Below are 218314 nucleotides of genomic sequence, written 5' to 3'. Positions count from 1 at the left end.
ACGAGGTTCGTCACCATCCGCAGCAGGAGCTCCGCGGAGCCGCTGGTCCGTGTCGCCCCGCCGGTGACGTCGAGCGTGATCCCGCGCTGTTCGGCGAGGCGGAGCAGGGTTTCGGCAGCCTCTTCGGCGACGAGGGAGAGGTCGACGCTCTCGCGCGCGAAGTTCCCGCGGTCGTTGCGGCTCAGCAGCAGGAGTGCCTCGGTGAGGTCGATCGCGCGCGTATTGACAGCCCGCAGGCGTTCGATGAGTTCGCCCCGGTCCCGCCTGGGGTCCTTGCGGGCGATGTCGAGGAGCGCCTGCGAGATGGCCAGCGGGGTGCGCAGTTCGTGGGAGGCGTTCGCGGCGAACCTCTGCTGCTCGGCGACGTGGGACTCGAGTTGTTCGAGCATCGAGTCGAACGCGTCGGAGAGTTCGCGGAATTCGTCCTGGCGGCCCTTCATGCGGATCCGGTGGGACAGCGATCCGTTCCCGGCCATCCGTGCCGCGGCAGTGATCTGTGTGAGCGGTGCGAGCATCCGGCCGGCGAGGATCCATCCCCCGACGAGGCCGAACACGAGCAGGAAGAGCATCGCCACGGCCGCGGCGGGGGCGAAGGTGTGCACAAGGAGGTAGCGGTTGGGTGAGATCCCGAGCAGGCCCCGGCTGTTGTCGGGTACGTAGCGCAGCAGGAACATCCACACCACGGCCAGCAGGAGGGCGCCGGCGAGGGCGAGGAACCCGGCGTAGCTGAGGGTGAGTTTCAGTCGGGCGCTGAGCCCTGGACGTCTATGCATGCGTACGGCCGGGGCGGGTGGTGTCGGGACCGGTGTCGATGCGGTAGCCGACTCCCGGCACCGTGGCGATGATCCATGGTTCGCCGAGTCGTTTGCGCAGCGCGGAGACGGTGATGCGGACGGCGTTGGTGAAGGGGTCGGCGTTCTCGTCCCAGGCTCGCCTCAGCAGCTCTTCGGCGCTGATGACCCCGCCTTCGGCGGCGACGAGGACTTCGAGCACGGCGAACTGTTTGCGGGTGAGCGCGACGTGGCGTCCGTCGCGGAAGACCTCCCGGCGGAAGGGGTCGAGCCGCAGGCCCGCGATCTCGCGGACCGGGGGCCGGGCGTACGCGCGTCTGCGGTCGAGCGCCCTCAGCCGCAGGACGAGTTCCCGCAGCTCGAACGGTTTGGTGAGGTAGTCGTCGGCGCCGAGCGCGAACCCGGAAGCCTTGTCGTCGATCCGGTCGGCGGCGGTGAGCATGAGGATCGGGATGCCGCTGCCGGAGGCGACGATGCGTCGGGCGACCTCGTCGCCGGAGGGGCCGGGGATGTCCCGGTCGAGGACCGCTAGGTCGTAGGAGTTGACGCTGAGCAGTTCCAGGGCGGAGTCGCCGTCGCCGGCGATGTCGGCGGCGATCGCCTCCAGACGCAGACCGTCACGGACGGCCTCGGCCAGGTAGGGCTCGTCCTCCACGATCAGTACGCGCATGTCCGAAGCTTAAGCAGCGCAACATATCGCCGACGTATGCAAGGACGTGTGCACACCCGGACACGCGACTCAGCCTGCCGGTGCGGGCGCGGGCCGAGGCTGGTCCGACGGCGCTTGCGCCGCAGTGCGCCACCAGCGGCGCGACGCCAGCGCGGCCAGCACGGCGCCGGTGGCGTTCACCAGTACGTCGTCCACGGAGGACACCCGGTCCAGCCGTAGGACGTACTGTGCGGCTTCGACCAGGACCGAGCAGCCCGCCCCGAGCGCCAGGATTCGTGGCAGGGACGCCAGCGCCGCGAACCGCATCGGGGCGAAGAACCCCAGCGACGCGAAGACCAGCAGGTTGCCGACGATCCCGAGCGGCCCCATCGTGACCAGGTCCCTCAGCGGTACCAGGCTCACCCGCTCGGGGACGACGCCGGCCCCGCCGCCCGGCATCATGGTCAACCACACGAACGGCACCGTCCCGTGGACCATGCCGACCTCGGCCAGCGACATCCGCCACGCCGATGTGACGCCGGCAGCACGCCGAACGCGCGCCAGAGCCCACACCACCAGCGCGGACAACGGCAACGCGACCAACGTCATGAGCACCACACCGTTGAACGTGTCGAAGCAGCCGTGCCACCGCCCGGCCATGCACCTCGGAGCGGACATCATGAGCGGCCGCCGCACGACAGACACGGCGCCCGCCATACCGAGGATCGCCAGGCTGAGGAGCACGATCCTGCGCGTGCGGCGGGGCGGCGCTGACAGGGATGCGTTGTGGTTCATGCCTCTATCGGAGACGGAGAGCCGTTGCGGTGGCGTATGCGATTTTCGATACGTCTGCGATATACGCGATCTGCTCGGCACTCAGGTTGTGTTGGCCTGGCAGTCTGCGGTGCGGGATGAGCGCACCGGTGCCCCGGTAGACGCCGCCGGCGGTGATCCGAACTCCGCGACAGGCTCGGTCAACGCCGGATTCGGTGAACGCCGAGACCGAGCGGTACGGCGCGGTGGTCTCCCAAGACCTCATCGAGGCCCCTGTGCGCACCCTCGCGCAGGGGATCGCCGACCTGCGGAGATGGATGAAGAGATCCGCCGACCAGCGTGAACGGTCACTGTTGGTGCGACCGTTCAGGATGGTCGGCGGATCTTCTCGCGTGGCGCGGCGGCCTCGGCGATCGTCCGGGCGATCACACGGGCGGTGCATCATGACACAACAGGGCAACCACTGCCTGTGGCGGCACTAACCCTCCCAGCCGAGATAGACCGACTTGGAAGAAACGCAGTACGTCGATGGCCCGCCGGACCTCGCCGCGGGCCTCGGCCAGTGTCTTGCCCTCCTCCCGGGCCAGGTCGCGGGCGGCCTCCTTGTGGCGGTCGCGGAGGATCTCGGCCGCGTCCAGCAGGATCGCGCCGCGCGCCGGGGCGGGCAGCGCCGCCCATCCCGGCTGCGCCGCGGCGGCGGGTGCCACCGCGGCGTCGACGGCCTAGGTCCCGGACGCCGGGGCAACGGCGACCAACTCGGCCGGGTCGGCGGGGTTGTACCGCTCGAGGCCGTCGCCGGTGAACTCCACGCCACTGATCAGGTTGGGGATCAGGACAGTGCTCATGGGTGCGGTTCCTTGGGAAGTCGGGGGTTCACAGACTGCGGACCAGGCCACCGTCGCAGCGCAGCGCGGTCCCGGTGACGTACGAGGCGGGGGTGCCGCAGAGGAAGGCGGCGGCCGCGCCGAACTCGGCGGGGGTGCCGTACCGTCCGGCGGGGATCGCGGCCTGCGAGGCGGTCTCGACCTCCGCGACCGTGCGCTGCTCGCGTTCGGCCCGCGCGGCGTCCAGTGCCGCCACCCGGTCGGTGGCGATCCGGCCGGGCAACAGCAGGTTGACCGTGACGCCGTCGGCCGCCACCTCGGCGGCGAGAGTCTTCAAGTAGGCGGCGAGGGCGGCCCGTCCGGTGTTGGAGAAGACCAGCCCGGGCAGCGGTTCGGCGATCCCGCTGGAGCCGATGGCCAGGATGCGGCCCCAGCCGCGACGGCGCATCGGCTCCAGGGTCAGGGCCACCAGCCGCTGCTGGGCCAGCAGCAGCGAGTCCACGGCGGAGGCGAGGTCGCCGATGTCCAGGCCGGCGGCGGTGCCGGGCCGCGGGCCGGGTCCGTTGAGGACCAGGATGTCGGGGTCGCCGTAGGCTTCGCGGGCCGCCTCGACCAGCGTCCGCGGGCCGTCCGGGGCGGTGAGGTCGACCTGGACGCCGACCGCGTCCGGCAGCCCGGCGGCGATCTCCTTGGCGAGGTCTCCGCGCCGCCCGGCCACCACGACCGAGGCACCTTCGGCGGCCAGCGCCTCGGCGACCGCGCGGCCCAGGCCGCCGGTGGAGGCGGCGACCACGGCGACCCGGCCGCCGATGCCGAGGTCCATCAGTGCACCCCCTTGGGCAGCGCGGCGAGGTGCCGCTCCAGTTGGGAGACCAGGGCCTCGGGCAGCTGCGCGGCCGGCGGCCGGACGCCCGAGTCCATGATCAGACCGCGCCGCCGGATGGCCTCCTTGCGCAGTGCCAGAGCGATCCCGGCCTGCGCCTCGAAATTGACCAGCGGCAGGTACGGCAGGTAGGCCTCCCGGGCCGCGTCATAGCCGCCGTTGCGCCAGGCCTCGACACAGGCGATCAGGCCCTCGGGGCAGGAGAAGCCGGTCATCGCCCCAGCGGCGCCGGCAGCCAGCTCGTCGAGCAGGCCCAGACCGCCCAGGCCGCCGAAGACCGGGACCTCCAGTTCGGCGGTGAGCCTGGCGACGGCCGCGGGAGTGGGCGGGGCCTCGGCCTTCACCGCGACCGCCGAGGGGACCGCGCGGACGGCGCGGACGAGGTCGGCGGACCGGATGGCGACCTTGCTGGTCTCCGGGTAGTCCTGGACCACGATCCCGGCGCCGGTGGCGTCGTGCACGGCGTTGAGGTGAGCCGCGACAACCTGCGGATCGGGCGAGTTGACCTGCACCATGAGTCCGGCGAGGCGGTCCCCGACCGCGTCGCGGACCAGCTCGGCCTCCTCCAGTACCGGTGCGGTGGCGAGTCCGGTGACCCCGACGACCAGCGGCAGGCCGACGGTGTCGACGACCGCCTCGAGCACGGTGCGGCGCTCCTCCGCGGAGAGCCGGGCGGCTTCGCCGAAGACTCCGAGCACGGTCAGACCGGTGGTTCCGATTCGCTCGTAGTGCTCCACCAGCCGTGCCAGGCTTGGCTCGTCCACCTCGAAGGCGGAGCCGAGGAAGGGCGTGGCGACCACGCCCCACACACCGGGTGCGAGCTTTTCGGGCATCAGTGGGCTCCCCTCATCGTCCGGGCCAGACAGGCGACCGCTTCTGCTGGAAGGCGAGCACGCCCTCCTTGGCGTCCTCGCTGTCCAGCGCCGCCATCAGCGCCGGAGTACGCAGCTTGTGGGCATCCTGCGGGGAGAGCCCGGCCCCGCGCTGGACCATCTGCTTGATGGCGCGCAGCGAGGTGGGGGCGCAGGCGAGGATGTCGGCGACCCAGCGGTCGACGGCCTCGTCCAACTGATGCGCCGGGACCACCTCGTTGACCAGGCCCATCCGCTGCAGTTCGGCGGCGGAGGCGCGGCGGCCGGTGAGCAGCAGCCCCATGGCCTGGGTGTGCGGGAGCCGGCGGACCAGCTGGAAGACCCCGCCGTCCAGCGGGATCCGGCCGACCCGGGGCTCGGTGAGGCCGAACCGGGCGTGGTCGGCGGCGACGACGATGTCGCAGCCGAGGACCATCTCCATGCCGCCGCCGAGGGCGTAGCCGTTGACCCGGGCGATCACCGGGACGTCCAGGCTGGTGCGCAGGCTCAGCCCACCGAAGCCGTTGGGGTCGAGGCCGGCCCAGTACTCGAGGCCGGTCTTCTCCACCGCGTCGGCGGACATGTCGGCGCCCACGCAGAACGAACGCTCCCCGGCGCCGGTGACGACGACCACCCGGACCTCGGGGTCGGTCTCGATCTCGGTCCAGATCTCGTTGAGCCGGGTGTTGGTCTTGACGTCGACCGCGTTCAGCACGGCGGGGCGGTCGATGGTGACCCGTGCGATGTGCCCGTCCCGTAGGTAGCGGACCTCGTCGGTCATCGCAGTACCCCCTTCTCGCGGAGCAGTTCGATCTGCTCGGCGGTGTAGCCGAGCTCGCCCAGCACCTCGGCGCCGTGCTCGCCGAGCCGCGGCGGGACCCGGCGGACCTCGGCGGGGGCGGCGGAGAGGTGGAGCGGTGCGTTGAGGGCGCGGATCCGGCCGGCGACCGGGTGGTCCATTTCGACGATCATCTTGTTGACCGCGGTCTGCTCGTCGTCGAGGGTCTGCTCGAGACTCCGCACCGGGGCGCAGAGGATGTCCTCCGCCTCGAGCCGCTTGACCCAGTAGTCGGTGGTGTTGCCGGCCACCGCCTCGGCGAAGATCCGCTGCAGTTCGGGACGGTGCGCGAACTGAAGGTCGAGGGTGGCGAACTCGGGGCGCTCGCCCAGGTCCTCGTCGAGCTCGAGGGCGCGGCTGATGTGGTGCAGCGGGTCGGCCTTGAAACCGCCGACCATGATCAGCGCACCGTCGGTGGTACGGAACACGCCGGTGAGCGGCATCGCGGCCCAGTTGATCTCGGAGCCGCGGTTCAGTTGCTGGCAGGCCTCTTGCATCTGCATATGGAGCATCGAGTCGTACATCGACACCTCGACCTTCTGCCCCTCGCCGGTGCGGTCGCGGTGCAGCAGGGCCAGCAGGACGCCTTGGAGCAGGTGCATCCCGGTGGTGTAGTCGCAGAGTGTGGTCGGGTAGAGGGCGACCGGGTCGTCCTCGGACACCCGGCGCCACATCACTCCGCTGTACGCCTGGGCGATGGCGTCCTGCCCGCCCTTGTGGGCGTACGGGCCCTCGGTGCCGAAGCCGGTGCCGGAGGCCCAGATGATCCTGGGGTTGACGGCGCGTAGCGCCTCGTAGCCGAGGCCGAGCCGCTCCATCACCCCCGCCCGGAAGTTGCTCACCACGACGTCGGCGGAGCGCACCAGTTCCTGAACGGCTCGGCGGCCCTCCTCGGTGCGGGTGTCGATGGCGATGCTCCGCTTGTTGCGGTTGATCGACAGGAAGATGGGGTTGTCCAGGCGGGCCGGGTCCGGGATCGAGGTCCGGGAGATGTCGCCGGTGCCGGGCCGCTCCACCTTGATCACGTCGGCGCCGTAGTCGCCGAGCATCTGGGTGCACGACGGGCCCATGAAGACCTGGGTGAAGTCGATGACGGTGACGCCGCTCAACGGCTGCACTGCGGCGGTCATGCCACAACCTCTTCGTGCTGGGTGACGGTGGCGTTCTCGGAGGGGGCGTCTCCGGGGTCGGCGCCCTGTTCACGCATACGGCGCTGGATGACGGCCGGGTCGACGTCCCGGACGAGCACGCTCTGCTCCACGGCGGTGGCGGCGGCGATGCCGGCCGCCTGGCCCATGGCCATGCACGGCGGGATCTCGCGGGAGATCCGCTGCGCCTCCGGGGTGGCTGAGTAGTGCCGGCCGGCGACCAGCAACTGGTCGACGCCGCGCGGCAGCAGGGCGCGGTACGGGGTGTAGTAGTCGCGGCCGCGGGCGACGCTGTCGGCGAAGTGGCGGCGGGAGGTGATGTCGTCCTTGGTGACCAGGTACTCGCCCTGCAGCAGCCGGGTCTGCCGGACGCCCATCTGCTCGGCGACGTCGAGCAGATGGGCGTTCTCGAAGCCGGGCAGGTCGGACTTGATGTGGTCGAGGACGGTGCCGATCCGGGCCCTGGCCTCGAACTCGGCCTCGGTGAGCGAGACCGGGTCGGTGCCGTCGAAGCCGGTCATGTGCGGGCAGTTGCACCAGACCACGCCGGGGACGGGCGTCTTGAGCCACCACAGCTCCCAGGCGCCGCCCAGCATCCGCTTGATCTTGCGGTTGATGGCCCGGGCCTCGCGCGGATTCTCCTGTTCGAAGCGCTCGGCGGCCGCGGTGTCCACCCCGCCGAGCCGGAAGACCAGGGTGACCAGGTAGTTGTCCTGGGTGTACGTGGCGCCGGCCCGGGAGGCCACGTCGATGTCGCCGGTGGTGTCGATCACCACGTCGCCCATGACCGCCTGCGGACCGGACTTGGTCTCGCAGACCACGCCCTTCACCGCGCCGTCCTGGACCACCGGCCGGGAGAACCAGCTGTGCAGCCGCAGGTTGACCCCGCTCTCGCGGACCAGGTCGTTGGAGACCCGCTTCCAGCCGTCGGGGTCGAACGCGACGGCGTAGCAGATCGGCTTGGGGTTGGTGTGGGAGTGGAAGTCGAAGGCTCCCCAGCGGCCCCACTTGGCCCACGTCTCGGATGAGGAGTGGCGGTCTTCGGCCGGCGGGTAGACGGCGAGGCCGAGCTTGGCCATCCGCTCGACGTACTCGTCGACGATGCCGGTGACGGTGATCTCGTCCCCGTTGATCATATCGTCGAGGACCAGGACCATGCCGCCGGAGGCCAGGCCGCCGAGTGCCGAGTAGCGTTCCAGCAGCGTCACACTGGCCCCGGCACGGGCGGCGGCCACGGCCGCGCTGACCCCGGCCGGTCCGCCGCCGACCACGACGACGTCGGCCCGCTGGACCACGGGTGCCTCGACGGCGTCGAGAGAGACAGTCTCGTGCATCTGACTTCCTTTCAGCTTCCGACGCGGACGGCGCCGCGGCGGAGGACGAGCACGTAGAGCAGGACGCTGAGCAGGCAGAGGAGCGCGCCGTAGACGGGGAAAGCCCAGTCGGCGCCGAGGTCCTGGAACCACAGCAGGAGATAGGGGGCTGTGCCGCCGAAGCCGGCCACGCCGATCGCATAGCCGAGGCCGACGCCGGTCACCCGGCAGCTGGTCGGCATCAAGGTGGCGGCGACGGTGTTGTAGAGGCCCATGGTGAAGGCCAGGACCGGAGCACCGACCAGCATCACCACGGTGAACATCCCCATGCCGGGCTGCTGGTAGACGAGCACGATGAAGATGAGCGGCACCACGGCGAGCCGGGAGGCGATGAAGGTGCGGGAGATCCGTTTGCGGTCGGCGATGCGCCCGACCAGAGGATAGAGCGCGGCGACGCAGATGCCGGCAAGGGTGGAGACCAGGAAGACGGTGTCCGGGTTCTCCTGGTAGGCGGAGCGCGCCAGGTTGGGCAGGCCGGTGGCCCAGGTGTAGTTGAGGGCCTGGGCCCCGGCCACCACGAAGACGATCGCCAGCAGGGCCAGCCGGTGCCGCCAGACCTCGGCCCAGACCTGGCCGACGCGGGCCGGCTCGGCCGGCTTCTCGCCCTCGGTGTGCAGGGTCTCCGGCAGGGCGCGGCGCAGCCAGAGGAAGACCAGGCCGCCGACGGCGCCGACCGCGAACGGGACGCGCCAGCCCCAGGAGGCCATGGCGTCGGGGGCGACCACCGAGGTGGTGAGGAAGCAGACCAGGGAGGCGCCGACGATGCCGGTCTGCACATAGATGCTGATGATGCTGCCGAACCGCGCGGTCCGGCCCTCGGGTGCCAGCTCCACGATGTACGCGGAGTTGAGCGGGGCCTCGATGCCGGTGGAGAGTCCCTGCAGGATGCGGCTGGACAGCAGGATGACGCCGGCCCAGACGCCGATGCTCGCATGGGTGGGCAGCAGGGCGATGATCAGACTGCTCAGCACCATGGAGCCGATGGAGAAGAGCATGATGGCGCGTCGGCCTATGCGGTCGGCCAGGGTGCCGAAGATGATCGCGCCGAGCGGCCGGGCGGCGAAGCCGACCGCGAAGACGGCCAGCGCGGACATGGTTTCGGAGACGGAGCTGCCGGACGGGAAGTAGAGCGGACCGATGTAGGAGGCCAGCAGCCCGTAGACCATCCAGTCGTACCACTCGATGGCGTTGCCGCCGCCGAGGGCCAGCAGGGCGCGTCGGTGGGAGAGGGAGTTGCCGGTCGCGACAGCGGTTCTGTCGATGAGTGATGCCATGGCGGGGCACCTCATTGAGGAGGCGCACGGTACGAGGCCGTGCGGTACCGGCGCCCGGGCCTGAGGCCGGGGCGTTGGGGGACGGGACGGCGCGAGGTAGGTGCCTACCAGCTGGGCGGAGTGATCACCCAGATCGAGGTGGCGGGCTCGTCACCGGGGTTGACGTACCAGTGGGGAATGCTGCAGGAGTAGGTGATGGAGTCGCCCGCTTCGAGCCGGTGACGGACGCCGTCGAGATAGACGTCCTTCACACCGGAGAGCACGATGCCGAACTCCTCGCCGTTGTGACGGAAGGGAGTGGCGCTGGTGTCGTGGCCCGGCTGGGTGACCACCCAGAGGACCTCCAGTGCGCCGTTCAGCGACGGGGTGAGCAGCTCGTAGCGGTCGCCGTGCGCCGGGTCCGAGCCGTGGAAGTCCAGGCTGCGGCGCTCGTCGGCACGGACCACCGGGCTGACCTGTTCGGCCAGATGGAACAGCCGGCCGATCGGCACGTCCAGACCGTGGGCGATCTGCACCAGGCTGGTGAAGGAAGGGTTGCCCTTCCCTCGTTCGACCTGGCTGATCAGTCCGGTGCTGATGCCGGAGCGGCGGCTGAGCTCGTCCAGGGTCAGGTCGGCCTGCTTGCGCAGGGCCTTGATCTGCAGGCCGACCGTGGCGACCAGCACATCGAGATCCGGTCGGCCGTCCGGCATCGGTGCGTCGGTGTCGTGCACGGTCTCCACCTGTCCCTGGGGGATGTGTCGTGCGACATATTGAAGACCTTCACGATGCTGAAGACAAGGCCTGATGTTCATCTTCGTGATGCCGGGCGGGGAACAACAGCACGGGCGCCCGCGCGATGGTCCACTTCGGCAAGAAGGTCGGCAACGCCTTCTGGGACTCGGTCTGCGGCTGCATGCTGTACGGCGACGGTGACGGCAAGCAGTTCAAGAAGCCCCTCGTCGTCCTGGACGTCACCGGCCATGAACTGACCCACGGCGTCGTGGACGCCACCGCCGGCCTCGAACCCACCCGAGTGGACGACCACGGCTACCAGTACGGCGAACCGGGCGCCCTCAACGAGTCGCTCGCGGACATCTCCGGTTCGGGCGTGGAGTTCGCCGCCGCCAACCCGAAGAACCCGCCGAACTACCTGATGGGCGAGAAGCTCGGACTGCGCCAGAAGTTCCTGCGCCGCCTCGACCACCCGTCCCTGGACAAGCTCGAGGGCACGATCGACCACTGGTCGCCCGAGGCGTACGACACCGAGGTGCACGCCGGCTCCGGTGCCTCCTCGCACGCCTTCCACCTGCCGGCCGAGGGCAGCGGCAGGAAGACGATCGGCGGCGTCACATACGACTCGCCTACCTACGACGGCTCACAGGTGACCGGTATCGGACGGGCCAAGGCCCTGGCCGTCTTCTACCGGGCGCTCACCCGGTACATGGTGTCCACGACGGACTTCCACGACGCGCGGGACGCGACGCTGAACGCCGCCACCGACATGTACGGCACGGGCAGCGTCGAGTACCGGACGGTCGACAAGGCGTGGGCCGCCGTCAATGTGACGCCCGCCGACGCCCCGGCCTCCGGCCGCTGACGGCCCGTCGGCGGCCGGAGGCCGCGTCGAACCCGGCGGGGCCCCTGCTGTCAGTGGTCCTTCTGCGGGGTCACCTCGCTGGGCCGGACGACCACGAAACCCTCGCCCTCCAGCTTCAGCTGGACCGCCTCGCCCGAACCGCCGCGCAGCATCGACCCGATGGACTGCGACCGGTGCAGCGACGTGTGCAGCCGCGCCGTCCAGCCCACGACCGCGTCGGTGTCGACGTACACCGGCTGCTGCGGCGCGACGGGTATGACGAGCGGATTGCCGTCGCAGATCAGTCCCAGCCTGCCGTGTCCGGTGAACACACTGTTGAACAGACCGCCGCCGGTGATGCCCGCGCCCTTCACCGTCTGGATGCGGTACGACAGGGTCGCGTCGAAACACAGCACATTGCGTCCGTTGACGGTGAACTCGTCGCCCGCCTCGATGTCCACGATGAAGCAGTTCTGCGCCTCGTGCGCGAACCATGCCTCGCCCTCGCCGCGCACCGACATCAGCGGCAGTCCCTCGCCGGTGACCGCCCGCTTCAGCATGCCGCCCACGCCCTGGCCCTTGCGTTCGAACTGCAGGCTCCCGCGGTAGGCGACCATCGCCCCCTGCCGGGCGAGCATCTCGCCGCTCACGACGTACCGGATGGCCTTGGCGTTCTGCACGGACATGCCGGGCACGACGGCCGGCTGCACCATGTGGTCACTGGAAAAGAGATCACCCTTCATGGGCGCATCCTGGCCCGGAGGATCTCCCTCCGCCAAGATCACCGATGTCCCGGTACAGCAACAACTCGCCCCGGCCCGGGCGCCGCCGGCACCTCGCCGCCGCCCACGGCGGCCTCCGCGCCCGGTGTCCGGCCCTTCCTCACCGGCGGCCGGCCGCCACGGCGGCGCCGGGGGAGGCTCTGGGACTCCGGGTGGCGTTCGGGCCGGTGTTCCACCCCGAAGAGGGGAACGATGTCCCGGGAGTCTCTAGGCGGAGGACGGGAACGCATGACGGTGCTCGGTGTCGACATCGGTACCTCCAGCAGCAAGGGAGTGCTGGTCGGCGCGGACGGGGCGGTGCTCGGCACCGCGGTGCGCCCGCACGCGGTCGGCCGCCCGAGGCCCGGCCATGTCGAGATGGACGCGCGGGTCTGGTGGGACGAGTTCGTCTCGCTGGCCCGAGAGCTGATCAACCCCGGCACCACCGTCGACGCGGTCGGTGTCAGCGGTATGGGCCCGTGCGTCGCCCTGGCCGACGAGGCCGACGCACCGCTGCATCCGGCCGTCCTCTACGGTGTGGACACCCGTGCCACCGCCCAGATCGCCCGGCTCGACACGGAGCTGGGCCGCGACGCCGTCCTCGGACGGTGCGGCTCACTGCTGTCCACCCAGGCGGTCGGACCCAAGATCCTCTGGCTGGCCGAGCACCGCCCCGACGTCGTCGCCCGCGCCCGGCGGCTCTATATGCCGAGCTCCTATCTGGTGCGGCGGCTCACCGGCGTGTACGTGCTCGACCACCACTCGGCAAGCCAGTCCGTGCCGCTGTACGACTCCCTCGCCCTGGAGTGGTACCGCCCCTGGGCCCGGCGGATCGCACCGGACATCGAACTGCCGCCGCTGCGCTGGCCCGGGGAGGTCGCCGGCCACGTCACCGCCGAGGCGGCCGCCCGCACCGGGCTGCCCGCCGGCGTCCCGGTCGTCACGGGCACCATCGACGCCTGGGCGGAGGCACTCAGCGTGGGCGCCCAGCGCACCGGCGACCTGATGCTCATGTACGGCAGCACCATGTTCCTGATCAATACGGTGTCGGAACGCCTTCTGGTGCCCCAACTGTGGAGCACGGTCGGCGCGTTGCCGGGAACGCGCAGTCTCGCGGGCGGCATGGCGACCTCCGGGGTGATCACCGACTGGCTGCGGGACCTGCTCGGTGCCCCCGGCCATGACGCGCTCCTCGCGGAGGCCGAGGCGTCCGGCCCCGGTGCGAAGGGCCTGCTGATGCTGCCCTACTTCGCGGGAGAGCGGACCCCGGTGGCGGACCCCGACGCCCGCGGAGTGATCGCCGGACTGACCGTGGAGCACACCCGCGGCGACCTCTACCGTGCGGCCCTGGAGGCCACCGCCTACGGCGTACGCCACAACGTCGACGCGATGCGCGCGGCCGGCGCCGACATCCGCCGGGTCGTCGCCGTGGGCGGAGGCACCCGGGGCGGCCTGTGGACCCGTATCGTCTCCGACGTCAGCGGGCTGGAACAGGAGATCAGGACCGTGACCCTCGGCGCGAGCTACGGCGCCGCGTTCCTGGCCGCGAGCGCCCTCGGCGACACGGACATCGACAGCTGGAACCCGGTGCGCGAGCGCGTCACGCCCGACACCGGCAGGCAGCCCCGCTACGACGACCTGTACGACCTGTATCTGAGGCTGTACCCGGCGACCAGCGACATCGCCCACGCCCTCGCCCGCCACCAGCGCGCCACCGCGGACGCCCCGACCGGGTGAGGCCGCGGGACGCCGCGGTCAGCCCTTGATCTCGGTCCAGGCCTGCACCCACTTGGCATAGGGCACGCACTTGACGTCCTTACGGCCGTCGAGGCACTGCTCGATGGGCGTCGTCCAGAACGCGATGTCCTTCCAGTAGTTCTCGTCGGTGGCGTGGAAGGTGTCGCAGAACGCGGGGTCGCTGGTCACGTCGCAGGACTTGATGTTGGCGGGCGCCTCGCCGTAGTACTCGGCGACCTCGGCGTTGACCTTCGGCGAGATGATCCAGTTCATCCATTTGTAGGCGCAGTTGGGATGCTTGGCCTTGGCCGAGAGCATCCAGGTGTCGGACCAGCCGGTGGCGCCCTCCTGCGGCAGGACCGCCTGCACCTTGGCGCCCTCGCTCTGGGCGAGGTTCGCGATGACCTGCCAGGTGGTGCCGATCACCGAGTCGCCGCTCTTGAAGGAGGAGATCTCCTTGAGGTAGTCGCTCCAGTACTCGCCGACATCGGCCCGCTGCTTCTTCAGCACGGCGACGGCCGCGTCGAACTGGTCCTGGTCGAGCGCATAGGGATTCTCGATGTCCAGCCCCGGCTTGGTCTCCCGCAGATACAGCGCCGCGTCGGCGATGTAGATGGGGGAGTCGTAGGCCGTGACATGGCCCTTGTACCGGGAGGCGTTGTCGAAGACAGCGGACCACGAGATGGGCGCGGGCGAGACCTCCTTCGTGTTGTACATCAGCAGGTTCGCGCCACGGCCGTGCGGAATGCCGTAGGCGGTGCCGTCGACGGAGTTCCAGCTCTGGTTCTTCAGCCCGAAGAAGACGTCCTTGTAGTTGGGCACCAGATCCGTGTTCACCGGCGCCGCCTGGCCGGACGCGATCAGCCTGAGGGAGGCGTCACCCGAGGCCGAGACCGAGTCGTAGGCGCCGGTCCTCATCAGTTTGACCATCTCGTCCGAGCTGGCGGCCACCTTGTTGTGGACCTGGCACCCCGTCTGCTTCTCGAAGGGGGTGACCCAGTCGGCCTTCGGGTCCGAGGATCCGTCCTCCACGTATCCCGCCCAGGAGACCAGGTTCAACTGCCCCTCGGTACGGCCGAGCTTCGACTGGGCCTTCAGGTCCGGCGGATTGAAGCCCGACGAGGAGGGCGCGCTCGAGTCGGCGAACATCCCGCAGGCGTTGACGAGCAGCAGAGCACAGCCGACGGCCGCCGCTTTGAGGGATCTGTTCGGGCGCATAGGGAAGCTCCACGGTGTGGGGAAGTGGGAGGAAAAGGGGGTGAAGTTGTGACGGCGGGTGACGGCGGTTGTGCGGGACGTGCAGGATGCGGCGCGGGTGCAGGGCGCGGCGTACGGCCGCGAACGGCACCCGGCGTCGGGACGGCGTGGTGACCGGAGCCCTCCGGACGCCTTGGATCTCGGCGGCGCGCTCGGGCAACGCTCCAGGTCGGCGGGTGGGCCACGGCTCACCCGGGGGTCCGCCCGGGGGACAGGGTGGGGACTTCGGGCGGACGATGTGGCCATCACCCTACGAACAGTCGACAGAAGGATCAACTTCGTTCTGTGGAAGGACAGTTGACGGAGAGTCAAGATGCGGTGAAGTGAACCGGACGTATAGCGTCGCCGCCATGTCCCACTCCCCGCAGCAGCCCGGATCGTCGCCCTGTCTCCTCCCGTACCCCCTGCCGGCTGCCGCGGGCGCAGCCGTGAGAGACGACGGCCGCCTTGCCGCGGCGGCGACGGCGATGTTCGACCCGGCCACGGAGGCGGGTGTGGCGGCCCGGGTGCGCCGGACCCTGGAGGCCGTCTTCGACACCGTCGCCGACACCCGGGAGGCCACCACGGCGCTGCTGACCCGGGTCTTCGCCCAGGGCCGCCGCCCGGTGAGCGCCGACCTCGCGGCGCTGCGCCCCGGACTCCATCTCCACCTGGCCCGGCAGGAGCTGGTCTCCGGTGTCGGGTTCGTCGTGGCTCCGGGGCTGCTCACCGATGTACCGGCCTGGCTGGAGTGGTGGCAGACCGGTTCCGACGGCGCCGTACGGCCGCTGCTGCTCGACCTCGATCCCCGGCAGTCCGCGTACTCCGACTACACGCACTGGGACTGGTTCGCACTGCCCCGCGACACGGGCCGTCGCGCGGTCGCCGGACCCTACGTGGACTACCTCTGCTCCGACGAGTACAGCCTCACCTTGTCGGCGCCGGTGCACGTCGAGGGCCGGTTCGCCGGGGTCGCCGCGGCGGACGTGTATCTGCGCCACTTCGAGGCGGCCGTCATGCCGCTGCTTCAGGGGCTGCCCGGACCGGCCCACCTGGTCAACGCCCGCGGCCGGGTGGCCGCCTCGGCCGACCCCGCCCATCTGGCGGGTTCACTCACCAAGGGCCCGGACTTCGGCGCGCTGCTCGCCGGGGCGCGGCCCGGCCGCCACGCCGGGCTGCGGCTGGTCCCCTGCGACGACATCCCGCTGGTCCTCGTCGTGGCGGAGGAGTGACCGGGGCGTTCCCCGCGCATCGCGCCGCACCGCGTCCACGGGTCTTGTGAGTCGGTCACGGCATTTCCCCGGGTGAATGCGTCGGCGCGCCGCTGCCCGCGTTGTCGACATACTCACACCGCCTGCCGGAATTCCGCCGGCTCGAGCAGTCGCGGCAGAAGAAGAACCGCACGCCGACCGGCCGAGGGCGGCACCGACCCGGCACATCGATCATCGGCGCCCGGGACGGCGGGGGCAGCCCGGCTACCAGGACCCCGGGCTGATCGGTGATAGTGAACCCTGAATCGAAAGGTGTACCAGGCAGCTACGAGACAGTCAGGAAGTCCGTGGACACGAGTGAGAGTACGACCGGCAGCGGAACGGCATCGGAGAGCGAGGCTCCGGACGGAGACCGATCCGGCAGAGCGGGCTGGCGTCGCTGGGCGATGGACACCCGGCCGCTGCGCCGCCCCGCCTTCCGCCGCCTCTGGTCCTCGACGATCGTCACCGCGGTAGGCAGCCAGCTCACCGCGGTCGCCGTACCCAAGCAGATCTACGACATCACGGCCTCCTCCGCCTGGGTCGGCTACGCGAGCCTCGCCGGCCTCCTCCCGCTCGCCGTCTTCGCCCTGTGGGGCGGTGCGATCGCCGACCGGATGGACCGCCGCAAGCTGCTGCTGCTCACCAACGCAGGCCTGGCCGTGACGTCCGTGCTCTTCTGGGTCCAGGCCCTCGTCGGCCTCGACTCGGTCCTCGTCCTGATCGTGCTGCTCGCCCTCCAGCAGGCCTTCTTCGGCCTGAACTCCCCGGCCCGCAGCGCCTCCATCGCCCGCCTGGTACCGCCGGAGGAACTTCCCGCGGCGAACGCGCTCGGCTCCACCGTCATGCAGACCGGCCTGGTGGCGGGCCCCCTCCTTGCCGGCACCCTCATCCCCGTCATCGGCCTGTCCGCGCTCTATCTGATCGACGCCGTGGCCCTGTGCGTGACGCTATGGGCGGTCTTCCGGCTCCCCGCCCTGCCGCCGACGGCGGCGGCAGTGGGCCGGGCGGGCTGGCAGGCGATAGCCGAGGGCTTCCGCTACATCGCGCTGCACAAGGTCCTGCTGCTGTCCTTCGTCGCCGACATCATCGCCATGGTGTTCGGCATGCCCCGCGCGCTCTTCCCGCAACTCGCCGCCCAGACCTACGCGTCCTACGGGGAAGGGCTCGCGCTCGGGCTTCTCTTCGCGGCGATCCCGATCGGCGCGGTGGTCGGCGGGCTGCTGTCCGGCACGTTCTCGCGCGCCCGGCGCCACGGCCTGCTGGTGATCGCGGCGGTCATCGCCTGGGGCGCGGCCATCACCGGTCTCGGACTGACCAGCAGCCTGTGGGTGGCGGTGGCCTTCCTGGCGGCCGCGGGCGTCGCCGACATGGTGTCCATGGTCTTCCGCGGCGCGATCCTGCTGTCCGCCGCGACCGACGAGATGCGCGGCCGGATGCAGGGCGTCTTCACGGTGGTCGTCGCGGGCGGTCCGCGTCTCGCGGACGTCCTGCACGGCACGGCCGGCTCGGCCCTCGGCACACGTACGGCGATCGCGGGCGGCGGACTCCTGGTCATCGCGGCCACCCTGGTCCTGGCCATGGTCACCCCGGCCCTGCGCGAGTACCGGATCTGACCACCGCACCCCACGGCTCCCCGGAACATGCGCCCACCTGCGCCCGATTACCGGTCCCGGGGCAATCCCGATTCTTTGTGGAATTCTCCGGGGAGCCATTCCAATTCAACGGGGGTATCGTCATGGCATGAATACGGCGAGCTATATGATACTGGCTGTATCGCAGGAACAACTCAACGTGTTCTACGCCTTTATCGGTGGCATGGTGGTCGCGGGGGCGCTGATCTGGGCCGTACAGCTGGGTATGCGGGTACGAGACCGGGAACCGGCACCGCCGAAGCCGGAGGAGCAGCCCCATCTGCCCGACGGCGGAGCGGTCCACGAGGAAAGGGAAGTGCGGGAGCCCGAAGAGATGCCGCACGCCACCCAGGAGAGCGAACGGCTCATGCCGTACCAGCTCCACCACGCGGCGTCCAAACGCTGCGACGACCAGCATCGCAAGCGCTGGCTCCCCGGCTCCAGCGGTGCCTTCGGCAGCGGCGGCCCCGGCCACGTGTGAACCGCCGGCCGCCGAGTGAACGGACGTCTGCGTCCGGGCCCGAGCCCCTCACGGCAGATCCGCCGCCGAGTCCTCAGGGGCGAGGTCCGGGCGCAGACGCAGCCATGACGGCTGTCTGAGCAGACCAGCCCGCGTGCGCGTGCTGTAGCGCACTTCGCCGACCAGCCTCGGCAGGACCCAGCGGGCCCCCGGCACCCGGGGGTCGCGGTCGAAAGGGCACACACGCGCTTCCACGATCCGCAGCAGCCGGGCGAGTTCGGCCCGCTCGGCCTCCGTCCACCCCGTGCCCACCCGGCCCACATAGCGCAGCAGGCCCGTCGCGTCCCGCTGACCCACCAGGAGCGCCCCGGGCAGCCCCGACAGTCTCCCCTGCCCGGGCAGCCAGCCGCCCACGATCACATCCACGGCCTCGACATTCCGGATCTTGATCCAGGAGTGGGAACGCACCCCCGGCTCATAGACCGAGTCGAGTCTCTTGCACACCAGCCCCTCCAGGCCGTTGTCCCGGATCGCCGCCATGGCCTGCGCGCCGTGTCCGACGAGGGCGCCCGGCGTCGACCAGTGCGGCCCGGCCAGGGCGAGCGCCTCCAATTCGGAACGCCGGCGGGCGTACGGCAGCGTGGTGAGGTCGTGCCGCAGGAACACCACGTCGAACAGCACGAGGTGCACGGGCGTCCGAGCGGCACGGCGCGCCGCGAGCGCGGGGGAGTGGGCGAGCCCCATCCGGGACTGCAGCCGCTGGAAGTCGCCGCGCCCCTGCTCGTCCGGTGCCACCACCTCCCCGTCCAGTACGGCGGGTGTGGCCCCGAGGGCCCCGCCCAGCGGACGCAGTTCAGGGTAGGCGCCGGTGATGATCTCGCCCGACCGGGCGCGCAGTTCCACGCTGCCGTCGCCGGGGAGATAGACCACCACCCGCTGGCCGTCCTGTTTGGTCTCGTACGCCCACTCCGCGTCCTGCCGGGCGGGCGGCAGGGTGCCGGGGATGGCGAGCATCGGGGCGATCAGCGGCAGTCTCACGGGTCAGTTGTGGACGGAGCCGCACGTCCTCACGCGTCCCGGCCGGGCGATTACCCCTGAACGGCGCCCGTGCTCCCACCAGCGGCCGGTGCCCGTCAGGGGCCCCGACGCCCGTACGCCTCCCGCGTGGTCGGTGCCGCGCGGCCCGTCACACCGATGCGGCCAGCGCGATCAGCTCCTGCAGCCGCAGCCCGCGCCGGGCGTCCAGCTCGCCGGGCACCCCGGTGCGCACGGCGGTGGCGAACTCACGGCGCAGCACCGGCCAGGCCTCCTCGTAGTCGAGTCCGGCCGTGTCGTACACCAGAGGGGGCTGCGACCCGAACAGCTCGATGCGGGTACCGCCGTGCGGGACGTCCACCGAGCCGGACAGCGAGCACTGGCTGACCGCGCCGCCCTCGTGCTCGCAGGTCAGCTCGATCCAGCGGCGGGGGTCGCCCACGCCCCGAATGTGTGCGATGGGACCGATCGCGGCGTCCAGCAGGTCGAGCAGATGCGGACCCACGTCGAGCAGAGCCCCGTGCTCCAGGCGCCACGGGGTCGCGAAGTCCCCGCCCAGAAAGGCGCCGCTCAGCCCGCTGGAACGCGCACCGGCGACCTGCAGGCCCCGCGCCGCGGCGAGGAACTCCCGGGCGGACGGGTGGTAGCGATTGGACAGGACGAGCTGCGAGACGACGCCCGCTTCCTCGATCGCGTCGGCCAGGTGCCGCGCCGACCGCAGATCCTCCCCGAGGGGCTTCTCGAGCAGCAGTGCCTTGCCCGCCTTGGCGGCTCGGCCCGCCAGTTCCGCCTGCACGGCGGGCGGAACCGAGAAGGCCACCGCCTCGCATGCGTCGAGGAGTTCCTCGAACCGGGTGGCGACGGCCGCGCCGTAGGGGGCCGCTGTCTCGCGGGCCGCCTCCTCGCGGCGCGCCCACACGGCGGTGAGCCGGGTCTCCGGCCCTGCCGCGAGCACGCGTGCGTGCACGGTACGCGCCCAGGGTCCCGCCCCCACCAGTCCGACCCGCACCGGTTCACCGGTCCACGCATGCAGCGAGATGTCCGTCATGGAGGGAATTCCATCACGACTGCGAGGCCTTGAACATATGCGCATTCCCGCCCGGAACAACGTCCCACGCCATCAAGGAACTTGACCGAACAAAGGTGCCTGTGCGACGGGGCGGCGGCCTAGGCTGGCCGCTGTTGATCATCCCCGGCCACAGGAGTCACCGTGACGCCACCCCGACGCAAGACCGTCAGACGCACCACCGTTCTTCCCCGGCAGGCCGTCGCCACAGCGGTCCCCGTCGCCCTCGCCGCGCTGATCGCGGCCGGAGGCCCGGCGGTCGCCGGCACCGCGGGCGCGTCCGGGGCGGGTGACCCGTACTTCCCGTTCGAGGGCAACGGCGGCTACGACGTACGCCACTACGATCTGACCCTCGGCTACGACACCGGTACCGGCCACCTCGACGGCAAGGCGGTGCTGCGGGCCCGCGCCACCCAGCGCCTCACCCGCTTCGACCTCGACCTCCAGGGCCTCAAGGTCACCGGCGTGAGCGTCGACCACGTCAAGGCGTCGTTCCGCCGGAACGGGCAGGAACTCGTCATCACCCCCCGGCACGCGCTCCGCGCCGGCCAGGACTTCCGTGTCGCGGTCGACTACCAGGGCAAGCCCAAGCCGGTCACCGACCCCGACGGTTCGCTGGACGGCTGGATCCCCACCGACGACGGCGCGTTCGTGGCGAACGAGCCGCAGGGCGCCATGACCTGGTTCCCCGCCAACAGCCACCCCGTGGACAAGGCGTCGTACGACATCACCGTCACGGTGCCCAAGGGCCGCACCGCCGTCTCCAACGGTGTCCTCCTCAGCCGGCGGACCGTCGGCGGCCACACCACCTTCCACTGGCGTCAGGCCGAACCGATGGCCGCGTACCTGGCCACTGCGGCGGTCGGGAAGTTCGACGTCCAGCAGTACACAACCCGCGACGGCATCAAGGTGTACAACGCCGTGGACCCGCGCGAGGCATCCGCCGCGGCCCCGGTCCTCAAGAAGCTGCCGTCCGTCCTCGCCTGGGAGAGCAAGGTCTTCGGCCCGTACCCCTTCCGTGCGGCCGGAGCCATCGTCGACAAGGCCCCGAAGGTCGGTTACGCGCTGGAGACCCAGACCCGCCCTGTCTACGACAGGGCACCCGATCTGAGCACCCTCGTCCACGAGAACGCCCACCAGTGGTTCGGGGACTCCGTCACCCTCACCCGCTGGCAGGACATCTGGCTCAACGAGGGCTTCGCGACCTACGCCGAGTGGCTCTACAGCGAGCAGCACGGCGGCAAGAGCGCCCAGCAGACCTTCGACGCCCTGTACGCCCGTCCGGCGAGCGACGGCCTGTGGGCCTTCCCGCCCGCGAACCCGGGCAGCGGGGCCCACATCTTCGACACGCCCGTCTACGCCCGCGGCGCCATGGCCCTGCACAAGCTCCGCACGGCCGTCGGCGATGCCACCTTCTTCCGCATCCTGCGTACCTGGGCGGCCGACCACCGGGGCGGGCACGGGACGACGGCCCAGTTCGTCCGGCTGTCCGAGCGGCTGTCCGGTCAGGACCTGGACGCGCTGTTCCACACCTGGATCGGCACGACGGGCAAGCCGTCCGCGCCGTGAGCTACGGCCGCCGGAAGATCGTGACGGAATGACCGACGTCGTCGATCGCCCTGCTCGTGCGGATCAGCTCTGCGAGCCTGCCCTCGGCCTTGGCGATCGACGTGTCGGACACGGCCAGCAGCCCGTGCACCCGGCTCGGGGGCACCTTGAGCGGGTTGCGCCCGTGGATGCCGTACCAGGACGGCACACCGCTGCCCTTGTAGACGAGCCAGACGTCCCTGTCGTCCGGATAGCGCTCGCGCAGCCGGTCGGCCAGCCGGCCCAGGTCCTGTCCCCAGTCGACGTTGGAATCGTGCAGCCGCAGGTGCGTCTTCGCGGGACCGCCGAACGCCTCGTTGGAGTACGGCAGAAAGTACGGATACGTCCGCAGCGAACTGACCGCGACGAACAGGATCAGCGCCGCGGTCACGGCGTACGACCATCGCCGCCGCAGGGCGAGCACACAGGCGGCGGCGATGGCGAGGAACACCGGTACGAAGATGGCGTAGCGCACGCCGAGATCGCGTGACCCCTGCATGGCCGCGGCCAGCAGCACCGCCGGGGGCAGCAGCACATAGGGGACGGCGGCGCGCAGTCGAGGCACCGCCATCAGTGCCAGGGCGCCGCAGAGCCACAGCGCCGACATCCCGAGCGGCGTCTTCACCAGCAGCGCGGCCGGAAGGTAGTACCACAGGGAGCCGGTGTAGAGCCGGCCGAAGAGATAGCCGTGCCAGGTCGCACTCTCGAAGCCGAACTGGATGCGCATCCCGTCGCGGTACGCGCCGGGGAAGGGCAGCCAGTCGATCAGCAGGGCACGCAGTCCGTGCACGGCGGGCACGTTCGCGGGTGCGCTCCACCGCAGCCGGGGATCGACCGCGAGATAGGCCGCCCATACGACGCCGACCAGGACGGCCGCGACCCCGGCAGCCGCCAACAGGGCGTGCGCCACGCGACGCGAGCGAGGTGCTGCGCTTCCCTTCGCATGCCAGGAGGACCATGCGGCCAGCGCCAGCAGGACGGGCACCGCGGGCAGCGTGCTCATCTTCGTGGCCACGGCCGCACCCGAGGCCATCCCGGCGAGCGGCAGGTACGGCAGGGGCCGCCGTCGGGCCCGCCACATCAACCAGGCCGCCGTCACCGTGAACCCTGCCGCCGGGACGTCAAGGGTGGCCAAGGACCCGTTCGTGATCAGGTCGGGCGAGAACGTGTACAGGGCGAGCGCCGCGAGCCCGCCCACGGCGCCGATCAGGTCCCGCGCGAACGCGAAGACGACCAGTCCGAACAGCAGCGTCACGACCATCACCGGCAGCCGCGCCCAGAACATCACCCGCCATGGGTCGTTGCCCGACTCGTACAGCAGTCGCCGCCCCAACCGGCCCTGGTCACCCCGGAAACCGGGTTCGAGACGCGGGTGCGCGAGCACCGTGCCGGTCGCGATGATCAGCTTGCCGAGCGGCGGATGCTCGGGGTTGAACCGCAGGCTGTGCTCGCGGACGTAGACGACCGACGTGCCCACGTACACGGGTTCGTCGATGGTGGGGGTCTGCTGTACGGCGGTGGTGACCATGGCGAACGCCATCTGTGCCAGCAGCGCGACGACCGCCGCCACGAGCAGCGGCCGCCGGTGCCGGCGCAGCCGTGCCCAGCGGCGGGCGCCGTTCCGTTCCGGCGAGGGCCGACCGGGTGCCCGGAGGCCGGCGGATGCCGGACGTCCGTCGTCGCCGGCGATGAGGAGTGACTGCTGCTCGTATCTCATCGTCCGCGCTCCCCGGTGTACGTCCCGCCCGCGCCCCCGGCGCCCACGAATGCTGCCATGTCATGTGCTACGTCGGCGCGGCGGGAACTTGCTCAACGGCGGGCGTGCCGGAATTCCCGCGGCGTCCTCGGGGCCGTTACGCGGGTTCCACCGGAACGGACAGCGCGGGCCGGCTGCGGGAGACGACGCGCGTTCCGCAGGCGTCGACGAGGCGTACCTGGAGCGAGCCGCATCCGCAGCGGGTCCAGATCGTGCTCCCCGCGGCCGTGGTGTGCCGGGACACCACCTGGAACGGTTCGGCGAGGTCGGGCCATCCGCAGTACGGGCAGGCCGGTGCGGGCGCACAAGTCATCGCAGTCTCCCTTCTGTTGTCTGGGCGGAACTGTGCTGCTGCCGGCGCGGAACCGTGCCGATGCCACCAGCGTGTGCGCACACCGCCGTTCATGTCCACGTTGACTTGCTCGACCGAACCGTGAAGCGTGGACTTCATGATTGATCTGCGCCGACTGCATGTCCTTCGGGCCGTCGCACACTACGGCACCGTGACCGCCGCCGCGCGCGCCCTGCACTTCACGACGTCCGCCGCCTCCCAGCAGATCCGCCAGCTGTCCCGTGAGCTCGGCGTCGATCTGCTGGAGCCGCACGGCCGCGGCGTACGGCTGACACCCGCAGCCCGTGGTCTGCTGGAGCACGCCGACGCCATCGAGACCCGCTGGCAGCAGGCCGAACACGACCTGCGCGCGGAGGAGGGCGATGTGGCCGGTCCACTGCGGGTGAGCGGCTTTCCCGTGGCCGTCTCGGTGCTCCTCGCGCCCATGGCGGCACACCTGAGGGCATGTCGTCCGCGACTGTCCGTGTACATCCGGGAGGCGGGCGTGCCGGAGAGCTTCGATCTCCTCTTCGAGGGCGAGACCGACCTCGCCGTCGTGGAGGTGACGCCGCGCAACCCGCCGCACGGCGACGCCAGGTTCGACCAGCGGCCGCTCATGGACGACCCGTTCGACCTGGTCGTACCGGAAGGCCACGAACTGGCGGGCCGCGCGTGCGTCGACCTCGCGGAGGCCGCACTCGAACCCTGGATAGCGCCGGTACCGGACAGCCCCTGCCGGCCGCATGTGCTGTCCGCGTGCGGCGCGGCCGGTTTCACGCCCGACATCGCCCACCACGCGCTCGACTGGGACGTGACGGCCCATCTCGTCGCCCATGGACTCGGCGTCGCCCTGATCCCGCGCCTGGCCGGGCTGCCCTCACACCTGCCCGTCACCCGTGTCCGCTGCACCGGTGACCCGCACCGCAAGCTCCTGACCTGCGTGCGCGCAGGAGGCAGCACGCGCCCGGCCGTCGCCGCGGCCCTCACGCAGTTGCGGGAGCTCGCGTCGACGACGGTCGGCGTACCGGCGGTCGCGCTCGGCGACGGGCGGTGACCGGGGTACGGCTCTGCAATGGCAGACGGAGCCATGCGCTGCACCGCCCGAACCCGCCAGGGCGTTGTCGAACACAGGTCTGAAGAACCCGATTCCGGTGACCCAATGGGCAGTTGCTGCTTCAGCCGCGGAATGCGACGTGCGTCCTCGAGTCGGCCATTTGGGTGTTCGTCCGCTTTGGTTTCAGGTCCGGCGTGTCGGATTTCTCGACCCGCCGCACGCGGGGGCATGCCATCCGTTCAGGAAATGCGCATGACGAGCCAGATGTGTTCCGCGGCCTTTCAGGGACGCGCGTACTCCTGCCGCACCACCACGGCGAGTTGGGTGAGAGCCTCTTCGGCGCCGGTGCGGTCGGACGCGTCGAGCACGGCCAGTGCGTCCGCGGCCGCCTCCCGGACGAGTCGGGGCACCTCGTCGAGTGCGGCCATCCGGTAGGCGACGGTGCGCCGGGCGGCCCGCTCCTCATGGGTCACCCCCGTCGGGCCGGTGCGGGGGAAGACCGCCGCCTCGTACGCGGCGACATGGAGGAGCACTCCGTGGGCGATCCCCTCGGCGTAGCCGCGCGATCCGGCCTCACGCCGCGCTGCCGCGAACTGCGCCAGTGCGCGCCGGCGCAAGGCGAGCGAGACGAGTGCGCCTGCCGCGCCCGCGGCCACCGCGGTGACCAGGGCGATCCGGGCGCCGCCGAAGAGGGCGCCGATCAGCGCCCCGCTCGCGGCGATCAGACAGACCAGCCCGCTGACGAGCAGCAGGAGAGCACGAGCGGGCGTGATCTGGGCCATGGCGTGCAGTGTGCCAGCCGTCGCTGTGAACAGGTGTCCGGACCCCCGTTCGGCGGGCACGCGGACGTGATGTGTGACACGTGTGTCGTGTCGCGCCTGGCGGCCGTCGGCGGATCGTTGCTGCGCAGGGCTTGATCGGTGATCAAGTCCGGGAAATCCGCTGGCCAGAGAGCCTTCCCCGCATTTGACACTTTGTTGCGCGCGCAGATAGGAATCATGCGCGGAAGTGGAGAGGTGGAGCGTGCGCGAGCCCAATGTGATCGGCGACTGGCAGGAATGCGAAGACGAGCATGCCGGCCTGTATGTCCGCGTCCACTCCCTGGAAAAGGCCGAGCCGCCGCGTGGACGCGACGATGCCGCCGAAGGACTGATCTATTTCCGCTTCCGGGTGACCGTCGAAAACCGCACGGCGGAACCCGTTGCACTGCATCTCGAAGACGGTCAACTGGACATTCGTACGGGCCCCGATGGGGAGAGCGCATTCATCGACTGGCGCAACTCGCAATTCATCGAGGGGTTCGACCTGTATCCACTGCGCCGTGCGACGGCCGTCCTGTACGCCGCGGCTCCCGAATGCTCCCTGAATCTTGTCGACATCCAGGTGCAGTTGAAGTCCGACGACGACTGGGCCGACCGGTATCTGTGGTCCGGTGATATGACGGCGCCGGACGGCCTGCCCGGCTCGGGTACCCGGACGGACGGCGCGTCCGAGGGCCTGGCCGGCCAGATCGCCACCTACCTGCACGAGCAGGCGGAGCGAGGGCAGAACTGAGCCGTCGGGCTCAGAGGGCAGCCGGCGCGGGGCCCAGGCGGCGCGCTGCGTGGACAGGTCTCACTCACGGTAGACGGTCAGTACGGCGCCGTTGATCTCGATGCGCTGCGGAGTGGGGCCCTCGCCGCGGCGCAGCATGGCGAGGCACTGCTCGAAGAGAGCGAGCTCTTCCTCGCTGAGTACAGCCGCTGCGAGGTCCAGCAGCTCGCCGATGGAGGCGTCCGTCAGGTCGGCGGGCAGCTCGCCGGAGAGCAGGACCACGGATTCTCCCGTCGGTCCCTTGACGATGGCGGTAGTGGGCCCGCCGTGTACGAAGAGCAAGGTTTCCCCCATAGGGCCTGGGAGTGCGGCTCAATGGGGCCCAGGCTGGAGGAGAGACTAGCGGCGGATCATGCGTGTTTGGGCCGAAGTGGCTTCTTTTAGCGCAAGCGGCCTGTGGTGCGTTGTGCGCTCTCCGTGGTGGCGCCGGCCGTCAGGGAGTGTCCGAACCGCGGTGGAGCAGCGACTCCACCAGCGCCGCAACGTGTTTGCGGTCCTCCGCGGACAGCCGTTGCACACTCGCGATGAGCACGTCCACTTCCGGGTCGCCCGAGGCGTCGAACACGGGTACGGACTCGGCCACGGGGGCGTAGAGGTGGATGCCGCAGGCCTCCGCGGCGGCATGGCGGATGGTGTCCAGCGGGAGCCCCAGGCCCTGGGCGAGCCCTTCGAGGGTGGCCGGCTGCGGCATACGGGCCATGTGATCGGTCGTGGCCAGATGGTGGACCGTCGAGCGGGGGATGCCTCCGCGGCGGGCGACGTCGCCGTACGACCAGCGCTCGCTGTCCAGCCGGTCGCGGATGATCTGCTGCAGTGCGTTGGCCACCGATGGTCACTTCCTGCTCGCCGCCAGGCGGAACTCTTCCGGGTCGGATCATTCTAGGGGCCACTTGAGTGAGTTACGGAAGGTGTTCCCCTGAACCGCTTGCGTAACCCAAGCCACGCCCCTAGTGTCCAATCTCGTTGGACAGTGCGTCCGACAAAGTTGGACGCTACTGGGGGGACCTGACCGCGTCCAGCGGATACACCTCTCGAACCCCAAGGGGGAATCGATCATGATGGATCCTCGTGAGCTCGACGCCGAGTCCGCAGAGCTGCTGCCGGGCCGTGAGGCCCTGGGGCGCCTGAAGTTCAGCTTCCACAAGACCGTGAACGTGGAAAAGAACATCGCCAACGTGTGGGCCAACAACCAGTCCCAGGCGATCAACGACCACTCCGCGTGGTCGGCGGCGGAGTCGGCTGCCTGCCAGACCATCAACATCCACCAGTGAGCCGGTGCCGTACGGACCGACGCCCCGGCACCGTGCGGCACCCGGTACCGCCGCGGCGACGCATCACCACACCTCCGCCCGCCGCGGCGGTACCACCACTGGGGCACCGATATCCGACGGAATATCACCAACCGTCTGTCGGGCGGCGATCCATGCCCGCCCGGCTCATCCAGCATGTCAACGAATGCTTTCTGGAAAGGACACGCCATGAGCATGAACGCCCATGAGCTGGACGCCGAGTCCGCGGAGCTGCTGCCGGGCCGTGAGGCCCTGGGGCGCCTGAAGTTCAGCTTCCACAAGAGCGTGGACGTGAAGAAGCACGTCGCCAACGTGTGGGCCAACAACCAGTCCCAGGCGATCAACGACCACTCCGCGTGGTCGAGCGCGGAGTCCCAGGCCGTGCAGACCATCAACATCAGCCAGTAACCCTCGTACGTCGACCGTACGTTCCGCGGACCGCGCCAGGGGCAGGCGCGGTCCGCACCCCGGGGGGAGGAAGGGCGCACATGACGTTGCTGGGCGAGAACGCCGCGGCACTCTACGACACCGGCCCGGTGCCGGGTCCCGGAGGATTGCCGATGACCTACGGGCAGTTCGCCACGGGCGAACTGACGGTCGTCGACCTGTACCAGCCGGTCGTACCCCGGCTGAGCGCTGGGCTTCAACTGCACGGCGAGTACCAGGGGTCGGGGTTCACCGAGCCCAAGTACATCGCCCGTCGGGGGGACGGGCAGGTCGTCCAGTTGTCGCGACTGCTGTACCTGGTCGCGTCGTCGATCGACGGCAGCCGTGACGTCGAGACGATCGCCCACCGGGTCAGCGCGCGGTTCGGGCGCGAGGTCAGCGCGGAGAACATCCACTATCTGGTCGAGAACAAGCTCGAACCGCTCGGTGTGACGGTCCCCGAGGGCCAGGAGGACGACCAGGTCTCCGCACCCCGGTCGGACCTGCTCCTCGTGCTCAAGGGCCATCGGGTCATCTTCAACGAACGCCGGGTGGCGAAGATCGCCAAGGCGCTGGCCTGGCTGCACAACCCCCTGGTCGTGATGGTCGTCCTCGCCGGCGTCGCCGTTCTGGACGTCTGGCTGTTCGCCTTCTTCGGCGCGATCACACCCGTGCTCGAGGTGCTCGACCAGCCGGTCCTGCTGCTGGTCGTGTTCGTGCTGACCGTGGCATCCCTGGTGTTCCACGAGTTCGGCCACGCCTCGGCATGCCGCTACGGAGGCGCCCGGCCCGGCTGTATCGGTTGCGGACTCTTTCTCATCTGGCCCTCGATGTACACGGACGTCACCGACGTCTACCGCATCGGCAAGGGGGGCAGGCTCCGCACCGACCTGGGCGGCATCTACTTCAACGTCGTCTTCATGCTGGCCATGGCCGGCGCCTACGCCGTCAGCGGTCAGCCGTTCTTCCTCGCCGCCGTCTATCTCGGCCATTTCGAGATCCTCGAACAGCTGATGCCCGCCGTGCGCCTGGACGGCTACTACATCCTCGGCGACCTCGCCGGGGTCCCCGACCTGTACGGCAAGATCAAGCCGATCCTGATCAGCCTGGTCCCGGGCGCGAAGGGACTCAAGGCCCGCGCCGAGGTCGCCGAACTGAAGAAGTCCTCGCGGGTCATCGTCGCCACCTGGGTCCTGACGATGGTGCCACTGCTCATCGGCGAGCTGGGCTACGCGCTGTGGAACCTGCCGCGCATCGCCGCCACGATGATCCGCTCGCTGACCGAGCAGATCACCGGCACTGGTGGCGCGTTCGCGGAGGGAGAGATCGCGGCGGGCCTCATGGGCGTGGTCGGCTGCATCATGCTGCTGTGCCCGATGGCGGGCGTGGTCTATCTGACGGTGAAGGTCGGCGGGCGTCTGTGGCGGGGTGCCGTGAGGTCGACGGCGGGACGGCCGTACCTGCGTCTGGCGCTGTGCGCGGTGCTCCTGACCGGACTCGGCGGCCTCAGCTACGCATGGGTGTCGGGGATGACCCCGGAGCCGCTGCCCAAGAAGCCGCCGATCGCTCCCATACTGCAGCCCGGAGTGTCGACTTCGGCTCCGCCGGCCCGCCGCGCCAGCACACCGGATCACAGCGACGCTTCGCCGTCGGCCGGTGTCTCGACCACGCCGTCCGCCTCGGCGAGCCCGAGCGCCTCGGCGAGCCCCTCGGGCTCCGCGAGCCCCAAGTCAAGCGCGTCGGCCACCTCGACGGGCCCGGCCGGCCGGCCGACCGGCAGCCCCGGTAGCAGCGGGCAGCCGCCGACCTCCGAATCCGCGGGCTCCGGATCCGCCTCGCCCTCCGGCACGCCGTCTTCGGGCAGTCCGTCGCCATCGATGAGTACGACCCAGCCGCCGGAGAGCTCACCCCCGTCCAGCGCTTCCTGATCACCCCGGGCGACGGCCCGGGGGGTGAGCGGACCGGCCCCGGTAACTGGGCCCGGGGCCGGTCCCTCCGCCGCTCCGCCCGCCGGGCGTGCCTCGCACCCCCGGGCCCGGGGGAGCACCGTCCGACGACATCACTGACGCAGGAGACCCATGTGAACCAGCATCGCAAACCCCGAACACACTCCGTACTCACCCAACGCGCCGTCCGCGTGGGGCTGTTCGCCGCCGGAGCGGCCGGTCTCGCGACCGCCGTGCCCGCACAGGCGGTGACAGGGGCGGCGCACTCGGCGGTCGCTCTCGACCAGACGTACAGCCGTGCCGACTTCATTCATCACAGGGACGTCAGGGACTCGTTCACGGTGCGCCAGTTCGGCACAACGCGAATCGGGACCGTGCGGAACCAGGCGACCGCCCTCGGAGTGGGCTGCTCGGTCGACGACCGCTGCCGTTCGGTCGCGTTGTCGTTCCAGATCGTCACGATGGCCGGGAAGCACACGCAGCTGAACGCGATCAACCGTGGCGACGCGATCAACCAGTACTGCAACGGATGCCAGACCCTCGCGGGCGCCTACCAGTTCGTCGTGTCCACGCCCCGCCCCTTCATGCTGGACAAGGCGACCCAGGGGCGGCTGGCGGACATCCACAGGCGACTTGACGCCCTGACGCGTTCGACGCTTTCCGCCGCCGACCTCAGGGCGAAGGCGGACTCGCTGGCGGCGGAGGTGAATGCGGTGCTCCGCGACGCGGTGGCGAAGGCCCCCAAGGGCCCGGAGCGGCCGAATGTCACCCTCCACCGGCACCTGGACGGCTGGCCCTCCCACTGACCGGGCCGGCCTGGGCCCGCCGTCCCGAAGGGTGTGGGACGGCGGGCCCTCATCTGTGCGCCGGGCGATCAGGCAGGGCGAAGACTACGGCGCCGGAAGAGCTGCTGAGGGTGCGGCCGTGCGGGCTGCGCCCGTCGTCCGTCGTCGTGCGCCGGCCGGACGGATCGCGCCGGGCAGGCCGTAGGTGTGCGCGTCGGCCGAGGAGCCGGGCGTGGTACGGCGGTGGGGCTTGACGTCCCGCTAGGGGGTGGGGCGGGGCCGTGAGCCGGTTCGAGCCGCCTGTCCCGGCGCGGTCGCGGGGATTGGCCGGAGATGGTCGTACCGGACGTGCGCGGCAGTGCGTACGATTCCGTCGCCCCCGGAATTCACAGCTCCTTCACAGTCTGGGGGAGATGTGCATGTGTTGTTTTGGCATGCCCATGATGTATCGCCAGATATCTGATCCAACGCACTGGTCAGCGACGGTCCCCCGCATGCCGGTGGGGCCGCACCCCCCAACACACGACGGCGCTCGCCGTCGGGTACACCGATGCAACGGATGGGAGAACCATGGCTGGTGGACTGCTCCTGGGCGGCGCGATAGCGGCGCTCCTGACCACCGCACTGCCCGCGCACGACCCCTCCTCCGGGATCGTCGACCCGCCCCCGGACAAGATCGCCATCAAGATCGCCACGGTGAACGGATCCGGCTGCCCGAAGGGCACCGCCGCGGTCGCCGTCTCGCCCGACAACACCGCTTTCACAGTCACCTACAGCGACTACCTCGCCCAGGTGGGAGGCAACTCCGACCCCATCGCGTTCCGCAAGAACTGTCAGCTCAACCTCATCGTCCACGTGCCGCAGGGCTTCACGTACGCGATCGCCAGCGCGGACTACCGCGGCTTCGCCTCCCTTCAGCCCGGCGCCAGCAGTTCGGAGAAGGCCTCGTACTACTTCCAGGGATCGTCGAGCACGGCGGCGATCACCCACCCCTTCGGCGGCCCGTACAACGACAACTGGCAGTCGACGGACGTCACCGACTGGGCCCAGCTGGTGTGGGCGCCCTGCGGCGTGCAGCGGAACTTCAACATCAACACCGAACTCCGTGTCAACGCGGGCACATCGGCCCCCGGCAGTACGAGCTTCATGACCATGGACTCGACGGACGGTGACATCAGCACCGTCTACCACCTGGCCTGGAAGGAGTGCCCCAAGTCCTGAGGCACCCGCCCGCGCGCCGTCACCGGCCCCCTCGGGACCGGTGACGGAACGGCGGGCCGGCCCGGCCTCTGGCAGCCGGGCCCGACGGAGTTCTCACCGCGCCCGTCGAGTGGTGGCAGCGGCTCAGCATGGACCGCCACCCTCCCAGCCGCGCCCGGCGGGCGCCTCCCGCGCCGAGAGCCGTTCAATTTTGGACGAGCAGTTGTCCAAAATTGAAGGACGGGCTAGCGTGAGGTTATCCAAAATTGGATGACATAGTCGTCGCCCGTGCACCCCTCTTCTCTGGAGAACATTCATGACCGTCGCCGTCGAGACCGGACAGTGGCAACTCGACCGGACCGCCTCCACCGTCGCCGTACGGCACAAGACGATGTGGGGACTGGTCACGGTCAAGGGCTCCTTCACCTCCGTGAACGGCCAGGGAGAGGTGAAGCCCGACGGCAGCGTCCAGGGCACCATCGCTGTGGACGCCGCCTCCCTCGACACCAAGCACGCCAAGCGCGACCAGCACCTGCGCTCGGCGGACTTCTTCGACGCCGAGCACCACCCCGAGATCACCTTCGCGGTACGCGGGGCGGAGTCGCGTGCGGGAGACTCCGCGCAGATCGCGGGTGAGTTGACCGTGCGAGGGGTCAGCCGTCCGCAGTCCTTCACAGCGCGTGTCGCTCACGCCGACGCGAACACGGTCACGCTCGAGGCGGAGTTCACGGTGGACCGCACGGATTTCGGTCTGGTCTGGAATCAACTGGGCATGTTGCGCGGTCTGACCACCGTCGACGCGAGCCTGCGTTTCGCGCGGGTCACGGCGTGACCCGCGCCATCGGGAGCGTGCCGGGGTCAAGACCGGGTGTCAGCTCTGTCCGGGGAGTCGGGGGCTGAGTACGGCGAAGGGCCCGGACCGCTCGTCTCCATGCGGTCCGGGCCCCTCGGCACGATCACGGCGGGTCGACCCGCCGTGCGTCACTTCTTACGGGCGCGCAGGGCGGCCAGCGCCCGGTCGGCGTGTGCGCTCATCCGCAGTTCGCTGCGTACCACCTCGAGCACCGTGCGGTCCTGGTCGATGACGAAGGTGACGCGCTTGGTGGGGGCGACCGAGAATCCGCGCTTGACCCCGAACATCTCCCGGACCCTTCCGTCCTCGTCCGACAGCAGCGGGAAGCCGAGCGTGTGGCGTCCGGCGAACTCCTGCTGCCGTTCGACCGAGTCCCCGCTGATGCCGACCGGCCGCGCGCCGACGGCCGCGAACTCGGCGGCCAGGTCCCGGAAGTGGCATGCCTCCGCAGTGCAGCCCCGGCTGAGGGCGGCGGGGTAGAAGAACAGCACGACGGGCCCCTCGGCAAGGAGTTCGGACAGTCGCCGCCCGGTGCCGGACTCGTCCGGCAGCACGAAGTCCTCGACCTCGGTGCCTACCTCGATATGCTCGGTCATGCCGTGGCCTCCGTGTTCTTGGCGATGCCGCGGGCCCACAGGACGAGAGGCACCTGCAGCGGAAGCCTCGCCAGCGCCGCGGCCCTGAGCGGTGTGGGACGGTCCCGCCAGTCGACGGCCATCTGCACATTGGCCGGGAACACTCCCACGAAGAACGCGGCGGCCGCCCGAGCGGCGGCACGACGCGTACGGGGCAGCGCCAGCCCGGCGGCGAGCGCGAGTTCGACGGCGCCGCTCGTGTAGGTCCACGCCCGGGCCGGCCCCGGCAGGGCGCGGGGGACGATCGCGTCGAACTGCTGTGTCAGGACGAAATGACCGGCACCCGCGGTGGCCAACAGGCCCGCGAGCAGCAGGGGTGAGCGTTCCGACCGGGACACGGTTCCTCCTTAGGGGCCTGCGGGCAGATATTACTGGACGGTAGAACGGGCCCGGACTGAACCGGCGCATGAGCGAAGGTGCACGGCGCGTCCGGACGGCGGTGCGGTCGGGTGCGCGGGCGCGCCTGATCAAGTCCGTGGACGAGCAACCGAGTTGGCGCCGCGATGGTTCATGGCGGCCGCGAAGTGGGGTGCAAAGGACGAGGCATGACGATCCGTCGGTTTCAGATCATGCCGCGTGGGCGGCCGGATCGCATGTCCTCCGTTCGGGGACTGGCAGCGGCAAACTCCGGTTCCCTAGGATGAAGTGCCCGCCGAGCCGGTTCCGACGGCGCGGCCCGGATCTGGGGGAACGATGCAGTCTGGCAGGCAGTTGTCCACGTCCATCGACGCCACGGTGCCGACGGCCGCCCGAATGTACGACCACTACCTGGGCGGCAAGGACAACTACGCCGCCGACCGGGCAGCCTGCGAGGAGCTCGACAAGGTCGTGCCCAGCACGCGGGCGCTCGCACTGAACAACCGGCGGTTCCTGCAGCGGGTCGTGCGCACGCTGGCGCAGGAGCACGGCATCCGGCAGTTCCTCGACCACGGATCCGGCCTGCCCACTCAGGACAACATCCACCAGGTCGCACAGCGCATCGACCCCACCACCCACGTGGTGTACGTGGACAACGACCCGATGGTTCTGGTGCACGGCCGGGCCCTGCTCGAGGAGGACAAGCGCACCGCCGTCATCCATTCGGACATGCGGGACTCGGAGACGATCTTCTCCCACCCGGAGACCCAGCGCCTGATCGACTTCTCGAAGCCGGTGGCCGTGCTGTTCAACTCGGTGATGCACTGCATTCCGGACAACGAGACGGACGGACCGTCGGCCGTGGTCCGTCGTGTCTCCGAACACCTCGTGCCCGGCAGTTTCATGGTGATGTGTCAGCTGGTCAGCGAGGACCCCGAGGTGCGTGACTTCGTCACCGGGTTCATGGACCAGGCCACCCAGGGCCACTGGGGACGCGTACGTGAGGAGAAGGACGTCGCGGGCTGGTTCGAGGGACTGGACATCCTGGAACCGGGTCTGGTGGAGGTGTCCACCTGGCGGCCCGACTCCGAGGTGGCTCCCCGTCAGCTCACCCAGGAGTGGATCGAGTTCGGCGGGGTCGGGCGCCTCCGCTGACACTGTCGGGCGGTCACCCACGGCCGCCCTGCCACAAGCCCGGCCCGGCTCACCTCATCGCTCGGAGTAGCGCTCCTTCAGCGTTCTCTGTACCAGGGCCAACGACTCACGGGGGTCAAGGGCTTCGTCGGCGAGCCGGTCGAGCGCCACCCGGTATTCCTCCGTCTCGTCGCGGTCCTCGAGGAAGTTGGCGCTTCTGATGTGCTCCAGATAGACGATGTCCGGCAGATCCAGGCCGCCGAAGCGCAGATAGGTGACGGGGATCGCCGGAGCCGACGCGTTCGTCACATCCAGAGGCACGATCTGCAGGGTGACATGAGAGCGCTCAGCCATCTCGGCGAGATACTCGAGCTGCTCTCGCATCACCTCGGGGCCGCCCAGTATCCGCATCAGGACCGACTCGTCGAGGATCGCCCAGAGTTGAGGGGCGTCCGGACGCAGCAACAGCTGTCCCCGCCGCATCCGCAGCTCGACCCTGCGCTCCACCTCGGCGGACGATGCGGTCGGCAGCCCGCGCTCCACCACGGCGCGCGTGTACGCCGCGGTCTGCAACAGGCCGGGCACGTACTGGATCTCGAACGTACGGATGGCGGCGGCCGCCTCCTGCAACCCGACCAGGCGGTCGAACCACTCGGGCATCAGCCGCTTGTCGTAGCGCTGCCACCAGCCGGGCTCACCGGCGCGCAGCAGCAGTCTGACGAGCACCGAGGCCTCGTAGTCGTCGGCGTCGTACAGCTGCAGCAGCGCGCGCACATCGGCTTCCGTAGGCGGCTTGCGGCCCTTGCCTGCCTCGATGCGCGACAGCTTCGCGGGGCTGAATCCGAGCGCCCGCGCGGCTTGTTCCTGGGAGACGCTCGCGTCCTCGCGCATACCGGCCAACTGCACTCCCACCAGCATCTTCAGGAGTGTCGGAGCGGGTTCCGTCCGGTCGAGATACGGTTCGAGGCGGGAGAGGCGGTGTGACTCGGCGGACATCCTGACTCCCAGCTGGCCGACAGACGACAGGTCTGCATTATCGCACTCCGCCGGGTTTCCCCGCATGTGCCGGCAGCACAGCTTCGAATGTGACGGGGTCACACCAGGTGGTCGAACTCCCCGTCCTTCGCGCCGGCCAGGAAGGCCGCCACCTCGGCGGGCGTGTACACGAGCGCCGGCCCGTCGGGGTCGCGCGAGTTCCGCAACGCGACCGCCCCGTCGGCCAGGGCGGCCACCTCGACGCAGTTGCCCTCGGCGTTGCTGTGCCGGCTCTTGATCCAGCGGGCGTCCAAAGCACTCGCCCGCACTCCGTTTGGCACTGAAGGCACCACTGTCTCCTTGCTGACGTTTCACCACGGGCCGGCGGCACGGAGGAGAGGACCGTGCGACAGGGGCCCCCTGGTCTCCTACCCATCATGCAATTTCCCATGCAATTGCATGATGGCGCCGACTGCGTGGATAATAGCGGGGGCGTCAATCCCAGTGCTGACGCCGCATGCTGACGTCACATCAAGGAGACGCCGTGTCATCACTACTGCGCAATGAGTGCCGGGTCCCTTTCCGGGCTGGCCGCTCCCTGATCGGGGCTGGCCGCCTTCGGGTCGCGACGCCATGAGTGCCGCTGTGCCGCAGCGGACGACCGGGGCTTGGCCACAGACTGTTTGTGGGGAGCGGAAATGACCACACCACTCAGCGAATTGGGGCATGTGCCCTGGAGCGCCATCAAGGATTCCAGCGGTTCGGCGGAGGACATCCCGGTTCTGCTCCAGGACCTCGCCTGGGGTGACGAGCCCACCGCCAAGGAGGCACTCGGCGGCCTGCGGGAACGAATCTGCCAGTACGGTTTCGTGGTCGACCAGGCCACGGCCGCCACGGTCCCCTTCCTGTGGGAGCTGGCCAGGCTTCCGCAGGTGACGTGCCGGGTGCAGATCGTCCGGCTGCTCAAGAGCATCGCCGACGCCCGCCAGTGGGAGAGTACGGCCTCGGCCTATCCCAAGCTTCTCAACTACCACCACAACTACGTGGGTTGGGAGCGGGAGGCCCGCAAGGCCGTGCGCGCCGAGCGCGGTGCCCTGTGTGAGCTGCTCGAGGAACCTGATATCGAACTCGTCGAAGCGGCGGCCGAACTGGCGTCCACGCTGGCGGCCTGAGTCGAAGGCGCGTTCACCGCGGGGCCCGATGGGTGCTTGCCAGATGGCCGCAGGGCGCGAGATGGTTGCCGTGCGGCAATGATTGCTGTGCAGCACCAGTCAGAAAGGGACGGGCCCGTACGCGCGCCCATGGTCAGTGGACACTTCTCGGCAGTCCTCCCTCGACACCCATCACGTCGTCCTCGGCGCGGGATGGGGAGCCGCCCCCTGCCCGGTCGTCGTCGCCGACACACGCGGCTGCGTGGTGGAACTGAACGCTGTCGCCGCGCCCTTGTTTCCCGGGGCGGTACGCGGCTCACTTCTGCGGGACGTCGTACCCGCCTGGCTCTCCGAGGCGCACACCGATTTCGCCTCGCCCGCCGCCGCTGGGCCGGTGACGGACGGCGCGGCGATCCGCGGACACGTCGGCGAGCGCTCGTTCGAAGCTCACCCCGCATCGTCCGGTGACGACCTCGTGGTGTGGTGGCTGGTGGACGACACCGACCGCCGGCTCGCCGAGCAGGCGCTCAAGAACGAGCGTGAACGCACCGCCTTCCTCGCCCGGGCCTCCAGCACCCTGCTGGCTTCGTTGCATGTCGAGACGTGTATGGAAGCCACCGCGCGGCTGGCCGTGGAGCACCTCGCCGACGCGGCCGTGACCGTCGCCGCGAGCCGGGGCCGGGGCTACCCCGTCACCTCCTGCGGCCCCGGGGGCGAGGTCAGACACGAGACGGTACGAACGGATCCGGAGGACGTGCCGGGACTGGGCGAAGCCCTGCGCGGGTTTCCGCCCGTGCCCTCCCGCTGGATAGATCCCGCCACGCTGCCGGACTGGGCGGTGCCCGCGGACTTCGCCGGGCCTGTCGGCTCCGTGGTGGTGTCGCCGCTGCCAGGGCACGGTGTACCCGCCGGGGCACTCATCCTTCTGCGGTCCGAGGACCGGACGACGTTCAGCGAGAACGAGGAGGTCTTCGCCCGGCTCTTCGCGGCCCGGGCCGGGGCCGCCATCTCCGCCGCGCGGATGTACGCCGACCAGGCGGCGATCACCACGACGTTGATGCGCGATCTGCTGCCGCCGCGACTGCACACCGTGCACGGCGTCGAGTTCGCGGGCGGCTACCGGCCCTACAGCCAGGACGAACGCGTGGGCGGCGACTTCTACGACGTCCACCCCGGCGCCGGCGCGGAGGACGAGTCGCTGGTCATCCTCGGCGACGTCTGCGGCAAGGGACTCGAGGCCGCCGTACTCACCGGAAAGATCCGCAACACGCTGCAGGCCCTGCTTCCCCTGGCCGCCGACCACCAGAAGGTCCTCGGCCTGCTCAACGGGGCCCTGATCAACTCGCACCACACACGGTTCGCCACGCTCGCGCTGGCCTCGGTGACCCGCCGGGGCGGCACCGTGCGGATGCGCGTCACGAGTGCGGGACATCCCGCCCCTCTCGTCGTCAGGGCGGACGGACTCGTCGAGGAGGTGGACAGCCGCGGCACCCTGGTCGGCGTCTTCGACGACATCACCTCGACCACCGCACACCTCGAACTCGCGCCCGGCGAGACCTGCCTGCTGTTCACCGACGGCATCATCGAAGCCAGGGGAGGACCCTGGCAGGACGAGCTGTTCGGCCTGGACCGCCTGAAGCCGGCCCTGGCCGAGTGCGCCGGGATGCCGGCGGAAGCGGTGGTGGAGCATGTGCAGATGCTGGCCGCACAGTGGGTCGGCCGGGCCCGGCACGACGACATGGCCGTGGTCGCCGTGACCGCCCCGCACCACGCACACCTCAGCGCGGTCGACGGCCACACCCGTGGGAGGTACACCGCGTGAGCACCGCCCCCATCCAGCCGACCGCTGCGGACGAACCGGACGTGGTGCGCGACCGGTTGTGGCACGCCGTCCGCCAGGGCGACGAATACGGCGCCTGCGACGTGCTCCTCGCCGCACTCGAGGACGGCCTCGACCTGGAGGGCGCCCTGCTGGACCTGATCGCGCCGGTGCAGGCCAGGGTCGGGACGGAGTGGGCCGCCGGGCAGTTGAGCGTCGCGCAGGAGCACGCGGCCACCGCAGTCCACGACCGTGTCATCGCCGCGCTGGCCCACCGCCTCGAGCACCGGGTCGAGCAACGCGCCCGGCCGCGCGTCATGGTGACGTGCGTGGACGGGGAATGGCACGCCCTTCCCGCCCGGCTGCTGGCGGAGGTACTGCGGCTTCGGGGCTGGAAGGTCGACTTCCTCGGTGCCCATGTGCCGACCGCCCACCTGATGAGCCATCTGCACCGGACGGGCCCGCACGTCGTCGCCTTGTCCGCCTAGCTCCCGACCCACCTGCCCACCGCGCACGCCGCGGTCACCGCGGTCCAGGCCACCTCGGTGCCCGTCATCGTCGGAGGCGCGGCCTTCGGTCCCGACGGGGAGTACGCGCGGGCGCTGGGCGCCGACGGCTGGGCAAGGGACGCGCGCGAGGCCGCCGCGATACTCGAGAGCGGCTTGCGGAAGCCCGATCCGCTCGCCGCCCGCCAGCCCGCCGACGATCTGCCTCACCTGGCCGACCAGGAGTACACACTGGTCGTTCGCGGCCGGGTCGACCTGATGACGGACACGCTGACGGACCTGGAGGACCGGTTTCCGCCCATGCGCACCTACAGCGACCGGCAGCGGCAGCACACCGCGGAGGACATCGGCCATATCGTCGATCACCTCGCGGCGGCTCTGTACGTGGACGACGCCGAGCTGTTCGTCGGGTTCATCCGCTGGACCGCGGACATCCTCACGGCGCGCGAGGTGCCTGCCCACTCCCTGACGCTGCCGCTGGCGTTCCTCACCACCAGGCTGCGGGACTTCCCGCGGGCCCGTCATTTCCTCGGCCTGGCACAGGACGCCGTGCCGGCCCGACCGGCAACAGCGAACGTCCCCGGCCCCGGAAAGCTCAGATGACGATCTCTCGGACGCCTTCCCTCACACTGACGGTCGAGAGCGGGTCCAGCGCGGTCGTGGTACGCGTCGCCGGAGACCTCGACTACGAGTCGTACGACGAACTGGTGAACGCCGTCGGGCGGCAACTGGCCGGGTGGCCTGCGGGCGAGGGGACCGGAGGACCCGAACTGCACCTGAACTTCGGACGATTGGGCGACATCGACTCGATGGGGCTCTCGGCCCTGCTGATGATTCGCCGCCTCACGGACACGGCCGGCGTCGGTGTCCGCCTGGACGAGCGTCCTCCCACGCTCCAGCGACTGCTGGAGGTCACGGGAACACTCGAACACCTCACCGCACCCCGTGAACAGGGCCGGGCCGGCGAAGGGCCGGGAGCGGGCTGACACGGGAGTCCGAGGGCCGCCGCTCGAATGGCCGCCGAGGACAAGGGTATTCGCAGCTCCAGACCCACCGAGGAAGGGAGCTTCGTGACCATCGAGAGACCGTGGATCTACGAACCGGGAAGCGGACACACCGAAGGACAGGACCTGACGGGCTTCACCGTGGAGGCCACGGACGGAGTCGTCGGACATGTCGACCGGGAGTCCGACGGCCCGGCCATGCGGCATCTGATCGTCGACACCGGGGTGTGGGTCTTCGGCAAGAGCGTGCTGATCCCCGCGGGCGTCGTCACCGGGATCGACACCCAGGCGCGGCAGGTGACGCTGTCGTGCTCCAAGGACGAGGTGAAGGCGGCACCTCTTTTCCGTACCGACCGCGAAACGCTCGACCCCGAATATCTGGCCAGGGTCGACGACTACTACCGCGGTCTGCCGCCGAGGCATGCCGAGTGACCGCACCCGGCCACCCCCCACGACGCCGTGCCGCCGGGCACGGAGTCGCTCTTATGGGCGACCGCCGCGCCGTGGCACTCATGGCTCGGATGCGGCCGGGTAGCCGAGTAACGATGAACGAACAAGACCACGCCACAACGAAGCTCGCCCGCAGGGCAGCCGTTCGCCGGCCTCCCGGCGGGCGGCGTCCGCAGACCGAGAGCCGACGCCCCGACGGCAGGGGATCCGCCCGAGAACGACGCCGTGGGACTGCGTACGGCCGCGCCCGCCGTTCCCGGCTCCGGTACCCGGGGGGTATCGGGACAGGACGAGAACGCCGGGCCGCCATGGCCCTCGGGACGACAGGGGACTCCAGGGAGCGCACACCGATGTCCGAGGATCCGCAGAACGTCACCGTGACCCATGATCCGGCCGCCGGCACACGGGTGGTCCGGGTCAGCGGCGACATCGACCACGAGAACTCGCCGCGGCTGGCGGACGCGCTGCGTGTCCCGGACCGGGCGCCCGTCTCCCGTACGGTGGTCGATCTGTCCTGTCTGCGTTTCGCCGACTCGTCCGTCCTGCACGTACTGCTCCAGGCCCAGCGGGCGCACCTGGCGCGCGGCGCGCTGATGGTGGTGGCGGGCCCGCTCAGTGACACCGTCCGCAGGCTGTTCGACGTCACCGGCACCGCCGGGTACTTCATCCGCACCGATGACGTCCACGCCGCGCTGGACCTGCCCGCCCGGCCGGGCGGGCGATGATACCGGCCGAGCCTCCCGTGCACGGCACACATCCGCAGGCGATGCACGAGGGCGAGGAGAAGAACGGCCTGAGCGCGCCCGCGTGCTCCCACCACGCGTATACGGCCGACTGCGCGGGTCGGGCTCCGAAGGTGCCGCTGATGCCCGGGGTCACGAGTGCCGCGTCGGCGCGCGCGCATGTGCTGGCGGTCGTGGGGGAGACGCCGACCCTCGGCCCGAGCGAGGAAGCCGTCACCGACCTGATGCTCGTCACATCGGAGTTGGTGTCCAACGCCATCCGCCACGGCGGCGGCCTCGTGGCCTTCGAGGCGACCCCCACACGCGAGGGCGTCCGGCTCGCCGTGCACGACCGCAGTGCGGAGTACCCGTCAGCCGCTTTCGGCTCCGGCGCGCTTCCCTCGGGACACGGTGGCGTCGGCGGGTACGGATGGCCGTTGATCATCAGGCTGGCGCGAGACGTCCGGATCGAGCGGTGCACGGGCGGTGGCAAGGTCGTGAGCGTGCTGGTGCCGCTCGTCTGAGCGGCCCGCCCGAGACCTGAGCGGTCATGAGCGCCGATCCGGCGCTCTCGTGCGCAGGATGAGGGATATCCGCCGAACGAGACGGGGATTTCGGCGTTTCCCCGGGCGATCTGCGGCAACGCGGATCGGGAAGGCCCGTGGAGGGAGCCCCCGTGATCATTGCAGCTCTGCTCATCCCGGTGTCCATGCTGTGCCTGGTGCTGGCTCTCGGACGGTACGAGGAACGGATGCTCGGTCCGGGCAGCACACCGGAACCCAAGGGCGCGCGGCATGCCCGCACTCTGCGCGCGGTGCCCGATCCCTTTCCCGACGCCGGTCCGCAGGTCCCGACCGGGACTGTCGCGGAGCAGACCGGCCGCACCACGCCGGGTGACCCCGGGGTGCGGCGGGCCGCATGACGACGGTGCCGCCTCCTACCAGGGGAGGAAGACGTGCACGTCCTTGCCGCCGGGCCGGACGACGACACTCACCTGGTCGCACAGCGTGTGCACGAGGTGCCAGCCGATGCCGCCGGGGCGGCCCGGGCGGAAGGGACGCGGCTTGGGAGGCGTCGTGTTCGTGTCGTGCATCGTCACATGGACCCCGTCGTACGTCTGTCGCATGTGCAGGGTGAAGGGGCCGGGAGCGTACTGGACGCAGTTGGCCGCGAGTTCGTCGACCACCAGCAGGATGTCGTTCCAGTGCTCCGGACTCGTCGGAGGCGAGGCCTGCGCCAGCCGGCGCAGAAACTCCTCGGCGGACAGTCGTGCCTCCGTCACGTCGTGCAGTCCGCCCTCGTACTCGCGGGTGAGGTTCTCGACCGTCTCGAACGGCCAGGCCTTGTCGTCCCAACGCGGCTCGGTTGCCATGCCGTCCTTCCCCCGGCCGGCACTCCGGCCGGCAGGCTGTCGTCGTTCGTCGCGCTCTTGCCCGGCCCCCTCTATGACGGTTGCCAGAAAGACGGCGGCTACGCCTGCGGGACGACCGAAAGGTTGGCCCGTTGGTCCCGATATGTTCAGATTCGGTGCACGGTGCAGAGATCCCGTCAAGAAGGCCTGGGTCGGCCGTGTACTCCGGGGAGCCCGGGGTAGGGGCGCCGAACGGATCGACTGTGTCGGTCCGAGTCGGAGCACGGGGCAGGCGGGGAAAGCGTAGTGGGAGTTGACCGTGAGGTGCCGGAGGCAGAAGAAGGGGCGGGCGGCAGCCATACGGCGCGGGCCCGGCAGGTCGCGGACGCGGTGGAGAGACTGGTGGGGTTGTGGACCTCGGCAGCAGAGGCGGTCACACCGCGTCTGTCCCGGCACCAGCTGAACGCGCTCATGGCCGTCCGGCACCATGCGGAGCTCAATCTCACGGCGCTGGCCGAGACGCTCGGCATCGCGTTGCCCGCGGCCAGCAGGCTCTGTGATCGGCTGGAGGCGGCGGGGCTGCTGGAGCGGGTGATCCATCCCAGAAACCGGCGGGAGCTGCAGCTGCGGGTGACCTCACAGGGACAAAGGGTGCTCGCCGAGGTCGCCGACCGCAGATCCATCAGCCTCGCCGCCGTGTTCGCCGCTATGACGCCCGCCGCGCGCACCTCCCTGGAGCAGGGCCTGCAGGCCTTCCATGAGGCGTACGACGCGCGAGGGGACTGGAACGCCTAGCGGTCCTCCAGCCGGTACGGAGTCGGCGGACGGCCGGGGGCGCCGCGCCTTCAGGGGCGTCCCGCCCGGGTCGGCACCGCCACGTTCCCCGACTCGCTGTTGACGTGGCACAGCAGGAGACACACGTCGTCGTCGCGTTCGGAGTCCCGCAGCATCGGGTCGAGCACCCGGTCGGCGGCGCGTTCCAGATCGCCGTCCAGATCCGGCACGGTGAGCCCGGCCATCGCCACCGTGAGGCGCTCGATGCCCGGGTCGATGCCCTGGGCCCGGCGCTCCACCAGGCCGTCCGTGTACAGGGCGAGGGTGGACCCGGGCGGCAGCGGGGCGGTGTGGTCCTCGATGTCCTGCTGCAGCGGAATGCCGAGCATGGCACCCGGCTTGGCGTCGAGGGCGTGCACCGTGCCGTCGGGTGTGCGAAGCACCGGGGGCGGATGCCCGGCGGCGGCCCAGGTCAGCACCTGCTCACCGGGGCGGAAACGGGCGATGACTGCGGTCGCGTACAGATCCGGCTGCAGATGGTGCAGGAACAGGTGCAGGCGGGTGAGGAGCCGGCCCGGGCTGCCGCCGTCCACGGCGTACGCGCGCAGAGCCGTGCGCAACTGGCTCATCATCACCGCCGCGCGCAGTCCATGTCCGGTGACGTCGCCGATGACGGTGATCAGGCTCCCGTCGGGCTGGCGGAAGGCGTCGTACCAGTCACCGCCGACGTTGAGACCGTGGGTCGCCGGGAGATAGCGGGCGGCCAGCCGGAGCCCCCGGGTGCTGGGCAGGTCGGTGAGCAGTGCACGCTGCAGCGTCTCGGCGATGTCGCGGTTGTGTTCGAAGCGCTGGGCGTTGTCGATCGCGATGCCGGTCCTGCGGGCCAGTTCGAGCAGCATCACGGCGTCGTCCGGCTCCCACCGGCCGCCGGGCGGCGTGAGGATGAGCACGCCCAGCGTCGACCTGCGGGCGGACAGGGGAATGCAGAGGAGGGGGACGCGGGGGTGGAGGGCGGAGGGAGGCCGGTCATCGACTCCGCGCAGTCCGCCGGGGTGGTCGGCCGCGTACTGCGGGCGGCCGGTACGCGCGGCGACAACCGCCGCGGCGGGACGCGGGGCATGACCGTGCTCCTCGTCGCCGAGCAGCCATACGTCGACGGTTCGCGCGTATCTCGGGGTCAGCAGCCCGGGAAGCAGCCGCACGATCTCCCCGTGGTTGAGGGACGCCGTCAGCGCCGCGCTGGCGTCGGCGAGGAACGTGAGCCGGCGGCGCGCCACCTCCGCCTCGGTACGGGCCGCCCGCTCCGCGGCGAACAGCTCCTGCTGGGCCGCACCGGCGGCGTCCAGCTCGGCGTGCAGGGCGAGGACGCCCTGGTTGGTCTGGTGCAGTTCCTCCCGGTGGAAGGCGACCAGAGCCTCCTGCTCCGTCAGGGCGTCCAGGATGCCCGCCGTGTCGTCGTCCGCGCTGAACAGCGCCTCGGCGAGGGCACCGGGGTCGGCCTGCACCACGGCCGTGTTCCGGCGGCCGTCCCGCTCCGCGGCCGGAACCGTGGCCCGCCACGTGGCGTCGACGCCGGGGCCGTCGTCGGTGCCCGGCCGCAGGCTGATCCGCAGCTGCGGCTGCTCTCCGTGCTTCGAGGGCGGAGCGGACCGCAGAGTGAGCCGCCAGGAGCCGCCCTTGGTGAGGCACTGGCGCAGCTGGGCGGTGAGCGCGCTGACCAGACGGGTGCGGTCGAGGACGGACACACCGTGCTCGGCCGCGATCCGGGCGACGGCGATCCGCGCCCGGGCGGCATCGACGACGGTGCTGAACTGCCAGGAGTGGGTCATGGTTCACGATCCGACGGTGTGGGCGACAGCACGGTCACCGTGGTGTCGTCGCGGACGGGCCGGGCGGAACTGCTGGCGTCACGCACGATCAGGGCTGCCGTCACCCCCGGGTCCAGGGCCGTGGTGGACACGTCCGGACGAAGGGACCACCGGCTCGGCAAGCCGTCGCTGTGCAGGACCAGGAGGCAGTCCGGGGACCAGGCGAGGCGCTGGTGGGGGATGTGTGCCGGTCGGTGGGCGCCCACTATGCCGGGATGCGACAGCAGGTGCTGCCAGCTGTCGCCGCGGCGGAACCGGGCCCCGACGTTGCCGATGCCGGAGAACTCCAGACGGCCCGCGGCGATGTCGAGTTGGGCGGCGGCGACGGCCGCGCCCCGGGTGGCGCGCAGCGTGCCGTGCAGCACCTCGAGCAGTTCCGGCGGCGTCAGATGGGCGCTCAGGCGTAGTTCCCGGACGGCGGCGTCGGAGGCCTCGGCGGCGGCGGGTCCGTGCCCCAGCCCGTCGGCGAGAAGCACGGTGACCCGGTCACCGGACCACACACAGGCCCAGGCATCGCCCGAAGTGCCCGCCACCAGCGGGATGTTGACTCCTCCCGTCCGTACCGGCGCCTGGCCGCGCCGGCCCTGTGGGCTCGTCCGGGGCTTGGGTGAAGGCGCTATCCGGGCCAGGGCGACGGTGCCGCGTCCGGGCGAACTGTGCAGGTCGAAGTCGTCCGCGAGACGCAGGCAGGTACCGAGGCCCGCGCCCAGCGACGCCGTGGTGGAGAATCCGTCGCCCAGCGCGGCCGAGAGGTCGGGAATGCCCGGGCCGTGGTCGATCGCGACGATCTGCAGCACGGGCCGGGCTGCGGACGCGCCGGGTTCGGGATCCGAGTCCACGGTCTCGATGAGGATCTGCCCGCCGCCTGCGTGCTTGAGCAGATTGGTGGCCAGCTCGGTGGCGACGAGCTCCGCCGCAGCGGCCCGGTCCGGGTGGAACCCGGCCTGGCCGCAGGCCTCTTTCGCCGCCACCCGGGCGTCACGGACCCGGGTCGGGTCGTGCACGGGTACGTCCCGGATGCGGGCCATCACGCCTCCTCGCGGGGACGGGGCGTCGCGGCGGTCCAGCAGACGACGGTGACGGACGTGCCACCGCCGGGACGGGTGTCGATCGAGAACTCCTGGACCAGCCGCCGGGCGCCGCCCAGCCCGAGTCCCAGACCGCCGCCCGAGGTGTAGCCGTCGGTCAGCGCCCGTTCGACATCGGCGATACCGGGTCCTTCGTCGCTGAAGGTCAGCCGCAGACCGCGGGCCCGGCCGGTGTCCAGGAAGACGGACTCGACGCGTCCACCGCCGCCGTGGATGAGCGTGTTGCGTGCGAGCTCGCTGGCGGCGGTGATCAGTTTGGTCTGCTCCACCAGGCCGAAGCCGAGCTCGGCGGCCGCCTGCCGCACATGCTGCCGTACCCATGCCAGATCCATGTCCGAGCGGATGGGCAGGGATGCGGCGACGCGGCCCGATGTCTCCGTCACGCGTTCTCCTGGCGTCCTGGACCGTGGGACAGGGGAGTGGACGCCCGGGTCAGCATCCGCAGGGCTTCGTCGGCGTCGAGCGCGGTGCGCAGTCCGGGGAGGGTGAGGCCGAGTTCGACCAGGGTGATGGCGACCGCGGGACGCATACCGGCCACGACGGTGTCCGCGGCGAGCAGCCTGGCGTTCGCGGCGATCTCGGAGAAGACGCGGCCGAGGAAGGAGTCGACGATCTCGACACCGGAGACGTCGATGACGACGGCGGCGGCCGAACTGCGCGCTATGGCATCGCCGATGTCCTGCTGGAGCTGTTCCGCGGCCTTGTCGTGCAGTTCGCCGTGGAGCGTGACGAGCAGCACGTCGCCGAGCTTGAGGACGGGGACGTGGGGGCCCACCGGTCCGTCGAAGCCGCCGTTCATCGCGGGCCTCCTCCGTCGGCCGCGCGGTCGACGATCACGGCGCCCTGCTGGTGGAGGGCGTAGGCCAGGGCGTCGGCGAGGCTGGCGCGGGTGAGGACCGAGCCGAGGTCGATCCCCAGGTGCACGATGGTCTGGGCGATCGCCGGCCGGATGCCCGAGACGATGCACTCCGCGCCCATCAGGCGCGCCGCCGCGACGGTCTTCATCAGGTGCTGGGCCACCAGCGAGTCGACGGTCGGAACCCCGGTGATGTCCAGGATCGCGAACCGGGCCTGCTGGGCGACGACGGCGTCGAGCAGGCTCTCCATCACCACCTGGCTGCGGGCGCTGTCCAGGGTGCCGATGAGCGGGACGGCGACGATGCCGTTCCACAGTTTGATGACGGGCGTGGCCACTTCGAGCAGTTGCAGGCGCTGACGCTCGATGATCTCCTCACCCGAGCTGAGGACCGTCTCCATGACGGCCAGTCGCAGGGTGCCCAGCAGCACCGTGAGCGTGGTCACATGCGGTCCGGACGTCTCGCCGTCGGACCCGGCCAGGTCGGCGATCAGCAGATCGGTGATCGAGGGGCGCAGAGCCGCCACCTCGTCGGCGATCCGGGCGGGCGTGGCACCGGCACGCGCCCGCGAGGCCGCCATCCGCATGAGCTGCTCGCGCACCCCCGTGAAGCCAGGTGCCCGCAGATCCTCGCTCCGCCCGGAGGCGGCCACCGCGGCCAGTGCCTCCACCAGGGCGCCGGCGGCCTCCACCGCCTCGTCGCGGGAGACCGTGAACACCGTCCGGAACAGTGGCTCGTCGGCCCAGCGCTGCGAGATCTGCTCTCGGCGGCGCTGGAGGAAGTCCCCGATGACCCGTTCCGACGTTCCTCGGTTCGCTGCCGACTCCTGGTCCGTCACTCTGTCTCCTTTGTGCGTCTGCTCCCCCGGCTGCCAGGGAGCCTCCTCGGAGAGCGCGGTTCATTGTCGCGCGACAACTGTAGTCATCGGACACAGCGCTTGACACCCATGACTGTCCGGAAGATCGTCCAACGAACGAGGGACCTCACCGGCGGTCGTTGTTCACACGGCCTGGGACCGTACGGCGCGGAGCCGGGCGCCACGACGACCCTACGGGGCGCCCTGCCGCCCGAACCAGTCCAGACACACGACGAGTGCGTCGTCCTGCGTGTCAGGGCCGCCGCGATAAGTCGACAGCTCCCTCAGTACGGCGCGCGGCACATCCGAGGCAGGCAGCAGCCTGGTGGCGGCTATGGCCTTGGCCAGCGCCTTCTCGCCGTACGTCTCGCCTCCCGGTGCGATGGCCCCGTAGACCCCGTCGCTGACGAAGACGAGCCGGTCGCCCGGTTCGACCTGGATCTCCTGGGCCACGTAGTCGGTCTCCTCGAACATCCCGAGAGGCAACTGGGCGTCGACGTCGACCGCTTCGACGCTTCTGCCGCGCAGCCGGAACATCTGCGGCGAGCCGGCGTCGACGACCTTCACACGGCCGGTGGACACCTCGAAGTCGAGCAGGAGCACGGACAAGTACGAGGCGCCCCGGTAGTGGGCGTAGACCGCCTGGTCCGCGAGGGCTGCCTGGTCCTCGATGTTGATTCCGGCGCGTCGCGCATTGCGCAGCGCGTTGATCCCCAGGTTGGTCAGCAGTGAGGCCTCGATGCCCTCGCCCATGCCGTTGGTGATGTACAGCATCAGCCGGTCGGGGCCCGCGGACCAGTCGAAGTTGTCTCCGAAGATCGCGTATGCGGGCTCGAGTTGGGCGCCGAGCGCGTACTCGGGCCGGGAGCACGAGCGGCCGGGCAGCAGCTGCCACTGCATCTCGGCCGCGAGTGTCAGCCGGTCCAGCCGCCTGGCCTGCAGGTAGATGTCGGTGTCCCGCTCCGCCACGAGCACTTCGTGGCCCAGTACATCGGCGATGTCGGTGAGCTCGGGCAGCATCGTTGCCGCGGTCTCGGACGGCAGCGTGACACTCAGCACACCGAGCCGGTCCCCGCGGACGGTCACCGGCAAATAGACCCGGACCAGGTCGCCGGTCTCCTCGACGACGGGGTCCTGCGCCCCGAAGGCACGGCCGGCCGTGCTGTCGTGCATCGGCAGGGGGTCGGAGCAGTGGGGATGCACGGAGACGCGCTGCAGGACGGTGAGTCCGTAGTCGGCCATGAGGAGTTCCACGGACTCGGCCGCGTACTGACTGCGCAGCGCTTCCCGGAGTGCGTCCACCAACCGGTGGGGAGCCGCGTTCCGGAGCGCCCTCTCGGTTGCGACGAATCTGTTCACGATGTCGGATACGCCATTCTTCCGTTAGTACGATTCCGGACCCATGCCCTGGAGGGGTCGTGCACCCGTGCGCCGGTGTCCGTATCTATCGTTATCTGTGAGCTGTGGGCCCAGCAGGCCGACAGCAGCCGAGAAGTCTGGGAGAGTGAGACAGTGACTTCCTCCAGCCCGCGCCCGGAGCCGAGCGAGGTGGCGCGTGTGACCTCAGAGGCGGCCGAGCTGCTGGAAATCCTGTGGGGACGGGCTTCGACAGCCCCGGTTTCCGCCTCCCAGCTGCGCGTTCTCTTCATTCTGGAACACAACGAGGGCATCAACCTGCGGACACTCGCCGACGCTCTCGGGTCGACCCCGCCGTCCACGAGCAGACTCTGCGACCGGCTGCAGGCCGTCGGATACGTGGAGCGTGCGGCCAGCTCGATCAGCAGGCGCGAGCTGCGCCTGTACCTCAGCCGTCGCGGCAGGACCTTCCTGGCCGAGCTGCGGTCACGGCGCGAGCGGGCCCTGGAGTCCGTGCTGGCCCAGATGCCCGCGGCCAAGCGGACGGCGCTGCTGCAGGGCCTCGAGGCCTTCTGTGCCGCAGCGGCGGCGGAGCTCCACGAGGCCGACGGGTCCGACGCCCGCACGGCGTGAGGCGGGGCAGGACAACTGATCCGCACGAGGGCACCCGGCGCGTGCCACGGTCGGTCGGCGCGCGCAGCCGGCTCCGCCCACCGCAACATTCCAGTTCCCTCCGTGCTTTCGATGCCCCCACACTTTGTTGCCTGATGGCTACAGTTGTCAAACGGCAAGTATTCTGCCGAACGGGCCGCCGGCAAGGGCGAATGCCCGTGCCGGGACCGGCAGGGGCGGGCGGTCTGCGCGGCGCCCCCGGCAGGGTGTGCCGGAGCCTTTCCGATTCCCTCGCCCGCTAAGGCCGGCTGAGTGCGTCGCCCATCCCGTCGAGCGCCTCGTCGGCGGTTTTGAACGAGGGGACGGTGAGACTCACTCCGGTCAGGTCGAGTATTCGCTGGACGGCCGGGGCGGGATCGATGAGGCCCACGGAGCCGCCGACCTGTCGGGTCTCCTTGTAGGCCCGCAGAATGATGTTGATGCCCGACGAGTCCATGAACGGCACCGACGAGAGGTCGAGCAGCAGGTGCTGCCGGCCGTGGTGCATCTGGTTGGCGAGGTGGTGGTGCAACTCCGTCGCCGTGTCGACGTCCAGGAATCCCTTCACGTTGATCAGCGCGACATCCTCCCGAGGCATCGTCACATCGATGGACAGGGGGGTCTGCTCAGCCGACACAATGTCCTCCCATACTTACGGCGTGCGGGGCTCCGCCTACCCCGGGGCGGGCACCCGATGCACCGCGGGCCGCGCTCCGGAAGTGATCAACATCTCGCCTGCGGAGCGGTGCCCGGCGGCGATTCCGGCACCTAGTACCCCCCTGGCCGCGCACCACACCTTTCGATCGCGATCCCTTTCCGTGGCCGCCGCCCGGGGCGAACCCGCCCCAGGAATCAGGGGACTCGGGCACCGCGGACGCGGGACGCCGAGGCTCGGGCGCGCAGGCCCGGACGCGACACGGACGACACGGAATCGCCGGCATGGAAACTCGGACGTAAAAGTGGCGCATACTTCGAGGGAAGGCGGGCACCAGCACCGCAGACCGCTCGTGGGTGCCCTCCCCCCGGCAGCCCCGAGCCATACGGCCCCGCCGATGCCTCCCCCCGGCATTCGGCGGGGCCGGCCTTCTCCGCCTTGGAGGTGCACTCCTGGAAGTGCGCTCCGCCGCAGGACCGCGGGCCGCGATTGCGCGGTCGTCGCCCTCGTCCCCCTGCTCGTCGCTGTGACGGGACTGGCGCTTGCCGGCACCGGCGAGCGCCATGATCCCGAGCACCGGCCGGGGCGACGGCTGCCGATCGGTGGTTCAGAAAGAGGTCGGCCAAAGACCGGCACGATCCGAAAGGTCCAGGCCGCCGCACCGCGCCGAACCGGTCGTGTCCTGCCGTCTGGTTCACGGGCGCCGGTGCGGCGGCCCCGGCCACTGCTGGTCCCGGGCCTGCGGGAGCCGCGCGGGGAAGCCGTCCTGAGTGGGCTCCTCCGCGTCGGCCGCGTCCGGGGTGTGGTCCTCCGCGCCGGGCGCCCGGAGCAGTTTCGCACCGTCCCGTACACGTTCCAGGGGCTTGGCCAGCGAGCGCAAGGAGAAACCTTCCCTCTTACGCGGCTCCTGACGCGGCGCCGGTAGGGCGCCGAAGGACTCCCGGTAGGTCGCCAGCGCCTCATGGGCGAGCTCGGCGGCCTCGCGGTACAGGTCGCGTGACTTCGTCATGGCGTCGAGGGCCTCGGCGTAGGCGGCCACCTGGCGGCGCGCCAGGGCGAGCTCCTCCTCCACGGTCGTCAGATGCCATTGCTCACGCAGTCCGGTCAGCGCTTCCTCCGCGCCCTCCGGCAGCGGGGCGGGCGACTCGGCGAAACGCCGCACGGTGTCGACGAGTTCCACCGGCACCGAACCGTCGAGGAACACCGAGCGGACGCTGAAGTCCCCGTCGGGGCCGGCCGGTGTCGCGGGGAGCACCACGGCACCACCGCGGGGCACCCGCACTCCGAGGTCCTGGAGTGCCCAGTTGACCACCTGGAACTGCTCCGGCGCGGCTCGGTGCTCCACGACGCGGTGCCGCAGGCCTGGCGGCAGCAGGGAGGCCAGCGGACGCAGCCCGCGCTCATCGGTGGTCATCGCCTCGTGGACGACCACATGGATGCTCCAGGAGGCGCGCGCGCACTCCTTGAGCAGGCGGCGCAACGCCCGGTCGTCCGTGGGCAGGGGATTGATCTCGCGGAAGCGCAGCCCGGGAACCACGTCGTGGTCCCACGGGGCGTCGGCGTCCTCGGGCCAGAAGACGGTGGCGGGCGACGGCCACTCCAGGTCCCAGGGCCGGTCCGCCTCGGCCATCAGCACCCAGTCCTGCGCACCGTCGTTGCCATGGGGAGCCCCCACGTTCAGGCGGGCCCGGACGACGACGTCGTCGGCGACCAGCCAGCGGGCCTCGAAGGCGCGTACGGCCGCGGCCTCGGTGTCATCACCGCCGGAGCCGTCGAATTCGAGATGGTCCTGGATGACCGCCCTGCTCTTGAGCTCGCGCAGGCGCCTGCGGACGGTGTCCTCGGCACCCGGGCCGAGGTGTCGCCCGCGTGCCGGCCACACAGTGCCGGGAGCCGTGGCGCGGACGGTGGGGGACTTTGCCATGGGTCACTCTGCGGGAAGGGGACGGGGGAGCGCCTCCCAGTATGGTCCGCGCACGTCACGGGAACCCGGAGGCGCGATCGGTCAAGATCGCTCGTCTCACCGTATTTCCCGCCGCGGACGATGTACACCACATCCACACGAGTGGCCCGGTCGGCGTTCCCGTTCGGCTTCTGAGTGGCAGGTCCAGATAGAGGTGACGCTCGATTCAAGTGTTCAGACAAACGATTCCTTCGTGGAGCATTGAATTGGCGCTCATTTCCGCCGTACAGTCCCGTCATCTCGTCTCACCGGAAGTAGGGGTACCCATGGACCGCGCCCGACTGCGTCAGCTCCTCGCCCGTGAGAGCGCCGAGGCCGAGCGGCGGAACCCGCGCTCGCGGGCCGCCTATGAGCGCGCCGACCATCTCTTCGGCCGGGTGCCGATGACCTGGATGAACAAGAACGCGGGCGCTTTCCCGCGCTATCTCGCCGCCGCCCGCGGCGCCCGGGTCACGGACATCGACGGCCACGAGTACATCGACTTCTGCCTGGGCGACACCGGGGCGATGGCCGGACACTCCCCGGACGCGGTCACCGCTGCCGTCCACCGCCGGTTCGCCGACCTGGGCGGCGCGACCGCGATGCTCCCCACGGAGGACGCCGAGTGGGTGGGTGCGGAGCTGACCCGTCGCTTCGGGCTGGCGCGGTGGAGCTTCTCGCTGACCGCGACCGACGCCAACCGCTGGGCGATCCGGCTCGCCCGTGCGGTCACCGGCCGGCCGAAGATCCTTGTGAACAGCTACAGCTACCACGGCAGCGTCGACGAGTCGCTCATCGTGGTGGGCCCCGACGGGCACGGCACCGCCCGGCCCGGCAACGTCGGCGCCCCGTGCGATGTCACCCTGACCAGCCGGGTCGCCGAGTTCAACGACCTGGAGGGGCTCGAACGCGAGCTCGCGCACGGTGATGTGGCCGCCGTTCTGATGGAGCCCGCGCTCACCAACATCGGCATTGTGCTTCCCGAGCCGGGTTACCTCGCCGGCGTGCGCGAGCTGACCACGCGCTTCGGCACTCTGCTGATCAACGACGAGACGCACACGTTCTCGGCCGGCCCGGGTGGCTGCACCGCCGCCTGGGCGCTGGAGCCGGACATGCTCACCATCGGCAAGGCGATCGGCGGCGGTGTCCCGGCGGGTGCGTACGGACTGTCCGCCGAGCTGGCGGAGCGACTGCTGGCCCGCGAGGATCTGGACCTGGTCGACATGGGTGGAGTCGGCGGCACCCTGGCCGGCAACGCCCTGTCGGTCGCCGCCACCCGGGCGACCCTCGAAGACGTCCTCACCGACGAGGCGTTCGCCGGGATGGACGAGCTGTCGAAGCGCTTCGAGGCGGGTGTGCGGACCGGCATCGAGCGGTGGGACCTGCCTTGGTCGGTCAGCCGGCTCGGCGCCCGCACCGAATACCGCTTCGCCGACCCGGCCCCCCGCACCGGTACGGAGTCCGCGGAGGCCTCCGACACGGAGCTCGAGGACTACCTCCACCTCTATCTGGCCAACCGGGGTGTGCTGCTCACCCCGTTCCACAACATGGCGCTGATGTGCCCGGCGACCACCGACAAGGACGTCGACACCCACACCGAGGTCTTCGACGCCGCTCTGTCCGAACTGGTCGGCTGATCCACGTCGGTAGGCTGGGCACCGACTGCCGGGAAGGGACAGTGTGGACGAGATCGACCGGGCCATTCTGCGTGAGCTGCAGACCGACGGCCGTATCGCCTATGCCGACTTGGGGCCCAAGGTCGGCCTGTCCGCCTCCGCGGCACGCCAGCGTCTGCAACGGCTCATCGACTCCAAGGTCGTGCAGGTCGTCGGGGTCACCGACCCGATGCGGATGGGCGGCCAGGCGATGGCCCTGCTCGGCGTCACCGTCGACGGCGATTCCCGGGCCGTCGCGGACGAGTTGGCCGCCCACGAGGAGGTCGTCTACTCGGTGCTGACATCGGGCGGGTTCGACCTGTTCGTCGAGGTCGTCTGCGCCGGCCCCAGGGAACTGCTCGACTTCGTCAACGACGTGGTGCGTGCGGCGGAAGGCGTCGAAGGGGTCCGTTCGTTCCCCTACTTCGGCATCCACACCCACCGGTTCCTCTGGCACGTCGGCTGACGGCGGACAGCCGGGTGACGCCGGCTCGAGAGCGTATAGATCGTGCCAAAGTTCACTCTTGCGACTGTAGTTGTGCATGTCCCGGCTGTGACGGGGCATTTCGCTGGCACAACGAGAGAGAGGGCCTGGCCGTGCTCCTTCCGGATGCCAAAGTCGTCAGAGGGCTGCTGACCCGGTACGCGTCCCTGCGGATCGCGCTTGCCGAGAGTGAGACGCCCCAGCAGGTGCGAGAGCTGGAGGACGTCAGCTACACGCTGTGCATCATGATGGGAACCAGGAGCGTGCACGACGCCATCGCGGCCGCGGACGCGCTGCTCGTCGGGGCGACTCGCGCGCATACGGCGACGGAAGACGCCCGGAAGTCGGACGGCGAGAACGGCCTGCCGGTGGCGGTCTGAGGGCGTGACCCCCTGGCCGGACGCCACCGATCCGGAATCAGCGCACCGGAGTGCTGCTGACTTCGGCGCGGTGATTCCGGATCGGGAGCGTCACGGCAGCAGCTTGTCCAGTGCGGCCTTGCCCTCGGACGCCAGCTTGCGCTCGGCCCATGCCAGGGCCCTGGGGGTGATGTCCCTGCCCGAGGCGAGGACCAGGTCGGCCGGTGACAGCTCCAGCTTCTCCGGAGCCACATGCAGCAGCTCGTCCGGCGTGGCCTGGTCATCGGACGGACGACGTGACGCATCGGGCTGTGACGTCGACATGATGTCTCCTACGCGAGTCGATCCGCAGTGGTGGCACCCGCAGATCGTCGTGCGGGTGGGGCACCACCCTTCACATCACCTTTCATCGAGATGACGCCGCGCGCATCCCGGGAGGTGAATATCGGGGACATTCGGTACACTTCGCGACCGAGCGGCTACCTTGGGCGATGGATGGGGCGGAGGAGGGCACCTCATCGGCTTCGCGCCAGCGGAGATCGGCCCGGGCGTCTCGACCCGCGCGATGTGACCGAAGTGGGCTGGTGCGACGCCGGGGTGCGAACGGCGCTGCCGCCTGCGGGGCGCACGCGGGTACCGGACGGTGGTCAGGACACGGCGTCGACCAAGGCGGCCAGTGCCGACGCCAGAGGGACGAGCCCGGGCCCCGTGGCCCCACCCGGTTCGGTCATGTAGGTGTCACGGCGGATCTCCACCATGAGGGCCGTGACCTGGGACTGCGTGCCGTAGAACTCCAGGGGCACGTACGTTCCGGAGAACGGGCTGTCCACCCCCGTGCCCCCGAACTCCTCGAACATCTTGCGGGCCTGCGCGGCCAGTTGGGGAGGCGTGTGGAACGCATCGGTGCCCAGGCAGACGGGCGGTCGCGGGCCGTCGCCGTGCAGTTCGTAGGGCAGGCGGGAGGTGGGGTAGGAGTGCACGTCCAGGACGACGGCCCGCCCGGTGGCGGCCAGCCGGTCCGCGACCGCCGCCGTCATCGCCTGCGCGTACGGGTGGAAGTAACGCCGCAGCAGCGGCTGCGGATCGGCGTCGGCCGGCCTCAGCGGCAGGCCGTGCGTGGTGCGGGTGTAGACGGCGCCCATCCCCACGGCGCGCATCTCCTCCCGTTCGTCGGGAAACCGCTCGGGGTCGACCACCAGCCGGGACAGTCCGTTGACGAACCGCCAGGGAGTGACTGTGGCGGCCGCCGCGGCCAGGTCGGCCAGCTCGGCGGTGTGCGCGTCCGTGATGTGGTCGAGTTCCCGGGCGAGCGCCGTGTCGTCGAGCACGATGCCCTCACGTACGTCCGGCGGTATCTCGCGCGCGGAGTGCGGCACATGAAGAATCACGGGCGACTCATCGGCACCGGGCAGCAGCTCGAACGAGGGGACGGCGCGGGACACGGAGGCTCCTTCTGATGCGGTGACCAGGTGACCGTACCCCCGGGCACCGACAGCGGCCGTTCGCCGGAACGCGTTCCGTCAGCGTGACAGCGCGGTCCGGGCCGCCGTCATCGCCTGTTCGGCGTAGCCCCGGCCGAACAGCACCGCGTGCACGAGCAGGGGGAAGAGCTGGTGCAGGGCGATCCGGTCCCGCCAGCCGGGGGAGAGCGGTGCCGTCTCCTGGTAGCCGTCCAGCACCCGGTCCAGATGCGGGCATCCGAACAGATGGAGCATGGCCAGGTCGGTCTCCCGGTGCCCGCCGTGCGCGGCCGGGTCGATGAGCCACGCGTCCTCGTCGGCGCCCCACAACACGTTGCCGTTCCACAGGTCGCCGTGCAGCCGGGCGGGCGGCTCGGCGGGTCCCGCCAGCCCGGGCAGCTGCTCGCAGACGCGTTCGACCACGACCGCCTCGGAGCGGCGCAGCGTGCCGTCGTCCACCGCGCGGCGCAGATACGGCAGCACCCGGTGCTCGGCGTACCAGCCGGGCCACTCGTCGCCCGGGACGTTGCGCATGGGGGCGAGACCGATGTACGCGTCTTCGGGGCCGTCCGGCGGCGGGGCGCCGAACGCGGGCGCGCCCGCGGCATGCAGAGCGGCCAGGCCGCGGCCGAAGCGCAGCGCTGCCCGGGCGCTCGGCCGGCCCGGCGGGACGCGGTCCGTCACCAGCCACTGCCCGTCGTGGCCGTGAACCGCGGGGACCCGGACCGCCGCGGCGTCCGCCAGCCAGCGCAGTCCCGCCGCCTCGGCCCGCACCGCCCCGGGGGCGTCGCCGCGCTTGACCATCACCACCGGCCCGCCGTCGAGGGTGACTTCGGAGAGCGCCGCAGTCACGGCACGCTCATCGCTCACCGGCCTGCCGGTGAGCCGGGCCGCCGCGGACCCCGGGCCTTCGGTCATGGTCAGCACCTCGTCGCTTCCCTCCCGAACCGGTGGGGGAGGCCGGACGACACGGTACGGCGTTTCCCTGCCGCTCGGCAGGAGAGCGTGACGCCGTGGATCTGCCGAGAGTGCGCCTGGGGAAGCGAGCGGCGGCCGCACGGCGCGGACGGCGGCCGGGAGGTGGCCCCGGCCGCCGCGTCCCGATGTGGGATCACTCGCCCTGGAAGACCGCCTTGCTCACCTCGGCCGGATTCTGGAACTGCTTCTTCTCCAGGTGCGAGATGCGCTCGGTGATCTCCTTGGGCGCGTGATTCCTCTGCGCGACCTGCTTGAGCTGCTCGGTGTCGGCCGGGTACTCCACGCCGGACAGTGCTTTCTGCAGATCGTTGGGCCTGACAGATGCCATGGCTCCTCCAAGGCCGTGCGAGTTCTGATTCCGGTTGGGTGGAGCACCGGAGCCCGAGTACCCACGCCCCTGCCAGGCGATTCGGACGACCGTCCCGCAGTCTGCCGGTGTGCTTCTCGTCCTCCGCGCCCCCAGCGGTCCCTCCTCCACGCCTCAGCCGCGGAGCCCGCGCGACCCGGATCGCGGGCGTGTGCCGGGTGGGTGGGGCGTGCGCGCCATGGGTACCCGTGCGGTCCAGCCCGTTCGGCGGGCGGCACGCCCAGGGAAGGGATGACCCATGACGACACAGACGGGCAGGACCGCCGCGGGACGTGCCCGGCGGACCCGAACGGATCTGCTCGGGATCTACCTCAACGACCATCTGGCGGGGTCGACCGTCGGCACCAGGCGAGCCCAGTACATGGTCCGGGCGCACAGCGGTACGCCGCTGGGCAGGGCACTGGAACCGATCGCCGCCGACATCGGCGAGGACCGGGAGGGTCTGCTCGCGATCATGAAGCGGCTCGACGTCCCGGCGCGTCAGTACAAGGTCTGGGCAGGCCGGCTCATGGAGACGGTCGGCCGCCTCAAGAGCAACGGCCGCCTCATCGGCCGTTCGCCGCTCACCTCGGTGCTCGAACTCGAGTTCCTCCGGCTCGGTGTCGAGGGAAAGGCCGCGGGCTGGCGCACGCTGTGCGAGGTCGCGGAGGACGACGAGCGTCTGGACCGGCACGAGCTCGACGAACTGCTGGAACGGGCCCAGCGGCAGGTCCGGACGCTGGAGGAGTTGCGCGTCCGGCAGGCGCACGAAGTGTTCCGGGGCGTCTGACGCGTGCGGCCCGGTCTCCCGCAGGAGGTGACCCGATGAGTGAGAGCACTCCTCCCTCCCGGGCCGAGAGGGAGTGGCTTCCGGAGGACGAGAGGAGCCGGACGCCCGGCCCCACACCCTCGGCGGCCGAGGGTGAGCGGTACCCCGAGGACGAATCGGACTCGAACGACGAGGAGGAGGCCGGTTCGGCGGGGGACGGCCGGGGCTGACGCCGCGGGCGGTCGCTGATGTTCCGCATGCCCCCGGTGTCCTCCGCCGCGGTCTTCGGCCCGGTGGCGGAAGCTCGAGCGGGGATCAGCGGCCGACGCTGATGCGGAACCAGTCGATCGTGCGGCGCAGGCCTTCCTCGGCGTCCACCTGGGGTTCCCAGCCGAGCTTGTCGCGGGCCAGCGTGATGTCGGGGCAGCGTACGGCCGGGTCGTCCGTCGGCCGTGCGATGAAGCGGACCTCCGACCGGGAGCCGGTGAGGCCGATCACGAGGCGTGCGAGGTCGAGCACGGTGATCTCGGTGGGATTGCCGATGTTGACCGGGCCGCGCATCGCGTGTGCGGCGGCCGCGAGGACGCCCCGGACGGTGTCGTCGACGTAGCACGGCGACCGGGTCTGCCGCCCGTCGCCGGTGACGGTGAGAGCGTCACCGGCCAGTGCCTGCCGGATGAAGGTGGGCACGGCCCGGCCGTCGTGTGCGCGCATCCTCGGGCCGTAGGTGTTGAACAGCCGCACGATGCAGGTGTCGGTGCCCTTGGCTTCGGCGTGAGCGGTGGTGAGCGCCTCCCCGAAGCGCTTCGCCTCGTCGTACACGCTCCGAGGGCCCACCGGGTCCACATGGCCCCAGTACCGCTCGTCCTGCGGGTTCTGCTGGGGGACTCCGTAGATCTCGGACGTCGAGGCGAGAAGGAAACGGGCGCCCGAGCGATGGGCGAGATCCAGGGCGTTGCGCGTGCCGATGCTGCCGGTGTCCATGGTGTGCAGCGGCAGCCGCAGATAGTCGGAGGGGGAGGCCGGGGACGCGAAGTGGAGTACGAGATCCGGCGGCCGGTCGACGGTGAATCCCTCGGCGACGTTCGCCTGTATCAGCGTGAATCCGGGTCGGTCGAGCAAGGCGGACACGTTCTCGCGCCGGCCGGTGCTGAAGTCGTCCACGCAGGTGACCACGGAGCCTGCGTCCAGCAGGGTGGAGCACAGGTGCGAACCGACGAATCCGGCGCCACCTGTGACGACCGCATGCTCCCAGTTCCGTGACAACGGGCCGCCCATCCGGATCTCCTTCCACCGTGGCGACCGCGCAGCGGCTCCTGCTCTCCGCGCCGGACCGCTGACGAGGTCAGAGCGTGCCTGGTACCTCGATCAGCGTCCGTCGCCCGGACGCCCGGGGCTCGGTGGTGTAGGGCGTACGGGTGACTCGCACCCCTGGCCGACGCGACCCGGCCCGGGCCGGGCGCGGCCCTCCACACCCTCCTCGACCGCCTGGAACCCGGCCGGCACACCCCGTGGCGAACGCCCCGCACGTCGTGCACCCGGCCGGTACCCCGTCCGAATCTCCGGCCGGACGTGGCCGATCGCCGCATCCGGTACGGACGGTGCGCGGGAATCCTCTTCCGACGGGGGTGACGGCCGCCTGGACCGATCGGTTTCCCGTGCGGCGCCCCGCTCCGGCAAGGCTGTGGAAGGAGCCGGCGTGTGCACCAATGCGACCGGGTTCGAGCCGTGGCACCGGCTGGTAGAGGACAATCGGTTCATGGGCAAGGCGGACTCTTTTTTCCGCGAAGGTGCGGGCCGGCCGACGACCGGCCCTGCGGCGCCGCCCAGCAGCCTGCTCGATCTGCTGAACGTCGCCGCGGTGGTGCTCGACGCGGAGGGGCGGGTGGTGTTCTGGAGCCCGCAGGCCGAGGAGCTGTTCGGTTACACCCCGGCGGAGGCGCTGGGGGAGTTCGCGGCTCGCCTGATGGTGCACGAAGAGCACTGGGGCGAGGTGGTCAAGCTGTTCGCCGATGTCATGGAATCAGGCGTCGGCTGGGCCGGTGCCTTTCCCATTCGGCACAAGGACGGCGGCACCCGCCTGGTGGAGTTCCGCAACATGCGGCTGCTGGACGACCTCGGCGACAGCTACGCCCTCGGCCTCGCCGCGGACCAGGAGACCGTGCTGCGGCTCGAACGGGACGTCGCGCTGTCCGCACGTCTGGTGTCGCAGTCGCCGATCGGGCTGGCCGTCCTGGACCCCGACCTGCGGTTCGTGACCGTGAACCCCGCCCTGGAACGCATCCACGGCCGGACTGCGGCCGAGCATCTGGGACGCCGGGTCCGAGACGTCCTGACCCACATGGACGGCGAGGCCATAGAGAGCCGGATGCGCCGCGTCCTGGAGACAGGCGAGCCGGTCGTGGACCGCTACGTCGTCGGCCGGACCCACGCCGACCCGGACCACGACCACGCCTGGTCGGTCTCCTACTTCCGGCTGGAGGACTCGAGCGGGCGCATCCTCGGCATGGCCAGCTCCGTCGTCGACATCACCGAACGCCACCGAGTCGCGGCCGAGGCGGCACAGGCCCGCCAGCGCCTGGCGCTGATCGCCAAGGCGTCCGCTGCCGTGGGGTCCACCCTCGGCCTGGAGCAGACGGCCCGCGAACTCGCCGACTTCGTCGTGCCGGGTCTCGCCGACGTCGCGGCCGTGGTCGTACTCGACGGCGCCTTCCACGACCGGGCCGCGCTCCATGCCTCCTCCGTCCGCCTCCGCGTCCTCGCGGTCAGTTCGGCCGACCCCGACCCGACGACTCAGACGGCGGGCCCGCCGGGGGACCCGGCCCTGTTCGACGGCGACCGGCTGATCACCGACTGCCTGCACGCCCGCCGGCCGGTCATGGTGGCCCGCACCACCAGCGAGGACCTGATACGTATCGCCCGCCCCGACGAGTCGGTCTCACTCCTCGCCGAGGCCGGTGTGCACTCCTATCTCGCGGTGCCGCTGGTGGCCCGCGGCGAGGTCCTCGGCGCCCTCGACCTCAGACGCAGCGGCAACTCCGCGCCGTTCACCGAGGACGATGCGGTCCTCGCCAGCGAACTGGCCGCCCGCGCCGCCGTCTCCATCGACAACGCCCGCTGGTACCAAGCCCAGCGCCACACCGCCCTCACCCTCCAGCGCAGCCTGCTCTCCGAGCCCCCGTCGCGGCTGCCGGGCCTTGAGGTGGCCTGCCGGTACCAGCCCGCCGGCGCGGTCAGCGAGATAGGCGGCGACTGGTTCGACGCGATACCCCTCCGAGGCGACAAGACAGCCCTCGTCGTGGGTGACGTCATGGGCAGCGGTGTCAGTGCCGCCGCCACCATGGGCCAGCTGCGCAGCGCCACCCGCGCCTTCGCCGAACTCGACCTCGCCCCCGCCGAGGTCCTCCAGCACCTCGACCATCTGACCGAGGGAGTCGGGCACACCATCGCCACCTGCATCTACTGCGTCTACGACCCGCACCGCGGCACCTGCCGGATCTGCCTCGCCGGCCATCTGCCGCCGGCCCTGCTCCGCCCCGGCTGGCCCGCACAACTGCTCGAGCTGCCCACCGGCGCGCCGCTGGGTGTGGGCGGGGTCCCCTTCGAGCCGGCCACCATCGCCTTCCGTCCCGGCGACCAACTCGCCCTCTACACCGACGGTCTGGTGGAGACCCGCAGTGATCCCATCGACACCGGCCTCGGCACCCTCCTCGACGCCCTCACCACCACGCAAGGCCTCGACCTGGGGGAAACGTGCGACCGGGTGCTCGACATCCTCCGGCCGCCCGGCGGGGAGGACGATGTCGCCCTGCTGATCGCCCGGGGGCGGGAGTAAGTACCCCTGCGGGGCCGGGAGAAAGTACCCCTGCGGGGCCGGGACGGACGCCGGCACCCTCGCGCAGGACCCGTCACGGTTGCGGACCGCGCCGTGCCGCCGGTCAGCCGACCGGGAGGGCCTGTTCGGCCCAGATGGTCTTGCCTGTGGAGGTCTGGCGGGTGCCCCAGCCCTGGGTGAGCCGAGCAACCAGGTGCAGGCCGCGTCCTCCCTCGTCGTAGACGCGGGCCCGGCGCAGATGCGGCGCGGTGCTGCTGGCGTCGGAGACCTCGCAGATCAGCGTGCGGTCCCGGATCAGCCGCAGCCCGATGGGCACTTCGCCGTACCGGATGGCGTTGGTGACCAGCTCGCTCACCACCAGTTCGGTGACGAAGGCCGCGTCCTGCAGCCCCCAGAGCGCGAGCTGGTGGGTGGTCTGGGCCCGGGCGTCGGCGACGACCGCGGGGTCGGACGGCAGCGCCCAGGCGGCGACCTGGTCGGCGTGCAGGGCGCGGGTGCGGGCGAGGACCAGGGCCACGTCGTCGACGGGGCCCTGCGGCAGCATCGCCTCGATGAGGTGGTCGCAGGCCTCGTCCAGGGAGAGGACGGGGGACGCCAGGGCTTCGCACAGCCGGTCGAGCCCCAGGCCGACGTCATGGTCGTGGGACTCGACCAAGCCGTCGGTGTACAGGGCGAGCAGACTCCCCTCCGGCAGCTCCAGCTCGGTGCACTCGAAGGGCAGGCCCCCGACACCGAGCAGCGGACCCGGAGTGAGCCGGACCAGGCTGACCGTGCCGTCCGGCAGCAGCACCGCCGGCGGGACGTGGCCCGCGCTCGCCAGTGTGCAGACGCGGGAGACCGGGTCGTAGACGGCGTACAGACAGGTCGCGCCGATCCCGCCGGTCAGCGGCTCGTCCCCGACGACGCTCTCGTTGTCGGTGGTGAGGTGGCTGACCAGGTCGTCGAGATGGGTCAGGAGCTCGTCGGGGGGAAGGTCCACATCGGCGAGGGTGCGCACGGCCGTGCGCAGCCGCCCCATGGTGGCCGAGGCGTGGATGCCGTGCCCGACCACGTCGCCGACGACCAGGGCGACCCGGGTACCGGACAGGGGCACCACGTCGAACCAGTCACCGCCCACTCCGGCGCCGTTGCCGGCCGGCAGATAGCGGTACGCGACCTCCACGGCCGCCTGATGGGGGAGGTCACGGGGCAGCAGACTGCGCTGGAGAGTGAGCGCGTTGGTGCGCTCGCGGGTGTAGCGGCGCGCGTTGTCCACGCCGACCGCCGCCCTGCCGGCCAGTTCCTCGGCGAGGATGAGATCGTCCGGCTCGAAGGGGACCGAGTCCTTGAGACGGGCGAAGACCGCCACGCCGAGCGAGATCCCCCGCGCCCGCAGCGGTATGGACATGACCGAGTGGAAATCGAATGCGTGCACACTGCGGTATCGCCTCTCGTTGACGGCGATCCATTGGTTGAAGTCGGGATCCCCCTTCGCGCTGAGCACGGGCCGCCCGGTGCGGAGGGCCCGGGCGGGGGGTGAGAGCGGGAGATAGGTGTCGATGGCGCCGAGTGCGACCGCCGCTTCGGGCACCCCCTGCCGGGCGGACTGGTGCGCCACGCGCCGCAGGCCGACCGAGGCGTCGACGGGTCCCGGAACGGGCTCCTCACCGCGCGTCACGGTGTCCAGCAGGTCCACGCTCACGAAGTCGGCGAGGTGCGGCACGGCCAGATCGGCCAGTTCCTCGGCGGTACGGGTCACGTTCAAGGTGGTGCCGATGCGGGTGCCCGCCTCGTTCAGCAGCGCCAGGCGCTGCCGGGCCGTATGGTGCTGGCTGCTCTCGAAGGTCGCGGTGCCGACACCGCACACGCGGTTGGTCACAGGGTCCCGCACCGGCCACAGCTCGATGACCCAGGCCTGCTCCCGGGTGGAGGACGGCCCCGGGATGTGCCGCTCGTAGCGCATCGGCTCCGCCCGCTCCGCGACCTGCTGCACACACCGCAGGAACCCTTCGTCGGCGCGGCTGCCGTCGAGCAGATCCGTGTACGGCGACGGGCCCGGCTCACCGTCGTCACCGCGGGGGCTTTCCGACGCCATGGCGTTCAGCTGCCAGGAGCGGGTGTCGGTGGTGAAGGTGGACAGGGCGATCGAGGACTGGGCGAAGGCCCACGCCACCATCCTCTGATCGCGCTGCGCCTCCGTCGAGCCGGTCGCGGCGATCACCACGAACCCCTGGGGCCGGCCTCGGCCGTCGAGCGACGGATAGGCGTGCAGGGTCAGTGCCACGCGGTGACCGTCGCGATGCCGGAGCGCCGCGGTGCCGCTCCACTCCTGGGAGCCGATCAGGGAGAGCCCCGCTGCGTCGGACGGCCCGCGGGCGGCGAGCAGATCGGTCGCGGTGTGGCCTACGACCTCCGCCGCACGGTAGCCCAGCAACCGCTCGGCCGCCGGGCTCCAGCCCGTGATGGTGCCTCCCGGGCTGATGGTGGCCGTGACCGCATCGGACACGCTTCCGCTGTGACCGACGTTCCACTCAGGATCAGTCATTCCAGCTCAATTCATACCAAGGATGTCACCTACAGATACCTGTAGTCCCCACCTGGTATCAGTCCAGGGTAAGACAAGTGGGGCATAAGTGTCCGGAGGGGGCTGAGTTCGGCGCGACCTTCGAGTGGCGCCTCGAATGGCGCTTCGACTGACGCAAGGAGAGCCGCCAGGAAGGGCGGCGAGCCTGACGCGGTGAGCACCACGGGTCCGACGGCCGGGGCGCCTCAGGCAGATGAGCTCCGTGCGCCTGCGGCCTCCGCCGCCTGCGTGCCGACCACCCGGCTCAGCCTCAGTACCCCCCACACGATGAGCGCGACCCCGATCAACTCCGGCAGCACCCACCAGCCGGTCCGGATCCGCTCCTCGAACAGCGTGATGCCGATCATCAGGCTCACCGTGGCGTCCCCGATGGTCAGCGCCGGCTGGGACGCGGTCAGCAAGCCCGCCTGGAGGGCGTTCTCGAGCAGCAGGATCGCGCAGACACCGGTCACCGCGAAGCCGTACGTCTGCCAGGACGTCAGAAAGGCCGGCAGACCTCCCTCGGCGAACTTCCCCGTGGCCGACTTCAGCAGCGCGGCGGTGAGGGCGTTGCCGATGGCCGAGGCCGTGGCCAGCACGGCGGCCCGGAACAGCGGGGGGCGGCCCGGGCGGGCCACGGCGACCGCCGCCGCCATGGCTCCCAGGCAGATCACCAGGACCGGGAGCCAGCGCATCATGGACGCCTGGTTCTGCGCGCCGGCCGGGGACGCGGATCCGAGGACCAGTGCGAGTCCCCCGACCACCCCCGTGATCGCCCACCAGGCCGCGGGCGGCAGCCGGCGGTGCATGAGCTGGGCCGCGATCAGCAGGGCGAAGGGCAATTCGAGGACGAAGAGCGGCTGCACCAGGGCCATGGGGCCGTTCAGCAGGGCCAGCGCCTGGAACAGTGCGGCCCCCATGACGCCGCCGATGCCGATCAGCCAGGCAGGGCGGTGTGCGAGTGCGACGACGAGCCGCAGCCCACCGCCACGTGAGACGGTGGACGCCGCCTTGCGCTGAAAGGCCGTACCCATCGCATTGCTGGCAGCGCCGGTGACGGCGAACAACGCGGCGAGCACGATCATTTCTCCAGCATGCCCCCAGCCGCCTGCCACCGTCGCCGAAGGCGGTCCTGTACGGCTGTGGCTTCGCGCAGTTTGTGCGCCACCGGCGGGCGGGTGCTGTTCCCTGCGGACGAGCGCCACGCCGGAAGCGCGGCGGAGGGAAACCGCCGTCGTGGCTTCGCGCATCCTTTGGATCACCGGCCGGCGAGGCCCGGTCCCCACATTTGAGCGCCGCCTCGGACGCCCTCGGATGGGACACGCGGCGGCCGCAGGCATCCGCGACACGCGCCGCGGCCGGCGGGCTGCCGCCCTTCGGCCATGCCTGCGGTGTCAGCGCTCCCCGGGATCGTGATCGCGCCGTGGGCCGGCTCGGCGGCGCCACCGGCGGGCAAGGGATGTGCCGGTCGTTCCGTCCGGACCGGCGGCCGCCGCTGCCGCCGCCAGGCTGGGCTGGAGGCGGCGGGCGACGTCGAGGTGGTCGGAGGTCCAGATGATGCGCACGGCGGTGCCGGTGGCCTGTCCGCGGTCGTCGGTCAGGTCCTGATGGAGGGACGCGACCAGGCGTGCCTCGGCGGCGGGACTGCGCGGCAGCGGATCGGGCACGGATGTGTGCATGGTCAGGCCGGTGGCCAGGGACCGGTACCAGTCGGACACGTGGTTCGCGGTGTTCAGCAGGACGAGGCGGGCGTCGGCCCGGTCCGCCTCCGTGTGCGGCTGTCCGTCGCGTTGCCACAGCATCAGCACGGCGTCCGCGGCGAGGCGCAGTCCTACGATGCCGGTGACCAGGGTCGTCATGTCCGCCAGGGGGACCGGTTTCGCGCCGTGTTCGGCGAGGTAGCCGCGGAAGGCGTCATCGAGCCTGCGGGCGGCGGCGGCCGCCTGGCGGCCCAGGCGCACCGGGGCGTCGGCCGGTGCGGGATCGGGGCCGCAGCGGCGGACGGCGTACCGCACCGCGCCCGCCAGATAGCGGGCGCTGTCCGTGTACGCCGTGGCGAGGGCCCGGTCGACCGCGGCCGCGGCACCGCGCGGCCAGAAGAGCAGGCCGACCACCATGCTCACCGCGCAGCCGAGAGCGATGTCCTGGACCCGCAGCAGGGCGATGTGCCAGTTGGGGTCGTGTCCGATGTTGAACAGGATGACGAGGGTGATGGTGAAGGCCGCCTGTCCGGCGGCGAAGGAGATGGCCGTGGGTGCGATGCCGGCAACGAGCACGGCGAGGGGCAGCAGGAACCACAGAGGTGTGCCGTGGTGCCCGAACGGGTGCAGCAGCCCGGCCCCGATGAGCGAGCCGGCGACGGTACCGCCCAGGGCGCGCAGCGCGTTCTGACCGGTGTTGAGCGCGTTCGAACGCAGTACGGAAAGGGTTCCCAGAAGCACCCAGAACGAGTGCTGAATACCGGCCAGGTCGGCGAGGGCCACCGCGGCGCCGAGGCCCAGCGCGCCCCGGAGACTGTTGTGGAGCCAGACCGAGTGCGGCTGCAGATGCGCGGCCGCCCGCTCGTGCGCCGCCGCCAGGGGCCCGCCCAGGGCGCCGGGATCTCGGCCGAGGAGACGCTCGGCCCAGCCACGCCGTTCGGCGGCGGCCGCCAGGTCCACGTTTCCGGCGATCTGGAGCGTCGCGAACCCCAGTTCTTGGGCGCGGAACGACAGGTCCAGCGTGCCGAGGAAGGCGCGGACCGCCGATTCGGTGGCCGGGCTGGGCCGCCGCAGGGGCAGTCGGGTGGTGGCGCTGCGTTCCATGTCCGCAAGGGCCGAGCGCAGTCGGGTCCTGGCTGCCTGGAGAGCGTCGGGGGGCTCGCGCGGCGCGTCCAGCAGTTCGGCGGCCCGGTCCAGCACTTCGGCGCCGGCCCGGCGGACGCGATGGGCCGCCGGGTCGCAGGCCGGGAGGTCCTCGTGCGGGGGCGGCCTGTCCGCCACGATGGCGCACAGCCAGGTCAGTTCGTCGACGAGGCGGACCAGGGCCCGGGAGCCGGCGGACAGCCCGGTGGGCCGGTAGGGGGTGGCATCGAACGCGCGGCGCAGCTCGCCGGCGGCCGCGGCGGCTTCCTCGGCCGCGGCGCGGCACTGCGGGACACCCGGCGCGTTGGGCCCGCCCGCCAGCCGGGCGGCGTCGATGCGCAGTTGCGCGGCGGTCGCGCGGCAGACACGCGAGGCGGGCGCGCTCAGGGGGTCGGCCGCCGGGCGGGGCCACAACAGGGAGATCGCCAGTAGGGACGCGGCGGCCGCCAGGCCCGCTCCGGCGAGCCGCTCGGGCAGCTGCGACAGCGTCCCGGAGGAGGTGACCGGGAGGATGAAGGCCAGCAGCAGTGCCGTCGTCGCCCCCGACAGAACGGAACTGACCACGGCGGAGAAGAGGATCAGGAAACCCACCAGGACCATCGAGGCCACCGCGAGCCAGACCTCACGGGCCACGAGTGTGCCGAGGCATATGAGTACTATCCAGGCCACCGCGAGGCCCAGCTGGGCCCGCAGCCGCTGCACCATCGGGCCGGTGAACTCGACGAGCAGCAGCATCGAGAAGGAACCGAACGCCGCGAAGGTCGCCATGGCGGGCGATCCGATCACCTCGCCGCACAAGGCGAACAGGCCCGGCATCACGAGCGCCGTGCGCACTGCCCGGCGGGTCGCCGCGAGCTCTGGATCGTGCGCACGGAGCCAGGCCGGGGCCTGGCGCAGCCGGACGCGGCCCGGTGTCCGCATGCGCCCACACCTCCCGTCCGCGCCCCGCCGGGGCCCCGGATCCGGGCTCCTCGGCGAGGACGAGACCGACGGCCGGGTTGTCGTCCCGGGCGGATGGCCGCCCGGATTCGCCGACGCCCTCGCGCAGCCGAGTTCACCCAGCGGCGCTGCGGCACGGCAGGCGAGGGCGTTCGTCGTCCCTTCAGCCGCCACAGGGTGAGGCACCCGCGAGCACGACCGATCCGCCACCGCGGTAGGCCGTACGGACTGGGTCAGCCGCGCTCAGCCGCTCCTCGGCCATACCTCGGGTCCACCACCGTGCCACTCGATCAGGGGTGACTCGGCGACATCCAGTTCGTCCCAGCCCTCCAGCCCGGCACGCTGCAGGAGCACCGCCAGATCGTGCAGGCCGTACGCCATGCCCAGGATTTCGCCGTCGGCCCGGACACGCCGGCCGCCGGTCTCGGAGGGCGGGGAAACGATCACGCGACGCTCGGCCATACCCCCAGATTCACCCGTCAGGGGCAGGCCCGCATCCCACGGCGCTCGGGCGGGCCCTCGCAGCTCGGGCGGGCGGGTGTCCGGCTGGCCGGCACCGGCCGCTTCGCTGCCCGCTCGGGCGCTGATCCGTAACGACGCGGCCTAATTGTGAAGGAGCGGTTGACGCGGCGCGCCTGGAATGCAAAAGTCCGGCCGTTCCCCTACGTGACCACGAGGTCACTCAGGCATACGCCGCCGGCCCAGGCGGCAGCTGTGCCGTGCCCTCCCGGCCCTCGACACCCCGTCCCCGACGTTGACCGAACTGCCCGCTACTTGAGGAAGACCATGCGCCACACCGCCGCCGTATTCGTCGTCGCCGTGCTCGCGTTGACGGGCTGCTCCGCCCTCGACTCGGGCAGTGACGGGTCCGCGAAGCCGACCTCCACTGCTGCCGAGACCGCGAGCGCGGAGCAGATAGCCGCCTGCACGGACGCCCTGGTGGCCAGGAAGAACGACACCGCGGACGACGGCACGCCGGAGTGCAAGGCGCTGTCCCCGGAGGACTACCTGAAGGCGCTTCAGGCGGCGAAGGAGAAGGGAGCCGACGCGACGTCGGCCTCCGCCAGCACGCAACCGTAGCCCTCGCGTCGAGCAAGTCCGGGAGAACGCCGAGCCGTTGGCGAAGGAGAAGGAGCCGCCGCCCGTCGGCCCCGACAGCGCAGGGGACCATGCGCTGTCGGGGCGTACCGGAGCCCCCGCTGCCCAGCCCGGGCGGCCGGTTCGTGCCCGGTGTCGGCGACCGGGAGCAGGACGTCGGACGGGTGGCGCCGGCACGGCGGTGTCCGGTCAGTACAGCTGACGGTAGGTCATGCGTACTTTCCGGTCGGCTCCCGAAAGCTATCCGAGCCGGGACCTGCCGGACGGGCACGCCCCGGCTCCGGCGGGACCGATCCCTCTTACGGCCGAGGCGGGCGGGCACCTGGTCCGTGCCGGTGCCCCGGTCCGTCCTGCGCATGATGCAGGCTCCACTTGGGCCCCGCCCAGCGAGCGCGGAGCCCCGGTGTGCCGGATTCGGGGCGGGGCGGACGGCATCACTGGACCGGACGTTCAAGGACCGCTGGTGCCTCACGAGCCGAGGCCGAGACCGCCTCGGTCATCGGCACTCAGTGGCGGTGGGCACCTGGCATACAGGCCGTCAGAACGTGGGCGTCCAGCCGCCAAAGGGCCACTCGAGTCCGTCGACCCGTGCCCGGGCCGGGACCGTCCTGCCGCTCAGGCGGCCGCGACGCGGCCCCGCTCTTCTGCGCCATGGTGAATCGGCGTCCCGGAGCCGGTCAGCGGGACGCCCGTGCCGCCCCGCCGGGCCGCGACGATCTCGGCCGCGATCGACAGAGCGGTCTCCTCGGGCGTCCGGGCACCCAGATCGAGGCCGATCGGCGACCGCAGCCTGGACAACTCCCGCTCGCTCACCCCCGCCTCACGCAGCCGCCGGTTGCGGTCTTCATGGGTGCGACGTGAGCCCATGGCGCCGACGAACGCGACCGGCATCCGCAGCGCCGCCCTGAGCAGGGGTACGTCGAACTTGGCGTCGTGGGTGAGCACGCACAGCACCGTGCGCCCGTCGGTCGCGGTACGCCGCAGGTAGCGGTGCGGCCAGTCGACCACGACGTCGTCCGCGTCGGGGAATCGGGCCCGTGTGGCGAAGACCGGCCGGGCGTCGCACACGGTCACGTGGTAGCCGAGGAACTTGCCCGCACGCACGAGCGCGGCGGCGAAGTCGATCGCCCCGAAGACGATCAGCCGAGGCGGGGGCACATGCGTCTCGACCAGCAGGGTGAGGCCGCCCGGGCAGTGCGAGCCGTCCTGCGAAAGCTCGACCGTGCCGGTGCGCCCGGCCTCCAGCATGGCCCGTGCCTCGGCCGCCGCGGTCCGGTCCAGTTCCGTCCGCCCGCCCAGATGGCCCTCGTACGCTCCGTCGGGGCGCACGAGCACGGCCCTGCCGAGCAAGGAGGCCGGCCCCCGGGCCACTCGGGCGAGAGCCGCGGGCTCATGCCGTACGGCTGCCGCCAGCGCCGATTGCAGGACCGGCCGTGCGGGTGACTGCGTGCCGACCGGAGTGACCATGATGTCGATGACCCCGCCGCAGGTCAGCCCGACGGCGAAAGCGTCCCGGTCGCTGTAGCCGAAGCGTTCCAGGACCGTCTCGCCGTCCCGCAGCGCCTGGACGCACAGCTCGTACACCGCCCCTTCGACACAGCCGCCGGACACAGAGCCGATGACCGTGCCTTCGCTGTCGACGGCGAGGGCCGCGCCGGGACCGCGCGGCGCGCTGCCGCCGACGGCCACCACGGTGGCGACGGCGAAGTCCCGGCCCTCCTCGATCCAGCCGCTCAACTGCCCGGCGATGTCAAGCATGGGGCGCTCCCGTGCCGGCCGACAGAACGCGGTCGGGACGGATGGGCAGATTCCGGTGGCGTACACCGGTGGCGTGCCAGACCGCGTTGGCGATCGCCGCCGCGGCGCCGACGATGCCGATCTCCCCGATGCCCTTGATGCCGACCGGGTCGTCCGGGTCCGGGTCCTCCAGCCAGTGCGCCTCCAGGTGCGGCACGTCGGCGTGCGTGGCGACGTGGTAGCCCGCGAGATCGGCTCCGACATGTCCGCCCGAGGCCAGGTCCCTGACCGCCTCCTCGTGCAGTGCCATGGAGATGCCCCAGGTCATCCCGCCGACGAACTGGCTGCGTGCCGTGAGCGGGTTGACGATCCGGCCCGCCGCGAAGACGCCGAGCATGCGTCGTACGCGTACCTCTCCCGTGGTGGTGTCGACGGCCACCTCGGCGAACTGCGCTCCGAAGGAGTGCCGTTCCTTCGGCGTGAGGGCGCCGATGGCCGCGGACGTGTTCGACCGCACCGTGATGCCCTCCGCGGGGACGGCGGTGCCGAGGGCGAGTCGCTCCCGCACCTCGCGCGCGGCCTCCGTCACCGCCCAGGCCCAGGAGCGGGTGCCCATCGACCCTCCGGCGATCATCGCCGGCCCGAAGTCGCTGTCCCCGATCCGGACCCGGACACGGTCCGGGACCACCTCCAGGGCGTCGGCCGCGACCAGGGTGAGCGCGGTCCTGGCCCCGGTTCCGATGTCCGCAGCGGCAATCCGCACGGTGAAGGTGCCGTCCGCCTCCGCCGTCACGACCGCGGTGGACGGTCCCGCTCCCGCGGGGAAGGAGGCCGCCGCCGTGCCGGTGCCCAGCAGCCAGCGCCCGTCGCGGCGCAGGCCGGGACGCGGGTCCCGGTCCGCCCAGCCGAATCTGCGGGCGCCCTCCCGGAAACAGGCGAGCAGGTTGCGGCCCCCGAACGGCAGCCCGGACACAGGACCTCGCTCGGGTTCGTTGCGGGCGCGCAGCTCGATCGGGTCGATCCCGCACTTCTCGGCGAGTTCGTCGAGTGCCGCTTCCAGTGCGAACGAGCCCGGTGCCTCGCCCGGCGCGCGCATCCACGTCGGTGTCGGCACATCGAGTCGTACCACCCGGTTGGCCGTGTGATGGGCGTCGGCGTCATACATGACCCGTGCGACCCCGGCGCTCGGCTCGACGAACTCGTGCACGGTCGAGGTGAGGTTGAGGGAGCTGTGCTCCAGTGCGCGCAGCCGTCCGTCGGGGCCGGCGCCGAGCCTGACGCGCTGGGTGGTGGGACTGCGGTACCCGGCGAGGGAGAACATCTGACGACGGGTCATGATCACGCGTACCGGGCGCCGCAGTACGGTGGCGGCCATCACGGCTGCGACCTGGTGGGCGCGGACGCCCTTGCTCCCGAAGCCGCCGCCGACATGTTCGGACCGCACCCGCACCGCGGCCGGGTCGAGGGAGAACAGTTTGGCGAGTCCGTCCGCGACCCAGGTGGTTCCCTGGTTGGAGTCCACGACTTCGAGCCGCCCGTCGTCCCACCGGGCCATCGCCGCGTGCGGCTCCATCGGGTTGTGGTGCTCTTCCGGCGTGGTGTACTCCGCGTCCACGACGACGGCGGACGCCGCGAGTTCGCCGTCGAGGTCCCCTCGCTCCGTCACCCCCGGCATATGGCCGTCCACCGGGTACGCATCCGGGTGCCCGCCGGTGAACGCCACGTCGTGCGGCTCCTGCGCGTAGTGCACCACGAGCGCCTCGGCGGCCTCCCTGGCCTGTTCGGACGTCTCGGCCACGACAAGCGCCACCGGCCAGCCCATGTGCGGCACGCGGTCGTGCTGGAAGAGGGCCGAGGTCGGCTCCGGCGCCACCCCCAGGAGGCCGGTGTGGTCGCTGTCGACGCGCGGGGCGTTCTGGTGGTGCAGCACGGCGAGGACACCCGGCATACCGAGGACCGGAGCCGTCTCCACCGAGCGGATGCGGCCGCGGGCGACGGTGGACAGCACCAGCCAGCCGTGGGCGAGTTCGGCGAAGGGGATCTCGCCTGCGTAGCGGGCCGCCCCGGTGACCTTGTCCCGGCCCTCCACACGGACGTGCGCCGTCCCGACGGAGGCTTTGGCCGTCGCGGTCCCGGTCGTCAGGGTCGTCATCGGTCGGCCTCCTCGGCGAGTTCGGTGAGCACGGCCACCACGAGGTTGCGCATCAGTGTCACCTTGTATCCGTTGTGCGGCAGCGGCGCGGCCGCCGTCAGTTCGGCGTCCGCGGCGGCGGCGAAGGTCTTGCCGTCGGCCGGCGCGCCGGTGAGGACGCGTTCGGCCGTCCGGGCACGCCACGGCCGGGACGCCACGGCGCCGAAGGCCAGACGTACGTCCTGCACGACACCGTCCCGGACGTCGAGCGCACCGGCGATCGAGCCGATCGCGAACGCGTACGAGGCACGCTCCCGCACTTTGCGGTAGCGCGATCGGGCGGCGACCGGAGCGGGCGGCAGGGTGACGCCCGTGATCAGCGCTCCCAGTGGCAGCGCGGTCTCCCGGTGCGGGGTGTCGCCCACCGGCAGGTAGAACTCGGTGAGCGGCAACTCGCCCGGCCCGTCCACGGTTTCGTAGGAGACGACGGCGTCGAATGCGGTCAGCGCCACGCCCATGTCCGAGGGGTGGACGGCCACACAGTGCTCGGAGGCACCGAGGATCGCGTGGTTGCGGTGCTCGCCCTCGACCGCGGGGCAGCCGCTGCCCGGGACACGCTTGTTGCACGGCCTGGTCACGTCGGCGAAGTAGCCGCAGCGTGTGCGCTGGAGCAGGTTACCGCCGACCGTGGCCATATTGCGCAGTTGCCCGGAGGCACCGGCCAGCACCGCCTGTGCCAACGCCGGATACCGTCGCCGTACTTCGGGGTGGGCGGCGAGATCGCCGTTGGTGACGGTGGCGCCGATGCGCAGGCCGCCGTCGTCCGTCGACTCGATCCGGTCCAGGGGGAGTTCGCGTACGTCCACCAGCCGGGCGGGCCGTTCCACCCCGGTCTTCATCAGGTCGACGAGGTTGGTGCCGCCGCCGAGGAAGCGCGCGTCCGGATCGTCACCGAGCAGGGCCACCGCGCCGGCGACGTCGGACGCCCTCTGATAGCCGAATTCCCTCATGCCGCCGCCTCCGCGTCCTGCGCCTCCGCGCCGGCAGCGGCCGCCCGGGCGACCGCCTGCACGATCGACACATACGCGCCGCAGCGGCACAGGTTGCCACTCATCCGCTCCCTGATCTCGTCGTCGGTGAGCGGTGGTGGGCCCGCTTCGGGCCGGACGTCGTCGGTGACGGCACTGGGCCAGCCCTCGGCGTGTTCCTTGAGCACCGCCACCGCGGAACAGATCTGTCCGGGGGTGCAGTAACCGCACTGGTAGCCGTCGAGGTCGAGGAACGCCTGCTGAACGGGGTGGAGCCGCTCGCCGTCGGCCACGCCTTCGATGGTGGTGATCTCGCGCCCCTCGGCGGCCACCGCGAGTTGCAGGCAGGAGACGGCCCGGCGCCCGTCGACCAGTACGGTGCAGGCACCGCACTGTCCCTGGTCGCAGCCCTTCTTCGTGCCGGTCAGATCGAGGCGCTCGCGCAGTGCGTCGAGCAGGGTGGTGCGGTGGTCGACGGACAGCGCGTACTTCTCGCCGTTGATGTTCAAGGTGATGTCGCTGTACGTCGACAAGGGGGCTGGGGCCATGATCAGCCTTCTTTCCCGTATCAGGGGCACGTGGGGGCGGTCCGGCAGGCAGAGGACTCGGGGGGATGGCGCTGTACGTAGCGGTATCGCTTGCGATGCGCGCAGGATGCGGGGGACAACGCCGATGGGCGGCCACCGGCAGGCGACCTCGGCCGTGTCCGACGCTATGGTGGAGCTAATCGGACAGCTGTCCGGTAATGAGAAACGTAACGGACAGCTGTCCGGTTAGCAAGGCCGGGTTCGGCCGGGGACCCGCGAGGAGGGCGAGTGCAGCGGAAGAAGGAGGCGCCTCTGCGCTCGGACGCGCAACGAAATCGCGAGCGCATCCTGGAAGTGGCCGTGACCGAGCTGACGCGCTGTGCGGACACCCCCCTGAGTGTGATCGCCAAGAAGGCGGGCGTCGGGCAGGGCACTTTCTACCGCAACTTCCCCAATCGCGAGGCGCTCGTCCTCGAGGTGTACCGGTACGAGACGCAGCAGGTCGCCGACAGCGCGGCCCAGCTGCTGGCGACCCGGGCGCCGGACCAGGCGCTGCGCGAGTGGATGGACCGCCTCGCCCGGTTCGCCATGGCCAAGGCCGGTCTGGCGGATGCCATCCGGCAGGCCACCAGCGCCCCCGGGAGCCCCGCGAAACCGGGCCACACACCGGTGACCTCCGCGGCCGAACTCCTGCTCCGCGCGAACGAGGAGGCCGGCACCATTCGTCCGGGGGTGACCTCCGACGACTTCCTCCTCGCCATCGCCGGCCTCTGGCAGATCGATCCCCGCACGGACTGGCAGCCGCGCGCCACCAGGCTGCTGGACCTCGTGATGGACGGACTGCGTGGGGGAGCGCCCCGGGTCTGAGCAGCGCGCCCCCGCCGTGCTCAAGCGCGAGGGCGCATGGCCGGTTTCGCCTGCGCCCACGGCATGAATGCGGCGCGCCCGCCGGTGCGGGCGACTCGGGTGCCCCCGCACCATCACGGGCGCGCCGTTCCGGACATCGTCGGCGCACCCTTCGCATCGGTGGCTTCCGGGCTACGGCTCCCCGGAGCCGACCGGCTTGGGCCGGCCGCTGCCGACGGCGACCGCGAAGGCACCGTGGTTCTTCACGCGCGCTCCTCCGGTTCCCGTGCCGTGTTCGGCGAGCGGACCCACGGTCAGACCGGCGTCACGGCAGGCGTTCACGATCCCCGGCAGCGCGCCGAGTGTGGCACGCCAGCAGCCGGCGGCCGAGGTCCGGTCGGAGTCGTGCAGGAGCAGGGTGCCGCCGCCCCGCAGGTCGGCTTCGGCGACCGCGCGTACGGAGTCGGGCGTGGCGTCGGCGGTCCAGTCCCTGCCCCAGGCGGTCCACAGCACCGGTTCGAGCCCCGCCCTCCGGGCGGCCGCCCAGCGCCCCGAGGTGAGGATGCCGTAGGGCGGGCGGTACCAGCGCGGCGCACTGCCCGTGATGGCACGCACGGCATGGACCGCGCGAAGCAGGTCGGCCGTATCCCGTCCGGGGGAGGGCAGCCACGGGCGGTCATGGGTCCAGCCGTGCACGGCGAGTTCGTGTCCGCGCTCCAGGGTCTGACGGGTCAGTGCCGGGTACTGTGCGACGGCCTCGCCCAGCACGAAGAAGGTCGCCCGCACGCCGAGACCGTCCAGCGCGTCGAGGAAGCGCGGTGTGGACGCCGGATCCGGACCGTCGTCGAAGGTGAGGGCGATGTGCCCGGGGCGGCCGACACCGGCGAGCCGCGGGAAGCAGCGGCGCCGCAGGCCGGGCAGCCAGGTCACGGCCGGACCGATGTGCGCGGCCGCGACCGCGGCGAACGGCGCCAGGGCCATGCCGGCACGCATGGCGGGGGAATGGCCGGGGGGATGGGGCATGGGTGAGTCCGCCTCCTTCGGTGTCGCGGTCCGGGGGTGGCCGGTTCACGACCCTTGATGTGCCGGTCTCTGTGCGCCGGGGTCCGCGCCGTTGCGGCCTCCCGGCGCCGAGTCCCAGGCGCCGCTGACCGACGGGGCTCTCGCCAGCCCGATGCTTCCGGCCCCGATGAGCGCCACACCGACGAGTTCCGGCAGGATCCGCACACCGAGGGCGATCTGCTCGCCGAACAGCGCCCACCCCAGCGCCACACTGGTCAGGGCGTCGCCGAGGGTCAGGGCGGGTTGGGATGCCGCCAGGGTCCCGGCCCGCAACGCGCTCTGCAACAGCAGGAAGGCGACCACCCCGACGCCGACCGTCGCGTACGGCGGCCATTGCGCCAGCACGGTGCCGGACTCCTGCCCGACTCTTCCCGTGACCTCCTTCAGCAGCGCGGCCGTGCCGGCGAACGACACCGCGGACGCGAGCCCGAGCAGCCCGGCGCGCGGGGCGCCCCTGCACAGGCGGGCCACGGCCACCAACAGGGCGACGGCGCACAGCACCGACACTCCAGCCGGCAGCCAGCGCCCCGGCAGAGCCGTGGACCGGCCGGGAGAGGGATTCGCCGTACCGAGGAAGAGAGCCAGCCCGACGCCGAGGGCCACGAAGGCCAGCCAGGTGCGACGGTCGGGGTTCCGGTGGAAGACCACGCTGCCGACGGCCAGGGTGAACAGCAGCTCACTCGCCATCAGGGGCTGGACCAGGGACAGGCTGCCCACGGCCAGTGCGGCGGCCTGTAGCACCGTCGACAGGGCGAGCATGCCCGCACCCGCCAGCCAGTGCGGCCGCCGCAGCACCCCGGCCAGCCACCGCGCCGCCTGGCGCACCCCTCTGCCGCTCTCCGGCTCGTCCGTCGCGGCCCGGCGCTGCAGGACCGACGCCGAGGCGTTGCAGAGCGCCGCGAGCAGGGCCAGGAGGACCGTCAGCCAGCTCACCCGTCACTCATCCGAACCTGGCGGCGAGCCGCCGGTACAGCCCCGGTGCCGCGCCGCGCACTCGCGCGGGCAGGCGCAGCCAACCGGGTACGAAAACCTCGTCCCGGCCCCGGCACACGGTCGACCAGACGGCCTCCGCCACCCGTTCGGGCGGCACCGGCTTCGGCCTTGACCGCAGATAGGGCACCCCGCGCCGATCGAAGAACGGAGTGTCCACCACACCGGGGACCACATGGCTGATGCCCACACCCGTGCCGCGCAGTTCGTACCGCAGGGCGTCGGCGAAGGTGCCGAGTGCCGCCTTGGCCGCGGAGTAGACGGCCTCGTCGCGTACGCCCACGGTGCCCGCGAAGGATCCGATGATCACTACGCGTCCGGAGCCGGCTTCGACCATGTGGGGGAGAAGCTGCCGTATGAGGTGCATCGTGGCGAGCACATCCACGCCGATGACCTCGTCGATGTCGCGGGCCGGCATGCTGCCGAAGTCGCCCGCCCAGCCGATGCCGGAGCACGCCACCAGCAGGTCCACCCGGCCCAGGCGGTCGAGTGCGAACTCGGCCAGCCGGCGGTGGGCACCCGGCGTGGTGTGATCCGTGGGGAAGACGATTGCGGAGGTCTGCGCGGCGACACAGGTCAGCCGGGTCATGTCGCGCCCGTTCAGCACCAGCCGCCACCCTCCCTCTGCCGCGAGGCGCCCGGCGACGGCGGCTCCGATGCCGGAGGACGCGCCGGTCACCAGTGCCGTACCCCGCCGAACCGACCGGCCATCGGAACGCCTGCCCGTCTCGGACGGCGCGTCCACAGGGAAGGCGGAAGCGGATCGAACACGGGAGGGAGCATGAGACATGGCGGCTGACCTCAGCTGCGACTGGCGGACACCGGAGTGACGGGCGGAAGGCGACTGCTCCTGGGTTCGAGCCAAGGATGCGAACGGCGGGTATCCCGCTCGCCACACTCCGAAACTCGGAAGGGGGTCGAAGGCGTTTGGACATGGATGGACAGGGACAATCGGTACTGATGTGTGCATTTTCCCCTGCGTCGCCGCAGCGGGCGACGCGAGCGGACGCGACCTGTCCGCCGACGACAGGTGACGGGCGCGGCTCCGCCGATGGGATCGCACCACGATCGGCCGCCCCCGCAGCCTCTCCCGCATGCCGTGGCTGACCCTGCCCGGCGCGCCCGGCGTGACTCCCGGCGGCTGCTGATCGTCAGCGCGAGCATGGGGTCCGGACACGACACGGTGGCCGCCGAACTCGCGCGCCGTGCGTGGAGCAGCGGTCACGAGGCACATGTGGTCGACGTCCTGGGTCTGCTGCCGCCCGGCCTGGGAATGGGCCTGCGCAGCGGCTACCAGGCATCCGTACGCAGCTTCCCCTGGGCGTACGCGGCGGTCTATCGCGTGTTCCTGCGGCGCGGGACCGGCCGTCGGCCCAGTGGCGTGTCGCTGGCCAGGCTCGCCGGCGATCGCCTCATGGCACTGGTGCAGGACACCCGCGCGGACATGGTGGTTCCCGTCTTCCACCTCGGCGCGCAACTGACCGGTCATCTGCGGTCCCAGGGCCGGCTCCGGGTGCCGAGCGTCGTCGTCCTGATCGACTTCGCCGTGCACCGGCAGTGGCTCCACGAGGGCAACGACAGGTATCTGTGCGTCACGGACCAGGCCGCGGAAGAGGTGCGTCAGGACATCTCCGTACCCGCCGACGCGGCCGGACCCGTCGTGGCACCGGAGTTCTTCGCGCCGGCGGCCACGGCGGCCCTGTGGGCACGGCGCTTCGAGCGGCACGCTCCCGGACGCCCGCCGGTCCTTCTGTCCGCGGGCGCCTGGGGAGCCGGCTCCCGCCTCCCCGGCACCGCACGGCTGCTCGCCGCGCGCGGTTTCCTTCCGGTGGTCCTGTGCGGTCGCAACGAGCGGCTCCGCAGCACCCTGTCCGGCGACGCGGGAGTGCTCGCCCTGGGCTGGAGCGCCGACATGCCCGGGTTGCTGCACGCAGCCCGGGCTCTGGTCGACAACGCCGCCGGACAGACCGCGGTACAGGCCCTTGCCGCGGAGCTTCCGGTCGTGGGGTACCGGCCCCTGCCCGGCCATGGCGCGGACGGGGTACGGCGTATGGCCGCACTCGGCCTCTCCGACCTCGCGGTCGACGAGCGTGAATTGCTCGACGCGCTGGGACGAATCGCCGTAGCCGGTCCCGACCGGAAGCGCCGTACGGCTCAGGGCCGCGCGCTCTTCCGGGACGATGTCCTGACACGGCTGCTGACGGTCATCGATACGGCCGCCTGATCAGCCGAAGGACGTCCTGCGTCCGGCGGGAGGTCCCGCCGGCTCTCGGCAGGTTCTCCGGGCTCACCGACCGCGGCGGGCTACGCCGATGGTCAGGCCCATCGTGGCGAGCCCCAGAAGGAGCGTCACCGCGCCGAGGACGCAGTTGTTCCAGATGATGCCGGCCGTCGCGCTGTGGGCCGCGGTGACCACCCAGGGGGAGATCAGAAGCCACACGCCGAGCGGCGCGACCACCCACGCCAGGCGGAACATGCGTTCCGGTGCCATGGTCAGGCACAGCCCGATGAGGGCGAGGGTGATGCCGACGATCAGATTGCTGACGGTGAGATTGCGCTCAGAAGCCGAGAAGTGCACGACCCAAGCTGAGATCGCGGCGTAGACGCCCGCCAGGAGGATCAATCCCTCGATGGCGATCGCCGAGCCGCTGGAGGCCGTGCGCTCGAGCCGTTCCCGCATCTCTGCCAGTTCGGGATGCGTGCCCATTGCACTGGTGGACTGCCGCGGATACGACATCGCTGCCGTCTCCCCTCTATGAGAGGTTATTCCCTTAGGCAACGAATTCCCCAATATGGGTGATTTATTCATCCTTTATGGCATTTGCTCCAGTCAGTCAGGGCAGCGGAGGCAACGCGTCGGGAGAGTCACCCCGGCTGCCGCCCCTCGGGGCCTTCCCTCTGGGGCAGATGGGCCAGGAACCACCGCCCGGCGGCCTCGGCGACCTGCTCCAGGGCGCCGGGTTCCGGGAAGAGATGGGTGGCACCCGGTATCACGTAGATCTCGTGCGGCGCCGACAGCGCCGCGGCGGCCTCCTGATTGAGATTCAGGACCGTTTCGTCGTTGCCCCCGACGATGAGCAGGACCGGTGCCGTCACCTGCTCCAGGGCGTCGCCCGCCAGGTCCGGCCGCCCGCCCCGGGAGACGACCGCATACACCCGCTCCGGTTGCTCGGCCGCCGCCATCAGCGCCGCGGCCGCCCCCGTACTGGCCCCGAACAGGCCCGCGGGAAGGCCCCTGGTGTTGGGCTCCTGCGCCAGCCAGTCGAGAGCGGCGCCCAGGCGCCGGCTCAGCAGAGGAATGTCGAAGCGGTACTGGGCCGTCGCCGCGTCCTCGCGCTCTTCACGTTCGGAGAGGAGGTCCAGCAGCAATGTGCCCAGTCCCATCTTGTGCAGTTCGGCTGCGGCCGCGCGGTTGCGCACGCTGAGCCGGGAACTGCCGCTGCCGTGTGCGAAGAGCACCACCGCGGGTACGTGCCCGGGCACCACCAGGTCACCCGTGAGCACCGCTTCCTCGGTGGGCACCATCACCAACTCGGAGATCATCCTGTTCATCTCCCCGTGGCTGTCCGATATCCGGTCACTGCGGGTACCCAGGATGGGACGACACACGCGCTCCGACGGTCCACCACCGGCCGCGACGTCCCGGGCTCAGGCCGGGTGGAGGTCCCGCAGCTTCTCGAGCGCCTCGAGCACTTCCTGATCGGAGACCTGCTCGAAGTCGGAGTACCACTCGCCCACCGACCCGAGGTGCTGCGGCTGGTGCAGGCAGATCACGTCGTCGGCCTCTTCCTGCAACTCCCGCGCGGCGTAGCGGCTGCACACGGGGACGGCGAGGACCAGGCGGTGCGGGGCCTCGCGGTGCAGATGGCGCAGTGCCGCCCGAGCCGTGATGCCGGTCGCCAGTCCGTCGTCCACGAGTACCACGGTGCGTCCCGTGACGTGTGGCGCGGGGCGCCCTGCCCGGTAGAGACCTTCGCGCCGGTACAGTTCGGCCCGTTCCCCGGCGACCTCCGAACCGAGCTTGTGCTCGTCCAGCTGCATCGCCTCCAGGCCCACGGCGTCGAACAGCGGCGGATCGTCGTCGACGATCGCGCCGATGCCGATCTCCGGCGCACCGGGCACGCCGATCTTGCGGACGACCAGTACGTCCAGGGGGACCTTCAGGGCCCGGGCGATCTCCGCCCCGATCGGAACACCGCCGCGTGGCAGCGCGAGCACGATCACGTGGGTGAGATCACCGCTGCCGGCCCACTCCAGAAGCCGTTCGGCCAGTTCCTGTCCGGCTTGCCGACGGTTGCGGTAACGCACGGCGTCGCTCCCTTCCTCGCCTCCTGGCGCGGGCCTGCGGGGCCTGCGTACAGGGTGGTCGACTCCCGCCGTCGCGGACGGAGCACCCATGGATGCCTATTTCGCCCCATACCCACGCAAGATGTGCTTCAACGAGCGCGGGTACCCAGCGTGCCGACACAGACGCCGAATCTGCGCTCGAATTCGGGTGGACGGTGCCGTGCGGCCGCTGGCCGCTTTCCCTGTCGACCACCTGGGGACCGCTCGGGCGGCTCGGCAGACCTCAGAGCTGCATCAGCTGGTCCGCCGGGTCGGGGAGGCGGTAGGCGGCGAGTACGGCGGTGTCGTCGTCCAGATGTGCGTTGCTGAAGGCGAGCAGGTCCTGGTGCAGGTGGTCCAGGAGCTCACGGGGCGGGAGTGCGCCCCATTCCCGGAGGCGTTCGATCAGGGGGTAGAAGTTTCCGTCGGGGTCGCGGGTCTCGGTGACACCGTCTGTGTAGAGCAGCAGTTGGTCGCCGGGCCGCAGGGACTCGACTTCCACGCGGTAGTGGTCGCCGATCAGAACGCCGAGGTTGATGGGGGGCGAGGGATCGGCCGATTCCAGCTCGGTGACCCCGCCCGGGCCGATGCGCAGGGGCGGTGGGTGGCCGCAGTTGACCAGGCGCACGACGGGTTCGTCCTCGGGGATCTCGGCGAACACCGCGGTGACGAAGCGCTCCGCCATCTCGCTGCCGGGCAGCTCGGCGGCTCGGCGGGCCATGCTCGTCTCCACCCGGTGTGCGACCGCGGCCAGATCCGGCTCGTCGTGGGCGACCTCGCGGAAGGCGCCCAGCATGGTCGCCGCCGTCTCCACGGCGACCAGGCCTTTGCCCCGGACGTCACCGATGAGCAGGCGGACCCCGTGCGTGGTGGGCACGGCCTCGTACAGGTCCCCGCCGATGTTCGCCTCCGCGGCGGCGGAGAGGTAGAGGGTTTCCACACAGACCTGGCCGAGGCGGTGGGGGACCGGGCGCAGCAGGACGCGTTGCGCGGTTTCGGCCACGGCGCGCACCGTGGCGAGGGCTCGCTCCCGGCGGGTGCGGTGGGCGGCGACGATGGCGCCGAGGGCGCCGATCAGGGCGGTGGAGATGTACGCGGCCACATAGTGGCGCTCCCACAGGAAACCCACCGAGCGGCCCGCACAGCACGGGGTGCCGGCAAGGAGGGCCTCCAGGGCGATGGCGCAGACCGTGACGACGGCGACCGTGGTGGGGCCGTGGGCGAAGGCGGCGACCAGGGGAAGCGCGATGAGCAGGAAACTCACCGGCCATTGCACGGGAGTGACCGGCTCGATGGCCAGGACGATGGCCACGTACATGGCCGGCAGCCAGCGCATCCATGCGGGCGGGGCGGGCACCTGCATGCCCGAGTTGTTCGGCTGGGGCGCACGGCGGTCCTCGGCGCGACGGCGGCCAGGCTCGATCACCCGTCGCTCCGCAGGGGGCGAGCCCACATCGGCACAGGCCTCGGGGGACCCGGGGGGCACGTGGTCGCACGGCCCGGCGCCCGGGTAGAGCCCCGGCGGATCCATTCACTCGGCCTGTGCACAAGAACTCCTGGCAGGGCATGGTCCAACACAACCGGCCTGATGCGGTCCGTCAGATCGACCCGGTCATTGCTCCGCAAAGGGCATGTCAGGATCTTTGGTCGATCCTACGACATAAAGATCACGCAGAGTAGGTCCCGCACGCCGCAGTGCACATACTGCGGCAGTGCACGTACTGCGGTGGTAAGCGGGGGGAGCGACAAAGCACTGCACAGCCGCATCGGTACCGGGAGCCGAGAACCGTCGTCGGGACCTCGACCGCCACCGCGACTGACCGTGCGCGGCCGTGACCGGTCGGTTGCCGCCCTCTTCGTCCACCGCGGGGGGCCGCGTCCGGCGGACCACCTGTGCATGTCAACGAGTCGCATCCGGGCTGGGTTGGGTACTCGGCGAAAAACAGCATGGAACGACCGGAAGCCGGCCATGGAACATGGCGGATCCCGCCCGCGGTTCATGTCGGCACACGGAGGGAGATCTGGGATGAAAACCGAATCCTTCCACGTGAACGGCGACCAGTCCGGGGCGACCGGGCTGCTGGACCTCCTCAGTGTCGCGGCGGTGGTGCTGGACTCCGAAGGGCGCATCGTGTTCTGGAGCCCGCAGGCCGAGGAACTGTTCGGCTACACCGCGGAGGAGGCCCTGGGGAGCTACGCGGCGCGCCTGCTGATCCAGCCGGAGCACTTCCAGGCGGTCCTCACCCTGTTCGCCGAGGTGATGCAGACCGGCCGCAGCTGGGCGGGCGCGTTTCCCATCCGGCACAAGGACGGCCATACCAGGCTGATGGAGTTCCGCAACATGCGGTTGCTGAACGACGTCGGGGACGTCTTCGCCCTGGGCATCGCCGCCGACCACCGCACACTCCAGCGCGTGGAGACCGACCTGGCACTGTGCGAGCGGCTGGTGAACCAGTCTCCGATCGGCCTCGCCCTCCTGGACCCCGAGCTGCGCTTCCTTCTGATCAATCCCGCATTGGAGCGTATCGACGGCTTGCCCGCCCACGAGCACATCGGCCGTCATCTGAAAGACACCCTGTCCATCCCCGACATCGATACCATCGTGTCCGCCCTGCACCAGGTCCTGGCCACCGGAACCCCGATCCTCGACCAGTATTCCGTCGGCCGCACCCCCGCCGATCCCGACCACGACCACGCCTGGTCCATCTCCTTCTACCGGCTGGACGACCCGGGCGGACGCATTCTTGGCGGCGCGATCTCGGTCGTGGACATCACCGAGCGCCATCGGGCGGCCACCGAGGCCGATCGGGCGCGACGCCGTCTCGCCCTCATCGCCGACGCCTCCGCCCGCGTCGGCACCACCCTGGAGGTGGACCGTACCGCCCGCGAACTGGCCGATATCGCGGCCCCCGTTCTCGCCGACATCGTCGCCGTGGACGTGCTCGACTCGGCCCTCGCCTGCCGCCGCACCGGCACACCCGACAGCGGCCCCGAGCTCTTCCGTGCTCTCGCCTTCAAGGCGGCGCACCCCACCGTGGCCCTCCGTGCCGCCGATCCGCCCGGTGACCTGGCCACCTACGACAGCGACCGACTGGTCACCCTGTGCGTCCACACCGGCCGGCCGGTCCTGGTGCGGCACGTGGGCGAGAACGACTTGATGCGCATCGCCCGTGACCCCGAGGGCACCTCGCTGCTGGCTCGCGCCGGCGTCCACTCCTACCTCGCCGTGCCCCTGATCGCCCACGGCGAGGTGCTCGGGGCCCTCGACCTCAAGCGCACCCGCAACCCCCTGCCGTTCGACGACGACGACGTCGTACTCGCCAGTGAGCTGGCCGGTCGCGCCGCCGTGGCCATCGACAACGCGCGGTGGTACCAGAGCGTGCGCAACACCGCCCTCACCCTCCAGCGCAGCCTGCTGCCCAACCACCCGCTGCACCACAACGGTCTGGAACTCGCGACCCGCTACCAGCCCGCCCAGGCCACCAGCGAGGTGGGCGGCGACTGGTACGACGTCATCCCCCTGGCCGACGACAAGACCGCGCTCGTGGTCGGCGACGTCATGGGCAACGGCATCGACGCCGCCGCCACCATGGGCCGGCTGCGGACCGCCACCTGCGCCTACGCGGACCTCGACCTCGCCCCCGACGCGGTGCTCCAGCACCTGGACAAGATCACCTGCGATCTGGAGCACTACATCGTCACCTGCGTCTACGCCGTGTGCGATCCGCAGCGAAGGCAGTGCCACATCGCGAACGCAGGACACATGCCGCCCGCTCTGGTGCGTCCCGGACGCGCACCCACCCTGCTGGACCTTCCGCCCGGAGCTCCGCTCGGTGTCGGCGGCGTCCCCTTCGAGACCACCACCGTCGACCTGGGCCCCGGCGATCTGCTGATCCTCTACACCGACGGACTCGTCGAGACCCGCCACCACCCCATCGACGACCGCCTGGACCTCCTGCTGAGTCTCCTGGACGAACCCTCCCGTCCGCTGGAAGAGACCTGCGACCTCCTGCTGTACGGGCTCCGCCACCCGGACGACCACGACGACGTGGCCCTCCTCGTGGCCCGTGCCCAGTAGCGCATGTGCGTCCGCGACACGTGCGGGGCGGCACGGTCGCTAGGGAAGGAACGCGGCGGTCCCGGACGACGTTCCGGCTTCGGGTCCTTGCCCGCGGCGCGGAGGCCGGGGCGAGGCAGGCGTGGGCACGAGGCCCAGCTGCTGGGCGCGGAGCACTGTGCTGATGCGGTCGCGTGTGCCGAGTTTGCGGTAGATGTTCTCGACGTGCTTGTGGACCGTACGGCTGGAGATCCCGAGACGGCGCCCCATGGCCGCGGCGGTCAGGGCGTCCGTGAGGAGCAGAAGGACGGTGGTCTCCCGGGGCGTCAGATCGCAGTCCTGGGCGGGTCCGTCAGGGGCAGCCGCGGTGTCCGCCCGGACCACCGTCCGCTGCCAGCGTTGCAGTAGCCGCCGCTGCTGCTCGACAGCGGCCAGGAGGGGCTGCATCTGCCGGCCCAGGCGTATGTGGTCGTCGTCGAAGTCCTTGCCGGAGCGGTAGATGAGGCATCCGGTGACCGGCGTGCTCGACCCGGGCAGCGGGATCGCCAGAACATGGTTCACGTCCATGAGTTCGCCGATCAAACGTGCGGTCGGGCTCGAAGGCCATCGGGTCCCGGCGGCCTGACGGGCCGTGACAGGCGCCCGGTCGTGTTCCGTCGCGTAGTGCTGTGCGAAGGGGTAGCCGGCCCGCAGAAGTCCCATGGACTCCTCATCGAGCAGCTCGAACGCCGCCGCCCCGCCGGGTGGCAGGCCCACCGTGCCGCTGCTCTCGTTCCACTCGTCCAGCTTGTAGATCAGGGCTTCGCCACCGCACACGCCCGGCAGGGTTTCGGCGAGAAGCGGCCACAGCCGGTCCGGGTCACGCTCGTGCAGCGCTGCCACGGCCACCGACAACATGCGCTCATAGGCATTGCCCCGCCCGTACGTCACTTGTCCCTCTCCACCCGTCCGCGTACGCAGTTATACCCATAGCAGCGCAGGGCCCTACTGACGCAAACTTCAACCGACGCGCGTCATGTTCTCGGATGGGCTCCGCCGCCCCCGCGCTGGGGTGGCCGTGGCCGAGGGCATCGGGTAACCGTGTAGACCGTGACTTGCCATCGCTCGTCGAGGTCGACGAGGTCGATGAGCCGGTGCATGGCCGCGCTCCCGCGCATCGTGGCCGGGTTCTCCGCGGTGGTCCTGGCCCGCGCGGGGCGCCGTTTTCGGACCGACACCACAGTCTCGGGCGGCCGTTCCTGGCTTCGCCCGGTGAATCCCGTGCGGGCCGCCGGCACAGGGGACCGGCGGCCCGCACGGTCGGCGACTCCCCGCGGTACGGCGACAGACGTGCCGGCGGGCCCGGAGGCAGCTGTGCCCCAGGACCGGACGAAGCCGTGGCTCAGAGCCTGGACCAGCGCGCCAGCGCGAAGGAGAAGAGCCCGAACAGAGCGACGCCGACGGCGACCAGCGCCAGCAGCCATGGCCCGAACGGGGTGCCGGCGAACGAGCGGAGCGTGTCGTCCAGTCCCTTGGCCTGGTCGGGCCGGTACCTGATCGCCGCCCGCAGTGCGAAGGCCCCCGCCGCGGCGAACACCAGTCCGCACGCCACGCCGCCGCCCACACCGGTGATGTCCACCAGCCGCCGGGCCCTCGGGGACATCTCGCCCAGCTTCAGGTCCTCGTGGAAGTCGCGCCGCACGGCCCGTATCCCGATCCACACGCCGGTTCCGATGACGCAGGCCGCGGCGATCCCGACGATCCACTGGCCGGCGGGCATTCCAAGGACCTTGGCGGTGACGTCCCGGGACTGTTCGTCGCTGGACCCGCCGCCGTCTCCGGCGCCCGCGGCGAACAGCAGTACGGAGTAGGCGACGAACGCATAGAACACGCACCGGACCAGCGCCGGCAGTCGCTGCTTCGCCTTGCCGCCGTCCGGCCCGACCGAGCCGAACACCGCCTCGGACAGCTGCCATAGCGCCATGCCGGCGAGCCCGATGCCGAGCGCCCACAGCAGGACGGCGCCGAACGGCTCGTGCGCGATCTCGGCGACGGCGCCGCCGCGATCGGCCTGCTGCTTGCTGTCACCGAAGGCGATCCGCAACGCCAGTACGCCGATCAGCAGGTAGATCACCCCGCGTGCGGTCAGCCCGGCCCGGGCGGCGCCCCGTGTCACAGAGCCCTTCGCGGCACGTCGCGCCGCCATCCGGCCGGACGGGCCCATGGCACTCGTTTTCATCTCGACCTCCCGGAACCCGGATGCCCCGGCAACCGGCGGACACGCGCACGGTTCACCCGCTGGGCATGTGTGCCTCAGCGGGAAAAGTCGACACGAGCGCGGGCTGCGGAAGGATTTCGGCATGATGCGGCGGCAGGTGGTGACGGTCGGCGTCGACCTGGCGGCGAGTGCACGGCGTACCGCTGTGTGCCGGACGGTCTGGGGCGCCAGGGGTGAAGTGACAGTGGAGTTCGTGGTGCCCGACGGGGACGACGAACTGCTGGCGATCGTCCGGGCGGCCGACAAGACCGGACTGGACTGTCCTCTCGGCTGGCCGTCGGACTTCGTCGCGACCATCGCGGCCCACCACCAGGGTGTACGGCTGCCGCCACCGGTGAGGTTCGAGGCTCGTGCGGACGGAAGACCAGGTCTGGACGCGTTGCGCTTCCGGCTGACCGACGACCTCACTTGGAAGGCGACGTCGATGCGGCCACCGCTGTCGGTGTCCACCGACCTGCTGGGTGTGGTGGCGCTGCGGGCGGCCTATCTGCTGGACGCGCTGGCGGCGGCCGGCGTCACCGTGCCCCGTGACGGATCGGGACCGGTCGCCGAGGTCTACCCGGCGGCCGCACTGCGGCGTTGGGGGATCCGCCCGGCCCACAGCTACAAGAGCGGGGCGCCCGAGGCGCGGGTCGTCCGGGAGCACATCGTCGCAGCGGTCGAGGCGGGCCTCGGGCTGCCGCTGCCCGAGCAGGTGCGTGCGCGGTGCGCCGACAGCCATGACCATCTGGACGCCCTGGTCTGTGCCCTGGTCGCCCGCGCCGTCCAGTGCGGCGGCACCGTGTGGCCGCACTCTCCCGACGAGCGTGCGGCGGCTCGGCAGGAGGGGTGGATCCATCTGCCGGACGCGAGTCTTGCCGCCTTGAGGACGGGGTCCCGCTGAGGGCCACGTCCTGGCGGCGGCAGGACGACCGGGACGGCGGTCCCCACCCATGGACTGTCAGGGAAGGCGCCGCTACGGGGCGGCCGCAGTTCGCGGCACGGAGGCTTGGCGGCAAGGCGGGTCACCGGGACCGAGTGGTCCCCTGCCCGAGGAACGCCGTGGTCGTCGCCACGAACGTGGCCGCGTCGTCGAGCCACGGGAAGTGGCCCGCTCCGGGCTGGACGACGCACTGCGCGTTCGGAAACAGCCCGGCGAACTCCGCCGTCGTACGGGGAGGGGCTCCCGTGTCGACCTCGCCGGCCAGCAGCAGCACCGGTGGAGTGAACCGGGCGAGGGCGGCGCGGGTGGCCTCCGGATCGAAGGCGCCTTCGGCACCGAACGCTGCCACGATCTCCATGCTCAGCTGCTCGTCCTCGGCAGCCCGGTGGGCGCGGGCCGTCTCGTCCCAACGGCCGTAGGAGAACGGCGCGAGGGCCTGCCAGTGCTCGTCGGTGCCCCGACCCGCGAGGATCGCTTCGAGGGCCGCGAACGCGCCCGGGAACCACGGCTGGTCGCTGCGCAGCAGCGCGGTCTCGCGCCGGAGTTCGGTGGTGATCGTGATCCCGACGGCCCTGACGCTCGGCGTGACCAGTACGAGCTTGTCCACTCGTTCCGCATGGCGGCTCACGTACTGGGCCGCGAGATTGGCTCCGGCGCAGTGGGCGAGCAGATCCATCCGCTCCAGGCCGAGGTGCCGGCGCAGCGCCTCCACGTCGTCGACGAGCCGGTCGCAGCGGTAGGAGACGGGGTCCTCGGGGGTCGCCGACCCGCCGATTCCCCGGATGTCCAGCATGATCAGTTGCCGGTGCGCGGACAGGCCTCCGAGGTCGCCGAGGTATGCGGAGTCCTGGGGGCCGCCGGGCAGGCACACCACGGGGACGCCGTCTCCGAACGCGTGGTATGCGAGCCTGGTCCCGTCGTGCGCGGAGAAGGTGGGCATGGCCCCGACACTCTCAGCGGCGCCCGGACGGCGGCAATGGGTTTTCGCCGGCGTGCGCTGCGGGCAGACGCCGACCCGGGCGGCCATGGGGCGCTGACACAGCCGGTCTGCGGTCCGATGCGCGCCCGGTGCGCCGGGCCGGTGATGGCCCCGCGGCGGCGTGTGGGAGCGCGGCCGATCGGGTACCCGGCGGGTCCTGGCGCGGTCCGTGGGACGGGAGCGCCGCCGCCGAGGGCGACCGGCCCCAGCAGGCCACAAGTCCGCGCCCCCTCCGTGCAGCTTGGGAGAGACACCATGAAGGCAGCGGTATACGAAGGACCCCGGAACGTCGCCGTCAAGGACGTGCCGGATGCCAAGATCGAACACCCCTGCGACATCCTGGTGAAGATCACCACTACCAACATCTGCGGTTCGGATCTGCACATGTACGAGGGCCGGACCTCGCTCGAGCCCGGGAGGGTCTTCGGACACGAGAACCTGGGTCAGGTGGTCGAGGTCGGGCCGGCGGTCCGCAAGGTCCAGGTCGGCGAGTACGTCGTCCTGCCGTTCAACATCGCCTGCGGGTTCTGCAAGAACTGCGAACGAGGCCTGACGAACTACTGTCTGACGATGCAGCCGGACCCGTCCGCGGCCGGTGCCGCGTTCGGGTTCGCGGACATGGGTCCCTACCAGGGAGGTCAGGCCGAGTACCTCCGTGTGCCCTACGGGGACTTCAACGCCCTTCGCCTGGGTGAGGACGCGGCCGAACGCCAGAAGGACTACGTGATGCTCGCGGACATCTTCCCCACGGGCTACCACGCCACCGAGATGGCCGAGGTCAAGCCCGGGGACCAGACCGTCGTCTACGGCGCCGGTCCCGTAGGGCTGATGGCCGCGTACTCGGCGATCCTCAAGGGTGCCGGCCGGGTCTGGGTGGTCGACTTCCATGAGGACCGGCTGCGCAAGGCCGAGGAGATCGGTGCCATCCCGATCAACTTCGCCGAGCAGGACCCGGTCGAGGTCATCAAGGACGCCACCCTTGGCCTGGGCGCCGACAACGGCTGCGAGTGCGTCGGGTACCAGGCGCACGACACACAGGGCCACGAGGACGCGTCCCTCACCCTCAACGGGCTCATCAACGCGGTGCGGTTCACCGGCGCCATCGGAGTGGTCGGCGTGTTCATCCCCGAGGACCCGGGCGGAGCCGAGGCGCAGAACGAGCTGGAAGCTCAGGGCAAGATACCCACCGACTACGGCCTGATGTGGTTCAAGGGTCAGAAGATGGGCACCGGGCAGGCCCCGGTCAAGAAGTACAACCGGGCTCTGCGCGACTTGATCGCTGGCGGCAAGGCCGAGCCGGGCTGGGTGGTCTCCCACGAACTCCGGCTCGACGAGGCACCGACGGGCTACGAGCACTTCGACCACCGTGACAACGGCTGGACCAAGGTGGTCCTGCATCCCAACGGCTCCGGCTGACGGGCCGGCATCGGCGCATCGAGGAGCGGTCCGCGTGACCGCGCTCGGGCTGCCCTCCTGGCGCACGAACGGGGCGGCGTACTCCGACGCGGTGTCGGTGTACGCCGCCCTGGGGTGGTACGAGGTGCGGGAGGCGGCCCGCGTTGTCATGGCGGTTACTTCGGGTCGTGGTTGAACTTCGAGGTCGACCAGAGGTAGCCGAGCACCGTGAGGCCCAGGCACCAGACGACGGCGAGCCATCCGTTGTTGCCGATCCCGGTGCCGAGCAGCAGGCCGCGCAGGGTCTCGATGGCGGGCGTGAACGGCTGGTACTGGGCGATCGGCTGGAACCAGCCCGGCATCGCGTCGATGGGGACGAAGGCGCTGGACAGGAGCGGCAGCAGGATCAGCGGCATGGCGTTGTTGCCGGCGGCCTCGGCGTTCGGGCTGACCAGGCCCATGCCGACGGCGATCCAGGTGAGCGCCATGGCGAAGAGCACGAGCAGTCCGAGCGCCGCGAGCCACTCCAGGGCGGTGGCATCGGTGGAGCGGAAACCGATGGCCACGGCGACGGCGCCGACGAGGACCACGCTGATGATCGACTGCAGCACGCTGCCGATGACATGTCCGACGATCACGGAACCGCGGTGGATCGCCATCGTGCGGAAGCGGGCGATGATGCCCTCGGTCATGTCGTTGGAGACGGAGACCGCGGTGCCGACCACGGTGCTGCCGACGGTCATCAGCAGCAGTCCCGGGACGATGTAGGCGATGTACTGGGAGCGGTCCGGACCACCGCCGCCGATGCCCGCGCTCATGGTGTCGCCGAAGATGTAGACGAAGAGCAGCAGCAGCATGATCGGGGTGAGCAGCAGGTTCAGCGTCATGGACGGATAGCGCCGGGCGTGCAGGAGGTTGCGGTGCAGCATCGTGGAGCAGTCGCGGACGGCGAGGGCGAGAGAGCTCATCGGACAGCCTCCTTGGACTGGTGGGGGACGCCGGCGCCGCCGGTCAGGGCGAAGAAGACGTCGTCGAGGTCGGGGGTGTGCACGGTCAGCTCGTCGGCCTCGATGCCGGCGGAGTCCAGCCGGTCGAGGATGGAGCGCAGCTCGCGCTGGCTGCCGTCGCTGGGGATCTGCAGCGCGAGCGCCTCGTCGTCCCGGGCGACGGGGCGCAGGGCCAAGGCGGCGGACTGGTAGGCGGCCGGGTCGGTGAAGCGGAGCCGGACGTGTCCGCCGGGGATGAGCCGCTTCAGCTCCTCGGCGGTGCCCTCGGCGGCGATCCTGCCATCGTTGAGCACGGCGATGCGGTCGGCGAGTTCGTCGGCCTCCTCCAGGTACTGGGTGGTGAGGAAGACCGTGGTGCCGCCGGAGACGAGCTCGCGGATGATCCGCCACATGGTGTGCCGGGAGCGCGGGTCGAGGCCGGTGGTCGGCTCGTCGAGGAAGATGATCCGCGGCTTGCCGACCAGGGTCATGGCGATGTCGAGGCGGCGCTTCATGCCGCCGGAGTAGGTGGAGGCGGGCTTCTTCGCGGCCTCGGTGAGGTCGAACCGTTCCAGCAGTTCTGCGGTGACCTGCCGCCCCTCGCGCTTGGACAGGTGGTGCAGGTCCGCCATGAGGAGCATGTTCTCCTCGCCGGTGATCAGACCGTCGACGGCGGAGAACTGTCCGGTGACGCCGATCGCGGCGCGCGCGGCCTGCGCGTCGGTGGCGAGGTCGTGGCCGCCGACGTGGATCCGCCCACTGGCGGGGTCGGGGGAGATGAGGGTGGAGAGGATCTTGACGGCGGTGGTCTTGCCGGCACCGTTCGGGCCGAGCAAGCAGAAGATCGTTCCTTCCGGGACGGTCAGGTCGACGCCGTCGAGCACGACCTTGTCGCCGTAGGACTTGCGCAGCCCGTTCGCCGCGATGGCCGGATCGGTCATGAGGAGCTCTCCCTTTTACAGGCTGCGGGCGGTGATGTCGCCGTGGGCGGTGGTCGCGTGGATGTCCAGGCCGGCGGTGCCTTCGGCGTTCTTCAGCGCGTTGTGGATCCGGCCGTAGGCGGTGCCGGCGTCCAGGGAGGCGGACACCCCGGGGGCGGCGCCGATCGAGATCTCGCCGTGCTCGGTGCGCAGGGTGACGGTGCCGCGCACGGCCTCGGCGATGTGGATGTCGCCCTTCTGGGTGCTGATCTCCGCGGGGCCGCCCAGGCGACCGACCGAGACGTCGCCGGCCTGAAGGGTGAGGCGGGCGTTCGCGGTCTCGTCGAGCTTGACCGAGCCCTGCGCGCCCTCGTAGTCGATGTCGCCGAGCCGTCCGACGCCCCGGAACCCGGCGGCGGCCGCCTTCGCCTCGACACGGGAGCCGGCGGGAAGCTGGACGGTCACCTCGACGGATCCGGAAGCGCCGAGGATCCGGTTCTTCGCCTGTGAGGCCTCGATCCGCAGAACACCGTCGCCGTATTCGACCGTGGTCTGCTCCGCCGCCTTCACGTCGCGGCTCTTGGAGGCGTCCGCGGGCAGGATCTCGACCGTGGTGTCGGCCCGGTCGGCGGCGATGAACCGGATGTGTCCCGCGGGGATGTCGAGGACGGCCGAGACCGGGGCGGGGTGTCGAACCTCTGCATGGTGCTCTCCTTCTTCTGCATCGTGCGCTCCTTCGGACCGCTGTTTCCGACGCCAGAAACGCTACGTTGCATTCACTGAAGTAGCAACGCATCTGTTGCGTAGGAACGCCATCAATGCAGGTGGGGACCTAGAAATCGTTGCAATGGTTCGGAATCTAATGCAACAACCCTCACCTTGGTCGTTGCAATGGATGGAAAGTGAACGCTATAGTGGAGTCACTACGGACCACGAAGGAGACCCGCGATGCCGGGAGGCAGACTCACCCAGCAGGAACGCCAGCAGATCGCGCTGGGACTGGCCGACGGCCTCGCCTACGCGGAGATCGCCAGACGCCTCGACCGCCCGACCTCGACCATCACCCGCGAGGTCATGCGCAACGGCGGCCCCGCCGGCTACCGCGCCGACCTCGCTCACCGCGCCACCGAACACCGCGCCCACCGCCGCAGACAGACCGCGCCCCGGGACTCGACGACGCCCGCGCAGCCCTACGGGCGTGACGCCGAGGCGGTGCGCGAGTACGAGGAGGTGTTCACCACCGTCCTCATACAGTCCGGCACGCCCAAGATGATGGCCCGGGTGATGGCCTGCATCTGCCTCAGCGACACGGGCAGCGTCACCGCGTCCGAACTCGTCCAGCGTCTCCAGGTCAGCCCGGCGTCCGTCTCCAAGGCGGTCGCGTTCCTCGACGAGCAGGGCATGATTCGCCGGGAACGCGACGAACGCCGCCGCGAGCGCTACATCGTCGACGACGACATCTGGTACCAGTCGATGATGGCCAGCGCCCGCAGCACCGCCCAGCTCGTCGAAACAGCACGGCAGGGCGTCGACATCTTCGGCCCGGGCACCCCGGCCGGCACCCGCCTCGAGAACATCGCACGCTTCCTCGACTTCGTCTCCGAGAGCATCACCCGCGCCGCGGAGCAGGCGCGCGAAGTCCTCCACACGAAACCCGAATCGACCTCGGGCGGCGCGGCGGAGCCGAGTTCGGATCGCTGATGGACAGCCCCTCGCCTTCGTCGGCGTCGCCGACGCGTCCATCTGCCACGGCCGCCGCACCGACCAGGACGGCGTCTAGTGCTTGCGCCGGCGCCCTGACGCCCGTGGCCTCGGCTCGGCTCTGCGGGAGCCGGCGGTGATCTCCTCGGAGTCGAGTATGTGCTCGCCGTACAGGTCCTCCAGCCAGTTGGCCTGGTAGAGGGTGTCGAGGTAGCGCTCACCGAGGTCCGGGGCGATGGCGACCGCGGTGAGACGGCGTGAGTCGTGCCGGGACAGCCAGTCCATCGCGCCGCTGACCACCGTCCCGGTGGAGCCGCCGAACAGGAACCCGCGTCTGGCCAGGCGGTGGCAGGTCCGGATGGTGTCCGCCTCCTCGACCCTGATGACCTCGTCCACGTAGGACTCGTCGAGCAGGGGCGGGCGCATGCTCATGCCGAGGCCGGGAATCATCCGGCGGCCCGGCTCGCCGCCGAAGCTCACCGAGCCGACGCTGTCCACCGCGACGATCCGAACCGGCCGGTGCCAGTGCCGGAAGAACCGGGCGCAGCCCATCAGGGTCCCGGTCGTGCCCGCACCGATGAACAGCACGTCCAGCCGCGGGAAGTTCTGGACGATCTCCGGGGCGGTCCTGCGATAGTGCGCCTGCCAGTTGCCGGGGTTCGTGTACTGACTGAGCCACACGTACCGGTCGTCGGATTCGCACAGGGCGCGTACGTAGTCGATGCGGGCGCCGAGGAAGCCTCCGTTGGCGTCCAGATCGGCGATGATGTGGACCTCGCTGCCGAGAGCCTCCATGAGCAGTCGGGTGGACAGGTTGCACCGGGAGTCCGTCACGCACAGAAACCGGTAGCCCTTGCTGGCGGCGATCATGCTGAGCGCAACGCCCAGGTTTCCCGAGGACGACTCGACCAGCACCGAGTCCGGCTTCAGTATTCCGTCCTGCTCGGCGGTCTCCACCATCTCGATCGCGGCCTTCAGTTTGATCGAGCCGGCGAAGTTGAAACCCTCGCACTTCAGGTAGAGGGAGCGCCCGAAGATCGACTCGAGGTCGACGTAGAGCTGGCTTTCGTTGAAGGCATAGGGAGCGGAGATGACGGGCACGGTGGCCTCCTGGTGCCGGAGCCGAGGGGACAGGCGTTCAGCCGTATCGGCGCAGCTCGTGGAAGAAGTGGTCGATGAGGTGGAGGTGTCCGGCCAGCGCGACTTCGTCGTAGACGTACTTGCCGACTGCCAGGTCGAGAACGCCCAGCCCGAACGGCGAGAAGACCACTGGCCGGTCGGCCGGGGGGGTCACGCGTCCGGTCATGACGTCGTTGAGGGTTCCGTCCAGGAAGTCGCGGTTCCCGGTGAGCTGCTCGACCAGGTGGGGGGAGGTGTCGGCTTTGAGGCAGTGCTCGACGTCGTCGACGAAGTTGGCCGACTCGAGCAGGATCTCGGGGGCGAGGTCCCGTAGGGACACGTGCAGGACCACGGGATGGTGGCTGAACCAGGCCGGGTCGGTGATGTGGGGCTTTCCGGCGATGGTGGCGAAGACCACCAGGTCGCTGGAGCGGATCAGCTCCTCGGCGGTGTCGTGGACGGTGACCCGACCGGTGTCCTCCGCGCTGTCCGCCTGCCGCAGATAGCCGCAGAAGCCGGCGGTGCTGTCCGCGGACACGTCGTGTACGCCGACGCTCTCGAACGTCCAGCCGGTGCCGGTCAGGAAGGTGTGGATGTAGCGGGCGATCAGACCGGTGCCGATGAATCCGACCCGGGCGGGGCGCGGTCTGCCGCGGCTGAGCCAGTCGGCCGCCAGCGCGGCGGACGCCGCGGTCCTGGTGGCGCTGATGATGGAGCTTTCCATGCAGGCGAAGGGGTACCCGGTGTCATGGTCATTGAGGATGAGCACCGCGGAGGCCCTGGGCAGTCCGGCTTCCACGTTGGACGGAAAGCTGGAGATCCATTTCAGGCCGTCCACGTGCACCGACCCGCCGATGGAGGCCGGCAGGGCGATGATCCGGGACGTGGGGCGGTCCGGGAAGCGCAGGAAGTACGACGGCGGATTGACCGAGTCCCCCGCGCCGTGCAGCCGGTAGGCGGTCTCGATCAGTTCCATGATCTGCTTCTCGCGTCCACGGAGCGCCTGCTGCACCTGGGCGCCGGGGATGACCGCGAAGGTCGGCGCCGGGGCCCCGTTCGAGGTGGACTGCTGGGTGGCGGGGGAGGGTGTGCGGGTCATCGCCGGCTCGCCTCCGGGGTCGGGTATCCGTCGGTCAGGCGCCGGGGGTCGGCCATGGCGACCAGCACCTCGCGCTCCCCGCTGAATGCCTCTCTGCTGTGTGCGGTGCGTACGTTGTCGACGAGCATCAGGTCGCCGTCCTGCCAGGGCTCACGTCGCGTGTGCTCCTCATAGGTTTCGTTGAGCATGCGGACGATGTCCTCGCCGACCGGGGTGCCGTCCCCGAAGCGGGTGTTGAACGGCAGCCCGTCCTGGCCGTAGATGTCGACCAGGTACTCGCGGACCTCCGGGGCGAGCGTCCACTCGTTGAGGAAGGCGATCTGGTTGAACCAGCAGCGGCGCCCGGTGAGGGGGTGCCGGACCACGGCACTGCGAACCTGCCGGGTGCGCAGGGAGCCGTCGGACTGCCACTCGAAGTCGATGCCGTGTGCGCCGCAGTAGCGCTCGATGGCTTCGGGGTCCCCGGTGCCGAACGACTCCTCCAGCGAAGCCCCGATCTCTTCATTGTAGGAGCGCGTCAGGAGCCAGCCCTCACGTTCGAACCGCTCCGTGACCGCGCTGGGCAGCGCCTGCAGTACTCGCTCCGCGTCCGCCACCGCGGTCGCCCCGCCCTCGCCGGGCGCGGTCAGGCACGCGAACAGCATCAGGCCGGGAACCTCCAGCGTGTAGCTCAGTTCGTGGTGCATGCACATCGGCTGGTTGGCCGGCCAGGTGGCGGAGGAGTACAGCCCGGGGCCGTAGGACGTGCGCGGTGCGAAGGCCTCCGTCTCGGTCATGAGGTCACCGGCCAGTGCCGCGAAGACGGCGCGGACCTGATCCGCGTCCCGCAGCCCCAGCCCACGGACGAGGACCGCCCCGTGTTCGGTGATCTGCGCGCGCAGGGCGTTGCGGTACTCGGCAGCCCAGCCGGAGGCATCTGCGGGGGTTTCCACACGGATGATCGGAGGCTTGTCCGGTTCCAGCTCCACCTCGAGCACGGGGGCCAGGGATGAGGAGGACGACATCTGCTTTCCTTTCGGTTGCCGCTCAGGAGGCTCGTGGAGGCTCAAGAGGACGCGAGTAGTTCGGCTGTTCCCAGGACGGCCTGTGCTGCTTCGTTCGGCCTGGTGCGGAGGAAGTAGTGGCCGCCGTCGGCGAGTTCGTGCAGGTCCACGTGGTCGGCCAGGTGCTCCCAGTCGCGGTACCGGTCGCGGAATCCGGTCGTGTAGGGGTCGTCCGCGGCGATGACCACGGTGACCGGAACGGAGAGCTTCACGGACGGCGGTCTCTCGAGGGCGTCGGCGAAATAGCGGTGGGCGGACACGCAGTCGTGCCGGTAGGCGGCACCGAGATGCTCGGCGTGCTGGGCGCTCAGCTCACCCAGCTCGGTGTAGCCGCTGTCCGTGGTGAGGTCCGCGGCGATCTCGGCGCTGCTCCGCCGCGTGAGTTCGGTGACCGCGGCACGCCGGTCGGCGACGGTGCCGAGCAGCTGGGCGCCGATGAACACCCGCGGGACGTCGATTCCCCGTTGCCGCAGTCTCCGCGCCGTCTCCAGGGCCGGCGCGGCTCCTGAGGAGTGGCCCCAGAGGACCACCCTGGTCAGCCCGCGCCGCACGATCTCGGTGACGACCTGCTCCGCGACCTGCGTCATCGGCGCGAACGGCTCGTCGTGGGCGGCCAGGTCGTGACCGGGCAGGTCCACGGCGTAGACCGAGGTCCCGCTGCCCGTCAGAGCACGCGCCATCAGCCGGTAGTTGACCGCGTTGCCGCCCGCGTACGGAAAGCACACGAGGGCGGACTCGGGTACGCCGTCCTGCACGGACAGGGGCTGCAAGAGCTCCGCCTGCTGCTGGGCCGTGCCGTCGAGCAGCGCGGCGAGATCGGCGAGCACAGGATTGCGGGTGATGTCCTTGAGGGACACCGCACGGTCCAGTGCGATGGTGAGCTTCACGGCCGACAGCGAGGTGCCGCCGGAGTCGAAGAAGTGGTCCTGCCTGCCGATGTGGTGCTCGGGGACGCCGAGCAGCTCGGCCCAGGCGGCCGCCAGCTTCCGCTCGGTCGGGGTACGGGGCAGGTGATGCTGCTCCCCGCCGGTGTCGCCGCCCGGTCCCGTCCCGGCCTGTTCGGCCAGCGCGGTCAGGGCCTTCCTGTCGATCTTCCCGTTGCCGGTCAGCGGCAGGCCCTGCTGCCAGTGAAAGGCGGAGGGGACCATGTAGCCCGGCAGCGCGGCACCGAGTGCCTGGCGCAGTTCCTCCACCTGCAGGCGCCGGCCGGTGTAGAACGCGATGAGGTGCTTGCTGTCGCCGGCCCGTTCGGCGACGACGACCGCACCGTCTCGCACCCCGTGAACCCGCAGCAGGGTGTTCTCGATCTCCCCGATCTCGATACGGAAACCACGGATCTTGACCTGGCTGTCCCGGCGGCCGAGGAACTCCAGCTTGCCGCCCGGGTGCCAGCGCCCCCAGTCACCCCCCAGGTAGAGCCGCTCGCCCGGCCGGTACGGGTCCTCCAGGTAGGCGGCACGGGTGCGTTCGGGATCATTGATGTAGCCGCGGCCGACGCACACCCCGGAGAACGCGATCAGCCCGGGAGCGCCCAGCGGCACCAGAGACAGCTGCTGGTCGACGACGTAGACGCGCACGTTGTTGACCGCATGTCCGAGCAGCACCCGGTCGCCGTCCGGCACGCCCTCCATGATCTCGTGATTGGTGTCGTCCGAGGTCTCGGTCAGTCCGTAGGCGTTGACCAGCTTGATCCGAGGCTGGAGCCTGAACCAGCGCTCGATCAGCTCGTGCTTCAACGCCTCGCCGGTCACCGACACACACCTCAGATCGGGCAGGGCGCGTGGGTGCTGCTCCAGGTACGACACCACGACCTCCAGGTAGGAGGGCACGACCTGGACCACTGCGGCGCGGCCGCGGACGACGGTGTCGACGAACCGCTCCACGTCGACGATCGCCGCCTGCTCGACCAGCAGGGTCTGCCCGCCGACCAGCAGGGGGGCCAGCAACTGCCACAGCGAGATGTCGAAACACTGCGGGGCGGTCTGGGCGACCACCTGCCCCCGATCGATGCCCAAGTCGTCGATCTTGGCGAACAGATGGTTGAGCATGCCCGCGTGCTCGCACATCGCCCCCTTCGGCTCGCCGGTCGAGCCGGAGGTGAAGTAGATGTAGGCGAGCTGATCGGCCTCGACCTCCACCGCGGGATCAGTGTCGCCGTGGCCGTCCGCGCACGCCGCCTCGATCGGAAGTCGCTCGATCCCCGGCAGGGTGGCCAGGGCCTCGTCGAGGTTCTTCGTACTGCCGGGCTCGGTGAGCACCAGCTTGCACCCGGCACGGGACAGGGTCGCCGAGATACGGCCGGCCGGGAAATGCGGCTCGATCGGCAGGTAGACGCCTCCGGCCTTGAACACCGCCAGCACCGCGGTGAGCCAGTCGAGATTGCGTTCGGTGACAACCGCCACCACGGCTTCCCGGTCGAGGCCCTGCGCCAGCAACGCCCGCGCCAGCCGGTTCGCGCGCGCATTGAGCTCCCCGTACGTCCACGCCCGATCGCCGTGCACGGCCGCGACGGCCTCCGGATGCTCCCGCGCCCGCTGCTCGAACAGCTCGTGCGCCCGCATCCGAGGCAGGTCCCGCCGGGGTCCCGCGAGCCCCTCGAGCTGGTCATGCACCTCTTCGGCCGACAGCAGGCTCTGCCGGGTGTGGTCGGCGTCCGGATCTGCCGTCATCAAGGCCAGCGCGGTCAGGTGGTAGCCGCAGACGCGGCCCGCGGACTCGGCGTCCAGCACCTGCGTGCGGCACCGCAGCCGCAGCACCGGCCGCCCGCCCCGGTCACACCAGCCCACGCCCAGCGTCGCGTCGTCGACCAGGCCGCCCTCACGTCCCGCGGGGTCGAACATGACCTCGTACGACGGCCCGGTCATCCCCGACTCCCGGCGCAGCTCGTCCACCGGGTACTCGCGGTGCGCGAGCAACTCCGACTCGATGCGATGCGCGCTCGACACCAGCAGTCGCCACGACCCGGACGGGACCGTCAGACGGCACGGCAGCGGCCCGCGCCCCGTCCCGGCGACGTGGTAACCCGTCACCACGTCCCGCTCACCCGAGAGTGCGGCGAGCACCTTGGCGTGCGCGGCCAGCAGGACGGCGCTCAGTGGCACCCGAAGGTGCCGCGCCAGGTCCCGCACCTCGGCCGCCACGTCGTCCGGCACCGGCGCCTCGTACTCGGCGACCCCCGTCACCGGCTCCGCCACCCATCGCGGAACCGCGGTGAAGCCGCCGGCGGTCAGCACACCGCTCCAGAACTCCCGGTCAGTCTGCACGTGCGCTCCCATCGGAGGGCCTTCCTCATTTCCCTGCCACGGCGGGGTCGTCCGCCGCGGACGTCAGTGCCGGCGATGCCGGTGCGATGCCACGGATTCCTGCGGGGGCATGCGTCATCTCGACGGCGGGGTTTCCGCCCCACCGCGCGTTCGAGGGGACTTCCTCGCCCTTCATGAGGAAGGAGTCGGGGGCCAGTGCGGCGCCGTCGCCCATGGTCACGCCGTAGTGCACCAGTGCGCCGACTCCGAGAGTGCAACCCGCACCGACCGTGATGTGGTCGGACTTGAAGGTGCCGTCCTCCTGGGAGTGGCACTGGATCTTCGTCCCGGCGTTGAGCGTGCAGTCGTCGCCGATGGAGGTGAGCGTCCGCTCGGTCACATGGCAGCCGTCGTCGAAGACCCTGCGCCCGATGTGGACACCGAGCAGTCGCCAGATGACGTTCTTGAAGGGGGTGCCGTTGAAGACGTTGAGGTATTCGTCCGGAACCTTCCACAGGCGCTCGTGCCACCAGAAGTACGGGTCGTAGATGGAGCACAACTGGGGGCGCAGCGAGCGGAATGACGTGAGGCAGCGCTCCAGGAGGGTGAAATAGAGGGCGGTGAACCCGAGCGTGATCGCCAGGTATGCGCCGATCACCACATGTCCGATGACGCCGTACATGCCGACAGAAGCAAGTGCGAGCGCCGTCAGGAAGAAGGTGTGCAGCCACCGCAGGAGCAGGTGGAAAGCCATCGAGCGGAGGTTGTAGCGATTTTTCGAGGACAGGTTGCGATGTAGTTCGTCTCCGGTCCGCAGATGGTCGAAGCGGGAGTCGCGCTCCACCGACCGGGGAATCTCGAAGGGCGGCGAGCCGAGCAGCCCCACCCCTTCGCGGATTTCACCGTCGAGGGGAACCATCACCTTCGTTGCCAGCAGGCAGTTCTCACCGGTCCTGCCACCCACGGGATAAGCGATGTGGTTTCCCACGAAGTTGTGCGCTCCGATCGACACCCGTGACACCTTGAAGGACGTACTCGAGTAATCCGCATTGATGACGGAAAGCCCGTCGGCCACCATCGTTCCCCTGCCGACGGAAACGAGATACGGGGACTCGTGGTGCACATCCGTGCCGAAGTTGGAACCGGTCTGCTCCACCGATGACAAGTCGTATCCCAGGCCGCGAAGATAGGGGACGATGTAGGAGCTGTCACCGAAGAGCCAGGCGAAGAACTTGATGTTCGTGATGCGGGAGACCGCCTGGTGCGCGGCGTACTGGAAGCCGTAGAGCGGATAGACCTTGTCGGGTTTGACGGCAAGACCCACCAGGCGCGGGAGGGTGTACAGACCGGCGAGGCCCACGACCAGGAAGCCGAAGAACAGCACGGCGGACAGCGTCAACGCGTCGATCAGGAACTCCGACGGCGTGAATCCGCCCGTGTCCGGGTCCAGTCGGTCGCCCAGCGCAGGAACCTCCACGAACAGCATGTACATGCCGCCGACAGCCAGCGGGATGTACAGGAAGAACAGCTGAAGCAGGGTGGCGAAACCGAAGCTGGTCCGGCGCAGTGTGCCGCACCGGGCCGGTTCGACCCTCACATAGTCGATCTCCGTCGGCTGTGCCGGGACACCGTGGTGGCGTTCGCCGTCCGGAATCACCTGGCCGCGGTACAGAGCCGATGCATGTCCGAGCTGCGCTCCGTCACCCATCGTGGTGTCGATGTCGAGCACGGTCTTCTCGCCGATGAACACGTCCCGGCCGAGCGTGACCCGGCCGGTCTGGATCTGGCCGGCGTGCGCCCGGTAACAGAGGAAGTGCGAGTCCTTGCGGATGACCGTGCCGGCGCCGATCGTGAGCAGGTCGGTGCAGACCGGGACGTGGCGGGAGAGGATCGTGACCCCCTTGCCGATCCGCGCGCCGAGCGCCCGCAGGTACAGCACGTACAGCGGATTCCCGATGAAGAGAATCATCGGGTTGGCGTGGAGAAGTACCTTGACGATCCAGAATCGCAGATAGGCCGGACTCCAGATCGGGAACTCGCGGGGCTTCCAGCGCCCGATGAGGATCCATTTGGCCACGACCGGGAACGTGCACACCACGACGAAGCTGACGCCGCCGAACACAAAAGACCGCGCGTACGTGTCGAAGAGTCCGGAACCGGTGGAAACCCACTCGTAGCCTCGCGCGGCGACCAACCCGGTGACGAAGGAATACGCCAGGAAGACCAGCAGCTGGAGTGTTCCGCACAGGACATAGGCCGAAGTGCCGGCCGAGGGCGCCTTCGTCTCCGACGTCACGGCCACCGACGGGGTTGTCGGCTGCGCTACCGCGCCAGAAGCGGGATGGCCGTCCAGGAGAGCCGCTGCGAGGCTTCGGGTCGTGGGGTACCGGTAAATGTCCTTCATGGAGGCGGACGGCAGATCCGGCCGCTTCCTGATCCGTGCGCAGAACTGAGCCATGACCATCGAGTTGGCGCCGAGATCGTTGAAGAAGTGACTGTCGCACGAAACCTGTTCGCTGCTCACGAGATCGGCGAGTACTTCGGCGAACTTCCTCTCCGTGTCCTGCGTGGCCGAGGCGGCGTCATCGGACACGGCGACCGCTGGTTCGTCGGGTTCGCACATCGTGACCTCGGCAGACTTCTCCGCCATTCGAGCTCCTCGAAACAGATTTCGGCAACCATCGGCCAGTGGACGCTCCGGTGCCTCGGGCTCGGCCAAGTCCGAGCCGAGAGAGCCAGAAGCCACGAAGTCGTGCACTCTCACCTGATCACGAAACCACGCCTTTCAGTTTTATTCGGCAACCGTCGGGTTGCCACTCGGCTCGCGTCGCAACGTCCCGCCCGGCGCGCCCGGACCGGCGGGATTTCTTCTTCCTCGGATGGGCCGACAAGTCACCCGAATGGAGGTTCACCCGTGAGGACGAGGGCTCGATCCCGGTACGCGACGTCCGGTTCGGTGCCACGGCGGTTTCCGGGGGAGAACCGGAGTCCGGGCCGCATCGGTTGCGTGTGCCGTGTACATGTGCTGCGCAGGTTGCGATTGCCGCGCATCCCGGCGAACGCTGTGCTTTTGTGACGCCGTCTGTGCCGAAGGTCTGAGCAGGCACTCGCGTACGGCGAATTCACTCAGGTCGTCGGCGATGACCCGGACGGGACGCACAGCAGCGACTCCCGCGACCGCGACCCGTTTTCCTCGTTCCACGAGGGAAGAAGCGGATTCCGCGTCCGTCCAGGTTTTCGGCGGTGAAGGGAGGGGTAAGCAGCGGTCCTCTCCGACGGCGAATCGGCGCGCCTCACGCCGTCCTTCCCGGATTCAGCAGCCGGCACGGGGCGTCCCCGTGGCTCCCACCAGAGCGCCGTACCCATCATGGTCCCGGCACACATGGCAGTCTTTTCATTCCCGGCGCGGATGGCCGTTATTCGGCCCAGATCCATGGCCTGGAAAGCCTTCTAGGTTATCGACAACGCGGTGGGGTGTGCAAGATACGCCCCCGCGTGGCGGCCGGGGGCGTAACGGTGAGCGGCGAGGTGCCGAGACCACGCCGGCGCGCGCCCGTCCCGAGCGGTATGGGCGTTCTCGACGGGTGCGGCGACCGCCCCTGGGTCGGCGGGAGGATCTTCCTTGCGCAGACGTCCGCCCGCAGGGGCCGGCTTCCCCTCTCGGATGATCCAGGACCGGTCGCCGCACGCCGGCACCGTCGGTGCGGCTGGCTCCTCAGGCGCGGACCAGGGGTGTGTCCTGCTCAGGAGCGCATGGGGTGCTGTCCGTGAGCGTACGGACCGAGGCGCTCTCCCCGGGCGGGGCCGCCGTCGGTGGGGCGGAGGAGGTCCCAGGCGGTCGCCTCCGGCACGCGCCACACGAGTTGACAAGCCGGGCGTCCTGTTTTTTGCCTTACGACCCGATCCGGTGGGGTACTCGGCCGTGAACCTACCTTCGGCACGATGAGGAGGCCGGCACCGTGGGAAGTGCGACGAAGGAACGCGAGGAAGCCGCGAAGCTCCCTGAGGGCGACGTGGTGCGCATCCTGCTGGAGCAGCATGCCCGGATCCGTGATCTGTTCGGCGAGGTGAAGAGTTCGCGGGGTGAGCAGAAGCAGCAGTGCTTCGACGAGCTGAGGGCTCTGCTCGCGGTCCATGAGACCGCCGAGGAGATGATCCTGCGGCCGGTGGCGGAGAAGACCGCCGGAGAGGCCGAGGCGGAAGCCCGCAACGACGAGGAGGCCGAGGCCAACAACGTGCTCGCCCGGCTGGAGAAGATGGATGTCGGCAGTTCCGAGTTCGACGCGGAGTTCGCCGCCTTCGAACAGTCGGTGATCGACCACGCGGAGCACGAGGAGCAGGAGGAGTTCCCTGCCGTGCGGGCGGCCTGCGACGAGGACCGGCTCAAGAGGATGGGCGCCAAGCTGAAAGCCGCCGAGAAGATGGCACCCACCCATCCGCACCCGAGCGCGGCCGGTTCGCGCGCCGCCCAGTGGATGACAGGCCCCTTCGCTTCGATGATCGACCGGGTGAAGGACGCACTCACCACCCGCTCCTCCCGCGGCACCTGAAGGCGGCGTGCCCGGCGTTGCCCGCTGCGGCAGGCCGAGGGCCGCCCCGGCCGAGCGACCAGGAGGCGATCAGCATGATCAAGGGCAGACCTGGTGAGGGGTGGACCTGCGGGACGGCGTACCGCGGTCTCGCCACGCCCCGTGACGCCCCATGGCTCCACAAGCCAGGCGGGTGTGCCGAAGCCGTCGGCACACCGGGCTGCTGGACGGTCGGTGCGGCCGAGGAGGCCGACCCGTACTGCGTCTGCAACACGGGTGTCCGGTGCCGCGCGGGACGCCGTCCGCCGTGGCGCGGTGGTTCCGCCGGCACCGTTGAGCACGAGCAAGGTGCACACAAGTGACGTGCAGCGGAGTGTGTCATGAGCGATGAACCAGGCGGCCGTGCCCGGCACGCCGCCGAGCGGACTCACCCGCCCGCCGGTCCCGGTCCGGTGCCGAGGTCCTCGTCGAGGGCCGCGCGACGTCCGGTGAGAACGGGGTCGGAGCCGCGCACCGCCCGCAGCGCGCTGCGCCTGCGTGAGACGCTCAGTGGTGTCTTCCTGGCCGTCTTCGCCGTGGGGGCCGCCCTGCTCTGGTGGTGGGCCGTCGAGTCCTCGGCCGGCTCGTCCCCGGGGCGCGGAGTGCTGATCGTGCTCGCTGCGATCTGTACGGCCCTGGCGGTGGCGGCGGCGTTGGATCTATGGGTCGTGGGACGCCGCCTGCGGCGTGAACGGGCCGGCCACGGCTGACCGGACGGCCACGACTTCGACGGTGGACGGGCACCGGAGAAGGACCGGAGACTTCACCGGGCCGGCGCGCAGAGCGGCGCGCCGGGGCGTGCACGAACATCCACGTCCCGACGGCGTGTCGGCACCGCCCCGTCCGCGGGCGCACCGGGCGCGTGAGGGGCAGCCATCATGGGTCCCGGCCGGCCGGTGACGGCCAGAGTGAGCAGGCGGTCCGCCGGTCGTACTCGACTGCGCTTCGACGGCTGGATCACGGGGATCGGCACGTCGTCCGGTACACGTGCGGTAGTGGGGTACTGGCCACGGGCGCCGTTCGGCCCGTTCGCCGATGTGATGCTCGAGCGGCCGGACGGGCACCGCGTTCTGCTGGCCCCGACCCCGCTGATCGCGACGTTCGTCGCCGGTACCTATGCCTTCGACGAGGTGAGGATCGTGCCCGTCAGGGTGGATGTCGCAGAGCAGGACTGGACGGTCGAGGCGTCCACCCTGACCCTGCGCTTCACCACGGGTCGCAGAGGCCTCCTTGGATTCCTGCTCAGAGCCGTGCCCGCCCCGCTGGCGGCCCGTCCGGGATGGATCTCCTGTGTGGCGGTGCTCGCCCGGGCACTGCCGGGTGTGCGGATCTGCGGCAGCGCGGGCGCCGGCCGGTACGAGTGGTACGGCGCGAAGGACCTGCATCCCGTCGTCGCGGCCCACGCGCGGTACGAGGGGGAGGACCTCGGGCTCCTCGCGCCGGTCGAACCGCCCGTCCGGTTCGGGTTCGGCTCGACTCCCCGGAGGCCGTGCCTCGTGCGCGTCACCACCACGGTGGCCCTGAAGCGCCAGAACGACACGCTGCGCGGCGCCGCGCCGGCAGAACGCTGACCCGACGGAGTCCTGCGGCCCACTTCGGGCTTGATCGACAGCAGGACATGACCCGGATTGCTCCGGCGAGAAACAGACGTGGCGCAAGCTTGGGTCGTGTTCGCGGGCCACCTGCGAGAAAGTGGAGAGGAGAAACCGGGGCATGGTGCCCAACACGCCCCCTTCGCTCAGCCAGGTGACTCATGGCCTTCTTCGCACGGTTCACACACCGGCCGCAGCATTCATTCCAGGCCCCCGGTCTGGCGGGGGAGTGCGAGCGGATGCAAGCGGAGGTCGAACAACTGCGGCACGCCGTCACCTCGCACGCCCTCGTCGACCAGGCCATCGGTGTCGTCGTCGTCCTGGGGAAGATCTCGCCCGAAGAGGCCTGGCGGGTCCTGAGGGACGTGTCCCAGCGCACCAACACCAAGCTCCGGCTCGTCGCGGAACACCTCCTCGCGTTCGCCCAAGGCGGCGAACTGCCGCAGGAGGAACGGGACGAGTTGAGGCGGGCCCTCGACCGATACCGGATCGCCTCCGGCACCGAGCGCTGACCTTGCCGACCCTCGGGGTCCCGGCGTGTCGAACGGCCGCTCGCGGGCACTGAGAGACGATGAGGTGTCCCCGCACAGGGAACGGCCGTGCCGGAGTGGAGGGGCTGCATGGAGCAGCGGGTCACACAGGTGAGGACCGGGGACGAGGCGACGGCGGCCGCATCCGGCGCCGCCACTCCCACCCGGCGTCACGAACGCGCCGACGTGCGGCGGCGGATCCCCCGCACCGACGCCGTGCTGCGTGATCCGCGGCTGTCGCAGGCGGTGGTCCGGCTGGGATCGAACGTGGTGAAGACGGCGGTCCGGCAGGCGCAGGAACAGGCACGGGAGGGCCGCATCCCGCCCGAGCAGGTGGAGGACGCGGCGGTCGCCCTACTGCCCCGTACCCCCGGCGGGCTGCGGTCGGTGATCAATGCCACCGGCGTCGTGCTCCACACCAACCTCGGCCGGGCGTCTCTGTCGGCCGCGGCCCGGCAGGCGGTTCAGGAGGCCGCCGGGCCCACGGACGTCGAGCTGGACCTGCCGACCGGCGTACGGGCCCGCCGGGGTCGTACGGCATTGAGAGCACTGTGCGACCGGGTGCCGTCCGCGGCCGCCGCGCATGTCGTCAACAACGGCGCCGCCGCTCTCGTGCTGGTGGCCACCGCGCTCGCCGCCGGCAAGGAGATCGTCATCAGCCGGGGCGAGATGGTGGAGATCGGGGACGGCTTCCGGCTGCCGGACCTGCTGGTGTCCACCGGGGCGCGGCTCCGCGAGGTCGGCACCACCAACCGCACCACAGCGGCCGACTACGCCGCCGCGATCGGCCCGGAGACGGGTTTCGTGCTGAAGGTGCATCCCTCCAACTTCCGTATCACCGGGTTCACCCGGGCCGCCGGCGTGGGCGAACTCGCGGCGCTGGGCGCCCCGGTGGTGGCCGACATCGGCTCCGGTCTGCTCGCTCCCCATCCATCGCTGCCCGAGGAGCCCGACGCCGAGACCCAACTGCGGGCCGGTGCCTCGCTCGTCACCGCGAGCGGCGACAAACTCCTCGGCGGGCCCCAGTGCGGACTGCTGCTGGGCGAAGAGGAGTTGGTCCGCACGGTGTCGCGCCATCCGCTGGCGCGCGCCCTGCGCGTGGACAAGCTGACCCTGGCCGCGCTGGAGGCGACACTCACCGGCCCGCCGCCCCCGACGGCCACCGCTCTGGCCGCCGACCCGGGCGGGCTCGTGCGCCGCGCCGACCGGCTCGCGGCTGCTTTGGCCCGTGACGGCATCGACGCACGGGCCGTCGAGAGCCTGGCCACGGTGGGCGGTGGCGGTGCGCCCGGTGTGACCCTGCCGAGCGCCGCGGTCTCCCTGCCGGAGCCCTACGCCGCCGTCCTGCGTACCGGCGCCACCGCCGTGGTCGGTCGCCTGGAGGCGGGGCGGTGCCTGCTCGACCTGAGGGCCGTGCCCCCCGAGGACGACGAACGGCTCGCCGAGGCCGTGCGGGCGGCCGCGGAGAGGCAGGCGTGATGCGGGTCCTGGCCACCGCCGGGCACGTCGACCACGGAAAGTCCGCCCTGGTCCGTGCACTCACCGGGATGGAGCCCGACCGCCTGGAGGAGGAGCGGCGCAGGGGCCTGACCCTCGACCTCGGGTTCGTGTGGACCCGGCTCGGCCCGGACGAGGAGCACATCGCCTTCGTCGACGTACCCGGCCACGAGAAGTTCGTGGCGACCATGCTGGCCGGGGTGGGGCCCGTGCCCGCCGTGCTGTTCGTGGTGGCTGCCGACCAGGGCTGGCAGCCACAGTCGCAGGAGCACCTCGCGATCCTCGACGCGCTCGGAGTGCGGCACGCCGTGCTGGCGGTGACCCGCTCCGACCTGGCGGACCCCGAGCCCGTGCGAGCCGACGCCGTCGAGCGCATCGCCGAGACGTCCCTGGGCAAGGTGCCGTCCGTGGCGGTGAGCGCGGTGACCGGCGCCGGACTGGACGAACTGCGCACGGAGCTGGACCGGTTGGCACGCTCGCTGCCCGAGCCGCCCGCCGATGCGGACGTGCGCCTGTGGCTGGATCGCGCCTTCACGGTACGCGGCCACGGCACCGTGGTGACCGGCACGCTCGGCGCGGGCACGCTGCGCGTAGGCGACCGACTGGTGACGGGGGACGGATCGGCCGTCCTGAGGGTGCGTGGTCTGCAGTGCCTGCACGAGGAGCGGGCCGACGTCCGCGCGGTGGCACGGGTGGCGGTGAAACTCCACGGCTCCGTGGACGGCGCCGTGCGCCGGGGGCAGGTTCTGCTGACACCGGACCGCTGGCTGGTCACCGAGGTGATCGACGTCCGGATCGCCGTTGAACCGGCCCGCGAGCTGCCGCGCACGGTCGTTCTGCACATCGGCACCTGCGCCGTCGTGGCGGCCGTCCGTCCGCTGGGCGAGGACACCGCCAGACTGACGCTGCGCCAGGCACTGCCTCTGCGTGTAGGGGACCGGGCGGTCCTGCGGGAGCCGGGCGGCCGGCGTATGCCCTGCGGCGTGACGGTGCTGGATGTGCAGCCGCCGCGGCTGACCCGCCGTGGCGCGGGGCGGGCCAGGGCGGCCGAGCTGGCCGACATGACCGGCCGGCCGGACGGCGCCGGAGAACTGCGTCGGCGGCGACTCGTCCGCAGTTCCGAGCTGTCGGCGATGGGTGTACCGGTGCCCGCCATGCCCGTGGCGGGGGACTGGCTGGCCGACGAGGTCCACTGGGCGGAACTGCGCGAGCGTCTCGGGGCGGAAGTGGAGCGGTACGCCGAGCAGCACCCGCTGGAACCGGGCCTGCCGGCCGAGGCGGCACGCAGGCTGCTCGGGCTGCCCGACCGGTCCCTGGTCGACGCGCTCGCCGGCCTGCCGGGCGCATCCGAACTGGTGCGTAAGCAAGGCAGGTTGTACGGGCCCGGCAGTCTCAGACCGACCCTCCCGCCGCCCTTGGCGGCAGCCGTCGAGGCGGTACGGCGCGACCTGGCGCAAGCTCCGTTCCGGGCGCCGGAGGCGGATCGGCTGAATGAACTGGGGCTCAACCGAAAGGCGTTGGCCGCCGCGGTCTCCGCGGGAGCGCTGCTCACGGTGACCGACGGGATCGTGCTGCTTCCGGAAGCGGGCGACCAGGCCGCGGCGGTGTTGCGGCGGCTGCCCCAGCCGTTCACGCTCAGCGAGGCCCGCAGGGCCCTGGACACCACTCGCCGGGTCGCCGTGCCGCTGCTCGAATTCCTGGACGCCAGGGGATACACGGAGCGAGTGGACGACCAGCGGCGGCGGTGCCGTTCCGATGCGGGGAGCGGAGGCGGACGGGAATCGAACCCGTTTATTAACCCGATTGTGACCTGCGAAGACTCCGAGAATCAGGACAAATAGGCGACATTCGATGTCGCCCGATGATGCTCAACGCTGCTGAGTCTTGGCCCGTTTGGCCGCGGCCAAGCGCAAGCGAGGCGATGCCCCGTGTCTCCCGCGGGTGAGTGCAAAAGACAGCAAACGACAGCGCCCCCGCACGAAGCGGGGGCGCCGCGACCCTCACCCAGTCGCCTGGGGGCCACCAGCCGGGCAGGGTCGTTCGTTGAGGGGGAGGTCACCCCCTATTACCCGCTCGACGCCGGGCGCACGGCCGTCCGTCGCTGGCATTGATCACCTACACGGAACCCTCACGCCGACGTGCGAAGACGCACGCCCTGTTCGCCGACCTCGGGTAGCAGAGAGCCCGCCGTCGGATGCGGGGCCGGCGGCGGGCTCGTCTGCGGGGCGCGGGTCAGAGGTCGAACTCTCCGTCCTTCACGCCCGCGATGAACGCCGACCACTCGGGCCGGGTGTAGAAGTGCGCCGGGCCCTGCGGGTTCTTGGAGTCGCGGACAGCCCGGCCGCCGTCCGGTAGCGCGGCGACCTCGACGCAGGCCCCGTTGCCGCCGCTGTAGCTGGACTTACGAAAGATCAGGTTGTCGCTGTCGTGCATTGCGTGCCTTTCAGTAGTGGTTTCGATCTTGCGGGGGGTAGGTTCGAGGGCGCGCCACAGCGGGAGGGCGCGCGCACAGTCGCTTGTGCAGGTAGACGTCCGATCCGGCGGCGGTCGCCCCGGAGATCGGCTCGGTGGTGTACTCCTCGCCGGGCCGGATCGGCTTGTCACAGCGTGCGCAGATCATCGGGCACTACCTCGAGCTGCGCGCCACGCGGCAGCCCACTGTCGGCGCAGACGCCCGGCCACCGGGCATGTGACGGCGGTATTTCGTCGGCACGCGCGGCACGATGTGCAGTGGTCCGTAAGGGCCCGGTACTCGGCATCGGCCGATTCCGTCCGGGGCTGGATGACCGTAGTCTTTGCCATGTCGATGCTCCCTCGAAGCGTCGGCCACGCCCCCGGGTCTGTCAGCCGCGGGGGCCTCCTTGCGACCATACGCCAACTTGGTACGCCTTAGTACGTCCTCAGACGGACTATCAGGATCTATGTCCGGTCAGGCTGTCCTCATACGGTCATTGCATGATCGAGCTTGACCCGGGCGCCATGACGCCGATGTACGTGCAGCTCGCCAACGTGCTGCGCGAACGCATCCGGCGCGGTGAGGTCCCGATCGGCCGGCGCCTCCCATCTCAGTCCGAGTTGGAGGCCGAGACCGGTGGCGTGGTGTCGCGGCGGACCATCAAGAGCGCGCTCGAGCTACTCGCGGCCGAGGGGCTGGTGCGGGGCGTGCAGGGGAAGGGCGTGTTCGTGATCGCCCTACCGCCGACGGCCGAGTGACTCCGGACATGACGAACGCGCCCCCTCCCGCCCGAAGGCGGAAGGGGGCGATTTCATGCGTACTCGCGGCGGGGCGGAATGAGGCCCATCGACGACAGACCGCCGCCCGGGCCGGGATCCGGTGCGCCGTTCCGCCGGCACACCAGGGCGTCAGGGTCCCAGCTCGGCGCCTGTAGCGAGTAGCCGTCCGGGCAGTCTGGTCCGGGGGGACCTTGCTCGCCGCGGGGGCCTTGGTCACCCTGCGGTCCCTGCGGGCCTTGGGGTCCCTCCGGTCCGGCTGGGCCCGGCGCGCCGTCGGTCCCGGGTGCGCCGTTCTCGCCCGGCGGCCCGTCCGTCCCGTTCTGGCCCGGGCTCCCGGACGGGCCAGGCGTGCCAGGCTCGCCCGGCGGGCCGGACGGTCCAGACGGCCCAGGGATGGGGACGGGCACGCGCATCCGGGCGTCGAGGCCCTCGACAGCCCGACTCGGATCCGGCGCCTTCGGAGTCTCGCCCTGAGCCTTCACCTGCGCGCGCAGGACACGCACATCGGCGGCGAGGGTGCCGACAGCCTCGCCCCGCTTGTCCGCCTCCGCGGCGAACTGGTCGGCGCGGCCGGCCTCGGCCTCGATCCGCCCCCAGATAATGACCGCGGCCCCCGAGAGCGCCAACAGCCAGCACAACACGGCGATCCACCGCCACGACCCCGCGAGGGCCCGCTCTGCACGGGTCACGGATCGCCTCCCAACTCGACAACACGGACGCGGAGACGCGCGATCTCTTCCCGGTCGGCGAGACGCTGCTCGAGCAGTCCCTCGATCTTCTGGTCCCGGGCTCCGAGCTGCTCCCGCAGCTTGTCGCGCTCCTCCTGAATCTGGTCTATCTCGCTGTTCATGCGGGTGTTGGCGAGCTCTCCCCGCTTCCCGAGGTACGCCACCAGCCCGCCGGACAACACCCCTGCGAGCGCGAGCACGCTGCCGAGGGTGGTGGCGTCCAAGGTGGCTCCCTACAGGTCGCGCGGAGGGGTGGCCGTCTGCCGGTTCGGCGTCACCCAGGTCACGCCGTAGGCGCCGAGAATGGCGAGCACGATGGTGACGCCCTCGGCGGCCGTGACCGTGCCGTCCTGCACCGCGGTAGCGGCGGCAGCGGCGCCGGCGGCGAGCCCGCCCACGACCGCCTTCCAGGTGCGCGAGATCTTCATCGGGTTACTCCTTGACGTCGAAGCCGCGGCGCTTGCCGAGCTTGGTGAGGGTGATCAGGCCCGGGATGCCGTCCGCGGGCTGGCCAGGCTTGCGGCCGTGGAAGCCGCACCGCTCCTGCCACGCGCTCATGGCGTCCTTCGTGGCGGTGCCGTAGTGGCCATCCGCGTACTTGCGCGCGAGGAGCCCCTCCTTCACGAGGGCATCCTCGACGGTCTTGACCCCGTCGTACGTGACGGGCGTGCCCTTGGCGGGCGGGTTCGACTTCGCCGCGGCGATCAGCTTGGACAGGTCCACCGTCGGCCGCGGCGGCGCGCTGCTCGAGGAACCCGAACCGGCCGGCTGCGTCTTCAGCCGCGCGGCCACGTCCCGGCGGAACTTGCCCATGTCGAACGACGGGTCGATCTTCCGGCGGGTGCCTTCCTTGTGCCCGATCACGCTGTCCGCGGTCCAGTGGTGCGCCCGGCAGATCGCAGCCGCCCACCGCACCGCAGCCTCGTACTGCACGGCCGGATACGGGTCCTTGCCGTCGCCGAGATTTTCGATCTCGATGCCGTAGAAGTGGCTGTTGCCGTCGACCGGTTCGGCGCTGTCGGGTCGCGGGTGCGTCGACGACTCGGACACCGCCGCGTCGTACGCGTTCTGCGCGAACGTCCCAGCGTGGTTGGCGCGGCCTGCGCTGATCATCGTGGCCGTGCCGTCCTTCGCCAGGTGCGTGTGGCACAGCGGGCCCGGCAGGTCCGCCGTGCCCTCGTACACCAGGCCCAGCGAGCTACGGCCGGCGGTGTGGTGGATCGTGATCCCGTGCATCGGCCCCCAGGGGCCTTTGTGGTTGCGGTTGTGGGTGCGCCAGCCTGCGTGTTCGACGACGTGCACGCCCTCGGCGCGCAGGACGGTGAGCAGCTGGTCGGCGCTCAGGGGAGCCGACATGTGGATTGACCTCCGGGCATGAGAAAAGCCCCGGCCAGATGGCGCGGGGCGTACGGGGTGGTGGGCGGTCAGGTGGCGGGCGAGACGATCAGCTCGCGGTGCGCGAAGCTGGCGGTTCCGGTGCCACCTGAGGACAGCGCCATCAGCAAGCGTGTGTTGTACACAGCGCCGGGCGTGAGGTTTGACAAGAGATGCCAGATGCCTTGCCGCTCAAAAGCGGTGCCGCCGTAGTGGGATACGGCGGTCTGGTCGGCGGCATCCTCCACGATGGTCCCCGAGCCCACGACACCACCGGTGCGGGTTTGCGGCGACATGAGTGCACCACTCGTCGAGCCAGCGGACAGCGTCATGCGCGCCGAGAGATGGATCATGACGCGGCCCGTAGTCGGGGCCGTGAAAACCACTGCGCAGTCCGTACCCGCCGTGGCGTACGTCGTCGACGTCGTGCTGACGGTCGCGGACTGCGCGTTGGACACCGTCGACGGCGTGTCCAGCGCCTTCACGGTGCTCCCGGCCGGCAGATCACCCATGCGTGCTCCTCACAGTGCTCTGGTGGCGGGCTGCGCCACGTTGACGGCCGTGCCCGTGGTCTGTGCTTTGACGATTCCGTTCACAGACCGGACGACGGTGAACGCCTGCGGATTGACAACCTCGTAGTTGTCGAACCGGATATCCGCGTTGGTGTTGGTGTTGCCGGCGTTCCGAACGGACTTGACGCCGAGGCCTCCGGCGACCGTGATCGCCGAATCAGTGACCTCGAGCTCCCAATCGGTGGGCTCGCTCGTTGCTGCGGGCCAGATCTTGGCCCGCAGCAACGACCCCGACCCTTGGAACCGCACCCGCACAAAGGTCCCGGCCACGTGCGTGAACGCGCTCGTGTTCGTGCCGAGCTGGGTTTCCACGGCTGCCACGCGTTTGCGGACCGACAGGATGATCGCGTTGCCGGTGGTGAACTCGACCCGGGCCTCGTACAGGTTGTTTAGATCGGTGTACCTGGCGATGACCCCGGCGAACTGCGAGGACCCGGTCGACAGGGCGGCCGTCGTGATGTCGCAGTAGATGTCGAAGTCCGGGTGCCCGGCCGTAACCGTGGAATGGTGGCCGGTCGACGTCGCTTGGTTGATGTGGCGTCCGTAGCCGGACAGCACGTCATAGTCCGTGCTCACGCCCCCGGAATTCGTCCAGGCCTGCCCGCTGTCGGCGTTGCCCCACGTGCCGGCGACAGTCCGGCCGAACGTGTCGGACAGCCACGACGCATCCGTCTGGGCGATGCGTACCGCCCACACGTAGTAGATCGCCGACGAGGACGGCGTCCCACCATGCCGGGCCCGGACGCTCGCCTGAGAAGCGTTCGCCGGCGCGGTCAGGGGCTGCTCGAGGTACGTCCACGCCCCCGTCGATACGGCCGTGCCCGAGCCCAGGCCCGTAGAGAGGAACGCGCCCGCGCTGTCGAACCAGTCGATACACGGCCGCAGGTCGGAGTGCCCGCCGGGCGAGTACACCCACATCGACGCCACATAGGAGGCGCCCGGGGCGATGCTGCCGACTGCGGTTTTCGTGCAGTTGGCGCCCCCGGACGCGGCCACACCGTCCGGGGTGATCAGCAGCGACGCCGCCGCCCGTAGGCGCGGGATCACGACGGCCGTTGACCTGGAGATGGTGCAGCCCGACCCGGTCCAGCCCGACGTATCCACGCCGAAGAACGGGTTCGTGTTCAGCAGGCTGCCGGGCCCAGTGACGGTCACGACCTCGCCGCCCACACTGACGTCGTATGGGCTGTCCTGCACGGCCCCTGTCCACAGCGGGCCCAAGGTGGTCAGGACGCTGATCGCGGTCTGTGTGGACGTTGCTGCCGCGGCGAGCTGGCTGCCCGCGGTGTCGCGGCGGGCCAAGGTGGTGTCATCGCGTACGGCCACCGTCCACGGCGCGCCGGGCGTGCAGTTGAAAACGATGTCCCATTCGAGATCGCTGGTCCACGTCTCCTCGTAGCCCTGCACGATCAGCTCGACGTCACCCGGGCCAACCCACTTCGGCAGATTCCGAATGACGAGCTTGTCGCCGACGTCCACGGCCAGGATCTGATCGAGCAGCGCGGGAGGCGCCTTGTGGACCATCACCCGAACCTGTGGATAGCGGCGGCCGTCGTACGTGCCCAGATGCAGCAGCCACCCGGCGACGTTATCCGTCTGCTCGTCCGTGAACAGGTTCAGGCTGATCGACGTGTCGTAACCGACCCCGACCCCGTTGGGCGGGGCCAGGACCGACAGCGGGCCCGACTCGAGGAACGCCCGCGCCGACGAGCCACCCATGCGGGAAACGGTGACGTCGTTGACCGTGGCGTCATCGTCCCCGGTCGGCTTCAACGGAGGCGCCAAACCCGGCTGGTTGTACTCCAACACCAGGGCCGGCGCCTGGTTATACATGCCGGCCCGATCCCGGTAGCGCAGCGCGGGCAGTTCGCGGTCCTCGTAGAGGATCCCGCCGTCCGCGTCGGCGGCGTCCTCGAGGACGTCCAGGGCCCCACCGGGCACCTGCGCCCCGACCAGAGTCTGAGCGGAGACCACCCCGCACACCGTGACGGGCAAGGACTCCTCCGAGGCGAGCCGCTGCATACGGATACCGGCAGTCTCGCCCGCGAAAGCAATGTCCGCGTTGTTGTAGATGGTCGTATCGGGCGTGGCGAATACGCCGATGTGACCGAGGGCGAGGCCGTCGAGGTCGCTGGAGTAGCCACCGACGGGCCCAACGACGCTCGTAATGCGGCCCGTAGCGCCCGGAACGCTGGTGGTGACAAGCCCTGTGCCGACTCCGCCGATCGGAACGAACCGCACGCTCCAATCGACGCTCGCGCCGTTCTGTCTGGCGAAGAACTGCCAGCGGCACCAGGTGTTGAACACGCCCAATCCGGTCAGGTCGAGGAGCCGTGAGGTGATCTGGACGTCGTCGTCGTTGTAGCCGAAGACCCGCGCCCCGTTGGTGACCAGCATCAATTCCCAGCGCTTCACCGTGCCGCTGCCGGTCCATTGCAGCACTGTGCGGGCCGTGGCTGGCCCATTGTTCGGCATGAAGAACACGAATTCGGTGTGCCACTGGTTTTGGCTGCCGGGCGGTGGCGGCACTGTCCCGAAGATGGTTGCCCCGGCGCGGACTGTAGGCAGCGCGCTGGACCCGGCGAGGGTGTCGCTGCTGGCGAGGTCGAAGCCGCTTGTTCGCAGCGGCCGAACGCCCGGCGTGGGGCTGTAGAACTGCGTCGCGTTCGCGCCATCCTCGAGCGGCCAGTACGCCACCGGGGCCCCCGACGGGAGGCGGCGGCGCAGCGTCGAGTCGAGGGCGTGACTGCGGCGTAGGCGACGCAGGACGCCCGCGGTTTGCGCGTCCACCCACGCGTGCGCGCCGGAGGGGTGCCACTCGGTGGGGTAGGCGGCCAGTTCGTGTGACAGGCGGGTGCGTCGGTTGCTGACGGATGCCGGGCTGGACACGTTCCACGTGCGGCCCGCGGAGTCCGCGAACGAGCCGGCGCCGACTGTCTGCGCGGTGAAGTCAGGCGACGCGACGACCGTGCCGTCGATGCCGTTGCGTACCTCTGCCTTGTGCACGCGGCCGATCGGCTGGGTGAAACCGACGTCAGTGGCGCGGCCGATCCGCAGCTCAACGGTGCTGTTGAAGATGGACGTGACGCCGGCCTGCACCACGGGGTCGCCGAGCTGCGTCCACGGCCCGGCAGTGCCCGAGGGGGCGGTGTAGAACGTGACCGTTCGGCCGCTCGCGCCGTTGTCGACGTCCAGCGTGACGCGCACCGCGACACGACCGCCGGGCGGGACAGGAAGCGGCACCGTCGAGGACGCGGACAGCGAGTTGGAGCCGTCCGCGGACCACTCGAAGTAGAGGTTGCCGAGCCGCGTGCCCAGGAACCACGACTTCGGGCCGGGCACAGCACCAAACTTGCCGATCACCTGCGTTGTGTCGAGGGTGAGCACGTCGTACAACGTCCAGTTGCTCAGCGTGGCGTCGACGCGGATGTCGATGTCGCCGAGGATGCCCAGCGCGGCCGTGTCCGGGGTGGACGCGAGCGAGGCAAAGTGGCCGACCAGGTCCAGCGCCGGACTGCCCGCGCGCACGGACAGCCGGAACGGCGTGTTACGGCCGAACTGCCCGAAGTACGGCGACAGCGGATTGTCCGGGCTGAACTGGCCGTTCGTGTTGTTGATCAGCGGGCGGCAGGTGGACGGGTCCACGCGCGCGCCCTGGTCCTGGCGCCCGCGCGTGTGCGTGAGCGACTGCCGCTGAAGCAGGCTGCCGGTCGCATCCACCCACGCGCCATTGATCAGGAACTCGCCCCGCAGGTCGATGTCCACCAGAAACCCCCTTTACCTACGTCGCCCGTTGCCAAGGGCGAGTTGCACGTCGCCGCCACCCTTGGTCGCGACGACGCCGCGGATCAGCCGCGCCATCTCCTCTGGCCCGGCGAACTCGATCCGCAGCACTCCGCCACTGCCCGAGACGGCCCGCCCCGGACCGAGGCCGAGCCCCATGCCGGGAATCTCGCGCGTCAGCTGGTGCAGCTGCGCCCGCAGGGCAGGGGTTTGCAGGTCGATGCCGCGCATGAAGCCCCCGATGACCATGCGGCCGGCCGGGGTCAGGATCTTCTTATCGACGGTCTCGGGGCCCTTCCACGACGTCAGCTTGTCCGTCAGGTTGCCGAGGGTGTCGCGGACGCTGCCGAACATGTCTTTGACGCCGTTGATGAACCCGCGGACCAGGCTCTTGCCTGCGCCGTACAGGATGCCGCCGAGGTCGCCGAGCGCGGACCGCGCCTTGCCGGGCAGCCCGCGGATGAAGTCGACGGCGTTCCCGATTCCGCGGGTGATGGCGTTGCCCATGGTCCGCATGGCCGAGGACGCCACGCCGGCGATGCGGCTGCCGAGGCTGGACAGGGCGGAGACGGCGCGGTTCGGGAGCCCGAGGAACCATCCGACGATGCCGTTGATCATGTCGGGGATGATGCTGTGCCCGATCAGCGTGTCGTACAGCCACGTGAACAGGCGGACGATGCCCTCGGTCAGCCACTTGATGGCGTCGATGCCCGGCTGGAGGGCGTGCTGCATGCCCTGAAGGAACTTGACGATCAATTGCAGGGCGGGGATCACAACCGTCGTGATCACCGCGGTGGCCAGGCGCAGCAGCAGCGTGGCCAGCTGGATGATCGGCGGCAGTAGCGGCACGATCGCGGGCAGCAGCGCCGTGATCATCTGCGTGGCCAGGAGGGTGATCTGCGGCAGCAGCGGGGCGAGCGCCATCAGGATCTGCCCGAAAGACTGGCCGAGCTGCACGGCGAGGCCGATCAGCGAGGGCAGGACGGGCAGCATCGCTTGCAGGATGGCGACGAACTGCTTCGCGTACTGCGTGACGATCTCCGAGAGGACCTTGCCGAGCCCTTCCAGGACAGGCCCGAGGGCCTTGCCGAGGCCGTCCGCGATCTGCCGGATTACCGGGGCGAGTTGGGTGAACAGGTCCGCGAGGGTGGTGAAGATCGGCATCAGCGGCGGCAGCAGATCGGCGATCAGCTGGCCGACCACGGGCAGCAGCGGGGCCAACGCCTCGACGAGCGCGCCGACCGCCCCGGCCGCGGCCACCAGGACGGGCCCCAGCGTCTTGATGATCGGCTGGAGGGCGTCCCCGAGTGCCTTGATGAGGATCTGGACGGGTGGGCCGAGCGTGGCCAGTACGGGCGCGAGCGCGGCGAGGGCCTGGCCGAGCAGCGGCGCCGCAGTCTTCGCCAGGGTCGCGATGGTGCCGAACAGCGCCTTTAGCCCGCTCTGCACGGCTGGAGACGCGAACGCGTCAGCGAGCGCCCCGGTGATCGTCTGTAGCGTGCTGATGAAGTTGCCGCCGGAGGACTGCGCCGCGGAGAACACCGAGCCGAGGATGCGGCCCACGTTGGCGGCGACGCCGGCGATCTGGCCAATCAGGTCGATCGCGGTCTCGATCGCGTCCTGCATCGCGCCCGACTCGAACGCGGCGGACAGCTTGTCGCCGATCCCGGACGCCGCCCGGTCGGCCGCTGCCGTGAGCCGCTCGAACGAGGGTCCCGCCGCCGCGCCGATCTGCCCGAGCGAGTTGACGACAATCGCAGGGATGCCGGACAGGTTGTTCAGGCCCGAAGTTGCCGAGCCGAGCGCCTGGCCCAGCGTGCCGCTACTGGCGAGGTGCCGGGCAGCCATGAGCGCGCCCGTGGCCAAGTTGTTGAGGGCGCCGGCCGCGTTCTGGAGGTTGGTGCGCAGGACGGGCAGGACGCTTTTCGCGGTGCTCTGGAAGGTCTGCGCGAGCCCGCGAAAGAGGGTGTCCTGAACGCCCGTCTTCAGCGCGTCGAACTGCGATTTCATGCCCTTGAGGGCGAGGACGAACTCGCGCGCGTTCGGGCTGAGCTTCTTCAGCGCCTCGGCGAGCTTCTCCGGGTCCTTCCCGGAAAACGCCTCCTTGACCGCGTCACTGACGCCGGACATGCCGATCTTCAGTGCGGCAGTCGCCGAGACCGCAGCAAAGATGCCGGTAGCGGCCACACCCGCAGCCGGGGCGATGTTCGCGAGGGTCGCCGCCAAGCTGGCCGCGGCAGGGACAGCCGCCACCAGCTTGAAGGCCATCGAGCCGAAGACCCCGGCCAGCTTCCCCAGGATCCCGGTCATGCCGCCCAAGCGACCGAGCGACAGGCTGAAGCGATGCCCCTCGTCCGTGCCGCGGCGCAGGCCGGCCGCAGCGAGGTCACCCGAACTGGCAAAGCGCCCGTTGAGGCGACGGAGACGGCCCTCGGTGTCCCGCTGGAAGCCGCGCATGCGCAGCTCGGCATCGTTGAGGCCGCGCCGCAGGCCCCGGTCGTCGGCGCGGATGATGCCGACCAGCTCGCCGATACGCAGGGCCATCCCACGTCACCCCCTGCCCGTTGTTGAGTTGTGGTGTGGTCAGGAGTGCAGGGCGGCGCGGATCTGCTCGGGGTCGTCGATGATGGCCACCTCGTCGCCCGCAACGCGCCGGAACATCGACTCCGGAGAGAGCCCGCTGAGCAGCACGTAGAAGCGGCGCCGGCTCATCCGCGCGATGTCTTGCGGGCCGAGCCCGTACTCGCGCGTGAAGTCGGCTTCGACCGCCCACCAGTGCTCCCGGACGGCTTTCGAGACGCGGCTCTCCTCGTCGCCCGGTTCGCCCCCTGCGGGGCCAGCGGTTTTCCCTCGCCGTCCCCCGCGATGACCACCTCGAGCGCCTCGGCGAACGACATGTCCCTACCGGAGGCCTGCGCGATTCCCCACGTGAGCACGGTCTGTAGCTCCCGCAGGCCCATGCCGTTGGTCCGCCACTCGTCGAGGACGTCGGCGCCGAACAGCAGCCGCAGCAGCTCGGCGATGTCCTCCTCGGCCGAGGATTCGCGCAGCTCCTCGATGCGCTTCTCGACAGCGAGCGGCATGTCCGTGGGTACGTCGACCTTGACGCCGCGGATGACCTCGGTACGGCCGATGGAGACCTCGGCCCAAAAGTCGTCCCAGGACTGGGAGGTGCGTGCGGTCACGGCTTGGCCACCGTGGTGGACGCGCCCGAACGGGTGAACGTCGCGGACCATGTGACCTTGGCGTTGTTGTCGCCGCCCTGGTCACCGAGGCTGACATGCGCCGTCCAGACCTCCCAGCTCGTGTCGCTTTTGTGAGAAAAGCGGACGCGGCCGAGAGACTGTTCGCCGAGCCGCTCGCTCAGCGCCTCGACCTTGGCCTGGCCAGGGTCGAGCGCGCCGGTCGCGTCGTCCCGCAGCCGCAGGCCCTCGATCTGAAGGCCCTTGCCGAGCTGCATCTTCTGGGACTCCGCCTGCCCCTGGCTGGCGAAGGTGGTGGTGTCGGCGGTCTCCTCCTCGTGCGACTTGGAGAAGTTGCTGATGCCGCCGATCGTGATCCACGTGCCAGGGGCGAGGAAGTCCTCGATCTGAAAGTCGACGTCCCTCGCGTTGTACTTCTGAAGTGCCATGACTCCTCCGGGGCATGACTAGATGCCCGCAGCGGAACCGCCCGGGCTGGGAAAAGGGGTGGGTCAGACGCGGTGCGTGGTCACGGACCGCGTCTCAAGTCGGAAGTTGCACACGTGCTCATGCCGGCCGCTGGAGTCGATGCCGATCGAGGCCGCGCCGGGCTGGGTGGCAACGCACAGGATCAGCTCGGTGCCGTCCGGCAGGGTGATCGGGCCGAGGCCATGCAACTCGTCGTAGATGGCCTGCACGCGCCCGCGGGAGACACGCGGGTCCTGCCCGCCGCGCCCGCGTACCTGGAGGTTGGGCTCGTCGTAGCCGAGCCGCGAGTCCGGCTCCGGACCGCCGTACAGCGTCAACACGATCACCTCGTCCGGGGTGCCGGGCATCGACTCGAGGAAGCAGTCCCCGCCCGGGGCCGCGGGCCGGTACGACAGCAGCCCCTTGCCGTCGAGGTGGCGGGCGATCCCGTCCAGCAGGTCAGCCACGGAGCCACCTCCGCAGCGGGACCGCCATCAACTGAAGCACCACGGCGCGCTCCCGGTTCATCGGGATCTCTAGGTACTTCGCGCTGCGCCCGGGCAGGTGCCGCCACGTCAACTCTTCGTGCTGCCTGCGGGCGTACACGGTGTCGTAGGACACGGCGCCGTCCAGGCCGTCGACGTCGACGCGGCCGGACCGCTCGAGGGTGCCCTCATCCAGCGGCACCAGCTTGCGGGACTCGGCGAGGACGTGCTCGAGGCCCCGCCGCAAACCGTCGGAGGCGAGGCGCCAACCGCGCCCCGTCCACTGCCGTTGGCCGTCGAATCGGAAGCGGGTGTACTGGGTCATACGAGCTGCACCTCCAGATGGTCCGGGGTGGGCAGCCCGCCGCCGTCGTGCGGCACCTGCTCGATGACGGTGGTTGTTCGGCCGCCGGGCAGGGTGACGCGGGACTCCGGCGGCGCGGTGACCGCATCCAAGCGGCAGTAGACCGTGGCGCCGGAGGTGACCTCGCGCCCGTCGCCCGCGCGCACGAGGCGTGTCCGCTCGTCGAGGAAGCAGCGCACCGCCACCGGGGCGCCGTACAGGGGCCCGTTCGCGCTGTCGCCCTCGTACGGCTCCACGGTCACCTCGTGCCGCAGCCACAGCGCGGGCAGCTTCACCAGAACACCACCTCCCCGAGACGGAAGATGTCCGGCGTCAGGTCGATCCCCGCGAGCGCGTCCAGCACGCCCGGGGCGATCTCCCGTGCGGGCGACGCGTTCCCCGTCACGTCCCCGCCCGCACGGGACAGGCTCGCCCCACCGAGAGACACGCTCGTCCAGCCGGCCACCGCCGCGCCCGTCGAGTCGCCCACCTCGTCGAACCACCGCGCCTGCGCGCATACGGCGTCCATGAACGCGCTACGTACCGCGCTGTTGGAGGGGTAGCCGTCGCCGTCCACCTCGTACCAGCACAGCCGGAACACGGCCGCCTCGAGCATCCGGGATGCGTCGGCGAGCAGCGCCTCGATGTTCGCGGGCGGGGTCTGCCCGGTGTACGTCTGGTAGTCCGCCGATGTGGCGTAGTTCCGTGCCACCGGGCACCCCCTTACGTGGCTGCGCCGAGGATCAGCACGTCGTATGTCACCGACGTGCCGGCCGCGGAGTTGGTCACCGTGAGCAGGTCCCCGGTGCCCGGTGTGACGACGGCGCCCGCGGCGTCCGGCGCCACCCACAGGAACATGCCGCCCGGACGGACGCCGACACCGTCACCAGCGGCCAGGAACAGCGGCACACCGTTGGTCCCGGGCTGGGTGACGTTGACGTTGTTCGTGTTCGCCCCGGCTGCGGCCACAAGCACGGCCTTGATCCGGGCGAACGTGAGGGACTGCCCGAACTTGTCGGACAGGACGCCGGCCAGGTCGAGATTCTCGGTGCCGGACGCGGCGAGGGTCCGCTGATCGTGGAAGATCAGGTTCGCAGCGCCCGCGCCTGCCCCGTCTGCGAACGACAGGGCCTTGAGGTAGTCCACCGCGTCCTGCGGGACGGACAGGTCATCTGGCTTGGTCTGGGTGGTGGCGAGCTTGACCTCCACCCGCGTGCGCGTGAGGGCCATCAGTCACCGCCCCCGTCCGCGTACGTCGCGGCCAGCTCGTCGCGCGTGGCCTTGTCCGCCTCGTCCTCGCCCATGCCCTGAGTGATGGCGTAGGCCTTCCAATCGGCCTTGGACGCGGAACGGGCCGGAGGCTTCACGTCCTCCGGCCCGTTGCCGCTCCCCTCACCACCGCCACCCACAGGCGGGTCCTGGTCGCCCGGATCGCCGTCCGGGCTGGTCTCTGTGATGCCCTCGGACTCCGGCAGGGCGCGCAGACGCTCGGCGACCGCCTCGTCGTCGGTCTCGAACCGTCCGCCGGCGAATGCCGCCCAGATCCCGTCATCGTCCTGAAGGGTGAGCCCCGGGTAGATGCTGCTTTGGAACGTCGCCACGTGGCGTCTCCTTACGTGAGGTCCTTGATGAGCCCGTGGTAGTTCTCCGGCCCGTACTCGAGGCCCACCTCGCCGTACAGCTGCCACTTCTCCGACGAGCCGGTCTTGGCGAGGGGCTCGCTGAAAAGCAAGCCCTTGCCGGGGATCTCCAGCCACACCGGGGCGCACACGGACAGGTCCAGGACCGCGATCTGCCCGGCGGGCATCCACCGGTTGACCATGACGCCGAACGTTCCGAAGTCCGTCACGAGCGTGTCGACGGCGATGCCGCCGATGTTCCTCGTCATCGTCGGTTGGTTGAGGCTGCCCGTCCCGTACAGGTTGGACAGGTTCACCTTCTGCGCCGGGCCGGTCATGAACACCGTCGAGGCCTGCGGCATCTTCGCGCCGTTGTTGAACATCGTCGACAGGAGCGAGTCAACGATCGTCTTCGACAGGGCGCGGCCGGTGCCCGCGTTCGCGTTCACGTTCGTCGCGATCGCCGACAGGATTCCGCGAGTCTTCCGCGCGGTCGCGTTCGTCCCCGGCTTGGCGTAGACGCCGGACAGGAACGACAGCTCGACGTCCACGGCCATCGACTCGAGCTCAGCATTGATCTGCGCCGTGAGCTCGTCGTTCACCGGGTTGTCGTCCATGCCGACGTTGATACCGCCGTACATGCCGGACGCCGCCGACTTGGTGTACGAGATTTCCACCGCGCTCTGGTGGATCTCCACCACGTTGCTCACGTTGGAGCGGGACCGCGCCACGCCCGCCGGAGCGGCAGCGCCCTCGACGACGCTGTTGTTCAGGACCGACGCGCGACGGTCGACGGTCTGCCACTCGAACTCGACGGACTTGGTGCGCTTGCCGCCGGACAGCCCGCCGATCGCGGACAGGAACGGCGTCTCCGTCGGCGTGACCGTGTACAGCTCGCCGTGAAAGTTCGGCAGGTTATAGGTGAGGCCCTGCCCTGCTACTGCACCCATGGTGTCCTCTCAAGGGTTGAGGGCGCGGCCGTCAGCCTGCCGCCCTAAGCGTTGATCTGTCGGAGTTGCTGTGTCTTCAGCGCCAGGACGCGGCGGGTGTCCCCGTCGGCCTGCGCTTGGGCGATCTGCTTGTCGAGCGAGGTCGCCTGGTCCCCGGATCCGCCCGCGCCGCCGAGGTCGGCGCCGGATCGGCCCGGCCCCTGCATGGCGCGTAGTCCCGGGTTGGCCTGGAGTGCGGCGGTCACCTGCTGCTCTACAGCGGTGGTGAACGCGGCCAGGTCGGTCGGGTCGACGTCCAGCGAGTCGATCTTGTCGACGAACGCGCGGGAGTCGAGGAGCGCGTCCGCGTTGGCGCCGAGCCGCTGCGCGGTGCGCCACACGGACAGCTCGATCCGGGCGGCGAGGGCGTCCTCCTGCGCCGCGGTGAGCTGGCCGGTGGACGTGGCGAGTTGCTGTGTCAGCTCCTCGGCTGTCGGGAGCTTCTCCCCGCTGTCGAGGCCGATCGCCTTGCTGATCGTGGCGAGGAGCTCCTGACGCGCATCGTTGGCCGCGTTCGCCTTGGCCGTGGTGCGTGCCTTGCCGGCTTCCTCGCGTGCGTCTCGGATGACCTTTGCCACGGAGTCCGGCAGGGAGTCGACTTTGCCGTCCCACTGGAAGCCTTCCCAGGGGTTCGCCGAGCCGCTTCCGGTGCCTGCTCCGCCAGTGCCGCCGTCACCAGTCCCGCCGGTATCGCCGCCGCTGGAGTCGTCGCCGTCGCCGCCGTCCGCGTAGACCGGGGAGAACGGGCCGTGTCCGTAGGGGTGTGCCCATCCGGCGCCGTCAAGGCGCGCGCGGGCGAGAGTGCGCTTGTGCATGGTGTGTGCCCTCCAGGGGCAGAGGTGAAGGCCCGCGCCAGGCGGGCCGTGGACATGCGAAAGGGCCCGCACATGGCGGGCCCTCGAGGGTGACGCGGTCGATGCCTACTCGGCCGGCAGCGGCCGATTCTTGGCGTACGCGCGCACCCAAGCTGAGCGCCGGAGGTCGCCCGCGGGGTACGGGCAGGTGGTGACGCTGGCGCCCTGGCGTGCGGCTGCGGCGCCCTCGTTGAGCGCTTTCACGAGCTGTTCGCGCGGGCCCATCACGTCCCCCGTCATAGTCGGTTCTGCTGATCCGAGCGGGCTGCACGGGCGGTGTTACCTGCGTGGCTACGCTGCCCGGTGATCTGCTCCTCGTACTCGGCGAGCGTAGTGCGCGGGTGGTCCTGCCACCAGCGCTTCAGGTCCTCCGACGCGCGCGCGAAAGCCACGTGCGACGGGCCCGTAAACAGGCTCATCACGTCGACTCCCGCGGCCCGCGCCCGGCGGTTCAACAGGTAACCGTTCACGGCCTCGTCCGCGGCGAGCATCTGGTGCCACACGTGCTCGCGGTACATGTCGCGAATCTCCGCGCGCGAGTACGCGCCCTGCGAGGACTGCTGCTCCGCTTCCCGCTCGGCGATCCACCGTTCCGTCGAGGACATGCCCGCGTGCGGGTCCGGGTGGTCGTCGGCGAGCTGCGCCCAGTCGTCGGGGTTGGAGCCGAGCGCCTCCTCGAGCGCGGCCCGGTCCGCCTGCTGTCCCTCGACGGTATCGGCGCCGTGGGCGTTGTGGAGCGGCACGGGCGGGTGCCGGCGGTCCATCTCCGCGGCGATCCGCTCGGCCTCGTCGGGGCTGGCGTAGCGGATGGCCCAGCCGAGCCGGCCCTCGTCGACGCTGCCGAGGTCCGCGGTGAGGGCGCCATCGGGGAACAGCTCGGACACCAGCTGCCGGCGGTCGGCTTCCGCGGCGATCGCGGCCAGCTCCTCACCCGAAGCGGTGCCAGCGCGGCGGCCGAGCTCCTCATCCGGGAGGCCGATCAGGTCCCGCCTTGCCCCGGGCAGGCCTGCGGCGACGTCGCGGCGGTCCATCTCGGCCGCAACGCGCAGCGCCTCGCTCGGGGAGAGGTCGTTCAGGGAGCGGCCCAGCTCGTCGTCTGAGAACCCGGTCAGGTCGGAGGCGATACGGCCCTCGGGACGTACCCGGCCCAACAGCTCGCGGTGCTGCTCGGCGCGTACACGGCCGGCCTTGGCGAGCCGCTGGAATGCCTTGCGACCGTACTTGTGGCGGCCGATCCATGCGGCGAGGGCTTCCGGGTCGCGCGCGCCCTTCCTGGCCAGTTGTGCCACGAACGCCTTGCCCACCGTGCCTCCCCTCAGTGGCCGGCGCGGCGGCGCCCGGCTGCTGCCTTCGCTTGGAATGCCGCCTTACCGAGCTGCTTGCGGCCGATCCACGCGGCGAGGGCCTTCGGATCACGCGCGCCGCGCGCGGTCAGCTTGGCGACGAGGCGGTCAAACTTCGTGGCCATCACGGGACTCCCTTCCGAGGCCGTCCGGCGGTCGCCGTACGGCGGGTGCGGGGAAGCATGAAAGCCCCCACCGCAGGAGGCGGCTGGGCTAGGTTCGGCGCATGACCGTTGAGATCAGGCTCATTGGCCGCGACGAGCCCGCGATTTGGCAGGACGAGAAACCCGCCAGGCCCTCGTATTCGGAGTACACCTACCGAGTGCTCGCCAGCGGCGTCCTGTGCGTGTACTGCACCGTCGAACACGTCGATGAGCAGGGCTACACGAGCAATCGAGGCGCATACCTCGAGGTGGCCTACGGTCCTCACGCCTGGGAGCAAGTGACGGGGGACGGCGGGCCAGACGCCTGACATCAGCGGGCGGCGCCGATCTGCTCGCGGGCCGGTTTCCGCTTCAGTCCCTTGCGGTCGGTCAGCTCGCGGATGCGGGCTTGGTAGTCACGTACGCGCGCGTTGGCCTTGCGGCGGGCCGTGTCGTCCATCGCCGCGGCGGCGCGCCGCTTCCACGTCCGCACCTGCCGCTCGAGGTAGCGCTGTTGCTGGGTGTCCTCGTACGTGGCCCTGTGCGGGTGCGGAGGCGCCTGCGGGCGGGTGGTCACGCCCGGCAGGTACGCGGACAGGGAGTGGCGGCAGTTGGGGTGGAACAGCCCGGCCGCGCGCGCCTCGAGGAGCGATCCGGCGACGTGCACGGCGAGGGTGCGGCCGTCCTCGGTGGCGTGCTCGGCGCGCACGGTGTGCGGCCCGTGCTGGTCGGCGAGGGTGACCACCTCGCCCTCCCACGGGCGGCACAGCGGGCATTCCAGCGGCGCATCGGAGACGATGACCAGGCCCACGCCGATCTCGGCGAGGGCGTCGATGTGGCCCTCGACAGCTGCCCGCGCGGTGACCGAGCGAACGGCCATCTCCGCATACGCGGCCATGTCCCACGAGCGGCCGGACTTGTCGACGAACCCTGTGATCCCTCTGTTCGCGAACTGATCGAGGGCCCGCTGTGCTGCCTGTCGCCGGGTCATCGTGCCGAGGAGCACCGCGCCCGAGACGCGCGCCACCACGCGCCGGTACGCGTCGACGACGGCCCGCGTGATCCGCTGGTACACGGGGCGGGTGTCGTCTGCCATCGATGCGGCGAGCCGGTCGACTGCGGGCGCGTTCGGCAGGGTGCGGCGGGCCACCAGCTCGCGGCCGATGTCGAGCGCGCCGAGCTCGGCGACGGCGGCTTGCCTGCCGCGGTTGTACGCCTCGACGAGGGCCTGCCGTACGGCGCCGTCGGTGTCCTGTTGCAGCGCCTCGGCGACGGTCTCGACAGCGGTCCGCAGGTTGCCGATCGAGGCGAGCTTGAGCCGGGCCCACTGCGGTGACTCGATGTCCGCCTCGAGCGCCGCGGCGAGCCGCTCGAGGAGCGCCGCCTCCGCGTCCTCGTACAGCTTGGCGACTTCAGCCGCTAGATCCTCCGCCATCGCTGGGGATACCGGCATCGGGCGGCCCCCCTTCGACTCCGGTCTGCGTCGGATCGGAGACCGCGCGGCCACTCTCGGAGTTGATCCCGTCGACTTCCTTCTGCACGCGGGCGTCGTCCCAGTCCGGATGGATCATGCGCACGAGGGTCTCCGTGGATGCGGCCTCCGCAGTGCGCAGCGCCTGCGCGGTGGTGGCCAGCTCGCTCGGGCTCTCGCTGATGCTGTCCTGAAACTCGACGTCCGGCGCCTCGTTCAGGTCGAGCCCCTTCACACGGAACCGGTCGCCCGCCTCAACGGCCAGGAGCGCCGCGGTGATGTCCGACAGCGCAGGCCCCCAGTACAAGGCCTTACGGCCGCGGGTGGACATGCTGCGCCGCTCACGGGCGCGGATCTCCGTTGCGGTGACCGCTGATCCGTCGCCGGTCACTCCGAACGTCGACGCGGAGTAGCCGGCCTGCCGGACGGCTTGCTCGATGAGCTCGGCGCAGGTGTCGCGGTGTTCTTGGACGCGGATCGCGAACTGCACGACCGTCAGCGGGTTCGGGTCGCCCGGCCGCGGCAGCATGTTCAGCCCGGAGAAGATCCGGCGTTCTTCGTTCCAGGTGGCGCCCTGGCCCGGTCCTTGGGACTCGAGCATCGAGTTCGGGACGACCACGCGGCCTTTGCCGTTCTGCACGTCCCGCATCCAGCTGGAGTACGTCTCGTCGAGGGCGTCCATGAGGCCTTCGATGCCCTGATAGTCGGACTGTCCCCAGTACGCGGCGGTGGGGATGTGCCGCCACGCCCGCGCGGGGCGCACGTTGGGAGCAAACGACGCGGTCAGATGCTTCGGCGCGCCCGTCTGAATGGCGCCCTCACGGTCAACCATCTTGGCGAGCGGCGCGGTGGAAGGGTGCTCGGTGAGCGGCACCAGGCGGCCGAGGGACGTCAGCGAACCGTCGTACAGGCCGTGGAAGATGACGCCGCGCTCGTGGCGCTCGAGGTGCCGCAGGACACGGCGGGTGTCCTCCTGCTCGACGACGGTCCAGATTGTCACCGCGGACAGCCGGCCGTACCGGAATTCGGGGATGGCGCGGTCTGCCGCCACGGAGTCGATCCACGGCCGGTCCGACACGCTCTCGTCCCACACGACGCGCATGTACGCGCCCCCGAGGGCGGCGCCCACCTCGCCCGCCTCCAACAGGGCCGGCTGTAGCCCGCCGTTCATCAGCTCGTCGAGCCGGTCCTGAGTGCCGGTGCGGCCGGAGAGCAGCTTGGGCGGCTCGGAGAACAGCAGCTCGGAGGACGTGCGCGCGATGTCCCCGGCGAGCGGCACGTGCAGCTTGGTGCGCTTCTCGCCCGGGGTGGTGGGGTTACCCCAGAACCAGCGGGCGATGCGGCCGACGATGCCGCCGCGGAACTGCGAGGGCCGGTCGACGGGCTCGCGGTATCCGCGGTTTTGGTAGCGGAATTCGAGCCGGTCGGGGTCGGCGGAGTACCAGGCATCCCAGTCCGCGAGGCACGTCTGCACCTGCGGGTCTACGGGCGGCCACGGGGTCTCAGCAGTGGGCAGAGGCATTACGCGGCCACCTCCAGCAGCATCGGGATGTGTGGCCGCCACAGGGCCTCGGTCGTGCGGACGCCGTACCGGAGCGCGTCACAGGAGTGGTCGTCCAACTTGATCGGGGCGTCCTCGCCCTTCTCCGCTTTCTCGTTGTCCCAGGAGTAACCCGGGATTTCCTCGATCAGCCCGGCCGCGGACGGGTGGATGCGCAGCCGGTCGCCCGCGAACAGGGAGCTCACTGTGCGGATCCCGTCCAAGACGGTGTTGTCCGCGGCGGTCACGCCGGCCACGCCGTCGCGGTGCAGCTGCTCGATGTACGACGCTGCCGAGGGGTCGACGACGGTCCACTCCGGCTGGACGCCGAGGACGTTGGACTGCGGCTGGACGACTCCGGCGAGCCAGCGGCGGCGCGCCGCGGAGTATTCGGCGTCGGTCATCTTGCGGCGCTGCGCCCGCGAGTCCCACCGGTACTCACTGACCACGTACAGGCGCTGGTCGACGCCGAGGCCGATCAGCAAGTCCGCGTACGGGTTGGTGGTGCCGTAGTCGATCGCGTCGCACAGCCAGCGCACGATGTGCGGCAGGTCGGCGACCACGTGCCGCTGCTCGTCGAACGCGTCGTAAATGGCGCCCTCGGCCTGCACCCAGTGCCCGAGGATGTTCCGCCGGTAGAACAGCCCCGTGTACGTCGACTTGAGCGACGCGACGTACTCGGGGTCAAGAAACGGGTTGTCGTCGAGGGTGAAGTGCCACGAGCGGAGCCGGGTCTCGGCCGGCCGCTTGAGGTACTCCTTACGGAACCAGTGCCCGGGGTTGTCCGGGTTGGTCGTCGTGAAGATCTTCGCGCCCTTGACGGAGCAGCGCGCCACCAGCTGATCAAAGAACGTGCGGGGCAGGGTCGTTGCCTCGTCGACGTACGCCCCGGCACAGGTCATGCCGCGCACCTTCGGCTCGGCCTTGGCGTCGTTGGCGCCCATCACGTGGACGGCGCGGCCCATGATGTACGCGATCGGCGCGCCGTTGTTGTACTTGATCAGCTTGGCCAGGGGCCCGAACAGCTCCGGGTTCATCAGCGGGCCGATCACGTTGCGGTACAGGGAGTCGCGGGTGCGGCCGACCATGACCAGCTCTCCGCCGGTCGGCGCGGTCGCCACGAAGATCAGCCAGCGGAGCAGTGAGGCGATCGTCTTCCCGGACCGAACCGAGCCCTCCCACGCGTTGATGCGCGCCTCGGCCTCGACGACGGACACGATCTGCTTCCGGGACAGCGGCAGCGCGTCAAGGAGACTCACCTTCCGCCTCCTCGTCGGCGGCCCCGTCGTACGCCGCCTTGAGGCCGCGCATCAGCTGGCCGAGCATCGAGCGGGCATCGTCGGCGCCGGCGTCGTCCGCGGGCGGCACGAGCTTGAGGGACTTCTCCAGGGCGATGCCGGCCGCGGTCATCAGCGCCTTTTTGTCGAGGGCGGGCGGCTCGTCGACGTCGTGCTCGGTGTACGTGTTGTCCTTGCCGCCGATGTTGAAGACCTTCGCGGGTTCCCACATCGCTTGCGTGAGCTTGAGCGCGTCGAGGTGGAGGTCGAGGGCGGTGTCTGCGCGGAGCGCGGCGAGTTGGGCGACGCGGGCGCGGGTGGCGTCCTCGGTCAGGGCGGTGTCAAAGCTGAGGTTGAGCTCGGCGGCGATGACGCTCACGGTGCGCTGGGCGCGGCCGATCTCGCGGGCGATGGCGTTGCGGCCCAAGCCTTGGGCGTGCAGCTCGCGTACGCGCGCGTAGTCGGCTTCGGTGACCGGGGCGCGGTACTGGTTGGGCTGCGTCACGGGTCACCTCCGGGCATGCGAGAGGCCCGGCCGCGGGACGGTGCGGTCGGGCCTCGGTCAGGGTGTGGCTACTGCTGCGGGTCGCCGTCAGTTCGTCGACGGGCACGCGTCCCAGCGCCACGTGCCGCCCTCGCGCGTCCACGACTGCGCCTCACGCTCGAACTGCGGGATGTTCCCGGCGCCGTAGCTGACGCGCGCGAGGTCACCGGAAAGCTGATCGACCTTCACGCCGGTCGCCTTCTGGCTGCCGTATTGCTGGTGCGCCTGCTCGGCCGTCGCGATCCATTCGGTCTTGGTCATCTGCTTCTTGCAGCGGGCCGACAGGGCGTCGTATCCGCTCTTGCTGCTGCTGAAGAGGGCGGCGGTGTAGTCCTTCACGGCCTGCACAAGGCTGGCGGTGTCGTCCGTCGTCGGCTCCTCGGCGGCCGGGCTGCTCGCTGTGCTGCTCGCTGTGCTGCTCGACGCGGGCGCGGCGTCGTCGCTGCTGTCGTTGGACGAGCAGCCGGTGACGGCTAGGAGCAGGACGGCGGCGGCGAGTGTGATGGTGGCGCGGGTGCGCATGGTCCCCCCATGGTCTGCTGGCGTTGCTGGGCATCATGCGCCGCGCGGAGGGCGTATATGGGCGCTGTGGCCGTGTTGTGACGTTGGGTCCGCGCAGGGCGAGCGGCCAGCAGCAACCCGCACGGTGTGAGCGATCGGGATGTGCCCTGCGCGGAGTCTCGGGGAATGCGAACGGCCCCCGGGTGGAGGCGGGGGCCGCGCGGTGATGCGACCGCGTCCAGGCACGCCGGACGTGGGGCCAGGATGCGACAAGATCACACGGAATGCAACTACGTGCGTAGGGAGACGGTCACTGCGGAGCGGGGCCGGTACCGAGGAGATCAACGGTCCACCGGCCCCCATTGAAGCCGATACCCCTCACGAGGACCTCGCCCGTGCGCCCGTCGTGCAGTTCAACGGGCACAGGGCCACCGGTGTCAAGTTCCCCCGGGAAACCCTCGGGTGCCTCGGCCACGTTGAAGGACGCCAAGCCCCGCCATGACCGCAGCCCACCATCCGGGGCGTCCTCCTGGAGCACGACATTCGGGACCGGCACGCCTGCGATGGTGGCCGAACCGCTATAGCTGAAGCGTTCGCTCATGGGCTTATCTTCCAGGCGATGTCAAACGGCGGCGTCAGTCGTCGTCCTCGGCGAGCGCTACCTCAACTTGCTTGATCTTGCCGCTCGTCGACAGCTCGGCGCGTACCGGGTTGGTCTTCGGTACGCCCGCGCGGCGAGCGGCCTCGAGGAAGTCGGCGAGCTCCTCGAGCGTCATGTCCTTGTCGTCCCCGGTGAAGCGCAGCGCGGCAGGCATGAGCTGAGGATGACGCAGGAGGGCCCCGCCGCGCGACAGGGGGGATGAGTGACGCGGCGGGACCCGGTCATCGGACGCGGTAGCGACGGGAGGTCTCGCTGCCGTCCTTGACCACTACCCCGGCGAGGCCGAGGGGCTCTGTTGTTGGTGTTGGCGTTGGCTCCTGAACTGCGCCAACACCGCTCTCAGGAGGAGCTGAACGGGGTAGGGGAAGGGCTGGCAGATCGTCTCTGTGTACGCCCGGTCCGTTCCCTGCGACAGTACGCACGCCCGACCTGACCGGGACGCCCGCCTCGCCGAGGAGCGCGCGTACAACCTTCGTATCGCCTACGCCGAGCTCGTTTCGTAGCTCGGTCAGGAGCACGTTCCGCCCGGTGCCGGCGACTGCCCACAGTGCGGCCACGACGTCCGGCGCGGCCTCCGCCTCGTCGGCGGCGGCGCGGCGGTGTGCCCACCATGCTCGGGTGCGCTGCCAGGCGAGGCAGCCGAGTACCCCGACGACCACATAGGCGACCTCGGGCAGGGCGGCGACGATCCCCCACATGGCGAGCGCGCCGACCGCGTACAGGGTGATGCGGGCGGCGCGCTGCGCCCCGGGGCCCGGCTCCCCCGGCTCGGCGGTCGGCTCGGTCTCGGTGTCGCTCATGCGAAAGCCTGCGTGAACAGGGCGCCGAGCATGTTCGCCGAGGAGCCGAGCGGCACCGCGGCGACGCCGGCCACGTTCCCGGACAGGGCGACCGCGATCCCGCTGAAAACGCCAGCGAACAGCTTCGCGTTCGGCACCCTCGGCGCCCACTTCCACAGGGCGAGGAGTACCGCGGTCAGCAGGAACACGATCACGTACCCGCCGGGAGTGAGGGCGAGCTGGTGCGCGCGGGTCACGTCCGGGGCGCTGCCGCCAACACCCCACACGAGCGCGGTGTACCCGGCCACGTTCGCGGCCCACAGGGCAACCCAGGTGCCGGCGCCGAGCGCTGACCACGTGCCGAGCGCGGCGAGCGCGGCGAGCATGCCGTAGAGGTGCGCCAACACGAACGGGATGAGGGCGGCGGGCTGGCGCTTCTCCTTCAGGACCCAGCGCAGCAGGTAGACGAGGACGATCGCGACGCCGAGGGCGACGCCGCCGAGGTTGACGGCCATGTACGGCACGGTTGGGGTCCTATCGGACGATGGCCACGGCGAGCGCGGCGACGGTGAGGATCAGGGCGCACGTGCCGGAGATGGGCGGCACGGTGCGGGGGTCGAGCAGCCAGAGGCCGAGGAGGGCGAGCCCGGCGAGGAGGGCGAACGCGGCGGCGAGGAGCATGGCGCGCCGCCTACTGCGCCGCGGTGGGGTCGTGGCGGTCCTGGCGCTCGAGGTTGGCGCGCATGGTGGCGCGGCGTGCCTCGGCGGCGGTGTGGATGGCGCGCGCCACCGGTGCGGGCAGCCGGCCGGTGCGCGCGTCGATGAGGACGTTGAGGTCCTGGATGAGCCACGGCGGAAGTTCGTGGATGAGCCGTGGCGCGCGGGGTGCGCCGCTGGTCGGCGAGGGTGGCGCGGTGGGTGGCGCGTCCTGTGGCGCGGTGGCTGGCGCGTCCGGCTCGTCGGTGGCGCGGAGGATGCGCGCCACGGTGCTGTGGTGGATGCCGACCTCGCGCGCGATGGCGCGGTGGCTCATGTCCTCGGCGGCGAGCTGGCGCACGGTGGCGCGCGTGGCGTCGTCTGTCGGGGTGCTCATGGCTGCTCCAAAGAGATGGCCGGACCCCGCGGGGGAGTTTTCGCGGGGCCCGGCCGGTCGGTGGGGCTAATTGCGCCGTCGGATGCTGGCCACTGCGGCGGTAGCGAGGATGGAGAGGAAGAACAGCGACGACAGGCAGTCGTTCGCGGGCTGGTTGTCGTACGAGGCGCGGTCTTGCAGCTGGCGGCGGGAGTGGCCGCGCTGCGGGCTCGTGGGGCGGTGCCACTCGCCGCCGAAGGTGTCCGGCATCAGGCTGCGCTCCCCGACTCGTTGCCGTGGACGCGGTCCTCGCCGGAGAGCTGCTCGCGGCGGTGCTGCGCGTCGGCGTAGTCGACTGCGGCGCGGCCGAGGAGTTCGGGCGCGGTCGCGTGCGCGTCGTCGGCGACGGGGGTGGGCTGCTCGGGCGGCCTGTCGGTACGGTTGCCCATCGGGGCCTGCCTTTTCGTCGTGGTTGAGGTGGGCACCTGGCCCCGTCCCGGAGCGCCAACTCAGCGGGACGGGGCCGTTGTGCGTAGTAGCGCGGGCTACTTCCTGAGACTGTACGGGGCCCCGTACACTCGCGGCAAGCGGCCCGCCCGAGGAGAAGAGGCCGGGTGTGACCGAGGAGGCTCAGCGCGTGATCGACGCCATGGACGCCGTGGAGGCGATGCCTGATCCGCTGGAGCGCGCCAAGGCGATCGGCGAGGTGATGGCCGATCAGGCGGAGCGCGGAAAGCGGTGGCGGGAGATGCGCCGCGGGGTGGTGCTCGAGATGCGCGCGCAGAATCCGCCCGTCTCATACCGGAAGATCGCTGCCGCGCTGGGTGTGGGTCTGGCCACGGTGCAGGACATCGAGCGGGGCTACACCGGGTCAGGGAAGGATCGGCCGCGGGCGGCGCAGGCCGAGGAGTAGCCGCCAGGAGCCATGCCCCGCCTCGACGGAGACGGGGGCGGTGTCATACCCCGGGCGTAAGGTCCAGCCACGTGGAACACACCCTTGACGAACTCGTGGAGAAACAGTGCACCGCCGACCAGGCGCAGGCACAGATCGAACAGCTCCGAGACGAGTACGGGCCCCCGGCTGCGGAGACGTGGAGCGAGCAGCAGACCGAGACGTACGAGACCGCGTGGCGCGCCTGGCGTGACCTCGCGCGGGACGTCCAAGCGGCGATCACCGAGTACGCGAAGGTCGAGGAGAAGGCGCGGTACGACGTCGAGGCAGATGTGAAGAAGCAGGCCCGGCATCCGGAGCTGGCGTCGGCCTGACCTGGGGCTACGGCTCGGGGCTGGCCGCAGGCTTCGGCCAGGTGGCCAGCTCCTGATCCGTCTCGGTGTCGACGAGGATGACGTGCGATCCGTCGCGGCCGTACTGGCCGACCGTTGTCGCCCACTTCTTACGTGCGATGGCCTCGCTGTCCCACCAGCCGTCCATGACGCGCTGGTCTTCCACGGTGAGGGTGACGCGGTAGCGGCCGGGCTCGTCCACGTCCCCAGCATCGCAGACGCCCCGCCCGTGCCTACACTCGGCGCATGCCCGAGCTGCCACCTGATCCGGACCGCCTGCGCGCGATCTTGGCGTGGCTGGACGAGCGGCACGTGGAGAACGAGACGGTGGGCATCTACCTGCGGATGCAGCGGGATGCCGTGCGGGAGGCGCTGGCCCGAGCCGAGGGCGGGTCGCCTGCCGATCCGAAGTCGCCGCCCGCCGAGCCCGAGCGGCCCCGCGGCCGAAAGAACACCCGCAGTAGCGGCGGCGGCCAGCCTAGGCCGCTCCCCACCTTCACCGCGCCGGCGAGCGGCGGACGCGGGTCGACGGGGTTCACGGTGGAGCAGCGGGCACAGGCGATGGGCGCGGAGCGCGTCCTGATCCACGTGGACGACTGCCCGCACGCGGGCGAGGCGCAGCCGATCGATCCGCACGGTGCGCGGGCCTCGCTGCTCGAGGGCATGGAGGCGTGCCCGTTCTGCCGGCCAGATGGTGAGCTGGGGATCGAGACCGACTGAGCCCCGCACGCTCGTGTGGGGCTCAGAGGGTCAAGTCAGTGGGGGGCCGAGGTGCGCGACGGGTCTGCTGGCGTGCCATAGGCGACGTCCAGATCATGGATCAGCCACTCGAGCAACCCGTCGGTGATCCAGCCGATCTCTCTGATCAACTCAACTAGTTGATCAAGAGAGACGGCATGGGTAACCAGCTCCGTCTGGCCGCGCCTACCTCGCACGGCCAGATACGAACCGTCAGCGTCACGCGCCCACGCGCCATGCACGTACGCGTTGCGGATCTCGGCGGCCTTTGCCACGCGGTTCAGTAGCTTGTCGAGGTCTTCGAGTTGAACGGCATCGATGCGGGGTACCTGGCGCGCGGCCTCTCGGCACTTGCGCAGCATGGCGGAGAGGGGTTCCCCGTTTACGCCAGCCGACTGCGGGTTGTGGCTCGCGATGACGTGGCCGGTGAGGGCCTCGATCGTGACCTCCAAGCCTGCGGCGTCCCTGACCATCGTCCCCAAGTGGAGGAGGAGTTCCGTCTCCTGCGCAGTCGCTGGTATGTCGCTCATGCCGAGATAGTCCCAGGTTCGATCAAAGCAGGCTCCGGATTTTCGTCATGGGACGTGACGACGCCCCGCCGTCCGCGTGGGACGACGGGGCCTCGGGGGTGCCCGGTGCCGTGAGTAGGAGCGCGGCAGCGGGGGAAGGGCTGTCTAGTGGTGGTGGTGCCACCAGAAAATCACGAGCGGTATCAGCCCGGTGAGACTCAAGTTAACGCCGGTACGCACGAGCTCGTCGCCGGCAGTGCTCAGAAGTCGCCGGAAGTGGCGCCGCGCCCCGCGTTCCGCGAGGTGGGTGCGTATCCGGCCGTGTGTGCGGGCGGTGCGGGCGGTCTTCGGTGTAGGCCGCTGACAGTGGCAGCGCCTACACTTTTTGGTGCTGGAGATGTTGACCTCCTTCGGTTGACGTTTCTGACGGTGTCGGCGGCCTCCTGCGTAGGACCAGGGGGCCGCCACCGTTTCCGGAGGAGGCCGTGGCCCTGCGTTAGGACCAGGAGCCGCCACCGTTTCCGGAGGCGGCGTGGCCGCGCAGAACATTCTGACGCACTGCACTGACAACAGGTGCCGGTCGGGGTCAAGCCCAACGGCGCTTGGCGCTCGCACCAATGACGGCTCGTCACGCAGACGTCCTGGTCAGCTTCGGGTGGAGTTGGCCACCGAGATCGGCCCTTGGCACATGGTTTGGGGTGTAGCCCTTGGCGTACGCGACGCGAGATCCCGGCACGTCCGGCCTGTTGGCCTGCGGGTTTCACGTGAGCAGTGGACCTCGCCGAAGGGCGGGTCGTCGAACTTCACCGACAGTCTTGCCGTAGCCGTTCTGCTGAGACGGCGTAGGCGTGAACTTCCGCAAGATGTCGGTGCCCTTGTAGTCGGCCTCCGGGATGTTCTCGACGTACATGCCCACCGGGTTGCGACTCGTCGTCCTCGAGCAGCACGTCCTTGTAGAAGAAGCCTGATTGCTTGTGCTGCCCGGTCGGCACGGCGACGGCCCACACCACGCGGGCCCACCTGATGAACTCGACGATGAACTCCTCGTGGGAGGGCGTGCCGAAATGAGGGGATCTTCCCGCCGTCCTGGACCTCCGTCGTCGGTGAAGCGCAGCGGACGCAGGCCTCGGATGAGCGGGTCAGGAACACCGTCTCGTACTTGTTCCCCTCGTTGTCTGGCGGTCGAAGGTGCGGGGAGTGGACGCGACGCGGAACGTCGCGAACGCCGCCCGGGGTGAAGCGCATCTTGGCGTCGGCGACAAGATTCCCGACGAGCGTGATGACGGTCTCGCCTGCCATGGAGAGGACGGGGCCGTCGCCATGTTCTCGATGTACATCTCCAACTTGGCCAACTCGTACGGGCTCAGGGCCCACCGACGCGACTTTCTGACTCTGGACCTGCGTCGCCGGTGACCCGCAGCGACAGCGAGACCACCTGCTCGCGCACGCGACTCGTCGCGTACACGGCCCGGAAGTCTCACTTCCCTCCCTTCCCGGGAGCCATCCACGCCCGCCCTGCGTCATTCTGGGCGGGGATCTACAAGGGGGAGGGCACGCGTGCCAGACAGCGGAACACCGAGACGAGCCAGACTGCGCCTGACCAGGCACCGCCCCGGCCCCAGTCGGGTCCGGGCCAGGCAACGAGCCGACGAGCCCGAGGCCGGCAGTCGACTGGGTGGGCTGAACCTCCTCACCCTCGGCGCGGCCGTCACCATCGTGGCCAGCCTGGGTGGCCTGGTGACCACGGGCATCGGCACGATCTGGAGTGCCCTAGTGTCAGCGGATCAACTGGCCCATTCACGAGAGCAGGATGCAGACAAACAGCGTCAGCAGGCAGCGACTGTTTCGTACTGGGTAGACCACGCACCGAACGGTGACGCCCGGCTGCACCTGATGAATCGGTCCGCCGACCCTGTGGCAGACATACGCGTGCTTTTCAATGGCGGGGTGCATCCTCCCGTCAATTTCGCCGGTTGGCCTCTCTTCCCCGACCCTGTGCTCTTCTGGTTGGAGTTGCCGAGCCTGCCGCCTTGCACCGATTCGGTGATCGAGGCTGCGTCGCTGATGTACAGCCCCGAGGTCCGGGGCGAGGAGTCGGATTCGGGTGTCCCTCCTTGGATGGGAATCGCGGAAAAGGGCGAAGTCAAGGGCTGGAAAGTGCCCTACCAGGGAGACCTCGTCGTCAGCTTGTTTAAATTCGTTGACCGAAACGGTGAGTCCTGGGTCAGGAGCGAAGGGAAATTGGAGAACCGTTCCCTTTCTGTGGTCGAGGGCACGTTCCCATCCGACTATCAGGGACGCGTTGCTTCGGAGCCATTCGTCAAAGCCGCAGAAGGCTGCGAAGGGGGTGACTCATCAGGCTGACGGGGTGGGGGCTGTGAGCGTCGCTAGCCGACAGCCCGGAGGTCGGGGCGCATGCTGGCCGGCCAGATCGGAGGGCGCGCTCGAGGGTGCATTGGGTGTCGCGCAGTTCGTCGCTCAGGTAGGTGTGGTGGCCGATGGCGACGGCGGCGGCTGCGGTCGCGTGCGCGGGGCTCAGCCAGCGGTCCCACGGTCAGGCTACGGCCGCGGTGTCCTGCCCGGTCCACACGTGCCCGCACTGGGTGCAGCGGGCGACGGGTGAGGCGCCGGCGCCTCCGTGGAGGTTGAGGCGTCCGCCGCAGTCGGGGCAGGGGCGGGCGAGTGGTGCGGTGCGCTCGCCGACGTCGAGGGCGTGCTCGACGCGCTCGGCGCATCCGCGGGCGACGGCGGCGATGTGGTCGTGCTGTGGGCCGGTGAGGGGCCGGAACGGTCCGGGCGCGCCCTGGACGCGGCCGAGGAGCCACAGCGCGGCGTACGGGGCGTCCGGGCGGGCTCCGGTCCATGACCAGCGGCGCGGGTCGCGGCGGTCCTGCATGACGAGCAGCTCGCGCCGGCGCCGGTCCGTTGCGGGGTAGCCGTCGGGCAGTTGGCCCATGACGGGGCGCTGCACGCTTCCGGCGATCTGGTCGGCGCAGACGATGAGGGCGGCCCGAACGACGCGCAGCGTCTCGTGGATGGTGAGCCGGATGGGGATGGGCCGCTCGCCGATCTGGGACGGGTCGCGCTCGAGGGTGCGCAGGGCGAGGGCGCGGTGCCGTTCGGCCTCGAGCAGCTCGTCGTCGTACTGCTCGAGGGCGCGCAGGTAGTCGCTCATGCGGCCGGCGGGGGGCCAGGTGGGTGCGCTGCCGGCGCCGAGGGCTTCGGTGAGGTCGGGCCAGTGGCGGATGACGGTGGTCAGGTGGGCGGCGGTGGTCATCGTCGTGGCTCCTGGTGTGCGTGGGGCGGTACGGTGATCTCCGCTTGGGGGCGTGCGCTGGAGTCCGGGCTGACGAGCGGCGCGCGCCCCTTCGTCGTGCTCAGGTGGTGGGCTGCTCGGTGCCGTTGAGTTCGGCGCTGTCGTGGGTGCGGAGGGTGGCCCACCGCAAGGCGAAGCGCCGCACGCGGACGATGACGGCCCGCTGCGCCTCGATCTCCCCCTCGAGGACGGTCTCCCGCTCGATGGCCTTGTTGGCGCGGTCGTTCTCCGAGCGGAGCAGGTCCCGCATGCGCTCGAGCTCGGCCTCGGCCTGCTCGGCGCGGTTCCGGGCTGCTTCCATGCCCTCATTGGCCATGTCGCGGGCGGCAACGGCCCGATGCTTGGCCCTGGTTTCCGTTTCGAGCTGCTCGAGCAGGGATTCGCAGGCTCGGTAGTTCTCGCGGACGGCGTGACCAGCACGCTCCAGCCGGTCGTACAGGGCGTCGAGGGCGTCGCTGTCGATAGTGTCGACGGTGTGGCGGTCGCTCATGCGCTGGTGTCCTTCCGTGCGCAGTGGTCGGTGTCGTGTTCGGTGCCGGCGGATGTCCACCAGCGTTCGCAGCACGCGGCGGTGAGGGCGGCGTCGATCACCTCGTGGGTGATGGGTCTGAGTCCGGGCGGCCGTGCTGCGCGCTCGAGGGCGACCCGGGCGGTGTGCAGCTCGTCGCGGTGGTAGGCGTGCTCGACGATCGCCGCGCTGACCACCACGGCGGCGGCGGCGTAGAACGCGGCCCACAGCGTGGCGCCGTTGTCGGCGCTGTCCATGGCGCAGCGGATCAGGCCTACGGCGGCGAGGGCGTACAGGCAGGCGAGGGCGTGGGTGAGGCGGCGCATTAGCGTCTCCGGGTGCGGCGGGCGTGGATGTGGGCGCGGATGGGTCCGCGGGCCCACGAGGGGCGCGTGCGGGCGCGTGCGGTGGGCGCGGCGAGGGGCATGCCGGCCGTGAGGATGACGAGGGCGACGAACGCGACGACGGCGAGCACGGGTTGGTCCTCTCTGCGCGCGTGGGGCGGCGGAACCGGGTGCGGGGGCGGTCATGCGGCTGTCTGGTCTGGATGGTCGGTCATGAGGCGGAGGTGTCGGGGGTCGTCGTCCCAGTGCCACCCGTCGAGGGCGTGTTCGAGGTCGGCGCGGTGTTGGGCTTGCTCGTCGGGTGTCCATCTGGGGACGTAGTGCAGCGGTTCGGGTGGTGGTGGCGGTTCGGGTGGCAGAGCGTCGCCGAATGTGCCGGTGGGCCACTGCTCGGCCATGAGGCGGTCGTATGCGGTCATGCGCTGTGCCTCTCGAGCCGGCGTTGACATGCGGCGTGGATGGTGCGGTCCGGTCGTCGGGGGTCGGGGACGATCGGCTGCGCGCACTCGGGGCAGCGGGGCAACTGCCTCGCCTCGGATTGATCTCGCTCGGCGGCCTCGCCCGCGCGCGTCTGTGGCTTGGGTGAGTGATCAGCCGAGTCGTGGTCAGGGAGTGGGTCCCTACCGGAGGTAGGGGGGTACTGGTAGACCCCCGCCGCGGACGCTGTCCGGACCGCGTCCGGGGACGCTTTCCGGGGGCGTCCGCGGACGCTGTCCGGGGCCTCCTCCGAGGGTTCGGAACCCCCGCCGCGGACGCTGTCCGGAACACCAACCGCGGACGCTGTCCGGATGGCGTCCGCGGACGCTGTCCGGGTGAGTTCGGCAACGAGTCGTTCCTTCTCCAACTGGCGGGCGCGACGCTGCCGGGTGTCGGTCATGTGGTGGATGTGCGCGGCCCAGTCCGGGCGGCCGGTGGGGATGAGCAGCTGGTAGACCGTGGACGCGTTCGGCCGGCGCTTCCGGGTGAGCAGCCCAACGCCCATGAGCACCTTGACGGCCCGCGTGACGGTCTCCTGTGAGCAGCCGGACAGGGTGGCGAGGGTGTCGCGGGCCGGGAAGGCGTTGGAGCCGTCGGCGTCGGTGTACGTCGCGATCCACATGCCGACCGCGGCGACGCGCGCCACTTCGGGGATGGTCCGACCGACGCGCAGCACCTCGGCCCGTAGGGCGTTGGTCCACGCGTTGCGGACGGACTGCACGCGGTCGTCAGTGGTCAACTCGAGGCTTCTCTCGTGATGTTGCGGAACCGATCCGGCAAGGCCCGGGGCGGCCGGCGGGCGACCGCCCCGGACGGCGGGGCGGCTAGCGGACGTACTCGGCGCGGCGGCGCTCCTCGACGCGCCGCTTGTGCTCCTTCAGCTCGCCCTCGGTCGGCTTGCTGGCCGTGACGTCGAGGAGGGCGTCGTCCGGGCGCTGTGGGCCCTCGCCAACCTCGTCGAGCGTTCCGTCGATCTGCCGGCCCCTCCACATGGCGCGCTTGGCGGCGGCCAGGGCGGCGGCGTCCTCGTCGGAGCGGGCGACCTCGCATTCGGTCACGCGGACCTTGACCTGCGGGTCCTTGTCTTCGCCCTCGGCGTGCCCCGTGTAGCTCTTGGAAGTGAAGGCGACGATGGCGTACAAGGTGGTACCGGGCTTTTCGAACAGCCCGCGGCGCTGCTCGCGGGAGAGGCTGTTCTCGATGAACGCGGCGGCCGAGTCGAGCTTGACCTCGGGGACGTCGGCGGGTCCGAGCTTGGGCATTACGGGTGTTCCTCTCGGGTGGTTGGGGCGGGCAGGAGGTCGAGGGCGTCGCCGATGCGGTTGGCCAGGGCCCGGCGCCGGTCGGCGAGTCCGGGGGCGTGGCTGGCGCTGTGCTCGGCGCCGAGGAGGAGGCACTCGACGACTTCGGCGACGTCTTCGATGCCGAGTCCGGTGAGGTGGAGTGCCATCAGCGGGTTCCGTTCAGTCGGTAGGCGGCAGCTGCTTCCGCGGCCTGTTGGGTGAGGGCGTCCTCGGCGCACGTCTTGTGGGCGTGTTTCCGTTGGGAGTCGCGGAGTTGGGTCGGTACGCCGCAGTAGCGGCAAGGGCGGGGCCCGTCGTAGTCCCAGTGCACGGACCCGTTCGTCCAGTCGAGTAGCGTCCCGGGCACGTAGTCGGGTCGGCGGGTGGTCATCGGGCGACCGCCACGGGCTCAGTTGGCCACTGCACGCCCTCGAGCGCCCGAGCGTGCGACGGCGGCACCTCGGCGAGCGGGTAGCCGAGCCAGTGCAGGCCCATCGCGCGCAGTACGTAGGCGTCGGCCTGGTCGTATCGGCCGCGGCCCTCGCACGCCACCTTGTACCGGTCACGAACGGCGTCGCGAACGAGGGCCTTGACCTGCGTTGCGGTCAGCTTCCGTCCGGTGTCCGGGTCCTTATGCCGGGCCTTTCCGGTGGCGTAGATGGTGCGGGAGTCGGGCGGCACGATCGCGAACGGGATGCCGCGCCGCCATAGGTCGCAGCGGATTGCCCACCGAGCGGCGGCCATCTCGTCGTGCCCGTTCTGGAGTGCGCTGCCGTACGACGGGCCCTCGATGGCTACGAAGTCGGCGCGGCGGTAGAACGAGGCGGCTTGCTCGACGAGGTAGACGAGCCGCTCCTCGGCGCGCAGGTCCCCGGTCCGGATGAGGTCTGTCCATCCGGTGCCGGCCACGCCCGAGAGCACGAGGGCGATGTCGAGGCCGATGACGGTGGGCCGGGGCCCGGCCGCCACGGTGGCGGCCGGACGCTCCGGGTCGAACAGGGTCTCGGCCATCACTCGGCACCGCCCGCGGGCGGGGTGCTGGTGAGCGGGTCGTGCGCGGTGACGGTGCGGCAGGTCCAGCACTGCCGGCCGCCGAGGCGGAAGAACGCGTGCAGCGTGTTCCGTTCCTCGGCCGGGCACCATGCGAGGTCGTTGACCATTGCGTCTTGCGGGCGCATGAGGACGCGGAGCGGGACGGTCTCCTCGACGCGGCGCGGGGCGCGGCGGCGGCCGGTCGGCGCGACGATCTGACGCAGGCAGCGGCGGACGTTCACGAGGCGTCACCGCCCTCGCGCTGCGCGGGGATGAGCGGCCACTCGGTACTGACCGCGTCGGCCTCGTGCTCGCGTCCTGGCGTGTTGCGCAGGTAGCGGGCGAACGACTCGTTTTGCTCGCGCGCCCATGCCGCTTGTTGCTTGTGCAGCTCGGCCGGGTCGGTGTCGCCGATCTTGGGGTGAAAGAGGCCGATACGCCGGGCGACACGGACCGCGGCGAGGGCGTCGCCGTTCGCGGTGTGCGCTCCCTTGAGGTTGACGCCGTAGACGCGGCACAGGTCCTCGAGGCGGCGCCTGCCGCGGCGGTAGCGGTCGACCTGCTTGTCGAGGACGCGCGGGTCGATGACGTACGGCACCGAGCGGGAGAACAGCGACTTGATGCCGTACCGGTCGGCCTCGCGCTCGAGGATGGTCAGGTCAAACGGGGCGTTCATGATGACGATCGGCGTGCCGATGTTGGCGGCCCCGGCGAGCGCGGCCACCAGCTCGGCCACGACGTCGGCAGCGGGGCGGCCTTCGGCGCGGGCCCGGCGGGTGCTGATTCCGTGCACGGCGGTCGCCGCGTCGGGGATCGCGATGCCGGGGTCGGCGAGCCACGTGGTGACCTGTAGGTCGGTGCGGATCGGTCCGGAGTGGACGACGCAGGCGGACACGATGCGGTCGGTCTGCGGGTTCGGGCCGGTGGTTTCGAGGTCGAATCCGCACAGGGCGGAGGCGGGCCAGCGGGTCATGAGGCACCCCCGGCGGGGGCGGTGCGCTCGGTGTAGATCCGGCGGCCGAGGGCGTCGAGGGTCTCCTCGTCGCCGCTCTCGTTCTGGACGACGACGTGCAGCATATTCGCCTGCCGCAGCTCGTAGCTGATCTGCTCGAGCCGTCCGGGCGTCGTCTGCGGGTTCACGATCTCGTCGCGGTAGTCGTTCGCCGACCGGACGGGGGCTTCGCCCCGCTCGACGTGCACGGCCTCGGGCTCGGGGTCGCCGGTCGGGATCATGCCGGTGTTGAACAGGAGCGCCCGCAGGGCGAGGGACTGCGCCTTGGCGGTGCCCTTGTCGCCCGAGTCGAGGGACTCGCCTGCCGACTTCAGTAGGGGCAGGCTGTCGCCCATCGGGCCGATGATCTGCCACGTCGTGGTGATCGTGGCCTCGCGCATCTTGTTGTTCCTCGACGACGTGGTGTCGCGGTACTGCGTCGACATGTCGACGGCGAGGACGTTGACGCCGTGCCGCAGCGTGGCCGGGCCGAAGGCGTTGAGCGCGGCCTCGATGCCGCGGAAGTTGTACTTCACGAACTCGCGGCCGGTGTTGCGGTCCTTCTCCTTGTGCTGGTCCGACTTGGCCACCGACCGCACGTCGTGCCGCACCCGCAGCCACGCGATGTGGACGGGCACCATCTCGGGCGTGGGATAGGCCTCGTTGTCCTCGAAATCGAGGTACGGCAGGGGCTCGCCGGCAGGCGGCGCGGTGTACGTCGGCAGGGCCGGGGCCGCTGCCTGCTCGCCGTCCGCGGCCATGTGGGCGCGCTCGGTCAGGGACGTCATGCGGCGTACTCCTCACGCACGAACTTGGGGATGGAAAGGCGGTCGAACGGCTTGTCCTCGACGCACGCCCGGTAGGCCTCGGGGAACTCCTCGAGGAGCCGCTCGAGATCCGGCGTCTTGCGGTAGGACTGCTCGATCGAGAAGAACGGCCGGTCCTGCACCATCGCGGCCTGCGCCCCGCCGAGGGCCTCGAGGAGCCGCGCGTACTTCGCTTTCCGCTTTCGCTCGGCCGCCGACTTCTCGGCCACGGCCTCGAGGTACTCGGTCATCGCGTCGCGTGCGTCGCCGTCGCGGTCGAGGACGACGACGCCCTTACGGTCCGGGTGCAGCCGGTCGTACAGGTCGAGCAGCGCGTCCGGGGGTTCCTCGCCCGTGGTGGCCGGCGGACGCCGGGGGACGATGTGCTCGTGCCAGAGGCGAGAGGCCTTGGCGTGCAGGTAGGCAACCAACTTCACGTGCTCGTCACGGCGGACGGTGTACTGCCGGTAGTCCTGGCCACCGATCAGGCACACGACGTGGATGTGGTCGAGCCCGGTAACGAGGATCTGCCACAGCACCTGCGCGAGGACGTCGTCCGGCGGGCCCTGCCGCCACAGGTTCGCGACGAACGCATTGCGGGTCTTCACCTCGAGGGCGCACAGCGAGCGTACGGACCGGTCGAGGGGGCACTCGGTGCACAGCCGGTCGAGGGTGCACAGCTGCCACGGCTCGGCTTCGTTGGCGATGAGACCGATCGACTCGACGACGGTCCGGTTGCGGCGTGCCCAGTCGCGGGCGAGGGGCTCCTCGAAGATGACGCCGAAGTGCGCTGCCTCGCTGAACTCGTCGTCGTGAGGCAGGGCGCCGCGCTTGTCGTGGTAGACGTGCAACGGCGTTTTGAACCCGGACAGGTTCATCACCGCAGGCAGGTCGCTCGAGCCGATGCCGGCGCGGCGGGCGTCGAGCCACTCCTCGCGCGGTGTGGTGTGCGGAAGGATCAGGCGCCCGGTCGGTGTGACCGGGCGGCCGGCGGCCGGGCTGGTGGGCCCGGCCGGGGCTGCGGTCGTCATCAGGCGGCGTCCTTCGTGCTGGTGGTCAGGTGGTAGATGCGGCGGCCGGCGACGTCGACCGCGGAGAGGTGGCCGCGCCGGGCCAGCGCCCGCAGGTCCTTCCACGCCGTCCGGCGGCCGTACGTCGGCCACGGGGACCCCACGAGTAGCTGCTCGGCGGACTGGGTGGTGACGGGCCGGCCGTGGGCCGTTATGGCGGCGAGGAGGTAGCCGCGGCGGGTGATGATCTCGGGCATCAGGCGCCGTCCTTGCGGGTCTTGAGGACGTAGAACTGCCGGCCGGGCTCCTCGTGCCGTACGAGATGGCCCCATGCGGCGAGGTCGCGGAGGTCACCGCGGGCGATAGTGCGGAGCTGCCCGTCGTGCATGTGGTCGAGGGCGCGCACGTTGTCGCGGTAGAAGCGGCGGGCGCGGGTGGTGGTCCACCTGCCGCGTGCGGTGCGGATGGCGTCGAGGAGCTGCGCGACGCGGCCCGTCGGTCCGGGAGTGGCATCGGCCGCCGGGCGGCTGCACTTCTCCCCAACCTGCGCGTACGCGTCCTGCTCGTCACGGGCGTGCTCGTCGAGGAGCCGCTGCACCTCGGCCATGTCGCGGAACGGCGCGACCACCCGGAGCACGTTGACGAGTCCGCGCAGCATGGCCAGTTCGCCGGGGTAGTTCTCGGCGGTGGTGAAGGGGCTCATCGGTGGCCCGCCTTCCACCGCTGCACCAGCGTCGGCACATCGGCCGCGCAGTACGCGAAGAACACGGCCCACACGACCGAGGCCCACAGGAGCCACTCGAGGACGGTCACTTGGCACCGCCCGTCTGCGCGCGCTGCCCGGCGAGGAGCCACCGCAGCTTTCGCACGCGCGGCGTCACGTCGTCCACGTCGGGGTGCGGCCTCGGCTGATCCGGGCACGGCTCGCCCGTCGACAGTGCCCGCCCGCACGTACCGGCCACGGCCTCGGCCTTGTCGGTCAGCGCGTACCGGATCGGGTCCTCGTCGACGGTCCTGTCCTTGCCGTCGAGCAGCTGCTCGAGCTCGGCGACCCGGGTCCGCAGCTGGTCCAACTCGTCGGCGGTCTCGGGCGACTGGAGCAGCTGCGCCGACTCGAGCGCTTCCGCGGCCTGATCCGACAGGGCGGCGATCCGGCCCTGCGACCATGCCGCGCGGATCACGCCCGACGCGGTACGGGCGACAGGTGAGAGCGTCATGCCGCCACCGCCGATGCCTCGGCCGGGCGCGCGGCCACGTGCTCAATCCCGTGGCACGTCAGCTCCACAGGCACCTGAAACTTGCGGGTCTCCTGCTCCAGCCGCAGCCACGACGAGGCCTTGCCGCTGACCAGCTCGACGCGCTCGGCGTCGAACTCCAGCGCTTCACGCCACATCTCAAAAGCGGCCTGGTCGTGCAGCTGGATGCCCAGCACGGTGCGGGTCGGGTGCGCGTTGAGCGTCACGTACGGGGCGGGCAGCTCGGGGAAGTGGATCGAGTACCAGCGGATGACGTCGAGCGCGATGCGCATCTGTCCGACGTCCGGCGTGCGGGAGGTAATCTCTGTGGCCATCGGTGGCCCTCTTTCTTGTGTTTGGTTGGGGCGCCGGTCGGGGGGTCGCTCGGGCCGGGAAGTCGGAGCGGCCCACTCGGCGCAGGGATCAGCCGGAACGGACGGACGTACCGCGCGAGGGCAACGGCGTCAGGTGCGCCAGCGGATGAGCCGCAGCAGCAGGGGCAGGCGCCGGCACCATCGCCAGCGGGCCCGTGCTCGGCTCGTGGTGGAACTGGGCGTCGATGCGCTCGAGGTCGGCGTCCGAGAACGTGACGACGCGGCCCTTCTTGCTGTGCGGCAGTTGCTTGATGTGCCGTCGCAGCCACGTCTCCTCGACGCGGAGGATCTCCGCGGCCTCGGGGTACGTGTGGCGTCGGCTCATGCCGGCACCGCCGCGAGGTGCTCGGGCTCGATGGGTGCCGGGTTGGCTCTGCCGGTCGGCTCCCACAGGACGAAGAGATCGACGCCGAGCCGTCCGGCAATCGCCTTGGCCTCGGCCTCGGTGGCGGTCTGCCGGGCGCCGGTGCGCAGGTGCCCCACCTTGCTGGGGTGGACTCCTGCCGCGTCGGCGAGGTCGCGGACGCTGATCTCTCGGCCGTCGCCCGTCCGCTGCATGAGCAGGCACAGCAGCTCGGCGCTGACCAGCTTCATGGGGTTCTGCTGCGGACGCACTTGTGTCACCTCCGTAGACAAACTGTCTGTTTGCGTGGACAGCTGCGACTGTACACGGAGGTAGACGGGATGTCTACGGAAAAAGACACGGAAGATGGATTATGCCAACTCCCTTGAAAAGCTGGAGAGTTTGTTCGCTTCCGTAGACACTCGTCCGGCGAGCGGGTGCGCGCCTGCCTACTGGCCTGCTAGAAGTGATACCGAGTCACACCAGTAACGTAGACAGTCACGTGTCATATGACGCCGCGAGGCGAGAGGGCGGGAAAGCCACCATGGCAGAGTCGCGGACAGACTTCAGCGACCTGATCAGGCGTCGCCGCGCCGAGCTGGGCATCAGCCTGCGTGACCTTGCCGCGCGCGCCATCGACCCCGACACGGGCGAGGACGTCAAACACGCGTGGATCAACAAGGCGGAGAAGGCGGGATCAGTCGATGCGCCCCGGCCGGCCACGCTCCGCGCCCTCTCTGTCGGGCTCGGCATCCCGCTGCGGACCCTCCAAGAGGCCGCGGCGGCTCAGTTCCTCGACTTCGATGCGGTGTGGAGTGGCGACCAGTCGACGCGCATCCTTCTGCACCGCGTGAGCGAACTGGATGCCGAAGCGGTCGAACAGCTGACTGAGATCGTTGAGACCTTTGCGCGTAGGCGGTCACACGGAACGGGCAAAGAGGACGCACAGTAGCGGTAAAGCGGGCGACAAGTCGGAAGATTAGTACGACTTTCAGTAACGCAGCGGTCTGCTGTGGTCACAGAGTGCCCAATGTGGCATCGTCGATGATCTGCCTGGGGGCGTCTAAGCGGCCACTTCGCCCGCGTGTTCGAACTGGTGTACGAATACGTCGGGGGAACCGACGAGCGCGGAGGTTATCGATGCAAGACGACAGCGGGACGACAGCCCCGCAGCAGCGCACCACGGGGGGAGCATCAGCTGAACTCTTAAGGCCCGAGGTCGACATCGAATTCGTTGACCGACTTCCCGGCGGGCGCGTCGTCATGCCTGTCGAGCAGGAAAATCGCTTCGTGTGGCTCGTCGTCCACGGCCACATGAGCCCCCAGGCCCGCGAGGACATGGTCAGCGCCCTCCAAAGCATCGTGGGTAATCGCCTGTGGGAACAGAACTGGCAGCCCCCACAGGCCAGCTAGCACTACACGACTCGCGTCAACCCCGGCGTTGGAGCGGGGGCAGCCATCGCAGCCTCGACGGCGGCGCGGATCTCGCCGTCGAGGGCCTGCACCAGGTGCCCGTACCGGTCCACCGTCGTCGTGATCGACTCATGCCCCAGCCGGGCCTGGATGGCAGGCAGCGGGATCCGCTCCGCAATCAGCCATGACACATGCGTATGCCGCAGGTCGTGAATCCTCGGACGCTTCGGCAACCCCTTCGCGATCGCCGCATCCACCGCCGGCACCCACCGCCGCCGCCAGAAGTTGTCATGCCGCCAGCTCTTACCGAGCGGCGTGTGGAAGATCAGATCCTCGGGCTTCCTACCCGTCATGCGTCGGCGGAGCATGTCCATCTGTGCGCCCGTCAGGGCGATCACACGACGGGCGCGCTTCGTCTTCGGTGGGCCGAGGAAATACGACGGTCCTCCCTCGCCGGGTGCGGCCCGCTTCCAAGCGCGCTGCACGCTCACGGTGTTCCGGTGCAGATTGACGTCCCTGACCTGAAGCGCCGTTGCCTCGCCCCACCGCATTCCGGTGCCGACGAGCCAGTCCGCGAGGTCCCGGGCGTGCGGATCCGCGATCTCCGCTGCGATACGCGCGTACTCGTCGTGCTCGAGGAAGCACATCTCCTCATCGATGCCATCGTCGACCCGGGGCAGCCGCGTCCCTCGGCAGCAGTTCTTGGACCGCAGCGGCGGTTCAGCCTCGACGGCCACCTGCACGATGCTCGACAGCAGCCCATGACGGTTCGCGATGCTCTTAGGGTGCGACTTGCGCCGCTTCCACTTCTGCGGGTCGTCCGCATCGCGCTCGCCGGCCTCTTCCGCGCGTACCCAGTCCTGTACGTCATCCGCAGTCAGATTGCAGATGGTGGCGTCGACAACGCGGCCGGAGGGCTCGGTGTGGCGGATGATCGAGAAATGGTTGTCCACGTCGCGGTGGTAGTCACCGCGGGTCCGCTCGTCGATGCCGGTAAGGCGATCGATGCAGCGGTGCGCCCAGTCGACGAGAGGCATATCGCCCGGCGGGACCGGGTCCTCGACGAAGCCCTTGCCCTTGACCCATCCCGGCGGCCACTGCTGGCCGTGTGCGTCGACGAGTCTCTTGAACTGCTCGGCCGACTCCTCGTCGCCGAACTTCTCGCCCTCCCAGTCGCCGCCTCGGCCGCCTTGGAGCCAGCGGACTTGGTAGATCGCGGTTCCGTCCTTGCGTTCGCGCCGTCTGATGCTCGCCATGAGGGGGAGGGTAGGGGAGTGGAGGCAGTCGCGTTAGGCCCATGTTTGGCCGGGCTTTGCATTGTTGCAGCTAGAGAGCGGAGGCGGACGGGAATCGAACCCGCCTGCCCGAGATCCTCGGGCACCTCGGTTTTGAAGACCGGGAGGGCCACCAGGCACCCACACGCCTCCACCGCTGGTGAGGGTACCCGAAAGGCTCCGCAGCACTCGTCGGCCACACCGCCGAGTCGGCACGGCCGTGCGATCCCGGACACGGCCGGGCCGCGATCCCGGAAAGGACCGGACGCGATCCCGGACGGGACCGGATCGCGACAGCTTCGACGAGGCCGTACGGCGATCCCCCTCCGCGCACGGCGCACCGCCGTGCGGCCGCACCCGACACCCCCTCCTGGAGACCCCGCAATGACCACCACGCGCGAAACACCCGTACGGCTCACGCAGTTCGCCCACGGCGGCGGCTGCGCCTGCAAGATCCCGCCCGGTGAGCTGGAGGACGTGCTCGGCGGACTGACTCTCTCGCCCGCCTCGGGTGACACGCCGCTTCTCGTCGGTCTGGCCACCGGCGACGACGCGGCCGTTGTCGCCCTGCCCGCCCAGAAAGGTGCCCCCACCCAAGCGGTGGTGTCCACGGCGGACTTCTTCACCCCCGTCGTGGACGACCCGTACGACTGGGGCCGCATCGCCGCGGCCAACGCCCTCTCCGACGTGTACGCGATGGGCGGCCGCCCGGTGCTCGCCGTCAATCTTCTTGCCTGGCCCCGCGACGTGCTCTCCTTCGACCTGGCCCGCGAGGTGCTGCGCGGCGGTCTGGACGTGGCAACCGAGGCGGGCTGCCATGTGGGCGGCGGGCACAGCGTCGACGACCCGGAGCCCAAGTACGGCATGGCCGTGACGGGACTGGCCGACCCCGCGCGGCTGTTGCGCAACGACGCGGGCCGGCCCGGAACCCCGCTGTCGCTCACCAAACCCTTGGGCCTGGGCGTGCTCAACAACCGGCACAAGGCCACGGGGGAGCGGTTCGAGCAGGCGATCGCCACCATGGTGTCCCTCAACCGCGATGCCGCGGCCGCGGCTCTGGCGGCCGGGGCGGTGTGCGCCACCGATGTCACGGGATTCGGGCTCCTCGGCCATCTGCACAAGCTGGCGCGGGCATCGGGGGTGACCGCAGTGGTGGACACGGCCGCCGTTCCGTATCTGGACGGCGCACGGGAGGCGGTACGGGACGGGTACGTGAGCGGCGGCACCAAGCGGAACCTCGAATGGGTGACCCCGTTCACGGACTTCGGGGGTACGGACGCCGACACCCGGCTCCTCCTTGCCGACGCGCAGACCTCCGGCGGGTTGCTGGTGGCCGGGGAGGTGCCCGGGGCGCCGGTGGTCGGGGAACTGGTCCCGCGCGGGTCGCACTCGATCGTGCTGACGTGAGACCCGCGGCCGGCCCCCCGTGGGTCAGATCTCCGTGCCGGTGCGTTCCCCGATGCCCGCCCGCGCCTGGTAGGCGCGCACGAACTCGACGGCGGCCGGGCCCCTTGGGCGGCGTCCCGGCCGGATGTCGCACGCGAAGGCCTTGGACTCCTGGATATGGGTGTTGGGGTCGAGGGCCAAGTGAAGCAGTTCGTTGGCCGCGTCCCCTGTGGTGTAACCGTTCGGCCCCCAGTGATAGGGAAGCCCGACCTGGTGCAGGGTCCGCCCCTGGACCGTCAGGGGCGCAATCCGGTCGGTGACCAGTACCCGGGCCTCGATCACGTTGCGGGCGCTGACGATCGTCGCCCAGCCGGTGTGTTCCAGCCCGCGCTCCGCGGCGAGTTCCGGCGACACCTCGCAGAAGAACTCCGGCTGCAGTTCGGCCAGGTAGGGCTGCCAACGGGACATGCCGCCCGCGGTATGGTGCTCGGTGAGCCGGTAGGTGGTGGCGACATAGGGGAACACCTCCGATCCGGGTTCGCCACCGCTGGGCTGGTAGCGGTTGCCGGGGTGCGTCGGCCGCAACTGCCGTACCGGATTGCGCTGCTGACCGTACAGAAGGTTCGAGAAGGGAGACTCCTGCGGCTCGTAGTGGGTGGGCAGGGGACCGTCGGTGAGGCCCGCCGGCACGTACAGCCACGCTTTGCCGTCCGCCTGCATGATGAACGGGTCGGTGCCCGAGAGCGCCTCCGGGCCGGTCGCGTCTTCGGGCGGCCGGTAGCCGGGTGACTTGTCCTTCGTGAAGTCGGGGACGTCGTGGCCGGCCCACTGCGACTGCCCCTCGTCCCACCACACCAGTGCCTTGCGTTCGCTCCAGGGCTTGCCGTCCGGGTCGGCGGAGGCACGGTTGTACAGGATCCGGCGATTGGCGGGCCATGCCCAGGCCCACTCCGCCGCGACCCAGTTCTGCTCCTTGCCCGGCTTGCGGCGGGCCGCCTGGTTGACGCCGTCGGCGTACACCCCGCAGTAGATCCAGCACCCGCAGGCGGTGGAACCGTCGGCCTTGAGCTGTTCGTAGGACGCGAGCGGGTCGCCGTCGCCGTCGTGGCCGTTGATCTCGGCGAGGACCGCCTCCGCCTCCGGTTCGGCGTACTTGCCCTTGGTGGGGTAGTCCCAGGTCAGATCGAGTACGGGCCGGTCCATCGGATCGGTGGAGGCGGCGAGCTTCTCCCGGACGATGCGCCCGAGGTGGAAGGTGAACCACAGGTCGCTGCGGGATGCGCCGGGCGGCTCGACGGCCTGGTGGTGCCACTGCAACAGGCGCTGGGTGTTGGTGAAGCTGCCGTCCTTCTCGGTGTGCGCGGCGGCCGGCAGGAAGAACACCTCGGTGCGGATGTCCTCGGTGCGCAGCTCTCCGGTCTCGATCTCCGGGCCGTCCTTCCACCAGGTGGCCGACTCGATCAGGGAGAAGTCGCGTACGACGAGCCAGTCCAGGTTGGCCATGCCCAGCCGCTGCATCTTGGCGTTGGCCGAACCGACCGCGGGATTCTCCCCCATGAGGAAGTAGCCCTTGCAGGTGCCCTCCAGCTGGGCCGTGACCGTCTCGTAGGTGGAGTGGCTGCCCGTCAGCCGCGGCAGGTAGTCGAAGCAGAAGTCGTTGTCGGGGGTCGCGGCGTCGCCCCAGTACGCCTTGAGGAGGCTCACCAGATAGGCGCGCATGTTGCCCCAGTACCCCTTGCGCGCGGCCTCGGCCCGCACGAACGTGTCGAGGTCCTCGTTCTGGTGCGCGTGCGGCATCGGGATGTACCCCGGCAGCAGGTTGAACAAGGTGGGGATGTCGGTGGAGCCCTGGATGGAGGCGTGTCCGCGCAGGGCGAGGATGCCGCCGCCGGGCCGGCCGATGTTGCCGAGCAGGCCCTGCAGGACACAGGCCGCACGGATGTACTGGACCCCCACGGTGTGCTGCGTCCAGCCGACCGCATAGGCGATGGCGGTGGTCCGCTCGCGTCCGGAGTTCTCCGTCATCAGTTCGCAGACCTGCCGGAACACGTCCTGCGGCACACCGCAGATCTCCTCGACCATCTCCGGGGTGTAGCGGGCGTAGTGCCGCTTGAGGACCTGGAAGACGCAGCGCGGATGGGTCAGGGTCTCGTCGCGCTCCGATTCGCCCTCACCGATGTCGGCGCCGCCCGAGCCGTGGGCCTCGCCACGCGCTGCCTCGGCGAGGGACCTGCCGCCCTCGGTGCGCTTGTCGTACTCCAGGTCACGCTCACCCGAAGCCGCCTGCATCTCCGTGCCCGCGTACTGCCAGGTGCCGTTGTCGTAGCTGCGGCTGTCGGGGTCGAGACCCGAGAAGACTCCGTCGAGGTCCTCGGTGTCGCGGAAGTCCTCGCGCAGCACGACGGGCGCGTTGGTGTAGGCGACCACGTAGTCGCGGAAGTACTTGTCGTTCTCCAGGACGTAGTTGATGATCCCGCCGAGGAAGGCGATGTCCGAACCCGCGCGCAGCGGCACGTGCACATCGGCCAGGGCGCTGGTGCGGGTGAACCGCGGGTCGACGTGGATCACCTTCGCTCCGCGGGCCTTGGCCTCCATCACCCACTGGAACCCGACCGGATGGCACTCGGCCATGTTCGAGCCCTGGATGACGATGCAGTCGGAGTTCTGCAGGTCCTGCTGGAAGGTGGTCGCGCCGCCGCGCCCGAACGAGGTTCCCAGACTGGGAACCGTGGAGGAGTGTCAAACACGTGCCTGGTTCTCGATCTGAATGGCACCCAGGGCGGTGAACAGCTTCTTGAGCAGGTAGTTCTCTTCGTTGTCCAGGGTGGCCCCGCCGAGGCTGGCGATGCCGAGCGTCCGCCGGGTTCGGAGGTTGTCGACCTCCCACTCCCAGCCGGTCCGGCGTGCCTCGATCACCCGGTCGGCGATCATGTCCATCGCCGTGTCGAGGTCGAGACGTTCCCACTCGGTGCCGTGCGGGCGCCGGTACAGGACCTGGTGCTCGCGGGCGGAACCCGTGGTCAGCTGAAGGCTCGCCGCGCCCTTGGGACACAGACGGCCACGGGAGATGGGGGAGTCGGGGTCACCCTCGATCTGTGTGACCCGCCCCTCCTGGACGTACACGTTCTGGCCGCAGCCGACGGCGCAGTACGGGCAGACCGACTTGACCACGCGGTCCGCGGTGGCCGTCCGTGCGGTGACCCGCGTGCCGGCACCGCTCTTGGCGGCGGCTCCGCGGCCCAGGGGATCCGTTCCCTTGAGCTGGCGGTAGACCGGCCAGGAGTCGATCCATGTGCGTACGCCCATGTCCTTGGCCCTTTCGGTGGTGCTCGGTACGGGTCCGCCGTTCGTGCTCGTCCGCCCGGCCGGTGGGGCGCGGCCCGACGAGGTGTCCTGCCTGCTCCCGAAGGTCCCGATTCTCGGTGCCACCGCTGGGTACCCGGCCGGGGTCGGGCGAAACCGGTACATCGTCGGCCTATGAGGAGTGGACCACCGCTGCGGGGGCACTGCGGTCGGCGGTGTGTCAGCACGCGGACTCATGGACTGTGCCCGTATTGTCCAGGTGGCCTTGGTTCGAACAGTGCGAACGGGAGTGATCGGATGGTGGCGGACGCCCTCGTGGTCCGGGTGCCGGGCGGTGATCTGCATGTCCCCTGACGGCCGTCCGTCCGTCGTGGTCTTCGACGTCAACGAAACCCTCACCGACATGGGCCCGCTCGCGGCCCGCCTCGCGGACATCGGTCTGCCCGGCGACCTGCTGCCGGTGTGGTTCGTCAGCGTGCTGCGCGACGGCATCGCGGTGTCGCTGGCGGGCGGCAGCGTCTCCTTCACCGATGTGGCCCGGGACGTGCTGCGCACCCTGCTGGCCCGGCAACGGCCCGGCGGCCCGGACCCCGGGGCGGCCGTGGACCACGTGCTGGACGCGCTGCCCGAGTTGCCCGTGCACCCGGACGTCCCCGAAGGCGTACGCGCCCTTCACGAGGCCGGGCTCCGTCTGGTGACCTTGACGAACGGTTCGGCCGGTACGACCCGGGCGGTGGTGGAGCGGGCCGGGCTCGCCGACTGCTTCGAGATGCACCTCGACGTCCGCGCCCCGGGCCGCTGGAAGCCCGCGCCGAGCGCCTACGCCCACGCGCTCGGTGCCATGGCGGTCGAGGCCGGCGAGGCCATGCTGGTCTCCGTGCATCCATGGGACCTCGACGGTGCGGTGCGGGCGGGGCTGTCCGCCGCCTGGCTCCGGCGGACTCCCGAGCCCTACCCGGCCGCCCTGCACTCCGCCGACCGGGTGGCCGCCGACATGGTCGACCTCGCCGGGCAACTGGGATCTGCCTGAAGCCGCGGACGGCCGTGGCGGTGCGGTCACCCCTCGCGCGCCTTCAACCGGTCCCGCTGCGGGACGACGGTGTACTTGGGGTCCTCGGCGGAGGCCACTCCGGCGTGGAAGACGGCGAAGCGCAGGGCCGCCGAGCCGGCCAGCAGGGCCGCACCCGCCGCCGCGGCCGGCCACCGGGTTCCCCGCCGGCTCGCGAACGCCGCCATGACGGCACCGCCTGCCGTCAGGGCCTCGGCCGAGCGCAGCAGGATGTGCGGCCTTCCCCGCTCATACGGTTCGGCGGCAAGCCCGAGGCGTCGCTTCATCAGCCGGAAGGCGCCCAGCTCCAGAGCAGCCCCCAGTACCGCCATGCGGTGAGCCGGCCGTGCCTGTTGCGCCGGCGAACAGGCCAGCGCAAGTCCGGCCGCGGCGCTCGCGGCGGAACCCGCGAAGACGAACGGCATTTCGCGATAGCCCTCGTGCCAGGAAGGCACCGCGGTGTCGGTGATGAGCACGGCGGTGTAGGTGGCGACGGCCGGTCCGAGGGCGGCGGCGCCCGCCGTGGAGACGGCGCCGATGATGCGGTACCGGTTGACGACATGGGTCGCCGCGGCGGTCATCGCAAGGGGTGCGTAGCCGGCGAGCAGCCACGATCCCACGCTCATCGGGGAGGTGGGCTTGAAGACGCGGAGCATGTTGACGAAGCGGGCGGGCCTGCCGAGGTCGTGCACCAGTGCGGCCAGCGACAGCGAGATGGCGCCGGCCGCCCCCAACTTCGCCGTCCGGGCCAGGGCCGGGCGTCCCGTGGCGTGTCCTCCGGCGGCCAGCAGAGAGGAGGCCCCGGCGAGACCGCCGAGGTAGAGATAGCCCGCGATGTCGAGGGGCTTCCACGTCGGCTTGTTGAGGATCGGTTTGCCGTAGTAGGAGGAGAACTGCGCGTCGGGCACCATGGGTTGCTCGCCGCGGCGGCGACGACGGCGACCGGTGTGCGCTCCGGTGAGGGCGTCGCGTCCGGGGCGGGCCCCTTCCACACCGTCGCGGGTGACGTCCGAACCTGTCATCGCGGCCTCCTGACGAACCCGACGGCTGCGAGTGCGGCCAGCGACACGGCTGCCGCCGCCGCGTGCCGCCACATGGCGGGCAGATCGCGAGTGGTCACGACCGGGTCCGGCGGCAGCCCGTAGACCTCGGGCTCGTCCAGCAGCAGGAAGAACGCGCCGTCACCGCCGACACCGTCCTCGGGATCCTCGCCGTACAGGCGCGCGTCGGTGATGCCGGTCGCATGAAGCTGGGCGACGCGGGCATTGGCGCGTTCGCGCAGCTCGTCGAGCGGCCCGAACTGGATGGATTCGGTCGGGCAGGACTTCGCACAGGCCGGCTCCATCCCTGTCCCGAGCCGGTCGTAGCACAGGGTGCACTTCCAGGCCCGCCCGTCCTCGCGCCGCTGGTCGATGACGCCGTACGGGCAGGCGGGCACGCAGTAGCCGCAGCCGTTGCAGATGTCCTCCTGGACGACCACCGTGCCGAACTCGGTGCGGAACAGCGACCCGGTGGGGCACACGTCCAGGCAGGCCGCGTGTGTGCAGTGCTTGCACACGTCCGAGGCCATCAGCCAGCGAAGTTCGGTGCGTCCGTCCGGTGACACGGGCGAGACGGCTCCGCTCGGTGCGCCCGCGGGCGCGGAGCCGGGCGGGGGCACGGTGGCGCCGGGGCCGGGGGACGACGGGGAGGTGCCAAGGTGCCGGGCGGCGTCGAAGACGTCCAGGTCCTGGTGTCCGACACCGGGTTCCTGGCCGCCGAGCGGCTTGCGTTGCTCGATGAACGCCACATGCCGCCAGGTGTCGGCGCCGAGGCCCTGGGTGTTGTCGTAGGACATACCGGTCAGTTCGAGGCCGTCCTCGGGTACGGAGTTCCACTCCTTGCAGGCGACCTCGCACGCCTTGCAGCCGATGCACACGGAGGTGTCGGTGAAGAAGCCCATGCGCGGTGGGGCGTCCGGATACCCGGACGCCCGCGCCACGTCGGGTTCAGGACCGAACAGCAAGTTGCCGCGCACCGCTTTCTCGTCCGCTCCGCCGACCTCCGCGGCGCTGCCCTGGGCCATGCCCGAACCTCCCTCTCCCTCACGCGTCGCCGGCGCCCGGCCGGCAGGTGCCACCGCGACCCGGTGCCGGTGTCCCTCGGGGCCCGTCACTTCCACCGTCCTGCCGAAGTACCGCTGCTGAGGGCGTCGCTGACCCGGTATCCTCGGCGCCGCCGCCGGATCGCGTCCCCTTGTGCCAGAGGCTGAGGTTCGTCGCGTACGACGGTCCGGCCGGCCGCGGCCGGCAGGGTCCGGGCCTCCCCGTACCCCGAGTGCGTACAAGCATGCGCATCGGCCGGGCCGTGCCATCGCTCAGCACAGCGCTCGGTACACGCCGGCAGCGGTGAAGCCACAGACGAGATGCGGTACCACGTCGGACGCCCAGGAGGTCAGGTCCCAGGTGGCCGGGTCGGTCACCCCCAACGCCGCTGCCGGGTGGTCGCTCCCCGCCATGGCCCCAGCGCCGAGCAGCGGTCCTGCCGCCCAGACGGACGGCGGACCGCCGTCGCGCCGCATCAGCCCGTACGCCGCCCCGACGCCGAGGCCGGTGACGTATCCGAGGAGCACGCCGACGGCCTGCTCACGATGGGACTTCGTTTCGCCGTCCCCGAGGTCGACACCGGTGCGGCCGACGAGGCGGTCCGCGACCTGGGCCGGCGTGTCGCTGGACGGCCGGCCCCGGAGCAGCATGTCGGCATAGCTGGTCAGGTTCAGAGCGGTGGTTTCCGGCTGCCCCCGCCAGCAGGCCTTTGGTCACTGGCTGCATATGCGGCACTCCCTCGGTGCGCGTGCGGTGTGAGCACGGGCTTCCGGGTTCCACTCTCAGCGAGGGCAAAACACGGTGGCCGGCACCGGTTCCGGCGGCTCGTCCTTCCGGCTCTCGGGCGCGGTCGCCGACATGTGACGGCCCGAACCGGCCCGCCGCCCGTGCGGCGAGCCGGGGGAGTTCACGGTTGCCGGCGGCTCTCCCAGTCGCTGCGGGTGATCTCGTACTCGACTTCGCCGTGTTCGGAACCTTCGATCGGGTCGGGCCAGTCCCCGGTGAAGTTCCGCAGGAACGTCAGCCCTGACTTCTCCATCACCCGCCGGGACCGGTCGTTGACCGCCATGGTGTTCGCGGTGACGCGTTCCACTCCAAGATCCGTGAAGCCTTTGTCGATCAGGGCCCGCGATCCCTCTGTGGCGTAACCCCTGCCCCACGCCGTCCTGTTGAGCCGATAGCCGAGTTCGACCACGGCGGGGCCGAGGTCGTCCAGGGGGCGGAACTCGAACCAGCCCAGAAACGCGCCGGTCGTCCTCTCCTCGGCGGCCCAGTAGCCGCGGGTCCCGAGGCCCGCGTAGTCACGGAGCAGGTGCGGCAGTGTCCGCGTCCGGATCGCCTCGCGACTGGCCGGCTTGCCGCCGTTGATGAAGTGCATGACGTCGGGGTCGTTGTCGAGCGCGAAGAGGTGATCGGCGTCGGCGTCGGTGAACGGGCGCAGCACAAGCCGTTCGGTCTCCAGGAAGATCTGCATGCCGCGATCCTCAACGTCGGCGCGCGGCTCCGCCAGTGAGATTCACCGACAATCACAGCGGACAGGTCACGGACACGGTGCGCCCGGTCGCAGATTTCCCGTGCGCCGTGGGGACGCGGACGGCATGCGTGACCGGTGCCCGCACGCCGGTGCCGGCAGGCGGGGACCGCCCTGTCCCGAGACCCTCGGGGGGCGCCGATCCCTCTGCCGGGTCGTCCTCGGTGGCGTCGGCCGCTTCAAACGGCACCCCTGCGCCGTCCACCTGGGCGGGCGCACCCCACCACCCTTTCGGATCAGCCCGGCGGGCCGGTTGACGCCGAACGCAGCAACGCTCATGGGGAAGTGCCCCTCGAAAGGAGGACATCCATGAGCGCCACCCGACGCTCCCGCTCACCGCGCAGGTGCCTGTCCGGCATCACGGCGCTGGTCGCCGCCGCCACGTTCGCCGCCGTCCCGGCCCTCGCCACTCCGGCCGCCGCCGCTGCCCCCAAGGCGCCCTGCGGCGATCCCCCAGTGACGCTCGAGCCGACCGCCCAGGCGTTCCTCGACAAGCTCGCCGCGGCGGGCGGCCCGCCGATCCAGGACCTGACGCCCGACGCCGCCCGCACGTCGCTCCTGGACCTCCAGGCCGCCTACCCGGTGCACAAGCTCCCCGCCGACATCACCACGCGCGACATACCGGGTGGCCCCACCGGCACGGTCTCGATACGCATAGTCCGGCCGAAGGGCGCGACCGGGAAGCTGCCGGCGGTGATGTACTTCCACGGCGGCGGCTGGGTGCTCGGCGACGCCTCCACCCACGACCGGCTGGTGCGGCAGATAGCCAACGGCGCCAAGGCCGCGGTGATCTTCGTCAACTACACCCGGTCACCCGAAGCGAAGTACCCGGTCGCCAACGAGCAGGCCTACGCCGCCACCCAGTGGGTCGCCGAACACGGTAACGAGATCAATGTCGACGGCTCCCGGCTGGCCGTGGCCGGCGACAGCGTCGGCGGCAACATGACCGCCGCCGTCACCATGATGGCCAAGGAGCGCGGCGGACCCAAGCTCGCCCAGCAGGTGCTGTTCTACCCGGTCACCGACGCATCGTTCGACTCCCCCTCGTACCAGCAGTTCGCCACCGGCTGCTGGCTCACCGCCGCGGGCATGAAGTGGTTCTGGGACCAGTACGCCCCCGACACCGCCGTGCGCACCCAGCCCACCGCCTCGCCCCTGCGTGCCACCGCCGACCAACTGCGCGATCTGCCCCAGGCGCTGGTCATCACGGACAGTGACGTACTGCACGACCAGGGCCGGGAGTACGCGGACAAGCTGCGCGACGCGGGCGTGTCCGTCACGTACACCGACTACCCGCGCATCATTCACGACTTCGTGATGCTCAACGGGCTCGCCGACAGCGAGGCGGCCAAGGCAGCGGTCGCGCAGGCCACCGAGGCCCTGCGCCAGGCGCTGCACACCTGACGCATCCGTCTGCCGGACACCACCTGCACCATGCCGGGTCTGCGCGGCAACGGCGGGCGAGCCGACCGTGGCTCGCTCGCCGCCCTCGGAGGTCTCCGGCAAGTCCCCAGCCGGACCAAGGGTTTCCGCGGCCCTCGGGATCTTGGAGAAACTGAAAAGTGTTCCCGCAGGGTCCGTGAAGAAACATCGCTGATCGAGCGCTTGTGCCCCCACTTCGGGGGCACCCGGAGCGACGGAGGTTGATAACTATGGTGCCCCTTCTTCTGGTTCTGTTGCTCGCCCTGATCCTCTTCGGTGCCGGCTTCGCACTGAAGGCCCTGTGGTGGATCGCGGTCATCGTGCTGGTGGTGTGGCTGCTGGGCTTCGTCGTCCGGCCCGCCGGTGGTGGACGCAGGGGTCGCTGGTACCGCTGGTGAGGGTGGGCGGTCGCCGCGCCTGACGGAAATGGGTGGGGGCCCGGTTCACTGAACCGGGCCCCCACCCATTTCCTCGTGCCGACGGTGTCCTGTCAGTGCGCGGACGCCGAGGACACGGCTGCCTGCGCGGTGCGCTCCACGAGCGAAACGCCGTCCTGCATCGTCGGGTTGCCGTCCGACAGGACCGCCACCAGATAGTGGTGACCGTTCTTCGAGACCTCTCCGATGCTGTTGATGTCCCACAGCCCGGTCGTAGTGCGCTGAAGCCAGCCGTTCTTCAATGCCCAGCCGTTGCCGGCCACCGCCGACACGCCCCAGGACTGATCGGCCGCTATGCGGGTCATCAGCGTCCTGATGTAGCCGCGCGCCGGCTCGTGGAGTGCCCGGGAGCCCGCCTGGGCCGAGGGGCCGGACTCGAAGACCGCGCGCAGCAGCCGTATCTGATCACTTGCCGTCGTCCGGGTGAGCCCCCACAGGAACCCGGCGCCGCCCTGCGTCGAGGTCAGCCCCAGTCGCTTGTTGGCGGCCGCCAGCCCCGGCGCCTGGCCGATCTCACGCCACAGAGCGTCGGCGGAGGCGTTGTCGCTGTGCTGGATCATCGCGCGCGCAAGGCCGTCCTCCTGCGCGGTGAGAGGCCGGCCGGCGTCCTGTGCCTGAAGCAGCACGGCGGCGAGGATGTCGACCTTCACGATGCTCGCGGTGTCGTAGGGCGTGTCCTGGCCGGAGAGGGCGGGTTGCTTGCCGCCGCCGTCCAGGCCGTACACCGCGGCCGTCACCCGGGCCTTGTTCTGCGGCTGCTGGGGCTGCTGGGGCTGCTGCGGGGTGCTGCCCTGGGGCTGCACCGGCGCCGACCGCGCGGGCGCGGTGCCGTCCTGAACCGGGGACGTGGCCGCCGTCGCCGGTGACGGGTCGAGGGCGCCGGCCGAGAAGAGCGCCGTCGCCGACGCCAGGAGCACGCCCGCGCAGGCGACGACGCGCTTGACCCGTCGCCTGGTCGCGACATCAGGGCGCGGCGTGGGGAACAGTCCGTGGGGCATCGGGGAGCAAGCCTCCGCAGTTCGCATGGAAGGGGACGCGGAACTGCGAACGTAGACAAATCGACTTCATCGCGTGGTGACCGCCGTCACCACGGACCCCTCTGGGGACCGGATTGTGGCCAGAACCACAGGCCGGGGGGTGGGAACCGTCACCGACAGGCCAGGCGGTCGCGGCAGTGTGTGACCGGATCGGTCCGCCACGGGCCCTGATCGGGTCTGCGCCCGGCGCGTGCCGCCAGGTCAGAATCAGTGCCATGAATCGCGCACTGATCGTCATCGATGTCCAGGAGTCGTTCCGGGCCCACCCGCTGTGGGACCGGATCTCCGACCCGAAGATCGCCGAGCGGGTCAACCGGCTGGTCGCGCTGGCCCGCGCCGCCGGCGAACCGGTCGTCTGGGTGCTGCACACCGAGCCCGGCTCGGAAGGCGTCTTCGACGCGGCCTCGGGCCACGTCCGCCTGTTTCAGGAGCTGGACGGGCCGCGGCCGGGCGAACCGGTGCTCCACAAGACGTCGCACAACGCCTTCACCACCACCAATCTCCAGCAGTTCCTCACCGAGGCGGGCATCCGCGAGCTGCGCGTGTGCGGCATCCGCACCGAGCAGTGCGTCGAGACCACCACCCGGGTCGGCAGCGACCTCGGCTACCGCATGGTGTTCGTGACCGACGCCACCGCCACCCATCCGATCGGCGAGCTGAGTCCCGCCGCGATCATCGAACGCACCGTGGCGGTCCTCCGCGACCGGTTCGCCCGCATCGCCACAGTGGCCGAACTGGAGGCGGAGGCGGCCGGCGCGTGACCCGGGTCGTCTTCGTCCTGCTGCCGGGAGTGCACCTGCTCGACCTGGCCGGCCCCGCCCAGGTCTTCAGCACGGTGGCGCAACTGGGACGGCCGTACGAGCTCGCCTACGTGGGCGAGTGCGTGCAGGTCCCGAGCGCCCAGGGACTGCCGCTGCTCGCGGCCACCGAGTGGCCCGGGCTGCGCGCCGACGACCTCGTCGTGGTGCCGGGCTGGCGCGGGCCCACTCTGCGCGACGGCCCGGCGATCGGCGACGACGTGCTGCGGCGGCTGCGCACCCACCACGCCGCCGGCGGCACGGTCGCCAGCGTGTGCGCCGGGGCGGAGGCACTCGGCCGGGCGGGGCTGCTGGACGGGCGCCGCTGCACCACCCACCACGATGTGCAGGACGAGCTGGCGGCCCGCTACCCGGGGGCGATCGTCGTACGGGACGTCCTGTTCACCACGGACGACCGGGTGGTGACCTCGGCCGGTATCGCCAGTGGAATCGACCTCGCCCTGCACCTGGTCGCGGTGCGGCACGGTCCGGCGCTCGCCGCCCGCGTCGCCCGGGAGATGGTCGTCCACACCCGCCGCAACGGCCATGAGTCCCAGTCCAGCGCCATGCTCCGGCACCGGGCCCACCTGGACGACGCCGTGCACCGCGTCCAGGACCTGATCGACGAGCGCTTCGCCGAGCAGCTGCCGCTGGCCGCGCTGGCGTCGTACGCCGGTGTCAGCTCCCGTACGCTCACTCGCCGGTTCGGCCGTGCCACCCAGGGGCTGACGCCGTTGCGCTACCAGCAGACCCTGCGGCTGGAACGGGCCGAACACCTGCTGGGCCATGGCACGACCATGGAGAGTGCCGCTCGCGAAGTGGGATTCGAGAATGCCCGCATGCTGCGCCGCCTGCGCAGACGGCCCGCCCCGGCGGACGCCTGACCGGCGGTGAGCCCACGGCGTCCCCGCACCCGCCGCTCAGGTACGGCCGCCCCGCCACGGCCCCTCTCCCACGGGCGGGCCGGCTCACGTTCCTTGGTGCGCCGCGTACGGCTCGCGGAATTCGTCTACTCCGCCGCTGAGGACTCGTCGGTCGGCCGGCCGGCAGCAGGCGGCCGGAAGCACGCGTCGACGATTTTGCCGTCGGGGCAGGGCCGGGCCTGCCACTCGTCGGCGAGCGCGTCCACGAGCAGCATGCCGCGTCCGCCGAGGCGGTCCTCGCTCGGCGGGCGGGGTGCGGGCAGCTCGGGGGAGGCGTCGTGGACGGCCACGTGCAGACAGCGGGTGTCCCACGTCAGGACGAGCTGCGCGGAACTGTGTGCGTGCACGTGGGCGTTGGTCACCAGTTCCGAGATGGTCAGCAGGACCGCGTCCACCGTCTGCGGCGCCTGCTCGGTCCAGCCCAGAGACTCGAGGTGCCGGCGAGCCCAGTCACGTGCCGCCTTCACCCCGCTGTCCAGCGGCAGGGAGCGCGCCCACCCCACTGCCCTCATCGATGATCTGCTCATCGGGTCCCTCCCTGCTGCGATCCTTCGTCTCGCGGGTACCCGGGCAGTACCTGTTGACGCGCCGGGGGAGCCGGAGTCCGCCGCGCGTTCCGGGGGCCCTGGAGACGCCTTGGCCGACCGCTTCAATGCCCCGCCACTCGGGACACGTTGCCGCGATTGACGAAGAAGGGGCAGGTCGGAGAGCCCGGCGACGCGCCTGACCGCTGAGGTCGTGCTCGGCGGCCCCGCCCGGGATCAGGTTTGAGCGGCCCTGGCCGCGGAACTTGCCCTGCGCAGCCTGAAGCCGACCGGGGGTGGGCAGAAGGGCGGCGCGGCGCCGGGCCGGAACCCGGTCCCCGCTGCAGCATGTGAAGTGGCGGGCACAGGAAGGACAGCGATGGCGACGGTTGGGGTCGAAGAGGAGTACTTGCTGATCGATCAGGAAACCGGTCGTTTGGCGGCGCAGGGGGAGAAGGTGCGGGCCTCGGCCGGTCTGGCGCCGTTCGTGACCGCCGATGAGGTGCATTCCGAACTGCTGCGCGCCCAGGTGGAGGTCGACACCCCCGTATGCGACACCCTGGAGGAGGTCCGGGGACATCTGCTGCGTCTGCGGAGTGCGGTGACCGGGGCGGCACAGGCGCACGGCTGCCGGATGCTGGCCAGCGGCACGCCGCCGCTGGCGGAGGGTCTGCCGGTACCCGTCACCGACAAGGAGCGCTATCGGCTCATGCAGCAGCAGGCGCCGCAACTGGTGGCCGAGCAGATGGTCAATGGCATGCATGTGCATGTGGCGGTACCGAGCCGGAGCATGGGTGTGCAGGTGCTCAACCGGCTGCGGCTGTGGCTGCCGACGCTGACGGCCATGGCGGCGAACTCACCCATGTGGGAGGGGCACGACACGGGCTTCGCGAGCTGGCGCACGATCATCTTCGACCGATGGCCGGTCAGCGGTGTGCCACCGCACTTCGCGGATGAGACCGACTACGACCGGCGCATCCAGCGGCTGGTGGCTGCGGGCCTGATCGGTGACACCGGTCAGTTGTACTGGCAGGCCCGCCTGTCCGAGCGGTACCCCACGGTGGAGGTGCGCTGCCTGGACATCCAGCTGCGCATCGACGACGCGGTGATGTTCGCCGGTCTGGTGCGCGCCCTGGTCGACACCTTCATGCGTGAGGCCACCGCTGGCGTCCCGCTGCCCGAATGGGAGCCGGAGCTGGTGGAGGTGGCCATGTGGCAGGCGGCCCGTTACGGGCTGAGCGGGGAGCTGGTCGGCCCCGATGGCTGTCGCTGCCCGGCGGCCGAGGCGGTGCACGGACTCCTGGAGCATGTCTCCGCCGCGCTGGATGCCGTCGGCGACACCCCTGAGGTGACCACCGTGGTGCAGCGTCTGCTGCGGGAGGGCACGGGCGCCGAGCGGCAGCGCCGAGCGCTGGCGAACGGGGGCCTCCAGGCTGTCACGGACATGATCGTCGACGAGGCCGCGCTGGGCTGAGCGTCGACCGGAGCCCGAAGACCGGCCGCCGGTGATCCGGGCCTAATGACCGGGAGCCCGTTGATCTGCGACCGGTGATCGGAGTCCGGTGACTGGGGGCCGGGTGATGTGCGACCGGTGATCCGTGCCTGGTGGCCGGGAGCCCGTTGATCTGCGACCGGTGATCGGAGTCTGGTGACTGGGGGCCGGGTGATGTGCGACCGGTGATCCGGGCCTGGTGACCGGACCGGGCGCCCGGTGAGCGTCGTCGACAAGTGAAGCGGGTACGCCGCGATCCAGGTCCCGGGCCGGGTCATTCCCGCCGCCGACGTCGTAGCGCATCGCGCGCCCGTCGCCGTGGACCGTGCGAGCCCCTGCGACGCGGTCCGCCGGCGCGCCCTCGGCGCGGGTTGCGGCCCCTGCCGCACGGGCGTTACCTGGAAGTAATCCGGCGGTGAAGCGAGACCACCCGGGGCCACGGCGCAGGCCGAGGCCCGTTTCTCCGTGGGCGCCCTCCCGGTACCGGCTCTCCCGTCGCCGCCGTCATCGAGTGCATGGACGCGGAGGTGACCAGGTGAAAGCCGTCGTCTATGAGAAGCCCTTCAGTGTGGCCGTGAGGGACGTCGACGACCCACAGATCCAGCATCCGAGCGACGTGGTCGTACGGGTCACATCGTCCGCGATCTGCGGATCGGACCTGCACATGTACGAAGGCCGTACGGCGGCCGAGCCGGGCATCGTCTTCGGGCACGAGAACCTCGGCATCGTGGAGGAGACCGGCCCGGGTGTCGTCTCCCTGGCCAAGGGCGACCGTGTCGTGATGCCCTTCAACGTCGCCTGCGGGTTCTGCAAGAACTGCCTCGCCGGGGAGACCGGCTTCTGCCTGACGGTCAACCCCGGTTTCGCCGGCGGAGCCTACGGCTACGTGGCCATGGGCCCGTACAAGGGCGGTCAGGCGGAGCATCTGCGGGTGCCCTTCGCCGATTTCAACTGTCTGAAGCTGCCGCCCGGGGAAGAGTTCGAGACCGACTTCGTGCTGCTGGCCGACATCTTCCCGACCGGCTACCACGGCTGCGAGCTCGCCCAGGTGTCGCCGGGCGAGAGCGTGGCCGTGTACGGCGCCGGACCGGTGGGGTTGATGGCCGCGTACTCGGCCCTGCTGCGTGGTGCGTCCAAGGTGTTCTGTGTCGACCGGGTGCCCGAACGGCTCGCCAAGGCGGAGGAGATCGGGGCCATACCCATCGACTTCACCAAGGGCGACCCCGCCGAGCAGATCAAGGCCCGGACGGACGGAGAAGGGACCGACAAGGGCGTGGACGCCGTCGGCTACCAGGCGCAGGCACACGACGCCAGCCACGAGGAGCCCGCCATCGTCCTGAACGCGCTCGTCGACACGGTACGGGCGACCGGCAGGCTGGGCGTCCCGGGTCTGTACGTCCCCTCCGATCCCGGAGGACCCGACGAGCACGCCAAGCACGGCCAACTCCTGGTCTCCATCGGCAGGATGTTCGAGAAGGGCCAGAAGATGGGCACCGGCCAGTGCAACGTCAAGCGGTACAACCGCCAGCTGCGGGACATGATCATCGCTGGACGGGCCAAGCCGAGCTTCGTGGTCTCCCACGAACTGCCGCTGGACCAGGCGCCTCAGGCGTACGAGAAGTTCGACAAGCGGGTCGAGGGCTACACCAAGGTGGTACTGCACCCCGGCCACGCACTCGCCGCATAGCGCAGGGCAGAAGGTACGGGTCCGGGCACGCACGTGCCCGGACCTCACCGTGCCGTGCCCCGCGCGTGCGGAGCTGGAGCCGAGGCTCGGGCGCTGACAGGCACACTCCCGGCCTCAATCGGACGGCCGAGCGGCCTGGCGCCTGGCCGCACGCGGTCAGAGGGGCTGGAGCCGGGTGTGCAGGAGGCAGAACTCGTTGCCTTCGGGGTCGGCCAGGACGTGCCAGTTCTCGGCGCCGGTCTGGCCGACGTCGACGGGCCTGGCACCGAGAGCGAGCAGCCGCTCCAGCTCGGCGTCCTGGTCGCGGTCGGTGGCGTTGACGTCGATGTGCAGTCGGAGCTTTCCGGCCCGCGGGTCGCTGCTGGGGCTGAGGATGAGGGTCGGCTGTGGGCCGCCGAAGCCGGCGTCGGGCGGCCCGATCTCGATGCTTCCGTCGTCCTCCCGGCCGAGTTCGACGAAGCCCAGGACCTCGCTCCAGAAAGCGGCGAGCCGCTCGGGGTCGGCGGCGTCTATGACCAGCTCACTGATGCGGCATGCCATGCCCGTCAGTGTACGTAGACCACCGGGGAGCCGAAGGCGTATCAGCTCGATGCACACCGGGCTCGTGGCCTGCGCGCCTCGCTGAGGTTCGTCTCCAGGGCGCGCCGATGCTGACGTGTACAACTTCTGGCTCTGCCATGCCCCGCGGCGGTGACGACGAGTGACCGCCGGGTGCACAGTGTGCGTGCCACCTCGGTGTCGCCCCGGCCCGGAGGCCGGGTCGGCGCTTCCGGTGCGCGTTTCATGCAGTGACGACGCGCCGATCGTGCAGGCGTTCACCCAGTCGTAACTCGCACACTCGATGGCCAAGCACACGGTGCGTCTCACCGACACACACGGAGGCGGAACTCAATGCGGACGTTCGTTCATTCATCCCGGTCCTCACGGGTCGTCTTCGGATTCGGGACCGTCGACAGACTCCGTGAGGAGGTCGGGCGGCTCGGCTGCTCCCGGGTACTGCTGCTGTCCAGCCGGGTGCCGGCGGACGCCTCCGCCCGGGTGCGCGAGGCGCTCGGCGACCTGGTGGTGGCGGAGTTCGACGGCGCGGTGATGCACACTCCGGTCGAGGTCACGGAGCAGGCGCTCGCGGTTCTGCGGGACGCGTCCGCCGACTGTCTCGTGGCCGTGGGCGGCGGCTCGACGACCGGGCTGTCGAAGGCGCTGGCCCTGCGTACGGACCTGCCGCAGGTGATCCTGCCCACCACGTACGCCGGCTCCGAGGTGACCCCCGTACTCGGCGAGACGCGCGACGGACGCAAGGTCACGCAGTCGTCCGCGGCGATCCTGCCCGAGACCGTCGTCTACGACGTGAACTTCAGCTCGACCCTGCCCCTCGGGCTGTCCGTGACGAGCGGTGTGAACGCCCTCGCGCACGCCGTGGAGGCGCTGTACTCGGCCGAGTCCAACCCCCTCACCGACCAGCAGGCCCTGGACGCGATCTCCCGTATCGCCCGCGCCCTGCCCCGGCTCGCCGACGATCCGGCCGATCCCGCAGCACGTGCCGACCTGCTGCACGCGGCGTGGCTCGCGGGGACCTGCCTCGCGACCGTCGGCATGGGCCTGCACCACAAGCTGTGCCACACGCTCGGCGGCAGCTTCGACCTGCCGCACGCCGAGACGCACACCGTCGTCCTGCCGCACGCCATGGCCTACAACGCGCCCGCGGTGCCCGAGGTGATGCGCAGGATCGCCGACGCCCTCGGCACGGCGGACGCCCCCTCCGGCGTCCACGACCTGGTGACCTCCCTCGGTGGCCCGACCTCTCTGCGGGACCTCGGCATGCCGGAGTCGGGCCTGGCCCGCGCGGCTGAGCTTGCTGCCGCGACCCCGTACCCGAACCCGCGCGAGGTGACCGCCGAGGGCGTCGCGGCGCTGCTGTCGGACGCCTGGCACGGACGCCGTCCGACCGGCGGACCCGCCCCCGCCGGCGACCCGTTGGCGCTTCTCACCGACCAGGTCGTGGCCAGCTTCGCCGAGGCCCCGGATCCGCGCGTGCGCGTTCTGCTGACCGATCTCGTCCGTCGTCTCCACGGTTTCGTGAAGGACAACGACCTCACCGACTCCGAGTGGCAGTACGCGATCGACTTCCTCACCCGTACCGGGCAGATCTCGGGCCCGACCCGTCAGGAGTTCGTGCTGCTCTCGGACACGCTCGGCGTCTCGAGCGCCGTCGACCTGCTCACCAACTCCCGTACGCCCGAGACCACTCCGTCCGCGGTGCTCGGGCCCTTCTACGTGGAGGGCCCGCCGGAGACCGCACTGGGGAACGACATCTCCGGCGGCCTGCCCGGGTCGCCGCTGTGGGTGGACGTGCGGATCCTGGACACGGCAGGCAAGCCCGTCGAGGACGCGGTCGTCGACGTCTGGCAGTCCAACGAGGACGGCTTCTACGACGTTCAACTCCCCGACCTGGACGGGCCGGTGCTCCGCGCCCGGCTGCGCAGCGACGGCGAGGGCCGGATCACCTTCTGGTCGATCCTGCCGTCCGCCTACCCGATCCCCGACGACGGCCCGGTCGGGCAGATGCTCGCCGCCGTGGGCCGTCACCCCTACCGGGCTCCCCACCTCCATTTCATGATCGACGCGGCCGGTCACCGGCGGCTCATCACCCAGCTGTTCGTGGCCGGCGGCGACTACCTGGACAGCGACACCGTGTTCGGTGTCAAGGACGCACTGGTCGTCGACTTCACGCCGCACACCGGCCCCACTCCCGACGGCCGTCGCATCGACGGTGAGTGGCGCCGGCTCGACTACACCTTCCACATCGCCCCGCTGGCCGGCTGACCCAGGAGCGCCCCCATGACACGCACGGACACCTACGACACCGACGTCCTGGTCGTCGGCAGCGGCCCCGCCGGAGGCTCGGCCGCCCTGCTGCTGGCCACGTACGGGATACGCACGCTGCTGGTGACGAAGTACGGCTGGCTGGCCAACACCCCGCGGGCCCACATCACCAACCAGCGCACCATGGAGGTGCTGCGCGATCTCGGCGTCGAGGCCGAGGCGCGAGCGTCCGGCAGCCCGTCGCACCTCATGGGGGACACGGTGCTGTGCACCGCCCTGGCCGGCGAGGAGATCGGCCGGATCCGCAGCTGGGGCACGGGCCCGGACTCGCTCACCGAATACACGTCCAAGAGTCCCTGCGAGATGATCGATCTGCCGCAGACCTACCTGGAGCCGATCCTGGTGAGCAACGCGGCCGCGCGGGGCGCCAAGGTCCGCTTCGACACCGAGTTCCTGAGCTTCACCCAGGACGAGGACGGCGTCACGGCGCTCCTGCGCGACCGGGTCCGCGGCGACGAGTTCACCGTGCGCGCCCGCTACCTGGTCGGCGCGGACGGCGGACGCAGCACCGTGGCCGAGCAGCTCGGACTGTCCTTCGACGGGCAGATGGGCAAGGCCGGCAGCATGAACATCGTCTTCAAGGCCGACCTGGAGAGGTACTGCGCCCACCGGCCCAGCGTCCTGTACTGGGTGCTCAGGCCGGGCGCGGAGACGGGCGGCATCGGCATGGGACTGGTCCGTATGGTCCGCCCGTGGAACGAGTGGCTGCTGGTGTGGGGATACGACATCGAGCATCCGCCGCCGTCCGTGGACGCGGAGGAGGCACGCCGGATCGTGCGTGACCTCGTCGGTGACCCGGAGCTGCAGGTGGAGATCACGTCGACCTCGCTGTGGACCGTGAACCACAGCTACGCCACGGTGTATTCGTCCGGTCGGGTGTTCTGTGCAGGCGACGCCGTGCACCGGCACCCGCCGTCCAACGGCCTGGGTTCCAACACCTCCGTGCAGGACGCCTACAACCTGGCGTGGAAGCTCGCGATGGTGGTGCGCGGGGAGGCGGGGCCGGAGCTGCTCGACAGCTACACGGCCGAACGCGCCCCCGTGGGGCGGCAGATCGTGGAGCGGGCCAACCTCAGCCGTGACCAGTTCGGCCCCATCTTCGACGTGCTCGGCGTCGGGGCCGGCAGCGACGAGGAGACCATCGCCGAAGGCCTGGCGGCGCTGCGGGACGGCACACCCGAGGGTGCCAAGAAGCGGCGCCTCCTCGAGGAGGCCGTACAGCTCAAGAACTACGAATTCAACGCGCACGGCGTCGAGTTCAACCAGCGTTATGCGTCCGGTGCGGTCGTGCCCGACGGCGGACCGGACGAACACTGGTCGGGCGACCCGGAGTTGGTGGCCCGGCCCACCACCCGTCCGGGCGCCAAGCTTCCGCACGCATGGCTGGTCGGATCCGGCGGGGAGCGGATCTCCACGCTCGATGTGGTCGGCCAGGGCGTCTTCACCGTGCTGACCGGTCTGTCGGGCGGCTCCTGGGAGGCGGCGGCGGAGGCGTGCCGGGACGAACTCGGCGTGCCGCTGCGGTTCGTGTGCATCGGCGAGGCCGGCTGCCGTGACGCGTACGGCGAATGGAGCCGTGTCGCGGAGATGGACGAGGGCGGCGTACTGCTCGTGCGTCCCGACGGCTACGTGGCCTGGCGCCGCGCCACCGGCCCCGAGACCGAGGAGTCGGCCCGGGAGGAACTGCTCGGCGCGCTCCGCCAGGTACTCGGGCGATAGGGACCGGACATGGACAAGCAGGTGGCCTCGGCCGAGGAGGCCTTGGCGGACGTGGCGGACGGGCAGTCGTTCGCCGTGGGCGGCTTCGGCCTCAGCGGTGTGCCGGAGACCCTGATCGGCGCCCTGCACGCGAGCGGGGCGCGCGACCTCCATGTGGTCTCGAACAACTGCGGTGTGGACGGCCGCGGTCTCGGCATCCTGCTGGCCGCAGGCCGTATCGCCCGGGTCACCGGCTCCTACGTCGGCGACAACAAGGAGTTCGCGCGCCAGTACCTTGCGGGCGAACTGGAGGTCGAGCTGATCCCGCAGGGCACCCTCGCGGAACGGCTGCGCGCCGGAGGTTGCGGCATTCCCGCCTTCTTCACCCCGGCCGGCGTGGGTACGCAGGTCCAGGAGGGCGGACTGCCCTGGCGGTACGCCCCCGCGGGCACTTCGGGAACGGAGTCCCAGGGAGCGGCGGTCGCCGTTGCCTCGCCGCCCAAGGAGGTGCGTGTCTTCGGCGGCGCGGAGTACGTCCTGGAGCACTCCATCACCACCGACTACGCCCTGGTCAGGGCCGCCCGCGGCGACCGGCACGGCAACCTGGTCTTCCATCGCGCGGCCCGCAACTTCAACCCCCTCGCGGCGATGGCCGGCCGGATCACCGTGGCCGAGGTGGAGGAACTGGTCGAGCCCGGTGTGCTCGATCCCGACCAGGTGCACCTCCCCGGCGTGTTCGTGCAGCGCGTCGTGGCGCTCACGCCCGAGCAGGCGGCGGAGAAGGGCATCGAGAAGAGGACGGTGCGCGAACGATGAACCAGCGTCCTTCGTGGCCCTCGTGGAAGGCGGTGCGTACGCCGTGAGCTGGAACAGACAGGAGATGGCGGCGCGGGCCGCGCGCGAGCTGCGGGACGGCGACTACGTCAACCTCGGCATCGGACTGCCCACACTGGTGGCCGACTTCCTGCCCCCGGACGTCGATGTCGTCCTGCACTCGGAGAACGGTCTCCTCGGGGTCGGCCCCTACCCGGCGCCCGACGAGGTCGACCCCGACCTCATCAACGCGGGCAAGGAGACGGTGACCGTACGTCCGGGTGCCTCGTTCTTCGACTCCTCGCTCTCCTTCGGCATGATCCGCGGCGGCCACATCGACACCGCCATCCTCGGCGCGCTCCAGGTCTCGGCCCGCGGCGACCTGGCGAACTGGGCCGTCCCCGGCAAGATGATCAAGGGCATGGGCGGTGCGATGGACCTCGTCCACGGAGCCCGCCGTGTCGTCGTGCTGATGGACCACACCGCGAAGGACGGAAGTCCCAAGATCGTTCAGGAGTGCACGCTGCCGCTGACCGGGCGGGCGTGCGTGGACCGGATCATCACCGACCTGTGCGTCCTGGACGTCACCCCGTGGGGCCTCGAACTGGTCGAGACCGCACCGGATGTGACGGTCCAACAGATCGTCGCCCGGACGTCCGTCCCCGTCACCTGCTGAACCCGCAAGGAGCCCCGATGATCGAGCGCCCGCGCGACGTGTACGTCGTCGACGCCGTCCGTACCCCCTTCGGCCGCTACGGCGGCGCGCTGTCCGCCACACGTCCGGACGACCTCGCGGCCGGTGTGCTGCGCGCCCTCGTCGATCGCAGCCCGGACCTGGACCCGGCCCGTATCGACGACGTGCTGCTCGGCAACGCCAACGGGGCCGGCGAGGAGAACCGCGATGTGGCCCGCATGGCCGTACTCCTGGCGGGGCTTCCCGTCAGCGTTCCCGGCGCCACGGTCAACCGGCTCTGCGGCTCCGGCATGGAGGCCGTCGTCCAGGCCGCGCGTGCCATCGCCCTCGGTGACGCCTCCATCGCGGTCGCGGGCGGTGTCGAATCCATGAGCCGTGCTCCGTGGGTGCTGCCGAAGCCGGACCGGGCCTTCCCGGCCAGGGACCAGCAGCTGTACTCGACCACCCTCGGCTGGCGTCTGGTCAATCCGAGGATGCCCGAGGAGTGGACCATCCCGCTCGGCGAGAGCGCGGAACTCGTCGGCGCCAAGTACGGCATCACCCGCGAGGACCAGGACGCGTTCGCCCTCGCCAGCCACCGCAACGCCGCGCGGGCCTGGCGCGAAGGGCTGTACGACGGGGAGGCCGTCCCCGTGGAGGGTGTCGAGCTGCCACGCGACGAGAACATCCGCGACACCACCTCCCTTGAGGCTCTTGCCGCGCTGAAGCCGGCCTTCATCGCGGACGGCACCGTCACCGCCGGCAACGCCTCGCCGCTGAACGACGGGGCCGCCGCCCTTCTCCTCGCCGACGAGGCCGGGCTCGCGGCGATCGGCCGTGAACCTCTGGCCCGGGTACGGGCCGCCGCGGTCACGGGCATCGAACCGCAGTACTTCGGACTCGGCCCGGTGGACGCCATCCGCAAGGTGCTGGCCAAGGCCGACGTCGCTCCCGGCGATCTGCACACGATCGAGCTCAACGAGGCCTACGCCACCCAGACGCTGGCCTGTCTGGCCGCGCTGCCGGAACTCGACCCGTCCGTCGTCAACCCCCGCGGCGGTGCCATCGCCATCGGTCACCCGCTGGGTGCGTCGGGTGCCCGGATCGCCGGAGCGGTGGCCCACCAGCTCGCCGCGGCGGGCACCGGCACGGGGCTTGCGGCTCTGTGCATCGGGGTGGGCCAGGCGCTGGCCCTCGTACTGGAACGCTGACGTGGCAGCCCGGCCCGCGCCGCGGTCTCAGCCCGCCCGGCGCAGGGCGGCCGGGGTCGTGCCGAGCCGGGCGCGCATCACCCGCGTCAGATGCTCCTGGTGGGAGAAACCGCACTCGGCGGCCACCTCCCCGATCGGCGTGGTCCCCGTGCGCAGCAGCCGCGTCGCCTGCTTCAGCCGCAGGGAGAGGAGGTACTGGTGCGGCGACTCACCTGTGCTCGCCCGGAACTGCCGTGTGAACTGGCTGCAGCTGAGCGAGACGGCCGCGGCGAGGTCGGCGATCGGCAGTGGTTCGGCGAGGCGCTCCTCCATGAGCTCCAGCACGGCGGTCAGCTGCCGGTCGGAGAGGCCGGACGGGGCAGGGCGCGGCGCGTTCGCGACGGTGCCGTGGCGCTGGACCAGCTGCGCGGCGAGCATCCCCGTCAGATGGTCGGCGTACGTCCGGGCGGACGGTTCCCAGCGCCGGGCCGTGCTCTCCAGCGCGAGCAGAAGCTGCTCGGCGAGCGGATCGGTCACACCGAGTTCCTCCGACAGCTCCACGGGCCGTCCGTCATTGGCCTCGCGCAGCGCCTCGTCCGTGAGGTAGGCGTGCACCGTGTCGAGCCGTCCTCCGAGCTCGACGGACAGGGTCCGGCCGGCCGGCTGCAGGAACAGCCCACCGGCGGGGATCTTTTCCGACCGCGTGCCCCGGCCGCGTCCTCGCCGCACGGTGACCGGTCCGCTGAGGTGCAGGATCAGCAGATGTGTGGGGGCCGGACCGAATTCGGCGTGGTAGGGCTGCTCCTCCTGCGCCGAGAGGAACAGGCGCTCCCATCCGAGGCCCGCGCTGCTGAAGCGTGGCCGCACGCCCGGCTGCCGCAGAATGCCGACCGTCTGGCTCAGACCGAGTTCCGTCATGGCGCGACCTCCTCGTGACGCCCCTGTTAATTGAACAGTAAACCAGAGCGGATGTGAACGGCGGAGGCCGGCAAGTCAGCGCCAGTGGCGGAGAGTGACGGCCGGCCTGGGCGAACGCGCCGTCCGGCCTGCCCTTCCGGGCGTGCGTGGCCCAGGACTGCACAGTCCTGTCCCATGAGTGCACACCCCGCAGCCTGCACCCCACCCTCCGTTGTCCGGCCCGGTGCGCGCCCTCGATCATGGAGGCCATGAGCGAATCCGATGTCCCCAAGGACCACCACGAAGGCGTCCGAGGTCTTGTCGAACGCATGACTGAGCACCACCACGAAGCGGTTCTGCGCCGCGAGGAGGAGGAGCTGGCGCGGGCGATCGACGGCGCCGCCTTCGATCTCGGCGCCGACATAGCCCGCCCCACGCCCGGGCATGCCGCGGTCGGCTACGACGTCGTCACCGATGTCGGACTGGACAACGAGCCGCCGGAGCTGCGCGACTAGCGGCCCGCGCGACGACTGCGGCCCCGGTCGCCTCCCTGAGTCATCGGAGGTGCCGGGGCCGCGCATGGGTCGGGACGGTCGGACCGCGAACGCCGCGCCGACCGGGATCCGGCCGGCGCGGCCGGTCAGTCGAGCTCGCCGAGGCGGGCGCTCTGCCACAGGTCGACGCCGGCGTCGGTGGCGTACTTGTCGATCTCCGCCAGTTCCTCGTCGCTGAAGTCGGGATTCTCCAGCGCCGCGACGTTCTGCTCGAGCTGTTCGACGCGAGAGGCGCCGATGACGAGCGAGGTGACGCGTGCGTCGCGAAGCGCCCAGGCGAGAGCCATCTGCGCGAGGGTCTGCCCACGGCGGGCCGCGATGTCGTTGAGGGCGCGCAGCCTGTGCAGCATGTCCTGCGACAGCCAGGTGGTGTCGAAGGACTTGTCCTGCGCGGCCCGCGAGTCCGTGGGGATGCCGTCGAGGTAGCGCCCGGTCAGCAGCCCCTGGGCGAGGGCGGTGAAACCGATGACACCGAAGCCCTCCTCCTTGGCCACATCGAGCAGGCCTTCGTTCTCGATCCAGCGGTTGACCATGTTGTACGACGGCTGGTGGATGAGCAGCGGCGTACCCAGCTCGCGCAGGATGGCCGCCGCCTCCCGGGTGCGCTGCGCGTCGTAGGAGGAGATGCCGACGTACAGTGCCTTGCCCTGGCGGACCGCGGTGTCGAGCGCCCCCATCGTCTCCTCGAGCGGAGTCGTGGCGTCGAGCCGGTGGGAGTAGAAGATGTCGACGTAGTCCAGTCCCGTGCGCCGCAGCGACTGGTCGAGCGAGGCGAGGACGTACTTCCGGGAGCCACCGCCCTGGCCGTAGGGGCCCGGCCACATGTCCCAGCCGGCCTTGGTGGAGATGACCATCTCGTCCCGGTACGGCGCGAGGTCCTGCTTCATCAGGCGCCCGAAGTTGATCTCGGCAGAGCCGTACGGCGGGCCGTAGTTGTTGGCGAGATCGTGGTGGGTGATCCCCAGGTCGAACGCACGCAGCGCGATCTCCCGCTGGGTCTCGAACGGGCGGTCGTCGCCGAAGTTGTGCCAGTAGCCGAGGGACAGGACGGGGAGGTCGAGTCCGGAGCGGCCGGTGCGGCGGTAGCGCATGGTGCCGTTGTAGCGCTCAGGATCTGCGACGTAGGTCATCGGGTGATCTCCGGGTGGTGCAGTGCTGGCTGTCCCGGTCGGGTTCGAGGGGACATGCCCACACTGCTGCAGCGTGATCCTGAAGTCCAACAGTTCCTTTTCATCGGACTAAGCGGTGTCGCTTCTGAATGGAGCGGCGCAGGGGGCGACCCAGGGCGGTGCCCTTGCGATGACCGGTGTCGATGACCCGGGTGGGTGCTGTCTCCGCTTACGGGCGGAGCCGGTTCGGCACCGTGACATGCCCATGGGGGAAATGCCCGTCGCGCGTCGGGCATTCCGACCTGGAACCCGCGTGTCTTACCTTCTTCTCATATTCGCCTGCTGAATAGTGACATTCATCACGCCTGGGCTGACCTGCGCAAAACGCGGGCAAAGGTATCCCCCAGTGAAGAGTCAAATCTGAGACCACGGCCTTCTGCCGAGCAAATCGCATTCCTATGGTGAGCCGCCGAGCGTTAAATCCCTGTTCAGATAACGAGAGGCCTCTTGACATGGTGAATGTCGACCATGCAGCCCCCGATGTCGCGCGGAAGACGACCGGTCTTCGCCGCGACGTCGGCCTGATCGGACTGATGTGGGCCTCGGTCGGTTCCATCATCGGTTCCGGATGGCTCTACGGCGCCGAGAAGGCGGTCGTGACGGCCGGACCGGCGGCGATCATCTCCTGGCTGATCGGCGCGGTGGCCATCGTCCTGCTGGCGCTCGTGCACGCCGAACTCGGCGGCATGTTCCCGGTCGCGGGCGGCACCGCCCGATACCCCCACTACGCCTTCGGCGGCCTGGCCGGTATGTCCTTCGGCTGGTTCTCCTGGCTGCAGGCGGCGACCGTGGCCCCGATCGAGGTCGAGGCCATGATCGGCTACGCCGCTCACTGGGACTTCGCCAAGGGCTTTCAGCACGCCGACGGCACCCTGACGACCAGCGGCTTCGTCGTCGCCGTCGTCCTGATGGCCGTCTTCGTCGCCGTCAACTTCCTGGGCGTCCGCGTCCTGGCCCACACCAACAGCGCGGCGACCTGGTGGAAGATCGCGGTGCCGCTGGGTGCGATCTTCATCATCGCGGTGGGCAACTTCCACCCGCACAACTTCACCGCCGAGGGCTTCGCCCCCTTCGGCGCCAAGGGCGTCCTCGGTGCCATCAGCTCCAGCGGCATCATCTTCGCCCTGCTGGGCTTCGAGCAGGCGATCCAGCTGGCCGGTGAGAGCCGCAACCCGAAGCGGGACCTGCCGCTCGCCACCCTCGGATCCGTCGCCATCGGCGCGATCATCTACGTCCTGCTCCAGGTCGTGTTCATCGGCGCGCTGCCGCACAGCTCCTTCGCGCACGGCTGGGCCAAGCTCGACTTCCCCGGCATCAGCGGCCCCTGGGCGGGTCTCGCGACGGTGGTCGGCCTCGGCTGGTTGAGCGTGGTGCTGTACATCGACGCCGTGATCTCCCCCGGCGGCACCGGCCTGATCTACACCACCGCGACCTCCCGCGTCTCCTACGGCCTGGCCAAGAACGGCTACGCGCCGAAGCTCTTCGAGAAGATCGACGCGCGCGGCGTCCCGTGGTTCGGGCTGGGGATCTCCTTCGTGACCGGCGTGGTCTGCTTCCTGCCCTTCCCGAGCTGGCAGGAGCTGGTCGGCTTCATCACCTCGGCGAGCGTCCTGATGTATGCCGGTGCTCCGCTGGCGTACGGCGTCTTCGCCGACCGGCTCCCGAACCACGAGCGCCCCTACCGCCTGCCCGGCGGCAAGGTGATCTCCCCGCTGTCCTTCGCGGTCGCCAACCTCATCATCTACTGGGCCGGTTGGGACACGCTGTGGCGTCTCGGCATCGCGATCCTGCTGGGCTACGTGCTCCTCGGCGGCTACGCCTGGTACGCCACCCGGAAGAACCTGCAGGACGCGCCCCGGCTGGACTGGAAGGCCGCCCAGTGGCTACCGCCCTACCTGGTGGGCATGGGCCTGATCTCCTGGCAGGGCGGCTTCGGCGGCCAGAACCACATCCCGCTGTGGTGGGACATCGTGGTGGTCGCGGTCTTCTCCCTGGTCATCTACAACTGGGCGAGGGCCACAGCGTCCAAGCCCGCGGAGATCGAGGAGAGCATCCACGAAGTGGTGGTCACCGAGGCACCGGCCCACTGACCCGTCTCCGGCTCTGTCCCGTCAGCCCCGGCCGCCCGGCCGGGGCTGACGGCATGTCCAGGCGGTGGGCCGGCATCCTGACTGCTCCCCAAGGCACCGCCGGTCCCGGGCCGTCCCGCCAGGTCACTGCTCCGGCGCCGGGGCCGGGACGCCGAGCGGGCGGGCCAACCCGGCCACCACCTCGTCCAGACGCTGCAGATGACGCAGCACGCGGTCGGTGACGCGGTCGTACCGGGGTGCGCCCAGAGTTCCCGGCTGGAGCATGGAGGCGATGCTCGGCCCGGTCTCGATGCGAGCGGTGCTGCCCTCGTCCGCGACGTGCGCGGCGATCGCCCGGATGTTGCCCACGATGCGCATGCCCGCTCCGCGCAGTCGGGGATCCGCCGCGATCGAGGGGTGCTCGGGCAGCAGTTCCGCCGTCGCCGCGAGTGAGCGGGCGTGATATCCGCAGGTCTCCAGCAGCGCGACGACATAGCGTGCGGTGTCCCGCCGGGCCCGCAGGGGTGTGATCGGATGGGTCAGCGGCTGCGTGGCGGCCGCCAGGTCGGCCAGCGTCCGGTCCAGGTCGCGTGCCTTGTCGAGGAGGTCCGCCGCGGGCCCGCCGCTGAGCTGGTCGACCGCGGCGTCGGTGACGTCCGCGAGCTGCTCCAGTACGGAGGTGAGCAGTTCGTTCGTACGGCGATCGGTGTGAACGGGCAGGACCAGGGCCGCCGCGACGATTCCGCAGACCGCGCCCAGCGCCGTTTCCGCGATGCGCAGCACCAGCACGGAGAGGCTGTAGGTGTTGAGGAGCGTGTAGAGGAGGCCCAGCATCGCCGTGACGAAGAAGGACATCATCGTGTAGGACAGCGGTGCGGTGTAGAACATCGCGAAGACGAACAGCAACACCAGCGCGAACGCGGTCCAGGTGTGGTGTCCGACCAGCCCTGCCAGGCCGATGCCTGCCACCACGCCGAGAATCGTGCCGATCAGGCGGCGGTACCCCTTGACGAGGATCTCGCCGGTGGACGAGGTGTTGATGAACACGATCCAGCAGGTCAGCACCGCCCAGTACCAGCGATGACTGGAGAGGAACTCGCCGCCGACGATAGCGAGCGACGAGCCCACCGCCACCTGAACCGCGGCACGGGTCGTCGGGCGGTCCAGCCCGGTGCGTTGCGCGCCTTCCTGCCCCTCCTCCTCGCTGCCGCTGATGGCCGCGTCCTCGGCGTCGATCTCTTCACGCGAGCGGGCGGTCGCGGGGGTGTCCTCCGACTCGTCCGGGGCTCCACCGAGCGCGATCCGCAGCCCGAGGACCGCCCGCGCCGTCTCTCCGATGCCCCGGAACACGTCCTGAACGGCGGCCGGCGCGAGCGGCAGATGGTCCTCCTCCCGGTAGCCGAGGAGCCGGTTGCGCACATGGGACCAGGCGGTGCCCTCGGCGTCGGCGACGGGACGCAGGACGAGAAGGCGCAGCGCCTCGAGGTCGCGGCGCAGCGTCGAGGCCGTCTCGTCGTGCTCGGCCAGCGGTCCGCGCGAGGGCAGGTAGGCGCCCGGCAGATGCAGAGTCAGCGTGTCGGCACGCTCGGCGCTGCGCGCGGTGAGCAGCAGGAGCCCCAGCCGTTCAGAGGCGATCTCGGCATCGGCGATACGGCGCTGCACGAGTCGGGCCGTCTTCGCGTCGGAGGTCCCCTGATCCAGCCGTGCCTGGATCAGCAAGGCGGTCTCGTGCAGCGCGGCCGTCCTGCGCCGCACTTCCTCGAGGGCCTTCTCCACGTCGTCGGCGTCGAGCAAGGCGATCTGCGCCAGGATCAGTTGGCCGAGGCGGGCTCTGAAGGCACGGCGCAGACGGTCCAGGATGCCCGAGGGCGTCTCGGGCACGAGGGCGAAGCGCACCAGGGCACTGCAGACGAAGGCGACGGCGATGGCGCCGTAGAGCTGCGGCAGCACCGGGACGGTCGCGCTGACGAACAGCGAGAGGAAGTAGACCTGGAACCCGATCAGTCCCAGCGCCGTGGCGCGGTCGCCGAAGCGCCGGCTGTACACGGCGCAGAAGATGAGCAGGACGAAGAAGACGTCCCCGGCCACGAGGCGGGAGTGGAGGAGCGCGCCGAGCGATACGGCGACCAGCGCCACGATCAGTCCCACGGCGAGGGTGACGGCCTGCCCGGACCGCTTCTTGTCGCGGGTGGCGAAGGTCGCGACCATCGCCGACATGGCGCCCGCCACCAGATGGGGCACGCCGACGCCCACCGGGGCCAGGACAGCCAGTGTGAGCGCGATGGACGACACCGTTCTCAGGCCGGCGGTCAGCCGCAGCAGTCCCGGGTCCGATGCCGCGATGCGATCCCGCAGCGCCACCCGCACCGACCGACCCGCCACCCTCACTCCGCGTGCTCTTTTCCGCGTCCCGTCATGATCCCTGCTCCAGCATCGCACGCGGTGGCCCGGTCAACGGAGGGGGGACGCCGTAGGGCGGCCGGGGCGCGCGATCGCGCCCTGGACCCGGCGGGCGGGCCCGCCCGCCGTCCCGCACCTGCCGACGAGCTCTGCCGCCACTCGCCCGGTGGCGAACGGCCCCGGCGACGACGGTCGCCGGGGCCGCTGTGCACCGTACCGCTCGGCTGGCTGCCGTCAGCCGATCAGCAGCCTCCGCAGTTGTAGTAGAGGACGTCCCAGTGGTTGCCCTCGTCGGCGTAGATGTTGCCGGAACCGGACTGGTACTGGGGTGCTCCGTCGCCGCGCAGACCGATGTAGGTGAAGCTGTTCTTGATGTAGTTGGTGACGCAGGTGTTCTTGCCGTAGTCCAGCTTGTAGCCGTTCCAGTGCGAGTACGTGCCGGAGGCGTGGCCGGTCTCGGTCCCGCCGGTGATGTTCAGCGCGCAGCCCGAGGCCCGCTTGAGCGTCTGGGCGCCCTGGGCGGTGGCGAGGTTGAGCTGCTCGAACGACGTGCAGGTCGGGTTGTTGCGGTCGGAGCAGTTGCCGGAGGACGACCAGGTGATGCCCACCTGGCGGAACATCGAGGTGGCCGTGGCGTGGGAGATCTTGGTGACTGCCGCGGCCTGGGCGGTGTCCTGGGCGGCCAGTGCGTCCCCGGCGCTGCCGAGGACGGCGAGTCCGGGGGCGATGGTGAGCGCGAGGGCCATGAGGGTGGAGCGGATCTTCATGTGGGGACCTTCCTGCGATCGGGCCGTGCGTCCTGTGGGGCGGCTGTGCAGGTGGTGCACGGCGATGGTGCCCGAGTTCTACACGTGTCCGAAAGAGGGCCGGGCTCCTGAGGGCATCCCCTCAGAAGCCCGGCCCTCGGCGCCGCACCGTCCCCGTGGCGCAGTGGGCCATCGCCGCGTTGTCCCACCGGGCTGCGATGCACTGCCCGGCCGGTGCTCTTGTGACCTCCTGAACTCCGCCGCGACGACGTGTCAGTCGGCGTCGAAGGTGTCACCGAGCAGGTCGTGTGCCGTACGCATCGCGTCGGCGCGGTCGGCGGGCACCAGGCCGATGCGGGTGCGGCGGTCCAGGAGGTCCGCCGTGTCGAGGGCTCCTTCGTGGCGTACGGCCCACAGCAGTTCCGCGCGGGTCACCGGGTGGCCTTCCAGAACGGGTTCGGCGAGCCGGGGGTCCTGCTCGGTCAGGGCGTGGACGGCCGGCGCCTCGGTGCCGTAGCGGCTGACGAGGCGTCGGGGGGCGCGGAGCGCGGCGAGTACCTGCGGTGGTGCCGCGCCCACGAGGGGAACCGCGGTCGTGGTGGACGGCCCGGCAGGGAGGCGGTGTGCGGCGACGGCGGTGTCGACGGCGTCCTCGGCCATGCGCCGGTAGGTGGTGAGTTTGCCGCCGACGATCGTGATCACGCCCTCCGGCGAGGTCAGCACCGCGTGTTTGCGGGAGATGTCAGCGGTGCCGGCCGGCGCCCCCGAGCCCGCCGCGGGTGTGGTGTCCAGCAGGGGACGCAGTCCCGCGAAGACGCCCACCACGTCGTGGCGGTGGACCGGGACGTCCAGGGCGGAGCCGAGGACGTCGAGCAGGAAACCGATGTCGGTCTCGGGTACCTGGGGTACGTCGGGGATGTCGCCGTCCACGGGTTCGTCGGTGAGGCCGACGTAGACCCGGCCGTCTCCCTGGGGCAGGACGAGGACGAAGCGGTTGGTCTCGCCCGGGATCGGGATGTGCAGCCCGGCGGGCATGGCTCCGAGGTGGTCCGTCCGCAGTACGAGGTGGGTGCCGCGAGAGGGCCGGATGCGGACGCCCTCCACCAGGCCGCCCGCCCACACGCCGGTGGCGTTGATCACGGCGCGGGCCCGGATCTCGCCCTCCTCACCAGTGAGTTCGTCCCGTACACGGGCGCCGGAGCGGGTGATCTCCAGTGCGCGGACGCGGGTGAGGATGCGTGCGCCGTGGGCGGCGGCCGTACGGGCGACGGCGGTGACCAGACGGGCGTCGTCGGTCACGCGGCCGTCCCAGGACAGAAGGCCGCCGCGGAGTCCGGTGGTGCGCAGCGCGGGGGCGAGGTGGCGGGTCTCCGCCGCGGAGAGTCTGCGCGGCGCGGGCAGCGTCGAACGAGCGGTGCGTGCCGCGAGGCGCAGCGTGTCACCGGCGCGGAAGCCGGCCCAGGCCAGAGCGGCCTGGCCACGGGAGACCAGGGGGGTCAGGGGCAGCACGAAGGGCTGGGCCCGCACCAGGTGCGGGGCGGTGCGCTCCATGAGAACCCCGCGCTCGCGTGCGCTCTCGTGGGCGACGTCGAACTGGGCGGAGGCGAGGTAACGCAGCCCGCCGTGGATGAGTTTGGAGCTCCAGCGGGAGGTACCGAAGGCCAGGTCGTGGGCGTCCACGGCGACGACCGAGAGCCCGCGGGCGGCGGCGTCCAGGGCGGCTCCGGCACCGGTCGCGCCGAGACCGACGACCAGGACGTCCACCGTCGTGCCGTCGGTGCTCCGGCCGAGTTCACGCCGGCGGCGGGCGGCGGTCAGGGACGAGCCCGGAGCCGGGTGCGCCGAGGGGGCCGGGCTGCTGCGGGGGCTCATGGCGTCAGGGTCCTCTCGAGGATGGTCCGCAGTTCTGCGTAGAAGGCGTCGGTGCTCAGTTCGGCGTCGTCCTCGTCGGCCATGGTGCGCAACGACAGGGTGAAGGACTGGGCGACCAGGAGCAGGGATCTGGCCTGCCGTTGGGGATGGTCGGGGCGTACGGACCCGTCCGCGTGGCCCTGCTCGAGGGCGTCGGAGATCAGTTCGATGACGGCTTCCTGGCTGGCTCCGCGCCGGTCCAGCACGTAGGGAAGGAGCAGTTCGGGATCGACGTCGACGATCTTGCGGAAGAGGGGATGGCTGCGGACGGCGCCGACCCCTTTGGCCAGCCCCTCCACGATCCGGGTGCGCGCGTGCATTCCGGGCGCGGGCTCGGGTATCGCTCCGGTGGCCGCCTCGATCCACTCCCGGGTCATCAGGTCGCCGACCAGGGACCGTACATCGGGCCAGCGCCGGTACAGCGTCATCCGGGAGACGCCCGCACGCCGGGCCACATCGGTGAGGGTCGTGCGCCGGACGCCGACGGCCAGGACGCAGTCGCGTACCGCGTCGAGCACCGGATCGCTGTCCGAAGCGTTGTGACGAATAGGCGTCATGTGTCACAGTGTAACGCCCCTGTGGCCGCACAGGAGACGGCACTCTCGAACGACCGGTGAGGACAAGCCCCATGGACATGCTGTGGAGCGGCTGGGGAGACCCGGCCAGGGCGACGCCGCTGCCCGACACGGTGATCGGACTGCTGCGCGACCTGCTCGGGGTGAAACCGCGCAGCGCCGAACCGGTGGCCCTGGAAGACATCACTGTGCCCGAGTCGCCCCTGGCCGCCGCCGCACGCCAGGCCCTGGCCGCCGCCCTCGGCGGCGAGGAGCATCTGCGGACGGACGCGGAGTCCCGGATCCGGCACACTCGCGGCAAGTCCACCCCCGATCTGCTGCGGATCCGCGAGGGGGACATGGCTGACGTCCCCGCGGCTGTGGCGCTCCCGGCGAGCCATGACGAGGTGCAGTCCGTGCTGACGGCCTGCGCCGAACACGACCTGGCCCTCGTCCCGTTCGGCGGTGGCACCTCCGTGGTCGGCGGCCTCGCCCCCCAGCGGCGGCGGCCTTTCGTCGCGCTGGACCTGCGCCGCATGGACAACCTGCTCGCCCTCGACCCGGTCTCCCGCATCGCCACCCTGCAGCCCGGACTGCGCGCTCCGCGGGCGGAGTCACTCCTGGCCGAGCGCGGCTTCACCCTCGGCCACTTCCCCCAGTCCTACGAATGGGCCACCATCGGCGGATTCGCCGCCGCGCGCTCCAGCGGCCAGGCGTCCGCCGGCTACGGCCGGTTCGACGAGATGGTGCTCGGCCTCACCCTCGCCACCCCTGCCGGAACCCTCGAGGTCGGCCGTGCCCCCCGCTCGGCCGCCGGACCCGACCTGCGTCAGCTCGTCCTCGGCTCCGAAGGGGCGTTCGGCGTCATCACCTCCGTGACCGTGCGGATCCGCCCCGTCCCGCGCACCCGCATATACGAGGGATGGCGTTTCGACTCCTTCGACGCCGGCGCCGCCGCGCTGCGCCGCCTGGCCCAGGACGGGCCGCGGCCGACCGTCCTGCGCCTGTCGGACGAGACGGAGACCCTGATCGGCCTCGCCCAGCCCGAGGCCATCGGCTCCTCGGGCGTGCAGCAGGCCCAAGGATGCCTGGCGATCGCGGGCTACGAGGGCACCGAGGAGGACGCCACATACCGCCGGGAACGTGCGGCGGCCGTGCTGCGCGAGTGCGGCGGCAGCTACGTGGGCCGGGGACCGGGAGAGCGCTGGGACGACGGCCGCTACTCGGCGCCCTACCTGCGCGACGCGCTGCTGGACGCGGGAGCGTTCGCCGAGACACTGGAGACGGCGGCCTTCTGGTCCCGGATCCCCGAGTTGTACGCCGCCGTGCGGGAGGCGCTCACCACCACGCTCACCGGCGCCGGCACCCCGCCCCTGGTGATGTGTCACATCTCCCATGTGTACGAGAACGGCGCGTCGTTGTACTTCACCGTGGTCAGCGCCCAGGGCGACGACCCCGTGGCCCACTGGGCGCCCGCCAAGCACGCCGCGAACGAGGCGATCCTGGCTGCGGGCGGCACCATCAGCCACCACCACGGCGTCGGCAGCGACCACCGCGACTGGTACGTCCGGGAGGCGGGGCCGCTCGGCATCGAGGCCCTCAAGGCGGTCAAACGACAGCTGGATCCCGACGGGCTGGTCAACCCGGGCATCCTGCTGCCCACCGACTGATTCCCACCCTGTCCGTCCCCGCTTTACCATCGTCCGTCCACGACCGTCAGCCGCCCTCGGAGGCACACCGATGCGACAGTTCACCGCCATCGTCAACCCCACCGCGGGCGGTTCGACCGGGGTCGCGACCCTGCTCCAGGTGGCCCGGCTGCTGCGGGAGGCCGGCGCCGAACTGGAGACCGAGTACAGCCGCAGCCTCGCCCACGCCCAGGACCTCGCGCGCCAGGCCGGCGAACGGCAGCGCGTCGTCCTGGCCGTCGGCGGCGACGGCATCGTCGGTGGCATCGGCGGAGCGCTGAGCGGCACCGACACGCTCTTCGGCATCGTCCCGGCCGGCCGCGGCAACGACTTCGCCCGGGCGCTGGACCTGCCCACCGACCCGGCCGCACTCGCCAAGGCGCTGCTCCACCACGACCCGCGGCACGTCGACACCATCGAAGTCGAGTCCGCCCAGGGCCGCGCCGTCGCTCTCGGGAGCGTCTACGCGGGGGTTGACGCGCTCGCCAACCGCCATGCCAACCAGTCCAGACTGCTGAGCGGGGCCGCCTCCTACTACGCGGGCGGGCTGCGCGCCGTCGCCACCTGGCGCCCGGCGACGTACCAGGTCACCATCGACGGCGAGGAAATCACGCACCACGGCTACACGGTCGTGGCCGCCAACTCCGCCTACTACGGCTCCGGCCGGATCATCGCCCCCGACGCGCGCGTCGACGACGGCCTGCTCGAGGTGGTGATGATCAGTCACGCGCCACGCCGGCTCTTCTTCACCCTCATGAACGAGCTCAAGACAGGCGCGCACGTCAACCGGGGCGAAGTCCGTATCGCCCGGGGCAGGGAGATCCGCATCGAGGCCGACCGGGATGTGCCCTACGGCACCGACGGCGAGGTGGACGCAGTCCTCCCCGTCACCGCCAGGGTTCTGCCCGGAGCGCTCGCCGTGCTGTGCTGAACACCTGAAGACCTCAACACCTGCCGGCAGGCGTCCGCGTCCGGCCGGCGGGAGACCACGAACGACACAGTGCCGCTGCGACGCGGGTGTACGGGTCGGTGAGCTCGGCGGCGTCGGCGCCGCCCGGGGCGATGACGGCGGTTCGAGGTCACGGCCCGGCCGTCGAGGCCGTCAGCCTCAGAACTCCTCCGTGCAGGGCTCGGCCCCCGGCAGGTGCTCCTTCGCCCATGCGCCGAGCTCCTTGAGCGCCGGTCCCAGTGCGGCTCCCGACTCGGTCAGCCGGTAGGAGACGCGCAGCGGAGGTCCTTCGTCGACCTCGCGTACCACCAGTCCGGCGGCGCCGAGCTCGGCGAGCCGGTCCGACAGCATGCGCTCGCTGATGCCCGGGATCGCCCGGCGCAGGTCGGCGAAGTGCGCGGGCTGCTCCACGAGGACCGCCACGATCGGGCCGCTCCAGCGCTTTCCGAGCAGCTGGAAGACGCGAGTGATGCCGCCGTCCACCCGCTTGCACGCCGCTGGGTCGTGCTTCTGCTCCACCGCCATGGGTACAGGGTACTACCCTGCTGTTGGGGGATGAAAAAAAGTAAGTCCCTGTGCTAGATATAGCTATGTACGAAACATCAGCCCCGTACTCAACGTGGGCTCGTTCTGCATGGAGACACCCATGGCCACCTTGCTGCACATCGATTCCTCCGTCTTCCCGGGCGACGCGTCCGCGTCCCGCGCCGTGGCGGACGTCTTTCGCAAGACCTGGCAGGAGCAGCACCCCGACGGGACGGTGATCTACCGCGACCTGGCAGCGAACCCCGTGCCGCACATCACCGCCGACGCCCACACGGCCGGCTTCGCCGACCCCGACTCCCGCACCGCCGAGCAGGCCGGCGCCTTCGCCGAGCGCGTCAAGCTGATCGAGGAACTGGAGCAGGCGGACGCCGTTCTGATCGGCGCCCCGATGTACAACTACGCGATCCCCTCGACCCTCAAGGCCTGGCTGGACAACGTGATCCTCTTCGGCCGCACCGCCGGCGAGACCCCCTCCGTCAAGGGCACCCCGGTCACCGTCGTGGCCAGCCGGGGAGGCGCGTACGGCCCCGGCACCCCGAGGGAGGGCTACGAGTACGTCCAGAACTACCTGCGGGCCGTCCTCGCCGACGCTCTCGCCCTGGACCTCGACTTCATCGTCCCGGAACTGACCATGGCCCCGCACAATCCGGCCATGGCCCAGCTGGTCCCGCTCTATGAAGCGTCCCGTGAGCGTGCCCTCGCGGACGCCGCCGCCAAGGCCAAGCAGCTCGTGGAGCGCCTGGCCGCATGAGGTGACCGCGAGGCGGGGGAGGGGCGGCCCGCCCGTCCGGCGGACCTCCGCAGTCGCTCCCGAACCTTGATCCCTCAGCGGTGAAACGAGAGGGAATGGCCCGTTCCTCGTAGGCTGGCCTCAGGCCCCGGCGATCTGCGGCGCCCCTCGTTGCTTGCGCAGTCGCATGTCGTGGCCGGACGTGGCAGCCGTTCTCCGCACACTCCGTGCGCCGCCGCCTCGGCGGAAGGGTGACAGGGGAGGTCTTATGACCGCGACGGTGGATCCGGATCGCTCCGAGTGGGACGTCATCGTCCTCGGCGGCGCGGCCGCGGGGGAGAACGCCGCTCAGTACGCGAGCCAGTTCTCCGGCCTGTCGTCGGTGCTCGTGGAGAACGCCTTGCTGGGCGGCGAGTGCTCGTACTGGGCGTGCATGCCGAGCAAGGCGCTCCTCCGGCCCGTGGAGGTGGTCGACGCGGCCGCCCATCTGCCCGGTGTGTCGGCACAGCTGGACCCCGCCGCCGTGCTCGCCCGCCGCGACGTCGTGATCAACGGTCTGGACGACAGCTCCCAGGTGAAATGGGCCCTGAACACCGGCATCGACGTGGTGCGCGGCTACGGGCGGCTGGCCGGTGAACGCAGAGTCGTGGTCAGCCGGCCCGACGGCTCGAGCCGGGAGCTGACGGCCGGGCAGGCCGTCGTCATCGACACCGGATCCTGCCCGGCCGTGCCGGACGTCCCCGGACTGCGCGCCGCACTGCCGTGGGTCTCACGGGATGTGACCACGATGCGGGAAGTGCCGCGGCGGGTCGTCGTCCTGGGTGGCGGTGTGGTCGCCTGCGAGGCCGCCACCTGGCTCAAAGGGCTCGGCGCCGCCGAGGTGACGGTCGTCCACCGCGGCACGCGCCTGCTGGCCCGCAACGAGCCGTTCGCGGGGACGCTCGTCGGTGAGGCGCTGCAGGACGCGGGCGTACGACTGTGCTACGGACGCACCATGGCCGAGGTGCAGCGGCCCGGAGCCCGCGACACGGGCGAGGGCCGCGTGCACGGCGACGAGGTGCGCGTCACCCTCGACGACGGCACGGTCATCGTGGCCGACGAGGTCGTCGTGGCGGCCGGGCGCACCCCGAACACCGATGACATCGGCCTGGAAACCGTCGGGTTGAGCCCCGGCGGTTACCTCGACGTCGACGACCACCAGGGTGTGCGGGGCGCCGCCGGCACCTGGCTCTACGCCATCGGGGACGTGTGCGGCCGCGCACTGCTCACACACATGGCCAAGTACCAGGCCCGTGTCGCAGGAGAGGTCATCGCGGCGCGCGCGGCCGGCTCCTCCGACCTGCCGTCCGCCGCGCTCGGTCACATCGGGCTGCCCCAGGTCGTCTTCACCACCCCCGAGGTCGGCAGCGCCGGCATGACCGAGCAGCAGGCACGGGACGCGGGGGCCGACGTCGAGACCGTCGAGTACGACCCCGCCGCGCTCGCCGGCACCTGGGTCATGAGCGCGGACTACCGCGGCCGGGCCAAGCTCGTCGTGGACCGTGCCGAAGACGTCGTCCTGGGAGCGACGTTCGTGGGCGCCGGCATCGCCGAACTCGTGCACTCCGCGACCACGGCGATCGTCGGGCGCATCCCTGTTTCCACCTTGTGGCACGTCGTGCCCAGCTACCCCACGGTCAGCGAGATCTGGTTGCGCCTCCTGGAGACCCTGCGCACGCAGCGCCACTAGGCCGTGTCTCTCAACTTCGTGACCAGGTGACTACCGCTGCTGACACGGCTGCAGATGTTGTGAGGAAGCCGGGGCGCCAGGGGTGCCCACTGCTGGTCGGTCAGCAGGCGCAGGCGCCCGGTCACCGGGGCTTGTAGGCGGTGGCCAGCACAGAGACGGTGAGCCGGTCGGGCAGGAGTCCACCATCGTCCAACTGTGTTGGGCTCAAGTGACGTGCGCTCGGCGTCATCCCCACCAAGTCCAGGGCCTCCGGCCCGATCGGGACCATGGAGTACTCCACGCGTTCGGTGACGACGGCCTCGAAGTAGGGGTCCAGTGTCCGGTGCAGGCGCTGTTCCTTGGCCGGGTCGATGGTGACCACGGCAGGCGCCCGGCCGCGAAGCTCGGCCAGGTGCCGCGCCGTCGGACGGACCACGATCAGCCGGCCGGCCGGGCGGAGCACTCGGTAGAACTCGGCTGGATTGCGGGGTGCGAACACGTCCAGCACCACGTCGGCCACATCGTCAGCCAGCGGGAAGGGACGGAAGACATCCCAGGTTGCCGCAGCGGCTCGCTCATGGGCGCGCGCTGCCGAGCGCAGCGCGCGCGCCGACGTGTCCAGGCCCAGCCCTCGGGCGCCGGGCAGCTGGTCGAGAACGCCGGCCAGGTAGTAGCCCGTGCCGCACCCGACGTCCACGACCGTTCCCCGTTCAGGGGCCGAGCCGGTCGCCAGGTGGGCCACGGCCTGGCGGATGGGGGCGTACCTGCCGGTGGCCAGGAAGCGGTCTCGCGCCTGGACCATGGCCGCGTCGTCGCCGCTGGTGGCGCGGGTGCCCGTCAGGAGGCCGGCGTAGCCGTGGCGGGCGATATTGAAGGTGTGGCCCGCCGGACAGCGAAGTGCGCCGCAGCCGGGGTGCAGGCGACGGGTGCGGCACGTCGGGCAACGCAGCAGGTCGAGGGAGAGTTTGAGGGCAGGGGGAAGCAACACGGGCACGAGGCACTCCTGGCGCGGCTGAAGGGAAGAGAAGGTGCCTGTGCGCACAGAAGGTCACTGCCTCGGGAAGGAACGGGCAGCGCCAAGGGGGTAGTTCACACAGCAGGCACACCAAGGAGGGCGATGCCGTCCGACATCGCCCTCAACGCCTTCCGATCACAGGAAGCAGCAGTGCGGGGTGCTCATGAATGCCACGTCATGAGTCTACGAGCCTCGACGAAACCCTGGAGGGCGTCGGGCGGGCCCTGAGCCGCCTGTGCCGTGGGCTGTCCGTGCCGGACGCTCGACAACCCTGCTGAGACCTGGGTCACATTGACGGTCGACTCCATATAGATTCATAATGCAGTTATGCATAATGAGGTTATGGAATCCGGCGGCTCCGGCGAAGAACTGGTCGTCGCCTTCGAGCAGCTGGTGCGGTACGTGCGCCAGGTCAGTACGGCCGGGGGCCTGAGCACCGCCGCCTCGTCCGCGTTGGGCCGCCTCGGCCGCGAGGGACCCCAGCGGCTGACGGAACTCGCACGCGCCGAGGGCGTCTCGCAGCCCGCCATGACACAGCTGGTCACGCGTATGGAACGCGACGGGCTGGTGCGCCGCGTCGCCAGTACCGATGACCGCCGATGCGTGCTGGTCGAATCGACCGACTCCGGAGCCGACCTCGTCAGACGGCGGCGCTCCGAGCGCGCCGAAGCTCTGGAGAGGCTGATGGAGCGGCTCGACCCGAAGGAGCGGACCGCAGTCGTCATCGCACTTCCCGCGCTCGCCCGGCTGGTCCAGGCCGAGGCGTCCGACTGACCGCCGGCATCGAAGACAGCCAACCTTCCAGGAGAAGAAAGAGGCAATGACCGCACCGCATGGGACTTCGACGAGTCCTTTCAAACAGCCACGTGCCGTCTGGGCCGTGGCGTTCGCCTGCGTCATCTCGTTCATGGGCATCGGCCTGGTCGACCCGATCCTGCCCTCGCTGGCCGAAAGCCTGCACGCCACCCCGAGTCAGGTGTCGCTGCTCTTCACCAGCTACCTGGTCGTCACCGCGGTGGCGATGCTGGTGGTCGGCTGGGTGTCCAGCCGGATCGGTGCCAAGCGCACCCTGGTCGTAGGCCTGGCGCTGATCGTCGTGTTCGCGGCGCTCGCCGGCACCTCCGGCTCCATCGGCGGCATCGTCGGCTTCCGTGCGGGATGGGGCCTGGGCAACGCCCTGTTCATCGCGACCAGCCTGGCGGTCATCGTCGCCTCTGCCAGCGGCGGCTTCGGCGGAGCGATCATCCTCTACGAGACCGCGCTGGGCATCGGCATCGCGGTCGGTCCGCTGCTCGGCGGTGAACTGGGCAGCATCAGCTGGCGCGGGCCGTTCTTCGGTGTCGCCGTACTCATGGCCATCGCCCTGATCGCCACCCTCGCCTTCGTCCCCGCACTGCCCAAACCCGAGCGCCGCACATCTCTGAGCGCCCCGCTCAAGGCACTGCGGCACCGCGGGCTGCTCACCATGGGCATCATGGCGCTGCTGTACAACTGGGGATTCTTCACCATGCTGGGCTACGCGCCCTACCCCATGAAGCTTGACGCCCACCAACTCGGCCTGGTCTTCACCGGCTGGGGCGTGCTGGTCGCCGCCTTCAGCGTGTTCGTCGCACCTCGCCTGCAGGCACGATTCGGCACCGCTCCCGTGCTCTACGCCAACATGGTCGGGCTCGGGATCGTCATGACGGTCATCGCCGTCGGCGTCGACACCCCCGCCGCCGTGATCGTCGCGGTCATCGTCAGCGGCGCGTTCATCGGCATCAACAACACCCTCACCACCCAGGCCGTCATGCTCGTCTCCCCGGTCGAGCGATCGGTCGCCTCCTCGACGTACGGCTTCGTCCGGTTCATCGGAGGCGGCCTGGCCCCCTTCGTCGCCGGCAAGCTCGCCGAGGCCACCGACCTCAGCGTCCCGTTCTACCTCGGCGGCGCCAGCTTCATCCTCGCCATCTTCGTCCTCGCCTCGGGCCACAAGCTGGTCAGCGCCGCCGAGAACAAGGAGGCCCACGGCGAGACGGTGCGCCCGACCCTCGAGCGGATCGGGGCCGTCCCGGCGCCCGGGTACCGTCCGGTCGTCGTGGCCGTCGGCGCCACCGGCGACCCCGACCGGATCGTGGACGCGGCTGCCGCCGTCGCCCGTGAGACGGGCAGCGCGCTGGAAGTCGTCCACGTACGGGAGACAGCCGTGATCGAGGAACAGGCCGTCGACACCGAGGACGCCGACCACGCACGCGCCGCGGTCCTCGCCCACCTCGACCGCCTCGCCGCACACGGCATCACCGCGACCGGACAGGTGCTCACCAGCGTGGGTGATCACGCCGCAGCCGGCAGGGTCCTCGCTCAGTACGCCGCCGACGTCGAGGCGCACACGATCGCGGTCGGCCGTTCCCCGCGCGGAGCGGTGGCGCAGTTCACCGACGGCAGCTTCACCGCCGCGCTGACCCACGCCGCGGCCTGCAACGTCGTACTCGTCGAACCCGGGCGGACACCGCACCGGTTGACAGCAGCGTCACTGGAGGAGCTGCGTACCAAGAGCGCCTGACCGGTACGGGCAGGGCGCAGTGAGGACAGGAGCCGAAGTGAGGGCGACGAACGAGTGCACGAGCACGCGGACACGACCGGGTTGGCCGGGCAGGCGCATCGGGAGCGCTCTGGGCTGGCGATGGGTGCTGCACCGTGAGCGCCGCCTGGCGCGCGAGCACGAGCTTCGGCTGCTGGCCCAGGCCCAGGCGCAGGTCAGGACCACCTGGCTGGCGGGCGAGAACCCGCGCCACGCCCACGAGGTGCGGAACATCCTGCACACGCTGGGGGACGCGGCGTTCGACGCCGACCTGATCGGCGCCTGGGACAAGCTGGACCGTCCCTACCTCTTCGAAATCGACGGTGACCACTACCGGTTCGGCCTGCCCCAGGGCTGAGACAGGGCGTACCGCGCAACCGCGGTACGCCCTTCGGCACTGCGGAGCGCGCGAGGCATGGCTCAGTCAGGAGCAGACCATCGATGCCCAACCCCAGCACAGGTCCCCTCACCGGCACTTCGAGCAGGATGCCGACGACGGGCGAGAGCACCGGCCGTCACCGAGGACGGGGCACCGGCACCAACCAGCCCCTGCCCGGCGGCAGTCCGAACGGCGGCCACCGCTGGACGGGCCGGACGCACCTGAGGCAGCCGCCGGCCGCCCCCGAGGGCAGCACGCACGAGATACGTCGGGAGCAGAGCCGGCCTCTCGCAGAAGGCAAGCCCGGCTTCGCATCTGCCCTGGAACTCCGCAGCCGGATGTACTCGGCCGCGTTGCGCATGACCCGTAACCGGGTGGACGCCGAGGATCTGGTGCAGGAGACCTACGCCAAGGCGTACGCGCACTTCGACCAGTTCCAGCAGGGCACCAACGTCAGAGCATGGCTCGACCGCATCCTGACGAACGCCTTCCTCAACAACAACCGCAAGGCCCGGCGCGAGCCGGCACGCAGCCGCACCGGTGAGATCGAGGACTGGGAGCAGGCCCAAGCCGACTCCCCTGTGTTGCCGGGACTGCGCTCGGCCGAGGCCGAGGTGCTGGACCGCCTCGGCGACCCGAACGTGCGGGCGGCTCTCCACGCCCTTCCCACCGAACAGCAGGTCACCATCTACCTCTGTGACGTCGAGGGCTTCACCTACCGAGAGATCGCCGGCATCACGGGCGTCACCACGAACACCGTCGGCAGCCGCATCCACCGGGCCCGGCACCATATGCGCGAACTGCTGCAGGACTACGCAGGCGAGCACGGGCTCCTTCCGAAGCACACCGAACTGCCCAGGTGAGGCGGCCATGGACGGCCGTCACGTCTCACAGCGGTGTTGCCGACAGGACCCACGAAGTGGCAGCCGGCATGCCGACTCGCTCCGGTGGAGACGCGCCAGTGGCAGAACGGTGCCGTACCGAACGGCTCCAAGCCGTGACGGGCTTCGGGACTCGTCGGGCGGGGGGGGCGCGGCCGAGGGCTGGTCCGGAGCCCCGGACGGCCGCTCCGGAGGCGGCAGTTCACTCGTTCACCGCAGAGACGGCGGAATCGAGGAATCTGCGGATGAGGGCCTGTTGCGCGTGCGGCAGACAGACGAGGCTCACCGGGCTGGGAGGTGCGTTGGTGAGCGGGACGAAGCGGACCGCGGAGTGGCTGATGCGGCGTTGAGCGATCTCGGGAACGATGCCGATTCCGCGGTTGGCCGCCACCGACTCGAGCCATTCGTCGAAGTTGGCCGTCTCGATGATCTGCTCGGGGCGCTGCCCGGCCGGCCATGACCAGGGGCCGGTGGTGCCGCTGAGGACGTTGACGACCAGGGGCCAGCGGGGGATGTCTGCCCAGTCAACGCGTTCGAGCCGGCTCAGCTCGCTGTCCTGGGAGCAGAGGGCGATACGGGGCTCGTCGTACAGATGCACCGCGTGGGCCGACCGGGGGGCCGTGAAGTCGCCGCGGACCAGGGCGACGTCGATGTTCTCCTGCCTCAGGCCCCCTAGCGGATCGTCGCAGCGGGTCAATGCCACGGAGGCACCAGTGGTTTCCTTGAAGCGGTTCGCCACCCGCTGGGCCCACGGGTCGGGCAACAGCCAGCTGAAGCCGAGCCTGATCGTGATCTCTCTGCGGGCCGCGGCGAGGGCCTGGTCCAGGGTGGCCAGGACGTGCTCGACGTGGGTGAGGAAGTCCGTGCCGGACTTCGTCAGCTCGACGTGCCGGGAGGAACGGTCGAGGAGCCGGACGCTCAGGGCGGACTCCAGCTGTGTGACGGTGCGACTCAGGGCCGGCTGGCTGATCAGCAGTTCCTCGGCCGCGCGAGTGAAGGACCGGTGATGGGCCACGGCGGCGAACGCCCGTAGATGGCGGAGCTCGACGTCCATGTCTGCCCGTCCCTTCGCAGCGTCTATGCCTGACGCTTATAGAAGCAGCGTAATCGGCATTTAACAGCGCTGCGACGAGTGCCTACCGTGGAGAGCGCAGTCGAGAGCACCGCGAAGGGAAGGGATCATGACTGCCGTGCGATCCGGCTTCGCGCCCATCAGGACACGGTCGCCGTGGCCGATCCTGGTGCCGGGCCTGAACGACGGAGCCGCCTGAACGACGAAGCTGTGCGCACGACGAAGCTGCCCGAACGCAGAAGCTGCCCGAACGACGAAAGAGAAGCCGTCATGAGTCGACTCCTGTCCCCCCTCGGACTCAGTCTTCCGATCCTCGCGGCCCCGATGGCCGGCGGCCCGAGCACACCGGCACTGGTGATCGCGGCCGCGCGAGCGGGCGGTCTGGGCTTCCTCGGGGGCGGGTACAAGACGCCGCAGGCGCTCGCCGAGCAGATCGAGGCCGTGCGTGCAGAAGGTGTGCCGTTCGGCGTCAACCTCTTCGCCCCCAATCCGGTCCCTGTATCCGCCGAGGACTACCGCGACTACGTCCGGGCGATCAGGTCCGAGGCCGCCCGATACGGGCTGCCGTTGCCGGACGGCGATCCGGTCGAGGACGACGACCACTGGACGGACAAGATCGACCTGCTGGTGGCGAACCCTGTCCCCGTGGTGTCCTTCACCTTCGGCCTCCCCGATCGCTCGGTCGTCGCGAAGCTGCGCAAGGCGGGAAGCACAGTGGTGCAGACGGTCACCTCCGCCGACGAGGCCCGGCTCGCTGCGGAGGCCGGGGTGGACGCGGTCGCCGTCCAGGCATCGGCGGCCGGCGGGCACTCCGGCACCTTCACCCCCGCACAACTGCCCCCGCCCACTCCGCTGCCCGAACTGGTCGCCCAGGTGTGCAGCGCCGTAACGCTGCCGGTCATCGCCGCGGGCGGAATCGCACAGTCAGGGGACGTGGCCGACGCCCTGCGCGCCGGAGCGGAAGCCGCCGCGGTCGGCACCGCCTTGTTGCGCACCGACGAGAGCGGCGCCTCCGCGCCGCACAAGGCCGCCTTGGCCGACCCCGCCTTCGACACCACAGTGATCACCCGGGCCTTCACCGGGCGGCCGGCACGCGCGCTGCGCAACTACTTCATCGACCACTACGACGACATCGCCCCCGCCGGCTACCCGGCCCTGCACCACCTGACCAGCCCCCTGCGCAAAGCCGCCGCGGCAGCCGGGGACACCCGCCTGATCCATCTGTGGGCCGGCACGGGGCACCGTCACGCCAGGACCGAGCCTGCTACCCGTACCTTCGCCCGGCTCGCCGCCGATCTCTGACCGCCAACGCCGATTCACCAATCCATCCAGCAAAGGGAAGGAGGCCCGGCATGCCCCTGGTACGGATCGACATGATCCGCGGACGCCGAACGGACGAGGTCCAGGCGATTGCCGATGCCACACATCAGGCGATCGTGGAGGTGCTGCGGATTCCAGAACGCGACAGATTCCAGATCGTCACCGAGCACGCGGCGGACCACATCATCGCCCTCGACGCCGGCCTGGGCTTCGACAGGAGCTCCGCACTGGTCATGATCCAGATCTTCACTCAGTCGGGGCGCACCACCGAGGTCAAGCAGCGTCTGTACCGCGTCATCGCGCAACGCCTGGGCCAGCTCGGCATCAGGGGAGAGGACGTCTTCATCGGCATCACCGAGAACGCCCCTCAGGACTGGTCGTTCGCCCACGGCCGCGCTCAGTACCTTGAAGGAGAGCTCGCCGTTCCAGGCGACGCGCACTGAGTCCCGTCCCGTGAGACGTGTCGGCCTGCTGCCCCTGCCCGACAAGGTCACCACCGTCGCCGGCATGTGACGGCGGTTGCCGGGGCCATCGCCCGGCCGGACGTGGCTCGGCCGCCCGTGGTGATCAGGTCGTCGTCAACCGGGCGCCGGGTACGTCGGTTGCGGCCCGCCGAGCGTCACGGCAGTGTTCGGCCGTATGGCCACCTTGCTGATCGTCCATCACACGCCCTCGCCCAACTGCCAGGCGCTGTTCGAAGCGGTCGTCTCCGGTGCAACGGCGCCGGAGATCGAGGGAGTGAAGGTCGTACGGCGCGCGGCGCTGTCCGCCACCGCGGCCGACGTACTGGCCGCCGACGCGTATCTGCTGGGCACTCCGGCGAATCTCGGCTACATGTCAGGGGCTCTCAAGCATTTCTTCGACCAGGTCTACTACCCGTGTCTGGACGAGACGCGCGGTCGGCCCTTCGGGTTCTGGGTACACGGCGGCAGCGATGTGACCGGGGCCGTACGCGGCATCGAGGCGATCACGGGCGGACTCGGCTGGCGGCCTGCGGCCGCGTCCGTGACGGTGACGGGTGAGCCGGGCAGGACCGACATCGAGGCGTGCTGGGAGCTGGGTGCGACGGTCGCCGCCGGACTGATGAGCTGACCCGGCAGGCACTCGCGTCAACAGACAGGCGGGTCAAGGGAGTCGGTGTGGCCCGCCCTGGATTCGCGACCGCGACCGCGCGTGGGGACGACCGAGTCGAACAGGGCCGAAACACCGGCTTCCGCAAGCCGCCGGCAGCACATCCGGTGTTCGTCGTTCCGCAGTTGGCGCGTGGGCCGACATTCATTCCCGCTGCCCAATCTCGGCCTCGTTGAACGGTAAATCCAATGCTGCAGCGGGAGCTGACATGGGCCACGACGGTCACGGACACGGGCATGGACACCACCATCACCACCACGACCACGGAAGCGGCGACGCCTCGTCGCTTCCGCCGGCGCTCGACCTGTCGGTGCCGGCCGAGGAGTTGACGCCCAGTCAGCACTCGCGGCGTTCCATGCTGCGCCGCACCGGTCTGCTGGGAGCGGGCCTGGCCGCGGGCAGCGTCCTCGCGGGCGCGGGCCAGGCGGCGGCGCACGGATCGTCGGCTCAGCACAGCGGGCGCTCCGGCGAGTACCTGTGGCTCGCCGGTGACCACCACATCCACACGCAGTACAGCTCCGACGCCAAGTACCGGGTCATCGACCACGTCCGGCAGGCGAACGCGCACGGCCTGGACTGGATGGTGATCACCGACCACGGCAGCGAGGCGCACGCCAAGATCGGTGTGGAGAAGGTCAACCCGGACATCGTCGCGGCCCGTGACCAGATCGACGACACGCTCGTCTTCCAGGGCCTGGAGTGGAACATCCCGGCCGCCGAGCACGGCACCGTCTTCGTGCACCCCGGCAACAACGAGGTCGCGGTGCTGAAGGAGTTCGAGAACTCCTTCGACGGCTCGGTGAAAGGGGCCTCCGCCGCCACGCCGGCCAACGAGGCGCTCGCCATCGCGGGCATCAACTTCCTCGCCGAGCAGGTTCAGCGCCGCAAGGTCAAGGACGCCCTCTTCCTGGCCAACCACCCGGCCCGCAAGGGAATCGACTCCCCGCACGAGATCCGCGCGTGGCGCGACGCGCAGCCGTCGATCGCCGTCGGCATGGAGGGCGCGCCCGGGCACCAGGCCGGCGGTGTGCCCGCGCCGAAGGGCCCCGGCGGCGCACGCGGCATCTACGACAACAGCCCCAGCGCCGACTCCTTCCCCGGCTACCCGCTGGAGAGCTACCGCACGTGGGGCGGCTTCGACTGGATGACCGCCACCGTCGGCGGCCTGTGGGACAGCCTGCTCGCCGAGGGCAAGCCGTGGTGGATCACGGCCAACTCCGACTCGCACAACGTCTACGCCGACGCCGCCGTCCGCGGCCCGAACAGCGACTTCAACGCCAACGGCCGTTACGACGACCCGGTGTACGGCGGCGGGCTCAACCTCACCGACACCGACTTCTGGCCCGGCCAGTACTCCCGTACCCACGTCGGTGCGAGCTCCTTCTCCTACAAGGCGGTCATGGACGGCATCCGCGCCGGCCGTGTCTGGGTGGACCACGGCGGGCTGATCAGCGGCCTCAACGCGCGGCTGCGTGCGGACGGACGCGAGGTCACGCTGGGCGGTGCGCTGCATGTGCGCCGCGGCAGCCGGGTCGACCTGGTCGTCGAGATCAGCCTCGCCAACGGCCCGAACTGGGCGCAGTTCGTGCCGGCGCTGTCCCGTGTCGACGTGATCCAGGGCGATGTCACCGGCCCGGTCGCGGACAAGGACGCGTTCGCCACGCCGTCCACCAAGGTGGCGCAGTCCTTCGAGGTGAACAAGGCCACGGGGGCGGTGCGCCTGACGTACTCCCTGGGACGCCTGGACAAGCCGGTGTACGTCCGGCTGAGGGGCACCGACGGCAACCGGGGCGCCGTCGGCCTGCACGGCCCCTCCGTCGACCCGGCCGGTCCGGCGATCGACGTCCTGGGCGACGCCGACCCGTGGAAGGACCTCTGGTTCTACACCAACCCCATGTGGGTCCTGCCCGCATGACCGAACAGCACGAAGCGCCCGGCGTCCACTCCGTCATCGGGGTGGACGCCGGGACAGCGACCCTGCGCGAGGCGGACCACCTGATCCACGATCTGGTGGACCGACTGGACCTTCCTCCGGACACGATCGCCTGCACCCATCTGATTCGCACCGCGGAGCGGCGTGGCACGGCGATCTCGCTCGCCGCGCCCGATGACGCCGCGGCGGACGCGGCGTGGGGCTCCTTGGCCGCACTCGCCGCAAGGGAAATGAGCGCGGCCGGTGCCGTGTTGGGGGAGCGGTTGTACGGCCCTGCCGAGTCCGCCCGCGCGGCGGCCCTGGTGGCTGCCGAGCACGTCCACCGGCGCAGCGGGCGGGCCGTGGTCTTCCCCGGCGTCCACCACCTGACCGGCACCGTCACCGTGGCGGAGGTCCTCACCCGTACCGTGATCGACCGGGTCACCGTGCTCGGCACTCCGTCGACCGGCGGTCCAGGACCCGATCCGGCCACTCCTGTGCTCACACGCGACCATGTACGTCCCGAGTGGCGGGACGGGCAGCTGCTCCTGGCCCTGGTTCCGGCCGCAGGGGGAGCCCTGGCTCCGTTCGAGGTGCCCAACCCCACGCCGTGCTGCGCGGATCACGCCTGACGGACCTCAGTTCAGCCGCGCGGTGTCGACGGTCGTGGTCTCGGTGTCGTACGCGGTGACCGCGATATAGCCGGGGTCACCGTTGCGATCCAGGTAGCAGAACACCGACTGGATACCCAAGGGCGCCTCACGCACCGGGTGTTCGGCCACGGCGGTGCGGCACTCGGCGCCCGTGGGGAGTGCCGCGGACTGCCAGGCGGCCAGCTTGCCGTTGGTGGACACCAGCAGACTTCCCGAGACATAGACGGCGTCGGAATCGCTTTCGGCAACCACCGGCGGTCTGTGGGAGAAGTCGTAGCCCGTGGGCGCACCCTGACCGTCGCTCTTCATCGTGAAGCCACGCACGACGGCGGTGGACGCCGGGGAGCCCGGGCCCTGAAGTACGACCGTGGCCGCCATCGTCCCGCCTCCGATGAGTGCCACGGCCGTCGCACCTGCGATCACCGGGTGCGCCGACGCCATGTTGAAGAGCTGCCCGATGACGGGGATGGAGAACTTGAGGTGGGTGTTCTTCTGATGGACGTGGGCGTTGTCACCCGCGTGGACGGACATCGCGGGTGAATGGTGCCGCGCGCCGGCACGGGGTGGCAGATACGTGTTGCTCTGGACGTTGCCCCCGCCGACCTGGGCACCCTTGGTCCGATCGATGTTCATCGCTGTCTGCCTTCTGCGACCCGCATCAGCGGCGCGGGCCCTTGTGTGTGGGATGGATGGCTCAACCGAAGCTGTTGTGCTGGATGTTGTGGTCGCCGACCTGGACGCCTCGGGCCTGACGCAGGTCGGCCCGGGAGGTCCCGGAGCGCGTTCCGGCCGGGTCGGTCAGGGCCGGCAGCCGTCGAGCGAGCTCCACGAGGCGCGCGTCGACGCCGCCGGTGGCGATCAACTCGCGTACCGGCTCCGGCAACCGCGTCGAGGAGTCCGCGGCTTCGGTGGCGTACAGCTCCCGGTACCTCTCGGGGAGGCGCTGAAGACAGGCCGATCTCAACGCGCCGTGGGCGTCGCGGACGGCGCTCGAGGTGGCGGTGGTCAAACAGGCGCTCGCGCCCGAGGCCGGCGCCTGTGTCACCAACGTTGCCGGATCCATCCGGGCACCTCCCCAGGAGCTTCCTCGGTCGTGCACGCGTCGATCACTCGGCGTCACAGGATGAGCACGTTATGGGGTGGCGAGCGGGTTCACATGTGGTTGATGTGAATTGTCGCCGATGGTGCACTTGCGTTCGTCCGGTGCCGACCTATTGATCGGACCGTGCCCACAGCGGCTGACAATCAGTGATGGACGCGGGGCCGCCGGCGTGAAGCTGTCTGGGTCTCCTGAGTCCAGTGACGTGGACGCTCGGCGCTGTCAGGTGCCTGCCCGGGAGCGATCCGTCCCGATCTCCTTGAGGAAGGCGAAGGCCCTGGGCAGCGGCGCGGGGCCGGTGACCGCGTGGCCGGCCGCACGGCGGGCCCGCCGGCGCAGCATCGCGCGGACCGCCGACAGCGCGGCGCACGCGATCACGGCGGCCTTCAGATCGGCGTCATCGGTGTCCGGCGGCAGACGCCTGTGCACCAGAGTGGTCAGCGTCGGAGCCGGTGCGGACAAGCCGGGCAGCGCCACCCGCCTCGCCTACGACTGGATCGCCGAGGCCGACGGACCGGGCTTCGGACCAGGTGCGGACGGGCAGGTCGTGACCGTCGTGGACCTACGCCACGCAGGCGTCCCTGCCGACCGGATCGCCGCCGATGTCACCCGGGCCTTGCAGCGCACCCCCGGCGTCGACCGGTTCACCCCCGTCACACCGAGCATGGACGGCAAGATCCTCGCCAGCACCGTGACCCCCACCACGGGCCCACAGGACGCGGCGACCACCGGCCTCCTCACCGACCTGACCGACCGCGCCCTGCCGAACGCCCTCAAGGGCACCGGCGCGCACGCCTACCTGACCGGAACCACTGCGGGCCAGTCCGATTTCCGGGACGTGGTCGGCCGCAGGCTGCCTGTCGTCGTGGGAATCGTGCTGGTGCTCGCCTTCTTGCTGCTGACGGCCGTCTTCCGCAGTGCGGTCATCCCGCTCAAGGCCGTGCTGCTCAACCTGCTCACCACCGCGGCTCCCTACGGTGTCCTCGTCGCCGTCTTCCAATGGGGCTGGGGCGACGCTCTGTTGGGCCTCTCCGGGCCGGTCCCCACCGAGTCCTACGTTCCGATGGTGATGTTCGCCATCGTCTTCGGACTCTCCATGGACTACGAGATCTTCCTGCTTTCCCGGATCGCCGAGACCTGGCGACGGACCGGGGACAACCGGCGCTCCGTCAGCGTGGGCCTGTCGGCCACGGCACGTGTCATCTCCAGCGCGGCGTTCATCATGACGGCGGTGTTTCTGGCCTTCACCGTCTCGCCGACGGTGGTCGTGAAGATGCCGGCACTGGGCCTGGCGATCAGGGTGGTGCTCGACGCCACCATCGTGCGCCTGGTCCTGGTTCCCTCGGCCATGTTCCTGATGGGCCGGGCGAACTGGTGGATACCCAGATGGCTCGACCGTCTCCTGCCCGGGCTGCACGCCTGAGGCAGCGCCGTCGGGCTGACACGGCTGAAGCACAGTGCCCGCCCCGATCAAGGGTGCGCGTTCGTCTCCTGCGCGTCCCGCCCACCGGCGTCCACCGCCTCCTCGTGTGGGCACTGGAACCGCAGCAGCCCGTATATGCGGCGGAAGAGGAAGGTCGCGACCGGCAGTTCGACGAAGACGGCGAGTGCGATGGAGGCCCAGACGGCAGGTGTGCCGAACGCGAGAGAGACATCGAACCACGCGTCGCACACCAGGAGGACGGCGGTCGCGAGCCCCGTGATCAAGACGGCGGGGTTGCGGCGCTTCCCGAGGACGGCGGTCAAGCCCAGGGCGATGAGCAGCAGGATGTCGAAGCCGACCCAGGTCGTGCGCCACTGGTGGACCTGGTAGTCCGACGGCAGCGTGACACCCAGGAGCACCGTCCAGGCGGCAAGGCCCAGCGCGGACACCGCGAACAGCTCCATGGTGTGCCGCCGGCGTCGCTCGAACCGGTCGTCACGGTCCCTGCCGCGCGCGGGAGCCGGGCGTGACGACCGCGAGGCGCTCTGGAAGGGAGTGGTGCGCACCGGCCTTTGGGTTGCCTGGCTCATCGGCGCGCCGAATTCTCGTGGGCTCCGAGTGACGACGCGGGGTGCCAGGTCGTGATGCGCCCTGTGGCGAACCACCCGAGCCCGGCCAGGAACACACCGGCCACGGCGCTCGGCAGGTGCCGGCTCAGCAGCATCACCGCGGCTCCCACATCGAGGCCAACGGCGAGGAGGACGTACGCGGCGCGTTGCCACGCCGCGCGCGGGGCGGCGACCGCCACTGGACGTTCCGGCCGGGCGCGGAAGATCCCCGGAGTGAGGTGGCTCATCGCGGTCCCTTCTCCTGCCCTGTTCGTCCGATGCCCAGGTGGGTCTCGACAGACCCAGGCACATCAGCGCCAACTAAGGGGAGCCCTTCCGATATTTCCCCGGAGACCGCCCAAGAGGCGAAATTCGGACGTGATGTGAGGCACACAGGAGCCTCACAGCAGTGGGCGCCAGGAATCCGCGTCTGCCGTTCCAGGACGACTGCCGGGCGCCGCAGGGTCAGGGTGTTGTGCGATGCGACGCGTGCGAGTCGGCGGGAGCGGACGAGGGACGGCGGGTCAGCCGCAGCGGGTGCAGCCGGCTCCAGTACGGTTCCAGGAGTTCCTCGGCTGCACGGGGTTCCCGCACCGAGGTGTCGCGGAAGGCCAGGTGCAGTTCCTCCACGCGGTCGGCCTGCGGTTTCGCGGTGCGTGCGGGCGGTGTGGGGCGCGCCATACGGCAGGCCCACCAGCGTGCCGCTATGACGGCGCCGACCAGAGCCGCGCCCGCGATGGCCAGTACCTCACGTGATGATCCCAGCTGCATGACGGGCCCCCTTCATCGCGACCCCGGTCCTCGTTGTGTCATGCCGTGTGTCCCTGAGGGCGAGTTGTATGCCTGTGCGGGCTGCGCGGCCGCCGTGCCCGATTCAGTCGCTGCGGACGGTTCCCGCCCCGGCCGTCCGCCGGCCAAGGGCGACCCTCGCTCCGGTGTGCAGAACCCTCTCGGTGACACCCGCGCCCTCGTACCGGCGCGCCTCGGAGAAGTCGGGCATTTGGGCCTAAAGTGTTTGCCATGCGTGCAATTGTTGCGAATCGCTATGGTGGCCCCGAGACCCTGGAGGCGGCGGAGGTCGATGATCCCAAGGTCGGTCCGGATTCGGTGCTCGTGCGTGTGAAGGCCGCCGGGGTGAATCCCGTCGACTGGAAGATCGTCGCCGGATTCCTCGACCCGATCATGTACGTCCACTTCCCGCTCGTGCCCGGCTGGGACGTCTCGGGCGTCGTCGAGGCGGTCGGTCTGGACGCCCCCGAGTACTCGGTCGGCGACGAGGTCTTCGGGTACGTCCGCAAGGACGAGGTGCAGCACGGCACTTACGCGCAGCTCGTCGCCGCGCCCGTGCGCACCCTCGCGCTCAAGCCCGCGTCATTGAGCTGGCAGGAGGCCGCCGGCGTGCCGCTCGCAGGACTGACCGCCTGGCAGTCACTGGCCCGGGTGGCCGTCGCCGCGGGCGACACCGTCCTGGTTCATGCGGCGGCCGGCGGTGTCGGGTCGTTCGCCGTGCAGATCGCCGTGGCCCAGGGAGCCCGGGTGATCGGAACGGCCGGCGAACACAACCACGACTTCCTGCGCTCCCTGGGCGCCGAACCCGTCACCTATGGCGAGGGCCTGGCCGACCGGGTGCGGCAGCTGGCGCCGGAGGGCATCGACGCGGCCGTGGACTACGTGGGCGGTGGCACGGTCGCCGTCTCGCAGGAGCTGCTGAAGGACCGCTCCCGCGTCGCGTCCATCGCCGACGCCGAAGTGAAGCAGCGCGGTGGACACCATGTGTGGGTCCGGTCCGACAGCGCGGACCTGGCGGCACTCGCCCGACTCGCCGACGCCGGCAAACTCACCGTTCATGTCGAACGCGCCCTGCCGCTTGCCGAGGCGGCCGAGGCGTTCCGTCTCAGCAAGACCGGACGGACCCGCGGCAAGATCGTCCTCGAGGTCGACTGATCCTCACCTGGGCGGCGCCGGTGTGCCCGCGCCGCCCCCGAGACTCACGGCCGACAAGGCTGTCCGGTGGTCGGCGAAGCGGCCCGAGGTACGGCCACAGCGTTCCGCGTTCGACGGCGAGTGACCGGGAAGGGCCGGTCCTGCCTCGGCTCCGGGCACCGACGGCACCCGCCGCGTCCTGAGCCGCAGCTTCCGCGATGGCCGGAACCAGCCGTACGACCGGGCGCCGGGACCGGACCGGCGGAGCAGTCGGGCTTCGCCGTCGTCCGGGCCGGGCGGCGCGAGGCGAGCGCGCCGCCCGGCCCCGCGGTGACAGAATGCCTACGCGCTCTTCGGTGCCGCCTGCTGCACCACGTCGAAGGACCACAACGTGGACCCGCTCGCCGCCGGCTTGGGGCGCTCGCCGCTCTCCGCGCCACCGCCCTGATGGGCCGCCTTCATGGGGCCCTCCAGCCAGGCCTGGAACGACTCCTCGTCACGCCACCGCGTGTAGACGAGGTAGCTGTCGGTGCCTTCGACGGGCCGGAGGAGTTCGAACCACTCGAACCCGTCGGAGCCCTCCACGGCATGGGCGCGAGAGGCGAAGCGCTTCTCCAGGGTCTCCCGCTGCTCGGCCGGAACGGTCAGTACGTTGATCTTGACTACGCTCATGGCCCCATCCTGCCGCACCGCGGCCGTGAGACGGTGAGCGGCTGGCCCTGCCGAGTGTCACCAGTGGCCGACAGGCGGGACGGGCCGGCGGGTTTCGGTCGACGGCACCCGCCCGGCCAGGGGCCGCTGGTCAGAGCCGCCCGTGGCCGGAAAACCCGGCGGTTGCTCCAAGTACCCACGAAACGTGGGCTGTTGAGCCATAGACTGACGGCCGTCGTCTGCCCGAGGCCATGTTCGGCTGCCGTGCGGAGAAGCGCCGGCCGGCTTCCGCGCACTGGGTCGCCCTCCGGCTGCGCCAAGCCTGTCCGCGCTCATCCGCTCGCACACAGAGGCCCGTATGCCCACCAGAGTTGTCCAGTACCTGACAGGGGGAGTAGGTGCGGCCCTCCTCCTGCTCGCCGCGGCACCCGGGACGGTCGTCGCGGTCGCCGAGCCCTCGGCCTCCACCGCGTACACCGCGGCCCCGGCAGCCGACACCTGGCAACCGCCGCTGTCCACCCGCGGCCGGTACATCGTCGACGCCGCGGGCAACCGCTTCCGGCTGAAGTCGGCCAACTGGGACGGTGCGCAGGGCTCGTGGACGGGCAACGGCAGCATCTCCGATGCCGCCAACCACCACGCCGGACAGGACTCCTACGGGATACCCCTCGGCCTGGACCGTGCCCCCCTGTCCGAACTGCTCGCCGACTTCCACGAACTCGGTATCAACAGCATCCGGCTGCCGTTCTCCAACGAGATGATCCACACCACGGCCGCCGTACCGGACGTCGCCGTCACAGCCAATCCCCAGCTTCGTGGCAAGACGCCGCTGCAGATCTACGACGCCGTGGTGGCCGCCCTCACACAGGACGGCTTCGCCGTCATCCTCAACAACCACACCAACACCTCCCGCTGGTGCTGCGGTATCGACGGCAACGAGCGCTGGAACAGCAGTCAGACCACCCGGCAATGGGCCGACGACTGGGTCTTCATGGCCCGCCGTTACGCCGCCAACCCCCGTGTCGTGGGCGCCGATCTCTACAACGAGGTGCGCCGGGACATCATGGACGACCCCAACTGGGGCCTGGGTGACGACCACGACTGGTATGCCGCCGCGCAACTCGCGGCCGACCGCATCCTCACCGAGGCCGACCCCGATCTCCTCATCTTCATCGAAGGAATCAACTGGACCGGCCTGCCCGTCGACGGGCTGCCGCACGGCCGCCCCACCCTGACGCCCGCGCGCACGCTCTCGCACACCCTCGTGGCCACCCACAAACTCGTCTACTCCGCGCACTTCTACGGATACACGGGCCCCCGTCACAGCGGTGCCACCGGCATCGGGGAGACCCACGACCCCCGCTACCAGGACCTGACCCGCGACGAGCTGTACCAGGCTCTCTACGACGAGGCCTTCTTCGTGTCCGAGGACACCGGCCGGCACTACACCGCACCGGTATGGATCAGTGAATTCGGCATCGGAGCGGGCGAGACGGGAACCGCCGCCCGCGCGTGGTTCGGCAACATCACCGACTACTTCGCCGACCGCGACGCCGACTTCGCCTACTGGCCCCTGGTCGGCTGGGAGGGACACGACGACTGGGCCCTGCTGCGCTATGACAGCTCGGGCCACAGGTACGGCATCCTCGACCAGGCCGACTGGCGCAGCACCGCGTGGAACCACCTCATGACCTCACCGACCATCACCGGCCCCGTCGACCCGGTGCCGACCTGGCGCATGCTCTCCACCGATCACGGCGACTACGTCCAGTCGCTCCGGGTGCGAGCCGGTGGTGACTGGGACAACGGCGCCTACAAGGCCGCCTGTCCCGACGGACTGCGACTGATCGGCCTCAGCCACACCGCCGGTCGCGGACTGTGCACCGACGTCACCACCGGTGACCTGCGCGCCGCGGGCAACGCCCAGACGGTCGTCACCGACGAACGCTACGTTCCCGCGGGCGGTGACTGGGCGTCGGGCTACACCAAACTCCAGTGCCCGTCCGGCCAGTACCTCATCGGCTACAGCCGTCGCGGTGCCCGGGTGTCGGCGGCCCTGTGCGTCCCCGCGGTCACCCCGCAGGCCGGCACGGGACGCACGGTCTGGTTCGACCGGTCCGACAACCGCCCCGCCGACACCGCGGGTGGCGACTTCGCCTACGGTGACTACAAGGGCCAGTGCATCGACGACGAGTACGCTGCCGGGATCGCCTTCACCACACGTGTGGGGAGCAGCGCCGGGCCCGCGGCTCTGCTCTGCCGCAAGATCTCCTGAGGCCCTCCGCTCATGGCCGGGCCCGGCGCCGGGGCAGTGCACGGCGGCTCGTCCGGCCTCGCGGTGGGCCGCGGTCGGACCATGCGGGCTTCAGACCCGGACGGCCGCCGCGTCGGCGGCCGTCCGCAGCATGCTCGGCGTCGGGGCTGCACGCGGCCCTCAACAGTACGATCTACCGGGACTGCCCGCGGGTTCACGGCGTTTCGGTTCTCGGTAGCGGCCGCCGCGAGGGCCGTTCCCCGGGAGCGCGGTCCTCGTGATCGCCGATCAGGGCGGGGTGACGCGTGGGGCGAGTTTGATGGCCTGGATGCCCGAGAGTTCGTCGAGGGAGGCGCCGCGCGGCTCGACGCGGTAGGCGAGGGTGATGAGGAATCCGCCCGCACAGGCCGCGGCCACCCCGTACAGCAGTGCGGCCTCGCCGATGTTCGCCAGCAGTACCGGGAAGAGGAAGGTGCCCAGCGCGGCCCCGAGTTTGCCGCACCCGGCGGCGAATCCATGTCCCGCCGAACGCATCTCGGACGGGAACACCTCGGCGGGCAGGGCGAAGGTCGTGGCGTTGGGCCCCAGGTTCATGAAGGTGTTGAACACCCCGAACCCGACCATGACCAGGGCGAGGTGGGCGTTGGCTCCGCCGGGCAGTTGCGTGCCCACGGCCAGGACGCACAGAGCGATGGTCATGACCGCGAACCCGGTCAGTTGCAGGGGCACCCGGCCGACCCGGTCGACCAGCAGGATCGCCAGTGCGAAGCCCACGACCAGGAAGGCGTCCAGCAGGGCGGTGCCCTTGGTGGAGGCGATGTCGTCCGCGATGAACGTGGTGTGCGCGCCGCCCAGCGCGAAGGACGCCAGCAGGGTGGGGGTGAAGATCCCCACCCCGTAGGTCGCGATGTCCATCAGGAACCACGGCGCCGCGGTGAAGATCGTGCGCCGGCGCCAGCGTTGTGAGAAGAGCTGCGGCTGAAGGAAGGCTCCGAGGCCTTCGGGCGGTGGCTCGTGCCGTTCCTTGTCCGCGGGGTCACCTGGACGGGGTGCCGACGAGCGCCCGGCCCACCTCGCACGCCTCCCGTTCACGGTCGTTCTGGGCGAGCCAGCGGGGGCTCTCCGGCACCCGGCGGCGCAGCCAGATGATGATCAGAACCGGCACCAGCCCGAATCCGAGCATGATGCGCCACGAGGTGATGTGAGGCCGGGTCAGCAGGATCACCAAGGGGGGCGCCGCACGCCATGTTGCGGACGGAACCTCGACAGGTGCGGACGCCAGGCGACGCGTCCGGACCACGGCACTCGAACGGGCGACCAACTCGATGCGGGACAACGGCCCGTGTGGAAGTCGGTCCTCATCGGGGCATGCTTCGGATCGGCTGCTGAGAGCGTGTGAGTGGCCCGTCCATGGAGGACGTGGTCCGAGGCGGCGGGCAGAGCGGGAGCAGCGGACCTCGATGGTACGTTCGTCGGCCCGCCGTATCGCCGGCCGCAGGTCCTCCATGCCTCAGGCGCGCGGCCCGTATGTCGCTGGAGTCGACGGGAACCGAGCCGACCCGGAGCGCGCGATTCTCGAGTCGGGGTCGTGCGGCGACCTGCCCTGCACAGCACTGACCCGCCGTACGGGACGGCGGGTCGAGGCAGCGGGCCGGTTGATGTCTCAGGAACGTCCCGATGTGTCGAGGTGTGCGAATACGACGACGTTGGACTGGTATTCGTGGGCGCTGTGGTTGTAGGTCCCGCCGCAGGTGATGAGCCGCAGCTGGGCGGTCGGGGCGTCGGCGTAGACCCGGGCGTCGGGAAAGTGGGCCTTGCTGAACGTCTGGACCGAGTCCACCTTGAAGCGGGCGGTGATGCCGTCGGCGCGGGTGATGTCCACTGTGTTGCCCGGCTTGAGGAAGCGCAGAAACACGAAGATCGCCGCGCCGGTCTTGGTGTCGACATGTCCCACCACGACCGACGTTCCTCGTTCGCCCGGTGAGGCTCCGCCCTTGTACCAGCCTGCAAGGTTCTTGTTGGTGAGGGGTGGAGTGTTCAGCTGTCCCGAAGGGGCCAGGGACACGTCCGTGAACGGTGCGTTCACCCCGATCTGCGGAATCACGATCCGTTTTGGTTCCGACCGCGGCAGCGCGGGCCCCGAGGGACGTGCCATCGCATTCGGTCCCGGCAGCGGCGGGGCTACGGACGGGGGCGGTCCCGGAGGCGCGACCGGGTGCAGAGGTGTGGGCGGGGCGACGACGGCCGGTACCTCCGGCGGCTTGGCATCAGCCGGAGGCGCCAGCGAGTGGTGGATGAGCAGGGCGCCCAGGGCCACCGCCGCGGCCGGCCACAGCAGAGCAGGGCCGACATTACGTGAGGGAGCTCGGCTGGGGGTCTCATCGGGCGGGGCCTGCTGCGAGAGAGTCATTGGACAAAGGCCTGTTCATCAACTGGAGCGGCGGTCGGACATCCGCGGGCCGGCGGGACGCCGGCACCGCGGCCGCAGCCGCGGGCGCTGTCGTCCTTCCCAGGGCGACAGCGCCCGCGACCGAACGGCACCCGGCAAGGACCGATCAGGCCCCGACAGCATCCGACGCGCTCCGGCGCCGCAGCATGTAGGCACCTGCGCCGAGACCGCCGGCCAGGAGCAGAGAGCCCGCGGCCAGGCCGCTTCCGGACTCCGCGAGACCGCCGCCACCGGCCTTCACGCTGCCGCTCGGGGCCGCCTGCTGCCGCTCGGACGACTTGCCGTGCTTCTTCTTCCACGGGTTGCCGCCTTCCTCGGCTCCCGCCTCGGCTCCGGCGTCGCCTCCGGTGTCCTCACCGGCCGCGGCCGGCCCGTCGCTCTCGGACTCAGCCCCGCTGTTCGGGTCGCCGCCCTCCGACTGCTCTTCGTCGCCGCCGCCTTGCGACTTGCCGCCCTTCTTCCACGGGTTGCCGCCGTCGTCGGCCAGGGCCATGGCCAGGGCACCGCCGCCGGCCTTCACACCGCCGGTCGGGGCCTGCTTCTGCTCGGGCGACTTGTCGTGCTTCTTCTTCCACGGGTTGCCGCCTTCCTCGGCTCCGGACTCTTCCCCTCCCATGTCCGGGGCGCCAGGGTCGGCCTGCGCGCCACCGTCGGCCTGCACGCCATCGTCCTCCTGCGCGCCATCGTCGGACTGAGGCCCCCCGCCCTCCTCCTCGTTCTTCCCCGACGACTTGTGGTCCTGATTCTTTCCGTGCGGTTTGCCGTGGCTGCTGTGGGAATTACCGTCGTCCGACGCCCGAAGTCCGACCAGCGACACGGCATGCGCGGCGGGAGCGGAGAGCGCGACGGCCGCGGCAACCGCCGCGGAGGCGAACATTGTCCGGGTCACTCGCATCAGAGGTAGTCCTTTCGCCGCCACCGCGAAGGCCAGCACCACGCCGGCACAGCGGAATCGCAGCAGCAACGTGACAACCCTCAACCGACCGGCGCCCCTCACCATCGAAGGACACGGCCCCACGACCCAGCCCGTACGCTGTTCGAGTGCCTTTAGGCCTAAAATCAACCCGGTCGGCAGCATCCCGTCAGCACCAGCGAGCAGTGACATTTCCAAGGTGCGCGTGCGCGTTCCGGTACCGAGTTGTCGCAGGCACATCCCCTGATGACGCCGCCCAGGCACTTCCCGACGCAGAGACCCGTGCCCACACCGGCACCGAGGCCCACGCCCACGCCCATCCCAAGGCCGGGACAGTCGCCTACCCCC

At 70.6% G+C, this 218314-nt stretch carries 235 protein-coding genes, 1 tRNA gene and 3 pseudogenes (1 of these 239 cut by a window edge); 85 read left to right on the top strand and 154 right to left on the bottom strand.

The features are described from left to right. The 13 genes and pseudogenes from ABZ904_RS09320 to ABZ904_RS09260 form a co-directional block, all read right to left on the bottom strand. On the bottom strand, positions 1-773 hold the 5' portion of the coding sequence (locus ABZ904_RS09320) for a HAMP domain-containing sensor histidine kinase (protein ID WP_361822188.1). 307 nt of this gene lie to the left of the window's left edge; only the first 773 of its 1080 coding nucleotides appear in the window; its start codon is at positions 771-773; the stop codon falls past the left edge of the window. Further along, positions 766-1461 (bottom strand): response regulator transcription factor, encoded by a 696-nt coding sequence (locus tag ABZ904_RS09315; protein ID WP_360999342.1) that lies wholly within the window; start codon positions 1459-1461, stop codon positions 766-768. Before ABZ904_RS09315 ends, ABZ904_RS09320 begins: the two co-directional genes overlap by 8 nt. A gap of 69 nt (positions 1462-1530) precedes the next feature. After that, positions 1531-2235: a VanZ family protein gene (locus tag ABZ904_RS09310; protein ID WP_359399670.1), complete on the bottom strand. Its 705-nt coding sequence runs from the start codon at positions 2233-2235 to the stop codon at positions 1531-1533. Between the two features lie 79 nt (positions 2236-2314). Beyond that, positions 2315-2437: pseudogene (locus ABZ904_RS09305) on the bottom strand (IS5/IS1182 family transposase); the annotation flags it as partial. A gap of 202 nt (positions 2438-2639) precedes the next feature. After that, entirely contained in the window at positions 2640-2921 is a 282-nt protein-coding gene (locus tag ABZ904_RS09300) for an aldehyde dehydrogenase family protein (RefSeq protein WP_360999345.1), read from the bottom strand. A 15-nt stretch (positions 2922-2936) separates the two neighbouring features. Continuing rightward, entirely contained in the window at positions 2937-3059 is a 123-nt protein-coding gene (locus tag ABZ904_RS09295; RefSeq protein ID WP_360997423.1) for a hypothetical protein, read from the bottom strand. A 28-nt stretch (positions 3060-3087) separates the two neighbouring features. Further along, positions 3088-3861 carry an SDR family oxidoreductase gene (locus ABZ904_RS09290; protein WP_359399676.1) on the bottom strand — a complete coding sequence of 258 codons (774 nt, stop codon included), beginning with the start codon at positions 3859-3861 and terminating at the stop codon, positions 3088-3090. Continuing rightward, complete coding sequence (locus ABZ904_RS09285; RefSeq protein WP_360997421.1) at positions 3861-4754, bottom strand: dihydrodipicolinate synthase family protein; 894 nt, start codon at positions 4752-4754, stop codon at positions 3861-3863. The genes ABZ904_RS09290 and ABZ904_RS09285 overlap by 1 nt, the downstream gene beginning before the upstream one ends. Before the next feature lie 13 nt (positions 4755-4767). After that, on the bottom strand, positions 4768-5553 hold the full coding sequence (locus ABZ904_RS09280; protein ID WP_359399680.1) for an enoyl-CoA hydratase-related protein: 786 nt from the start codon (positions 5551-5553) through the stop codon (positions 4768-4770). Next, positions 5550-6740, bottom strand: a complete 1191-nt coding sequence (locus ABZ904_RS09275; protein WP_359399682.1) for a CaiB/BaiF CoA-transferase family protein — start codon at positions 6738-6740, stop codon at positions 5550-5552. Before ABZ904_RS09275 ends, ABZ904_RS09280 begins: the two co-directional genes overlap by 4 nt. Continuing rightward, on the bottom strand, positions 6737-8092 hold the full coding sequence (locus tag ABZ904_RS09270; protein ID WP_360997418.1) for an FAD-dependent oxidoreductase: 1356 nt from the start codon (positions 8090-8092) through the stop codon (positions 6737-6739). The genes ABZ904_RS09275 and ABZ904_RS09270 overlap by 4 nt, the downstream gene beginning before the upstream one ends. Before the next feature lie 11 nt (positions 8093-8103). Beyond that, the gene (locus ABZ904_RS09265; RefSeq protein WP_360997416.1) at positions 8104-9405 is read right to left on the bottom strand and encodes an MFS transporter; all 1302 of its coding nucleotides are present in this window, start codon (positions 9403-9405) and stop codon (positions 8104-8106) included. Between the two features lie 104 nt (positions 9406-9509). Beyond that, positions 9510-10118, bottom strand: a complete 609-nt coding sequence (locus ABZ904_RS09260) for an XRE family transcriptional regulator (protein ID WP_359399688.1) — start codon at positions 10116-10118, stop codon at positions 9510-9512. Between the two features lie 101 nt (positions 10119-10219). Here ABZ904_RS09260 and ABZ904_RS09255 point away from each other — a divergent pair. Further along, positions 10220-10984: pseudogene (locus tag ABZ904_RS09255) on the top strand (M4 family metallopeptidase); the annotation flags it as partial. A gap of 50 nt (positions 10985-11034) precedes the next feature. Here the strand turns inward: ABZ904_RS09255 and ABZ904_RS09250 are convergent. After that, the gene (locus ABZ904_RS09250; RefSeq protein ID WP_359399690.1) at positions 11035-11706 is read right to left on the bottom strand and encodes an AIM24 family protein; all 672 of its coding nucleotides are present in this window, start codon (positions 11704-11706) and stop codon (positions 11035-11037) included. A 267-nt stretch (positions 11707-11973) separates the two neighbouring features. On the opposite strand from ABZ904_RS09250, the gene ABZ904_RS09245 reads away from it, so the two are divergent. After that, positions 11974-13461 carry an FGGY-family carbohydrate kinase gene (locus tag ABZ904_RS09245; RefSeq protein WP_360997412.1) on the top strand — a complete coding sequence of 496 codons (1488 nt, stop codon included), beginning with the start codon at positions 11974-11976 and terminating at the stop codon, positions 13459-13461. Positions 13462-13479: 18 nt separating this feature from the next. Here the strand turns inward: ABZ904_RS09245 and ABZ904_RS09240 are convergent, their stop codons facing one another. Next, positions 13480-14679, bottom strand: a complete 1200-nt coding sequence (locus ABZ904_RS09240) for an ABC transporter substrate-binding protein (protein ID WP_359399694.1) — start codon at positions 14677-14679, stop codon at positions 13480-13482. A 506-nt stretch (positions 14680-15185) separates the two neighbouring features. On the opposite strand from ABZ904_RS09240, the gene ABZ904_RS09235 reads away from it, so the two are divergent. From ABZ904_RS09235 to ABZ904_RS09225, 3 genes are all read left to right on the top strand, one after another. After that, on the top strand, positions 15186-15929 hold the full coding sequence (locus ABZ904_RS09235) for a hypothetical protein (protein WP_359399761.1): 744 nt from the start codon (positions 15186-15188) through the stop codon (positions 15927-15929). 326 nt (positions 15930-16255) lie between these two features. Next, positions 16256-17563, top strand: a complete 1308-nt coding sequence (locus ABZ904_RS09230; RefSeq protein WP_359399697.1) for an MFS transporter — start codon at positions 16256-16258, stop codon at positions 17561-17563. 127 nt (positions 17564-17690) lie between these two features. Further along, positions 17691-18062: a DUF6479 family protein gene (locus tag ABZ904_RS09225; protein WP_359399700.1), complete on the top strand. Its 372-nt coding sequence runs from the start codon at positions 17691-17693 to the stop codon at positions 18060-18062. 48 nt (positions 18063-18110) lie between these two features. Here the strand turns inward: ABZ904_RS09225 and ABZ904_RS09220 are convergent, their stop codons facing one another. Beyond that, complete coding sequence (locus tag ABZ904_RS09220; protein WP_361822178.1) at positions 18111-19079, bottom strand: ATP-dependent DNA ligase; 969 nt, start codon at positions 19077-19079, stop codon at positions 18111-18113. Positions 19080-19227: 148 nt separating this feature from the next. Next, positions 19228-20124, bottom strand: a complete 897-nt coding sequence (locus tag ABZ904_RS09215; protein ID WP_359399706.1) for a Gfo/Idh/MocA family oxidoreductase — start codon at positions 20122-20124, stop codon at positions 19228-19230. A 162-nt stretch (positions 20125-20286) separates the two neighbouring features. On the opposite strand from ABZ904_RS09215, the gene ABZ904_RS09210 reads away from it, so the two are divergent. Next, positions 20287-21711, top strand: a complete 1425-nt coding sequence (locus tag ABZ904_RS09210) for a M1 family metallopeptidase (protein WP_361822176.1) — start codon at positions 20287-20289, stop codon at positions 21709-21711. Between the two features lies 1 nt (position 21712). Here the strand turns inward: ABZ904_RS09210 and ABZ904_RS09205 are convergent, their stop codons facing one another. Both ABZ904_RS09205 and ABZ904_RS09200 read right to left on the bottom strand, forming a co-directional pair. After that, positions 21713-23269: a phospholipid carrier-dependent glycosyltransferase gene (locus ABZ904_RS09205; RefSeq protein WP_359399764.1), complete on the bottom strand. Its 1557-nt coding sequence runs from the start codon at positions 23267-23269 to the stop codon at positions 21713-21715. Between the two features lie 313 nt (positions 23270-23582). Further along, entirely contained in the window at positions 23583-23798 is a 216-nt protein-coding gene (locus ABZ904_RS09200) for a hypothetical protein (protein ID WP_359399713.1), read from the bottom strand. 136 nt (positions 23799-23934) lie between these two features. Between ABZ904_RS09200 and ABZ904_RS09195 the strand changes: the two genes are divergently transcribed. Beyond that, positions 23935-24870, top strand: a complete 936-nt coding sequence (locus ABZ904_RS09195) for a LysR family transcriptional regulator (RefSeq protein WP_359399716.1) — start codon at positions 23935-23937, stop codon at positions 24868-24870. 281 nt (positions 24871-25151) lie between these two features. Here the strand turns inward: ABZ904_RS09195 and ABZ904_RS09190 are convergent, their stop codons facing one another. Beyond that, positions 25152-25652 (bottom strand): hypothetical protein, encoded by a 501-nt coding sequence (locus ABZ904_RS09190; protein WP_360997406.1) that lies wholly within the window; start codon positions 25650-25652, stop codon positions 25152-25154. Between the two features lie 241 nt (positions 25653-25893). Here ABZ904_RS09190 and ABZ904_RS09185 point away from each other — a divergent pair, with 241 nt between their 5' ends. After that, positions 25894-26424 carry a hypothetical protein gene (locus tag ABZ904_RS09185; RefSeq protein ID WP_359399722.1) on the top strand — a complete coding sequence of 177 codons (531 nt, stop codon included), beginning with the start codon at positions 25894-25896 and terminating at the stop codon, positions 26422-26424. 60 nt (positions 26425-26484) lie between these two features. Here the strand turns inward: ABZ904_RS09185 and ABZ904_RS09180 are convergent, their stop codons facing one another. Together ABZ904_RS09180 and ABZ904_RS09175 are read right to left on the bottom strand one after the other, a co-directional pair. Further along, positions 26485-26745, bottom strand: coding sequence for a hypothetical protein (locus ABZ904_RS09180; protein WP_359399725.1), 261 nt, complete (start codon positions 26743-26745; stop codon positions 26485-26487). Between the two features lie 151 nt (positions 26746-26896). Next, positions 26897-27289 (bottom strand): helix-turn-helix transcriptional regulator, encoded by a 393-nt coding sequence (locus tag ABZ904_RS09175; protein ID WP_359399728.1) that lies wholly within the window; start codon positions 27287-27289, stop codon positions 26897-26899. Positions 27290-27515: 226 nt separating this feature from the next. Between ABZ904_RS09175 and ABZ904_RS09170 the strand changes: the two genes are divergently transcribed. From ABZ904_RS09170 to ABZ904_RS09145, 6 genes are all read left to right on the top strand, one after another. After that, entirely contained in the window at positions 27516-27734 is a 219-nt protein-coding gene (locus tag ABZ904_RS09170; RefSeq protein ID WP_360997438.1) for a hypothetical protein, read from the top strand. Between the two features lie 207 nt (positions 27735-27941). Next, complete coding sequence (locus tag ABZ904_RS09165; RefSeq protein ID WP_360997403.1) at positions 27942-28160, top strand: hypothetical protein; 219 nt, start codon at positions 27942-27944, stop codon at positions 28158-28160. 80 nt (positions 28161-28240) lie between these two features. Next, entirely contained in the window at positions 28241-30106 is a 1866-nt protein-coding gene (locus tag ABZ904_RS09160) for a hypothetical protein (RefSeq protein WP_361822171.1), read from the top strand. Between the two features lie 152 nt (positions 30107-30258). Beyond that, positions 30259-30930, top strand: coding sequence for a hypothetical protein (locus ABZ904_RS09155; RefSeq protein WP_360997399.1), 672 nt, complete (start codon positions 30259-30261; stop codon positions 30928-30930). 549 nt (positions 30931-31479) lie between these two features. Continuing rightward, complete coding sequence (locus ABZ904_RS09150) at positions 31480-32130, top strand: DUF4360 domain-containing protein (protein ID WP_360997397.1); 651 nt, start codon at positions 31480-31482, stop codon at positions 32128-32130. A gap of 295 nt (positions 32131-32425) precedes the next feature. Further along, positions 32426-32941 carry a YceI family protein gene (locus tag ABZ904_RS09145; RefSeq protein WP_360997395.1) on the top strand — a complete coding sequence of 172 codons (516 nt, stop codon included), beginning with the start codon at positions 32426-32428 and terminating at the stop codon, positions 32939-32941. Between the two features lie 149 nt (positions 32942-33090). Here ABZ904_RS09145 and ABZ904_RS09140 read toward each other — a convergent pair whose 3' ends face one another. Together ABZ904_RS09140 and ABZ904_RS09135 are read right to left on the bottom strand one after the other, a co-directional pair. After that, on the bottom strand, positions 33091-33558 hold the full coding sequence (locus tag ABZ904_RS09140; RefSeq protein WP_360997393.1) for a peroxiredoxin: 468 nt from the start codon (positions 33556-33558) through the stop codon (positions 33091-33093). Then, a complete protein-coding gene (locus tag ABZ904_RS09135) occupies positions 33555-33935 on the bottom strand; it encodes a hypothetical protein (protein WP_360997391.1) in 381 nt (126 codons plus the stop codon). Before ABZ904_RS09135 ends, ABZ904_RS09140 begins: the two co-directional genes overlap by 4 nt. Positions 33936-34290: 355 nt before the next feature. Here ABZ904_RS09135 and ABZ904_RS09130 point away from each other — a divergent pair, with 355 nt between their 5' ends. Continuing rightward, complete coding sequence (locus tag ABZ904_RS09130) at positions 34291-35109, top strand: SAM-dependent methyltransferase (RefSeq protein ID WP_360997389.1); 819 nt, start codon at positions 34291-34293, stop codon at positions 35107-35109. 54 nt (positions 35110-35163) lie between these two features. On the opposite strand, the gene ABZ904_RS09125 is transcribed toward ABZ904_RS09130, so the two are convergent. Next, positions 35164-36084, bottom strand: coding sequence for a helix-turn-helix transcriptional regulator (locus ABZ904_RS09125; protein ID WP_360997386.1), 921 nt, complete (start codon positions 36082-36084; stop codon positions 35164-35166). A gap of 98 nt (positions 36085-36182) precedes the next feature. Then, the gene (locus tag ABZ904_RS09120) at positions 36183-36413 is read right to left on the bottom strand and encodes a DUF397 domain-containing protein (RefSeq protein WP_360997384.1); all 231 of its coding nucleotides are present in this window, start codon (positions 36411-36413) and stop codon (positions 36183-36185) included. Between the two features lie 348 nt (positions 36414-36761). Between ABZ904_RS09120 and ABZ904_RS09115 the strand changes: the two genes are divergently transcribed. The 8 genes and pseudogenes from ABZ904_RS09115 to ABZ904_RS09080 all read left to right on the top strand — a co-directional run bounded on the left by ABZ904_RS09115 (position 36762) and on the right by ABZ904_RS09080 (position 42637). Continuing rightward, positions 36762-37235, top strand: coding sequence for a hypothetical protein (locus ABZ904_RS09115; RefSeq protein ID WP_359392593.1), 474 nt, complete (start codon positions 36762-36764; stop codon positions 37233-37235). A 136-nt stretch (positions 37236-37371) separates the two neighbouring features. After that, positions 37372-39036 carry a PP2C family protein-serine/threonine phosphatase gene (locus ABZ904_RS09110; RefSeq protein WP_360997382.1) on the top strand — a complete coding sequence of 555 codons (1665 nt, stop codon included), beginning with the start codon at positions 37372-37374 and terminating at the stop codon, positions 39034-39036. 11 nt (positions 39037-39047) lie between these two features. Then, positions 39048-40142, top strand: a pseudogene (locus ABZ904_RS09105) (cobalamin-dependent protein). Next, a complete protein-coding gene (locus tag ABZ904_RS09100) occupies positions 40139-40525 on the top strand; it encodes an STAS domain-containing protein (RefSeq protein ID WP_360997380.1) in 387 nt (128 codons plus the stop codon). Before ABZ904_RS09105 ends, ABZ904_RS09100 begins: the two are co-directional and overlap by 4 nt. Positions 40526-40609: 84 nt before the next feature. Then, positions 40610-40975 (top strand): PRC-barrel domain containing protein, encoded by a 366-nt coding sequence (locus ABZ904_RS09095; protein WP_359392600.1) that lies wholly within the window; start codon positions 40610-40612, stop codon positions 40973-40975. Positions 40976-41343: 368 nt separating this feature from the next. Then, on the top strand, positions 41344-41718 hold the full coding sequence (locus ABZ904_RS09090) for an STAS domain-containing protein (RefSeq protein WP_360997378.1): 375 nt from the start codon (positions 41344-41346) through the stop codon (positions 41716-41718). Positions 41719-41735: 17 nt separating this feature from the next. Continuing rightward, positions 41736-42239, top strand: a complete 504-nt coding sequence (locus ABZ904_RS09085) for an ATP-binding protein (protein ID WP_360997375.1) — start codon at positions 41736-41738, stop codon at positions 42237-42239. A gap of 152 nt (positions 42240-42391) precedes the next feature. Further along, positions 42392-42637, top strand: a complete 246-nt coding sequence (locus tag ABZ904_RS09080) for a hypothetical protein (protein WP_360997373.1) — start codon at positions 42392-42394, stop codon at positions 42635-42637. 15 nt (positions 42638-42652) lie between these two features. Here the strand turns inward: ABZ904_RS09080 and ABZ904_RS09075 are convergent, their stop codons facing one another. Next, the gene (locus tag ABZ904_RS09075; RefSeq protein ID WP_359392608.1) at positions 42653-43087 is read right to left on the bottom strand and encodes an ATP-binding protein; all 435 of its coding nucleotides are present in this window, start codon (positions 43085-43087) and stop codon (positions 42653-42655) included. 303 nt (positions 43088-43390) lie between these two features. Here ABZ904_RS09075 and ABZ904_RS09070 point away from each other — a divergent pair, with 303 nt between their 5' ends. Continuing rightward, positions 43391-43861 (top strand): MarR family transcriptional regulator, encoded by a 471-nt coding sequence (locus ABZ904_RS09070; RefSeq protein ID WP_360997371.1) that lies wholly within the window; start codon positions 43391-43393, stop codon positions 43859-43861. A gap of 50 nt (positions 43862-43911) precedes the next feature. On the opposite strand, the gene ABZ904_RS09065 is transcribed toward ABZ904_RS09070, so the two are convergent. The 6 genes from ABZ904_RS09065 to ABZ904_RS09040 all read right to left on the bottom strand — a co-directional run bounded on the left by ABZ904_RS09065 (position 43912) and on the right by ABZ904_RS09040 (position 49868). Next, on the bottom strand, positions 43912-45669 hold the full coding sequence (locus tag ABZ904_RS09065; protein ID WP_360997369.1) for a SpoIIE family protein phosphatase: 1758 nt from the start codon (positions 45667-45669) through the stop codon (positions 43912-43914). Beyond that, the gene (locus tag ABZ904_RS09060; RefSeq protein WP_359392614.1) at positions 45666-46736 is read right to left on the bottom strand and encodes an ATP-binding SpoIIE family protein phosphatase; all 1071 of its coding nucleotides are present in this window, start codon (positions 46734-46736) and stop codon (positions 45666-45668) included. Before ABZ904_RS09060 ends, ABZ904_RS09065 begins: the two co-directional genes overlap by 4 nt. Next, entirely contained in the window at positions 46736-47128 is a 393-nt protein-coding gene (locus ABZ904_RS09055; RefSeq protein WP_360997436.1) for an anti-sigma regulatory factor, read from the bottom strand. The genes ABZ904_RS09060 and ABZ904_RS09055 overlap by 1 nt, the downstream gene beginning before the upstream one ends. Positions 47129-47175: 47 nt before the next feature. Beyond that, positions 47176-47595 (bottom strand): STAS domain-containing protein, encoded by a 420-nt coding sequence (locus ABZ904_RS09050; RefSeq protein WP_359392616.1) that lies wholly within the window; start codon positions 47593-47595, stop codon positions 47176-47178. After that, the gene (locus ABZ904_RS09045) at positions 47592-48491 is read right to left on the bottom strand and encodes an STAS domain-containing protein (RefSeq protein ID WP_359392619.1); all 900 of its coding nucleotides are present in this window, start codon (positions 48489-48491) and stop codon (positions 47592-47594) included. The genes ABZ904_RS09050 and ABZ904_RS09045 overlap by 4 nt, the downstream gene beginning before the upstream one ends. Before the next feature lie 210 nt (positions 48492-48701). Next, positions 48702-49868 carry a PP2C family protein-serine/threonine phosphatase gene (locus ABZ904_RS09040; protein WP_360997365.1) on the bottom strand — a complete coding sequence of 389 codons (1167 nt, stop codon included), beginning with the start codon at positions 49866-49868 and terminating at the stop codon, positions 48702-48704. 198 nt (positions 49869-50066) lie between these two features. Here ABZ904_RS09040 and ABZ904_RS09035 point away from each other — a divergent pair, with 198 nt between their 5' ends. Then, entirely contained in the window at positions 50067-50498 is a 432-nt protein-coding gene (locus ABZ904_RS09035; RefSeq protein WP_359392621.1) for a MarR family transcriptional regulator, read from the top strand. Between the two features lie 277 nt (positions 50499-50775). Here the strand turns inward: ABZ904_RS09035 and ABZ904_RS09030 are convergent, their stop codons facing one another. Both ABZ904_RS09030 and ABZ904_RS09025 read right to left on the bottom strand, forming a co-directional pair. Beyond that, positions 50776-51114, bottom strand: coding sequence for an STAS domain-containing protein (locus ABZ904_RS09030; protein ID WP_360997435.1), 339 nt, complete (start codon positions 51112-51114; stop codon positions 50776-50778). A gap of 751 nt (positions 51115-51865) precedes the next feature. Continuing rightward, a complete protein-coding gene (locus ABZ904_RS09025; protein WP_360997363.1) occupies positions 51866-53095 on the bottom strand; it encodes a hypothetical protein in 1230 nt (409 codons plus the stop codon). A gap of 305 nt (positions 53096-53400) precedes the next feature. On the opposite strand from ABZ904_RS09025, the gene ABZ904_RS09020 reads away from it, so the two are divergent. The 3 genes from ABZ904_RS09020 to ABZ904_RS09010 all read left to right on the top strand — a co-directional run bounded on the left by ABZ904_RS09020 (position 53401) and on the right by ABZ904_RS09010 (position 55632). Further along, the gene (locus tag ABZ904_RS09020; protein ID WP_360997361.1) at positions 53401-54750 is read left to right on the top strand and encodes a transaminase; all 1350 of its coding nucleotides are present in this window, start codon (positions 53401-53403) and stop codon (positions 54748-54750) included. A 43-nt stretch (positions 54751-54793) separates the two neighbouring features. Further along, on the top strand, positions 54794-55234 hold the full coding sequence (locus ABZ904_RS09015) for an Lrp/AsnC family transcriptional regulator (protein ID WP_360997359.1): 441 nt from the start codon (positions 54794-54796) through the stop codon (positions 55232-55234). 131 nt (positions 55235-55365) lie between these two features. Further along, entirely contained in the window at positions 55366-55632 is a 267-nt protein-coding gene (locus tag ABZ904_RS09010; protein WP_359392630.1) for a DUF5133 domain-containing protein, read from the top strand. 90 nt (positions 55633-55722) lie between these two features. Here ABZ904_RS09010 and ABZ904_RS09005 read toward each other — a convergent pair whose 3' ends face one another. From ABZ904_RS09005 to ABZ904_RS08990, 4 genes are all read right to left on the bottom strand, one after another. After that, the gene (locus ABZ904_RS09005; protein WP_359392632.1) at positions 55723-55935 is read right to left on the bottom strand and encodes a hypothetical protein; all 213 of its coding nucleotides are present in this window, start codon (positions 55933-55935) and stop codon (positions 55723-55725) included. A gap of 323 nt (positions 55936-56258) precedes the next feature. Then, positions 56259-57053: an N-formylglutamate amidohydrolase gene (locus tag ABZ904_RS09000; RefSeq protein WP_360997356.1), complete on the bottom strand. Its 795-nt coding sequence runs from the start codon at positions 57051-57053 to the stop codon at positions 56259-56261. 78 nt (positions 57054-57131) lie between these two features. After that, on the bottom strand, positions 57132-57989 hold the full coding sequence (locus ABZ904_RS08995) for a fructosamine kinase family protein (RefSeq protein WP_360997354.1): 858 nt from the start codon (positions 57987-57989) through the stop codon (positions 57132-57134). 193 nt (positions 57990-58182) lie between these two features. Next, positions 58183-58377 (bottom strand): DUF2795 domain-containing protein, encoded by a 195-nt coding sequence (locus tag ABZ904_RS08990; RefSeq protein ID WP_359392639.1) that lies wholly within the window; start codon positions 58375-58377, stop codon positions 58183-58185. Positions 58378-58654: 277 nt separating this feature from the next. Between ABZ904_RS08990 and ABZ904_RS08985 the strand changes: the two genes are divergently transcribed. Beyond that, positions 58655-59185, top strand: coding sequence for a hypothetical protein (locus tag ABZ904_RS08985; protein ID WP_359392641.1), 531 nt, complete (start codon positions 58655-58657; stop codon positions 59183-59185). Positions 59186-59220: 35 nt separating this feature from the next. Further along, positions 59221-59394 carry a hypothetical protein gene (locus ABZ904_RS08980; RefSeq protein WP_359392643.1) on the top strand — a complete coding sequence of 58 codons (174 nt, stop codon included), beginning with the start codon at positions 59221-59223 and terminating at the stop codon, positions 59392-59394. A gap of 85 nt (positions 59395-59479) precedes the next feature. Here ABZ904_RS08980 and ABZ904_RS08975 read toward each other — a convergent pair whose 3' ends face one another. Beyond that, positions 59480-60442, bottom strand: coding sequence for an NAD-dependent epimerase/dehydratase family protein (locus ABZ904_RS08975; protein ID WP_359392645.1), 963 nt, complete (start codon positions 60440-60442; stop codon positions 59480-59482). A 481-nt stretch (positions 60443-60923) separates the two neighbouring features. On the opposite strand from ABZ904_RS08975, the gene ABZ904_RS08970 reads away from it, so the two are divergent. Continuing rightward, the gene (locus ABZ904_RS08970; RefSeq protein ID WP_360997432.1) at positions 60924-62999 is read left to right on the top strand and encodes a SpoIIE family protein phosphatase; all 2076 of its coding nucleotides are present in this window, start codon (positions 60924-60926) and stop codon (positions 62997-62999) included. Positions 63000-63102: 103 nt separating this feature from the next. On the opposite strand, the gene ABZ904_RS08965 is transcribed toward ABZ904_RS08970, so the two are convergent. The 4 genes from ABZ904_RS08965 to ABZ904_RS08950 all read right to left on the bottom strand — a co-directional run bounded on the left by ABZ904_RS08965 (position 63103) and on the right by ABZ904_RS08950 (position 69785). Further along, on the bottom strand, positions 63103-65523 hold the full coding sequence (locus tag ABZ904_RS08965; RefSeq protein ID WP_359392647.1) for a SpoIIE family protein phosphatase: 2421 nt from the start codon (positions 65521-65523) through the stop codon (positions 63103-63105). Positions 65524-65747: 224 nt separating this feature from the next. Further along, a complete protein-coding gene (locus ABZ904_RS08960; RefSeq protein WP_361822151.1) occupies positions 65748-66626 on the bottom strand; it encodes a DMT family transporter in 879 nt (292 codons plus the stop codon). A gap of 309 nt (positions 66627-66935) precedes the next feature. Then, positions 66936-69305: an FUSC family protein gene (locus ABZ904_RS08955; protein ID WP_361822148.1), complete on the bottom strand. Its 2370-nt coding sequence runs from the start codon at positions 69303-69305 to the stop codon at positions 66936-66938. A gap of 261 nt (positions 69306-69566) precedes the next feature. Continuing rightward, the gene (locus tag ABZ904_RS08950) at positions 69567-69785 is read right to left on the bottom strand and encodes a hypothetical protein (RefSeq protein WP_359392653.1); all 219 of its coding nucleotides are present in this window, start codon (positions 69783-69785) and stop codon (positions 69567-69569) included. A gap of 324 nt (positions 69786-70109) precedes the next feature. On the opposite strand from ABZ904_RS08950, the gene ABZ904_RS08945 reads away from it, so the two are divergent. After that, positions 70110-70403, top strand: a complete 294-nt coding sequence (locus ABZ904_RS08945; protein ID WP_359392655.1) for a hypothetical protein — start codon at positions 70110-70112, stop codon at positions 70401-70403. A gap of 633 nt (positions 70404-71036) precedes the next feature. Here the strand turns inward: ABZ904_RS08945 and ABZ904_RS08940 are convergent. Genes ABZ904_RS08940 through ABZ904_RS08925 form a run of 4 tightly spaced genes read right to left on the bottom strand, consistent with a single transcriptional unit; the run spans position 71037 to position 75865 of the window. Next, positions 71037-72179, bottom strand: coding sequence for an XdhC/CoxI family protein (locus ABZ904_RS08940; RefSeq protein WP_359392657.1), 1143 nt, complete (start codon positions 72177-72179; stop codon positions 71037-71039). Further along, complete coding sequence (locus ABZ904_RS08935) at positions 72172-74310, bottom strand: xanthine dehydrogenase family protein molybdopterin-binding subunit (protein ID WP_359392659.1); 2139 nt, start codon at positions 74308-74310, stop codon at positions 72172-72174. The genes ABZ904_RS08940 and ABZ904_RS08935 overlap by 8 nt, the downstream gene beginning before the upstream one ends. After that, positions 74307-75299, bottom strand: coding sequence for a xanthine dehydrogenase family protein subunit M (locus ABZ904_RS08930; RefSeq protein ID WP_360997343.1), 993 nt, complete (start codon positions 75297-75299; stop codon positions 74307-74309). The genes ABZ904_RS08935 and ABZ904_RS08930 overlap by 4 nt, the downstream gene beginning before the upstream one ends. Further along, positions 75296-75865: a 2Fe-2S iron-sulfur cluster-binding protein gene (locus ABZ904_RS08925; protein WP_359392663.1), complete on the bottom strand. Its 570-nt coding sequence runs from the start codon at positions 75863-75865 to the stop codon at positions 75296-75298. The genes ABZ904_RS08930 and ABZ904_RS08925 overlap by 4 nt, the downstream gene beginning before the upstream one ends. A gap of 267 nt (positions 75866-76132) precedes the next feature. On the opposite strand from ABZ904_RS08925, the gene ABZ904_RS08920 reads away from it, so the two are divergent. Then, complete coding sequence (locus tag ABZ904_RS08920; protein ID WP_359392665.1) at positions 76133-76711, top strand: TetR/AcrR family transcriptional regulator; 579 nt, start codon at positions 76133-76135, stop codon at positions 76709-76711. A gap of 171 nt (positions 76712-76882) precedes the next feature. On the opposite strand, the gene ABZ904_RS08915 is transcribed toward ABZ904_RS08920, so the two are convergent. Genes ABZ904_RS08915 through ABZ904_RS08905 form a run of 3 tightly spaced genes read right to left on the bottom strand, consistent with a single transcriptional unit; the run spans position 76883 to position 79532 of the window. Beyond that, positions 76883-77713, bottom strand: coding sequence for a polysaccharide deacetylase family protein (locus ABZ904_RS08915; protein WP_359392667.1), 831 nt, complete (start codon positions 77711-77713; stop codon positions 76883-76885). A gap of 45 nt (positions 77714-77758) precedes the next feature. After that, entirely contained in the window at positions 77759-78685 is a 927-nt protein-coding gene (locus tag ABZ904_RS08910; RefSeq protein WP_359392669.1) for a DMT family transporter, read from the bottom strand. Positions 78686-78692: 7 nt separating this feature from the next. Further along, on the bottom strand, positions 78693-79532 hold the full coding sequence (locus ABZ904_RS08905; RefSeq protein WP_359392671.1) for an SDR family NAD(P)-dependent oxidoreductase: 840 nt from the start codon (positions 79530-79532) through the stop codon (positions 78693-78695). A gap of 372 nt (positions 79533-79904) precedes the next feature. Between ABZ904_RS08905 and ABZ904_RS08900 the strand changes: the two genes are divergently transcribed. After that, the gene (locus tag ABZ904_RS08900; RefSeq protein ID WP_361822249.1) at positions 79905-80966 is read left to right on the top strand and encodes a galactosyldiacylglycerol synthase; all 1062 of its coding nucleotides are present in this window, start codon (positions 79905-79907) and stop codon (positions 80964-80966) included. A 63-nt stretch (positions 80967-81029) separates the two neighbouring features. On the opposite strand, the gene ABZ904_RS08895 is transcribed toward ABZ904_RS08900, so the two are convergent. From ABZ904_RS08895 to ABZ904_RS08880, 4 genes are all read right to left on the bottom strand, one after another. Then, complete coding sequence (locus ABZ904_RS08895) at positions 81030-81479, bottom strand: SPW repeat protein (protein WP_359392673.1); 450 nt, start codon at positions 81477-81479, stop codon at positions 81030-81032. A gap of 128 nt (positions 81480-81607) precedes the next feature. Then, positions 81608-82285, bottom strand: a complete 678-nt coding sequence (locus ABZ904_RS08890) for a dienelactone hydrolase family protein (RefSeq protein WP_359392675.1) — start codon at positions 82283-82285, stop codon at positions 81608-81610. A gap of 105 nt (positions 82286-82390) precedes the next feature. After that, on the bottom strand, positions 82391-83050 hold the full coding sequence (locus ABZ904_RS08885; protein ID WP_359392677.1) for a phosphoribosyltransferase family protein: 660 nt from the start codon (positions 83048-83050) through the stop codon (positions 82391-82393). A gap of 262 nt (positions 83051-83312) precedes the next feature. Next, positions 83313-84404, bottom strand: a complete 1092-nt coding sequence (locus ABZ904_RS08880; RefSeq protein ID WP_359392875.1) for a PP2C family protein-serine/threonine phosphatase — start codon at positions 84402-84404, stop codon at positions 83313-83315. Between the two features lie 690 nt (positions 84405-85094). Here ABZ904_RS08880 and ABZ904_RS08875 point away from each other — a divergent pair. After that, positions 85095-87146: a SpoIIE family protein phosphatase gene (locus tag ABZ904_RS08875; RefSeq protein WP_359392679.1), complete on the top strand. Its 2052-nt coding sequence runs from the start codon at positions 85095-85097 to the stop codon at positions 87144-87146. Between the two features lie 39 nt (positions 87147-87185). Here the strand turns inward: ABZ904_RS08875 and ABZ904_RS08870 are convergent, their stop codons facing one another. After that, the gene (locus tag ABZ904_RS08870) at positions 87186-88022 is read right to left on the bottom strand and encodes a LuxR C-terminal-related transcriptional regulator (RefSeq protein WP_359392877.1); all 837 of its coding nucleotides are present in this window, start codon (positions 88020-88022) and stop codon (positions 87186-87188) included. Positions 88023-88506: 484 nt separating this feature from the next. After that, positions 88507-89343, bottom strand: coding sequence for a DUF1206 domain-containing protein (locus ABZ904_RS08865; protein WP_359392681.1), 837 nt, complete (start codon positions 89341-89343; stop codon positions 88507-88509). A gap of 121 nt (positions 89344-89464) precedes the next feature. On the opposite strand from ABZ904_RS08865, the gene ABZ904_RS08860 reads away from it, so the two are divergent. Then, a complete protein-coding gene (locus tag ABZ904_RS08860) occupies positions 89465-90265 on the top strand; it encodes a DUF429 domain-containing protein (RefSeq protein ID WP_359392683.1) in 801 nt (266 codons plus the stop codon). Positions 90266-90386: 121 nt separating this feature from the next. On the opposite strand, the gene ABZ904_RS08855 is transcribed toward ABZ904_RS08860, so the two are convergent. Further along, a complete protein-coding gene (locus tag ABZ904_RS08855) occupies positions 90387-91244 on the bottom strand; it encodes an alpha/beta hydrolase (protein ID WP_361822139.1) in 858 nt (285 codons plus the stop codon). Between the two features lie 294 nt (positions 91245-91538). On the opposite strand from ABZ904_RS08855, the gene ABZ904_RS08850 reads away from it, so the two are divergent. Both ABZ904_RS08850 and ABZ904_RS08845 read left to right on the top strand, forming a co-directional pair. Further along, the gene (locus ABZ904_RS08850; protein WP_359392687.1) at positions 91539-92699 is read left to right on the top strand and encodes a glutathione-independent formaldehyde dehydrogenase; all 1161 of its coding nucleotides are present in this window, start codon (positions 91539-91541) and stop codon (positions 92697-92699) included. 34 nt (positions 92700-92733) lie between these two features. Next, entirely contained in the window at positions 92734-92874 is a 141-nt protein-coding gene (locus ABZ904_RS08845; protein ID WP_359392689.1) for a hypothetical protein, read from the top strand. Here the strand turns inward: ABZ904_RS08845 and ABZ904_RS08840 are convergent. From ABZ904_RS08840 to ABZ904_RS08830, 3 genes are read right to left on the bottom strand one after another with little or no spacing between them, the layout of a single operon-like run. Beyond that, complete coding sequence (locus ABZ904_RS08840; RefSeq protein WP_360997332.1) at positions 92855-93646, bottom strand: ABC transporter permease; 792 nt, start codon at positions 93644-93646, stop codon at positions 92855-92857. The two genes, ABZ904_RS08845 and ABZ904_RS08840, sit on opposite strands and share 20 nt — an antisense overlap. Next, the gene (locus tag ABZ904_RS08835) at positions 93643-94605 is read right to left on the bottom strand and encodes an ATP-binding cassette domain-containing protein (RefSeq protein WP_359392693.1); all 963 of its coding nucleotides are present in this window, start codon (positions 94603-94605) and stop codon (positions 93643-93645) included. The genes ABZ904_RS08840 and ABZ904_RS08835 overlap by 4 nt, the downstream gene beginning before the upstream one ends. Before the next feature lie 15 nt (positions 94606-94620). Then, on the bottom strand, positions 94621-95229 hold the full coding sequence (locus tag ABZ904_RS08830) for a DUF4097 family beta strand repeat-containing protein (protein ID WP_360997427.1): 609 nt from the start codon (positions 95227-95229) through the stop codon (positions 94621-94623). Between the two features lie 303 nt (positions 95230-95532). Between ABZ904_RS08830 and ABZ904_RS08825 the strand changes: the two genes are divergently transcribed. Continuing rightward, positions 95533-96285 carry a helix-turn-helix domain-containing protein gene (locus ABZ904_RS08825; protein ID WP_360997330.1) on the top strand — a complete coding sequence of 251 codons (753 nt, stop codon included), beginning with the start codon at positions 95533-95535 and terminating at the stop codon, positions 96283-96285. 75 nt (positions 96286-96360) lie between these two features. On the opposite strand, the gene sbnA is transcribed toward ABZ904_RS08825, so the two are convergent. Genes sbnA through ABZ904_RS08800 form a run of 5 tightly spaced genes read right to left on the bottom strand, consistent with a single transcriptional unit; the run spans position 96361 to position 105438 of the window. After that, positions 96361-97386: a 2,3-diaminopropionate biosynthesis protein SbnA gene (gene sbnA / locus ABZ904_RS08820; protein ID WP_359392697.1), complete on the bottom strand. Its 1026-nt coding sequence runs from the start codon at positions 97384-97386 to the stop codon at positions 96361-96363. 37 nt (positions 97387-97423) lie between these two features. Beyond that, on the bottom strand, positions 97424-98503 hold the full coding sequence (gene sbnB, locus ABZ904_RS08815; RefSeq protein WP_360997328.1) for a 2,3-diaminopropionate biosynthesis protein SbnB: 1080 nt from the start codon (positions 98501-98503) through the stop codon (positions 97424-97426). Beyond that, the gene (locus ABZ904_RS08810; protein ID WP_359392701.1) at positions 98500-99507 is read right to left on the bottom strand and encodes a TauD/TfdA family dioxygenase; all 1008 of its coding nucleotides are present in this window, start codon (positions 99505-99507) and stop codon (positions 98500-98502) included. Before ABZ904_RS08810 ends, sbnB begins: the two co-directional genes overlap by 4 nt. Before the next feature lie 41 nt (positions 99508-99548). After that, positions 99549-102821 (bottom strand): amino acid adenylation domain-containing protein, encoded by a 3273-nt coding sequence (locus tag ABZ904_RS08805; protein WP_361822136.1) that lies wholly within the window; start codon positions 102819-102821, stop codon positions 99549-99551. A 13-nt stretch (positions 102822-102834) separates the two neighbouring features. Beyond that, positions 102835-105438, bottom strand: a complete 2604-nt coding sequence (locus ABZ904_RS08800) for a Pls/PosA family non-ribosomal peptide synthetase (protein ID WP_361822133.1) — start codon at positions 105436-105438, stop codon at positions 102835-102837. Positions 105439-106747: 1309 nt separating this feature from the next. Here ABZ904_RS08800 and ABZ904_RS08795 point away from each other — a divergent pair. The 6 genes from ABZ904_RS08795 to selB all read left to right on the top strand — a co-directional run bounded on the left by ABZ904_RS08795 (position 106748) and on the right by selB (position 112816). Beyond that, on the top strand, positions 106748-107338 hold the full coding sequence (locus ABZ904_RS08795; RefSeq protein ID WP_359392707.1) for a hemerythrin domain-containing protein: 591 nt from the start codon (positions 106748-106750) through the stop codon (positions 107336-107338). Positions 107339-107697: 359 nt separating this feature from the next. Beyond that, the gene (locus ABZ904_RS08790) at positions 107698-108066 is read left to right on the top strand and encodes a DUF6343 family protein (RefSeq protein ID WP_360997321.1); all 369 of its coding nucleotides are present in this window, start codon (positions 107698-107700) and stop codon (positions 108064-108066) included. Positions 108067-108234: 168 nt separating this feature from the next. Further along, entirely contained in the window at positions 108235-108927 is a 693-nt protein-coding gene (locus ABZ904_RS08785) for a hypothetical protein (RefSeq protein ID WP_361822129.1), read from the top strand. A 260-nt stretch (positions 108928-109187) separates the two neighbouring features. Beyond that, a complete protein-coding gene (locus tag ABZ904_RS08780; protein ID WP_359392713.1) occupies positions 109188-109460 on the top strand; it encodes an ANTAR domain-containing protein in 273 nt (90 codons plus the stop codon). Positions 109461-109568: 108 nt separating this feature from the next. Next, positions 109569-110957 (top strand): L-seryl-tRNA(Sec) selenium transferase, encoded by a 1389-nt coding sequence (gene selA / locus ABZ904_RS08775; protein ID WP_359392715.1) that lies wholly within the window; start codon positions 109569-109571, stop codon positions 110955-110957. Beyond that, positions 110957-112816 (top strand): selenocysteine-specific translation elongation factor, encoded by a 1860-nt coding sequence (gene selB, locus ABZ904_RS08770; protein ID WP_361822244.1) that lies wholly within the window; start codon positions 110957-110959, stop codon positions 112814-112816. Before selA ends, selB begins: the two co-directional genes overlap by 1 nt. A gap of 391 nt (positions 112817-113207) precedes the next feature. On the opposite strand, the gene ABZ904_RS08765 is transcribed toward selB, so the two are convergent. Next, positions 113208-113408 carry a DUF397 domain-containing protein gene (locus ABZ904_RS08765; protein ID WP_361822126.1) on the bottom strand — a complete coding sequence of 67 codons (201 nt, stop codon included), beginning with the start codon at positions 113406-113408 and terminating at the stop codon, positions 113208-113210. A 522-nt stretch (positions 113409-113930) separates the two neighbouring features. On the opposite strand from ABZ904_RS08765, the gene ABZ904_RS08760 reads away from it, so the two are divergent. Further along, entirely contained in the window at positions 113931-114188 is a 258-nt protein-coding gene (locus ABZ904_RS08760; RefSeq protein ID WP_361822123.1) for a GntR family transcriptional regulator, read from the top strand. A gap of 53 nt (positions 114189-114241) precedes the next feature. On the opposite strand, the gene ABZ904_RS08755 is transcribed toward ABZ904_RS08760, so the two are convergent. From ABZ904_RS08755 to ABZ904_RS08655, 21 genes are all read right to left on the bottom strand, one after another. Next, positions 114242-114898, bottom strand: a complete 657-nt coding sequence (locus ABZ904_RS08755; RefSeq protein ID WP_361822121.1) for a collagen-like protein — start codon at positions 114896-114898, stop codon at positions 114242-114244. Continuing rightward, positions 114895-115161, bottom strand: a complete 267-nt coding sequence (locus ABZ904_RS08750; RefSeq protein ID WP_361822118.1) for a hypothetical protein — start codon at positions 115159-115161, stop codon at positions 114895-114897. Before ABZ904_RS08750 ends, ABZ904_RS08755 begins: the two co-directional genes overlap by 4 nt. 9 nt (positions 115162-115170) lie before the next feature. Continuing rightward, the gene (locus ABZ904_RS08745) at positions 115171-115365 is read right to left on the bottom strand and encodes a hypothetical protein (RefSeq protein ID WP_361822116.1); all 195 of its coding nucleotides are present in this window, start codon (positions 115363-115365) and stop codon (positions 115171-115173) included. A 4-nt stretch (positions 115366-115369) separates the two neighbouring features. Then, on the bottom strand, positions 115370-116293 hold the full coding sequence (locus tag ABZ904_RS08740; RefSeq protein ID WP_361822113.1) for an N-acetylmuramoyl-L-alanine amidase: 924 nt from the start codon (positions 116291-116293) through the stop codon (positions 115370-115372). Between the two features lie 68 nt (positions 116294-116361). After that, positions 116362-116823: a hypothetical protein gene (locus ABZ904_RS08735; protein ID WP_361822111.1), complete on the bottom strand. Its 462-nt coding sequence runs from the start codon at positions 116821-116823 to the stop codon at positions 116362-116364. 9 nt (positions 116824-116832) lie between these two features. Then, positions 116833-120648 carry a hypothetical protein gene (locus tag ABZ904_RS08730; protein WP_361822108.1) on the bottom strand — a complete coding sequence of 1272 codons (3816 nt, stop codon included), beginning with the start codon at positions 120646-120648 and terminating at the stop codon, positions 116833-116835. A 12-nt stretch (positions 120649-120660) separates the two neighbouring features. After that, the gene (locus ABZ904_RS08725) at positions 120661-123210 is read right to left on the bottom strand and encodes a hypothetical protein (RefSeq protein WP_361822105.1); all 2550 of its coding nucleotides are present in this window, start codon (positions 123208-123210) and stop codon (positions 120661-120663) included. A 39-nt stretch (positions 123211-123249) separates the two neighbouring features. Next, positions 123250-123378 (bottom strand): hypothetical protein, encoded by a 129-nt coding sequence (locus tag ABZ904_RS08720; protein ID WP_361822103.1) that lies wholly within the window; start codon positions 123376-123378, stop codon positions 123250-123252. Beyond that, positions 123375-123851: a hypothetical protein gene (locus tag ABZ904_RS08715; protein ID WP_361822100.1), complete on the bottom strand. Its 477-nt coding sequence runs from the start codon at positions 123849-123851 to the stop codon at positions 123375-123377. The genes ABZ904_RS08720 and ABZ904_RS08715 overlap by 4 nt, the downstream gene beginning before the upstream one ends. Further along, complete coding sequence (locus ABZ904_RS08710; RefSeq protein WP_361822098.1) at positions 123848-124297, bottom strand: hypothetical protein; 450 nt, start codon at positions 124295-124297, stop codon at positions 123848-123850. Before ABZ904_RS08710 ends, ABZ904_RS08715 begins: the two co-directional genes overlap by 4 nt. 63 nt (positions 124298-124360) lie before the next feature. Beyond that, on the bottom strand, positions 124361-124783 hold the full coding sequence (locus ABZ904_RS08705) for a minor capsid protein (protein WP_361822095.1): 423 nt from the start codon (positions 124781-124783) through the stop codon (positions 124361-124363). After that, entirely contained in the window at positions 124776-125126 is a 351-nt protein-coding gene (locus ABZ904_RS08700; protein ID WP_361822092.1) for a minor capsid protein, read from the bottom strand. The genes ABZ904_RS08705 and ABZ904_RS08700 overlap by 8 nt, the downstream gene beginning before the upstream one ends. Further along, positions 125123-125440: a hypothetical protein gene (locus ABZ904_RS08695; RefSeq protein ID WP_361822089.1), complete on the bottom strand. Its 318-nt coding sequence runs from the start codon at positions 125438-125440 to the stop codon at positions 125123-125125. The genes ABZ904_RS08700 and ABZ904_RS08695 overlap by 4 nt, the downstream gene beginning before the upstream one ends. Next, on the bottom strand, positions 125437-125856 hold the full coding sequence (locus ABZ904_RS08690; RefSeq protein ID WP_361822087.1) for a hypothetical protein: 420 nt from the start codon (positions 125854-125856) through the stop codon (positions 125437-125439). The genes ABZ904_RS08695 and ABZ904_RS08690 overlap by 4 nt, the downstream gene beginning before the upstream one ends. A gap of 11 nt (positions 125857-125867) precedes the next feature. Next, positions 125868-126374: a hypothetical protein gene (locus ABZ904_RS08685; RefSeq protein ID WP_361822084.1), complete on the bottom strand. Its 507-nt coding sequence runs from the start codon at positions 126372-126374 to the stop codon at positions 125868-125870. Then, positions 126374-126745, bottom strand: coding sequence for a hypothetical protein (locus tag ABZ904_RS08680; RefSeq protein ID WP_361822082.1), 372 nt, complete (start codon positions 126743-126745; stop codon positions 126374-126376). Before ABZ904_RS08680 ends, ABZ904_RS08685 begins: the two co-directional genes overlap by 1 nt. Positions 126746-126756: 11 nt before the next feature. Then, the gene (locus tag ABZ904_RS08675) at positions 126757-127713 is read right to left on the bottom strand and encodes a DUF5309 family protein (protein WP_361822080.1); all 957 of its coding nucleotides are present in this window, start codon (positions 127711-127713) and stop codon (positions 126757-126759) included. Positions 127714-127757: 44 nt separating this feature from the next. Then, positions 127758-128567 carry a hypothetical protein gene (locus ABZ904_RS08670; RefSeq protein ID WP_361822077.1) on the bottom strand — a complete coding sequence of 270 codons (810 nt, stop codon included), beginning with the start codon at positions 128565-128567 and terminating at the stop codon, positions 127758-127760. 105 nt (positions 128568-128672) lie between these two features. Beyond that, complete coding sequence (locus ABZ904_RS08665; RefSeq protein ID WP_361822074.1) at positions 128673-128846, bottom strand: Rmf/CrpP fold protein; 174 nt, start codon at positions 128844-128846, stop codon at positions 128673-128675. Next, positions 128843-129910: a hypothetical protein gene (locus ABZ904_RS08660; RefSeq protein ID WP_361822071.1), complete on the bottom strand. Its 1068-nt coding sequence runs from the start codon at positions 129908-129910 to the stop codon at positions 128843-128845. The genes ABZ904_RS08665 and ABZ904_RS08660 overlap by 4 nt, the downstream gene beginning before the upstream one ends. Positions 129911-129921: 11 nt before the next feature. After that, on the bottom strand, positions 129922-130074 hold the full coding sequence (locus tag ABZ904_RS08655; RefSeq protein WP_361822068.1) for a hypothetical protein: 153 nt from the start codon (positions 130072-130074) through the stop codon (positions 129922-129924). A gap of 101 nt (positions 130075-130175) precedes the next feature. Between ABZ904_RS08655 and ABZ904_RS08650 the strand changes: the two genes are divergently transcribed. Beyond that, positions 130176-130421: a hypothetical protein gene (locus tag ABZ904_RS08650; RefSeq protein ID WP_361822066.1), complete on the top strand. Its 246-nt coding sequence runs from the start codon at positions 130176-130178 to the stop codon at positions 130419-130421. 2 nt (positions 130422-130423) lie between these two features. Here the strand turns inward: ABZ904_RS08650 and ABZ904_RS08645 are convergent, their stop codons facing one another. The 13 genes from ABZ904_RS08645 to ABZ904_RS08585 all read right to left on the bottom strand — a co-directional run bounded on the left by ABZ904_RS08645 (position 130424) and on the right by ABZ904_RS08585 (position 138386). Continuing rightward, positions 130424-131545, bottom strand: a complete 1122-nt coding sequence (locus ABZ904_RS08645) for a phage minor capsid protein (protein ID WP_361822063.1) — start codon at positions 131543-131545, stop codon at positions 130424-130426. Continuing rightward, entirely contained in the window at positions 131505-133085 is a 1581-nt protein-coding gene (locus ABZ904_RS08640; protein ID WP_361822060.1) for a phage portal protein, read from the bottom strand. Before ABZ904_RS08640 ends, ABZ904_RS08645 begins: the two co-directional genes overlap by 41 nt. Next, complete coding sequence (locus ABZ904_RS08635) at positions 133085-134362, bottom strand: PBSX family phage terminase large subunit (RefSeq protein ID WP_361822058.1); 1278 nt, start codon at positions 134360-134362, stop codon at positions 133085-133087. The genes ABZ904_RS08640 and ABZ904_RS08635 overlap by 1 nt, the downstream gene beginning before the upstream one ends. Further along, the gene (locus tag ABZ904_RS08630; protein WP_361822055.1) at positions 134349-134885 is read right to left on the bottom strand and encodes a hypothetical protein; all 537 of its coding nucleotides are present in this window, start codon (positions 134883-134885) and stop codon (positions 134349-134351) included. The genes ABZ904_RS08635 and ABZ904_RS08630 overlap by 14 nt, the downstream gene beginning before the upstream one ends. Positions 134886-134972: 87 nt before the next feature. Beyond that, a complete protein-coding gene (locus tag ABZ904_RS08625) occupies positions 134973-135446 on the bottom strand; it encodes a hypothetical protein (protein ID WP_361822052.1) in 474 nt (157 codons plus the stop codon). A gap of 289 nt (positions 135447-135735) precedes the next feature. Next, on the bottom strand, positions 135736-136026 hold the full coding sequence (locus ABZ904_RS08620) for a hypothetical protein (protein ID WP_361822049.1): 291 nt from the start codon (positions 136024-136026) through the stop codon (positions 135736-135738). A gap of 34 nt (positions 136027-136060) precedes the next feature. After that, the gene (locus tag ABZ904_RS08615) at positions 136061-136240 is read right to left on the bottom strand and encodes a hypothetical protein (RefSeq protein WP_361822046.1); all 180 of its coding nucleotides are present in this window, start codon (positions 136238-136240) and stop codon (positions 136061-136063) included. 67 nt (positions 136241-136307) lie between these two features. Beyond that, positions 136308-136886: a hypothetical protein gene (locus ABZ904_RS08610; protein ID WP_361822043.1), complete on the bottom strand. Its 579-nt coding sequence runs from the start codon at positions 136884-136886 to the stop codon at positions 136308-136310. Continuing rightward, positions 136883-137380 (bottom strand): hypothetical protein, encoded by a 498-nt coding sequence (locus tag ABZ904_RS08605; RefSeq protein ID WP_361822040.1) that lies wholly within the window; start codon positions 137378-137380, stop codon positions 136883-136885. Before ABZ904_RS08605 ends, ABZ904_RS08610 begins: the two co-directional genes overlap by 4 nt. 19 nt (positions 137381-137399) lie before the next feature. Next, entirely contained in the window at positions 137400-137546 is a 147-nt protein-coding gene (locus ABZ904_RS08600) for a hypothetical protein (protein WP_361822038.1), read from the bottom strand. A gap of 10 nt (positions 137547-137556) precedes the next feature. Continuing rightward, complete coding sequence (locus ABZ904_RS08595) at positions 137557-137958, bottom strand: helix-turn-helix domain-containing protein (protein WP_361822035.1); 402 nt, start codon at positions 137956-137958, stop codon at positions 137557-137559. Positions 137959-138024: 66 nt separating this feature from the next. Further along, the gene (locus ABZ904_RS08590) at positions 138025-138207 is read right to left on the bottom strand and encodes a hypothetical protein (protein ID WP_361822032.1); all 183 of its coding nucleotides are present in this window, start codon (positions 138205-138207) and stop codon (positions 138025-138027) included. Continuing rightward, on the bottom strand, positions 138207-138386 hold the full coding sequence (locus tag ABZ904_RS08585; protein WP_361822029.1) for a hypothetical protein: 180 nt from the start codon (positions 138384-138386) through the stop codon (positions 138207-138209). The genes ABZ904_RS08590 and ABZ904_RS08585 overlap by 1 nt, the downstream gene beginning before the upstream one ends. A 167-nt stretch (positions 138387-138553) precedes the next feature. Here ABZ904_RS08585 and ABZ904_RS08580 point away from each other — a divergent pair, with 167 nt between their 5' ends. Together ABZ904_RS08580 and ABZ904_RS08575 are read left to right on the top strand one after the other, a co-directional pair. Further along, on the top strand, positions 138554-138850 hold the full coding sequence (locus ABZ904_RS08580) for a helix-turn-helix domain-containing protein (protein WP_361822026.1): 297 nt from the start codon (positions 138554-138556) through the stop codon (positions 138848-138850). A 71-nt stretch (positions 138851-138921) separates the two neighbouring features. Next, positions 138922-139203, top strand: coding sequence for a hypothetical protein (locus ABZ904_RS08575; RefSeq protein WP_361822024.1), 282 nt, complete (start codon positions 138922-138924; stop codon positions 139201-139203). A gap of 7 nt (positions 139204-139210) precedes the next feature. On the opposite strand, the gene ABZ904_RS08570 is transcribed toward ABZ904_RS08575, so the two are convergent. Further along, positions 139211-139423 carry a hypothetical protein gene (locus ABZ904_RS08570; protein ID WP_361822022.1) on the bottom strand — a complete coding sequence of 71 codons (213 nt, stop codon included), beginning with the start codon at positions 139421-139423 and terminating at the stop codon, positions 139211-139213. Between the two features lie 44 nt (positions 139424-139467). Between ABZ904_RS08570 and ABZ904_RS08565 the strand changes: the two genes are divergently transcribed. After that, positions 139468-139941 (top strand): DUF6233 domain-containing protein, encoded by a 474-nt coding sequence (locus ABZ904_RS08565; RefSeq protein ID WP_361822019.1) that lies wholly within the window; start codon positions 139468-139470, stop codon positions 139939-139941. 35 nt (positions 139942-139976) lie between these two features. Here ABZ904_RS08565 and ABZ904_RS08560 read toward each other — a convergent pair whose 3' ends face one another. Further along, on the bottom strand, positions 139977-140489 hold the full coding sequence (locus ABZ904_RS08560) for a hypothetical protein (protein ID WP_361822017.1): 513 nt from the start codon (positions 140487-140489) through the stop codon (positions 139977-139979). 1176 nt (positions 140490-141665) lie between these two features. Between ABZ904_RS08560 and ABZ904_RS08555 the strand changes: the two genes are divergently transcribed. Both ABZ904_RS08555 and ABZ904_RS08550 read left to right on the top strand, forming a co-directional pair. Continuing rightward, the gene (locus tag ABZ904_RS08555; protein ID WP_361822014.1) at positions 141666-141881 is read left to right on the top strand and encodes a hypothetical protein; all 216 of its coding nucleotides are present in this window, start codon (positions 141666-141668) and stop codon (positions 141879-141881) included. A 324-nt stretch (positions 141882-142205) separates the two neighbouring features. Further along, positions 142206-142832 (top strand): hypothetical protein, encoded by a 627-nt coding sequence (locus tag ABZ904_RS08550; RefSeq protein WP_361822011.1) that lies wholly within the window; start codon positions 142206-142208, stop codon positions 142830-142832. Positions 142833-143022: 190 nt separating this feature from the next. Here the strand turns inward: ABZ904_RS08550 and ABZ904_RS08545 are convergent, their stop codons facing one another. From ABZ904_RS08545 to ABZ904_RS08450, 20 genes are all read right to left on the bottom strand, one after another. Continuing rightward, positions 143023-143745 carry a hypothetical protein gene (locus ABZ904_RS08545; RefSeq protein ID WP_361822009.1) on the bottom strand — a complete coding sequence of 241 codons (723 nt, stop codon included), beginning with the start codon at positions 143743-143745 and terminating at the stop codon, positions 143023-143025. A gap of 100 nt (positions 143746-143845) precedes the next feature. Next, positions 143846-144274 (bottom strand): hypothetical protein, encoded by a 429-nt coding sequence (locus tag ABZ904_RS08540; protein WP_361822006.1) that lies wholly within the window; start codon positions 144272-144274, stop codon positions 143846-143848. Further along, positions 144271-144618, bottom strand: coding sequence for a hypothetical protein (locus ABZ904_RS08535; RefSeq protein ID WP_361822003.1), 348 nt, complete (start codon positions 144616-144618; stop codon positions 144271-144273). The genes ABZ904_RS08540 and ABZ904_RS08535 overlap by 4 nt, the downstream gene beginning before the upstream one ends. Continuing rightward, entirely contained in the window at positions 144618-144767 is a 150-nt protein-coding gene (locus ABZ904_RS08530; protein WP_361822001.1) for a hypothetical protein, read from the bottom strand. Before ABZ904_RS08530 ends, ABZ904_RS08535 begins: the two co-directional genes overlap by 1 nt. A gap of 51 nt (positions 144768-144818) precedes the next feature. Further along, positions 144819-145055: a hypothetical protein gene (locus ABZ904_RS08525; protein ID WP_361821999.1), complete on the bottom strand. Its 237-nt coding sequence runs from the start codon at positions 145053-145055 to the stop codon at positions 144819-144821. Then, the gene (locus ABZ904_RS08520) at positions 145052-145852 is read right to left on the bottom strand and encodes a helix-turn-helix domain-containing protein (RefSeq protein ID WP_361821996.1); all 801 of its coding nucleotides are present in this window, start codon (positions 145850-145852) and stop codon (positions 145052-145054) included. The genes ABZ904_RS08525 and ABZ904_RS08520 overlap by 4 nt, the downstream gene beginning before the upstream one ends. A gap of 85 nt (positions 145853-145937) precedes the next feature. Beyond that, positions 145938-146375 carry a hypothetical protein gene (locus ABZ904_RS08515; protein ID WP_361821993.1) on the bottom strand — a complete coding sequence of 146 codons (438 nt, stop codon included), beginning with the start codon at positions 146373-146375 and terminating at the stop codon, positions 145938-145940. Further along, positions 146375-146563: a hypothetical protein gene (locus tag ABZ904_RS08510; RefSeq protein ID WP_361821990.1), complete on the bottom strand. Its 189-nt coding sequence runs from the start codon at positions 146561-146563 to the stop codon at positions 146375-146377. Before ABZ904_RS08510 ends, ABZ904_RS08515 begins: the two co-directional genes overlap by 1 nt. Next, positions 146563-146787, bottom strand: coding sequence for a hypothetical protein (locus tag ABZ904_RS08505; RefSeq protein ID WP_361821987.1), 225 nt, complete (start codon positions 146785-146787; stop codon positions 146563-146565). Before ABZ904_RS08505 ends, ABZ904_RS08510 begins: the two co-directional genes overlap by 1 nt. After that, positions 146784-147407 carry a hypothetical protein gene (locus tag ABZ904_RS08500; protein ID WP_361821984.1) on the bottom strand — a complete coding sequence of 208 codons (624 nt, stop codon included), beginning with the start codon at positions 147405-147407 and terminating at the stop codon, positions 146784-146786. Before ABZ904_RS08500 ends, ABZ904_RS08505 begins: the two co-directional genes overlap by 4 nt. Next, positions 147407-147670 (bottom strand): hypothetical protein, encoded by a 264-nt coding sequence (locus ABZ904_RS08495; protein ID WP_361821981.1) that lies wholly within the window; start codon positions 147668-147670, stop codon positions 147407-147409. Before ABZ904_RS08495 ends, ABZ904_RS08500 begins: the two co-directional genes overlap by 1 nt. Beyond that, complete coding sequence (locus ABZ904_RS08490) at positions 147667-148401, bottom strand: exonuclease domain-containing protein (RefSeq protein WP_361821978.1); 735 nt, start codon at positions 148399-148401, stop codon at positions 147667-147669. The genes ABZ904_RS08495 and ABZ904_RS08490 overlap by 4 nt, the downstream gene beginning before the upstream one ends. Then, positions 148398-149207: an ERF family protein gene (locus ABZ904_RS08485; RefSeq protein ID WP_361821975.1), complete on the bottom strand. Its 810-nt coding sequence runs from the start codon at positions 149205-149207 to the stop codon at positions 148398-148400. Before ABZ904_RS08485 ends, ABZ904_RS08490 begins: the two co-directional genes overlap by 4 nt. Beyond that, entirely contained in the window at positions 149204-150256 is a 1053-nt protein-coding gene (locus ABZ904_RS08480; protein ID WP_361821972.1) for a lambda-exonuclease family protein, read from the bottom strand. Before ABZ904_RS08480 ends, ABZ904_RS08485 begins: the two co-directional genes overlap by 4 nt. Then, positions 150256-150492 carry a hypothetical protein gene (locus tag ABZ904_RS08475; RefSeq protein ID WP_361821970.1) on the bottom strand — a complete coding sequence of 79 codons (237 nt, stop codon included), beginning with the start codon at positions 150490-150492 and terminating at the stop codon, positions 150256-150258. Before ABZ904_RS08475 ends, ABZ904_RS08480 begins: the two co-directional genes overlap by 1 nt. Continuing rightward, positions 150492-150938, bottom strand: coding sequence for a hypothetical protein (locus tag ABZ904_RS08470; protein ID WP_361821967.1), 447 nt, complete (start codon positions 150936-150938; stop codon positions 150492-150494). Before ABZ904_RS08470 ends, ABZ904_RS08475 begins: the two co-directional genes overlap by 1 nt. 106 nt (positions 150939-151044) lie before the next feature. Beyond that, positions 151045-151452, bottom strand: a complete 408-nt coding sequence (locus ABZ904_RS08465) for a hypothetical protein (RefSeq protein WP_361821964.1) — start codon at positions 151450-151452, stop codon at positions 151045-151047. Beyond that, entirely contained in the window at positions 151449-151805 is a 357-nt protein-coding gene (locus tag ABZ904_RS08460; RefSeq protein ID WP_361821961.1) for a hypothetical protein, read from the bottom strand. Before ABZ904_RS08460 ends, ABZ904_RS08465 begins: the two co-directional genes overlap by 4 nt. Positions 151806-151893: 88 nt before the next feature. Further along, positions 151894-152169 (bottom strand): helix-turn-helix domain-containing protein, encoded by a 276-nt coding sequence (locus ABZ904_RS08455; protein ID WP_361821958.1) that lies wholly within the window; start codon positions 152167-152169, stop codon positions 151894-151896. After that, positions 152166-152459, bottom strand: a complete 294-nt coding sequence (locus ABZ904_RS08450; RefSeq protein WP_361821955.1) for a helix-turn-helix transcriptional regulator — start codon at positions 152457-152459, stop codon at positions 152166-152168. Before ABZ904_RS08450 ends, ABZ904_RS08455 begins: the two co-directional genes overlap by 4 nt. Before the next feature lie 272 nt (positions 152460-152731). On the opposite strand from ABZ904_RS08450, the gene ABZ904_RS08445 reads away from it, so the two are divergent. Together ABZ904_RS08445 and ABZ904_RS08440 are read left to right on the top strand one after the other, a co-directional pair. Then, complete coding sequence (locus tag ABZ904_RS08445; RefSeq protein ID WP_361821952.1) at positions 152732-153139, top strand: XRE family transcriptional regulator; 408 nt, start codon at positions 152732-152734, stop codon at positions 153137-153139. A 188-nt stretch (positions 153140-153327) separates the two neighbouring features. Further along, the gene (locus ABZ904_RS08440) at positions 153328-153600 is read left to right on the top strand and encodes a hypothetical protein (protein ID WP_361821949.1); all 273 of its coding nucleotides are present in this window, start codon (positions 153328-153330) and stop codon (positions 153598-153600) included. Positions 153601-153602: 2 nt separating this feature from the next. Here the strand turns inward: ABZ904_RS08440 and ABZ904_RS08435 are convergent, their stop codons facing one another. Next, positions 153603-154856, bottom strand: a complete 1254-nt coding sequence (locus tag ABZ904_RS08435; RefSeq protein WP_361821947.1) for a site-specific integrase — start codon at positions 154854-154856, stop codon at positions 153603-153605. 78 nt (positions 154857-154934) lie between these two features. Beyond that, positions 154935-155027: transfer RNA gene (locus ABZ904_RS08430), tRNA-Sec, on the bottom strand. A 231-nt stretch (positions 155028-155258) separates the two neighbouring features. On the opposite strand from ABZ904_RS08430, the gene selD reads away from it, so the two are divergent. Beyond that, positions 155259-156281: a selenide, water dikinase SelD gene (gene selD, locus ABZ904_RS08425; protein WP_359392717.1), complete on the top strand. Its 1023-nt coding sequence runs from the start codon at positions 155259-155261 to the stop codon at positions 156279-156281. Positions 156282-156305: 24 nt separating this feature from the next. Here selD and fdh read toward each other — a convergent pair whose 3' ends face one another. After that, the gene (gene fdh / locus ABZ904_RS08420; protein ID WP_360997315.1) at positions 156306-159566 is read right to left on the bottom strand and encodes a formate dehydrogenase; all 3261 of its coding nucleotides are present in this window, start codon (positions 159564-159566) and stop codon (positions 156306-156308) included. Between the two features lie 340 nt (positions 159567-159906). Here fdh and ABZ904_RS08415 point away from each other — a divergent pair, with 340 nt between their 5' ends. Continuing rightward, complete coding sequence (locus ABZ904_RS08415; protein WP_359392721.1) at positions 159907-160593, top strand: haloacid dehalogenase type II; 687 nt, start codon at positions 159907-159909, stop codon at positions 160591-160593. Positions 160594-160619: 26 nt separating this feature from the next. Here the strand turns inward: ABZ904_RS08415 and nrfD are convergent, their stop codons facing one another. The 4 genes from nrfD to ABZ904_RS08395 all read right to left on the bottom strand — a co-directional run bounded on the left by nrfD (position 160620) and on the right by ABZ904_RS08395 (position 164169). Further along, positions 160620-161633, bottom strand: coding sequence for an NrfD/PsrC family molybdoenzyme membrane anchor subunit (nrfD, locus tag ABZ904_RS08410; protein WP_360997312.1), 1014 nt, complete (start codon positions 161631-161633; stop codon positions 160620-160622). Continuing rightward, positions 161630-162676, bottom strand: coding sequence for a 4Fe-4S dicluster domain-containing protein (locus ABZ904_RS08405; RefSeq protein ID WP_360997310.1), 1047 nt, complete (start codon positions 162674-162676; stop codon positions 161630-161632). Before ABZ904_RS08405 ends, nrfD begins: the two co-directional genes overlap by 4 nt. Before the next feature lie 291 nt (positions 162677-162967). Continuing rightward, a complete protein-coding gene (locus tag ABZ904_RS08400; protein ID WP_360997308.1) occupies positions 162968-163345 on the bottom strand; it encodes a hypothetical protein in 378 nt (125 codons plus the stop codon). A gap of 257 nt (positions 163346-163602) precedes the next feature. Beyond that, positions 163603-164169: a GNAT family N-acetyltransferase gene (locus tag ABZ904_RS08395; protein WP_360997306.1), complete on the bottom strand. Its 567-nt coding sequence runs from the start codon at positions 164167-164169 to the stop codon at positions 163603-163605. A 366-nt stretch (positions 164170-164535) separates the two neighbouring features. Between ABZ904_RS08395 and ABZ904_RS08390 the strand changes: the two genes are divergently transcribed. Further along, entirely contained in the window at positions 164536-165630 is a 1095-nt protein-coding gene (locus tag ABZ904_RS08390) for an alpha/beta hydrolase (RefSeq protein WP_359392732.1), read from the top strand. Between the two features lie 248 nt (positions 165631-165878). Beyond that, the gene (locus tag ABZ904_RS08385; protein ID WP_359392734.1) at positions 165879-166046 is read left to right on the top strand and encodes a hydrophobic protein; all 168 of its coding nucleotides are present in this window, start codon (positions 165879-165881) and stop codon (positions 166044-166046) included. A gap of 92 nt (positions 166047-166138) precedes the next feature. Here ABZ904_RS08385 and ABZ904_RS08380 read toward each other — a convergent pair whose 3' ends face one another. After that, the gene (locus ABZ904_RS08380) at positions 166139-167083 is read right to left on the bottom strand and encodes a serine hydrolase (RefSeq protein ID WP_361821940.1); all 945 of its coding nucleotides are present in this window, start codon (positions 167081-167083) and stop codon (positions 166139-166141) included. A 254-nt stretch (positions 167084-167337) separates the two neighbouring features. Between ABZ904_RS08380 and ABZ904_RS08375 the strand changes: the two genes are divergently transcribed. Together ABZ904_RS08375 and ABZ904_RS08370 are read left to right on the top strand one after the other, a co-directional pair. Next, the gene (locus tag ABZ904_RS08375; RefSeq protein WP_359392740.1) at positions 167338-167883 is read left to right on the top strand and encodes an isochorismatase family protein; all 546 of its coding nucleotides are present in this window, start codon (positions 167338-167340) and stop codon (positions 167881-167883) included. Then, entirely contained in the window at positions 167880-168803 is a 924-nt protein-coding gene (locus ABZ904_RS08370) for a DJ-1/PfpI family protein (protein WP_359392743.1), read from the top strand. Before ABZ904_RS08375 ends, ABZ904_RS08370 begins: the two co-directional genes overlap by 4 nt. A gap of 125 nt (positions 168804-168928) precedes the next feature. Here the strand turns inward: ABZ904_RS08370 and ABZ904_RS08365 are convergent, their stop codons facing one another. Then, positions 168929-169369, bottom strand: coding sequence for an ATP-binding protein (locus tag ABZ904_RS08365; protein ID WP_359392746.1), 441 nt, complete (start codon positions 169367-169369; stop codon positions 168929-168931). A 376-nt stretch (positions 169370-169745) separates the two neighbouring features. Between ABZ904_RS08365 and ABZ904_RS08360 the strand changes: the two genes are divergently transcribed. After that, a complete protein-coding gene (locus ABZ904_RS08360; RefSeq protein WP_359392748.1) occupies positions 169746-170840 on the top strand; it encodes a glutamate--cysteine ligase in 1095 nt (364 codons plus the stop codon). A 553-nt stretch (positions 170841-171393) separates the two neighbouring features. Continuing rightward, complete coding sequence (locus tag ABZ904_RS08355) at positions 171394-172545, top strand: glutathione-independent formaldehyde dehydrogenase (RefSeq protein WP_360997299.1); 1152 nt, start codon at positions 171394-171396, stop codon at positions 172543-172545. Positions 172546-172701: 156 nt separating this feature from the next. On the opposite strand, the gene ABZ904_RS08350 is transcribed toward ABZ904_RS08355, so the two are convergent. Next, positions 172702-173085: a VOC family protein gene (locus ABZ904_RS08350; RefSeq protein WP_360997297.1), complete on the bottom strand. Its 384-nt coding sequence runs from the start codon at positions 173083-173085 to the stop codon at positions 172702-172704. Between the two features lie 351 nt (positions 173086-173436). Between ABZ904_RS08350 and ABZ904_RS08345 the strand changes: the two genes are divergently transcribed. Genes ABZ904_RS08345 through ABZ904_RS08325 form a run of 5 tightly spaced genes read left to right on the top strand, consistent with a single transcriptional unit; the run spans position 173437 to position 179823 of the window. Beyond that, positions 173437-175368 (top strand): maleylacetate reductase and hydroxyquinol 1,2-dioxygenase domain-containing protein, encoded by a 1932-nt coding sequence (locus ABZ904_RS08345; RefSeq protein ID WP_360997295.1) that lies wholly within the window; start codon positions 173437-173439, stop codon positions 175366-175368. Positions 175369-175383: 15 nt separating this feature from the next. Continuing rightward, on the top strand, positions 175384-177147 hold the full coding sequence (locus tag ABZ904_RS08340; protein ID WP_359392756.1) for an FAD-dependent monooxygenase: 1764 nt from the start codon (positions 175384-175386) through the stop codon (positions 177145-177147). Positions 177148-177156: 9 nt separating this feature from the next. Then, positions 177157-177942 (top strand): CoA transferase subunit A, encoded by a 786-nt coding sequence (locus ABZ904_RS08335; RefSeq protein ID WP_359392758.1) that lies wholly within the window; start codon positions 177157-177159, stop codon positions 177940-177942. A gap of 43 nt (positions 177943-177985) precedes the next feature. Next, complete coding sequence (locus tag ABZ904_RS08330; protein WP_359392760.1) at positions 177986-178615, top strand: CoA transferase subunit B; 630 nt, start codon at positions 177986-177988, stop codon at positions 178613-178615. Positions 178616-178632: 17 nt separating this feature from the next. Next, positions 178633-179823: an acetyl-CoA C-acyltransferase gene (locus ABZ904_RS08325; protein WP_360997290.1), complete on the top strand. Its 1191-nt coding sequence runs from the start codon at positions 178633-178635 to the stop codon at positions 179821-179823. Between the two features lie 27 nt (positions 179824-179850). On the opposite strand, the gene ABZ904_RS08320 is transcribed toward ABZ904_RS08325, so the two are convergent. After that, positions 179851-180720, bottom strand: coding sequence for a helix-turn-helix domain-containing protein (locus ABZ904_RS08320; protein ID WP_359392764.1), 870 nt, complete (start codon positions 180718-180720; stop codon positions 179851-179853). Between the two features lie 248 nt (positions 180721-180968). Here ABZ904_RS08320 and ABZ904_RS08315 point away from each other — a divergent pair, with 248 nt between their 5' ends. After that, positions 180969-181214 carry a hypothetical protein gene (locus ABZ904_RS08315; RefSeq protein ID WP_361821931.1) on the top strand — a complete coding sequence of 82 codons (246 nt, stop codon included), beginning with the start codon at positions 180969-180971 and terminating at the stop codon, positions 181212-181214. 125 nt (positions 181215-181339) lie between these two features. Here the strand turns inward: ABZ904_RS08315 and mgrA are convergent, their stop codons facing one another. Continuing rightward, the gene (gene mgrA / locus ABZ904_RS08310; protein ID WP_359392768.1) at positions 181340-182383 is read right to left on the bottom strand and encodes an L-glyceraldehyde 3-phosphate reductase; all 1044 of its coding nucleotides are present in this window, start codon (positions 182381-182383) and stop codon (positions 181340-181342) included. Positions 182384-182874: 491 nt separating this feature from the next. Between mgrA and ABZ904_RS08305 the strand changes: the two genes are divergently transcribed. Then, the gene (locus ABZ904_RS08305) at positions 182875-184512 is read left to right on the top strand and encodes an APC family permease (protein WP_361821928.1); all 1638 of its coding nucleotides are present in this window, start codon (positions 182875-182877) and stop codon (positions 184510-184512) included. Between the two features lie 123 nt (positions 184513-184635). Here the strand turns inward: ABZ904_RS08305 and ABZ904_RS08300 are convergent, their stop codons facing one another. The 4 genes from ABZ904_RS08300 to ABZ904_RS08285 all read right to left on the bottom strand — a co-directional run bounded on the left by ABZ904_RS08300 (position 184636) and on the right by ABZ904_RS08285 (position 190105). After that, positions 184636-186879, bottom strand: coding sequence for an FUSC family protein (locus ABZ904_RS08300; RefSeq protein WP_361821925.1), 2244 nt, complete (start codon positions 186877-186879; stop codon positions 184636-184638). 254 nt (positions 186880-187133) lie between these two features. Next, positions 187134-187658: a hypothetical protein gene (locus ABZ904_RS08295; RefSeq protein ID WP_361821922.1), complete on the bottom strand. Its 525-nt coding sequence runs from the start codon at positions 187656-187658 to the stop codon at positions 187134-187136. Positions 187659-187910: 252 nt separating this feature from the next. Then, entirely contained in the window at positions 187911-189509 is a 1599-nt protein-coding gene (locus ABZ904_RS08290) for a glycerol-3-phosphate dehydrogenase/oxidase (RefSeq protein ID WP_361821919.1), read from the bottom strand. Then, positions 189506-190105, bottom strand: coding sequence for a TetR/AcrR family transcriptional regulator (locus ABZ904_RS08285; protein ID WP_359392778.1), 600 nt, complete (start codon positions 190103-190105; stop codon positions 189506-189508). Before ABZ904_RS08285 ends, ABZ904_RS08290 begins: the two co-directional genes overlap by 4 nt. A 71-nt stretch (positions 190106-190176) precedes the next feature. Here ABZ904_RS08285 and ABZ904_RS08280 point away from each other — a divergent pair, with 71 nt between their 5' ends. Together ABZ904_RS08280 and ABZ904_RS08275 are read left to right on the top strand one after the other, a co-directional pair. After that, on the top strand, positions 190177-191772 hold the full coding sequence (locus tag ABZ904_RS08280) for an FAD-binding oxidoreductase (RefSeq protein WP_359392780.1): 1596 nt from the start codon (positions 190177-190179) through the stop codon (positions 191770-191772). A 70-nt stretch (positions 191773-191842) separates the two neighbouring features. Next, positions 191843-192721 carry a YegS/Rv2252/BmrU family lipid kinase gene (locus ABZ904_RS08275; RefSeq protein ID WP_361821915.1) on the top strand — a complete coding sequence of 293 codons (879 nt, stop codon included), beginning with the start codon at positions 191843-191845 and terminating at the stop codon, positions 192719-192721. Between the two features lie 177 nt (positions 192722-192898). Here the strand turns inward: ABZ904_RS08275 and ABZ904_RS08270 are convergent, their stop codons facing one another. Beyond that, positions 192899-193264 carry a helix-turn-helix domain-containing protein gene (locus ABZ904_RS08270; protein ID WP_359392784.1) on the bottom strand — a complete coding sequence of 122 codons (366 nt, stop codon included), beginning with the start codon at positions 193262-193264 and terminating at the stop codon, positions 192899-192901. Positions 193265-193385: 121 nt separating this feature from the next. Between ABZ904_RS08270 and ABZ904_RS08265 the strand changes: the two genes are divergently transcribed. Together ABZ904_RS08265 and ABZ904_RS08260 are read left to right on the top strand one after the other, a co-directional pair. Beyond that, positions 193386-194036 carry an NAD(P)H-dependent oxidoreductase gene (locus tag ABZ904_RS08265; RefSeq protein WP_361821912.1) on the top strand — a complete coding sequence of 217 codons (651 nt, stop codon included), beginning with the start codon at positions 193386-193388 and terminating at the stop codon, positions 194034-194036. A gap of 247 nt (positions 194037-194283) precedes the next feature. Then, complete coding sequence (locus tag ABZ904_RS08260) at positions 194284-195744, top strand: NAD(P)/FAD-dependent oxidoreductase (protein ID WP_361821909.1); 1461 nt, start codon at positions 194284-194286, stop codon at positions 195742-195744. Between the two features lie 121 nt (positions 195745-195865). Here ABZ904_RS08260 and ABZ904_RS08255 read toward each other — a convergent pair whose 3' ends face one another. Then, entirely contained in the window at positions 195866-196717 is an 852-nt protein-coding gene (locus tag ABZ904_RS08255; RefSeq protein ID WP_361821906.1) for a methyltransferase domain-containing protein, read from the bottom strand. Positions 196718-197065: 348 nt separating this feature from the next. Here ABZ904_RS08255 and ABZ904_RS08250 point away from each other — a divergent pair, with 348 nt between their 5' ends. The 4 genes from ABZ904_RS08250 (at position 197066) to ABZ904_RS08235 (ending at position 200540) form a co-directional block, all read left to right on the top strand. Further along, complete coding sequence (locus ABZ904_RS08250; RefSeq protein ID WP_361002871.1) at positions 197066-197512, top strand: MarR family transcriptional regulator; 447 nt, start codon at positions 197066-197068, stop codon at positions 197510-197512. A 46-nt stretch (positions 197513-197558) separates the two neighbouring features. Next, complete coding sequence (locus ABZ904_RS08245) at positions 197559-199280, top strand: MFS transporter (protein ID WP_361821903.1); 1722 nt, start codon at positions 197559-197561, stop codon at positions 199278-199280. A gap of 37 nt (positions 199281-199317) precedes the next feature. Next, complete coding sequence (locus tag ABZ904_RS08240) at positions 199318-199656, top strand: hypothetical protein (protein ID WP_359392797.1); 339 nt, start codon at positions 199318-199320, stop codon at positions 199654-199656. An 83-nt stretch (positions 199657-199739) separates the two neighbouring features. Beyond that, positions 199740-200540 carry a sigma-70 family RNA polymerase sigma factor gene (locus tag ABZ904_RS08235; RefSeq protein ID WP_361821901.1) on the top strand — a complete coding sequence of 267 codons (801 nt, stop codon included), beginning with the start codon at positions 199740-199742 and terminating at the stop codon, positions 200538-200540. 220 nt (positions 200541-200760) lie between these two features. Here ABZ904_RS08235 and ABZ904_RS08230 read toward each other — a convergent pair whose 3' ends face one another. Next, a complete protein-coding gene (locus ABZ904_RS08230) occupies positions 200761-201612 on the bottom strand; it encodes a LysR family transcriptional regulator (RefSeq protein WP_359392802.1) in 852 nt (283 codons plus the stop codon). Between the two features lie 288 nt (positions 201613-201900). Here ABZ904_RS08230 and ABZ904_RS08225 point away from each other — a divergent pair, with 288 nt between their 5' ends. The 5 genes from ABZ904_RS08225 (at position 201901) to ABZ904_RS08205 (ending at position 206625) form a co-directional block, all read left to right on the top strand. After that, complete coding sequence (locus ABZ904_RS08225) at positions 201901-202932, top strand: nitronate monooxygenase (RefSeq protein ID WP_361821897.1); 1032 nt, start codon at positions 201901-201903, stop codon at positions 202930-202932. 50 nt (positions 202933-202982) lie between these two features. Then, a complete protein-coding gene (locus ABZ904_RS08220; protein ID WP_361002855.1) occupies positions 202983-203393 on the top strand; it encodes a tautomerase family protein in 411 nt (136 codons plus the stop codon). 196 nt (positions 203394-203589) lie between these two features. After that, on the top strand, positions 203590-204042 hold the full coding sequence (locus ABZ904_RS08215; protein ID WP_361002852.1) for an NAD(P)H-dependent oxidoreductase: 453 nt from the start codon (positions 203590-203592) through the stop codon (positions 204040-204042). A 247-nt stretch (positions 204043-204289) separates the two neighbouring features. After that, positions 204290-205996, top strand: a complete 1707-nt coding sequence (locus ABZ904_RS08210; RefSeq protein WP_359392813.1) for a PHP domain-containing protein — start codon at positions 204290-204292, stop codon at positions 205994-205996. After that, positions 205993-206625 carry a hypothetical protein gene (locus ABZ904_RS08205; RefSeq protein ID WP_361002849.1) on the top strand — a complete coding sequence of 211 codons (633 nt, stop codon included), beginning with the start codon at positions 205993-205995 and terminating at the stop codon, positions 206623-206625. The genes ABZ904_RS08210 and ABZ904_RS08205 overlap by 4 nt, the downstream gene beginning before the upstream one ends. Positions 206626-206631: 6 nt before the next feature. On the opposite strand, the gene ABZ904_RS08200 is transcribed toward ABZ904_RS08205, so the two are convergent. The 3 genes from ABZ904_RS08200 to ABZ904_RS08190 form a co-directional block, all read right to left on the bottom strand. Beyond that, positions 206632-207279 (bottom strand): hypothetical protein, encoded by a 648-nt coding sequence (locus tag ABZ904_RS08200; RefSeq protein WP_361002846.1) that lies wholly within the window; start codon positions 207277-207279, stop codon positions 206632-206634. A 61-nt stretch (positions 207280-207340) separates the two neighbouring features. After that, positions 207341-207709 carry a hypothetical protein gene (locus ABZ904_RS08195; RefSeq protein ID WP_359392819.1) on the bottom strand — a complete coding sequence of 123 codons (369 nt, stop codon included), beginning with the start codon at positions 207707-207709 and terminating at the stop codon, positions 207341-207343. Positions 207710-207967: 258 nt separating this feature from the next. Further along, entirely contained in the window at positions 207968-208174 is a 207-nt protein-coding gene (locus tag ABZ904_RS08190) for a hypothetical protein (protein WP_359392821.1), read from the bottom strand. 4 nt (positions 208175-208178) lie between these two features. On the opposite strand from ABZ904_RS08190, the gene ABZ904_RS08185 reads away from it, so the two are divergent. Next, the gene (locus ABZ904_RS08185) at positions 208179-209168 is read left to right on the top strand and encodes an MMPL family transporter (protein WP_361821891.1); all 990 of its coding nucleotides are present in this window, start codon (positions 208179-208181) and stop codon (positions 209166-209168) included. A gap of 47 nt (positions 209169-209215) precedes the next feature. Here ABZ904_RS08185 and ABZ904_RS08180 read toward each other — a convergent pair whose 3' ends face one another. The 4 genes from ABZ904_RS08180 to ABZ904_RS08165 form a co-directional block, all read right to left on the bottom strand. Next, on the bottom strand, positions 209216-209734 hold the full coding sequence (locus ABZ904_RS08180; RefSeq protein ID WP_359392826.1) for a hypothetical protein: 519 nt from the start codon (positions 209732-209734) through the stop codon (positions 209216-209218). 20 nt (positions 209735-209754) lie between these two features. Next, a complete protein-coding gene (locus ABZ904_RS08175) occupies positions 209755-210024 on the bottom strand; it encodes a hypothetical protein (protein WP_359392828.1) in 270 nt (89 codons plus the stop codon). A gap of 217 nt (positions 210025-210241) precedes the next feature. Further along, complete coding sequence (locus ABZ904_RS08170; protein WP_359392830.1) at positions 210242-210547, bottom strand: hypothetical protein; 306 nt, start codon at positions 210545-210547, stop codon at positions 210242-210244. Positions 210548-210650: 103 nt separating this feature from the next. Then, positions 210651-210776, bottom strand: a complete 126-nt coding sequence (locus tag ABZ904_RS08165) for a hypothetical protein (RefSeq protein ID WP_359392832.1) — start codon at positions 210774-210776, stop codon at positions 210651-210653. A gap of 20 nt (positions 210777-210796) precedes the next feature. Here ABZ904_RS08165 and ABZ904_RS08160 point away from each other — a divergent pair, with 20 nt between their 5' ends. Next, on the top strand, positions 210797-211720 hold the full coding sequence (locus ABZ904_RS08160) for an NADP-dependent oxidoreductase (RefSeq protein ID WP_359392834.1): 924 nt from the start codon (positions 210797-210799) through the stop codon (positions 211718-211720). A 321-nt stretch (positions 211721-212041) separates the two neighbouring features. Here the strand turns inward: ABZ904_RS08160 and ABZ904_RS08155 are convergent, their stop codons facing one another. Next, positions 212042-212371: an antibiotic biosynthesis monooxygenase gene (locus ABZ904_RS08155; protein ID WP_361002836.1), complete on the bottom strand. Its 330-nt coding sequence runs from the start codon at positions 212369-212371 to the stop codon at positions 212042-212044. Between the two features lie 337 nt (positions 212372-212708). Between ABZ904_RS08155 and ABZ904_RS08150 the strand changes: the two genes are divergently transcribed. Further along, positions 212709-214625, top strand: a complete 1917-nt coding sequence (locus tag ABZ904_RS08150) for a cellulase family glycosylhydrolase (RefSeq protein ID WP_361002833.1) — start codon at positions 212709-212711, stop codon at positions 214623-214625. Between the two features lie 267 nt (positions 214626-214892). On the opposite strand, the gene ABZ904_RS08145 is transcribed toward ABZ904_RS08150, so the two are convergent. The 4 genes from ABZ904_RS08145 to ABZ904_RS08130 all read right to left on the bottom strand — a co-directional run bounded on the left by ABZ904_RS08145 (position 214893) and on the right by ABZ904_RS08130 (position 217948). Beyond that, positions 214893-215519 carry an MFS transporter gene (locus ABZ904_RS08145; RefSeq protein ID WP_361821885.1) on the bottom strand — a complete coding sequence of 209 codons (627 nt, stop codon included), beginning with the start codon at positions 215517-215519 and terminating at the stop codon, positions 214893-214895. A gap of 121 nt (positions 215520-215640) precedes the next feature. Next, entirely contained in the window at positions 215641-215829 is a 189-nt protein-coding gene (locus ABZ904_RS08140) for an MFS transporter (RefSeq protein WP_361822242.1), read from the bottom strand. Positions 215830-216267: 438 nt separating this feature from the next. Continuing rightward, on the bottom strand, positions 216268-217014 hold the full coding sequence (locus tag ABZ904_RS08135; RefSeq protein WP_361821882.1) for a class F sortase: 747 nt from the start codon (positions 217012-217014) through the stop codon (positions 216268-216270). Positions 217015-217159: 145 nt separating this feature from the next. Beyond that, the gene (locus tag ABZ904_RS08130; RefSeq protein WP_361002824.1) at positions 217160-217948 is read right to left on the bottom strand and encodes a hypothetical protein; all 789 of its coding nucleotides are present in this window, start codon (positions 217946-217948) and stop codon (positions 217160-217162) included. Positions 217949-218314: the final 366 nt, after the last annotated feature.

Origin of the sequence: Streptomyces sp. NPDC046900 (assembly GCF_040644975.1) — a bacterium.
Taxonomy (GTDB): Bacteria; Actinomycetota; Actinomycetes; order Streptomycetales; family Streptomycetaceae; genus Streptomyces.
Note: the sequence above shows the minus strand (reverse complement) of the source record. Positions and strands in the feature narration are given on the sequence as shown.

Bases quoted from the DNA above. Each gene is read 5' to 3' on its own strand.
- ABZ904_RS08150 (WP_361002833.1), top strand. From the start codon at position 212,709: ATGCCCACCAGAGTTGTCCAGTACCTGACAGGGGGAGTAGGTGCGGCC.
- ABZ904_RS08275 (WP_361821915.1), top strand. From the start codon at position 191,843: ATGCGACAGTTCACCGCCATCGTCAACCCCACCGCGGGCGGTTCGACC.
- ABZ904_RS08675 (WP_361822080.1), bottom strand. From the start codon at position 127,713: ATGGGTGCAGTAGCAGGGCAGGGCCTCACCTATAACCTGCCGAACTTT.
- ABZ904_RS08385 (WP_359392734.1), top strand. From the start codon at position 165,879: ATGGTGCCCCTTCTTCTGGTTCTGTTGCTCGCCCTGATCCTCTTCGGT.
- ABZ904_RS08175 (WP_359392828.1), bottom strand. From the start codon at position 210,024: ATGAGCCACCTCACTCCGGGGATCTTCCGCGCCCGGCCGGAACGTCCA.
- ABZ904_RS08595 (WP_361822035.1), bottom strand. From the start codon at position 137,958: ATGAGCACCCCGACAGACGACGCCACGCGCGCCACCGTGCGCCAGCTC.
- ABZ904_RS08740 (WP_361822113.1), bottom strand. From the start codon at position 116,293: ATGTCGGCTCCCCTGAGCGCCGACCAGCTGCTCACCGTCCTGCGCGCC.
- ABZ904_RS09310 (WP_359399670.1), bottom strand. From the start codon at position 2,235: ATGAACCACAACGCATCCCTGTCAGCGCCGCCCCGCCGCACGCGCAGG.
- ABZ904_RS08600 (WP_361822038.1), bottom strand. From the start codon at position 137,546: ATGCTCCTCGCCGCCGCGTTCGCCCTCCTCGCCGGGCTCGCCCTCCTC.
- ABZ904_RS08225 (WP_361821897.1), top strand. From the start codon at position 201,901: ATGAGTCGACTCCTGTCCCCCCTCGGACTCAGTCTTCCGATCCTCGCG.
- ABZ904_RS08810 (WP_359392701.1), bottom strand. From the start codon at position 99,507: ATGTCGTCCTCCTCATCCCTGGCCCCCGTGCTCGAGGTGGAGCTGGAA.
- ABZ904_RS08230 (WP_359392802.1), bottom strand. From the start codon at position 201,612: ATGGACGTCGAGCTCCGCCATCTACGGGCGTTCGCCGCCGTGGCCCAT.
- ABZ904_RS08960 (WP_361822151.1), bottom strand. From the start codon at position 66,626: ATGATCGTGCTCGCCGCGTTGTTCGCCGTCACCGGCGCTGCCAGCAAT.
- ABZ904_RS09065 (WP_360997369.1), bottom strand. From the start codon at position 45,669: ATGACCCACTCCTGGCAGTTCAGCACCGTCGTCGATGCCGCCCGGGCG.
- selD (WP_359392717.1), top strand. From the start codon at position 155,259: ATGACCACCACGCGCGAAACACCCGTACGGCTCACGCAGTTCGCCCAC.
- ABZ904_RS09250 (WP_359399690.1), bottom strand. From the start codon at position 11,706: ATGAAGGGTGATCTCTTTTCCAGTGACCACATGGTGCAGCCGGCCGTC.
- mgrA (WP_359392768.1), bottom strand. From the start codon at position 182,383: ATGACCTACGTCGCAGATCCTGAGCGCTACAACGGCACCATGCGCTAC.
- ABZ904_RS08860 (WP_359392683.1), top strand. From the start codon at position 89,465: ATGATGCGGCGGCAGGTGGTGACGGTCGGCGTCGACCTGGCGGCGAGT.
- ABZ904_RS08615 (WP_361822046.1), bottom strand. From the start codon at position 136,240: ATGCCTGCCGCGCTGCGCTTCACCGGGGACGACAAGGACATGACGCTC.
- ABZ904_RS08780 (WP_359392713.1), top strand. From the start codon at position 109,188: ATGCAAGCGGAGGTCGAACAACTGCGGCACGCCGTCACCTCGCACGCC.
- ABZ904_RS08865 (WP_359392681.1), bottom strand. From the start codon at position 89,343: ATGAAAACGAGTGCCATGGGCCCGTCCGGCCGGATGGCGGCGCGACGT.
- ABZ904_RS08165 (WP_359392832.1), bottom strand. From the start codon at position 210,776: ATGCCCGACTTCTCCGAGGCGCGCCGGTACGAGGGCGCGGGTGTCACC.
- ABZ904_RS09285 (WP_360997421.1), bottom strand. From the start codon at position 4,754: ATGCCCGAAAAGCTCGCACCCGGTGTGTGGGGCGTGGTCGCCACGCCC.
- ABZ904_RS09225 (WP_359399700.1), top strand. From the start codon at position 17,691: ATGAATACGGCGAGCTATATGATACTGGCTGTATCGCAGGAACAACTC.
- ABZ904_RS08325 (WP_360997290.1), top strand. From the start codon at position 178,633: ATGATCGAGCGCCCGCGCGACGTGTACGTCGTCGACGCCGTCCGTACC.
- ABZ904_RS08560 (WP_361822017.1), bottom strand. From the start codon at position 140,489: ATGAGCGACATACCAGCGACTGCGCAGGAGACGGAACTCCTCCTCCAC.
- ABZ904_RS08935 (WP_359392659.1), bottom strand. From the start codon at position 74,310: ATGACGACCCTGACGACCGGGACCGCGACGGCCAAAGCCTCCGTCGGG.
- ABZ904_RS08565 (WP_361822019.1), top strand. From the start codon at position 139,468: ATGCCCGAGCTGCCACCTGATCCGGACCGCCTGCGCGCGATCTTGGCG.
- ABZ904_RS08415 (WP_359392721.1), top strand. From the start codon at position 159,907: ATGTCCCCTGACGGCCGTCCGTCCGTCGTGGTCTTCGACGTCAACGAA.
- ABZ904_RS08915 (WP_359392667.1), bottom strand. From the start codon at position 77,713: ATGCCCCATCCCCCCGGCCATTCCCCCGCCATGCGTGCCGGCATGGCC.
- nrfD (WP_360997312.1), bottom strand. From the start codon at position 161,633: ATGACAGGTTCGGACGTCACCCGCGACGGTGTGGAAGGGGCCCGCCCC.
- ABZ904_RS08485 (WP_361821975.1), bottom strand. From the start codon at position 149,207: ATGACGTCCCTGACCGAGCGCGCCCACATGGCCGCGGACGGCGAGCAG.
- ABZ904_RS09090 (WP_360997378.1), top strand. From the start codon at position 41,344: ATGTCCGAGGATCCGCAGAACGTCACCGTGACCCATGATCCGGCCGCC.
- ABZ904_RS08855 (WP_361822139.1), bottom strand. From the start codon at position 91,244: ATGCCCACCTTCTCCGCGCACGACGGGACCAGGCTCGCATACCACGCG.
- ABZ904_RS09160 (WP_361822171.1), top strand. From the start codon at position 28,241: ATGACGTTGCTGGGCGAGAACGCCGCGGCACTCTACGACACCGGCCCG.
- ABZ904_RS08135 (WP_361821882.1), bottom strand. From the start codon at position 217,014: ATGACTCTCTCGCAGCAGGCCCCGCCCGATGAGACCCCCAGCCGAGCT.
- ABZ904_RS08965 (WP_359392647.1), bottom strand. From the start codon at position 65,523: ATGACTGATCCTGAGTGGAACGTCGGTCACAGCGGAAGCGTGTCCGAT.
- ABZ904_RS08640 (WP_361822060.1), bottom strand. From the start codon at position 133,085: ATGCCTCTGCCCACTGCTGAGACCCCGTGGCCGCCCGTAGACCCGCAG.
- ABZ904_RS08720 (WP_361822103.1), bottom strand. From the start codon at position 123,378: ATGAGCCGGCGCCGCTTCTACGTGCTGCTCAGCGGGCTCTCTCCGGAG.
- ABZ904_RS08760 (WP_361822123.1), top strand. From the start codon at position 113,931: ATGATCGAGCTTGACCCGGGCGCCATGACGCCGATGTACGTGCAGCTC.
- ABZ904_RS08290 (WP_361821919.1), bottom strand. From the start codon at position 189,509: ATGAGCCCCCGCAGCAGCCCGGCCCCCTCGGCGCACCCGGCTCCGGGC.
- ABZ904_RS08205 (WP_361002849.1), top strand. From the start codon at position 205,993: ATGACCGAACAGCACGAAGCGCCCGGCGTCCACTCCGTCATCGGGGTG.
- ABZ904_RS09075 (WP_359392608.1), bottom strand. From the start codon at position 43,087: ATGGCAACCGAGCCGCGTTGGGACGACAAGGCCTGGCCGTTCGAGACG.
- ABZ904_RS09280 (WP_359399680.1), bottom strand. From the start codon at position 5,553: ATGACCGACGAGGTCCGCTACCTACGGGACGGGCACATCGCACGGGTC.
- ABZ904_RS08670 (WP_361822077.1), bottom strand. From the start codon at position 128,567: ATGCACAAGCGCACTCTCGCCCGCGCGCGCCTTGACGGCGCCGGATGG.
- ABZ904_RS08435 (WP_361821947.1), bottom strand. From the start codon at position 154,856: ATGGCGAGCATCAGACGGCGCGAACGCAAGGACGGAACCGCGATCTAC.
- ABZ904_RS08130 (WP_361002824.1), bottom strand. From the start codon at position 217,948: ATGCGAGTGACCCGGACAATGTTCGCCTCCGCGGCGGTTGCCGCGGCC.
- ABZ904_RS08980 (WP_359392643.1), top strand. From the start codon at position 59,221: ATGAGTGAGAGCACTCCTCCCTCCCGGGCCGAGAGGGAGTGGCTTCCG.
- ABZ904_RS09265 (WP_360997416.1), bottom strand. From the start codon at position 9,405: ATGGCATCACTCATCGACAGAACCGCTGTCGCGACCGGCAACTCCCTC.
- ABZ904_RS08590 (WP_361822032.1), bottom strand. From the start codon at position 138,207: ATGCCGGACACCTTCGGCGGCGAGTGGCACCGCCCCACGAGCCCGCAG.
- ABZ904_RS08155 (WP_361002836.1), bottom strand. From the start codon at position 212,371: ATGAGCGTAGTCAAGATCAACGTACTGACCGTTCCGGCCGAGCAGCGG.
- ABZ904_RS08460 (WP_361821961.1), bottom strand. From the start codon at position 151,805: ATGGCCACAGAGATTACCTCCCGCACGCCGGACGTCGGACAGATGCGC.
- ABZ904_RS08475 (WP_361821970.1), bottom strand. From the start codon at position 150,492: ATGCCCGAGATCATCACCCGCCGCGGCTACCTCCTCGCCGCCATAACG.
- sbnB (WP_360997328.1), bottom strand. From the start codon at position 98,503: ATGACCCGCACACCCTCCCCCGCCACCCAGCAGTCCACCTCGAACGGG.
- ABZ904_RS08345 (WP_360997295.1), top strand. From the start codon at position 173,437: ATGCGGACGTTCGTTCATTCATCCCGGTCCTCACGGGTCGTCTTCGGA.
- ABZ904_RS08250 (WP_361002871.1), top strand. From the start codon at position 197,066: ATGCATAATGAGGTTATGGAATCCGGCGGCTCCGGCGAAGAACTGGTC.
- ABZ904_RS08305 (WP_361821928.1), top strand. From the start codon at position 182,875: ATGGTGAATGTCGACCATGCAGCCCCCGATGTCGCGCGGAAGACGACC.
- ABZ904_RS08665 (WP_361822074.1), bottom strand. From the start codon at position 128,846: ATGACGGGGGACGTGATGGGCCCGCGCGAACAGCTCGTGAAAGCGCTC.
- ABZ904_RS08950 (WP_359392653.1), bottom strand. From the start codon at position 69,785: ATGGCCGAGCGTCGCGTGATCGTTTCCCCGCCCTCCGAGACCGGCGGC.
- ABZ904_RS08940 (WP_359392657.1), bottom strand. From the start codon at position 72,179: ATGCTTGACATCGCCGGGCAGTTGAGCGGCTGGATCGAGGAGGGCCGG.
- ABZ904_RS08360 (WP_359392748.1), top strand. From the start codon at position 169,746: ATGGCGACGGTTGGGGTCGAAGAGGAGTACTTGCTGATCGATCAGGAA.
- ABZ904_RS08925 (WP_359392663.1), bottom strand. From the start codon at position 75,865: ATGGCCCCAGCCCCCTTGTCGACGTACAGCGACATCACCTTGAACATC.
- ABZ904_RS08620 (WP_361822049.1), bottom strand. From the start codon at position 136,026: ATGAGCGAACGCTTCAGCTATAGCGGTTCGGCCACCATCGCAGGCGTG.
- ABZ904_RS08685 (WP_361822084.1), bottom strand. From the start codon at position 126,374: ATGGCCCTCACGCGCACGCGGGTGGAGGTCAAGCTCGCCACCACCCAG.
- ABZ904_RS09115 (WP_359392593.1), top strand. From the start codon at position 36,762: ATGACCACACCACTCAGCGAATTGGGGCATGTGCCCTGGAGCGCCATC.
- ABZ904_RS09205 (WP_359399764.1), bottom strand. From the start codon at position 23,269: ATGGCGTTCGCCATGGTCACCACCGCCGTACAGCAGACCCCCACCATC.
- ABZ904_RS09270 (WP_360997418.1), bottom strand. From the start codon at position 8,092: ATGCACGAGACTGTCTCTCTCGACGCCGTCGAGGCACCCGTGGTCCAG.
- ABZ904_RS09130 (WP_360997389.1), top strand. From the start codon at position 34,291: ATGCAGTCTGGCAGGCAGTTGTCCACGTCCATCGACGCCACGGTGCCG.
- selA (WP_359392715.1), top strand. From the start codon at position 109,569: ATGGAGCAGCGGGTCACACAGGTGAGGACCGGGGACGAGGCGACGGCG.
- ABZ904_RS08650 (WP_361822066.1), top strand. From the start codon at position 130,176: ATGACCGTTGAGATCAGGCTCATTGGCCGCGACGAGCCCGCGATTTGG.
- ABZ904_RS09140 (WP_360997393.1), bottom strand. From the start codon at position 33,558: ATGACCGAGCATATCGAGGTAGGCACCGAGGTCGAGGACTTCGTGCTG.
- selB (WP_361822244.1), top strand. From the start codon at position 110,957: ATGCGGGTCCTGGCCACCGCCGGGCACGTCGACCACGGAAAGTCCGCC.
- ABZ904_RS08210 (WP_359392813.1), top strand. From the start codon at position 204,290: ATGGGCCACGACGGTCACGGACACGGGCATGGACACCACCATCACCAC.
- ABZ904_RS08825 (WP_360997330.1), top strand. From the start codon at position 95,533: ATGCCGGGAGGCAGACTCACCCAGCAGGAACGCCAGCAGATCGCGCTG.
- ABZ904_RS08545 (WP_361822009.1), bottom strand. From the start codon at position 143,745: ATGACCACCGCCGCCCACCTGACCACCGTCATCCGCCACTGGCCCGAC.
- ABZ904_RS08440 (WP_361821949.1), top strand. From the start codon at position 153,328: ATGCAAGACGACAGCGGGACGACAGCCCCGCAGCAGCGCACCACGGGG.
- ABZ904_RS09050 (WP_359392616.1), bottom strand. From the start codon at position 47,595: ATGAACGGCGGCTTCGACGGACCGGTGGGCCCCCACGTCCCCGTCCTC.
- ABZ904_RS09150 (WP_360997397.1), top strand. From the start codon at position 31,480: ATGGCTGGTGGACTGCTCCTGGGCGGCGCGATAGCGGCGCTCCTGACC.
- ABZ904_RS08800 (WP_361822133.1), bottom strand. From the start codon at position 105,438: ATGGCGGAGAAGTCTGCCGAGGTCACGATGTGCGAACCCGACGAACCA.
- ABZ904_RS08465 (WP_361821964.1), bottom strand. From the start codon at position 151,452: ATGACGCTCTCACCTGTCGCCCGTACCGCGTCGGGCGTGATCCGCGCG.
- ABZ904_RS08445 (WP_361821952.1), top strand. From the start codon at position 152,732: ATGGCAGAGTCGCGGACAGACTTCAGCGACCTGATCAGGCGTCGCCGC.
- ABZ904_RS08295 (WP_361821922.1), bottom strand. From the start codon at position 187,658: ATGAAGATCCGCTCCACCCTCATGGCCCTCGCGCTCACCATCGCCCCC.
- ABZ904_RS08145 (WP_361821885.1), bottom strand. From the start codon at position 215,519: ATGGACATCGCGACCTACGGGGTGGGGATCTTCACCCCCACCCTGCTG.
- ABZ904_RS08535 (WP_361822003.1), bottom strand. From the start codon at position 144,618: ATGCGCCGCCTCACCCACGCCCTCGCCTGCCTGTACGCCCTCGCCGCC.
- ABZ904_RS08835 (WP_359392693.1), bottom strand. From the start codon at position 94,605: ATGACCGATCCGGCCATCGCGGCGAACGGGCTGCGCAAGTCCTACGGC.
- ABZ904_RS08990 (WP_359392639.1), bottom strand. From the start codon at position 58,377: ATGGCATCTGTCAGGCCCAACGATCTGCAGAAAGCACTGTCCGGCGTG.
- ABZ904_RS08245 (WP_361821903.1), top strand. From the start codon at position 197,559: ATGACCGCACCGCATGGGACTTCGACGAGTCCTTTCAAACAGCCACGT.
- ABZ904_RS08745 (WP_361822116.1), bottom strand. From the start codon at position 115,365: ATGAAGATCTCGCGCACCTGGAAGGCGGTCGTGGGCGGGCTCGCCGCC.
- ABZ904_RS08840 (WP_360997332.1), bottom strand. From the start codon at position 93,646: ATGAGCTCTCTCGCCCTCGCCGTCCGCGACTGCTCCACGATGCTGCAC.
- ABZ904_RS09295 (WP_360997423.1), bottom strand. From the start codon at position 3,059: ATGAGCACTGTCCTGATCCCCAACCTGATCAGTGGCGTGGAGTTCACC.
- ABZ904_RS08880 (WP_359392875.1), bottom strand. From the start codon at position 84,404: ATGCGCTGGCTGCCGGCCATGTACGTGGCCATCGTCCTGGCCATCGAG.
- ABZ904_RS09060 (WP_359392614.1), bottom strand. From the start codon at position 46,736: ATGGCCCGCATCCGGGACGTACCCGTGCACGACCCGACCCGGGTCCGT.
- ABZ904_RS08955 (WP_361822148.1), bottom strand. From the start codon at position 69,305: ATGCGGACACCGGGCCGCGTCCGGCTGCGCCAGGCCCCGGCCTGGCTC.
- ABZ904_RS08505 (WP_361821987.1), bottom strand. From the start codon at position 146,787: ATGACCACCCGCCGACCCGACTACGTGCCCGGGACGCTACTCGACTGG.
- ABZ904_RS08375 (WP_359392740.1), top strand. From the start codon at position 167,338: ATGAATCGCGCACTGATCGTCATCGATGTCCAGGAGTCGTTCCGGGCC.
- ABZ904_RS08500 (WP_361821984.1), bottom strand. From the start codon at position 147,407: ATGGCCGAGACCCTGTTCGACCCGGAGCGTCCGGCCGCCACCGTGGCG.
- ABZ904_RS09100 (WP_360997380.1), top strand. From the start codon at position 40,139: ATGACGATCTCTCGGACGCCTTCCCTCACACTGACGGTCGAGAGCGGG.
- ABZ904_RS08285 (WP_359392778.1), bottom strand. From the start codon at position 190,105: ATGACGCCTATTCGTCACAACGCTTCGGACAGCGATCCGGTGCTCGAC.
- ABZ904_RS08480 (WP_361821972.1), bottom strand. From the start codon at position 150,256: ATGACGACCGCAGCCCCGGCCGGGCCCACCAGCCCGGCCGCCGGCCGC.
- ABZ904_RS09245 (WP_360997412.1), top strand. From the start codon at position 11,974: ATGACGGTGCTCGGTGTCGACATCGGTACCTCCAGCAGCAAGGGAGTG.
- ABZ904_RS08790 (WP_360997321.1), top strand. From the start codon at position 107,698: ATGAGCGATGAACCAGGCGGCCGTGCCCGGCACGCCGCCGAGCGGACT.
- ABZ904_RS08260 (WP_361821909.1), top strand. From the start codon at position 194,284: ATGACCGCGACGGTGGATCCGGATCGCTCCGAGTGGGACGTCATCGTC.
- ABZ904_RS08870 (WP_359392877.1), bottom strand. From the start codon at position 88,022: ATGTTGTCGGTGGCCGTGGCAGCGCTGCACGAGCGTGACCCGGACCGG.
- ABZ904_RS09125 (WP_360997386.1), bottom strand. From the start codon at position 36,084: ATGTCCGCCGAGTCACACCGCCTCTCCCGCCTCGAACCGTATCTCGAC.
- ABZ904_RS09200 (WP_359399713.1), bottom strand. From the start codon at position 23,798: ATGACTTGTGCGCCCGCACCGGCCTGCCCGTACTGCGGATGGCCCGAC.
- ABZ904_RS08365 (WP_359392746.1), bottom strand. From the start codon at position 169,369: ATGAGCAGATCATCGATGAGGGCAGTGGGGTGGGCGCGCTCCCTGCCG.
- ABZ904_RS08655 (WP_361822068.1), bottom strand. From the start codon at position 130,074: ATGGCCACGAAGTTTGACCGCCTCGTCGCCAAGCTGACCGCGCGCGGC.
- ABZ904_RS08195 (WP_359392819.1), bottom strand. From the start codon at position 207,709: ATGGATCCGGCAACGTTGGTGACACAGGCGCCGGCCTCGGGCGCGAGC.
- ABZ904_RS08215 (WP_361002852.1), top strand. From the start codon at position 203,590: ATGGCCACCTTGCTGATCGTCCATCACACGCCCTCGCCCAACTGCCAG.
- ABZ904_RS08455 (WP_361821958.1), bottom strand. From the start codon at position 152,169: ATGAGCCGACGCCACACGTACCCCGAGGCCGCGGAGATCCTCCGCGTC.
- ABZ904_RS09165 (WP_360997403.1), top strand. From the start codon at position 27,942: ATGAGCATGAACGCCCATGAGCTGGACGCCGAGTCCGCGGAGCTGCTG.
- ABZ904_RS08515 (WP_361821993.1), bottom strand. From the start codon at position 146,375: ATGCCCAAGCTCGGACCCGCCGACGTCCCCGAGGTCAAGCTCGACTCG.
- ABZ904_RS08320 (WP_359392764.1), bottom strand. From the start codon at position 180,720: ATGACGGAACTCGGTCTGAGCCAGACGGTCGGCATTCTGCGGCAGCCG.
- ABZ904_RS08315 (WP_361821931.1), top strand. From the start codon at position 180,969: ATGAGCGAATCCGATGTCCCCAAGGACCACCACGAAGGCGTCCGAGGT.
- ABZ904_RS08525 (WP_361821999.1), bottom strand. From the start codon at position 145,055: ATGACCGCATACGACCGCCTCATGGCCGAGCAGTGGCCCACCGGCACA.
- ABZ904_RS09235 (WP_359399761.1), top strand. From the start codon at position 15,186: ATGTTCGACCCGGCCACGGAGGCGGGTGTGGCGGCCCGGGTGCGCCGG.
- ABZ904_RS09240 (WP_359399694.1), bottom strand. From the start codon at position 14,679: ATGCGCCCGAACAGATCCCTCAAAGCGGCGGCCGTCGGCTGTGCTCTG.
- ABZ904_RS08340 (WP_359392756.1), top strand. From the start codon at position 175,384: ATGACACGCACGGACACCTACGACACCGACGTCCTGGTCGTCGGCAGC.
- ABZ904_RS08170 (WP_359392830.1), bottom strand. From the start codon at position 210,547: ATGCAGCTGGGATCATCACGTGAGGTACTGGCCATCGCGGGCGCGGCT.
- ABZ904_RS08160 (WP_359392834.1), top strand. From the start codon at position 210,797: ATGCGTGCAATTGTTGCGAATCGCTATGGTGGCCCCGAGACCCTGGAG.
- ABZ904_RS09005 (WP_359392632.1), bottom strand. From the start codon at position 55,935: ATGTCGACGTCACAGCCCGATGCGTCACGTCGTCCGTCCGATGACCAG.
- ABZ904_RS08805 (WP_361822136.1), bottom strand. From the start codon at position 102,821: ATGGGAGCGCACGTGCAGACTGACCGGGAGTTCTGGAGCGGTGTGCTG.
- ABZ904_RS08235 (WP_361821901.1), top strand. From the start codon at position 199,740: ATGCCCAACCCCAGCACAGGTCCCCTCACCGGCACTTCGAGCAGGATG.
- ABZ904_RS08400 (WP_360997308.1), bottom strand. From the start codon at position 163,345: ATGCTGCTCCGGGGCCGGCCGTCCAGCGACACGCCGGCCCAGGTCGCG.
- ABZ904_RS08490 (WP_361821978.1), bottom strand. From the start codon at position 148,401: ATGACCCGCTGGCCCGCCTCCGCCCTGTGCGGATTCGACCTCGAAACC.
- ABZ904_RS08380 (WP_361821940.1), bottom strand. From the start codon at position 167,083: ATGCCCCACGGACTGTTCCCCACGCCGCGCCCTGATGTCGCGACCAGG.
- ABZ904_RS08470 (WP_361821967.1), bottom strand. From the start codon at position 150,938: ATGAGCCCCTTCACCACCGCCGAGAACTACCCCGGCGAACTGGCCATG.
- ABZ904_RS08280 (WP_359392780.1), top strand. From the start codon at position 190,177: ATGGACATGCTGTGGAGCGGCTGGGGAGACCCGGCCAGGGCGACGCCG.
- ABZ904_RS08710 (WP_361822098.1), bottom strand. From the start codon at position 124,297: ATGGCACTTCAGAAGTACAACGCGAGGGACGTCGACTTTCAGATCGAG.
- ABZ904_RS08350 (WP_360997297.1), bottom strand. From the start codon at position 173,085: ATGGCATGCCGCATCAGTGAGCTGGTCATAGACGCCGCCGACCCCGAG.
- ABZ904_RS09215 (WP_359399706.1), bottom strand. From the start codon at position 20,124: ATGACGGACATCTCGCTGCATGCGTGGACCGGTGAACCGGTGCGGGTC.
- ABZ904_RS08930 (WP_360997343.1), bottom strand. From the start codon at position 75,299: ATGAGGGAATTCGGCTATCAGAGGGCGTCCGACGTCGCCGGCGCGGTG.
- ABZ904_RS08875 (WP_359392679.1), top strand. From the start codon at position 85,095: ATGAAAACCGAATCCTTCCACGTGAACGGCGACCAGTCCGGGGCGACC.
- ABZ904_RS08700 (WP_361822092.1), bottom strand. From the start codon at position 125,126: ATGACCCAGTACACCCGCTTCCGATTCGACGGCCAACGGCAGTGGACG.
- ABZ904_RS08905 (WP_359392671.1), bottom strand. From the start codon at position 79,532: ATGTCTCATGCTCCCTCCCGTGTTCGATCCGCTTCCGCCTTCCCTGTG.
- ABZ904_RS09030 (WP_360997435.1), bottom strand. From the start codon at position 51,114: ATGCCTCGGGAGGATGTCGCGCTGATCAACGTGAAGGGATTCCTGGAC.
- ABZ904_RS08645 (WP_361822063.1), bottom strand. From the start codon at position 131,545: ATGCCGGTATCCCCAGCGATGGCGGAGGATCTAGCGGCTGAAGTCGCC.
- ABZ904_RS09275 (WP_359399682.1), bottom strand. From the start codon at position 6,740: ATGACCGCCGCAGTGCAGCCGTTGAGCGGCGTCACCGTCATCGACTTC.
- ABZ904_RS08850 (WP_359392687.1), top strand. From the start codon at position 91,539: ATGAAGGCAGCGGTATACGAAGGACCCCGGAACGTCGCCGTCAAGGAC.
- ABZ904_RS08625 (WP_361822052.1), bottom strand. From the start codon at position 135,446: ATGCGCACCCGCGCCACCATCACACTCGCCGCCGCCGTCCTGCTCCTA.
- ABZ904_RS08335 (WP_359392758.1), top strand. From the start codon at position 177,157: ATGGACAAGCAGGTGGCCTCGGCCGAGGAGGCCTTGGCGGACGTGGCG.
- ABZ904_RS08970 (WP_360997432.1), top strand. From the start codon at position 60,924: ATGGGCAAGGCGGACTCTTTTTTCCGCGAAGGTGCGGGCCGGCCGACG.
- ABZ904_RS09055 (WP_360997436.1), bottom strand. From the start codon at position 47,128: ATGGATCTGGCATGGGTACGGCAGCATGTGCGGCAGGCGGCCGCCGAG.
- ABZ904_RS08975 (WP_359392645.1), bottom strand. From the start codon at position 60,442: ATGGGCGGCCCGTTGTCACGGAACTGGGAGCATGCGGTCGTCACAGGT.
- ABZ904_RS08540 (WP_361822006.1), bottom strand. From the start codon at position 144,274: ATGAGCGACCGCCACACCGTCGACACTATCGACAGCGACGCCCTCGAC.
- ABZ904_RS09190 (WP_360997406.1), bottom strand. From the start codon at position 25,652: ATGGCCCAGATCACGCCCGCTCGTGCTCTCCTGCTGCTCGTCAGCGGG.
- ABZ904_RS08610 (WP_361822043.1), bottom strand. From the start codon at position 136,886: ATGAGCGACACCGAGACCGAGCCGACCGCCGAGCCGGGGGAGCCGGGC.
- ABZ904_RS08605 (WP_361822040.1), bottom strand. From the start codon at position 137,380: ATGGCCGTCAACCTCGGCGGCGTCGCCCTCGGCGTCGCGATCGTCCTC.
- ABZ904_RS09290 (WP_359399676.1), bottom strand. From the start codon at position 3,861: ATGGACCTCGGCATCGGCGGCCGGGTCGCCGTGGTCGCCGCCTCCACC.
- ABZ904_RS09315 (WP_360999342.1), bottom strand. From the start codon at position 1,461: ATGCGCGTACTGATCGTGGAGGACGAGCCCTACCTGGCCGAGGCCGTC.
- ABZ904_RS08785 (WP_361822129.1), top strand. From the start codon at position 108,235: ATGGGTCCCGGCCGGCCGGTGACGGCCAGAGTGAGCAGGCGGTCCGCC.
- ABZ904_RS08585 (WP_361822029.1), bottom strand. From the start codon at position 138,386: ATGGGCAACCGTACCGACAGGCCGCCCGAGCAGCCCACCCCCGTCGCC.
- ABZ904_RS09195 (WP_359399716.1), top strand. From the start codon at position 23,935: ATGATTGATCTGCGCCGACTGCATGTCCTTCGGGCCGTCGCACACTAC.
- ABZ904_RS08895 (WP_359392673.1), bottom strand. From the start codon at position 81,479: ATGTCGTATCCGCGGCAGTCCACCAGTGCAATGGGCACGCATCCCGAA.
- ABZ904_RS08390 (WP_359392732.1), top strand. From the start codon at position 164,536: ATGAGCGCCACCCGACGCTCCCGCTCACCGCGCAGGTGCCTGTCCGGC.
- ABZ904_RS08725 (WP_361822105.1), bottom strand. From the start codon at position 123,210: ATGGCCCTGCGTATCGGCGAGCTGGTCGGCATCATCCGCGCCGACGAC.
- ABZ904_RS08395 (WP_360997306.1), bottom strand. From the start codon at position 164,169: ATGCAGATCTTCCTGGAGACCGAACGGCTTGTGCTGCGCCCGTTCACC.
- ABZ904_RS08265 (WP_361821912.1), top strand. From the start codon at position 193,386: ATGGCCACCTTGCTGCACATCGATTCCTCCGTCTTCCCGGGCGACGCG.
- ABZ904_RS08220 (WP_361002855.1), top strand. From the start codon at position 202,983: ATGCCCCTGGTACGGATCGACATGATCCGCGGACGCCGAACGGACGAG.
- ABZ904_RS08765 (WP_361822126.1), bottom strand. From the start codon at position 113,408: ATGCACGACAGCGACAACCTGATCTTTCGTAAGTCCAGCTACAGCGGC.
- ABZ904_RS08900 (WP_361822249.1), top strand. From the start codon at position 79,905: ATGGGGTCCGGACACGACACGGTGGCCGCCGAACTCGCGCGCCGTGCG.
- ABZ904_RS08270 (WP_359392784.1), bottom strand. From the start codon at position 193,264: ATGGCGGTGGAGCAGAAGCACGACCCAGCGGCGTGCAAGCGGGTGGAC.
- ABZ904_RS08405 (WP_360997310.1), bottom strand. From the start codon at position 162,676: ATGGCCCAGGGCAGCGCCGCGGAGGTCGGCGGAGCGGACGAGAAAGCG.
- ABZ904_RS08945 (WP_359392655.1), top strand. From the start codon at position 70,110: ATGCGCCACACCGCCGCCGTATTCGTCGTCGCCGTGCTCGCGTTGACG.
- ABZ904_RS09145 (WP_360997395.1), top strand. From the start codon at position 32,426: ATGACCGTCGCCGTCGAGACCGGACAGTGGCAACTCGACCGGACCGCC.
- ABZ904_RS08890 (WP_359392675.1), bottom strand. From the start codon at position 82,285: ATGATCTCCGAGTTGGTGATGGTGCCCACCGAGGAAGCGGTGCTCACG.
- ABZ904_RS08510 (WP_361821990.1), bottom strand. From the start codon at position 146,563: ATGGCACTCCACCTCACCGGACTCGGCATCGAAGACGTCGCCGAAGTC.
- ABZ904_RS09025 (WP_360997363.1), bottom strand. From the start codon at position 53,095: ATGGCAAAGTCCCCCACCGTCCGCGCCACGGCTCCCGGCACTGTGTGG.
- ABZ904_RS08985 (WP_359392641.1), top strand. From the start codon at position 58,655: ATGACGACACAGACGGGCAGGACCGCCGCGGGACGTGCCCGGCGGACC.
- ABZ904_RS09020 (WP_360997361.1), top strand. From the start codon at position 53,401: ATGGACCGCGCCCGACTGCGTCAGCTCCTCGCCCGTGAGAGCGCCGAG.
- ABZ904_RS08200 (WP_361002846.1), bottom strand. From the start codon at position 207,279: ATGAACATCGATCGGACCAAGGGTGCCCAGGTCGGCGGGGGCAACGTC.
- ABZ904_RS08735 (WP_361822111.1), bottom strand. From the start codon at position 116,823: ATGGGTGATCTGCCGGCCGGGAGCACCGTGAAGGCGCTGGACACGCCG.
- ABZ904_RS08995 (WP_360997354.1), bottom strand. From the start codon at position 57,989: ATGACCGAAGGCCCGGGGTCCGCGGCGGCCCGGCTCACCGGCAGGCCG.